This is a genomic window from Bacillus sp. 41-22 (assembly GCF_025809295.1).
In the GTDB taxonomy this organism is placed as follows: Bacteria; Bacillota; Bacilli; order Bacillales; family Bacillaceae_G; genus Bacillus_A; species Bacillus_A mycoides.
This window is the reverse complement of the sequence record NZ_CP084035.1, coordinates 1474118-1704803: the sequence shown is the minus strand read 5'-3', so window position 1 is coordinate 1704803 and position 230686 is coordinate 1474118. Positions and strand designations below refer to the sequence as shown.

Genomic DNA, 230686 nt, shown 5'->3' with positions numbered 1-230686 from the left:
CTGTGTCCATCTTTTATTATTTTTTCATCTTTTTCATCATCTAAATATTCTTTCACCTTCGCTGCGAACTCAAATCGAAAATCCACTCTTTCACGCTCCCTCTTTTTAGTCTACGCTAATAAATATATTAATATAATTTAACTATATTATAAAATAAGTTCCTATAAAAAGTAAAAAACACTTTTGTAAAACTTTTGGTATTCTCTGTACTTTTTAAATATAAATACTCTTTCAACATTCATTAGTACGTCGTTATATTCATTTAAACATATTGTTCCCATATTTTGAAACAATATTTTCCAGTATTATATATCAATAAAGTGAAACTTTAATCAATGGGGATTTTGTTCATCCCCCATTGATTATTAGCCCACACCAATCGGGCGTTTACGGGCAGCAGGGCTCCCGCCTAACTGCTTTGCTCCAATCGAATTTTGAGGGGGGAGTTTACTGCCCGCAAATAGCGGGATAAACTGCTTCTAATTCCTTTCTATCCACAGCTATCGACTCCTTATGCTATTTCAATATATTGTTCACTTTATTTCCCCTTATTCATTAAATCACAGAAGGAATGTAACTCCCCACTATCGAATTTTTACATAACAAATATTATTAGGTGGTGCTTTACTATGAAATTAGCTGTCATTGGTGGCGGTGATTTACAAGATCCAAATCACTTGCATATTAATGAACGACTTATAGAATTAACGAATAAACAATACCCAAAAGTATTATTCATTCCTACAGCTAGTCGTGATGATGAAGGATATATAAAGTTATTTTTAGAAACATTTGAAAAGCAATTACATTGTGAGGTTCAAACTTTACGCATTTCAACCGAAACACCTACTAAATATGAAATAGATGAGATGATTCATTCTGCCGATTTAATTTACCTTGGCGGTGGAAATTACGTTCACATGCTTGAACAATGGAAAGAACATAAACTAGATGAAAAGTTACTATTTGCTTTAAAACGTGGAACACTTATTGCAGGATATAGTGCCGGTGCTATGTGCTGGTTCACATCTAGCATTCGTTCAGATTATGAAGGTTCCGGTTATATAGAAAGTAGTGGCTGGGGTATTGTTAACAAAAGATTTTGCCCCCATTACAATCAATTAAATAGAATGAATGCCTTCCATACGTTTTTACAAACTCACCAAGGTAATATAGAAGGTATTGCATTAGAAGATAATTGCGCTTTATATATTACAGAAGGTTCATTTGAAATTATCGGTGAGCCAGATACAGCTTGGGAGTTTTATATGAATAATGGAGAACTCATTAGACAACATTTTGACATAACTTTAAAAAGTTATTTATAAGCATTCATAAAAAAATGTCCCTAAGTATAATGACTTAGGGACATTTTCATCTTTTAACTCACTAATCGTGTAATTCGTTTCTTCTGCCATGAAAGCTTATAATATGCATACTGTAATATTAAGCTGACGATGAATGCAGCTGGATACCCAATCCATATCCCTTCTATTCCAAGGCTCGTATGGTAAGAAAGATAATACGCCACAGGTACTTCAACAAGCCAAATTGATACAACACTGATTACAGTTGGCCATAGTACAGTACCACTTGCTCGCATTGTCGCACTAATAATTTGTGCATGACCGAAAATTAAGTAGCTCCATAATGTAATCATGATTAGACTATGAGCAATGTCAATTGTATTTTGACTTGTTAAAAATAGTGCTAAAATATCTCTTGAGAACAAGTAAATAAGAGATATTAATACACCACCAATGATATAATTCATAATAATTCCGGCCTTAACAACTTTCTGTAATCGATCAAATTGGTTCGCACCAATTGATTGCGCTGCAAAAATTGATACGGTAATGCCGAGGCTAACCGCTGGCATTTGTACATAACTTGCAACTTGGTTCACAACACCATACGCCGCTGTTGCATCTGAACCGTACCGATTTACAAATGCGATTACCGCGATCTCTGATAATGAAACTAATATCATATTAATACTCGCTGGAATACCGAGGCGTAACAATAATTTTAATAACTCCCAGTCCATACGAAGATATTTTCTTACTGTCCCGTCTAATTGTAGTGGATGATTTTTCTTCTTTAAATACACTAGCATGACAATAAACGTAATAACTGTAGATATAACTGAAGCATAGGCTGCTCCGTAAACATCTAATTTCGGAGCTCCTAACCAGCCAAAAATAAGAATTGGTAATAAAATCATATTTAGCGCTGTACTTACGATTAAAAAGTAAAATGGCGTTTTTGAATCTCCTGTACCTCTCATAAATGTTGTATATGCAAAATATAAGAATAACACTGGCATAGATATAAATAAAATTCTTGCGTAATGCACACTTATTTCAATAATATTTTCTGGCGTTCCCATAAGACGCATAATATCCATCGCAAAAATACTACCTATTATCGCCAACACGACTCCGATAATAAAAGTAAACGTAAGCGTCGTACCAACGATAGCTTTTAAGCGCTCCTCATTTTTAGCACCAAATGCCTGACCAATTAAAATTGAACTACCAGAACCAATTCCAATTACAAATGAAACGAGTAGGAAAAACAACGGGAAAAATGCCGATATAGCTGCTAGATCATTTACGCCAAGCCATCTTCCTACTACTACCATTCCAAATAACTGTCCAACTGATTGTAATACATTACTTAAAAGTAACGGCACTAAAAACATGGACATCGATTTCCATATCGGCTTATGTTCTGTTTCTGACTTCTGTGACTCTACACCTTCTTTATTGTTATCTGTAGGTGGTTTCAAATTTCATTTCTCCTTTTATTTAAAATCTGCACAGTTAAATCCGTGCTCAAATAGTTGTAATTACTCCAACCATTTCTATACTGTTTGCTCGTCAAAGTAATTGCCTCTTCCACTCACTATTTTCAAATCCATCATAGAACTTTAACATATTTTTCGTATCTGTAATCCTCTATCTCTTTGTATAGTTGTTTTTATTATGTGCATCTATTCATTTTCTTCTCTTCATTCTTATAACTTCACCCAATATTGGCTTCCATCAGCTGTTCTATCTAAAAAACCATATTCGATTAAATATCTTCTCAAAGTTACAAAATCCGGATATATATTTTCTAAAACTGTATTCACTTCTTTTTCAGTATACTTTTTATTACTATCGAATTTCTTCACTAAATGACGTAATATAATCAATTTACGCTTTTGCTTTTTCGGAAATTTAGAAAGCGGTCCATCCAAACCTTCTGTAAAATGCACTGTTAAAACTTCAGCATTTTCTTCCTCTGTAATATTGTATCTATCATCCACCATCGTAGCTGTTCTATGAATCGGTACAAATTTAGTTTGAACTTTTGATTTTTCTTCTGACAATTCCATTAACGCTAAAAATACTTTCGCTTGCTTCATTTTCTCGCGCAATGTAAATCGATGATTGCGAATCGTCGATGTGCTCCCGCCATCCATTTCTTTTACAATCTCTTTATCGTTAAGTCCCATATGGAAAAACTGAACCATTTTCTTTTGCAAATCAGTTAAGCCTGTAAACTTTTTATCAAGATTTAATAAATATTCAAACATAGATGTATGCTCATTTTGAATATGCAACTGTACAAACTTCTCTGCTTCATACAAAACTTGATTTTCTTGATAAATAACCCCTTTAATAAACGTTTCTCCACAAGCTAAACAAACATACTCCTCTGCTTCCTCGTCAAATACATACCCTTTCTTCAATTCCTCTATCGACGCATCCCAAAACTTCTCTGAAATATCACTCATACTAAACATTCCTCCAAAAGGTTTATTAAAACCATAAACAAATTACGATACCGTTTATTACCACTCCATCATCTTACCATACCAAAAGCAAACAATTCAATATTTCGTTTACCTATTTTACAAACTTTTATAAAAATATCTATTTATACGTTATAAAAAGGACTTATCCCAACAAACAGCGAATGTGTTTTTAGAAACCACTTATTATTAAGTTGTGAAATATGCTGTTCAATCTTTAAGTGCTACAAACCTAATTCAACATGGAACCGGCATTCACACATTCCAAAACTTCAGCATTCAATTTTAACTACAAAAAAGGTGTTTCCATATACGAAAACACCTTTTACCTTTTATATATTTTATAAACAACCTCTACTAAAACTTTACTTGCTTTTACAAATACATGTTTTCGATTTCCATCCTCAACGAATCTATTTGAACAACCACTAATCATCATACAACTAATCATCATACAACTAATCATCATACAACTAATTATGACTATTACTTTAATACTTTTTCTGCAAATCATTTTATACAACTCCACTTTTGAAAACTCCATTCAAATTTATCCCATCAAAAAAGTCTACACGAATAACGAAACATAAAAATATGCAATGTTGCATATTTTTATGTTTTATTACGATATTGTGATTTAATTATTTTAATGATTGGTATAACGAGGTGACTGACTTGAAATTTAAAGCGAAAAAAAATCCATTCCATATCATTTTTCTCTCATTGTTTATCGTTGTTTTCTTCATTTCTCTATTTTTTCAACATGAGAATTCTATTTTTTTCACTCTTATGATGCTGTTAAATATCGTGAATCTCTCTTCTTTCTATTTTTCTCATTACAAAATAACGGAATCTGCCCTTATTGTTAAACATGGTTTCATACTCCGTACTGAAATTCCATTTGAAGATATACGCCACATTAAATACTCTGGTAAAAAGCTTCGTTCAGAAAATTGGACAAGACAACAAATAGAAATTCATTATAATTTATTCGACTCAGTAACATCTTTCGTACCACAAGAAGAGGAGAAATTCATTTCACTCTTAAAAGAAAACTGGCCAAATGTGAAAATAATCAATAGTACCTCAAATGAATAATTTTGTTTGAGACAGTTCAATGCTATTAGGATAACTATATAAGAATTGAATATCCTCCCCAAGTAAAACCGCCGTTTACATATTTATTCTCCCCTCAGGCTAACTCCCCAATAGTTAGTCTATTTTTTATTACATAAAGATACTACGCCTTCATCACAAACAAACGATACGAACATACACTATTTCTAGAAAAACAAACTACTACACAAAATGAATGAAAGGTGCTTATTATGTATGAGTTAAGTTATGAAGGATTAACAGGTGAAATTATTACAAGATATGATTGTGAGTACGAAGAAGCTAGACAAGAATGGAATCGGGCTATTCAAAAGTTTCCTTTAGCTATCATTTATTGTTTTACGAAATGGGATGTTAGTAATGCGATTATTTGGGCGAGAAAAAATGAAATTGCTATTCGCATTCGTTCTGGTGGACACCATTACGAAGGATATTCTGTCGGAAACAATGTCCTCGTAATTGATATAAGTAAAATGAACTGTATGCAGCTTAATGAACATAAAAATACATTAGTCATTCAAGGTGGTGCTCAAAATAAACAAATCTATGACTTTATCTCTTCAAAAGGTTATCCATTTCCAGGAGGAACTTGTCCAACTGTTGGAGTAAGTGGATACACTTTAGGTGGAGGTTGGGGCTATTCTAGTAGGTATTTCGGCCTTGGTTGTGACAATTTAATAGAGTTAGAATTAATTGACTATAAAGGTAAAGTAATTACAGCTAATGAAACTTGCCATAAAGACTTATTTTGGGCTTGTCGCGGGGCAGGTGGCGGAAATTTTGGCATCGTTGTTTCGCTAACTTTTAAGCTCCCTCCAATAGTTGATAAAGTTACTTTCGTTGAACTATATTGGCCTAACGCTTCAGTAGACATCCAAAAGGAATTTCTTCACACATGGCAAAGCTGGCTAGTAAATTTAAATAGTAAGATGACAATCGGTGCGAGCATATACAACTCTGCTGTGGAAGGACTTGCAATATATGGACGAGGTTTATATTACGGTACCCCAGAAGATGCAGCGTTCATTCTACAAGATTTACTCAATATAAACGGGGTGAAGATGAATTTACAATATATCAGTTTTCTTGAAGCAATGGCCATTGTAGAATCTTCATATCCACCGTCTGAACAATTTAAATCTACAGGCCGGTTCGTTCATAAACAATATAACGAGGAAGAAATCGAAAAAATTATTAGTCTTATTGAAGATAGAGCTTCCGGTAGTATTTTTGCAGCTATAAGTCTCTACCCCCTTGGAGGAAAAATTCAAGATGTAGGTAAAGATGCGAGCGCTTTTTATTACCGCGATGCACATTATATTCTAGGAATCCAAACTATATGGGAAGATCCGATTGTTAAAAAGGATAATTCCCAATGGTTAGAAAGCCGATTTGACTATATAGAATCCATAACAGAAGGCTCATCCATCAATTTCCCATACAGCGATTTGAAAGATTATATGAACGCTTATTACGGGACACATGCGAACAAATTAAGAAAAATCAGTAAAAAATATGACCCTTTATGTGTATTTACTTTTCCGCAAGGAATTAAAAATTAATATGCGATAAAGTGAAACTTTAATCAGTGGGGTTTTGTTCATCCCCCACTGATTATTAGCCTTCACCAATCGGGCGTTTATGGGCAGCAGGGCTCCCACCTAACTTCTTTGCTTCAGCCGAATTTTGAGGTAGGAGTTTTACTGCCCGGCAAATAGCGGGATAAAAAAGCCAAGATTCTAAATTAAGAATCTTGGCCTCTTCTATTATTCTTTCGGAGCAATCATTTTTTTCGGATCTACAATCTCATCAAATTGCTCTTCTGTTAGTAGTCCAGATTGCAATGCTGCTTCTTTTAAAGTTAACCCTTCTTTATGGGCATGCTTTGCAATTTTCGCGGCATTTTCATACCCGATATGTGGGTTTAGCGCTGTTACAAGCATTAATGAACGATTTACATTTTCATTAATTACTTCTTCATCTGCTTCAATACCAACTGCACATTTATCATTAAACGAAACGGTTGCATCAGCTAATAAGTGAGCAGATTGCAGGAAGTTGTAAGCAATAACTGGTTTGAATACGTTTAGCTCAAAATTACCTTGGCTCGCAGCAAATCCGATTGTTGTGTCATTCCCCATAACTTGTGCTACAACCATTGTTAATGCTTCACTTTGCGTTGGATTTACTTTACCTGGCATAATAGAGCTTCCTGGTTCATTTGCAGGGATAATAATTTCCCCAAGACCACTTCGTGGACCACTTGCAAGCCAGCGCACATCGTTAGCTATCTTCATTAAATCAGCAGCTAATGCTTTTAATGCTCCATGTGCAAATACAACTTCATCATGGCTCGTTAACGCATGGAATTTATTTGGTGCAGAAACAAATTGTTTACCTGTAAACAGACTAATTTCTTCTGCTACCATCTCACCAAATTTAGGGTGCGCATTAATTCCAGTTCCAACCGCAGTACCACCAATTGCTAATTCTTTCATATATGTATTGCTATCTGCAATCATACGCTCTGTTTTTTCAAGCATACGGTGCCATCCGCTAATTTCTTGTCCTAACGTTAAAGGTGTTGCATCTTGTAAATGCGTACGACCGATTTTAATAATATGTTCAAATGCAGTTACTTTTTCTGCTAATGTTTCTTTTAATTTCGTAATAGCTGGCAATACATGGTTTTCTACCGCAATTACACACGCTACATGAAGTGCTGTTGGGAACGTATCATTTGAACTTTGAGACATGTTCACGTCATCATTCGGATGAATATGTACGTCAGATCCCTTTTCTTTCAAAATTTGATTACCGCGGTTTGCAATTACTTCATTTACATTCATATTCGATTGTGTACCACTACCCGTTTGCCATACGACAAGTGGAAAATGTTCATTCCATTTTTCTGCGATAACTTCATCAGCAGCTTCCACAATTGCTTGCGTCTTCTCTTCTGATAGCTTTCCTAATTTTTGATTACTAAGCGCTGCACTCTTCTTTAAAATCGCAAATGCTTTTACAATTTCAAGCGGCATATGCTCTGTTCCAATCGGAAAATTTTCCTTACTACGCTGCGTTTGTGCTGCCCATAATTTATCAGCTGGAACTTTCATTTCTCCTAATGTATCTCTTTCAATTCTGTACTCCATTTTTTCATCCCCTTGAAAATAAAATACCTACATCTTTTATTTTAACAGACTTTCTATCAAATGATAAGAATTCTCATTAATACATATAAAAAAAATTACCTTCCGCCACCGCAGAAGGTAATTTTTTTATGATGCTTGCTTTCCTTTATCCGCATCATCTACATACCAAATGAACTTGCCTGTATATCCATAAATAACTGCTAAAATGAGTGATACGAAGCTTAGCCACATAAATGGAACGTATGATAATGTTGATACACCTAAAATACCAGCCATAAAAATACCATTATCAGACCATGGAACCATACCAGAAGTCAAAGTTCCACCTACTTCTGAGTTACGTGCTAATACGCGGCGATCTATTTTTAATTTATCATAGCTATCTTCCATAATTTTTGGTGTTAAAATAAGTGATACGTACATCGCACAACCAAATATGTTAGCTAAAAATGCAACGATTAATGTAGACAATGTTACATTACCTGCAGAATTTAATTTCTTCTCAAATTTCGATACGATTACCTTTAGAACACCTAACTTTTCAAGTAATCCACCAAAACCTAATCCGAAAATAATAACAGCTACTGAACCAAGCATACCATTAATTCCACCACGGTTTAATAACTTATCGACAAACTCGACACCAGATTGAATTGAGAATCCGTTATATGCTGTTCCAATTGCCTCTCCAAAGTTCATTCCTTGGAAAAGTGTTGCCCAAATTGCACCAATTAAAGCTCCCATAGCAATTGTTGGCATAGATGGTTTCTTCATCGCCAATAGCACAATAACAATTACCGCTGGAACAAGCATCCATATTTTAATATCAAAGTGCTTTAATAAAGATTCTTTTAAAAACTCAACTCTATTTAAATCTACATTATCCCCGCCATACATCCATCCAGCAACAGTAAACATAATGCTGGTAATAATATAAGCTGGAACGTCTAATACGAGCATAGCTCGAACGTGAGCGATAACATCTACTTTCGCCATAGAAGCTGCAAGAACTGTGCTATCAGAAAGTGGTGATAATTTGTCTCCGAAATAAGCTCCTGAAAGGACTGCACCCGCAACAAGCGGAAGTGGTAATCCAAGCCCTTCACCTATCGCCATCATAGCAATACCTGCAGTTCCAACTGTTCCCCATGATGTTCCTGTCGCGATAGAAGTGATTGAACAAATAATTAAAGTTGCCAATAAGAATATGCTAGGGTGAATGAATTCTAATCCATAATAAATTAATGTAGGTACAACCCCACCAGCAATCCACGTTCCAATTAAAGCCCCAACTGCAACTAAAATAAGAATTGCTTCTAATCCATTAGAAATCCCTTTCGTAATTGCATCTTGCAATTCTTGATAACGAAATCCTAATCTTAATCCAAGCGCAATAACTAAAAACCATGAAATAAATAGCGCTAATTGAATTGGGAGATCAAAAATCGTTTGGAAGGAAAAGACGACAGCAAGAAATAGGCATAAAAGAATAATAATTTCTAGCATCGATGGTAATCTTACACTTTTCATTTTTTTCTCTCCTTACAAGTCGATAACATGATGTATGTAGTCTTACGTGTATGTAGTATACAATTAGCGAAGACAAAACAAAATTTTCATATTATTTCGATTTATTTTTTCAGTATAATATATTCACAACCCTTTCTATTGTAAAAGTAGATTGCGCTTTTCGCAATGAAAAATATAAAAAATGTTGTATTTTTATTTATTTAGATAAAAACACCTAATGAAATAAAACTTTAATCAATGAGGGTTTTATCCATCCCCACTAATTATTAACCCATAATAACCTTTTTAATATTTGCCTCAACAAAACTTTTTACTACCGCTTTCACCTCATATGTAATAATATATTTCCACATAAAAAAAGAGCACACATCATTTAATCGATGCATGCCCCTCTTTTATTTATACATATTTTGTATCTCTTCTTTATTTTTAAGTATTTCCGAAAACTTATCGCTACAACCTTTCGGAAATAAAACTCCGAGTCCATATGAATGCCCAAACTGAAAATGAGGGTATTTCACCTTGACCTCATCCCAAAACTTATACACACCGAAATCACCGTTTTTAACTTCAATATCATGAAATAATACAATACCGTTTTTAGCAACTTTAGGTAACCATGTTTTATAATCATGAGAAACAGCTTCATACGTATGATAGCCATCAATATGCAAAAGATTTATCGTTTCATCTTGAAACTCATCCAGAGCATCATCAAAAGTAGACCGAATTAAATTCCCTATATTCAGGTAGTTATCCCTCACCACTTTTTCTACTATTTGAAAAACCCCTTCTCCATATGGACCTGTATGCCCATCTCCAGCCCAAGTATCTACAGCAAAACATTTTGTGGCTAACCCACCATCTTTTACCCCCTGGCAAAAACTAAAAAAGGAAGCACCTAAATGCGTACCTAACTCAACTAAAGTTGCTGGTTCTTCAAATCTTACTAAATCATATGCGAAATCTAAATGCCCACTCCACGCAGATTGTGACCGAATAATAGGACTAAATTTTTCAAATTCAAACGATGGTTTATGAGTAACCCAGTTCATCGCGTATCTCCTTGTACACATATTTTTAACAAACCAAATTACTCTTATCTTTATTTTTTTGGCGCCGCGATTATGATTATATTTCATAAAAAGATGAAGAATTACCCATTCTTATTGGGGTAAAGCATCATATACATATGGATTTGCTGGCTTCTTAATCTTCTCTACTTTACTTATTTTCACAAGTGGAAATAGCATTCCTTAGAACCAGAAGCATTGAAAAACTTGGATGAACGATATGGAGATCAAATAACTGAACTTGTATTTATCGGCATCGATATGAATCGTTCTATTAACAGAAAAAGAAATGAAACAAGATTGAAATACATTTGTTGATCCTATTCCCGCTTTTACTTTCACTTCATAATAAAAAGGCTTCCGTAGCATGGAGCCTTTTTCACTTTGTAGTACTCTTATTTAACATATTTGCTTTAATAAGAAACACAATTGTACCTAAAACAATTAAGATAGCATATACGATACCAACTACATCATCTATTTTTTCTAAGCCAAACGGTAATAGTATAGTAGCAACTCCGACTATATAGGAAAACACACCTGAAAGCTTCGCTAATTTATTTTTATCTCCAACAAACGTTTCTTCCTGATAGCCTGCCAACAAAAACAATCTCTTTTTCACATGTATTTGATAGCCTAAAAAAATGATAAGTAATCCAACAAATAAACAAACTAAAAATCCTGCTAGCATATAACTCTCCCCTACGATATTTTACTATACACAAAAAAGATGATCGTTCTTACTAAACAATTTTATTTTTAATTAGAAATTTCAGTTTATTAATACTCCATTTCGTGATATATTGCATATTGTATCTAATATATATTTTTTTGAAAGGAGGACTATATATTTTATGGATCCAAATCGATTAAAAGGAATTATAATGGTCATAATCGGTGCTTGTTTATGGGGCTTATCCGGAACAGCTGCGCAACAACTTTTTCAATTCGAAAACGTTTCCACTGAATGGTTAGTTACAATCCGTTTGCTTATATCCGGTGCTATTTTGCTCATTATGTCATCATTCGGAGCGAACAAAAAAGAAATATTTGGAATTTGGAAACAAAAGTCTGATGCAAATAAGATAATTTTGTTCGGTCTTTTAGGCATGCTTGCTGTACAGTACACGTACTTCGCTTCTATTAAAGAAGGAAACGCTGCTGTTGCAACTTTGTTACAATATTTAGCCCCTATATTTATCACTGTATACTTACTTTTCAAATGGAGCGTTCGTCCATCAAAAATTGATTATATTTCAATTACCCTCTCATTAGTAGGGACTTTTCTCCTATTAACAAACGGTTCTGTTCATAACTTAGCTGTATCTACACCTGCTATCATTTGGGGCATTTTATCTGGACTATCTCTTGCATTTTATAGTTTGTATTCAAAAGAATTGTTAGAAAAGTGGTCTTCATCCGTTATCGTTGGATGGGGGATGATCATTGGGGGGATTGGCGTAACGATTTTACACTTTATTTCCACAAACGAATTCATTTTATTATCAACTATGAAATATGTAAAACTAAGTACCCTCCCGCTCATTACATTTGTCGTCATTTTCGGGACACTCATCGCATTTTATTTATACTTAGATAGCATAAGATACCTTACGCCTAAAGAAACAACATTATTTGGCTGTACAGAACCACTCGCAGCTATTATTTCTTCTGTGCTTATTTTGCACGTACCGTTTCAACCTTTTCAGTTATTAGGTGCTTTTTGTGTAATTGTAATGGTGCTCATATTAAGCCAAAAACCGGATAAAGGAAAACCAAAATTAAAGCTTGTTAATACGAAAAAGAAATATATCCAATGAAAGGATTGAATTCACTATGCCTGTCCCTCAAAATTATAAAAAACCAGGAAGAGTTTCAGCAAAGTCACTCGTTTTAAATCAACTGCAAGATTGGATTATAGAAGGTGTTTTACGACCTGATGAGAAAATAAATGATGGGGAATTGGCAGAAGCACTAGGAGTAAGCAGAACACCTGTTAGAGAAGCTTTACAAATTTTAGAGCTTTCTGGATTAGTTGAAATGGTACCTGGGCAAAAAACAAAAATCGCGCCTATTAAGTTAGACGACGTATCTATCATTTATGAGACGATAGCTGGTCTTCACTCAATTATAGGAAAGCAAGCACTGCAAAAAGTTACAGACGCTGATATTAAACTACTTTCCGAGATAAATGATGCTTTTCAACAATCTATACATGAAAAAGATTCAAAAAAAGCTTTAGAACTAGATATACGATTTCACAATACAATTACTTCTATTGCTAAAAACCGATATATTGAACCTTTTCTAGAAAATATGCAACTTCACATTTTACGCCTTGAATATTTATTTTTCCAAAACTTCGTGCCTGCAAGTCAATCTATTAAAGAACATCACTCTATAATTCAAGCACTACAAAAACAGGATGAAAAACGAATGGAACAAATGATGTCTCAAAACTGGCTCCGTCCAATGAAAGAAATACAAAAAATAATTTCTATGAAATAATAAAGCTGGTTACACAAAAGTGTAACCAGCTCCTTCTTTAATAATCTATATGCTATGCCTGAATATTTGCGTAATCTTCAATATGCTCGTACTCTTTTTCCAATTCCTCTAAAGACAGCTCGTATAATTGTCGGTCGCGAATCTTAAACACCCCTGCTCCAATTAACTCATCAATTAAATGTCTCTTACGATTTTCAACAGCAAAACGGAGTTGACTACTCATCTTTTAAAAAACTCCTTTCTACGATCAATGAAAATGATAATCTTTATCAATTACCACTTTTGATTATAAAAGATGATTCTTAATAAGTAAAGTAATCTTATGAAATATTTACCTTACAAAGTATTTGTGGCCACATTATATATATGTATGCCACGCGAAAAATGTTATGACATTTTTTCATACCCTTTTTCTTTCATACTTTGCAAGTTGTCTCATTATGGTTAAATTCACCTTCTATTTCAACTTGAATGGTGACATGTTCTACATGAAATTTCCCCTTTAATACATCCGTTGCTTCTTTCAATACGCTTTGCGTTTCATTACCTTCGATAATAAGATGGCAAGTTAATACTTGAAAATCTGATGTTACAGACCATATATGTAAATCATGAACTTCTTTTACAATAGTAATATTTAATAATGTATTTTTCACCTCTTCAGCATCTATGTGCTGCGGTGCACCTTCCATTAATATATGAACTGTATCACGTGTTACACGCCATCCACTTATAATGACTAAAATAGACACAAGAATACTAGCAACCGCATCTGCAGCAGTCCATCCAAAAAATTTAATAAGTAACGCAGCAATAATCGCTCCAACTGAACCTAATAAATCGCCTAGTACATGTAAGAACGCACTTCTTAAATTTAAATTACCTTTCACATCTCCGCCTCTCATTAATATCCAAGCTGATACAATATTAATAAGCAGACCAAGCACAGCAATAATGAGCATTCCATTACTAGCGATTTCAACTGGTTCCTTAAAACGACGAATTGCTTCAATAAAAATATATACTGAAATGACAATAAGAACGACACCATTACATAATGCCGCTAACATTTCGACTCGCTTATACCCATATGTTTTCGCGGCCGTTGCCGTTTTTTCCCCAAGCTTGAACGCAAGTAAACTTAAAGCTAAGGATACTGCATCACTTAACATATGCCCTGCGTCAGACAATAGTGCTAAGCTATTTGTTACAAATCCGCCAATAACTTCAGCAATCATAAAGCTTGTTGTTAATAAGAAGGCAATTAATAACGCTTTTTTATTTTTTGAATGACCGTGATCATGTGAGTGCCCCATACAAATGCTCCTTTAAGTGCAATATCTGTATGTTAGTATGAAACACATTCCCTATCTTTATCCCCCATTAACGCCCGATAGTGAATGCTACTAATCAGTAGAAGATGAACAATACCCCACTGATTAAAGTTTCACTTTATCCCGCTTCCTCTGTATACAAACTTCGCTACTTTTCAAACAAGTCCTTTTTCTCAACTAAAAACAAGACTACTTCTTTTTTATTTTCATATTGTTTACTAATGAAAGAATTTTTAAGGGGGTTACAAAATTGAAACGACTATTTCTCTGCATGGAGCGTGAACTTGTTGTAGTAAAAGAACAATATGGTAACTATGAAACCACATATCATTTACAAAATATGCAACCTACCTGTATTGTGGTTGATCCATTCCAAACAAATCGTGTTTATTGCGGCACATTTGGACGAGGTTTATGGCTAAGTGACGATGGCGGGGATTCGTGGAGACCAATTGGAGATTCATATCGTTACTTTGATTTCCCTAAAGAGGATGGTATTTTACACTCTTCTATTACTTCTATAACGATAAGCTCAAATGAACAAGTTAACGGCTACGGCGTCGTTTATGTAGGTACAGAACCTAGTGCTTTATTCCGTTCAGAAAATGGTGGTGAAACGTGGACTGAACTTAAAAATATGAAATCATTATTATCTTCTTATACGTGGGCTTTTCCGCCTAGACCTTTCACCCATCACGTTCGCTGGATTACAGTTGATCCAAACACTCCAAATACAATCCATGTTTCAATTGAAGCTGGTGCTGTTATTCAAAGTAATGATAGAGGGCATACATGGATTGATAAAAAATTCGGTGCTCCTATTGATGCTCATCAACTGCTTATGCACCCTGAAGCCCCTAATCGCCTTTATGCATCATGCGGTGACGGATTTATGGGCGGACCTGATCGCGCATACCTTGAAAGTTATAATAGCGGAAACAGCTGGATCTCATGCAGTGAAGGACTTGAACATCATTATTTATACAGTATGGCTATCGATCCGGCTGATTGCGATACAATTCTCGTTTCTGCCGCACCAAGTGCCGACCTTGCTCATCACCGTATTCCTTATGAATCTTATATTTATCGAAAAACGAAAGATATTCCGTTCGAGCAAGTGCAGCAAGGTCTACCCTCTGCAATTGGTACAGTCATTTCAATGTTTGCGACAAACCAAGCAGAACCACATACGTTTTACACTTTAAATAACAATGGTGTATTTCAATCCAATGATAGCGGTGAAACGTGGGAACAACTAAACATTCCGTGGAAAGATGAATATAAAACGCAGCATCCACATGCGTTACTCGTTACTAATTCTTAACGAAAAAGAGACTGCCTAATGTTTTTAGGCAGTCTCTCTTTTATTTCTTTAAATCAATTACAATATCATCTAGAACAATATCTTTACTCTTCGCTTCTTTTTTCGGCACTTCAATTTTCTTCTCTTTTCCATTCACATATTCCACTCCACCATAATTTTCAGGTGTATGAACTCGCAAGTGTACACGAGGTGTAACGATAAGCTTTGTTGCATTTTCGTTCAACTTTTGGAATGTAGCACTCCATCGAATATTGTAAGGATCGTTGCCACTTCCCCCATTTCCTTCACCCGAATAATCATTCCCTAAATCATCCTTAACCGTCAATTCAACATCTACACTATCCCATTCTTTCCTCGCACCCTTAGAAACTTCTTGATTGTAATAAAGAATAAATGAAACCGGCGACATTGCGACCTTTTCCATATTTGCTTTTATACCTTCTTTTTCCGAACTTCCACCAATTGTTCTCTCTTTACTATCCATTGATTTTACAGTTAATGCGAAATTCCAATTACCTTGTATTGATTTTTTCCTATCTGGCATCTCTATTCCCTCTATATTCCATCTAAAGTTTACTTTGTCCTTTTTATTAATATCATGGTGCGTCGTTGTTACCATACCTACATACTTTTTTTCAGTAACTTTAGTCATTTTCCCACTTCCTGAACTACCATGAGCGTCCATTATATCCAATCCGCCTAATATAATAGGATCATCCCCTAAGTCTTGCTCACTTTCCAGTGAATACGTTATAGATAATGTTCTGCCATCAGAAATTACATCATTAATTGTAACCTTAACCCCATTACTCTCCCTCGTCATATTCAATTCAGTCGAAAACTCTTTATAATTTTCATATAACCCTGTTCTACCATTATCTAAAAATCGGAATATGTCACCTACAATTGGCAATCCCCCTGCATATGTAGGAAACCCGATACCAAGCGTTGCAACTGATAATCCTACTAAAATAGATGCAGCAGCGACACCCTTTTTCCAACTTTTCATCTTTTTCTTCATACGTATCGATTGTTTTACATTACGTTTTACTTTTTCTTTTTCAATTTCAGAAGCCTCAATTTCCTCAAGTTCTTTTTCATCTATATCAATGTCATTTAATAGTTCATAAATGTCTTTCATATTGCACTACCTCCAAAACTAATATTCGTAGCATTTTGTTGTAGTTTCTTTTTTCCCCGGTACACACGATTATCGATCGCCGCCCTGGTTAATCCTAACTTGTCACCGATTTCCTCTGTCTTCATACCGAGAAGATATTTCATAATGAACACCTTTTGATCTAACGGTTCTAATTGATTAATAAGCTTCAATAACTCTTCCCTATCTTCCATAACGATTAATTCATCTTCTGCCGATTTTTCTGTACTAATATGAAACTCATCTGAAATAATTTCTACTGTTCTAGTCGCTTTCCGGTAATAATCAATCGCCTTAAACTTTGCAATCGCTGCAATCCATTTTTTAAAATCATTCGGCTCTCCATGAAATTTATTTGCATTATTCCAAATGGAAAGAAATATATCGTTTACACATTCCTCTATGAGTCCATCATTTTGAACCGGAAGAAGAACTTTGTGCGTTATCCCCTTTATGAGCGGTAAGTATGTATCGACAACAAATTCTAGCGCATCTTCCTTCTGCCGCTGTAATCTTTTTATAAAATTTTTCTCATTTGATTTCATGTAGCGATTCCCCTTATTTTTTTGTAAAAGCTTTTACACCCTATATAACGTTTTGGAAATTTTTTTCTCTCATCTTTTTTATTTTTTGTATGTAATGGAATACTTTTCCTTAGCCATTGTCTCATATAAATATAAGCTTGAAGAAAATTTTCTCAAGTCTGTAATTCAATTAGTGTAGTACACTATTTATGCAGACACTCTTTAACCTAGTGTACATTTCATTTAATTAATCTACTTTTATAATTTTAAATTAGGAGATGAAATTTGTATGTGTGGAATTACAGGTTGGGTAGATTGGAAGAAAGATCTTTCAAATGAACATGTTATTTTAGAAAAGATGGCGAATAGTATTCAGCATCGCGGTCCTGATGCTGAAGGATTTTGGTTTTCTCCTCGTGCGGCCTTTGCACACCGACGTTTAATTGTTATTGACCCAGAAGGTGGGACGCAGCCAAAAACATTCCGTGCCGGTGATTATACGTATGCTCTTACTTATAATGGAGAAATTTATAATTTTCGTGAGCTGAGAGAGCAGCTTCAAAAATGTGGTCATGCATTTGAAACTCATTCAGATACAGAAGTGTTACTACATGCTTATTTAGAATGGAAAGAAGACTGCGTACAACATTTAAACGGAATTTTCGCTTTCGCCTTATGGGATGATCAGAAGCAACAACTGTTTTTAGCACGTGATCATTTAGGCGTAAAGCCACTCTTTTATACAGAAAGAAATGACAGTATTATTTTCGGATCTGAAATAAAAGCGTTATTAGCTCATCCATCTGTTCCTGCTGAAATTGATGCGGATGGAATAAATGAAATATTTGGATTAGGCTTATTTCGAACTCCAGGATGTGGCGTCTTTAAACATATTCAAGAAGTTCGTGCTGGACATTCTATAACATTCACACGTGATAAAAAAGTAGTTAAGAAGTATTGGAATTTAGAAAGTAAGATCCATACAGACTCTACCCAAGACACATCTTCTCATATTTTATCTATTTTACAAGATACAGTAAAAAGACAATTAATTGCTGATGTTCCCCTCGTTTGTATGTTATCAGGCGGATTAGATTCTAGTGGTATTACTGCACTGGCAGGTAAAGAATTTAGAGAGGAACACAAAACACTTCACACATATTCAATCGACTTTTTAAATAGCGCGAAAGATTTCGAACTGACATTTGCTCGCACTGGTTTAGACGCTCCTTGGGTAAAACGTGTTTCTGAACATGTAGGGACATCGCATCATGATATTATTGTGAATGCTGAAGAATTAGCAAATCACTTATTCGTTCCCCTCCATGCAAAAGATTTACCAAGTGCTGGCGAAATGGAAACTTCACTTTATTTACTATTTTGCGAAATGAAAAAAGATGCAACCGTAGCTTTATCTGGAGAATCTGCTGATGAAGTATTCGGGGGATATCCTTGGTTTCATCAAGAAGAACTATTATATGTAGATAAGTTTCCGTGGTTAACAAACTGGAAAAACACATCTTCTCTATTATTAAGCGAAGTAACAAATCAATGTAATCCTGAGCATTATATTAATAAACGATTCCATGAGGCTGCTCTTGAAGTACCTACTCTTGAAGGCGAAAACAAAAAAGAAGCGAAACAGCGTCAAATGTTTTATTTATTTTTAACACGATTCCTTCCGTTCTTACTCGACCGTAAAGACCGTATGAGTATGGCTGTCGGATTTGAAGTTCGTGTACCGTTTTGTGATTATAGATTAGTTGAATATTTATGGAACGTTCCTTTCAATATTAAAAGTATTGATAATATCGAAAAGGGAATTTTACGTAGAGCGCTGAAACCGGCTTTACCTGATGATGTGCGAAATAGAAGAAAAAGCGCTTACCCTACTTCACAGGATCCACACTATTTACAAACAATCCGCAATTTAACGCTTGATATGTGCAGCAATAAAAATAATCCTGTTTTCTCACTCATTAACCATTCCATATTACTTGCAATTGCTGATCAAAGTAACAAAGAGATTACCAATTTTGAAGCAAGAAGTGCTATGGAGTATATGCTACAAGTAAATGAATGGTTAAAAACGTATCATATTCATATTGCTTAACAAAAAAGAGTTCAAGGACAAAAACCCTTGAACTCTCTTTCATTTATTAATTGGCACATTGTCTATTTTCAGTATCGATGGACCATCCAATAATAGTGGCACAATCTCTACCTTTCCACTGAAGTACATTTGTTAATACAGGCTCAATCTGTAAACAAGATCCGTCGTGTAATATTTCTACTAAAGATTGATCATCATCAAACTTTAGTTTATCACACTCTAAAATACCATCCGTTGCCATTACAATGTGATTCTGACCTTTTTCTAATCCCCTTACCCCTGATGTAAAACAAGGTGTATTCGCTGCAAAAACATTTTTTCTTCCTATATACTCATAGTTCTTACGCTTATTTAGCCTACCTTTTCCATTTTTCGTTTGCTCTGAATGGAATAAATACGCAAAGCAATCACCAACTGATAGCCAATATAAGAACTCGCCTTTTCGTAAACAAATTAAACATGCAAGTTCCTCATCATCTTGGTCACATTTCTCGATAAAGAGCTCATCTGTAAATAACGCTAATAAATACATATGTGTATGATGAAATGCTAAATGGATTGGGTATGAAAATAACTCTTTTAGTTTTTCTTCTCTTTCTGAAATCGCTTCTATTATATAATGTATATTTTTCGTTTTATGATGTGTATCAAAAATCATAACAAATTCAAATTCTAATTTCGGATCCCACCAAGCTAGCACTGCATCTCCTCTTTCATATGCATCACTCTCTTGATTTCCTCCATATACGCCGACTGAAAGAGGACCACATTTTTCAACATGTATTTGATCTACATACATCTTTTCATGACTAATCCATTTAAATGTATTCACAGCTATCATCCTCTCTCTTGCTAAATGTATACCTTTACACATAGATTACCTTATATTTCAATAAAAATAAACTTTTTCAACATTTTTAATGAAAATAAAAGGATTTTACTTCTTAATCAACGAATATATCTTACTATACGATATAAAAATAGGAGGATTTATCATTATGAAAGACATTAATCAACATTGGGAAAGTATTTATTATCACTTACGGTATGAATATGAAGACAACCTTTCTCACCAAGCTATTCGTATTTTACAAATCGTTTCTCGTGAGAAAGATATAACAATTGGAAAAGTTGCTACTGAGCTTAGTCTCTCTCATAACACAGCATCTGAACACGTAAAGCGCCTTATTCAAAAAGGATTTATTATAAAAGAAAGAAACAAACACGATGAAAGGGTTGTAAACCTTACTTTAACGAAAGAAGGCATTGAAGTATTAGAAAAGCATACTTTACTAGATAAAGAAAAGATAAAAATATTAGAATCACAGTTATCAAAAGAAGAACAACAATTAATTGAAAAAGCCTTTTCGTTATTAGCGAAGGAGGCAAAATATGCATTTCCTCGTTAAAGTAATCGTTTCGGCACTTATTATCGGCGTTATTACTGAAGTCGCTAAACATTATAGTACGATAGGCGGCTTTATCGCTGCCCTTCCACTCGTTAGTTTACTAAGCCTATTTTGGATTTCTTTCGAAGGTGGGAGTAAACAAGAATTAAGTCAATTCGCTTTAGGCGTATTATATGGATTTCCTGCATCCGCACTACTATTATTTATTGTTTATATCGGTTTAAAGAACTCCTTTTCACTTAGTACATCTATACTCTTCGGCATATGTGCCTGGTGTATCGTCTTTACTTGCCAAAAAGTATTTCAAGCTTAGGGGGAATTACTATTAATAGATCAATAGAGATATTTGGACAAACTGTAGAAGTATATATAAGAGGTAACAGTAAACAAACTGTAGTCATTCAAACAGGAATGACTTGCTCATTTTATGATTGGCTCCCTATTATAGAAGAGCTTTCACAACACTTTACAGTTGTTTCATACCATCGCCCAGGTTACGGAAAAAGTGAGCTAGGAAATACTCCACGTACAGCAAGGCAAGTTACAAAGGAACTACATATGTTACTAAACAAACTCCATATTCACAAGCCAATCATTCTAATCGGCCATTCCTATGGAGGGTTATGTGCACAACATTTTGCAATGTTACATGAAGATAGGCTGCAAGCACTTCTTTTAGTTGATTCTACTTCCATGAACTTACACCGATTAGATGAGCTTCATTTACCAGTTTCTGATCAAACTGATTCTGATGATATGTGGCTACAAAAATATTATACTTACTCCAACATGGATGCAGACGCACTTTATAATGAACTAAAATCTATGCTCGTCAATACAACAAAACAGCATATCAAATTTTCTACCTCTCCTTCATTATATAAAGCGACAGCTTCTGAACTGTCCGAGTGGAAAAATTGTGCTCGCTCAATAAAAAAACAACATAAAACATTAGAAATACCATTAATTGTTATCGGTAGAGATCCTCAATATTCTATTGCTCAATTAATTGAGGGCGGTATGCCAAAAGAAGAAGCTACACAACTTGAAGATATGTGGCAAGAACTTATTCGTGAACAATTAAATCTCTCAATAAACAGCCAATACATTTTGGCTGAACATGCTAGTCACGGGATAGAAAACGATCGTCCAGATACTATCATTGAAGCCATTCACTTATTGTAAATAAAAAAAGGAAGCAACTAAAGCTGCTTCCTTACTTATCTATTCATAGTCTTCTTCATCATCGACTTCTTCATAATACGAACTCCCATTGCTTACATATATAGGACCGTTCGCAACATCAATACGTAGTACCCATGCCCATGGCACAGCTAAACGTTTATGTATTGCTCTCCAAAAGTTCATTGATTTTCTTTCGTACTCCTGGAACTCCTGAAGTAACTCTTTATAGGAGGAACCGTCTAACTGAATATTTGCTTCTAATAAACGAGAATGGGCATAGTACTGTAACTCTAGTTCAGCAGCAATCTCCATTTCTTCTTCCGTTGCCATGCCTATAATTGCTCCATCTGCTGGTGCGATTTCATATACGTTGTGAACTTCAATAAGCCCTTCTTTCTCTTTCTCAAACATGTAAACAGCCTCCTTTAACCAATATTTTTTATGTTACAAAGTCATACTTCTACAATACCTTCTCCCTTTCCTCTTTTTTTGATAAACTTTTACAAATTATTTATCTGATAATCTGTAGACTGTATTCTTTCAGCAGAACTGAAACAATTATTATCAAAAGTTAATTTATACACATCTGGCATATGAAGGGTTTTCCAAAACTGAAAACCATATTTCGAATCAAAATAATTCATTAGTAATACCATAATATTCCCATGAGTACCTATTACAATATTCTTACCTTTATATTTTTTTAATATACTTTGCATGCATATTACAGCGCGTCTTTGCGCTACATCATTTGATTCTCCGCCTTCGTATGCAAAAGTCCAGTCTTCCCATACCTTCTGAATAGCATCATTAAAATCTGTTACTGGCTCTTTACTTAATAACCTTTCCCGTAAATCTTCTTCCAGTTGTATTGATAAATTATATGTATTCGCAATTCCTTGCACGGTTTGAATCGCCCTTTTATACGGGCTAGAAATAACAACATCAATGTTTTTATCCTTTAACAAACTTGTTACATTACCTGCATCAATCTCTCCTTCTTCAGATAAGGGACGTTCCCTTTCTTCCTTTGTATATGTAGAGTGAGCGTGGCGAACGAAATATACTGTAGTCATTATTCAACTTCCTTTCTTAGTTTCAATCTATATTCCATGCAGTAAATAGGAAATCCTGTATCATGAATAGAAAAGAGCGCCTTTTAAAAAGCGCTCTTTTGTTTACATAATAAAATTATTCCGTTATAACTTTCTTCTGAATTCTTCATCTGTTATAGCATCTTGAATAAAATAATCTATATTATTTCTCAGCTTTTGATATGCAACTTGATCTTCTATATCGTTAAACATAATTACAACTTCTACCTTATTCCCTTTCTTATCTGTAGTATACAAACTTTTTGTCAATACGAATGCGGTAGAACCACCTTTTTGACCAGCATATTCCAACTTACTATTTTCAACTGTTCCTTTAAAAACATTATCAATTTCATCTTGCATTGATTTTGGAAAATAATTTCTACTATTTATCTTTTCCATTAAACTCAAATAATCTTTAGCCTTTGCACTCACTAATCGATCTGACCAAATACGCTGGAATTCCATATCTATTTTTAATGGTATATCACGTTTCTTCCATTCACTTTCATCTTTCATCCATTCATGTATTTGTAACACGTGTTTATTATATTCATCATTAGACATGTTACGTATCATTTCTAACGATTGATTTTCTGGCTCATTAAGCTCTTTTTCTACATACCCTCTCATATATAGTGAAGCAGTATACGAAGAGAACTTGTCATGACTAGTAAGTTCTAACTCTTTTAAACTATCATTTACTCTTTCTATTCCAAGCTTATCTAACAAATATGTTGTATTCGCATTAGAACTATAATGAATCATCCCTTTAGCTACTTCTTCTAAAGCAATCTGTCCATTTTGCACTAACTCTCTCACTTTTGAATCTTCTAACCAGTCAGGATGCGCTCCACCATCAGTATTTTTAACATAATATTTTTCTAAATCCTGCAATGAAATTTGTTCATCTCGACTTATTTTTCCTTCTGACACTTGCTTAGCAAATTCAACTGCTATGACGATTTTTGCCGTACTCGCTAATGGCAATTTTACATTTTCATTTATAGATGTTAATACTTCCCCATTTTTTCTAATTAGTAATGAACACGTTTCATCATCTTTATGTTCTTTTATGTACTTTAATACGTAATCAGGATCTTCTTTTGACAAATAGTACTTCATAATAAAAAAGAAAGCTATAACGGCTACTATAATGACTCCTGCAACAATTCCTATAATCTTTAATATGTTCACAATATGCCCCCTCTATAAATTCCCTTCTATATAATAATTATAACGAATAAAAATACAAAATTATACAAAAAAGAGTAACTCTTCCTAAAAAAAGAAAGAGTTACTCTATTTCACATGATGTTATTTGTCCATTTAACGTAACAACTATATTTGAGTCGTCACTTTCTTTAACTCTATTTAGTCGATTTGAGTTAGGAGGACCAATTACAACTGACTCCTTAATTGGCGAAAGGTCCTTTCCTAATTTTTCTGCACTTACACCGTATGCAGCTTGAAATACTTCTGGCGGTGTTAATCTAAGTATGTCTGATCCCTCTGCTGTTTCAAACTGATCGTTATTAAAGAACAAATGTAATTGTACTTCTTCTGTTACCGCTGTAATCCAATGCCACCATCCCATTGGAATAAAGACAGTTTGCCCCGCTTTCACATGATAATTTTGCAATTGATTCGTTTCGGGATTTAAAATGGATGTAACTGCTTCTCCTGATACAACAACATCTAATTCCCACGCATTCGGATGCCAATGTGGTTCCCGCATATGCCCTTTTGTCATAAACAAATCAACAAACGCCCCTCCTATCATCGCAGGTAACTGCGTTGAGGTAACTTCATATGCAACGTTTTTCTCATCTCTTTTAAAAAAGACATTTTTTCTCGAATCAAAGAAAAGATTTGGCGTTCCTGAGCTTTTCTTTAAATTTTTATTATCTGTAACATAACCTGAATTACTCATTCAATCCCTCTTTCCCGCTCCGAACATTTCTGATTTTACACTGTATCGTATGGGGAAATTTTATAAATGTGCCTATTAACAACATAACAAAAAAACATGCCTTCATGATGAGAGCATGTTTTGTGATTTTTTTCACATTATTTAGTTAAAAAATAAACTTTTTACTTACCATGATGTAACATTAAATCACTAAGTTCTTCTTCAATGTGATTTAATTTCGCAACTCCTTCTTTCCACTTATGAATATAACGCGATACCCCGACAATAAATAAAACAATAATTGTAGAAAGAATAATACCATATACGATTGTTACAGTACTCATAGTTACACTTCCTTATAATTAGTAATGTTGTTATTAGTTATATTTTTATTATAAACCTTTTTCTTTTAAAATACTTCGATTTCAACTTTTTGTAACAAAATTGATTTTTCTAATATTTCGTTCATAAAAATGGAATATTTTTCACAAATTATACAAAACTTCACCATATGTACTATTGCCACATGAGTTATATTGTTAAATAGGATAAAGTGAAATTTTAGTCAGTACGGGGTATCTATCCCACACTGATTATTAGCCCGCACCAACCAGGATTTTACGGACCGTTACTGTGGGATAAAGGGGATGAAATACTATGACGACTTGGTTTATTGTAATGTTAGTTGTATTTGGAGCATTTAAAATTATTGTTTCTAGCCTTCCTAACTCTGCTATTGAATCCATTATTAGCAAGTACGAAACACATCCACAACTTGAAGAAGAGAATGTGACTGTTACAATCAATGGAAATAACTTAGAAGGCGAAAAGAAATCCAAAATTATTCATGATTTTAACGAAGGATTATTTTTAGATCGCTATTATGCACCACCACACAATGAAGGCACTCCTTTAATTATCAATGCAAAACGTGGCAAAAAAGATTTTACATTTTATATTTATAGTCATGAAGAGCATGTTGATGTAGTAAAACAACATAAAAAGAAGGTAGTTGCTTATAGTTTACGCTCTAAAAACCTTCAAAATAATGATATGTTCGTGTCAGCTGATTTAGCTTAATGCTCATATATTAGAAGAAGGAATCCATGGCACATAGATTCCTTCTTTCCTATTTACTGAAAAATAAGCTCTGTCTTCAAACTATCTTTCGGTAACAACCATCCTTTTTTCTCTATACTCGCCATTAATAATTCTCTTTGTTTTGTCGCGATACTTTCCTCATTTGTTTTAAACGACACTTCTATTACGAAGTCATCTTCTATCTTCCCGGTATTACTTAATGGCCAAATTTCAATATTCGTTTTTATATTTTCAAATTCACCTGTATACCGTTTCATTAATACAGGACCATAAATACGAGAATTCTTGAGCATTTCTTCTCCCCAATTCGTATACAACCATTTGTTCATTTTCCCTGGCAACTTTTCTATTAACATGTTTTGAGCAACTCGTTCGTTTGGTAAATCAAGTACTCCATATCCTTTAGCACTGTAACTTTTCTTATTTGAAATACTTAACGTTTTCTTCTCAAATCCCCAATCTATTTCCGCCTCATAATTATCAGTTTTACTATCAAATCCATCCTTTTTAGCCACTTCTAGTGCTTCTTGAATTACACCATTTTGAGTAGGATATCTTTTTTTATATGTTAGCTCAAAATCTTTACTAAATTCTTTCTTTCGAATTCTCGCAAACCAACCTTCATTACTTAAATTTTTATTTGCCGTATCTAAAAATTGCACCTGTATTCTTTCATAATTTGTACCAGCCTGAAAATATTCTAGTACCTCTTGCTTCATCTCTTTGTTATAACCTAATACTTGTTCTGGCTTTAATAATAACTTCACTTCAAAGCTAGGTTTCATTGAACTAGCAGCAAAACCTTCCTTAACGTTATAAAGGAAACAACAAAAGAAAATACTTACGAATACAAATACTTTTTTCATATACCAATCTCCTTTACATTTTATATGACTTCTACACATTCCATTGCAAGTGAATACACATTTTCATATCCTGCTGTGCTTAGCTTTTGTTGTAATCGATCCGTATCCTCTTTCAAAGCATGTACTAACACCGTATGTTCTGGTAATAGTGTATTTAACATTTCCTTAACGTCACTTATACTTTGATGAACTTTATATGGAACTCGCTTCACCCTACATTCTTTACCTACACGTTCCTTCAAAACTTTTTCTGCAAAACTTCCTTTAGCAATATGTCCAGTAAAGATAATCGAATTTCGTTCTTCATGCCGAAATTGTTCATAATACAACTGTGCTCGTTTCGTTTGCATATTCGCATCACTCATTACAACTATTCCGTAACTATTTTGCATACAAATGTCATTATCCATAACTATTATGTTTCTTTTTAAAACCTCCACAACCCGTTCAAGTTTTTCTTTATTTTTTAACCAATCTTTATATATGAACATCTCTTCAAATCCAGCCAAAATTTCTTTATCTACTATAATTGGAAGTTCTTTATATCGTTCATATAAATAAAATACTATATCTTGCGCCCTACCAAGTGAGGGCAGTGGTAGTAATACTGTTCCTTTATTTTGAGCAACTCGTTCAATTTCTGCACATAATTCGTCTACTCGTTCCTTTTGTGAAACATCATCAGTGTGATAAGCGGCATCTACAATTGCAATTTTTATATCGCTTCGCAAATTTTCAGGTAAATTAGCTCGTAGTATATTAGATTCTGCTGAATAATCACCAGAATAAAATACGTATGTATTACACATATCCACTAAAAACCAAACAGCTCCTAATACATGCCCACTATACCCCCATTGAAACCTCAACGTCGGTGTAATCTGTATCCATTCATTTGGATTACTAATCTCATCAATACATACATAATTTAAATCTTTAATATTTTGATCGTTATAAGGTAAATTCCACCCTTTTGAAAGATTGTAGTTTCCCCATTTTTCAAAATAAGCTGGAAGTTGCTCCTTCGTATAACGAGTCGTCCAAATTTTTTTCTTATATCCATACTTCGTCAATAAAGGTAAACCCATCGTATGGTCTTCATGAATATGTGATAAAAATACTGCATCCAAAAACGGAACAACTTCTCTTTCTATTTTGGGATAACTATCCTCATATGATCGATTAATACCACAATCAAATACTATTTTTGTCTCTTTATTTTTTACAAAATAGCAGGAACGACCGTATTCTCCCGCTCCTCCCCATACTTCCATCCTCATCATGCTACCCCTTTTCGTTTTTGCTCCATATGTTGCAGAAGTAATAAGCACATTGTTGTAAGCCCAACAGAAACAACAGCCATTGCCATTCCTATAGATACTTCTCCTTGTTCAAATTGAGCAAAAATAAACGTTGCTGACGTTTCTACTGATGGAGGTAGTACGAGAAGCGATGCTACTAACTCTCTTATCGAAATCGTAAATGTCATCGCCCATCCAGCAAGAATTCCTGGAATAATAAGCGGCAATATTATTTTTCTAAAAATATAAATATAATTCCCGGAAAAAATACTTCCTGCCTGTACAAGAGAATCATCAATTTGTCCGAGCGATGCTTTTACATACTGCACCGTATAAGGTAAAAAGAGAACAACATACGTTACGATAACCATGACTGGTGTATTGTAAATTGACATAGGCATATAGGGTGAATTCCAAAATAAAATAAGCCCTACAACCATCACTATTCCTGGTACCATATTCGGTAACATGCCGCACATATCAAGCCATTTTTCAGAGGACTTTTTCCCCTTTCGAATCATAAGCGCCAAAAATACGCCAATAATTACAGCAACAATCGCCGTTACGAGTGAAAAAAGAAAACTGTTCCATAAAGCTTCTAATCCCGGAGAACCAATTGTAAATAATGCTTCATAATGGCTTGTTGTAAAGTTATTAAAATGTAAGCCACCGCCTCTTAACTTCGACAAAGAAGCAATAAGTATAGAAAAGTATGGGATTCCAATTGCTACTATTAGTAAGCCCATTACATAAACCCATGCTATAACGCGCGCAAATATAGACAAAGTATACCTTTTAGATTTCACACCTTTTCCACTAACCATTGCATATGTATACTTTCGATTCAATACATTTTGCATATACCAAATGAGCATACACGCACTAAGTAATAAAGAAGATAATGCTGTGGCACTGCCAAAATCAATCGGCCAACTAGAGATAAATTTATGAATCTCAGATGTTAACACATGGAATCCTATTCTACGTCCGAATGTAGCTGGTGTTCCAAATTCAGCAATCGTCTTTACGAAAATGAGTAAAGCGCCCATTACATAACTTGATAACAATAACGGTAGTATTATTTTTCTTAAACGATAGAAAAAACTTCCACCATGAACTGCTGCAGCTTCTTCTTTACTACTCCCAATCTGAAGTAACGTGTTTTTCAACATGAAGTAAAGGAATGGGAATAAATGCAGACTCATAATTAAAACCATACCGCCTAAACTAAAAAACGATGATGAAATCGGCTTTAAAGCCGGAAAAAATTGTTCAAAATAACCGTTAGGTTGCATGAACAAAATCCAGCCCATCGATCCGATATAGGGCGGGGTCATAAATGGGATCATAAAAACAATATCTAACTTACTATACTTTCCTACATCTGTTTTGCTCATAATGAACGCCAATGGAAACGCAAATATTGTAGCTCCTATTACAACGAGTACACCTAGAAGCATCGAATTTAGAAAAATTCCAGCTAATCCACCACTCTGCATGACTTCAAAAGGCTTTAAAAAATTCCAACTGCTATTTTCATATACACTAGAAAATAAAATGAGGAAAATCGGAATGACGATTAACATCGCCACAAGTAACAACGCTACTGTCATTCCAACTTGTCTTACTGTTACGAATCGATTTACCATGTAATCACCATCTTATTGAAATACTTTCTTAAATTGTTTTGCTATTTCATCTTGTTCTTTCTCAACTGTTTTCCAATCAATATTTAATACTGGAATCTCTTCTACATTCGGTCTATTTTCAGCTTTTATATCTTTTCTACCTGGCAACAAATACGCTTTAGAAACTTGTTTTTGCACATCATCTGATAATAAATAATCAATAAACTCTTTTGCACCTTCTACATTTTTACTATCCTTCATAATGCCTGCTGCACGTGGACTAATGACTGTTCCGCTTTTTGGATATACGATATCAACCGGTTCACCCTTTGCTTTTGCACTGTACGTCATATAGTCAACACCCGCGATTACCATATCTTTCGCTCCTGTTACAACTGGGTCTAACGCTTCTTGGTTTGCCCCAGCTACTGTAACTTCATTTTTCTTAAGCTGTTCAAATAAATTCCATCCATCTTGTCCATTCTTTTTCACATATCCTGTTACAAAGTCTAAAGCTGAACCTGAAAGTGCTGGATCTGGAAGATTCACTTTCCCTTTCCATTCTCCTTTCGTTATATCGCTCCAATCTTCAGGTGCTGTCTTCACATTTTTTGTGTTATACACAATTCCTAATGCTGAAGCACTATATCCAAAATAATGTCCTTTATCATCCGACCATTCAGAACGAAGCTTATCAGCTTGTTTTGCTTCTTTATAAGCTAACGTTTGCCCATCTTTTTTTAATCCTTCCATCGCTGGTAAAGAAGCAAGTACGACAACGTCAACGACTGGATTTTTCTTTTCAGCCTCCATTCTTGCTAAAATCTTACCTGTTGTTCCTTGAAACATTTCTACTTTTATCCCTGTTTTCTTTTCAAAGTCCTTTTGAATTTTTTCTGCTAATCCTTTTGGTCCTGCACTATATACAACGATTTTCTTTTCATTAGCGTTTTTATTTTTTGCATCTACACTGCCTGTCTTTGAGCTACAACCTGTTACTACAGCAGAAAATAGTAAAGTACATACAAATAAAGACTTAAGCGAACTGAATTTCTTCATACGATTCTCCCCCTATATGATGAATACATTTTTTTGGTACATATAACGATACCGGTTTACCAACGCTTAGCTTACTATTGTGATAAGCTGTCCATACACCGAGTGTCCCCATATTTACTTTTACTTCATAACGTTCTCCTACATATGTAACGTGCTGAACTTCACCTGTATACATTTCGCACAAGTCATTTTTTGTCCAGCTCACATGCTCTGGACGAATCATTTTTTTCCCCTCTACAAGCCAATTTGCCTTACCAACAAATTTTGCAACAAATTCATGAGACGGTTTCACATAAATGTCTTCTGGTGTTCCTTTTTGTAATACTTCACCCTGCTTCATGACAATAATTTGGTCTGACATTGACATAGCTTCTGTTTGATCATGTGTTACATACAATGCCGTTAAACCAATTGAATGAACGATGTCCATAAGTTCTAATCGCATTTCTTCTCGCAAAATTGCATCGAGTGCACTTAACGGTTCATCGAACAAAATAAAATGAGGTTTCGTTACAATTGCTCTAGCAAATGCGACACGTTGCTGCTGTCCACCTGAGAGTTCATGCGGATATCTTTTCTCCATACCTTGCAAACGAACTCGCTTTATCGCATCTTCTACCTTTTCTCTTAAGTGATTCGTTTGCTTTGTAGCCCTTAAACCAAATGCAACATTTTCAAATACAGTCATATGCGGCCATAAAGCAAAATCTTGAAATACCATGCCGATATTCCGCTCATGAGGAGATGTTTTTATCTTTTTAGCAGAAGAATACATGCACTTATCTCCAAAATATATTTCACCTTTATCCGGTTCCTCAAGCCCTGCAATCATTCTAAGTAAAGTCGTTTTCCCGCATCCTGAAGGTCCTAAAAGTGTGGTGAATTCCCCTTTTTTCATTACAATCTGTAACGGCTTTAACGCCTGTGTTTTCCCAAATGCCTTTTCTAATCCATGAATTTTAATATCCATCGTTTCACCTCTCTCCCCTCATTCTTAACCTGCTTTCATTCTATCTGGAAGTTTTATACTGAATGTTAATGTACTGTAAAGATTAAATTAAAAAATCTCTAATAAACTATTTATTTCTATAGATTTTTTCTATAGTTAGAAGAAAAAGGGGCCAACTTATCATGAATCTCTTAAAATTAGAAATTGTAGTGCTTATTAAGAAATACAAAAAGCTTACTATTGTTGCAGAAAAACTTGGCGTTAAACAACCTACTATTACGTTTCACATAAAAAGCTTAGAAGAGGAACTTGGTGTGCCTTTATTTGAATTACGTTCCGGAAGGTATTTCTTAACAGAAGCTGGCGAGGCATTGCATCATTATGCTTGTAAAATAGATGCACTTATGAAAGAAGCTAGGCGGGTCACACAAGAGTTTAAAGATTTTAATAAAGGCGCTATAACAATTGGTGCTAGTTATGTACCCGCGACTTATCTTTTACCAGAAGTTGTTCACCAATTTCAATGCGAATTTCCAAATATAAAAATAACACTCATAGTAAAAACAGCTCCTGAAATTCGAACGATGCTACAAAATCATGAAATTGATCTCGGGGTAATTTCTGCGGCACCATTTGACGAACCACTTCTAAAACAAATGAATGTAATGCCTGATACACTTGTTCTTGCCTTTTCCAAAGAACATCATCTTTCTAAAAGAACAAATGTATCATTACAAGATATCGAAAAAGAACGTATATTATTGCATCGTAACCCATCTACAACGAGAGATTTACTTACACAATGGACGTTAGCACATAACATTACATTCCAATCAGAAATTGAACTAGATTCATTAGAAACGATGAAACAAATTTTAAAATATGGTAATGGGGTTGCCTTTATTTCAAAACTTGCTATTGAGCAAGAAGTACAACGAAATGAGCTATGCTATATACCGATCCCTGATTTTGAATTTCAGCGTAATATTTATACCATTCATCATGAGGACAGATGGAATTCTAAAATAATTTCTTTTTTACTACATAGTATTACTTCTTTTGCAGAAAAAAATTAAAAGGCTGTCGTTATACACGACAGCCTTTTAAACTATAACTCTATTTGTTTTTCTTATCCTCAATTTTTGCTTGTGCCTCTTCAGCCTTATCTAATGCTTCTGAAACTTTTTTCTCTTTTTCTTTTACATCATCTATACTATCAACAGCTTTAATTAATTTATCGATTCCTTCTTCATTTACCTTTTTTCGTTTCGCTACTCTTTCATTTACTTTCTCTTCCACATCTTTTGCTTTTTGAAGCATATTCTCTGTATTTGATGTCACAGCTTTTTCAAGTGCATCATCTTTTTTCTTTTGTAACACTTCATTTGCAATATCTTTCGTTTCTAAATACTTACCGTCTTTTAATGCTGTCGCACCGCGATCTAGTAACTGAGCGACTTCTTTATATGCCTTCGCTTCATTTCCTGATTTCTCTTTTTCCGCTTTTTCAAACCACATAATCGCATCACTATATTTTTCATTTTTCAATGATTGCATACCTGTTTCAATATACGTGTCATAATTACTACATCCAGTCATTACGACTAACAGAAAAAGCATTACAAAACTTAATTTTCTCATGATGTTTTCTCCTTTTCTTTGCCTGCTCACTTTACTGTAACATACATGAAAAGGAGTTTCAAAAACTAAAATACTAATATGGTCATTTTTATATTGTTAAAATTTTCTTTTAAACCGATACATCCACTTGTTTTTTCGCCATATGCTGCTTTACTCCAACTAATACAACTAACAATAATCCTCCACCTAATGTCATCATAACAATGCTAGTCGGTAACATATCTAATAATAATCCATATACAATCATTCCAAGCGGTGCGATTGCAGTAGAAATTGTTTCAAGTAGACCGAATACACGTCCTAAATAGTTTGGATCTGTCGTCTTTTGCATATGTACTTGCATCGGGATATTTACACCCATCATTGATATACCGGTTAAAATCATAAAAGTGATATAGTAAATAAAACTTGCTACTTTCGGAATGATAACTAACAACGGAAAGACTGTGCATAAACTCAAGCCCGCAAATAAAAACAGTCCAATATAAACAGAGCGAAACGGATTATTCACTTCTTTACGTACTGATAAAACAATTGCACCAATTAGCATCCCGACTGCTAACATTCCCTCTACAACACCGAGTTGCTTCGAGGATAAATGCAAATTTTTAATAATAATATATGGAAGCGAAACGAAAAGTGCACTCGCAAAAAAGTTTACCCCTACTGCAATTTTCATTAAACCATATATTTCATGCTGTCGTTTCACATATGAAAAACCTTCTTTTATACTCGTCAAGAAATGCTCTTTACTTTCGGCCAATTCTTTTTTATATAAATCAAATACGATGAATAATTGTACAATAACTGCTAAAAAGAATGTAATACTATTTAACAGGAAAAATGTTTTGATTGAAAAGAAACCAAATACAACTCCTCCAATAATCGGCGCTAAAATATTCGATAAAGATGATGCCGTCTGATTTAAAGCACTCGCTTTTTGAATACGCTCCTCATCTACTAAATTAGGAATAGACGAAGTTAATGAAACAGAATAAAAACTTGCACAAATTGATAATAATGCCGCTGATACATAAATAAACAGAAGTGATGGTCCAAATATAGTAGCAAGAATAAACATGATAAGCATTGTTAAGCTACTTAATAAATCAGTGCCAATTACAAGCCATCTTCGGTTCACACGGTCAGCTACAGCACCTGCAATTGGGCCACAGATCATTCTTGGTATTGACCCGCAAATAAGAGTAGTTGCAAACCCCATTCCTGAACCAGTTGTCTTTAATACGTATAATCCCATTGCAAACGTATAAATACCCGCCCCTAACAAGGACGTCATTTTTCCAATCATCATTAAAATAATATTTCTCGTTGCAATCTTCATTTTCCAATCATTTTGACCTATACTTACATCCCCCATTATGACACTCTCCCTTTAAAAGTTAAATTGTGTTAAACTTATTATATATAAAACTTTCCAATTTTTACAACGAAAAGTTTAATTATATTTAACTTTTTGATTATAAAGGAGCATATGATGGCTACTCTCGGCGAGAAAATTAAAACGTTACGAAAAGAAAAAAAGCTTACTCAAACTGAATTAGCAGGTTCAGAACTGACAAAAAGTATGTTAAGTCAAATTGAAAATGGAAAAGCTACACCTTCCATGAAAACATTACAATACATCGCTGAAAAACTTGGATGCGAAACGAGTTTTTTACTAGAAGAAGATGATGTAGAAATTGTAGAAATCATTCAACAAATGGAACAACTAATAAAGGCAAATAAATGTGATGAAGTATATGAGACTTTACTACCTATCGTTCAAAAAGAGCTACCTTCTACTTTAAATACCGCTCGTTTATATAAACAATTTGTAACAGCTGCGGCGATTATGAAAGATTACAACATTGAATATTACGTTGAAAAGGCTACTTCTATTTTTGAAAAATATACGTTATACCGGGACAGTACGGAAACAAAATTAAAATTATCCTTTACGATATTCACACGTAAAAAGTATGGTGAATGTTTACAACTTATAGCTAGTATTAGAAATGATTATGAGGAGAAACATTTAGAAATGGATCTCATTATACATATCGAGTTATGTTTATATGAAGCCATCATTTTACTAGCATGCGGCGATTATGAAACATGTGAAAAAACAATATTAGAGGCACTCGAGTTTTCAAAAAAGCATCAAGTATATTTTAAAACAGACGAATTTTATCGGATTTTATCTTACCAAAAAGTCATTACAGCTGATAAAGAACAATATTTATATTACATAAAAAAATCTGAGCAATTTGCCATTTTTACAGAAGATACTCTATCCATTGCGATTATTGATATTTTAAAAGCTTACTACTACAACACGATTACTAATGAATATACAATCGCATTAAAACATCTAGAACAATTTCGAGAGAAACTAAAAGATGAGCCACTTTTTCAAGACGACGGATTGTATTATCTTGAAAAAGGAAAAGCTTTATACGGATTGAAACGTTACGAGGAAGCTTTACAAGCATTGCAACGTGATATCATGCCGGATTATATGAACCATCCACTTGATCAAGCGTGGCTTACAACAGCAGGTGCATATCGTGCCCTTTGTTATGTAAAACTTAACGATAAAAAAAGGGCTCTGAAGGAAGCTACAGAAGCCGCTCAAAAGATACAATCCTACCCGGATTCCATCTTTTCTTCTTTTATTAAAGAAACATTACAAATAATACAAAAACTTTAAAAATGTCTCGAAATGGTATATTATTCCTCCTTTTTTGCAAAGATAATAATGATGGGAGGAATATAAATGAATATACAACGCGCAAAAGAGCTTTCCGAGTCATCTGAAGAAGCCAATGTCAGTTTTCAAGGCATGCCTGTTATGATTCAACACGTCGATGAAAGCAACGAAACCGCCCGCATATATGAAGTAACAAATCCAAAACGCGAATTAACGGTTCCAGTTAATAGCTTAGAGGAAATATAAAAAATGCCACTTCTTTTTTTTGAAGTGGCATTTTTCTTACTTTGTATCACTTAATTTGTATATTCCTTCTCACCCCTGTTTTTCAGCACCTGAACAAGAACAGAAGCTTCCTGCTTCTGTTCTTGTTATTACGTGCTACAATACAAACTATGAACTGAACATTCGTACCATATATGTTAAGGAGGAAAGATAATGGGAACTAATCCACAAAAAACTAGCCCTTATTACGCGGTTATATTCACTTCTAATCTATCGAATGATACAACAGACTATAGTACCGTTGCCGAAAAAATGGAGGAACTTGCGAAACAGCAACCTGGATTTTTAGGTGTCGAAAGTGCACGTGATAATTCGGGACTCGGAATTACAATTTCTTATTGGGAGTCACTTGAAGCAATTGAAAATTGGAAAAGGAACGCCTTACATAAAGAAGCGAAAAAAAGAGGCCGTGAGCAATGGTATGAAAATTTCCACCTGCGCATCTGCCTTGTTGAGAAAGAATATAAGTTTCAGAGAGGTACATTGTAACTATGAAGAAAAAACTAGCTCTCGTTGTTGTTCATGAAATATACGGTGTGAATGATCATATGCATCATGTTATAGATCACTTCACTACATCTATATTAGATGTATTCTGTCCTAACCTTCTACAATTACAAAATTCATTTCATTATAGTGATGAAGAAAAAGCATATCAATATTTTATGAATCATATTGGATTTGATTATGGGAAAGAACAAATTAATGAGGTAATTTCTACCCTTTCAAATGATTACACGCATATAGGACTTATCGGCTTTAGTGTTGGGGCTACCATCGCTTGGCTCTGTAGTAACAATCCAAAAATAGATTTTATCATTGGATGTTACGGTTCCCGTATACGTGACTATGTTCACATTAAACCTACATGTGCTACATTACTTATTTTCCCTAAACAAGAAGCTAGTTTTTCAGTATCCTCTTTAATCCAAACATTGCAGCAACAAAATAATCCTTTATTAGAAATAAATCAACTACACGGTGAACATGGATTTTTAAATCCGTACACTGAAAAATATAACGAGCACTCTACAAAGCAAGCATACAACCTAATAGATTCGTTTCTTACGCAAACAATATGATAAAGGAGTTTTATATGTCACTTACATTACTTTTACTCATATTCCTAATAATTCCCTTCATTTCAGCATTAGCTCTCATTTTTATGACGGTTAAAAAAGGAAATTTTCTAAACCGACCATACTTACAATCATTCATCGTATGTGCTCTATTTTTTACGAATTGGATATTATATTTAACAAATTTTTATTCATTACTACCTGAGAAAGTTAGTCGATTTATATTTCTACCTATTTGGTTTTTCCTTTGCGTTTTAGGATTTATCGTTTTCGCACGCGAATGGAAGAACAATCGTATTTTTTCCATATCTATCGGTTTCCTTTCTTCTATTAGTTTTCTATTTGGATTATTGTTGTTAGTTCTTTCAGGAATGTAAAAATAAAAGGAAGAAAAGCCCAACATCAACTTTTCTTCCTTCTATTTTTACCTTTAGATTTTATTGTCATAGTTTCACAAGGTGTGTAATAAATTTGAGGTGTCGCCTTATCAACAAACATCATAAACGTAATAAAGCCGATAATAAAAAAAATAAACAACGTTAACAATATTGCTCCTATCGTTAAAAGTATCATAACACCACCCCTATATATTTCATGTTATTACACCTTTCGCTATTATATGAGCTGAATCCTTTTTAGAAAAATAAACGTAACAAAATAATTACAATGACTCCTGTTAATACTGTTCCTAATAAACTACGAGTATATATCGCTACGAAAAATGTAGGAATTGCCGCAATGATATAATCCCACTGCACTGTCTCATGCATAAATAATACTTGTGCTAAAAGTGCTGCTAATATCGCAATTGGTATGTAATTTAACCATTTTAAACCCCAGTCTGGAATTTGTAGTTTACTAAATACGAGAAGAGGTAAAATACGTGGTACGAGTGTGACAGCTCCGGCTGCTAGTAAAAGGAATAATACGTCCAATCTTACTTCCATTTTTCAATCACCACCCCGATTGTCGCAGCTAAAAGTGTTGCGATAATAACTGCTATACTATCTGGCATAAATAAGTGTGAAACGTATGCGATAATAATCGCTACAATTGCAACACTTAGATGAATGGCTAGTTTCGGTTTACTACTTATTAGCTGAAGTACAAATAATCCGATAAACATCGCTGGTAACGCATAATCCATTCCGTACGTATGAGGATCTGGTATCCACTCTCCAAAAAGCCCTCCGAGAACTGTAGCTAAAATCCAATTTAAATATGCTGTTACATTAAGTCCCATCATCCATTTCTCGCCTAAATGGCCTTTTTGTGCTGCTTGTTGCACTGCAACGCCGAAAGTTTCATCTGTAATTTGCGAACCAATTATTAAATTTTTAAAAAGAGGTATCTTGGTGAAGTAAGGTGCGAGTGCAGCACTCATTAATAAGTGACGTAAATTAACAAAGAACACAGTAAAAATAATTGCCGAGGCTGGGGCACCCGCTGCATACATACCCGCTAATATAAACTGAGCAGAACCTGCGTAAATTAATGTGGACATAAAAGCAATTTCTATGATCGAGAAACCTGCTGTTTTCGCAATAACACCAGCCGCTATACCGATGCTCAAATATCCAAATACAGTTGGTAAACAATCCTTTACACCTTGCTGAAATGAATCATCGCTCTGCAGTGTCATATGTGCTTGAGCTTTATTCACCATTATCTCCCTCCATTTCTTCTATAGTACGTTTTCCTGTTACGACATGAACTAAATCTATGTTTTCACGCCATAATGTATCTAATTTATCAGCTCCAAACTCCTTCGTAATCTCTTCCACCATAATGTCGTGCCGAACATATTCTGTAGCGACGAGAACTAAAGCTGGATCATACGTTGTAACGGCCCATGAAGTGCTATCATTTGAAAAGTTAGCAATTAATACTTCTTCCCCATCACGCGCGATAACAGTTAAATGACCACCCATTCTCTTTTCAACGACGTGAGGTGTCATATAATTATGGTGAAATGTCGCTCCTATTTTTGTTTCTGGAGCACCAAATAAAATCGAAAAAATATGTACGCCTTCCGCTTCCTTTTGATGAATGAATGGCTCAATCTCGTGCACTTGATCTTCCCATACAGAAATCCATAACTCTTCTTTTGCTCTATTAATTATATTGCATATTTCTTTCAAAACACGATCATTTGAGCGAATATGCGAAATTACATCAATTTGTCGCTCTTGTTCTAAACAATTTAATTTTCGGTCTAGAAATTCAAAGGACTTTTCAAAATCTTTTCGCATTCGATCCATTAATTCCGTAGCTGGCACTGGTACATATTTCACTGGTTCAGAAGGAACGATATGCACCGCTCCTTTATCCATCAACTTGCCAAGTACTTCATAAATCATCGAACGAGGTACGCCTGTTTGTTTACTCACTTCATAACCTGTTACTGGGGAATGTTTTAATAAACCAATATACGCTTTACATTCATACTGGGAAAAACCTAACTTTTGTAACTCCTTTATTATTTCATCCATCGGTAACCCCTCTCACAATTTATATAGCTCTAATTTCAAAACTACGATTTCACTTTCCATTAGTAGTTATTGCTATACCTACTAATATAAAAAAGAAGCCTCTACAAGTCAACTGACAATTCTGAATTTTTATTCGAAATAAAAAGCCTTCTTTTGAAAGGCTTTTTGTGCATAATGAATTATTTCAACTGTAGAGCATTTGATATATTACCCTCCAAATGCTCACGTAAGGTTGAACCTGTATACTCTTCTCTAAATACACCTGCTCTCACGAATAAAGGAATGACTTCACTAAAGAATAAATCCAATGATTTTGGAGGTCCCCCTGGAATTGCAATAAATCCATCTAGTGCCCCTGCCTCAAATCTTTCCATAATTTGCTTACAAACATCTTGTGGTGTGCCTATAGCGACCCAATGAGCAGAACCAACAACTTCTGGTCGTTCTAGTATTTGCTCAACAGTTGGTTCATTTTTTATGATGAAATCCCGTAATAATTCGGCATGTGTTTTACTACGTACAGCTTGATTTCTACTTGGTAGCATATGTTCAGTAACCTTACTTTCTAACGGTATCCCTCTAACGTCTAACCCGAGAACCATTTCAAGTAAAGCGTACCTCTTCTCTTTTGTAAGATGTTGATGAGCTTGCCTGTGCATTTCTAGTGCTTCTTCATATGAATCACCAATAAAGAAATATAAACCAGGCAATACACGTATATCCTCTTGCTTTCGGCCATGCTTTTCTGCTCTTCTTCTTAAATCTTGACGAAGTTCGATTCCTGATTCTACATCTGGCATTGCGGCAAAAATCGCATCTGCAACAGAAGCCGCGAAATTCCGGCCTGACTCTGAAGCACCCGCTTGAAATAAAGGCATTTCCCCAGAAATATGTTGCGGGATATTAAGTGGACCTTTCACCTCAAAATGCTCACCACGATGCTCAATTGGCTGTACCATCTCTCTAATTACATCTGCGTTGTCTTCTTTCAAAACTTCATAAGGATGACTCCTCCAAAGTTTTCTTACTAACTCTGTACATTCTGCCGCTTTCGCGTATCGTTCCTCAGATGGTGGCATCCCTGCCTCACCAAAGTTTTCAGCACCATCAATTGATGTGACAATGTTCCATCCTACTCGGCCGTTACTAATCCAATTTAAAGATTGTAGTTGCCTCGCTAGTATATATGGTGGATAAAATGATGTTGAAGCGGTCGTAACGACTCCAATTTTTTCTGTTGCATAAGCAATAGCAGTAAACAATAATGTCGGATCTAAAATTACATTCCCCTTATTACGAGCAATTAAATCGGGATGCGCTACTAAATAGTCAGCTTTAAAAACAAAATCTAACTTAGCCTTTTCTGCCTGTAGTGCCAACTCTACTTGTTCATCTATCCCTGAGTTAAACATACTCTCTTGTTCTTTCTTTCTAGAAATCAAACATAGTCCAATGCAAAGCTGTTTTTTTGTAGACATATGTACACACCTTCCCCTTATTTTTAATTTATCTAGTTAAACAAATGATACGACCCTCACAGCTTCTATTCTTATTAAAGATAAAATGATATTGATAATCATTATCATTTTATGGTGTAACTATAATAAAAGCAACAATAAAGTGAAACTTTAATCAGAGGAGGAGCTCCCATCCTCTGATTATTAGCCTTCACCAATCGAGCTTTTGCGGGATAAAAAAAAGACCACCACTAATTGGAAGTCCTTTATCTCAATATTTCATTCGCTTCTTTTTCATAAATTTTATCAAACGAAGTCATGATGCGCTGCGATGCTTGAATCATTTTTTGATTCGTCATAAGGTCAGCCATTTCTTTCGTCATATCCACATTTGAATTTTCTAGCATATGATTACGTACTGCCCCTGTTCCATTCGGTAAATCAGCAACGTTTCCTTCTGCTAGTGTAAAACTTTTATTTTCACGTTGTACGAGGCGAGCGTTCGTTTCTACGTCTACTGTTTTCGTTTGCAGACGGGCAATATTATTTTGTGTTACTTCATCGTATAATGTACCGTCTGCTTGTACAGCTACCTTTGCTCCTTCTGGAATACGAATACGTTCATTATTCTCACCCATTACGAAAGCACCAGATGCTGTTTGTAAATAACGATCACTATTTAATGTAAAACTACCGTCTCTCGTTAAAAATGTTTCATCATTTTTAGATGTAACGAAAAATGATGATGTGCCAGCCGCACCGTCGTCTAAAAAGAAATCTGTAGCACTATTTGTAATTTGTACATTTCCTTGTACTAAGTTCACATGCGTCGCAGCTGGTACGACAGCGTAATCGACCGAGCCGATATTTGTCGTAGCTCCGTCACCGCGGCGATATGTGTCTTGTACATCAAATACTTTAGAAGTCATATTTTCTGCTTTAAATCCTGTCGTTTGGGCATTTGCAACGTTATTCGAATGAACATTAATATGCTGCATGTAATTCATCATACCCATAGAACCTATATAAAGACCGTTCATACTTGTTTGAATAAGGCAAGCGCCTTATTCTTCACCTCTTTTCTTACGATGTTTGTAACATTTGTTTTGCTAAATGTTCAGCTGTAGCGATATGTATATGTTGCTTCACGTCTTGTCCGTCTGTCATTAATACAATTGGTGCTGATGATACTGCTGGAATTTTTAACAATTCACCACTACTCGCTGTTTCATCAAATTTCGTAAATACGATTCCATCAATATGAATATCTTTAAAATTCGTAATGATTTCAATCATGTCTTTACTTTTCATGGAAGCTGATAACGTTAAACAAATATAGTCTGGCTCTACTTGTCCCATCGTCTCAATCATCTCTTCAACTGTCTCTGACGTACGATAATTTTTACCGGCTGTATCTATTAATATATAATCGACGCGCGCTTCTTCTTTAAAATAAGTAAGTGCTCTTGCCATTGCGGGTTCATCTCGCACAGCGATAACTTCTGCTCCAATTGTTTTTACGTAATCTTGCAGTTGCTGCACTGTCCCGATGCGAGAGTGATCTGTCGTAATAAAACCAACCGTTTTTTTCTTACCGTGAAACTGCCATGCCATTTTCGCAAGTGTCGTCGTTTTTCCAACGCCAGTTGGACCGATTAATGCAATTGTTTGTACCTCTTTCTCAAATACGTTTTCAGTATTAAAATGAGATCTCATATCTTCCAATATGTATCCGATGACTTCTTCTTCTGTAATCATCGTTGCATTCTCAAACTTCACTTTTAATTTTTCAGCATATGCATGAATGAAATATTGTTCCACATCGTTTTGTTCTAACATCCGAATTACTTTTTGAATAATAAATGGTACAGATTCCTGGTTTTCTTTTTTTATAACTACTTCTTCTTTCTTTACAGAAATAGCTTGTTTCACAACAGGCTGTTTTTTAGCTACTTTCGTCTCTTCTGTATGTTTCACAACGACAATACCCTTTTCAAACAGTTGTAATAGTTTCTCTTTTTTTCTTGCCCATTCTTCACTATTTCCTGTTTGCATCGCTGCGTATGACATAGAAGTCGTTACGTTTTCTAAATTGTGCAAGACAGATTGAATTCCATTCACCTTCACGATTTCTTCTGAAGGTTCACCTACAACATCCATTAATTGCTCATGAAATTGAGTTGTTCCTTCGCTATTTTCAGCCTGCTTATCTTCAGGAAAAGCGACTAACATTTCATAATTCTTTTTCCAAAAAAAAGGGATGTTTCGTTTTACACTTTCATCGACAACGTAGTAATAATCTGTACCATATTGGTCAAATAACTTTCGATACAATTCATTTTTCGAAGCTGCTTTTATTCGCATTAACGCTTCTTTTTTTTCTGTACTTTCCATTACTTCACCCCCTACTATTCAATATAAGCAATTTGATCTACAACAATTTCTGGTGCTAATTCACTAATACATAATACTTTCGCTTCTATTTGATAACGTTCAAGAAGTCTCACAATCGCAAACCTGAAATCTTTTCTGCGTGTTAATAATACTGGCTCTCTTCCCATTAAACGAGCTTGTTTGAAAACGCGCTGTACTTGCTCTACTACTCGCGTTTCTAAATCTAAATCCCAGTTTAATAAATAACCTTGGTATGAATTATTAACAACATCCGCATCTAACTCAAGCGAGTCAGCGAAGAGTGCCGCATAAATTTTTCCATCAGGATTTTTCGCACTCTCACAAATAACTTTTGAAATACATTCACGAACAAATGCCGTTACACCATCAACGTGGTTTTGATAAATTTCTTTCCCGTCAATAATACCTTCAATAATTGTTGGTAAATCACGAATTGAAATTCCTTCTTTCAGAAGTTGTTTAATAACATTTTGCACGAGTGATAAATCGATTTCTTTCTTCTTAATTTCTTCTAATAAAACGCCATTATCAGTTTCAAGCGAGTTAATCAAGTCTTTCACATGTTGACGCTGAATTAACTCATGAAGATTACGTCTAACGACAACATCTAAATGCGTAATTAATATGCTAAGCGGCTCTAACACTTGATAGCCTTTCATTTGTGCATCTTGTACCATATGCTCCAAAATCCAATATCCATCTTCACCAAAAATTGGATCTTTCGCCGGCTCTGCATCTAAATCAGCCATTACATTCGGTGTTTTCAGTGCTAATAAATAACCTGACTTTAAAACACCTTCAGCCGCCTTCGCACCTTTAATACGAATAATGTAACGTCCGCGTGGTCTAAAGCTCGTATTATCTTTAAAGTTAATTCCCGGAACGTTAATTCCAAGGTCGGTAATAATTGACTTCCTCATAAGAACAACTTTATCTCGAGCTGTTTCCCCGTTAATCTTCTGCTTTACAAGCGCCGCTAAATCTAAACCGAGCTCTACAATAATTGGATATTTATCTGTAAAGACTCCGAATGAATCTTCCACTTGCTGTAATTGCTCATCCTCGCCTTGAATCATTTCTAATTCTTTTTGAAGCTCGTCTTCTTTTTCTTTCTTTATTCGCTTTTTATTGCGAATTCCTAAGAAGATAATTGTTCCACCAACGAGAGCAAATGGTAGAAATGGTAGCGGGGTAAAAACACCCATTGCGATAAATAAACCACCGAGTGCATATACAACAACTTCATGCGCTAATAACTCTTTAAAGATTCCTTCAGTTACTGTATCTGCTGAACCGTCAAATACACGCGTTACGATAATACCTGTTGAAATCGCAAGCATTAACGAACCGATTTGGTTTACAATTCCGTCACCGACAGTTAACTGTGTATAGTGAATAGCCGCATCTGCAAAGCTCATTCCTTGCTGCATCATACCGACAATTAAACCGAAAATAATGTTTACGAATAAAATGACAATCCCGAAAATAACGTCCCCTTTAATGAACTTTCCGGCACCATCCATCGCTCCGTAAAACTCTGTTTCCATATTTAATTTTTTTCGTTTCGCCTGTGCATCTTTTTCTGTAATAAGACGCTGATTCAAGTCAGCATCGATAGACATTTGTTTCCCTGGTAAAGAATCAAGTGTAAAACGAGCTGCTACTTCAGCTGTACGAGACGCACCGTTTGCAACGATAAACTGGAATATGATTAATACTATAAAAATAACGATACCAATTAATAAGTTCCCGCCAATTACGAACTGGCCGAACTCTTCAATAACATGACCCGCATTTCCGTCTGTTAAAATCGCTCGCGTCGTCGAAACGTTAATCGATACGCGGAAAATCCCGATTAATAACAACATCGTCGGAAATGACTTTAATTCATCCCACTCGTTAATACTTGTAGCTCGCATATAAATAAGCACTGACATACTTAGTAGAAAAACGATAACGATATCAAGTATAAATGGTGGAAGTGGAATTAAGAGCGCCACAACGAATGACGCTGCTAAAAAGATAGAAAAATAGGTTCTTGCAGAATCCATCTTAAACAAAGAGATCCCCTCCAAACGCGCTATTATACTTCAAGTTCTTTCGTTTGAATTAAATAGCGCATAACTTCAATTACAGCTACATATAAATCTTCTGGAATCGTCTCATCTTCCTCGACTTGATAATATAAAGAACGAGCGAGCGGACGGTTCTCTACCATTGGTATTTCTTGTTCACGGGCAAGCGTTCGTATATATAATGCGAGCTCATCTTCCCCTTTTGCAACGACAATAGGCGCCGCATCAACTTGTTTATTGTAACGAAGCACAACTGAAATATGCGTCGGGTTGTTCACAATAAACGTTGCACCATCCATCTTCTTCGCGATTGTCCCTTGCAAGATGGCATGCATAAAGTTTTTTCGTTTCCCCTTTACTTGCGGGTCACCTTCATTATCTTTATGCTCTTGTTTCACTTCTTCTTTTTTCATCTTAATATCTTGTTCGTACTCCCATTTTTGATAAATGAAATCAATAATAGAAAGAATGATTAAAATAATTAAAATGGCTAGAAAGATAAATTTAATTTGGCTAATAATTTCAGTAAGTGACGCTGTCCAGTTAAATCCAATCATACTAACAATCTTCTCTAAATTCTTTTTAAAGAGAACGTACGAAACGTAACCGATTAATCCCATATAAAACAGTGATTTCAAAATATCTACTAAACTTTTACGACTAAACAATCTCGTAAAATAGTTTTTCGGATTAATACGTGATGCTTTCGGCTTAAGTACTTTAGAAGAAAATAAGAAACCAACTTGAATCATATAATTGAACAAATGAAAAGCATATACAAGTATTAATATAGGAGCCGATACTTTCAGAAGTAATATACCCATTAAATAAAAATACTCGGTCGAATCTGTATTTTTTCCAATTTGATCAAACAGTACCGCTACGGAATGTGCAATCTCATAGCCGAGCCAATCTCCGAAAAAGTAAACGACAACTGCTAATACAAGAATGGAAAATAAATTATTTAAATCTTTACTCCGGGCGATATTCCCTTCTTCACGCGATTTTTTACGCTTCTGCGGGGTGGCCTTTTCTGTTTTATTATCCTTTGCCATGCGCGTCCCCCTACTTCGTTAAGAAAAAGTTAAATAGTTTCGTATACTCTTCCAGTAATACGTCTGTCATATTTTTAAACACATAACCGAGCATCGGTACACTCATCGCAATAAACAAAATACCACACGTTATTTTAATTACGTACGCATTCATAAAAACGTTTAATTGCGGTGCATTTTTTGCAATTAAAATAAGGACGAAATTAATAATGAATAGACTGCCCATAAGTGGCAAAGCAATTTCAACCGCTGATGTAATTGCAAATAATAACGTTGCGAGTAGACTATCTAAAAAACTAGTCGTCAACAATTTTGAAATCGCCTCTGTATATTGAAACGACTTTAAAATCGTGGCAACGAAATAGTTAATGCCGCCCAGTGAAATAAAAATAATAAGAAAAAATATATCAAAAATTGTTGATAGTAAAGTAGACTGTGACCCTGCATTTACATCAAATAAACTCGCCTGTGATAAACCGATATCAAAGTCTAAAATATGCCCTGCCATTTTCGGAATGTTCCACAGCATCTCTACAATTTTTGAAAGGGATAACCCAATTACAATTTGCGTTCCTGCATAAGCTGCTACATCCCAAACTGTCTTTATGTGAGAGACATCCACTTGATCTGCCACTGTAATCGAAAGAGCGAGTCCAAATGTAACCTTTGCCATCGCCGGAATCGATCGCCCTGAGAAAAACGGTAGAAAATATAAAAATGAAGTAATGCGACAAAACGCAAAAAACGTCGCCGCCCATAATTCCATATTCATTTCAGTTCACCTATCTTAGTACGAACGCAATAGCGATGGGATTTTATCAAATAAATCTAAAATAAGCATCGTTAACTCTTGAAACATCCACGGACCTAAAATGATAATAACGAGCACAATACTCGCCATTTTCGGTAAAAACGTCAGCGTTTGCTCTTGAATTTGCATCATCGCCATAATAACGGCGATAATAATAACGACAATCATACTCACAACGGCAATCGGCATTAAAATCATAACCCCTTTATAAAAAAAGGTTTGGAAAATATCTATAATTGGTGACGTATTCATTTATATGACTCCTATCACATAGCATCAAACGCTTCAGGCGACCGTCTTAAACATAATATCGACGATTTTTGTATATCCACCTAAATATACGAAAACAAGTATTTTAAATGGTAAACTTAAAATCATCGGCGGTACCATCATCATCCCAAGGTACATTAAAAGTGTACTAATAATTAAATCAATAAAGACAAACGCTAAATAAATGAACATCCCTGTTAATAAACCTTTTTGAATTTGCGTTAACGTAAAGGATGGCACAAGCGTAAACAATGAAAGATCCTTTAAATCTTTCGGCAACTCTTCTCCACGCACTTTAAGCATCATTTTCAAATCATGCTTATACGTATGCTTCGACATATAATCTTTCATAATCGGAGCTGTCGTTTCCGCAGCTTGACTTACTGTTATTTTTTCTTTCGTCATCGGGTCCCACACATCACTCTTTAATTGACCAAGCACTGGCTGCATTGTAAACAGCGATAAAAATAATGCGAGTCCAACAAGCACTTGGTTCGGTGGTAAATTCATAACCCCAAGCCCTTGACGAGTAATCCCAAGAACAATCATAAAATAAGTAAAATGCGTAAATAAAAGAACGATAGAAGAAGATAATGATAGAAGGGTAACGAGCGCGAATAGTTGTACACTTGAATTACTCGTAAACTCTTTTCCATTTTCGAAATTAATAAAGCCGTTCGGGGCTGCATACGCTGGATTTACAAAAACAAATGAAAAAACAATAGAAAATACGAAAATAACGGCAAATAACGATAACTGTTTCTTTATTCTCATGATGGATCCTCTACTTTTTTCGTTTCACTCTTCACCGCGTCTTCTAGCGCTTGTTGAAACTGATTTCCTGTTCCTGTTAACTGTACAGATTGTACACCGTTATTACTTATAACAGTAAACACTTGCTTCCCGTCCACTTCAAACAAAAAGGCACTCGTTTGATGATTTAAAAATACGCCGTCTTTCACTTGAATATGGCCGTTTTCACCTTGCTTAAAAAACTGCTGTTTGCGCGTCTTTTTTGTCATATAATATGCACCATAGCCGAGCGCACCAAACAGTAAAACGACTTGAAATAAGGTCGTCATATACGACATATGACTCCTCCTCTACTCTTTATCCTGCATTTGATTTTGCGCCTTCATAAGCGCTGCATGTTTCTTATCAGCTTCAATTTCAGAAATAATAATACCAAACTTCTCGTCCATTACTATTGCCTCACCAATACCGACTTTCATATCACTTAAATATACATCTACTTTATGTCCTAAATTTTTCTCTACTTCAAGAACATCGCCAACTTTTAACTGCTTCACATCACCAAGCGTAATAGATGACTTCCCAAGCTTTACTCCAAGTTCAATCGAAATATCTGAAACGGTATCAATATGTGCCTTCCCCGCTTCATTTCGTTTCCCTGCAAATTCTTCTAATCCCATTAATGACACAGGAGATACTTCATGCTTCATATGGATCCTCCTACTCTATAAAACTTTTAAATAGGAGCGCCTTACGCGTTCCATCTTTCCCGATAAAACAATTAAATTTATGCTTTCCATCTACATAACCACGTAGTTGGTCTGAAACTTTCGTATGAAGCGGAATAATATCGCCTTCTTCAATTTGCTCAATCTCGCCCATTGTCATCTTCTGCTCACCAACCGCAACGTGAACAGGCTTGTACACTTGATTTACTTTCACTTCTACTTCAGACGTATACTTTTTACGCTTATCCGAAGAATGTTCGACAATATTTTCAGACGTTAACTTATCCATAATTTCTTCAACAGATAAGAACGGAATACCGATACGAACTGTCGTATTCCAAAACTCTGTTTTCATATTTACGTTCAATAATGAAATAATATCGCTCGCCGTCGTAATCTTCAGCGCATTCGGATCTGTCTCCGTCGTTACAAACTTCGGTTCAATCGCAACAACGCTTTCAAATGATTGCTCTAAATTTTTACAAAGAAGCAAGAATATATTATCAAGCGTTAAAAACTCAAACGCCGTTAACGGTCTGCGCATCGTAAAGTTACGCTTACTATCTCCGCCAAGCCAGCATTCATGAATATATATAACGAACGCTAAATCAATCTCAATAACAATTTCTCCAAGCTCTGGTAAACCTAGATCTATCACGCAATATAAATAATAATCTTTCGGCATTTTCTCTACATACTCACTCGTAAATGGAACTTGCTCAACCGTTGAAGGCTCTAGTTCAATTGGAATACGCATACGCGCTGACAACGTCTGCGACGTCTGCTTTCCAAACGTAGACGCAATTGCCTGCAAACTACGTAAATGCTCAACACCAAACTTCTCCGGTCTATTAAAATCATACTCTTGAAATTTATCTTGCTTCCCTGCTTCTTGTGCGAAAGCTGGCATTTCTTCGCCTTCATTTACCGCCTTCAGCAGGGCATCAATTTGCTCTTGGCTTAATTTTTCGCCACTCATGACAATCCCCTTCCCTACCTTTTCAATTCAACGATTTCAACGTACATTTTCCCATTCTTCGTCAAAATCTTTCCGGTTCCAATCTCTTCATTCTCAAGCATAAGACGCACCGTATTTTTCGTTGAATTTTCAAGACGATACAATGTACCTTTCGTAATATGAAGCAGATCTTCAATTTTCTTTTTCGTATTTCCGATTTCAAAATAAATTGTTAACGGAATATCATCTTGTAATTTCAAATCTAGCCAACTCCCATATCATGTTCACAAAAATTTCATGTTCTCTATTTATATAATGAAATTTTCTATTTCGAAACGTCGATATTTAATATTTTTTTAATATATCCTTGCGTTTCTTTAAATGGTGGTACGCCTCCATACTTTCTCACATTACCAGGGCCAGCATTATAAGAAGCAAGTGCCAATACGAGATCACCGTTATTTTTCTTTAAATAACCGCTTAACTCTTTCACACCGCCCTCAATACTTTCAGCTGGTGAAAATGGATTTTTCACACCCATCTCTTTCACATTCGCTGGCATAAGCTGCATCAGCCCCATCGCCCCTGCATGTGACACCGTTTTCGGATTAAAATTAGACTCTACTTCAATCATTTTTTGAATTAACGTTTTCGGAATTCCATATGTATTACTTACGCGATCAATAATATCCTCATACTTACCTTCATTTGAAGAACGTATTTTCTGAATATTATATTTATTCGTTAATCCCCACGTATCAGCAGCCTCATTTTTCGTTTCTGGAAAACGTCGTTCAAACTCTTTTTGTGCAACTTGTACTTCATCTACTTGCTTCGTTTCAGCTTTTTCCTCAGGCTTACTCGCTTCTTCTACTTTATTAATAGATTCTCCCGGTTTGTTAACAACCGTTTCTATTTTCGTAGATTGTACCGGCTGACTCATATCTTCTACTTTTGCCATTTGCGGAGTAACCTTCGTCTCCTTCGCAGGTTCACTCTGCAATTGATCTTGAAAACGACTACTAACGAACGCCTGCGGACTACTTAACTTTTGCTGCATTTGTCCTTTTTTATATGCAAGAACTTCTTTTACTATATTTCCAATTACCATAATATCACCTTTTCGGTAAACAAAGATAATCTAATATTAGAGTTTTTTAAAAAAGTTTGCAATAATCCTTTTAATAATATTTTAATAAAAAAATGAATATATTGTTAAACTGTTATTTTTTTATATTTATTAATTCGAATTTTTAGTTGACACCCGTTATAGCAAGGATTACAATAAATCTCGAAATCGATTTTTTCGCATATTACCGTTTTTCGATTTGCAGAAAAGTCAATATAAAAAAATGGGGGTTCTTAACATGAGAATTAATACAAACATTAATAGTTTACGTACGCAAGAATACATGCGTCAAAACCAAGCAAAAATGAGCAATTCTATGGACCGTTTGTCAAGCGGTAAACGTATCAACAACGCTTCTGACGATGCAGCAGGTCTTGCAATCGCAACTCGTATGCGTGCTCGTGAAAGCGGTCTAAACGTAGCTGCTAACAACACACAAGACGGTATGTCATTAATCCGTACAGCTGACTCAGCTTTAGGATCTGTATCTAACATCTTACTTCGTATGCGTGACCTTGCAAACCAATCTGCAAACGGCACAAATACATCTGATAACCAAGCTGCAATGCAAAAAGAATTTGCAGAACTACAAAAGCAAATTACTTACATTTCAGAGAACACACAATTCAATGATAAAAACTTATTACAGTCTGATTCATCTATTAACATTCAAACATTAGACTCTTCAGATGGTAATCAACAAATCGGTATTAACTTAAAATCAGCTTCTTTAAAATCTCTTGGAATTGACCAATTAGCGATTGGTGCTTCTGCTAACCCACTTGCAAAAGCTACTGTTGATGCAAGTGAAGCTGTTGATAAAGCTACTGCGCTAACTAAATCATTTAAAGAATCAGTTATTTCGATTGCTGACGGTGCAACTGGTCCTGATAAAGCTGCAGCTACGCTAGCAAAAGCTTATATTAACGCTGCTAATCAAGGAGATAAAGACACTGCTAAATTAGCTATTACAAACGCTGCTGATCCTAATGATAAAGCTAAAGCCGAAGAATTAGTTAACAAATTCGATGCATTACAAGCTTCAGAAAACGGTAAAAAAGCTGAACTTACTCTAGCTACAGCAGCTTCTGACCAAGATGTAAAAGCTGCTAAATTAGTTACAGATTATAAACAAGCTAAAACCAACCTAGATACACCGGCTAAAGATTACCTTGCTGCTAAAGCTGTTTATGAAGCAGATACAAGTAATGCTGTTAACAAACAAAAATTAGAAGATGCTAAAGGAGTAATGGAGAATACAGCAGGTTCTAAAGATTTAGTTTCTAAATTTGAAACTGCTAAAGCTGCTGCTACAAATGGTACTCCATTAGATGCGGTAAGCAAAATTGACGCTGCATTAAAAACAGTTGCTGACAACCGTGCAACTCTAGGTGCTACATTAAACCGTCTTGACTTTAACGTAAACAACCTTAAGAGCCAATCTTCTGCTATGGCTTCAGCTGCTTCTCAAATCGAAGACGCTGACATGGCGAAAGAAATGTCTGAAATGACTAAGTTCAAAATCTTGAACGAAGCTGGTATTAGCATGCTTTCTCAAGCAAACCAAACTCCACAAATGGTTTCTAAATTATTACAATAAACCATTTGAGTTAGTTTCATGAACAAACCTCTCTGCTTGCGGAGAGGTTTGTTTTTTCTATATAAATGAATTATTTGTAAAACCTTTCTTTTTTCAGGTGAAAGAGAGCATCCGCGGTGCGTAGAAGCGGGCAGTGCCTATTTCTATCCCCTCCCATGTTAAAATACAAACAGGAAATGAGCATAAGCCTTTTTTCTCTTCATAGCCGTTTATTAGCTCTAGAACACCGACTATATAAATCTATAAGGAATGTCTATTATGTGTATCGGCACGAATATTTTAAGTATGAATGCTAGGCAGTCGTTATATGGGATATATGTTGCGATGGAGCATTTAGTTGTACTTAATACAGTTCCACAGGCTAATAAAATTCCACAAATAGTTTCTAAGTTACTACAATCGTAAATATAACCTTTAAAACTATTGAAATAACTCCATAAAAAATAAAAAGGAGATACATATATGCTATGTATCCCACTTTTAATATCAACCTATCCGTTATAAATTAGATCCTCCGCTAATGACGCAAAAATCTCCCCAACAAGTGAATCTTCATCATATACACATGAACCGCCATTCTCTTCACGCTTCGCAAACGGGATTTGAGCGATTACTTCTGTTTGCAGTTGTTCTGCTAACATTTCGCCGCCACCTTTTCCGAAGAGGTAGTTTCTTGACCCATCTTTTTCTTCGTAATATGCCATGTTTTCAACGATACCTAAAATATCGTGTTTCGTATTTTTTGCCATCACTCCTACTCTAGATGCGACAAATGATGCTACGTTATGAGGCGTTGTAACGATAATTTCCTTCGCTTGTGGAATCATGGCAGCGACATCTATCGCAACGTCTCCTGTTCCTGGTGGTAAATCTAGAAGAAGATAGTCTAGTTTTCCCCAGTGTGTGTTCGCAAGGAAGTTTTGAATCCATTTGTTTAACATTGGTCCTCGCCACATTACTGGGTTATTCCCTTCTGTGAAGAATCCCATCGACATAATTTTAACACCGTGACTAACGACTGGAAGTGCGGTTTGATCGATCATCGTTGGCTTTTCATTCGTTTCCATCATTGCCGGGATACTGAACCCGTATATATCTGCATCTAAAATCCCAACCTTTTTACCCATACGCGCTAAAGCAGTAGCAAGGTTAATCGTCACAGTTGATTTACCAACTCCTCCTTTTCCGCTCGTTACAGTAATAAAACGTACTCCTGAATCAGGTCGAAGCATACTAGGCATTCCAGTTTCTGTTCTAGCTTCTTTCTTTAAAGACGCTGTTAATGCCGCTCGTTCTTCCGGTGTCATTGAACCAAATGTTAAAGACACTTTCGATGCACCAATATTTCGAAGAGAGTCTTCAATATCTTGTTGAATTTTCGCCTTTAGCGGACAACCTTGTATCGTTAAAACTACTTCTAGCCCAACCTCTGTACCATCTATCTTTATATTTCTGACCATATTTAATTCCACAATACTCTTGTGCAACTCCGGATCTTCTACATGGCTTAAAGCATTCATAATTTGTTCGTGAGTAATCATCATACACATTCCTTCCATTATAGTCATTTCACCTGATGGAAAAAGTCTCCGCTTTTCCCACCCGTTTTTTGCACTAAATACGTTTCTTTCATAACCATCGTTTTATCAACAGCTTTACACATATCGTAAAAAGTAAGAGCGGCGATTGATACGGCAGTTAATGCTTCCATTTCTACCCCTGTTTTACCACTGCATGTTACTGTCGCTCGTATGGTCAACTCATAGCCATCGGTTTTCTTTTCATAATGAAACGTAAAATCAGTTCCTTGGATTAATATCGGGTGACACATAGGGATTATATCCGCTGTTTTTTTAGCACCGATTATGCCAGCCACTTGTGCGACTTGAAGCGGGTCACCTTTTTTCAATCCCCCACTTTGGATTGCTTCAAATAGTTCATTTGATAAAGAAATTGTACTTTGTGCAATAGCTGTGCGTGTTGAAATATCTTTTTGAGAAATATCAACCATTTCAGCTCTTCCCTCTTCGTTCCAATGCGAAAACTCACTCATAATGATCCTCCTTAACATATGAAAAAATTAATATTCTAATAGAAAGAATTAACCTCCACTTACAGGTGGGATAAACGCGACAGTATCTCCAGCTCTTACAATATCTTCTTCCGTTACAAATTCTTCATTAATTGCTGCCATAACTTTATCTAGCGTCTGTAATTGATAGTTATCTTTCAGGCATTTTTTCAATTGATAAACATTCATCTCTCGTTTTTCTATTATTACTAATCTCTCTGAACCGACTTCTTCTCGTAAATTTGCGAACAGTAAAATTGTAATCATTCTCTCATTCTTCTTTCTTTGGTTTTCCCTCTGGATACGAAGTATTTTCGAGTTGATCTCCAATCCACTCCGTTCCATCTTCCCAAAATTCTTTTTTCCAAATTGGGACGATTCTCTTTATACGTTCAATTGCGTATTCATTCGCTTCGTACGCTACTTTACGATGTGGTGACGATACTGCAATGACAACAGCGACATCCATTATTTCTAATCGTCCTACTCGGTGTGTGATTGCTATTTTGGCATCGGGCCACTTTTTCTTAATTTCTTCTCCAATTGCAGTAAGCTTTTTTACTGCCATCGGTTTATATGCTTCATACTCAAGATGTAACGTTCGTTTTCCTTTCGTTAATTCTCTTACCGTTCCAATAAAAGTTGTAATTGCTCCTGCTTCTCGTCTTGCTACTTTATTCGTTACTTCTTCAACTACAATCCGATTATCGACAATTTCAAATAGTGCTTGTCCCATCAAAACCTCTCCCCACTTTACGGAATGTCCAAGGCCATTCACTACCTTCGTTATCTTCTAATAAAAGAATGTCTACAAACATCCCTTTCTTATATCCTCTCGTTCCGCCCTGTAGGACGATAAAAATGTTTGATTCTGCTAATGAAGAAACGGAACTAGATTTATCAAATCCTGATGGATAAGCGATTAGTTGTCCTTCGTTATACTTCAGCTTACCTCGTACAAATCTTGTAAATGGATTAGGTTTTAGAAAGTCTTCTCCGAGCATTGCTTTTTCTCGTTTTACATGTGGTTTTTCGCTAAACATATACGCACGAATGCTAGGTTTTACGAATAATTCAAAGCCTACGTAACAAGCAGATGGATTACCTGATAATCCAAATAATATTTTTCCGTTTAATTGCGCTACAGTCGTGACGCTACCCGGCCGCATGGCTACTTTATTAAAAAGAACTGATGCGCCTAATTTTTCGTATATAGCTGGCAAATAGTCATAGTCGCCTACCGAAACACCACCAGTTGTAATTAACATATCCACTTCGCTTAACGCTTTTTTCACTGCTTCGTAGCACGTATTCAAATCGTCGCTAAACTTCCCGAAGTATTTTACTCTTCCACCTGCTCTTCGAATTTGAGACGATATCATATACGTATTACTATTTCGGATTTTCCCAGGTTGTAGTTCTTCATTTACATCGAGAAGTTCACTCCCAGTCGCTAATAGTCCAATTATGGGCTTTTTCGCTACTGGCACTTCGCTATAACCGAATGTAGCAAGAAGAGCAGAAATACCTGGATTAATGTAACAACCTCTTTTTGCGAGAACGGTTCCTTTACGTGCATCTTCACCTTGAAAGGATATATTGTCCCCTTCTTTAAATGAGCGCCTCACTTCCATATAGCTTTTTCCGATATTTTCATATTGACGATGACGAGTGAGTTCTAGCATGACGACCGCGTTACATCCTTTCGGAATTTGTGCGCCTGTCATAATTCGAACTGCTTGAAACGCTTCTACTTCTTTATGGAATACAGAACCTGCTCCAATTTCACCGATGACTTCAAATACAATTGGATTCTCACGACTTGCCCGCGACGTATCTTCTGCCCTAATAGCAAATCCATCATATGGCGAGCGATCGAAGGAAGGAACATCGTGATCAGCTACTAAATCGTCTGCTAACGTCCGTCCGTATGCTAATTCCAGTGGTACTAGTTCTTTTACACCATAATTAGCAAATTCCATCACTTTACGAACAGCCTCTTCAACTGTAATTGGCACTCTTCTTTCCATCATTACCAATCCCTTTCTATTACCCTAATAACCGATAGTAAAGTTGTTTTGCTTTTTGAATTTCATTCGTTCCGTGAATAAATACACGCCCATCTTGAAAAATGACGATGCGATACTCTTCTAATTGGCAAGAGAGCAAATATGGATTCCGATCAACTTTCCCGTGGTTTTTCAATACTTTTTCTAACTCGTCAAAGTCGTAATGACTATTATGCGCCGGTCTAATTTGAACTGTATTTCTTCCGCATAACACAGCTGTCTTCGTTTGATTTTCGTATGATAAATAAGGATAAGTTCTATTTGTTCCGCACGAAGGACAGTCTTCCGTTTTGATTTTTCCTAGTTTGAGAGAATGATGTTGATTACTCCATATATCAAACATTAAAAAAGTTTTCCGAACTGCTTCATAGTCTTCTACTAAAATTTTGAATGCTTCTGCCACTTGGTACGCTGCGACGATTTGAACAGCTGGACTAATAATTCCAACTGTGTCACATGTCGCCCCTGTAACAGGAACACTTTTCAACACGCAATGTAAGCACGGTGTTTTCTTCGGAATAATTGTATAGCTCATGCCATAACTTCCGACACAAGAACCGTAAATCCAAGGGATATTGTATTTTTGTGATGTATCATTAATCACGAACCGAATATCGAAATTATCTGTTGCATCAATAATGACATCGACACCACCTAGTAAAGCTTCCATATTATCTACTCTTGCATCCATTACAAGAGCTTGAATTTGCACGTCTGAATTAATTTGTTTGAGACGATTCTGCGCTGCAATTGCTTTTGGCAATTTTTCTATCGCATCTTGTTCAGCGTAAAGTTGTTGCCGCTGTAAATTGCTCCATTCTACGTAATCGCGATCAATAATCGTTAATTTCCCGATACCTGCACGTACAAACGCCTCTGCACTTGCACTTCCTAACGCACCTGCCCCTATTATTAATACATGCTTATTTCTAATCTTCTCTTGCCCTTCTTTTCCAATAGGAGTGAACAACTGTTGTCGTGAATACCGCTCTATCATGAGGTAACCTTCCTTTCATGTAAAAATCAGCTTCATATACTGTTATTTTTTCAATACATCTTCTTCGATAGCACTTTGTTTCTGATAACAAGAAAAATAAGCGAATCCAACAAATCCCGCTCCGCCAATTACATTTCCGATAAAGACAGGCACAAAGTTTTTCGCAAGATCCATCCACGTAAGGTGACCCGCAAAAATCACGGCTGAAATGACAAACATATTTGCTACTACTTGTTGAAATCCAATTACGACAAATGCCATAATCGGAATCCAAATTCCAACAATCTTCCCAATTAAATCGTTCGTTCCGTATGCTAACCAAATCGCAAGGCAAACGAGCCAGTTACAGCCAATTGCTAAAATTAACGTTCTCCCAAAAGATTCATGTAACTTATCTTGAGCTATCGCTATCGTTTTATTTAAATACGCTCCCTCAGTTAACCCGCCAAGATGACCGAAACAATACGCTACGAAAAGTGCACCTACAAAGTTAGTTAAAGTAATCCAGGCCCAATTGTGTAACACATGTTTCAATGAAATTTTCCGTGCATAAAGTGCCATAGACATTGACATCATATTTCCCGTAATTAATTCTCCTCCTGTTAACACAACTAGCATCAGTCCGATAGGAAAAACCGCTCCTCCTATAAAATTGACTAAACTTCCCCATTGCTCCGGTACATTACCGAGAACACGAATATTAAGTAAAAATCCTATCGAAATGAATGCTCCTCCTAAAAAACCAAGGATAAGCATAGCTGATAGCGGTTGCCTTACCTTTTGAACACCGGATTCAATCACAAGCGCAGCAATTTGTTCCGGTTTATGAAATGCCATAACCAATTCCTCCATTTTTCTCATCTAAAAAAAGCAGCACCAAAAACCCTTACCATCGTAAGGATTTTTGAATGCTGCTTAATCTCTCTGCATATCTCTTACAGAAATATCAATCATCATTTTTACTATACTCATAGAAAGTGTACAAAACTTGCACATTTCCCACTATTTACGTTAACAAAGAGAATCCATATTCATAGTAGTTTCTCAGCCACCGATATGAGACATTTCAATTTTCGGCATTATTTTTTTATTCGTATCGCTTAACCGTTCATCTGAATAACGGTCTGAACGATTATTCCAAATGTCACGAATAACATTAGTAATCTCCTCATCCGTATATCCAGTACGAAGTAATTCTTTAAGATCGTTTCCTTTAGAAGCAAACAAACAAGTATACAATTTCCCTTCTGCGGAAATACGTGCTCTTGTACATGATGAACAGAACGAATCCGTTACAGATGAAATAATTCCTATTTCTTCTTCGCTACCAACATAACGATAACGTGTTGCAACTTCACCAGGATAGTTCGCCTCAATACGTTCAAGCGGCATAACTTTATGAATCATCTCTACTATTTCCTGCTTAGAAACTACTTCACCTAATTCCCAGCCGTTAAAATTTCCGACATCCATATATTCAATGAAACGAAGGATATGCTTATTCTCTTTAAAGTACTCTGCCATCTGAACGATGTCTTCTTCATTTTTCCCTTTTTGGACAACCATGTTCATTTTAATTTTCATTCCGGCTTCCGCTGCAGCCTGTATTCCCGCAAGAACCGTTTTTACTTTACTTCTATTCCCATTTAAATAAGAGAATCGTTCTTCATTTAACGAGTCTAAACTAACTGTTACACGAGATAAACCCGCCTTATATAAATCTGGAGCAAACTTTTTAAGTAATGATCCATTTGTCGTTAAACCAATATCCTCTACTCCATCAATTTCGTTTAACCGCTGTATGAGTTCAGGTAAGTCTTTTCGAAGTAAAGGCTCTCCTCCGGTAATACGTAACTTTCTTACACCTAAAGAAACGAAAATACGTGTAATCCTTTCAATTTCATCAAAAGATAAAATTTTATCATTAGACAAAAAAGAATAATCACGACCAAATATTTCTTCTGGCATACAATATCGACAGCGAAAATTACAGCGATCAGTAACAGAAATACGTAAATCCTTTAAAGGACGATCTAATTTGTCTAATGTAACAGATTTCATGATTATTGCCTCGTTTCTACTTATTTTATATTTATAATCCGCTCTGGATGCGTATATACATTTAAAGATTTATTACGAATGAAGCCTATTGTAGTAATCCCTAACTGCTCCGCTAGTTCTAATGCTAACTCAGTTGGAGCTGATTTTGACAATATTACTTCACAGCCAATTTTCGCAACTTTTAATAGAATTTCAGAAGAGATACGTCCACTAAAAACAATAATTTTATCACCAATCGAAATGTTATTTTTTAAACAATAGCCGTAAATTTTGTCTAAAGCGTTATGTCTTCCTATATCCATGCGGCTTAAAACAATTCCACTCACATTACATAAAGCTGCATTATGAACGCCGCCTGTATGTTGAAACGTAGACGCAGATTGCTGCATATCATTCATTAACCGAAAACAATCCTCGGCAGAGATCTTTACGCGAATATCATTCATTTCTTTCGCAGTCAGCGCATCGTTCGCAAAAACAAACCCTTGCCTACTCATTCCACAGCACGAAGTAATATAACGTTTGTTTTGTATGTCACGATAATAAGGATTGATTTTCGTCGTTTTTACATGTACATAGCCTTCTTTTTCTTGCATCCATATTTCATCAATATCTTCATACTTTCGGATAATGCCTTCAGAGGCTAAAAAGCCAATTACCATATCTTCAATATACTCTGGAGTACTAACCATTGTAACAAATTCCTGGCCGTTAATTTTAACCGTAACAGGAAACTCTGTTACAATGCTGTCCTCTATATGTTTAAATTCCCCTTGCTCATATTTAAAAATTTTCCGTTCCACCTGAATCGATTTCACGATGAGCATCCTTCTCTCACGTTATATTTTTATCAAAAACAAACACGGAAACTGCAATATCTTCATCTACTTTCATATCAGAAAAAAGATGAACTAACTTCGCACCAACAAGTTCTTCTAAATGTTCATGAGGATTAGCCACATACACTTCTTGAATCATTTTCGTTCGAGCCATATGAACCATTTCCGCCCCATCCGTAGTTCCCGAAATAAATTTCTCAGTAGGTGTTAAATTCCCATAAAGTGTTGCAATAGCCATGTTCTCGGTAAATACAGTATGAATTCTTTCCGGCCCTTTCCCAAACAACTCTTTTCGAAGCTTTCGGATCATATCATTAAATTCATGTACCATTTTTGACATACGCTCATTCCTCCCAGTTATTCCATACCATCTTCTCAAATATTATTCCATCACAACTATTTTAACAAAATGATCATTTCGTCTAAACTATTTAATAATGAGACGAAATGGATCATCTTGTACAATTATCTCAAGTACGCAAGCAACATATGAAATACTATTATTGTTGCTTATCTATTCTTCTTTTAACCCTTTACCCATACCTTTTAAGAAATGAAGACCAAATCCGATAGCACGGTTAATGTCTGGATCTTTCAATACTTTCATAAGATCGAATATCCCCACTTTTTTATTGCTTTCTAGATGTTCATTTCCTTCTTCTAGCCCTACTAATAAACTACCTATAAGCTTTTTCGTAAGTTCCGGATCAAGTTCTGTTAAAGCTCCTGCAGCGCCCATCATATTATTAATTAAATTTGTAACTGGTTCACGAGTGACCTGGCCTAGAACGATTTTTGCGATTGGTTCTCTCGCTTTCAGCATAGAATTTGCAGCTTCTAGCATCCCAATGTCATTCAGTTCACCTACAATATTAAACATTTGATTTAAAGCTTCTTCATTATTAGCTAGCAGTTCTTTTAAAGCTTCGAGTTTTTGTTGTTTAAGTTCTTCCTCAGTTAGCTCCTGCTTCTGGATCGCTTGAATAGGTGCTGCCATATTCTTTTCTCCCCCTTAGTTATCCGTTAAATGTACGTATCCTGGACGAGCCCACTTACGATTTACCTCAATTCCGTTTTGAGGATGACGCTTTTTATTACGTGGGTTCGTTTTTGGCATCGGATTTTCGCCATCAACTTCTAACACTTCCATACGTACTTTCGTTTGCTTATATGCCGGCGTGTTTGTACGCAAGTCAACGGCAGGACCTGTTAAGAAATTAATTGCCGATTCTTTATCAGTCGAATTCATCGGTAAATACAGTTCATTCGCTTTTACACGATCCGTTACAAGTACACGTAATTTAAGTGCTCCGAATGGAGAAACAAGGCGTACTAACGAACCAGTTTTCACTCCACGTTCCCTTGCAAGCTCTGGAGAAACTTCGACGAAAACACCTGGTACTTTCGATTGAATACCAGTTGATTTATTTGTCATGTTCCCTTCATGGAAATGTTCAAGCATACGGCCGTTATTAATGTGAAGATCGTATTCTGCTGGGAATTCAGCAGGACGTACCCAATCAGCTATCGCAAAACGAGCCTTTTTGTCCGGGAAGTTAAATCCATCTTTGAATAGAAGCGGCGTATTCGTACCATCAAAACTTCCCCAGTGGAAACTGTTCCACCCTTCAAGCACTTCATAGTTTGCGTGTGCAAATAGTGGTGATAAGCTTGCCATTTCCGCAAAGATTTCACTTGGGTGATTATAGCTCCAGTTTGCACCTAATTTATTAGCAATTGCCTGCACGATCCACCAGTCTGGTTTCGCATCTCCTAGCGTTGGAAGCACTTGATATAATCTTTGTACACGACGCTCTGTATTTGTAAAAGTACCTTCTTTTTCAAGAGATGGCGCTGCTGGTAATACTACATCAGCGTATTGAGCTGTTTTAGAAAGGAACACATCTTGAACGACAAAAAATTCAAGGCTTGATAACACTTCATGTACGTGATTTGCGTTCGAGTCTACAAGAGCCATATCTTCTCCAACAAGATACATAGCTTTCATTTTCCCTTCATCAATTGCGTGAAGCATTTCAATGTTATTAAGACCTGGTTTGTTATCAATTTTTACTCCGTAAGCTATTTCAAATTTCGCACGCTCTACATCATCAGTAACGTGCTGATATCCTGGAAGCCAGCCTGGAAGTGTTCCCATATCACAAGCACCTTGTACGTTATTATGACCTCGAAGCGGGTATGCACCAGCACCTGGACGGCGATAGTTTCCTGTTGCAAGAAGTAAGTTTGAAATCGCAGCGGAAGTATCTGAACCACCAGTATTTTGTGTTACGCCCATTCCCCAAAGAATACACGTTCCATCTGCATCACGAATCATTTCTGCCATTTTAACGAGCGTTTCTTTTGAAATGCCTGTAATCTCTTCTGCATATTCAAGCGTATATTCCGCGAGACTATCTTTGAAATCATCAAAGAAGTTTACATTCTCATCGATGAACTGCTGATCGTGCCAACCTTGATCAATCATATATTTCGTAACAGCCATTAACCATACTTGGTCTGTTCCTTGCTTTGGACTAATAAAGATATCCGAACGCTCTGCCATTTCAGTTTTACGAAGATCTGCAACAATTAGTTTTTGACCGTGAAGTTTATGCGCACGTTTCACACGAGTTGCTAATACTGGGTGACCTTCTGTTGGATTACAACCGACGATAATAACAAGACCCGATTGTGCGATATCTTTAATCGTCCCTGCATCTCCGCCCATACCAATTGTACGGAACAATCCATCTGTCGCTGGTGATTGACAATAACGTGAGCAGTTATCAATGTTATTCGTTTCGAACACTTGACGCGCTAATTTTTGAATAACATAATTATCTTCATTCGTAATTTTAGAAGAAGAAATAAAGCCGATAGAACCTTTACCGTACTCTTCTTTAATAGAGCCCAATTTATTCGCCACTACATGAAGCGCTTCTTCCCAAGTCGATTCAACGAACACTCCATTTTTACGAATTAAAGGTTTCGTAAGTCGTTTTTCAGAATTAACGAAATCCCAACCGAATTTTCCTTTTACACAAGTAGAAATTGCATTAACTGGTGCCTCAGAAGTTGGTTGCACCTTTAAAATTTTGCGCCCTTTCGTCCATACTTCAAATGAACAACCTACACCACAAAACGTACATACTGTTTTCGTCTTCTTCGTACGAGTGTCACGCATCGCAGCTTCTACTTCTGACACAGCGAAAATACCGCTATATCCAGGTTCAACCTCTTTAATAAGATCGACCATAGGTTCAAGAATATCCGGCTTCAGCCCAGTCATAAATCCAGCTTCACCGAGCATCGATTTCTCCATTAATGCATTACAAGGACAAATCGTTACACATTGACCGCAGCTTACACATGAAGAATCGTTAATATCTACTCCTTCATCCCAAATAACACGTGGGCGCTCTGCCTCCCAATCAATAGATAACGTTTCATTAACTTGTAAGTTTTGACACACCTCTACACATTGACCGCACGCGATACATTGATTCGGATCATAGCGATAAAATGGATGAGACATATCAACTTCGCTTGCATCAACTTTTGGCTCATAAGGATATTTTTGATGCTCAATTTCCATTAATTCTGCCGTATTATGCAGTTTACAATTCCCGTTATTGTTGTCACAAACCGTACAGTAAAGTAAATGATTTTCTAGTAAACGGTCCATCGCCTCATGTTGTGCTGCCTTTGCACTAGTAGAGGACAGCTCAATATTCATACCGCTCGTCACTACAGTAGAACAGGATCGCACAAGCTTTCCGTTAACTTCTACAATACAAGTATCACACGTTTGAATAGGATCCACTTCCGGCACGTAACAAATTTGTGGATGTTCAATTCCGTTCTCATTAATAATGCCCAGTATAGTTGAACCAGGCTCAGCATTATACTCTTTGCCGTTAATTGTAATATGAACCATGCTGTCGTTCATGGTTACTCCCCCTTTTTGAGAATAAAAAAAACTCCACCACGAAAATATACGCACCACATTTTTGGCACGTTATCATCATGGTGGAGTAGTTTATTAGCACATCTTGCTAAAATACCAATCCATTTATTCATAAATAAAATGATAGATTCATAACAGGTCATATCACGATTCCATCTTTAACACTGTAATTATAGCGTTAAATCGAAAAATACACAATATAATTATCATTACAAAGGACAAAGCACATAATGCTCTGACCTTTGTATTACATTTTAGGATTATTCTGAGATGACTTACTTCCCGGTGCAAACCAACCAATTAGTGCGATGGCAACTAATACTCCGTAGAAGATTAAAGTCCAAGTTGTACTGTGTGGAAAATCATGATCTAAAATACCTATATCCTCATGGGCAAGTGTAATTACAGCAAGTTTGACGCCGACCCAGGCAACAATTGCATATGCTGTTGTTTCTAGTGCTGGACGTTTCTCCAGTAATTGTACAAACCAAGTTGCCGCAAATTTAATTAAAATAAGTCCAGCTATCCCTCCAAGAAGTACAACAATGAACTGTCCTCCATCCATACCTCCGAAATCGTCAAGCGGAGAATCCGGAAGCCCCAGAGCAAGAGCAACTGCGGCTAATATTGAATCAATCGCAAAGGCAAGGTCAGCTAATGCAATCTTTCCTACTGTGAACCAGTAGCTTTTTCCTGCTGCTTCCTTTTCATCTTCCTTGTTAATATTTTGATTATTTTTTCCGAATTGCGCCTGAATGACATGCTTTAATCCTAAGTAAAGAAGATACGCTGCTCCTATCGCCTGTATTTGCCAAACATTTGCAATAAATGATATAGCAAAAAGGGCTGCGAATCGAAAAACAAAGGCCATAATAATTCCGTAATTTATAGCTCTTTTTTTCTCTTCTTCGGGTAAATGCTTGGCTATAACTGCTAGTACAAGGGCATTGTCAGCCGATAACAATCCTTCTAATCCGATTAAAATTAACAATGCCCAAGCATACTCTAGCCATATTGAATCCATCCGCTTCTCTCCTTTCTAAAACTAAAATCAGATAAGGTCTTTGCTCATTAGAATTTCCTATTAAGCCAAATTAAATGCTAAAACATTTTGACAGTTACTTTGCTGTCCTCTATTTGTTATAATTTCAACAAAAAACAAATCTAGATTGTGGTTTTCTTAGAAAAGGTGACGCGACATTGTGCTTAAAAACTTGATGAATTCATCTTCACTTACAGGTTTACTGTAGTAATAGCCCTGAATTAGATAACATGCATTACGTTGTAACACTGTTAATTGTTCCTTCGTTTCTACCCCTTCTGCGATCACTTTCATGTTTAAAGTATGCGCTAGTGAAATAATGGTATGAATAATTTCATTTCCATCAGTAGAATTTCCGATCCTATTAACAAATTCTCTTGGAATTTTCAAGGTATCAATTGGATACAAAGGGAGATATGCTAATGAAGAATACCCTGTACCAAAATCGTCAATTGATAAATGTACACCATATGATTTTAATGCTTTTAACTTCGATAAGGTTTCTTTTTCATCTACCATTGCTATTCTCTCTGTTAATTCTAAATCAATCGAACTAGCAGGTACCCCTACTTCTTCTATAGTAGATATGATTGCTTGAACAAAATCTTTCTGTTCAAACTCTATAGCAGATAAATTTATCCCCATTTTTAGATTTACATAGCCTGCAGAATGCCACTTTTTCAGTTGTCGACACGCTTCCTGTAACGTCCATTTCCCAATTGGAATAATTTGCGACGTTTCTTCCGCGATAGGTATAAATTCAAAAGGAGAAATAAGTCCCAGTTCTGGATGTTGCCAACGAATTAAAGCCTCTGCACCAATAACCATACCAGTCTTACTGTCAACTTGTGGTTGATATAATAAAAACAACTCATTATTTTCTAATGCCTTCGGTAAATCCTGTTCTAATCGTAATCGTCTTGTTATTTTTTTTGATAATGTCTCGTCATACATGCAAACAGCATTATTACCTTTTTCCTTTGCACTATACATAGCAATATCAGCATGTTGTAAAAGTGTAGTAGTATTTATTCCTCCAAACGGATACACTGCTATTCCTATACTAAGAGATAAGTAAAAGCTATGCTGATTTACTACAAATGCTTCTTCAGTTATACGAAATAGAGTTTCACACAAATCCAATAGCTGTTGCTCTGTATGGTTATGGACTATGATTGCAAACTCATCTCCCCCTATTCTCGCTAGAGGAATAGCCGGTGACAGACATGTCCTAAAACGTTTAGCAACTTCTTTTAAAACACTGTCACCAATTGAATGTCCCAGTGTATCGTTAATGGTCTTAAAACGATTTAAATCTATATACAAGAGTCCAAATTCACCCTGCGTTTTTCGTGCACGCTCAATGGATTTTTCTAATTCTTTTTGGAAGAATATTCGATTTCCAATCTCCGTCACTGTATCATGGAATGCTAGATAGTTTATCTCATCTTGTTGTTTCTTCATTTTCGTAATGTCTTTTACCATTACATAACTTCCAAAAGTTTGTCCTTCTATCATAATAGGAACAATGGTGACGTACCAAAAATGAATGTCCTTCTCATTATTATTTTTCACACGTAATTGTAACGAAGCCGAACTGCATCGTTTCCCTTCCTGTAGAGCTGCTTCCAATTCAGATCTATCTTCGTCTAAAAAAATCGAGAAGCACTCTTTACCTATTAATTCATCACTGTTTTTTCCTAATAACATACTTCCAGCCTGGTTTATATTTAACACAGTACCATTTGAATTAATCGTTAAAATAGGATCTGGATGATACTCATATAATGACTTAAATCTCTCTTGATTTTTGACCAAGTCATTGGATTTGTTTATTAAATCTTCTGTTCTTTGAGATACTTTTTGTTCTAATTGATTATTAAACACTTTTAACATTTCGGTTAAATCTCTGTTTTGCATTCGTACGATAGTATGACGAATCAGCACAAATACAAATGCAATACAATTCCCAGTAATAAGTGTAGCCGAGGCAGTTTGCTCTTTTAAAGTAAAGCCAATTAATACCGCAACTGCAAGATAAGGAAATATAACAAGAAGTTTCTTCCCAAATGTGGGATCGATAATGAAATAATTCCTTCTAGAAGATGCATTCTTTGAGATCGAAGCAGCAATAGCGATAAATAATAGGAAAACTCTATACAAACACCTTAATAATATAAGTGAACGATCTGACAAATCATCTTGTAAGTAAAAATACAAGTAGTCCGTAATAGCCAATCCAGTTAATACGAGGATAAAAATAAATAATTTACTTTTCGCATTAAAAATAGCTGGTCGAAAGATTAGACTAACTCCTAATAAAAGAAGTAATAAATCTATAATCGGAAAAATAAATGAGAGAAAAACATCTCCAATTGATAAGAATAAGATATTTGCAGAAGGTTTATTAAACAGGTACCACTCTAATGTAAAAATAGCAGTAACAACAATACATAAATCACAAATTAAATACGCTTTTTCCCACTTGTTACATTCCATAATGATTTTATAAAAGAATGCAAAGAGAAAGAAGAATAAGAAAAACAACAAAAACACATCAGAGATATTAAAATTTTGTATTGGTAATTCTACATTAAGTACTTGAAAAGCGGATATAAAATTCCCGATCAAGAAACACCCTATTGCAATAGTAATGCAAACCCAGAATACTCCTAACTTAATTTTTCCGGATAATATAGAATAAAGTAATGAGATAAATACAGTAGTTTCAACAACTAAGGATGATAGTCGGATATTAAAATCTGATACAAAATAATGATTCGGAAAAACAAATAAAAATATAAAACAAAAGCTTATATAGAATATTAGAGCTATTGTTAATAAGATAAATTGCAAATGTGAATGTTTAAGCAATATATTCACCTTCTTAAGTCTTTCATCATTTTTTTAAAATTTGTTTCTAATTATTATTCATATTATGACCATTTCAAAAGATTTCTTTCAAAATAAAGCAGCCTTACATTACACCTGCAAATATTTAACAATTCCATAACAGGAATTACAAAAAAATATGAACAGCTATGTCCTTAACACTATCAATTATTGTTATACGAACTATTTATGTAACAAGTTTATTTAATAGCTAATTAGTTCAAAGAATGTTTTCTTTGAACTAATTGTATACTGCCCATCTGAATCATATAACTTAACTATTTTTAAATTAAAATTTCACGTAAAAATAATGAATGTAGGTGTATGCCCCTATCTATTTATCTTTTTTTCTTCATAACTTCTATAGTATTCATTAAGTACGCTAACTTAAACACCGACTTATTTATAATCCTTAATAAGTCGGTGCTAGTATACACTATAAAACTAAAACACATTTCAAATAACAAAACTATACTTTAGCAATTTATAAATTTCATATTCCTAGAATTACTAAACTTTCTTTTACCTATTACAATCTATATTCAGATACATTATTTCCTTTCCATTCAATAATAATCTAAAACCCCTTCATAAATGGCTTCTGCTGCAATCTGTCTGCCGTTTGCCGTAGATAGTTTACTGTAATCGATACCATTATCTATAAAAGCCAGTTCCGTTAACACAGCTGGCATGTCGTTTTCTCTTATAACATGAAGATCTCCGTGTTTAACGCCTCTATCACGTGTTTGAAGAGCCTCTACTAAACGTGTTTGAATTTTTCCGCTAACACACGACTTTCTTCCACATGAGGATTTGTTTTTTCGGATTCAGAAGATTTATAGTAGTATGTTTCTGTCCCTTTTGCATTACCATTAAAAGCATTTGCATGAATGCTTATAAAGATATCCCCCTCATTTTGCTTAGCAAATTTAACACGTTCCTGTAAAGAGCTTTTTTGGTCATGTCCAGGTCTAGTATCAGATTCACGAGTTAGTAAAACTGTAAATGGTGTATGTTTTTCGAGCAATTGTTGTAGGCGTAAGGAAGTGTCTAATACGATTTTACTTTCAGGCAATCCTTTTGTGGACTTTCCGGGATCTGCACCACCATGTCCAGGATCAATAATGATTGTTTTACTTTCTAAAGGGTTTTTCGGACTGTATTGAAGGGTATCTGTTTTGGCAGTAAGTTGTGCGGCTTCTGCACGTGTTATGAATTTATTTGGTTGCCAACCATTATCAGTACCAACAGAAATCTTTAAATCAATTAAAATATTGGCAAATTTTTCACCCCAATGTCCTTTTAAATCATCAAATTTACTTTGCCCATTACTATTTGTTCTATCTTGTAGCTTATATGCATTTACTAACATTGTTGCCATTGCAGCACGAGTAACTTTTCCAGAAGGATTAAATATTCCGTTTCCTTCACCTTTAATTATTCCTGCTTTTTCAGCTGCGGCAATATACGGCGTTCCCCAGTGGTTTTGTGAATCTGTAAAAGATGGTTTTGCATTTAAGTCAATATGTATACCAAGGGCCTTTGTCATAATTGTTGCCGCAGAAGCCCTATCTAATGTATCACTTGAACCAAAAGTTCCATCTGGATAACCACTCAATACTTTTTTATCAACTAAATAATTAACGGATTTGTCAGCCCATTCAGGAACATCTTGGAATTTATGAGTATTTGCAAATGCACTAGATGAGTAGGATAGTAGACTTCCAGCAAGAATTCCTGTAGCGATTAATTTTTTCTTCAAAATTTAGCACCTCTAAAAAATTATTACAAGTTGGTAAATATATCATTTATAGTTAATCTTTAAATAATACGACCTAGAATAAAGAATAGATTAAATCCGCATTATCCCTATATTAAAGATATTAAATGAAAATCGAACTATTATTCCGAAAAGAATCCTGAGACATACACTTATAGATAGAAACTATTAAATATATTCACCAACATTGTGTAACCAGTATAGTTACTCATATGTACGAGTGTCAATTAAAAAAACCTTACATTTTTGTAAGATAACCATGTTAATAATGTAGTAAGTAATTATTATATAATGTGAATAATTACTCGGTATAATAAAATAGTAATCTTATATTTTAAACAAATATTAATTATCTTGGTAGGCAAATAACTTATAACAGCCACCTTTTTGGCTATGCTTTGGAATCCTACTTTACTCTTCAATTCTCCGTATTAAAAGTTTGTTGATGAAATGTAATAACAACTGTACGATTATACAACCTATTCACCTCAATTAAATCAGTTAAATATTGAGGAAGAGTCGGTTTATCTTTAAAATCATTATGTATTAAGTCCTTTCACAGTGACAATACTACAAAGTAAGACCTAGCTCCTTCCTTTTGTACAAATTTTTGATTTACTAAAATTAATTGTAACTTTTCCTCTGTCCGAAACGATTCCATACAAAACAAAAGGGAAATACATATACACTATGTATCTCCCTTTTATTTTGTACCCAATTTTTTTATTGTGTTACGGTCATAACTTGTCCACTACGGTCAACCATAATTTTCATTTTTCCGTCTTGAGCGTTATATAACCCTAGCTTATGTAGATCTTGTTTGCATTCTTTTACGAAGTAAGGCAATGTACGAATTTGATCGATATCAGAGCTCGTAATAAAATGAATTAAATGATGCGTCATCTCTTTAATATCATGAACTAGTTCTTCCTTCTCTCGTTTTAATCTTTCATTTTCAGCTCGTAATGAATGTAATTCACCTTCAAGACCACGTGCATTCTTTTCATCTTTTGAACGCTCTGCTGCCATACTGGAAAGCTTATAGATTCCCTCCATGAACTGATGCAATTCGTGTTCTTTCTTGTCACTACATTGACTAATTGTTTCAAAGTTATCCACGATGCCAGATATAACTGTTACGAGGCTTTTTTCATCATCTTCATTTCGAACGTCTTCAATTACTTCCTGCTTACTTTCTTGTTTTTTCTCAGCAATTGTCTCTTTTACAGGTGCATATTTACGTTTTCGCCCCGGCTTTTGTTTTTCAATATTTTCAAACGGGATTTCTTGTTTTTTTAATTTATAATACGTATTTTGTAATTGACTTTCCGTTTTTCGAAAAAGATTCAATTCATTTTTACTAACATATTTTGAAATATTTGCGATGTTTAAGCCATGACGTTGACAAAATTGATACACTTCATACAATAATTCTAGTTCAGACTTCAACCAAGTAATCGCTGATTTTTCATATTCTCGCATACCGCCATTTTTTTCTATATCTATTTGAAATAATACCATTCTATTATATAAATCGATTAGCTCTTCATACCCGATTTGGAATTGTTTCTCTATTTTTTTAAATTCCGCCTCTAATTTCATATCGTTCGTTTTATTATTTGACATGTTTTGTAAAAGACTTAATACATTGATTGCTGTGTGGTGATACATAATATGTGTCACTCCCCCTCATCCTTTCACAATTCTCATCTGACTCCCATGTCTTTTAAGAAAATAGAAATTTCCACATATCCATATTATAACATTTCGAAATTGTCTGTCAAATAATTAACATACAAAAAGGTATAAAAAGTATCGAAATAAAAAATGATTTTTAACAAAAATTAAAAATTAAAAAATAGCTAAGCAAAATATTATATCAGAAAAATTCTACTTAATTATATTATATGGTATTCCTAATATATTTTCACCGAAAAAGTTTGCGCCACCACGAAATCTTATAGATGAAATAATTGAACATCATGTAAAAAAACCCTCACCTTTACTATAAAGGTGAGGGTTTTACACAACGCTAACTAATTAACCGAAAGAATGACCATTATTACCACGGTGGCTACAGAAAAACAAAAATATCTCAGAAACACTCAACCTTTCTGTCTTTATACACATGGCTGGCTCCTCTCTTCCAACTAAAAGAAGCTTTATAGTACTAACTTATCAACTAGCCCGATTAACTCTTGAATATCAGGCTTACTCACTTGAGCATTCGCTCCAACTGCCTCACCTTTATGGAACAACTCATTCGTAATTAATGAAGAGAAAATAATGACTGGTAATTGATTCATTACTTCACTATCTTTAATTACTTTCGTTAAATGGTGTCCATCCATTTTCGGCATTTCAATATCTGTAATAAGCAGGTGAATATGTTCATACATTTTTTCACCTTGCTCTTTTGCTAGTTTTTCAATTTGTGCTAACGCTTCAGCACCATTACTGAAGAAGTTCATTTTCGTATATCCAGCTGATGATAATGTTTCTTCTAATATTTGGCGAAGCATCGCTGAATCTTCCGCAATATAAATCACCTTTTCAGCTCGATCTGTTTTTTGCTCTAATCCTGCAAGTGATTTATTGTCATAGCCAGTACCGCTAATTTCACATACAATTTTTTCATAATCTAATAGTAAAATGATTTTCCCATCTAGTTTTACAATTCCAGACGTCGTTTCTTCTAGTCCCATAGATAATGAAGCTGGTTCATCAATTTGTTCCCATGAAATACGTTGAATACGATGCACTTCATCAACACGGAAAATAACTTTCATTTGGTTTAATTCTGAAATGATAAATTTCGTTTGATCAAGTGGTTTTATAGATTTTAAATTAAGAGCCGTTGCTAAGTTAATAACAGGTAAAATTTCACCACGTACTTGAACAACACCTTCAACTGCATGATGAGATTCTGGCACAGTTGTAACAGGGAATGGATTAATAATTTCACGCACTTTCATTACATTAATACTAAATAAATTTTCACCAACAGTGTACGTTACGATTTCTAATTCGTTTGTTCCGCTTTCTAATAAAATACTTTGTGCTTGTGACATAAAGGTGTCGCTCCCCTTCCATTAATTCCGTATATTTAATTATTAAGCTTTATTAAAACCAAAAAGTCAACTACCTATATGAAAAATATAGATAGTTGAGTGATCCTCACCGTTTTAAAGTAGAAATACTACCGGTAAAACTTAATCTTGTATAAACGAAGCAAGTGCCTCTAGTAACACTTCTTGTGCTCCTACAATTTCTGTCGGCATTGCTTCCCATTTTTTCGAAAGTTCCGTTTCCACTCTTATTCTTAGCTCCGGATTCATTTCTTCTAGCACGTATTCTTTCGTTGCTATATCAACATCAAGTAGCGCAAGTGCATATAACTCCGGATCGTTTATTTTTTTAAATACTTGTTTCAATACCGCCGGTGCTATATGTTTTAACTTTTCAATGTGAATTTCCTTATCAGAAAATAGTAACTCATATTGAATATACGTAACATTTTCTTTAATAACTTTAAAATAGCAATTATTTTTTTTATCATTTACAAAATAACCGTTCGGATCTGCAATAATACTCTCTACTTGACGTATTAAATTAGGTAAACTACTCGCCGCCATTACAGTACGTTGCTCAATCTCACTTGGCGAAATGAATGTAACGCGATACTTATTCTGCGCCATCCTCCTCACCTCTCCTTTTATATAAACTTAGTCTAATTGTACAATATAGCACAACTATCTTAAATTAATCTAACTCTATTTCAAATCATTGCTCCTAGAATCAGAGAAATCCTCTCTCCAAAAAGTGAAGAGGCACCACCTAAACACTTGGATTACAGCCTCTCCAACTACCTTAGAACTACTCCATATCTCTACAACATGCGAGACACTCATAAGCACTGTCGCTACTACAATCCGGTGAGCCTACCAATCTCATTCATGGCTCCCATCCTCTTCAACTAACCTAGAACCACTCCATATCTCTGGTATTACAACATGCGAGACACTCCATATGCACTGACCGCTACTAAACATCGCTGGGCCCTCTCTCAAAACCTAAAAGAAAGCTTTTAAGCCCCTTTCAACAACTCAATGTTATTGAACCAAAAAGCAAGCTGTTGATCCGCAATATCCGGCAACGTAACAAAAAACTCACGACACTTCATCTCATCCTTAAACAGTTGATACTTCCAAACGCCTTCACTACCAACACTTACGAAATAAAACTCATGAATACGGCCAATGATTGCCTGTTTTTCACCAAATGAATATGGAGGCACTTGCTTAATTTCAAATTGATCCGGTAAATATACATGCTCTTCTCGTTCCATTTTTAACACTTGCTCAGCAAGTTCACGTTTCTCTTCGAAAAAAGGCAATTGTAAAATTCGCTCTTGTCTTGTCATACGAATAAAAAACCCTTTCTACTACGTTACAATTTTTTCTTTACGTTTTATTATCGAATTAAGTTTACAACTTCATTTAATACTTCATCTGAAATTTTAATTACTTTCGCATTTCCTTGGAAGCCACGTTGGTATAGCATTAAATCAACGAATTCTACAGATAAATCTACGTTTGCACCTTCTTGTGCACTACCGCGTACTTTCCCTGCACCATTTTGGCCAGATACGCCCATTGCTAAAATACCAGTTGTATTTGTCGCTGTGTAGTTACCATTACCATTTTTCATTAAGCCGCCTTCGTTCGGGAACATCGCAACAGCTAATTGACCCGCAGCTTTCATACTTCCATCAGAATATTTTACCATCACATATCCACCGTCAGCAATAAAGCAATCTTTAACAGTCGCTGCTGCTCTACCATCTACGTCTGTTACTGCTAATGTTTTCTCTGTCGGATGGTTTGTTAATTTACTAAAATCTAAATTTACTGTTCCGCCATTAAATGGAATAGACGCTCCAGGGTTTTGCTGATTTGGCTTTCCTACCGCATCGAATGTTACATCACCGCCTGCGCCTTGAACCTCTTTAAACTCTGTTTCTTTTTTCGAGTCGTTACGCATATGTACTGTATATTTATAATTATGTTCACTAGTTTGTGTAAATTCTACACGCATTGTCCATGTATTACCGGCATCATCGTATGCAGGCAATTCTTGCGTAATCTGTTTTGCATCGGCTGGAATATTCCCTCCAACGACTCCTTTTGACGTTCGAATACCACCGATTGCTGATCCCATTGGAATTTGCAACGGTCCTGGAATACCAGATAAATCAACTTCACCAGTTGCTGCATTTGCAGGATATGCAAATACATATTGCCCTTCTGTATTCGTAATATAGTAATCTGAAGATATTCCAAATGTACCTTTACGCGTAAATTCCGTGTTGCCGCCTTTTGAATCGCCAACCACGAAGAAACCATTACCTTCCATTGCTGCTTGTGTTTTACCACCAGTTAGCGTAATTGTACCATCGCTATAATCCGTAACTGTTCCGCTCATTTTCACACCGTTACCGATACTTTTCGGGTTCGTCCCTGCGTATTTATCGTCGCCTTTTGAACCAATTGAATTGTTATACAGTAAATCATCAAACATTGCTTTTTGTTTTTTATAACCAACTGTTTGTGCATTGGCAATATTATTTGAAGTTACACTTAATGCATTTTGTGTTGCATTCATCCCTGTAATACTTGTATATAACGCTTTAATCATAACGTATGTACACTCCTTATGAATTTGTAGTTTTTACTTCTTCAGTTACTTTTTGATCGTCTTTCTTTGCATCTTCTGGATTCGTTTCTCCAATCGGTTTATCAGACACCCTCTCAACAAAGCGAAGAGATACAATCTTATTATCAATAACGAGCTGTACATCATTATTTTCCGCAAGGCGAACTGTCTCTACTTGACCAGTTACTTTTTTACCGTCACCGTCGATCCCTCTTACGTATTTCCCTAAAAACTTCATTCCGCCATCAAGCGCTGTCGAATACATCGTCGTTCTTAAAGAATCAACTGCTTTTGTCATATTTTGCACTTGTTCCATAAGAGATAACTGAGCTGTCTGATTCATCATTTGATTCATATCCATCGCATTGAATGGATCTTGGTGCTGGAAACTTGATAAAAATAATTTTAGAAAATCATCTTTCCCCATTACACCAGGAGTCTTTTGCTCTCCTGCTGAAACTCCATTTGTTTGTTGAACTGGCGATTGTACACCGTTAACAGGTACATTACTTTTTTGCGCTCCTGCTTGTAACGGAATATGATTTGTACTCGTTGTATTTAATCCAACTGTTGGCACGCTTTATTCCTCCAATAATCCCGCAAATTCTTTTGATTGTTGTTTCTCATGTTTCGTATTTGCTAATTTTTGTTTTTGCCTTTGCTCTTGTTCTCGCTGTTCTTTACGTTGTTCATCTTTTTCTGAATAACTTATTTGAATATTAATTTCTTTTTCTTTTAATTTCAGCTTCAATTCGTCAAAAATTATTTCAACACGCTTTTTCGCATCGTGTTTTTCCATTTCTACATGGACTTCAATTTGATCTCCATGCTTTTTCATAAATACAGTTAATGAACCAAGTTTCTCTGGATTTAGCTGGAATAAAACACGTTCTTGTTTCACTACAAACTTTTGCAGAGCCTCTACTTGTGCTTCCATTTTCTTGCCTAAGTCAGGTAATGTAACCTTTTCAGCTCCACTATTTTGTTTTCCTATTTGATCAGTCCCCGTTGCCTTATTTAATAATTCAGCTCCGGCCGAACTTGAATCGTTTAATTGATCGACTTCTGGTAACTCTAACTTCACATCATCGCTTTCAGCTTTCTGGAGTTCTACTTCCTTAGACTCCTCTTGTTTCTTTGCGATATTACAAGTTTCTGATTCTACGACTTTTAATACTTGCAACGTCTGCTCTGGCATCGTCACCTTGTCTAGCGCCATTTGCATTGTATCTTCTAAACATATGGCATTTTTAATATTCATGTTAGAAAAAAGCTCTTGTAATTGCTGTAATTCAGCTGCGGGCAATTCGTTCAGTTTAATATTTCCGTATTCTTTATATAACGCCTGTATTTTTTGTATGTATTGATATAACAATTCTGGCTGCACACGCAATTGCTCAATTGCAACCATCTGCTCAGATACAGCTAACAATAACTGTTCTGTCTCTTTCTTTTCTTCTTTCTTTACAATCGGCTCTTCTTTCGTTACCGTTTTTTTTGCGAGAATATATTCTTTCTTCTCTTCTTCTGGTGCTTCTTCTCGTTTCGTTTTCTCCGTTTTCGGCTGTTTTTTATTTTCAATTCTCATTGTATTATCAAATGAAGAATTTTCATTTTTCGATTGTACTTCTAGCCCTTTTTCTTTTTGCGGAGGTAAACTTTGCTGCACCGGTAATACAAACTGTATCACTACATCCACCTCATCCGTTCATACACATTTTTAAATCAAGAAGCATTTTTTCTTCCAGCTTTTCTTTTACTTTCGCAAGCTTCTTACAATCTTCTTCATACATTTCATCAATGACACGTTCTTTTTCTTTTATTTGCTCTAAAAAGCTTTCATTTTTTTGAATAAAACCTTCTGTTTTTTTAATTTTCCGATTCCATTCTTCTATTCTTTCAGGTGAAAATGTATGTGATGAAAGCATACCAGCCATAATACGTTGTCCCGTTTGTACAACCTTATTGCGTGATTTCACAACATATAGATCATATTCTTTTTTTTGTTCTATTTTTCTTTTTTCAGCTGTTAGTTCGTACACTTCTTTCAAGATATGTTCTTTCTCTTGATTAATCTGCAATTTAATCGTGTCGTACTGCTGCTTATCCACCCGTTTTCATAGCCCCTTCCTATTATAACGTTACCTTTTTCTATTATATAGTTTTTTCACAAAAAAATCTGTGAAATATTAAAATCAAAAAAATAAGACCTCAAAGGGCGAGGTCCTATACAATATGGTGCATCGCTTGGACAATATCTTCAAAATGAAAACTATCCGTTCGACCTTGTTTTAAAAACGTATTTATAGCTTCTACTTTATTTTTACATTCAAAAATATAAGCATTTTCTTCATTCTCTTGAATTGTTCCTAGTTTAAAATACAATTCATTCTCTTTATAAATAGATAGAATTTTTCTCATTTCATTTGCAAGTTGCCAATGATTCGGCGATACGATTTCTTCCATAATCCTACTTACCGAATCTAATACCGAAATGGCAGGGTAATGACTAAGAGTTGCGAGCTCACGTTTTAATACAATATGTCCATCTAAAATACCACGAGCTAAATCTGGTACAGGACCATTTAAATCATCACCATCAACTAACACTGTATAAATACCTGTTATTGACCCTTTTTGCGTTTTTCCTGATCGTTCTAATAACTTTTTCATATAACTTTCCATTAACAGTGTTTTACCACCGATCGGTAATTCCTTTACCGCAATATCAACACTTCGGCGTGCATCAGCAAAACGAGTAACAGAATCCATCATAAGTAGTACGTTATTACCTTGGTCACGGAAATATTCAGCAATAGATGTTGCAAGCTTAGCCGCACGAAGTTGCATAAGGTGACTTTCATCTGACGTTGCTACAACAACGACACTTTTTTTCATACCTTCTTCGCCTAATTCTTTTCGAATAAAGTCTTTTACTTCTCGGCCACGTTCTCCTACTAAACTAATAACGTTAATATCAGCTTTTGCGTTTTTCGCAATCATTCCAAGCAAGGTAGATTTACCAACACCCGATCCTGCGAAAATACCAATCTTTTGACCAATCCCAATCGTTAACATGGAATCAATCGATTTAATTCCCGTTTCAAATACATCTGTAATTTCTTCACGCTCAAATGCATGAATCGGCGGTGCATCTAATTTTATTTTTTGTAGTGGAATGTTTTCAGTGTTCTCATTTAACACTTCACCATTCGCACTTAACACTTTCCCAAGTAAATGATTACCACGAGGTACAACAACATCTTCTTCAATTAATGTAACCGCATCTCCGTAACATACTTTTTCTGTCTGTCCAAATGGAAGTAGCATATTATTTTCTTTTTCAATCGCAATTACTTCACATAAGACACTATGTTCTCCAACGAGACAAACATCTCCAATCTTTGCTTTCGGACCTTTCGCTACAAAAAACTGCTCTTGTACACTATGAACTTTGCCAACTTTCGTATAAAACGGTGTTTCAATAAATGTATTCCATTTATTATGTTCATTCATTAGCTCGTTGTTCATACATTTTGCTCCTCAAACAACTTCTCTTCTTCCCACTTATGACGAAGCTTCGCAAATATAGGCGCAAATTTAAACTCAAAAAACTCTTTCTCTTCTTCCAGAACAAATTCGCCAAACTGTAAAGAAAAATCATACTTCCATTCTACTAATTGTAGTAGCCAATACTCTTTCGTATTTTCTTTCTCTTCTTGTATACGTTCAAATGTTTCTGGATGAACCGTTATAATTAATTTTTCAAATGAAGTAGGCAATGTTTGCACGATGCCTGTTAAAATCGGCAAAACGTCTAATAAGCGCGAATCTACCGCTTGATTCACTACTTTTTCTGCTAACTGAAAAGATTGATTCCATAATAACTCTGTCCATTCGTATGCTGTTTCTTGTTGTTCTTTTTGAAACTGTATACGCGCTGCTTCCATCTGTTCCATTTGTTCATGAATATGCATTTGAAACTGTTCTTTATCTTGCAACAACTGCTGACGCCCTCGTTCTAGCATTTGCTGCTGCTGCCTTAGCTGATTCATTTCAATATGTAATGCATCTTGCTGTGCAAGAAGTTCTGCATGATCCACTTGTATCTCTTCTTCAATGTGAACTGATACTGGTTTCGGAAATTGTAATTCATACGTTTCTTCAGAAAAAGAAACAGAATTCTTCGGAATTCTGTTTTTAAATAAGGACATCATCTTCACCTCTTTGAACGATAATTCTTCCTTCTTTTTCTAACTTTTTCACCGTACCTGTAATCGTTTGTTGTGCTTTTTCAGCATCCGTCATCTTAAGCGGTCCTAAGCCATCTAACTCTTCAAGAATCATCTCTCTACGGTTTGAAGACATACATGTAAATAGTTTCTCTTTAATTTCTTCTTTTGCAATTTTAAGTGCTTTCGCGATAACACCGTTATCTGTAATTTCCTCTAATACACGGCGAAGCGCAAGATCCTCAAGACCAAGTAAGTCTTCAAAGACAAACATATTTTCTTTAATTTTCTCAGATAACGCATAATCGACTTCATCCAGCTTTTGAAAGACTGTTTTTTCAACACCTCGTGAAACATTATTTAAAATGTTCACTATTGTTTTCAATCCATCTGTTTTATTAATAGCACTAAATGCCATATTATTTAATTTTGCTTTTAATAACTCACCAATTTGATTAATTAATTCACCATCTACTTGTTCAAGCTTTGCAATACCCATTACCGTCTCTACGCGTTTATGATCTGGTAATCTCTCAATTAATTGAGAAGCAAGTTGCGGCTTAATATAAGAAGCAATAATCGCTATCGTTTGTGGCGATTCATCATTAAGCACTGTAAGAAGTGGCTCTAAATCTGTAAGTGAATTTAAGAATTCAAATGGATTATCTTTGTTATACCAAAGGTCTTCCAATAATTTTTCCAACTCGTCTTCTGGCATATTTTTAAATATACGACGAATGTATTCTTTATCTGGAGTTACTAAATTCAACTCTTTTACATTTAGTTCGTACAAAAACTCCCCTAGTACATTTTCTAACGTTTCTGGTTTATATACACGAAACTTCGCGATTTCGCGAAGTAACACTTCTTTTTCCTCAGCCGTCATATATTCAATGACTTTTGCTGCCACCTCTTCGTTTAATGTACGAATGAGGATGGCAGCTTTCTCTTTGGAGGAGATTTCATCTAACATTGTTTTTCCTCCCTTACTGTCCGTTTAACCATTTTTTAATTACTTTTGCAGTACCTTCTACATGCTCTTTCGTAGCTTCCTGCACTTGATCATCTAATGTAGGTTCTGATGGTTCTACCGGTTCTGGCTTTGGCTTTGGCTCTGGTACTATTTTTTCTTCAGGAATTTCCAGGATACTTTCACTACTAGCAGCAATTTCTTCTTCTGCTAAGTATTCTTCATATTCCTCTTCTTCTCTCTTTTTCTTACGTCTTGCTAAGAAGAACCATACTAGGCCAATTATTGCTAGCAAGCCAGCTGTAATTCCACCGAATAACCACCAGTTCATACCACTTTTTTCTGGCTCTTTCTCTTTTTCAACTTTCGGCTGGTCGAACTGAACAGTTACAACGTTAACTTGACCGTTTGTAAAGTTTCCATTCGGATCAGCTTGAAGCCCAGCTGCTGTGCCAATCGCTTCTTTAAATGTTGTCATATCAATTTTTCGTTTTACTAACGTATCGTTATCTACCCATACAACAACATTTGTTTTTGTTAATTCCGGATGTTTCTTAATTGTTTCAACTGTTTTATCTATTTCATAGTTTTCAATTTTGTTACCATTTTTATTATCGTAGACAACTTTACCGTTTTGATTATTGTTCGTACCGTAGTTCGGCACTTCACCGTTCGCTGTAATACCCGCACCTTGCTTCGTATCTGCTCCTTCTTGCGCAGTAGAACTTTCCTCTTGCTCTTGTTTACTGCGAAGTACACCTTTATCGCCATATTTTTCTGACTGACGTGTAACTTCATCGTAGTTTACAGACACTTTCGTATTCACTTTATATTCATTTGATTTAAACATCGTCATTAACGTTGCGTCAATATCTTGCTTTAATTTACCTTCAATTTGATGCTGCATCTCTACTTCTTTTTCATAAGAAGAGGAACTGTTAGAATGCGCTTCATCTGTTCCTTTTGAGATGATACCTTTTTTACTATCAATAACACTTACTTCTTCTGCTTTCACGCCAGGAACTGCCGCACTAATCATTTGCTGTATACCAGCAACTTGATCAGCTGTTAATAATTGTCCACGCTTCACACCAACAGTTATCGCCGCTGTTCCTTTTGCTTTTTCTTCATCAAAAATTGTTTCTTTTTCAGGTAATGTAATTTGCACATTTGCCGTTTCAACTGTCGCGAAGTTTCGTACAATATCTTGCTCCAATTGCTTTTTCGTGCCGACAATCTGCTTCATTTTCTTATCTTGTTCACTTGAACCGAGTGAGCTTTCTAATAGAATTTCCTCACCGCTTTTTGAATTAAACGGCAAGCCCATTCCATTCATTTCTTTTCGAACCCATGGAGCATCGTTCTTTTGCACTCGAATCGAACCATCGGCTGCTAATTGGTAATCAACACCTAGCTTCGATAATTCTGCTGTAATCTCTTGCTTATCTGTATCATTTAAATTTTGATATACAACAACATATTTATCTGGCAAGGTGAAGTATAAAAGTGCTCCTGTTGCAATCGCTAAAAGCGCAGCACCAATCACTAACTTATGCCACGTTTTCAGCGATTGGAAAACATTTTTTATCTTTTCCATTTAAATACACCCGTCCATTTTCCTAAATTTGCATATTAATTAGTGACTTATAATTTTCAATAAGATTATCGCGTACGAGAGCAGCTGTTTTCATTTGTGATTCAGCTTTCTTCTGCTGAATTAAAACGTCATGCGTTTCTCCTACCCCTTTTGTCAGTAAATCATATACTGCTGTTTGGGCATTATTTTGCGTTTGATTCATATCTTCCAATAAATCAATAAACTTTTTGCCTTCAACTACAGATGTTTCTGAAGTTTTCTGTGTGCCAATCGGCTGAATCGCTCCAAATGGCTGTGTATTTAACATTGGTTGAATTTTCATATCTCCCCTCTTCCCCCTTATCCTCGGCCGATTTCTAAATCTTTATCGAGCATTTTTTTGTTCGCATTTAATACGCTTGTATTTGCTTCATACATTTTTTGAGCAACCATTACATTCGTCATCTCAGCTGTCACATCAATGTTCGGATAACGTACATATCCTTCTTCATTTGCATGCGGATGCGTCGGATCATACACAAGATTTTCATTTCGATCCGTTTCAATACTTTTTATTTTCACTCCGTTAGTAGGAGCTCCATCTAGCATGCTTGCAAAACTATTATTTGATTCCAACACCACACTTCGGCGGTGATACGGCTCTGCGCCCGGTGCTCCCGTCGTATTTGCATTTACGATATTGTTAGAAGTAACTTCCATCCATTTTCTCGCTGTAGTTAGCCCTGAGCCACTTGCATTAATTGCCTGAAACATCGTTGTCTCCCCTTTTACTATTAACGTCCACGTGCTGCTTGGTTAATAGCGTATTGCGTATTAATTGCATTAATTGAAACACCGTATAATTGGTTTGTTTTCATTAAATCTAGCATTTCTGTCGTTACATCAACACTGTTTCCATCTTTATTCGTTTGCATTGATTTCGTTTGAATCTTTGCGTATGTATTTTTCGTATTTGCTGTCGGTAAGTGCATTACATTCGTTTGATATAAATCTGGATTACTCTTTAAATCCGCAGCATTTTTTTTATATAATGCACTGCTCATATTCATTTGCTCAGCAAATGTTACATCTTGTGCTTTATAGCCAGGTGTATTCGCATTTGCAATATTACTAGAAACGGTATTTCGCTTCGTTACTAAATAGTTCATATAATGACTTACATCACTAACTAAATCTGGCATATTCCACACCCTTCCTTTTCCATCATGCTTGTTTAGCGCATGATCATCCACTGATGGAAGTTTCACTTTATTATTCATTTTCCTATATGTATTTATTTATTAAAATATTATCTATTTTGTACCCTTACATATTTTATTCCATTTTTCCATTGTTGTCTTTAGAAAAATACAAAAATATAAAAAAGAATATAAAAAACTGTATACGCGTAGTAATCCATGTAACATTTTGATATATAAACAATAAAAAAAGAGCCTCCATACACTTCTCTCCATAAAATAAAGACATCTTATTTTTCATTGTTTGGATTATTACCATTCTTTTTATTACAGTCATAAAGTGAAACCTCAATCAGCGGAACGCCTTATTCAAACAATGGAATGGATCCCCTTTTAAAAGGGGTATCCATTTCCATATTTCCCCATTAAAATTTACCGTAAAACGAATTCGCTTTCATTCGTCCATCATTTGTCATAATCATTTCTTCCAAAATCTTTTGCTTATCTCGAATATGCTGTGCTGCCTTAATTATTAATGGACTCACTTCCGCTGCAACATCTGCACGCGTCTCTTCATCCAATGTCATCATCCAGCGATTTAACATTGCACTCTTCTCAGCAAATTCCCCATCTGATACTTGCAATTCTCCGATTTCATTAAAACAGCCGACAAACGCTCGATAAATATCATTGTTCATTTTCAAGTGCTCCGCGGTAACCGTCTATTAAATCTTGTAACACTTTCACAATTGCATCGATGTCTTTTGCTTCACGCGTTACTTTCATCGTTTGAATTTGAATGCTAATCCAATCATATAAACCAAATAGACTATCATATAAATCTTTCGTAATCTCAGGATTTAATTGAAGCTTTAATTCTTCAAAAATACGTTCTAGCTTTTCAAGAAGCACATCTCCTTCTTGGAGTTTAAAAGTATTTAAAAGTTCTTCTAAATTACGAAACTCTACAATACATCTTTCATAAATAAAAATTGTATTTTTAATCGGATTACTCGTCATAATATCATTTTGCATATAACGTTGCCATGCTTGCATACAATCACTTCCTTAACTTTCATTAATCATCACTTTTTTGTTTTGTCATTGCTTTAATAGTTTTCAATTGGCTATCAAGCTCCGCTAGTGTACTTTCTAGTTTTTGATACTTCTTCACGATTTCATCTTGTTTTTGCAGATTTTGTGTTTCAATATCTTTAATCTTTTTATCTAAATCACTTACACGAGAATCGATGTTTTTTACTCGCTCTCCAACTACACCTTTATCACCAAATAGTTTATCAAGTGGCTCTTCCATCATCTTCCCTAAACCGTTAGAACCAAAGAAAAATTGCTTCGCTGCATCCGGCTTGTCTTTTAACGCTTTTGTTAATTGTTCATCATTAACTTCCATCGTCCCGTCTTGCTTTAATTGAATTCCAAATGAAAACAAATAATTACCGTCTTGAGAAAATGTTACGACATTATTCATCGCTTGACGTACACTTTGCATAATAGCTTGACCTTGGAAAGCTCCACCTTTTCCAGCAAAAATATCTATTGTAGAAACAGCTTTATTATAATCAGCCACCATCTTTTTAATAATATTTGATGCGTCTGTTACATTTGAATCACTTACTGTAAACTTCAGATCTATACCTTTTGCTTTTGGATCTGTTGTTGTACCTGCATCTGGTGTTCCTTCTGCTTTTGACTCCGTCACTTTTAGTAATTCAATTTTCACACCAGGAAGAGCTTCAATTGTATTGGTAGAACTTTTACCTGGGATACCGTTTATACTATATATGGCATTTTGCGCTTCATTAATTGTATTGACTGCTGTGCCATCCGCCTTAGCTAAACCAATATCTTGAAACAGTGTAGATGTGTTCTCCTTAAAATTAATTTCTCCATCTGTTCCTTCTTTTTTCGAGGACATAAAAATTTTATCTCCAAGTGTATAAGCCGATACGCCATAATCTCCATCATTAATTTTATTTATTAAATCTTTATATGTCATATCAGTTGTTACTTTTAGATCTTTACCGCCTAGTTTTAATGTTTCATCTTTAGGAAGTTTTGCATTTATATCAGTAATAGGATTAGAAGCTATTTGATGACGCTGTGCAAGCTGTGTAATCGTCATATTAAAAGTTCCTGCAATCGCGCCACCATCAGCTTTTACATTAATATAACCGTCTTGTGTTGTTGTAACTTTTTTCTCATTCCCTTTAAAAGCCGCTAAGTTTTTAAAAGTTTGTGTGAAAGAACTAAATTCTGATTTTAAACTTGTGTATAATAGTTTATCTTGTGAAAGTTGGTTCTTTTCATTAGCATATGGTGTTTTTCTCATATCTAACGCTTGCATTTCTAATTCTACAAAGTTAGAAGTATCGATCATATTATTTCCGAGGTTCCAAATCTGTTGTCTACCACCAATACCTGTTAACGTCCCTGCCATATTTCTCACTCCTTATTGTTTACATATAATCTAAAATACTCGTTTTACTCATCGTGCTAACTGCTTTAAGCGTTGCTTCATAAGTTGCATTAATATACGCTAGGTCTGAAATTGCTACCGCTAAATCAACATCTTCAATTTCTTTACGATTTTCTTGAAGCGCTAAATTTTGCTCACTTAAAATTGTTTTAAATGTCTCCATTGTATTCATTGTTGAACCAACTTCAGTTGTACGGTTAATGATGCCATCTAAGTTTTTCTTATTTTCTCCTAATAATGGTTGCAAAGCTTTTTGATCACCGTTATTCAGCGCTTCACTCATCTGTTTTAACGTTTTTATAACTGGGGATAATAATTCTTCTCCGTTACGAAATGCTTTTAATTGATAACCGTCATTTAGTTGCCAGTTCACATCATTTTTTCCACCTTGATACGTACCATCTTCTGTAAATGGAGCTTGTTCAGCACTATCCCCACCGAAAATATAACGGCCTTGCTCTTTCGTATTCGCTAAATATACAACTTGTTTTAAAATTTGATCAATCTCTGCACCGATTGCCTTCAATTCTTTTTCACTATTCGTCCCATTTAGCGCTTGTACTGTTAATTGATCCGCTCTTGTTAAAGATTTAAAAACACCTTGTAAAGTATTTTCAGTTTGTGTTAATACATTTTTCGAATCCGCTAAATCTTTTTGCATTTGTTCAATATTTGCTAACGAATGCTGAATCGCAAATGATTTACTTGCCGCAAGTGGGTCTTCGCTCATAAAAAGATTTTTCTTACCTGAAGTTACTTGATTTCGATGATATTGCTGTTGCACATTCAAATCCATCATCTGATTCTTTGCCCAGTTTGCATTTTGAAATGTAGATACTCTCATCTTTACCTTCTCCTTTATCTATATTTGAATTAGTGCGGGGAAGCAACCACAACTATATACGGCTCTCTGCTTCTACACTACGACGGATACTCTCTTTCCTCATAAAAGAGAGCTTTGTCATTTTTATTTAACACGAGGGCGATGCATTCACTAAACATGGCTTTCCTCTTAGCTAACTTACCCTTCAACCATCTCATATCTCTGGTCTCACATCGATTGGGCCACTAATAGGCACTGACCGTCTCTACCCTTCGCGGGTCCTCTCTCCAACCATAAAAGAAAGATGGGTTCGCTTTTATTACTCATTATCTAATAATCGAAAACAAACTATCAAACACTTCATTCATCGTCGTAATAGCTTTAGAGTTTGCGACAAAATATTTTTGGAAAGCCATTAAATTAACCATTTCTTCTTCCATATTTACGCCTTCAATACTCATTTTTTCTTGTTGAATACCTTCTAATAAATCTTTATGAATATTTTGATAAGCATTCACTGCACTTTTATCAGAAGCTACACCAACTATAAATTGGTCTAATGCTTGTTTATAAGAAAGACCTTCTTTATAATCTCCCTCTGTAATTCCTGCTAGTTTATTTGCTGTTTCAGCAGAGATTTTCATTTTCGAAACATCTTTTGCGAATTCAGGGTTTAACTGAATATCTTTCGCATGATCTCCAACGAAGAAATCTTTTCCCATCACTGTATTCACTTGACCTTTTACAGAACTCATTAATTCTTCAAGGTTTTTCTTATAACTAGCAATCTTCCCTTTCGTATCTATTGCTGATTGAATGGCTCCACCTGTTAAAGGAATATCCGATCCATAAATCGCAACAGACATTGGTTCTTTTTCTTTATTTAATTGAAGTGGATATGTATCTTGTCCATTTACTGTTAAAACACCATTCATTCTAACACTCGCGATATTAGGATTCATAGATTCATAAGATACTTCAATATTGGCATACTTAGACATCTCTGTAACGATGCGATCACGTTCGTCTAATAGTTGATTAGGTACTTGTGTCCCTGCTTGTCCAATTTTTTTATTCGCCTCTGCTAAACTAGCACCAAGACGATTAAATTCATTCACATGTGCTTCAATATCTTCTGTCGTCTGTGCTTCTGCTGTATCTAAGTTTTTCGCAAGACGATTTATCTGACTTGTGAACTTCCCAGTTTCAGAAACTAATGTATCGTAGTAGTTTGGTTGTTCTGGATTTTTTGCAACTTCACGAAAAGCATTGAAGAATCCATCCATTAAACTAGATAATGAATTTTTCCCTGTCGTTCCTACCATAGACTCTACTCGTGATAAAGTAGAATTCATATATGCGTAGTAAGAGAACTGTGACAACTGATCATTAAATTGCTTCGTTTTCACTTCATCTGTAATACGGTCAACTCCTAATGTTTGTACACCATAACCGATTCTCTGTTCAGGCGTATGACCGTTACTTGCTCCAACAGATCCGTAATTTACCATTTGACGAACATAACCCGGCGTATGAATGTTAGATAAGTTTTGTTTTGTCGTTTGTAATCCCATTTGGGCCGCTAGCATACCAGATAACGGCGTATTATAATCAGATAATCTCATAATGCTTCACTTCTCCTTTACAATAGTTCATTCATAAAGATTTGCGAATTATTGTTTTTCTCCAAATTGTATTCAGAAACGGAATCCACAATACTTTCTGTAGTTTTTAATAGTACGTTTAAGTAATATTGATTTTTCAAAAGAATCATTTTTACATTTTCTTCTAATTCATTTAAACTTTTTTGTAATTCTTCCATTTTTTCATTTTCTTCCTGTGAAAAATACGAAAATAGCGAACGCATACGCAGCGGTTCAACTTGTTTTTCTTTACAAAGCTGAACAACCATTTCCTCAAAAGATCGCGATAATCCTTTAACACCTTCTATGTACTGCAATTGCTCTACTTGCAACTTTTGAACTGCATTTACATTTTTATTTTTTAAATTCTCATATATTTGTTCCCCAAGCGTTTGAATATTTTCATATGCCTTTTGAATAATAACGAGCTTTTCATATAATTGTATGTACATATAGCTTCCTTTCCTTTACAAGACTAAATTTACAATCAAACCATGAATTTCTCCAATTTGATTTAACATTTCTAAATGCCCTGTTTTCGTATTAATTAAATTCATAACATCTTCTAACTCAGTTAATCCCATTTCAGCTTGTTTTACGATCGTCATTTTCTGCGAATATCCGTAACGCGGATGACGAGACATAACATCTTTATACTGCAATACGTTATCAACGTAAAAATTCAAAAATGATTTTACAGTATTTTTGTATTCCATTACATTATCGAGCGTTAACTCTAATTCGATTTTCTCTTTAATTTCTCCAATGTTATCAACAAGTGCTTCCATTTGTTCTAACAATTTATCTTTTTTCGGATCTGCATGCAAATTATCCGAAAAAGCAAGTCCTGTCCTGACATTTGCTTCTTTCGGCATTTGAGTAGCAGGCGGTATATGCGATAAAATTGGATTATGCGAGATAGAACGCAGCATATATATCACCTATTTATTTTTTTATTTCCTTCCAAACTTAATCGTAAAATCCAGTTATTTATAATTATACTCTGTACAATGATATTTTGCAGTTATTTTTTATAGAAGATATGTTACAATTTAGCATGAGGTGGCACAAATCTATGAATATTTTTCTTTGTGGTTCAAATCAATTAACAGCATTAGATCAGGAAGAAATAAAAAAATTTTTAATTGACTATGCTCACAAACATAAAATTTACATATTATGTTATAAATCTATTGAAAATGAAGTTCTTCGTTTTTTCATTGAAAATGAAAGGCTCGCTCAAAATTTATGCCTTTACACACTGCAACCGTTACATGTATTAACAGACGAATTTCAAGAAGTCGTTGATTATTTAAAAAAACACGGAGCAGAGTATATTGCTTTTGATCATCCTTCCGACTCCATTTATCGATCAGATTATATGTTTTTTGTAAAGCAAATTATCGAAGATACCGATTTAGTTCTCTGTTTTTATAACGGAGATAAACATACGTCTGTCATTCCCGTTGACGTTGCAAAAGAAGCAGGAATTGATGCTGTTATTTATGATTTACCAGGCTTACATGAAAAGCAGCTGAAAAAAAGCTTTGAACAAAAAATTCGTATGATGTAAAGGGGGAGGCACAATATCGTTATTGTGCCTATTGTAAATATGATAACTGAACAAGATTATAATCAATTTGTCGTAAGTTTTAAACAGCACTTTAATATGGATATCGCTTCCTATAAGCAAGATAGAATGCGCCGAAGAATCGACGCTTTCATTTCGAGAAAAGGTTTTGAAAATTACACAAATTTTTTAAATAATTTACGCACCGATCAAACGTTATTTTTAAGTTTTATTGACTATATTACAATTAACGTATCAGAGTTTTTCAGAAATAAAGAGCGCTGGCAAACGTTAGAGACGAAAGCTCTACCAAAGCTACTTGAACAAAATAACGGTAAATTAAAAATTTGGAGTGCTGCTTGCGCTGCCGGTGAAGAACCATATACACTTTCTTTAATATTATCGAAGCATCTAGCTCCGTTTCGTTATGACATTCAAGCAACGGATCTTGATTTTCATGTTTTAGCAACTGCAAAACGTGGTCAATATACAGAACGCTCTTTGAAAGAATTACCTAATGATTTAAAACAACGTCATTTCACAAAAGAAGATGATACATATATATTGCATCAAAATATTAAACAGCAAGTTACATTTAAACAACATGATTTATTAATGCAGACATTTGATACGAACTACGATTTAATCATTTGTCGAAATGTAATGATTTACTTTACAGAAGAAGCAAGAATAAAGCTTTATGAAAAGTTTAGTCGTTCTTTACGAAAAGGCGGCGTACTATTCGTTGGTAGCACAGAACAAATTTTAACACCCGAACGCTACAATCTTCAGCGCTTTGATACATTCTTTTACGAAAAAGTATAAAAGAAGGTCGTCATAATTAAAATGACGACCTTCTTTTATTATATAATACGAATCAATATGATACCTATAACCCACATGAAGAGAAATAGAGCCGTAACAGACCATTTATGCTCTTGAATCGTATGTTTCAACGCATGAGATAATTGCGTCATATTCATTTCTGCAAGTGCTCTCCACACGCTCACATCACGTTCTTTAGAAATACGATCCGTACCGCTAATTAAAATTGTTTCGTTAGACAATTTTGTCATGTAAGCTGTAATAACTGTTATCATTAAATTCGTATTTCCTTCTGATGTATCTTGTTCCACTCTAGAAATGAGCGCACTTACATCAAGTAACGGAATATGCACTTTTCTTCCAAACGAAAGCTGCACTTCAGCGAAATCATATGTTCCGTCTAATAACGGAACTCCCTTTATATGAGCTTGTTTAATAAGCCCCTGCAAACTTTTAACAATTTGTTCATATATTTTTTCCGATTGCTTTCCTTCCTCAGACAACATATGTAGCTTTGAAAACAACTGCAACACCGTATCCATTTCCTTAGAAAGCATATCTTTTACAATCTTTCCATCACCTAAACTCGCAAGTAGAATCCCTATTTCATTATTTTTCGAAATGATTTGGGACCGCCCGGTAAACACAAGATTACTCCGTTTTCGCTCTTTTTGAATTTCATGTTCTGAAATAGCTGCAGGCTGTTTTAATGGGTGTAGCGTCTTATTTTCAATTGTAGTACGTTTAATTTCCATCTAAGCGCCTCCACTACTATCAAATTATTAGCCCCACTCTTTGTTACTCTTTAAAACTAAAAATAGTACAAATAATCCTGACATAACAGCAAACACATTAGAAGCCTGTACTCCCTGCTCACTTTTTTCCTCTTTCTTTTCTTGTTGTTCTTCTATTTTCTCTTTCTTTTTAGAAACGACTTGATTGTCATTTCCGCTTTTTTTCTCTTTATGAACCTTCACATTATTTACTTCCTTGTTGTCTGTTAACGACTCTTTTATAACGTAGTTGATTTCCTCTTTTTCTTTCAACGGCTCTTTTATATAAGAGTTCACTTTCTCTTCTTGCTTTGGAATTTGAACAACTGGAAGTTTTTCTTCTGGAAGCGGCATCTCTATTTTCGGATCTTCCTGCTTCTCAATTTCTTTCTTATCTTCTACTTCATTTTGATTCTCTTGCTCTTCTATCTTTTCATCATCTTTCACTTTTTGTTCGATGATAGAAACGATATATTCACTCTCTGTCACAAGTTTGTTACCTGCCCCATCTGTTACTTCCACAATAAGTTGATGCGGCCCAACAGGTAAAGCTTCTGTTATTTCAAATATTTTCTGCCAATCCATGTCGCGTTTATTATAGTCTAATAAAAAAGTAATATCGTTACCGTCTTCTTTTCCTTTTAATATAACGCGCACTTCTTTAACAACCGATTCTATATCTACCGTTTGTACTCGTATATGAACGGATTCTCCCTTTTTCCGTTCAATTAAGTTCCCTTTTGCCTCATCAATACTAACTTTCTCTAACTTTGGCAATTCTTTATCTATAGTTGGTGCTTCATTGTTTATACGAATGAGCGGGACATTTAATTCGTTCTCTATTACTTCTTCCTTCTCATCTTCTTTATAGCTTTCAACGAGCCTAAGGTTCCAATCACCTTGTAAATCATATATTCCGGCCTTATAATTAGCGATCCATCGCTTCGTTTCTTCTTCATACTCAAAAGATATTATTCTCTCTTGTCTGTACTGCTCACCATTTTTTTGTAATTGTAATATGCCTTTTACACTTTGAATGTTTTTTTCATTTGATTCTACAGCAATCCGCACTTCTTCGCCAACCTTTAGCTCCTGCTTATTAACTGTAATAACCCCTCGGTCTGTTTCTATCGTTCTTTCTTCTTTTTTTTCTTTCCCTTGCTCATTTTCTACTGCTTTTTTTTCATCTTCAACCGAGGGCATTTCCACTTGTTCCGGCTGTTCCTGAACTTCTTTATTTTTTCCCTCTTGGTCATTCATTTCGCTTATATTTTGATCTTGTACACTTTTTTCTTCTGCCTGTCCTTGCGTTGGTAAAAATATACATATATGTAAAAATAGCCAACTAACTAGAAAAAACTTTACGTTTTTCATCTATTTGTTCAAACTCCTATTTTGACGCCTTATAGCGATTTCGTCACTTTTATTCCGAAAAACCCATCTACATTTACAAGTTCTCCATACGCCACTAATACATCGTTCACATAAATTTGAATCGGTTCATCAATATCTTCATCAAGTACGACCGCTTCATTTTCTTGTAGACTTAAAATATCTTGAATTGTTCTCACTGTACTTCCAAATACAAATTTAACATTCATTTCTACATTTTGTAGAATAGATGTATCCATATATACTGGCTCAACTTGCTTGACTTCTTTATATTCAATTGGCTGTACGACTGGTGCAGAAATTTCTTCCTCTTCAACAACTTCCTCAACTATTTCTTCTTGCTCTTCCACCATCGGATATAGAAGTCTTCTAACCATTTCTTTCGCTTCTGATATCGGTAGTATTTGATACATCTTTGATTGAAGGAGATCACCAATTTCAAGATTAAAAGTAATTTGAACGAGTTCGTCAACTGCCATCGACTCTCCCAAATATTCCATTTCTTCTTTTAAAGAAACAAATTTAACGTCTGGTGGTGTCATATCCATTTTTTCTTTAAACATTTCTGACATCGCTGTTGCAGCATGCCCCATCATTTGGTTCATAATTTCTTTAATGCCACTTAACTCTAATTCACTTAGTTCTTTCTCCGGATCAATTTCACCCGTTCCCATCATCATTAAATCTACCATTGTTAAAGCAACATCTTTCGTAAATACGAATACATTCTCATTTTTTAGTCCTTCAACAAAATCGACATTTAAAATAACAAACGGAACCGGTACTCCTTCATAATGACGAACATTAATCGCCTCTACATTTGGTGTACTAATAGTGACAGGCTGATTTAAAAGCGTCGATAGTACTGTTGAAGCCGAACCGATTGAAATATTCGCAATTTCACCAAGCACATCTTTCTCTTCTTGTGTTAATTGCTCTTTTTCTACATGCTCTTCTAAAATCTCAGTTTCCTGCACTTCCGCCGGCTCATCTATTTCTTCTTCCACACCACCAGATAATTGTAACAATTTATTTATCATTCGCTTCGCATGTTCAACTGAAACAACCTGTACAAGCTGAGAATTCACAAGATTATCTATTTTTAATTCAAACGATACTTTAACAACCATATTATTCCCATTAATACCAGAAATCTTCTCCATCTCTTCTGTAAGTTGCACAACTTTAATTGTTGGCGGAGACATGTCTACCTTATCTTGGAAGAATTCTGACATAGATGTTGCTGCGAATCCCATCATTTGATTCATAGCTTCTTGTACTGCACTTAGCTCTAATTCACCAAGCTCTTTTCCCTCTTCAACTTCACCTGTTCCCATCATCATTAAATCAGCAATAGATAAAGCAACATCTTGCTTTAAGACAAGAAGATTTTCCATATCTAATCCTTTTGTGAAATGGATATTTAATACAACATGTGGAATTTCAACATCACTTGTATCATATAAATCTACCAATTCTACTTGAGGAGCAGTAATACTTACTTGCCTATTTAAAATTGTTGATAATACAGTCGAAGCTGAACCAAATGATATATTAGCAATCTCACCAAGAATATCGCATTCTTGAGGCGTTAAATGTTCATATTCTTTTTCTAGCACAATTGTGCCAGTATCCCCTTTTGTGTGTTGCTCAGGCATTTTTCCTGCCTCCTCATTTTTGTTTTTCTATCAAATGATTTAAACTCTCTATTACATTCGTTATATTTTACCAAACTTATCATCCGAATTGTGAACATGTATTTATTTCCACAATATGTGTAAACGACGGTTTTCATATACTTATATTATTAGTTCTACCCAAAAAGCTCCCCAATTGTATACAAGTGGGGAGCTTCCTTCATTCCTATTATAAACCTTCTGGGTTTAAAATGAGGACCACTCGTCCATCACCGAGAATTGTCGCACCAGAGAAATAGTTAGAGCTCTCTGCAAAGAAATCACCTAATGACTTTAAGACTATTTCTCTTTGACCGATAATTGTGTTTACGATAAGTCCATAGCTACGATGTGTATTACGAACAATTAACACAGGAACCATTTGACTATCATATGATGCGAACGCCTCATCTACTGTTTTTTCACCAAATACAGTACTTAAATGTTTCACTTCAATAATTTGATTGCGATAGTTTAAAACGTCTTTCCCTTGTAACGATTGTATGTCTTCTTTCTTAATTCGAATGGCTTCAGCAATATTGCCAAGAGGCAAGGCATAACGCTTATCATTTGTTTGAACAAGCATTGATTGAATAATAGACAATGTTAAAGGAAGTTCAATTCTGAATGTACTTCCTTTTCCTTCTTCAGAATCAATAATTAAATGCCCACCTAAACTATGAATCGTATGTTTAACAACATCTAATCCAACCCCACGTCCAGAAAGGTCAGATACAACTTCCGCTGTACTAAATCCCGGTTGGAAGATAAGATCAAACACTTCACGATCCGTTAATTTATTTGCCTCTGATTCCGTTACAACACCATTTTTTATCGCTTTTTCTAATACTTTTCCTTTATGAATACCATTTCCATCATCAGTAATTTGAATTACGACATGATTTCCACTATGAAACGCCTCTAATTTAATAGTACCGGTCTCATTTTTCCCGGCATCACGTCGGTTTTCGACAGTTTCAATACCATGATCAATTGCATTACGAATTAAATGAACGAGTGGATCACCAATTTCGTCAATAACAATTTTATCAACTTCAGTATCTTCACCTTTAATTTGTAAATCGATTTTTTTACCTAAATCTTTCGCTAACATACGTACCATACGCGGAAAACGATTGAAAACCGTTTCAATCGGTACCATACGCATATTTAACAATACATTTTGGATATCTTTTGAAATATCCCCTAATCTATTTAAATGCTCGATTAACTCTTTATTTTGAATCGTTTCTGCTAATTCATCAATTCGTCCACGCTCAATTACACTTTCTTCAAACATATTCATTAATCTTTCGATTTTTTCTAACTGAACACGAATAGAACGATTCTCTACTTTAGCATTTTTCGTTTTTGTATTACTTTTAGCCGGTGTAGTACTAGCTGTTGGAGTTCGTGCCTCTAGAGATGGATCCAGCTGCGTTGCTGCAATAGATTGTACGATTCCTTCTTCAGCTATATTTCCTTGCTTCACTTCTACTTTCTCAATTTCAGAAACGTGAAGCACCACCTGTTTCAATTCTTCAACACTACGATCAGTATCCATATATACTGTAAACTCAAATCCAAAAGCATCCGCTTCGATTTCTTCAATGCTTGGAACCGTTTTTTGTATATCCCCTACATTTTGTAATGCTTCAATACACATAATGGCACGTACTGCTTTTAAAATGGCTTGTTGTTCGACGGTTATATATACTTCATGTGAAACTGTATCATCATTGTTTATACTACTTTGCTCTACTTGTTCCATAGAAACTTCTACATTCCCATTTAATAATGCTTCTAATTTATGCTTTGTAGATACAACATCAATATTACCCATTCCGCCCTGCTGCACATCTGTAACCATCTTTTCTAAATTATCAATGCACTCAAAAATAACATCAATAATATTAGCATTCACCATCATATTTCCATGACGGATTTCGTCTAAAACATTTTCCATCTTATGAGTTAAATCTGCCATTTCCGCAAATTCCATACTCGCAGACATACCTTTAAATGTATGAGCTGAGCGGAATATTTCCCCTACAACACCCATATCGGCAGGATTCTGTTCTAAATTTAGCACATTTTCATTTAGCGACTGTAAATGTTCTTCTGCTTCTTCAAAAAATATATTTAATAGATCTGTTTGCATTTTAATCCCCTACCTGTCTAACAAACATTTCATTTATGTATAACAATTTAGTGTTTTATAACGAGAAAAAAGGGGGCCACACGTCTATCCGCTATCATTGATTTGATTCTTTGTGGCACCCCTTCTATATTAGCTATTTGCTACTTTTGTTAAAGCTTCGATAACACGATCGGCTTGGAATGGCTTTACAATAAAGTCTTTTGCCCCGCCTTTAATTGCATCTAATACCATACCTTGTTGTCCCATTGCGGAACAAATAACAACCTTTGCACTCGAATCAATTTTCATAATTTCTTTTAATGCTTCAAGTCCGTCCATTTCTGGCATAGTAATATCTAGTGTTACAATATCAGGTTGAAGTTCTTTATACTTTTGAATCGCTTCTACCCCATTCTCTGCTTCACCGATAACTTCAAATTCTGAATTACTTTTTAATAAGTTTTTAATCATTGTTCGCATAAACATCGCATCGTCTACAACTAAAATTTTATGTGCCATTCTTTTTGGTTCTCTCCCTCTATGTATAAATATATCTTAATATTTTACCTTATCATTCTCACTCATTATACAAAATAAAACGAGAAAATTTAATATTTTTTTAAAAGAATTTCTGTATTTTTATTATTTTATTAATAAAATGGAAATATATTATTCTTTAATATATATTACAACGCGCCGGTTTTTCTCCCAATTTTGCGGTGAATCATTTGATGCTACTGGTTTTGTGTCCGCATATCCTACCGCTGCTAATCGTTTATCATCTACATTATACACTTCAATTAAGTGGTGAATCATATTAGCTGCTCGTGCTGAAGATAATTCCCAGTTGGAAGGAAATTTTTCATTATGAATCGGTCTACTATCTGTATGTCCTTCTACAACAATTGGGTTTGGTACCGATTGAAAGAACCCTACTAATTGACTAATTACTTCTTTTGCTTCCGGCTTAACATTCGCATCACCTGTATCGAATATTAAGTTATCTACTATAACGACGCTAACACCTGTATCTTCTCGATATACATTCACTTGACTAACACCATTATTATCTACATATGCTTTTAACTTTTTATACAATTCATCCATTCGTTTTTTTGAAACTGCTTTTTCATCATTTTTTTCATGTGAAATATCTGGTATTGTACCTTCCATTACTTTCGCATCCACTTGTTCTGCATCACTAAACTTTTCAAGCATCTTCGATAATTTTACTGTATCTTGTTTTGATGTAGCAACTAATAGTACAAAAAAAGTCAATAACAACATCGTTAAATCAGTAAAAGTCGTCATCCAACGAGGCGATCCTTTTTGCGGTCGTTTTATCATCACCATACCACTCCTTGAAATATTAGGCTGCTCGTTTTTCTTTTTTTATCTTCGTTTCATATACGTATGTATCAAGTTTTAACTTTAACTTAGAAGGAATTTGTCCTCGGTAAAGCTCTGTGATTGCTTCTATTACAAACTTCTTCTCTGTATACAAATCTTCAATGCCACGATACACTTTTTCAGATAACGGTATTGCAATCATGTTTGCAATAACAGATCCATACAATGTCGTCAACATAGCAACTGCCATTCCTGTACCAATTTGCGATGTATCTTGCAAGTTTTGAAGCATAATAATAAGACCAATTAAAGTTCCTATCATACCCCACGCTGGAGCGAAATCACCAATCTTATCTAATAATGTTGCTCCTTTTCTTAACTCATATACTTCTGTTTCAACATCTCTCATTAATACTTCTTTTAATTCTGCTTCATCATATCCACTTAACATTAAACGAATCCCCTTTTGAATAAAAGGATTGTCTACTTGCTCTCCATCAACTTCTAACGAGAGTAAACCATGTTTTTTAGACTTCTTTGAAAAATCAACGAACAAATCCGTTAACTGTTCTAGATTTTCCTCTCTTCTATGTAAAACAGTAAAAATACTTTTCGTATATTTTTTTATTTCTCCAAATCTATATGCCACAATAATTGTCGCTGTTGTTCCCCCTATAACGATCAAAATAGATGAAACATCTAAGAAATTTTTAAAAGCTTTTATTCCACCACCGCCAAGCATGATCGCTGCAATTAAAATAACGAAACCTACTACAATGCCAAAGGGGCTAGAAATATCAAACTTCCTTTTTTTCCTTTGCGGTCTAGCTAATCCTTGATTTTCGTCTCCCATATTCCTGCCCTTCCTTTTTCGTTTTCGTAAAACATTTTTTTATTTTAATAATGCGTTTTCACATATAACAATCATTATACGCGTATCATCTATTTATCGCAATATACTCATTAAATTGACACATTTCATTTCTATATTAGAATTATAGTATAGAAATATGAGGAGGATCACGATGGAACATAACATTTTACAAGTCATTGCATTAGCAGAAAAACTAAAATATGAAATGCGACATAGTTGGCTTTCTAACGGACGTCAAGAAAGTGTTGCTGAACATACGTGGCGTATGTCCCTAATGGCTATCTTAGTTGAGCCTTATTTGGATCAAAAAGTAAATATAGAAAAATTACTTAAAATGGTTATTATTCATGACCTTGTCGAAGCAGAAGCTGGTGATATTCCTGCCTTTGATACGATGAATAGCCGTGAATTACAATTACAAAAACAGAAAAATGAGCTAGAGGCCATTTTAAATATTAAACGTACACTAGAAGGTCCTCTCGGCGTGGAATTATACGATTTATGGATGGAGTTCGAAGCGAAAGAAACGTATGAAGCAAAAGTTGCTAATGCACTTGATAAACTTGAAGTAAAAATTCAGCATAACGAAGCTGATATTGATACTTGGCTACCAATTGAGCATAAAATGACTTTCCAAGTTGGTAAACATACAGATTTTGACTCTTTCTTATCTAGATTACAAAAAATCATTGAACAAGACGGAGAAAAAAAATTACTAGCTGCTGGCATTGACGTTGAAGCATGTAAACAATAACCATTTAATTATGAAATAAGACACTCAAAATGAGTGTCTTATTTCATAATTGTTGATATTGCCTGCTTATAAATAAGTTGTTGTTTTCCATCTACTAATATTAATACTGTAAATCTATCTACTCCAACTACTTCCCCTACTATTCTTACTCCGCTCTTTAAAAATATAGTAACTGCACCTTTTTCTTCTTTTATTTGTTTATACAACTCTTCTTGTAAATGTTCCAATAACTGTTCTCTCCTTTATCAGTAAATAATCCTAATATAAAAAATTAAAGATTAATCACTTACATACTTTGCCTTTTATATTCATAAACTTATTAATTAGTATATCTAAATCTCGACTAAATAACAAAACTTTATCATGATCTAATCCATGCCTAGCAACAAGTTGAATTAACTCTTTCTTTTTGTGTTCTATTTTATTGTGTAATTGTCCCATCTCCATCTCTATACTAAAACTCCCTTTTCCCATAATATTACTTGTAAAATTATAGTACATTTCCACTCATAAAAAAATAAAAAAATGGCTTTTTTTACAAATTTTATATTTATGAAAAGAAATTTTAATGTAATTGTAAGTTACATCCCCCTTTCATTCGCAATACATTCACCTAGTATACACTTCCATATTGTTTTACCATTTTAAAAAAAGCGCTATGAAACAAAGTAAATATCACATTTAAATCCGATCACAGGCTCTTGTCTAATTAGAAGTAAGACTTGCTCCTTTTCTAAATAAAAACATATCTTATAAAGTAATCCATTAGTTATATAGATTAATTTCCTAAAAAGGAGGAAAAAACATGAGCTTTGGTGGTAGTTGCGCTGGTTTCGGCGGTGGATTTGCTTTACTCATCGTGCTATTCATCCTTCTAATCATTATCGGATGTAGCTGTTGGGGTGGCGGCGGAGGGTTTTAAATATAATACGTATCCTTTTCGCTAAACTCTAAATGAATGAAATATGTTAACTAAAAACTATATGAAAACAGCTCATAATTGAGCTGTTTTTTCATACTTTCGTATGAGTTTATTCTCCTTCTATTTTGCGATTTCAATAAACAAAACATCGTTTACTATTGAATAAGAAAACGTTTTTACTAAGGAGGATTATAATGATTAAAGGTCTTTATGAAGCACATTTACCTGTCTGTAATTTAGAAATTTCGATACCTTTTTATGAATCACTAGGGCTGAAATTATATAAAAGAGACAAAGATATCGCCTTCTTTTGGATTGTAGAAAATGAAAGTTGGATTGGTCTTTGGGAAGGAAAAGAATACAAAGTCAATTATCATCCATCCTTACGACATATCGCTTTCCAAGTAAGCTTACACGATTTAGAAAACGCAATACACTGGCTCAAACAGAAAGGAATTCCAGCGCGAAAAGACTTTGGAATGGAGCCAATTGAGCCAATCGTTTTTCCAGAATTAGCACACGCCTCCGTATATTTTAACGATCCTGATGGAAATAGTTTAGAATTCATTGCACAATTACCTGTTGGACTACCTAAAGCAGAGAAAATGTATTTAAGTGAATGGAAAAAGCATGTACAAACATCGCCAATAGATAGGGATTAATTTTTATGTCAGTGCAATCAGTTTCTTATTCCACACTTCTTAGAACAAATAAAAACTTTAAAAAACTATTTTATGGTCAAACATTAAGTGTACTTGGGGATTGGTTTCATACTGTCGCTTTATTAACACTCGTCTATAGCATAACAGAATCTTCATTTATGTTAGACTCACCTTTATGAGCAAAGGGTTACCTCAACTTCTTCTGAGTCCATTCATAGGCGGAATTGTAGACCGTTTTTCAAAAAAGAAAATTATGATTTTTACCGATAGTTTACGAGGAATTATCGTCCTCACTTATTTATTAGCATTCTACAAAATTGAAATTATTTTCGTTTCTAACATATGCTTATCAGTACTCTCTTGCTTATTCGAGCCTGCTAAGCAATCAACTCTAAAAAATATCGTACATCAAAAGCATTTCGTAACCGCTAACTCTCTTTCTAGTACAATCAAAGGTTTTATGTCTATTATGGGAGCTTCTTTAGGTGGGCTCATTGCACAATCTTTAAGTATCGAGATTGCCTTTTTTATTAATAGCCTATCATACTTTATTTCAGCCTATATTATTTATAAAATAAAGATCCCTTCTCGTGACACTTTTAGCAAGAAAAAAGCGTTTTTCACTGATATAAAAGATGGTTATACATACATATTACAAAGCAAAATTATTTTAACATTAATTCTTGTCGGCATTTCATGGGGCATTATTGGAGGTGCCTATCAGTTACTTCTAACAATCTATGCCGAAAGAATCTTCCACACTAACATTGGTATTTTATATGCGGTTCAAGGGGCTGGACTTATGATTGGCAGTCTCCTCGTTAATCTTTATATGTCTAAAAATGAAGACAAAATGAAAAGAGCATTTGGTTGGGCCTATTTACTACAAGGAATTTTCTTTCTCGGATTTATTCTATCCGATCAACTTATTATCGGTATCATTACATTACTCTGTATGCGTATAGCAGGAGGTATCATCGTTCCACTTGATACGACATTACTACAAACGTATACGCAAGAAAACATGATTGGTAAAGTTTTTTCATTTCATTATTCCATCTACGGATCGCTTATTCAGTTATCTATGTTTATTACAGGATGGTTTTTAGAAATCCTTTCTCCTCAAGTGATTGGTAGCTTGTTAGCTATATGCTGTATTTTTGTTAGTTTTATATGGCTTTTCTTGTTTTATCGCGGTGAGCTTGGTGAAGAATCTATTGATAATCAATAGATTCTTCACCAAATTTTATTTGATCTCATTTATTAGCGCTGCGTAACAATACAATTATTTGAAAATGTCAACCATATTCGTTAATGGGCCCTATACGTGAATGCTATTTGAGAAGAAACTAAGTATTTATGTTAAAATAAAAGTAAGCTTGTGAAACATTGCACTTATGCTATAGGCTCAAACTAGCTAAATTCGATTTTCATGGTATTAAAATATTTATTGTATTTGATTAAATAGGAGGGCTATTTTGGAGATTACATTAAGTTTCATATGTATTATATTGGTGGCTTCTGTTTTGCAAACAAGTACAGGTTTTGGCTTTTCCATAATGGCAACACCTTTTTTACTAATGTTATTCTTACCACAAGAAGCTATACAAATTAATATTATTTTATCATTAGTTATTTCAATATCACTCATTTGGAAAATAAGAATGGACATTGACTTTATTCTACTGAAAAGGTTAACTATTGGAAGTATAGTTGGTGTACCTTTTGGTATTTTACTCTTCATTTCCATTAATATAAACGCTTTTAAATTAGCAATTAGCATCCTGCTCTTACTATTAACATTGATGCTAATATGCAACTTTAAGGTTAAATCAACACCATTTAGAGATTTTATAGTTGGTGGATTATCAGGGCTTTTAACGACCAGTATCGGTATGCCAGGACCACCCCTGTTACTTTACTTTACAGGAACTGATACGAAAAAAGAGAAGTTGAGAGCAACTACTTTAGCTTTTTATCTATTTATATATTTCATTAGTCTACTAACTCAAATACTCTTTACTGGCACAAACAAAACAATTTGGGAATCAAGTTTTTATGCTATTCCAATCGTATTTCTAGGTTTGTATATAGGTCAAATTATTTTCAAATGGCTTAATCAACGGATTTTCAAAATATTTACGTATATCCTTTTAAGTTGCACGGGGGGGTATCTTCTTATTGAAAGTTTGAACTTGTTATAGAGGGTGCTTTAGATAGTGCACAATAATAGATAGGTTCAAACGAAATTATTGTTGTATTTTTAAGTACGGTGCAGTATTTCACTCCAAAAATAAAATAACTTTATTTTCAGTTTACAAGTACTAATCCACTAGTAATTCTTTCATAAGTAGATCATTTGAAAACTACAAGATCCTTTTAATACTAATTAAACGATAAAAAGCGGCTATTATGCCGCTTTTTATTTTTATATTAAATATGGTAAAGCTAGAAGGCTACCCATTGCTATTACAAATACACTAAAGAAAATCATCCAACCTTTTTCTAAATCTGTATACTTTCCTACTTTTACTCCGCGTTTTTTTAACTCCATAATAATCATTGCAATTTCATGTGCATACGCAACACTTCCAAATTGTATATAATTGTTATTATATTTAATCTCAAAGACATTTTTCATTTTTTTATGTTGCGAAATGGATTGTATATCCTCTATTGGCATACTATGTTCATTTGTCTTTTTAAAATAGCAATCTAACCCTTTCATTATCACTCTTTTATTCGTTAAAACGATATAATAATAAAAGGTAGCTCCTGCGTATAATATATTCGGTATGACTTTACTATTTACCATACATCCTTCGTCTACTAACAGTTCCTTCTCGATTTCTTCATCAGCTTGTAATTCGTTGCGAATTGATTCTTCTAACATTTGTACAGTTAATTTTTTTAATAGTTCTCCATTTCTTACATAATACTTATCTATATTTATAGAATCATTCGCTTCTTTCTCTAAACGTGTAATTTCTTCTTCTGAATATTGGAGCTCATTTAACATCGATAATAATCTTTTATCCATATTACACACTCCCTTTCCACAGTTTTTGAAGTTTTTTCTTTCCACGAGAAATTCGATTGTATATATAGTCAGCCGTTACTTTTAATTCTTTCGCAATATCGTCAATGGAATACCCATCAATATACCTCTTTAAAAAGATATAACGATCCTTTGTATTTAAATCTTGTACGAGTTCCATAATCTCTTCTTCTTGTTCTATTTCATACCTATCATGGATACTTGTATCTATTTCTACGTCTTTATCGATTTTATTCTCTTTATATACTTTCTTTTTATATTCCAATGCCTTTAATTTAGTAATACCAATCATCCAAGATTTTAAGTTTCCCTTTTCTATATCAAATTGTTCGATATTAAACCAAATGATAGTAAATACATCATTATAACAATCATCCACATATTGTTTTTCAATAGGGGTACTTAATGATTTATGAATAATGTACAAAATTAATTTTCCATATTGATCAATTACTTCTTTCAAAGCATCTTGATCGCGTTTTTTCATAGCTATAATTAAATCCTCTTCAGAATCGAAAATCATAAACATCTTCCTTCCTCAGTTCCCCTTTAGCAGCTGCTTTTACTTACTATTGGCATTTCATTCTCATTTTCTATCACTTTTGTAAAAATTTATTAATTTTTATTTTCATTTTATATAATAACAAATAAAAACCGAAGTTGAGAAAGCGAGTCTCGCTTTCTTAGCTTCGGTTTTGCATGTGATGTTATAACTTAAGCTAACATCTCAGGTTTGCCTTTTTACTTATTTCTTATTTAATCCTTTTTCATTTAAAAACTCTTTCATATGCATTCTTTTCTCTTTGGACATAAATGAGCTCATTGATTCCGTCCATGTTACGTTTTTTTGATTTGACGATCTTTCTTTGTAATACGCACTCATCGTTTCATCATATTCGTTTAATAATTCATCATATTTCTTTTCATCGTATCCATTTTCATGAAGAATGGCCGCTACCGGTAAACGCGGCTTAACTCCATGCTCTTCATTTGGTACGCCCACTGTCATTCCGAATACCGGATATACTTTATCCGGTAAGTAAAGCAATTCACTCACTTCTTTCGGGTTATTACGAATTCCGCCAATATAACAAATGCCGTATCCTAATGATTCAGCTGCAAGTGCTAAGTTTTGTGCAAATAATGAGGCATCTACTGTTGCTACAATAAAGTCCTCTACTCCCTCATGTTTAATTTCTGTTCCATGTTTCTCACATGCAGTTTCTAGACGTTTTAAATCCGCACAGCATACAAAGAATGCTGCGCAGTCTTTCACATGACGATTCCCGGATAATTCAGCTAGTTTAACCTTTAGTTCCTGATCTGTTACATATATAAGAGAATACGCCTGTACAAAATGTGAGGAAGCTGCATGCTGCGCAGCTTGCACCATTCTTTCTACTATCTCTTTTGAAATTGGTTCTTCTTTATATTTACGAACTGAAACGTGTTGCTCCATTTTATGTATCATCTCATTCATAAAAACCACTCCTTTTTTCTCTTCATAATAAAAAATTAACATATCTTTTTCATTATTCACAACTTATAAGCAAAAAAAGAGCACTCCTTTGTGAGTTGCTCTTTTTTAAATACATATTAATATGGTAAATGAAATTATATCGACTTTACACACATAACGACAATGTTAAGCTGCTTTCAACACTTTAATACCTTTAACAATATTCCAAATGAAGTAGTAAATTCCTACAAGAATAAACACTGCATACGTTATAACCATCCCAATTCCAACGCTCTCAGACTGATTGAAACTTAAACCGTATACTCCTGATAAAGCTAACCCTCCAAATAAAATTGCATATGGGAAAACATGTGACCAAAATGCTTTTTTCGCATGATATTTCACTTCATCTTCCGCAACGAAGTAAACAATAATTGGTAGTAAAAATGGTGCAAAAAAGATACTAAAATAACATAGCGAGGATAAAATATTATTTCCTTTCATACGATTCACCTCTAAAGTTTTTTGTTACCTTCATTATGTCAGGAAACCTTTCCAGAAACTATCGCTTTACCTTTCATGAACATGACATTTTTGTAAGATTTCCCTCGAAATAAATCCCGCCTCAAATTTTGGGCGGGATTACTTTAACTATATTCGATTCATAAACCAATATTGCGTAATCGCTAAATATTCTCGTACATTCGATGGAATGATAATTGGCTTCGGTGTTTTGGCCGGAAGCCCTTCTAATTGCAAACCTTGTTTTGCAGCTATTTTTTTCGCTCTAAACATATGGAAATCGTTTGTTACGATCATACCTTTTTTCATATTGGCTGGAATTAACGGTTTTGAGAATTTAATATTTTCATCTGTGCTCGTCGACTTATCTTCCATTATAATGCGGTCTTCTGCAATATTTTGTTTCATTAATCCTTGTTTCATCGCTAATGCTTCTGTAATATCTTCACCTTTTCCTTGGCCTCCAGATACAATAGCAATTGTTTTATCATGTAATTTTAAATACTCAGCTGCTTTATCAATACGATATTGCAATGAATACGAAGGTTTTGTTCCATTTACTTTCGATCCTAGTACAATTATATAATCCGCATCATCAATTGCATTCATATGCCCATGCTTATAAATGTTATATTGTAAAAACCCCGCATATACGGCGCAAATCATTATAACAACTAAAATATACTTGATTATTTTCTTCTTTCTCATATCCATATACCCCTATTCCCTTTACTTCCTTCATCATAATATCCATTTATTCGTTTGTATACAGACAAATTCCAATTAAGCCTAATTTATCCTCCAAAAGGTAATATTTCTATTAATTTCGGGAATAGTAAGTACAACTTCGCACGAAGGAGTGTCCCTATTGCTTCTCTTTTTATGTAACGTATCATTCTTTTTCATCTTATTTTTACTATCACTTAAGCTACTTGGTAAATCTGCATTAGCACAACTAACTCCTCATGATTTTGGGGCTATTATCTTTTTATCTTATTTAGCTTTTCAAGCCATACCAGTCGCTGGTGCTTTACAAGCATTTCTCGGTATGGTCGTTATTACATGTTTGCATTTGCTTCTTACAAAATTAAGCCTACTCAACAAACTAAATCGTTTTATTCTCGGACACCCCATTATTTTAATTAAACATGGTGATATTATTTTTGAGAACTTACAAAAAAGTAGATATCCGATCCCTGAATTGCTTTCTAACCTTCGCGTCGCAGGATATCCAAGTGTTCATGAAATTGAGTATGCGATATTAGAAGCGAATGGAGCTATTAGTATTTTACCAAAAAGAGAACTTGTGCCTCTGACTCCAAAAGATTTGAATATAAATGTTAAGTATGCAGGCTTACCAATTGCTCTTATCGTTGATTCACAAATTCAATACGATAACTTAAAATTAATCCATAAAAATGAAAAGTGGTTACATGCAGAGTTAATGGAGAAAGGCGTTACAAATATTAAAAATGTGGCTTTCGCTTCTGTGCAGGAGACAGATGGATCCTTTGCAATTAGTTTAAAAGAATGAAAAAAAATCCCCTTACTTGTTCAAGGGGATTTTCTTCACTATATTGCTTTTTTCTCTCTCGCCATGTTTAACGGAACAGGATGTTTCATACGATTCATCGTAAATACGATAATTGCTGTCAATACTTCCGCTACTGGCATAACGAGCCAAATTCCGTTTATACCAAATACTTTTGGCATAATCCATAACAATGGGATAACAAATAGTAAACCTCGGCTCATTATTATAAGTACTGATTTTTTCGTTTGTCGCACTGATTGGAAATACTCTCCATACACAATGTTATAGCCTAAAAATACATATTGAATAAAGAATAAACTAATACCTGTTAACGTTAACTCCAATAGTTCTGGCGATTGAACATTAAATAAACCTATAATATATTTCCCAAAGAATAAACCGACAACAATCGCAATGCCTCCGAGTACAAGCGCAATTTTCACAGCAAACTGTAATCCTTCACGCAATCTTTCTGATAAGTTTGCACCGTAATGGAAACTAGCGATTGGTTGTAATGCTGCACCAACACCGAAGAATAATAATAATGTCATTGCATGAATACTATTCACCATCGCATAGGAAGCGACTCCTATTTCTCCTGCATATTGAACGAATGCAATGTTAAAACCGATTGTTACGATTGCAACTGTACTTTCTGCTGTAAAACTTGGGAAACCGATCACCATAATTTGTTTAACCGTATCCCATTCAAAATGGAATTTCGTCCATTTTAAAATACTACTTTTTCTAAAGAAGTGAGTTAATAATACAAGGAAACCAATTGCCGCCGAAAGAATAGTAGCTGAAGCAGCACCAGTTACACCCCATCCAAAGATGAAAATAAAAATATAGTCGAACACTATATTTAATACAGCCGTTACAACAAGACCTGCCATTGCTAAATTAGGATTTCCGTCATTTCGTATAAATGTACTTAAAATATTTTCTAAAACGTATATCATTCCAAATGTTAATAACACCTGTAAATAGTCTAATGCGTATGGTAAAATCACTTCATTCGCACCAAATAAATATGCTAAATCTTCTATTCTCCATAAGCAAATAGCCGCTAAAACGCCAACGATAACAACTGCTACTGTCATAGATTGAGTAAAGATAGACCTTGCTCTTTCCAGTTTATTTTCACCTAGTGCAATGGAATATAGCGTTGCTCCGCCCATTCCAATCCATAATGAAATAGAGAAGAAAATTGAAAATGCTGGAATAGCTACGTTTACTCCGGCTAAACCGTTCGCTCCAACTCCTCTACTAATCATGACTGCATCAATCACAATATTAACCGACATTAATACCATCCCAAGAACAGCTGGTATTAAATACGTAATAAATAAACTTTTAATTGGTTTTTCTCTTAATTTTTCTGTTGTTTCCATCATATAAATGCTCCTTTTTCAATGCTCTGTTCACAGTTTAAACCTTCAAGTTACTTGAAGGTCAATAGAGAATCGAAAAATATATAAGCCTATTTTTTAACAACAGGTATTTGAATTTCCGTTACTTGCTCCTTCGGATTTTCTGTTACGGACCAATCAATTAATGCAAGTTCCAGTGCATCTCCGCACACTTCATATCCTTCGTTATCAATGTGCTTTAATAATTCCGTATACGTTGCGTCTGTTTCTTCATATGGTCCATGGTGATAAGAACAGGCAAATATCCCTTCTTTTATTTCATCTGAAGTATGCGCTTCAAAAGGCATGTAATCCAATAAAATAAACACACTGTTATATGCTTGAAACTCATTTTGCATTAATGCTTTTTTTGAAACTGTTACACCGATATCACCTGAAAATAAACTATTATCAATTTGCTTCATATTTTTTTGCAACGAATGGATATAATATTCAAACATATCATCCGTTGTATTTGGTGCAACTGCAATTGCTGTAATTTTTCGTTTCGGTATCTTTTTATAAATAATTTGATTTGCTTCAGATTTCGTCGCTTTCTTCATTAAATGGATTTTATGTTCCATTTTTGCCAAAGCATACTCGATTTCTCTTTGTTTTTTCAGCATCATTTCTTGTTGTTTTTCAAGTAAATTCAGTGCATAAGATGGATTTCGTTCATCAATATATTTCTTTATTTCCTTTAACGGGATGTTCAATTGGCGTAAAAATTTAATCGTATCTAATAGTGAAAACTGATCAATTGTGTAATAACGATAATTGGTTTGAGGGTCAACAATTGACGGATGAAAAATCCCTTTTTCATCATAATAACGTAATGTAGATTCCGCTATATTATGCATTTTCGCCATTTCCCCAATTGTAAAACGTTGATTTAATAACATTTTTCTTTCTCCATTCATTATATGTAAACTTTATTACTTCCTATTATATATCTATATCCCTCGTTTCTAAAACGAATCCTCTCAAGAAAATCTGCTATTTTTTCATTGATTTTTAATAAATTTTATTATATATTAATTACAGGTTCAAATTACAAGTTCAAAAGAACTCGTAATCAGACCCTTTGTTTAATGGATCTTTACATATTATCATTAGGCAAATTCCGAGAAATCGTATGATAAAAATAAAAAATGATGAGGAGAGGATCAAATGGAATTCGAATTTTTCTTTCAGATTGCACTTATTTTATTAAGTACAAAGCTCGCTGGTGACCTTAGTGTTAGATTAGGTCAACCTTCTGTACTCGGTAAATTAATTGTTGGTATCGTTATCGGTCCAGCTATATTCGGATGGATTGAAAATTCAGAGCTTCTAACACAATTAAGTAATGTCGGAGTTATTCTTTTAATGTTTATGGCAGGACTTGAAACAGACTTAGAAGAATTAAACGCAAATCGTAATTCTTCTTTAGCTGTTGCACTTGGAGGTATCGTTCTTCCATTCGTAGGTGGTTACGTTGCCGGTCTTGTTGTCGGTATGGAACAAGGGAATGCTGTCTTTTTAGGATTACTTCTATGTGCAACAAGTGTTAGTATTTCCGTTCAAACACTTCGTGATTTAGGTAAAATGAAAACACGTGAAAGTACGACGATGCTTGGAGCCGCTGTATTTGATGACATTCTTGTTGTTATTTTATTAGCATTTGCAATGAGCTTCTTAGGCACAGATGACGTTAACTTAACAATGATTATCTTGAAGAAAGTAGTATTCTTTGCTTCTATCATTTTAATTGGTTGGAAAGGTGTTCCAGCAATCATGCGTTGGTTATCACCGCTTCGCGTATCTGAGTCTATCGTTAGTGCTGCGCTTATCATCTGTTTCTCATTCGCATACTTCGGCGAACTATTAGGAATTGCTGGTATTATCGGTGCTTTCGCAGCTGGTATCGCTATTTCTCAAACGAACTACAAACATGAAGTAGAAAAGAAAGTAGAACCAATTGCTTACGCTATGTTCGTTCCAGTATTCTTTGTTAGTATCGGTATGAATATTACATTTGACGGTATTGGCGATCAAATTTGGTTCATCTTAGCATTAACAGTTATCGCTGTATTCACAAAACTAATCGGTTGTGGATTCGGTGCACGAATCACTGGATTTGATGCAAAGTCTTCTGCAATTATCGGTGCTGGTATGGTTTCTCGTGGTGAAGTTGCACTTATCATCGCAGGAACAGGACTTTCTTCTGGCCTATTAGCACAAGATTACTTTACAGCTATCGTTATTGTCGTTATTTTAACTACAATGATTACACCACCAATGTTAAAATACACTTTTGGTGCAAAAGATAAAGCAATGAAAGCAAGTAAATAAGTTTCATATAATAAAAGGAGATTGCTATCTTATAAGATAGCAATCTCCTTTTTCATTTTATCTTTAAACAATTCCATTCATTTTTAACCAGTTTTCAAACATAGTTCGCGCTTCTTCATCATCGATATCATTACTAAATGAATACACCTTAATGCCATAATCATCTATATATTCACCTAGCTTCATTTCCTCCACTTTTTTGTAAAAATCATCTACCTCATAGTGTGGAATATAGGCATCCCAAATTGGTTCATTTATTCTTTTGTACGCTGTCACTTCTAAATCATATCCATCTTCATAATATCCGATGTGATAATGTTTGTTAGGATCATATTTCTCCATTAATATCCCTTCCTTTAAAAAGCTATCCTATTTCACGTAATAAACAAAAGCGAGCTGTATATTACAGCTCGCTCAATTAATTAAATACGCTCCATCGCCGTCTTCAACGTACCAACAACGAAAGCAATTTCTTCACTTGATATAACGAGCGGCGGTGCCAATGTTAAGACATTATTATATCCAGCTGTTGTCATACCGTTACGCCCAATAATGAGCCCTTTTTCTTTACAAGCATTTACAACACTTGCAATTTTGTCATTATCAATTGGTTCTTTCGTCGCTTTATCATTTACTAGTTCGATTCCAACTAATAACCCTTTCCCTCTAATATTTCCAACAAGCGGATGTGCCCCAATTTCTTCTTTTAATTGATTTAATAAAAGTGAACCCATTTGTGCAGAGCGCTCAATTAAATTTTCATTTTCCATAATCTCTAAGTTTTTAAGCGCTAATGCACAAGCCGCTGGATTTCCACCAAATGTATTAATATGGCGGAAGAATTCATATTCTCCTGTTCCTTTAAATGCCTCATAAATTTCTTTTTTTACAGCTGTTGCTGATAATGGTAAATATGCGCTCGTAATACCTTTTGCCATCGTAACGATATCAGGCTTAACGTCATAGTTCATAAACCCAAATGCTTTTCCTGTACGCCCGAAACCACAAATAACTTCATCACTTATAAGTAGTGCTCCGTGTTTTTGACATGTTTCGTGAATTGCTTTCATATAGTCTTGTGGTGGCATTAAAATACCTCCGCCTGTAATAATTGGCTCCATAATAAATGCTGCTATCGTTTCACTTAATTCCCATGTCATAACACGATCTACTTCTTTTACGCATTCTACATCATAAATATTTTGTGATTCCATTTCTGGCATGCGGTAACAATCTGGAGGCGTTACATGTAAAAAACCTGAAGCGAATGGCTCATATTGGTATCTACGCTGTGCTTGTCCAGTCGCTGCCATCGTCGCCATTGTGTTTCCGTGATAACCACGATAACGTGACATAAATTTGTAACGATGCGGTTCACCTTTTTGAGCATAATATTGTCTTGCTATTTTAAAAGCGGTTTCATTCGCTTCTGATCCACTATTAGAGAAGAAAATAACATACTCTCCACCAAGCCACTCGTTTAACTTTTCAGCGAGCTTAATTGCTGGTTCATGTGATTGTGACATCGGAAAATATGATAATGTTTGCAATTGCTTATAAGCTGCCTCTGCAAGCTCTTTTCTTCCATATCCGCTATTTACACACCAAAGACCACTCATACCATCTAAGTATCTTTTTCCTTGTATATCTTCAACCCAGCACCCTTCTGCTTTTGCCCCTACCATTGTACTACTTGGACTAAAGGGACGCATTCCGTGCCACACATATTGCTCATCTTTTGCTAATAATTCATCGGTTTGTTTTGTCTTCATCATTTCTTCCACCTTCCATAACAACTTATTTTTCACAAAGCTGCGCTGGTGCCATGATGAGTTAAATTTCTCCCTGCCTATTTTCATTCCACAAACACAAGACAAATCCTACCAAAATTAAAGTAATATTTATAAGAAAATGTCAAAAGAAAGAGGAGCTTTTCTTATATTTCGAAAAGCTCCTCTTTTTTAATGCGAAGATGCATCACTAATACCATGACCAGTATTAGATTTCACAAGAATTTCATCAAATTTCGCTGCATCTTCTTTCTTACTAGAGAAAACAGTTCCTAAATATGCTGCAAGAAACCCGAGCGGGATCGAAATAATTCCAGGTGTCGTATATGGGAATATCGCTTCTCCAACAAAAATAGCTTTTCCAGCTACTGGGTTCCAAACATTTGGACTTAACGCTACAAGAACAATCGCTGATACAAGACCAACAATCATACCAGAAATTGCTCCTGTTGTATTAAAACGCTTCCAATAGATTGTAAATAATATAACCGGTAAATTTGCACTCGCTGCAACCGCAAATGCTAGTGATACTAAAAATGCTACATTTAATGTTTGAGCAAATAAAGCAAGTATAATAGATACTATCGCTACTCCAATAGACGCATAACGAGCCATTGACACTTGCTCTTTTTCCGTTGATTTTCCTTTACGGATAATCTCATTATAAAAATCATGCGCGAATGCTGATGCTGCTGTTAACACAAGTCCTGCTACTACAGCTAAAATAGTTGCAAAAGCAATTGCTGATACGAAAGCAAATAAGAAATCTCCGCCTAATGCTTTTGCTAATAAAGGTGCTGCCATATTACCAGCAGGGTTTGCTTTAATAATCGCCTCATTTCCTACAAACGCTGCTGCTCCAAACCCTAAGAAAATTGTCATAATATAAAACGCGCCAATTAACCACGTCGCATATACAACAGATTGACGTGCAGTTTTTGCATCACGTACTGTAAAAAAGCGGACAAGAATATGTGGTAATCCCGCTGTACCAAGGACTAGTCCTAAATTTAAAGAAAGTGTATCAAGACCATCCTTATACTTTACTCCTGGATTTAAAAACGAATCTTTTAATGGAGTAGCTGTTTTCATGTGAGCGAACATTTCAGTCACACTGAAATTAAATTTGGAGAAAACGATAACAGAAATAATAAATGTCCCTGCCATAAGTAGTACAGCCTTTACAATTTGAACCCAGCTCGTAGCTGTCATTCCTCCAAAAATAACATACACAGTCATAAGTGTACCTACGATTAATACAGATGTTGTATATTCAATACCTAATAATAGTTTAATAAGTGCACCCGCACCAACTAATTGTGCAATCATATAAAAAATTGAAATCGTCATCGTATTAAGCGCTGCTATACCACGAACTTTTTTCGCATCAAAACGTGCCGCAATCATATCCGCTAACGTGTACTTCCCTAAATTTCTAAGCGGTTCTGCGACAAGATATAGAACAACTAAATAAGCAACTAAAAAGCCGATACTATAAAAGAACCCATCAAACCCAGTTAACGCTATCGCTCCGGCTATACCAAGAAATGACGCAGCAGACATGTAATCCCCAGCAATAGCCAGACCATTTTGCCAGCCAGTTAATCCCCCTCCAGCCGTATAAAATTCACTCGCATTTTTCGTTTTTTTTGATGCAAAATAGGTTATGACGAGCGTACCAAGAACAATAATTAAAAATAGTGCAAACGCAGTAGTATTCAAATTCAGCCCCTCCCTTTTTGCATATCTTGCAGAATTTTTTGCGAAATTTCATCAAAGGATTCGGCTTTCTTGCTGTAAATCATACATAATGACCATGTCATAATAAATTGCGCAAAAGCAAATACCCATGCCCATGTCACATCACCAAATGCCGGTGTATTAAGCACCTTTGAATACGATGTTAAAATAGGTAGTGCTATAAAAAAACTTAAAAAGAAAATACTCATCGGAATGATAAACTTCTTTTTCGTATTTAATAACAATTGAAACTCTTCAGACTGAACAACTTCTGTATAATTCACCTCATTTTTTAACTTACGTGCTGACGTATCATCTCGTTTCATTCTCTGGTCCCCTCTCTTAACTTAAAATACAATTCACCTTGCATACATAAATACTAAATTTTATAAATATTCAGAAACTTATTTTCATTTTAGACAATCCGTACATTCCTGCAAAGATTTTCCGATAGACATTTTTCGTCATTTTCTCCTAAATTTTCAATATACTTTTTTAACATAAAATTTGATTGATTCGATTAAACTTTTATTCCCATTAAAATAGAAGAAAGAAGTAGTGCTTATCGCACTACTTCTTTCTTTGTCTCCTTTTCTAAATTACGAGCTGTTTCACTTAATTCAACGTCTTTTCCATCTTTAAGTGTTCTAAATATAAAATCGAATACTGGATTTGAAACTCCGAACCAAAACTTTTCATTTTTATAATGGTGTAATATGTGCTGTTTTTTTAGCCATCTTCCAAACTTAGTGAAGGGACGAATCGGTTTATGTGCAATATAATGTTTCCATTCATAAACGAGGAGCATGATAATCATTCCGATTCCGAATGAAAGTGTAACAGTAACACTTTTTGTAATACCATACGTTATAAGTAAATATATAGTAAAGCTAGGTATACTAAACCATACAGGCAAAAATAAAAGTTTTAAATCATCTGGATATACGTGATGATCATAATGTAATCTTCTTAACATTTTTAATAAAAATGCGTTTTTAGGCGGCTTTAAATGGAATAAAAAACGGTGTGTCATATATTCGTTAAACGTATAAAAAACAATCCCAAACATACACGCTAACATACCAATCCATGTAAAAAATTGCATTTTTAAAATAATAATAAAAATTAATAGAACACTATACATAATAACAATATCATGTTGTAAAAAAAACTCTTTCACCACTCTCTTCATCTTACTTCCCCCTTTTCCACCAAAACAGCCGCAACATATCGTTACGACCATTTTTTTCTATTTCATTCTTATTCTATTCACTTTACAAATTTGCCTGCTGTTCTATTGTCGAGAAAAAAGTGTTCGGACCAAATATATTTTGCTTCGGAATAATGTGTTCTACTGCAAACACTGTTACTTCTCCTCTTTGTACTTCTCCAATAATGAGACCAAATACTTCATGATTTACCGCAAACGTTGGTTGTTTCGTTTGCAGTAACCTTGCTGCATTTTTAAATACCGCTTCATATAGTGGATTCCTATCAGTAATTTCTTTTCGGATTTTTGGTGCTAAAGTGATGATAATTTCTTTTCCGTCAATAGTGGTTCGATACATAAAAATCTCCCCTTCAATCTTATATGAATAACTGTAAAGCTTTGTATGCAAAATGGATAGAATATCCTACTAAAATAATACCTGCTCCGGCTGTAATATAGCCAAGTGCTTTTTTCTTTAATAAAGTTCTTCCAAAATGTACAGAAAAAGCAATATTTAAATTCCACAAAATAATACCAATAATAATACAAAGACTGTACAAAAAAGCTTCTTGTTTCGTTACCTTTGTAAGCAACGAACTAAGTGTACTTCCATATATACCAAACCAAAAAACGAGATTTAATGGATTGGATATCGCAATTAGAAATCCTGCCATAAAAGATTGTTTAAGTCCACCTATCTCTTCTTGTTTATATTCCATATTAGAGTGAGAAATTCCTTGTTTTACACTTTGAAACCCTAAATAAAACAACAAGAAAAAACCAGCGCAATACATAAAAGCTTGTACATATGTATACATAAACACAGAAGATAAACCAAAATAAATAAGCAGCATAAACAAAATATCAGCAGTCATTCCTCCGATTCCAACAATCCACGCATGCCAAAATCCACGTTCAATTCCTCGTTTTAACATTTCAATATTAATCGGACCTACAGGTGCAGCTAATGAAATACCTAATACTATTTGTTGTATAATTGCTCCAAACATCACTCTATCCTTTCTACTTCTTTTACTATTAAGTAATGATGCAAATAAAGAAAATAGACTAGCTTTCATAAAAATTATTCAATAATACAATACCCTTTTTTATCCAAAATATGCAAAAGAGCCATCCAGTTGATGGCTCTTATTTCTCTACCCTATGATGAAAAGGACATTTACCTTTAATCGGCTCAATATCATCCCCTATGAAATATTGTTTCCATTCACGATGATTAGGATCGCCGTAGTGACTAATGTTAGGGTGCTTCGGCAACTGATCCCACTTTTCAACTCGTTCACGGACCATTTGTCTTGAATACGACCCTTTAGGACGATCTCCTTCTAATCCATCGAAAATAGTTCGTGGCTGGAATCCAATAACGAGAGAATTTCCTAAATGCCTAGTCTTTCGCTGTTTATAAGCTGGCGCATTCCCAAATGCAAATATTGGTTCACCACCAAATGAAAATTCCCATAAATGATGGTCTGGATTTTTCGGGATTTGCTTTGGCCATAATTGATTATCTTGTTCATGCAAATATTGTAGTACTTTCCAAAAATAATCTCGATAATATTCGATTGATTTTTCTTCACATTCCGGTTCCACAAAAAGAAAAAATCCTCTTCTTACAATCGGCCGCTCTTTCATTAGCTCCAAAAAAGTTAACATTGTATTGGGCAAATGACTCCAATCATTATGAGAGAGAAATGAATAACGAAGTTCATTCTTCTTCAAAGCTGTTAAACCGAAATAACACGGGAAGGTTGGTTCTAACACGACACTCGAAAAATCATGAAATTCTTTTGCAACCCAATTCGGTATGTCGACTCTATTTTTCATCCCTTCATTATCTAATAAATAAGACTCATCCATTCTTTCACCTCATTATGTACAGCATTCACTTAAGAATATTACATACTCGGCTTGTCCTATACCTTTTTAAAAATTCAAGAAAAAATTAATTCAAAATACAAAATTTTTAAAACGCTTACTTGACTAAATTCTACCAATTCATGTATATTTAAATTAATCATTTAGCAGAATATTCGAGAATATAGCATTTTTTATTTTTATTATTTTTTTAATGAATTTCACTAAATGAAAAAAGGAATCGTTTTTAGGAGGAATTGTGACATGCAAGGAAAAGTAAAATGGTTTAACAATGAAAAAGGTTTTGGATTTATCGAAATGGAAGGCTCTGAAGATGTATTCGTACATTTCTCTGCTATTCAAAGCGACGGCTACAAAGCTTTAGAGGAAGGTCAAGAAGTATCTTTCGACATTACTGAAGGAAACCGTGGACCTCAAGCTGCTAACGTAGCAAAACTTTAATCCCACATATGACAGGAGGTTACCTTACTTGGTAACCTCCTTTGTTATTCCTTTGTATATTTCCGTTTTCCAGAGCAAAAACTATGTGAAATGCGCAAAATACAAAGGAGGCAATAACAATGGGGTCACATGTAAATGATTTTGAAGAAGTAAAATTCCGTGTAGAAACTGCACAAAAAATGGTAGGTTCTGCAACAATTTCAATGGATCCAGACACATTAGAGCATGCCACTACTGCAGTAGAATCGGCTCGTTCTCAGCTTGAAATCATGAAATCCGTTGCAACGGATTTAGATGAGCCATTTCTAATGAATGAAGAAAAAAAATTAAGTAAATGCGAGCATCAATTACATGAAGCGAAGCACTAAAAAACATCCAGAGAAAATTCTCTGGATGTTTTTTTATGACAATTGCTCCCCATACTTTTTCAACTTCTCTCCAACCGTACATTGCCGTATACAAAAAGAATGGGCATAGTATTTACTATGATTTTTCCGATTATGTTCCTGCAGGAAACACCCTCCGCAATACGTTTCTAATAAGTCATTTACCTCTGTAATGAGTTGCTTCTTCTTCACGTGTGCACCTCTCTATTCGGTTATTTCTTTATGACTATCAATTGTCGTCCCTTCTAATGCTTGCGCTGCTAATTGATGTGCCTCTTTATTTTGCTTTCTAGATATCGGTTCACAAATAAGCTTTAATTTCATTTGCTTCGCTTTTTGTTCAATTTGATCTAAGTAATGATTTAAATGTTCATCATAGCAAGGCCATTCACCAGCTAATTGCTGCAGTACAACTTGAGAATCTCCACGAAGTGTAACTGCTTCATATTTAATTCCTAATTCCTCGAGTGTATTCATCCCGTATAATAATGCTGCATACTCCGCTTCGTTATTATCATATATGCCTTCTATGTATGCATTGCGACGAATTCGGTAATTTGTATTTCCTTTTTTATAGTATACACATATACCAACCCCAGCTTCTTTCGTCTGTACATCATAACCACCATCAAAATAAACTTGAATTTCTTGCGGGTCTTCCTCCACTTGCTTACTCAGTTTTTTCATTTCTTTTAATGACCATTCCGCGTCCATTTCATCGAAAAATAAAAGTTCTTTCACCCTACCTGTTTTCTCAAAATCCTCCGCAAATTGAAGTACTTCTTCTATGTTCATATAATCTGTTGTTAATTCAGTTTGTAAACCACGCTTCGTTTTATACAACCAATGTATTTTATATTTCATACTAGATTCCCCTTTTATAAGACTTCTTATATTTATTTTATTATATTTTATCAAGAGTCACAGTATTATATACAATTTAATCACAGACAAAAAGAGCCATCCTAAGTAAGGACAGCTCTTTCATCTATTGCATAAATCTTTCAAATTGCACTCGCTTATTAATCCAGTACATTACAGGCATACCAATTGCCATTACAACAAATTCACCAACTGCACAAGTTAGCCATGTCAATAAAAATGGCAGATCAAACGCAAGATGAAGTTCAATTGCAATCATAAACATTGTGACTGTAAAAATAACTGTATTAAAAATCATACGAGCCCAAACACCTTTAATGAAGCGCATAGAAATAATAGTTGCAAGTAATGCAAGAATGGATTGCCCTACTCCAAATACTAAATCATAAGCGATCATAGGTGAGAAAAAGAGATTCGTTAAAAATACACCTAATACAATCCCGTAAATTGCTTTCTTATTGAATACAACGAGATGATTAAACATCTCTGAAATACGAAACTGTACACTGGTAAAGCCAAATGGCTGAATAAGCATGGAAACAGCAATATATAATGCCGCTAAAATACCATTACCGACTAATGTCCTTATATTCATGACAAAATCTCCTTAGTTTTTTTACGTGGGATGGTTTCGAACCACGTTATTCGTTTTTAAGCAACAAGATTATATTTTACTCAATAGGCACTCTTTCGTCAATAGATTCCTATCATTTACTACCTTTTTTCTTTTGGACAACGTATAATAAAACATATGAAAGATTTAGGAGGTTTCACTTCATGACAGCAACAATTCAAAATGAAAAAGTGATCGTTTCCATTTCTGACAAAGGTGCAGAATTACAAAGCGTTCGCTTAAAAGAAGATAACACTGAATACTTATGGCAAGGCGATTCTACTTATTGGGGGCGCCGCGCACCAATTTTATTCCCAATTGTCGGCCGATTAGTAGATAATACATACTACGTAGATGGTAAACCATATTCTTTAACACAACACGGCTTTGCTCGTGATCTTACATTCTCTGTAAAAGAACAAAGTGAAACGAATATTACTTATATTGTTACTAGTAATGAAGAAACATTAAAAAAATACCCATACGAATTCGAATTACTCGTTTCTTATGAGCTAGATGGACAAATCGTTCATGTAACATATGAAGTAAATAATCCTGCTTCAAAAGAGATGTTCTTCTCAATCGGAGCACATCCTGGTTTCAACTTCCCCTTATTAGAGGGCGAATCATTTACTGATTATCATTTAGCATTTAATGGTTCTGAACGCTTAGAAACAAGCGTATTAGAAGGACCTTATCTTTCAAGTAAAAAGCAATTAATCGCTGAAAATACGAATGAATTACCACTTACATACGATTTATTCAAAAATGATGCACTTATTTTTGAAAATATGAATACGGATGAAATCTCTATTCGTTCTCATAAACATAATAAATTTGTAAAAGTAGAATTTGACGGATTCCCATTTGTCGGTGTATGGACACCAGGCGAGAACGCACCTTTCTTATGTATTGAACCTTGGTACGGGATTGCTGATGAAGTAAATCCGGCAAAAGATTTCAAGGAAAAAAAAGGAATTCAATCTTTACAAACGAATGAAACATTTACATGTCGTTATAGTATTACAATCGGCTAAGTCACTCTATCCCCTACTTCAAAGAAACATATAAGTAGGGGATCATCTTATAATTTGGAGGTTTCTCATTTTGATTGAAGTATATATTGATGGTGCATCAAAAGGAAATCCTGGTCCTTCTGGTGCAGGAGTGTTTATTAAAGGGGTGCAACCAGCTGTACAGTTATCATTGCCCCTTGGGACAATGTCCAATCATGAAGCAGAATACCACGCTTTACTTGCGGCATTAAAATATTGCACGGAGCATAATTATAACATTGTCTCTTTTCGTACCGATTCGCAGCTTGTCGAGCGAGCTGTCGAAAAAGAATACGCAAAAAATAAAATATTTGCACCACTATTAGAGGAAGCACTGCAGTACATAAAAAGTTTCGATCTCTTTTTTATTAAGTGGATTCCAAGTAGTCAAAATAAAGTTGCTGATGAATTAGCTAGAAAAGCTATCTTACAAAATTAACGGGGGTATGAGTGTGAAAAAAGATTGGGTTGCTCCTCTTGCTTTATTATTTGTCTCTTTTATTTGGGGAGCTACGTTTGTTGTCGTTCAAAATGCTATGTCTTTCGTTGGTCCATTTACTTTTAATGGTATTCGCTTTTTATTCGCTGGAATTATTTTATTATTCGTTCAAATGATTTTCTCAAAAAGAGCTTCAAAACAAGATATAAAACAGAGTAGCTTCGCTGGATTAATTGTTGGATTCTTTTTATGTATTGGCTATGTATTACAAACATTCGGCTTACTTTATACAACTTCTTCAAAAGCTGGTTTCTTAACAGGGCTTAGTATCGTTATGGTACCAATTTTGTCTTTTATTTTTTTAAAACAAAAAGCTACCATTTTTATCGTAATGGGCATTGCTGTAGCAACAGCAGGTTTATACTTATTAACGGCTGGTGATTCTTTTCAATTAAACATTGGAGATATACTCGTTCTCGGTTGTGCAGTTGCTTTTGCTGCCCATATTCTTGTTAACGGTTTCTTTTCTAAGAAAATATCACCTTTATTACTAAGCACCTCTCAAGTATTAGCTGTCGGTATATTTTCTTCTATTTGCGCTTTTTTGTTTGAAGATTGGGAAAAATTATTTTCAGTTTCACTATGGACGAATCAATCCTTTTTATTCGCTCTATTTCTAACTTCCCTATTTGCGACATCCATTGCTTTTTTCATTCAAACATCGGCACAAAAACATACTTCTCCAACAAGAGTAGCAATTATTTTTGCAATGGAGCCCGTTTTTGCTGCATTAACAGGCGTTCTAGTTGCAAACGAACAACTTTCTATTTCTGCCATTATCGGTTGTTTATGTATTTTCCTAGGCATGGTTTTTGTTGAACTACCTTCTAAAACGAAAAAAGAAGCGCGGGCTGCGTGAAGTTACGCTTGTAACTTCCGCATAAAAGCCTTAGCGCTTTTTTTATCTGTAATTTCTTCTTCTTTCAAGCGTTCTAATAACGCAACAAAATAACTGCCATCAAACTGTAATTGATGTTTAATCGTCGCTTCTATTGCTACGTTCACAATCCCATCAGATGCACCAGTATATCCTTGTCCGAACATAATAAATCCTTGTGCTTCCTCTGATAATTTAAATCCTTTCGTATGTAAGAATGAAAGATAATCTTCTACTGTTTGCATGATATTCCCACCTACTCAAAAATTCTCCACTTCCTATCATACATGTTTTTATACTCTATGAGAATGAAATTTATTTGACAACTTTGTAAATCTATCGTCTACTTCTTAGAAAAAAGAGGAGTTCCTTACAATATAAAAGAATATGTAAAGTGGAATTTATTTTATATTAAAGGGGATATCGAATGAAACAAGCACTATTAATTATCGATGCTCAGCAAGAATTAATGGATGGAAATGAACAAGAAAATGAAGTTTTTCGTAAAACCGAGCTATTATCTACACTAAATACAGCCGTACAGAAAGCAATAGATTCAAATGCCCTTATTGTTTTCGTAAGAGATATCGATGTTGCTTCTGGTAGCGGAGAAGGATTTGAAGTACATAATCAAATTAAAGTACCTCAGTCTGCAATCCTTATTAATAAAGCAGCAACAAACGCATTCTATGGCACTTCTTTACTTGAACTTTTAAAAGAAGAGAAGATTAGCCATATCGTTATCGGTGGATGTAAAACAGAACATTGCATCGATACCGCCGTTAGAACAGCAACTGTACAAGGATTTGACGTTACATTAATTAAAAATGGTCATTCCACAACTGATTCTAACGTGTTATCTGCAGAGCAAATTATTGGTCATCATAATAAAACTCTACATGGACATTATAACGTTGATCATTTTTCAATGGTTAGAGATGTCGAGGAAGACCTTTTTCAACCTATTCATGATCAATATCGCGATTAATTTGGCTATAAAAAAGAATCCTTTTCACAAAAGGATTCTTTTTTATCCAAAAATTTGCGCTGCAATACTGTATAGTTCTCCATTTCTTTTCAAAAATTGATCACTATTTTTTATCATAATTGGTGGGGTATTAACCTTTTGAAAACCAGTAATCTCTAATTCTTTCATGAAACCTTTCTTTCCTTCTGGTACATCAATTCTTAATTTACCATGATGCTCTCTTGCTAAATAATGTACCATTCTCATTGCCATCGCATCATTTTTAGCAACGACCGGCCCTATTATTTTATTTTCTGGCGTTTGTATACTTAAACCGTAACCTAATACATTTTGTTGTGCATCCTTTGTAACAATACATTGTTCACTTTGAATAATTCGATACTTTAAAAACTCTTCTCTATTTGTTCCAAATGCATCTTTATCTATTTGTATTATTTCTTCTAAATCACGTTCTTCATAATTCACAATATACTCTTCATTTCCTACACAATGGTAATTCGCATTGTACGAGTTACATATGTATTTAGAAACATAACTAACAGCCCTGAATCCTAGTTTTTCATATAAAATTTTTCCCTCATCCGTGGCAATAAGCATAATGGGGGTTTGAGTTAATACGCTTTTCACACATAAATCCGTTATTATCTTTCCAATCCCTCTTCCTTTATAATCTGGATGTACAATTACCATTCCAATTGAGGCTAATGTCTCCCCGTATAGTATAATTGCTGCGCTAGCAATAAGCTCTTCTCTCTCATTTACTACACCATATACTATACCCGTATTCAAAATCATCTCAATTTCCTCTCTGTTGTAATCCCAGCCAATATGAGAAGATAATGCTACAATATCCTCTATTTTCCCTTTCCTAAGACGCTCCACCCTAATCTCCACTTCAATCATTCCCCATCTCCTTCTTTAGACGTTTGAACCATTCTGCATGAATCAACTTGTACATGTTTCCCTTTATCACTCACACACATATCCTATTTTGACCAAGACCATATTGTAAATGAGGTGACAACATGCCCATTACGAATCGATTTTCTACCACCACTAACGGCGCACTCGCTATTACAGGAAACACACTAGGTTTAAGTAAAATTAGCAATCTAAACCGTGCTGGTACAATCGGTGCAATTGGTGCATTCGTAACTACGAATACCGCTTTACAAGTACCTACTTTTCCTGCAGGTACAACGTTAAACTATACACAAAATAGTTCTACCGCTATTTTGAATATCCCTGCTGGTAGTACTATTCTTTACGCAGAACTCGTTTGGGGTGGAAACTATTTATCTCGGGATCAAAACATTACGAGTGTATTAGGAAACCCCGTTTCTTTTACAACACCTGTGTCAACATACTCAATTACCCCTTCGGCTGTTACAGCTTCAAATCAAACATTCGTTTCTGGATCTGTCACATTTGGATTTTACACACGATCAGCGGATGTAACGTCACTCGTTCAAGCTGCTGGATCTGGATCTTATACAACAGGTTCTGTTCCTGGACTTGTAGATCCTTTAGACGCTTCTAATGGAGCCATTAATTCTGCAGGATGGACGCTTATTGTCGCTTATCAAAACGGTTCCTTACCCGCAAGAAATTTAACAATTTACGTAGCTGGTAACCGCGTTTCTGTAGAAACCGGTAGTGCAGATGTATCTGTCTCAGGGTTTTTAACACCTGCCGGGGGACCTGTAAGCGGGAGATTATTTTTAAGTTCTACTGAAGGGGATGCTGATTTAACTGGGGATCAAGCTTTATTTGGACCAAATTTCAGTTCATTAAATGCATTATCTGGGCCAAATAATGCTGTTAATAATTTCTTCGGTTCTCAAATTAATAATGCTGCAGGGAACTTAGATACAACTGGTACATTTGGAACGCGAAACCAGAGTGCCTCTACAAGTACAAATATCTCCGCTGGAAGACAAGGATGGGACATTACTTCCATTGATATTTCTCCTTATTTAACAAATTCCCAAGTATCTGCCTCAATTCGTTTAACTACTAACGGGGATGCATATATGTTAAATACAGTCGGTTTACAAATCAATATAAACTCACCTAATATACAAGCAACTAAAAGCGTGAATAAAAGTGTCGCTACAATTGGAGATATTCTAACCTATACAGTTACTGTTCCTAACACCGGGCTTCTTCCTGCAAATAACGTTACTTTTACAGATGTTCTCCCTAACGGTACTTCCTTTATACCTGGAAGCGTAACGATAGATAACGTACCACAAACAAACGCAAATCCGGTCGCCGGTATATCTCTGGGGACAATTAATAATAGCTCTTCTCGTACAGTAGCTTTCCAAGCGACTGTCGTTTCTCTTCCAAGTCAAAATCCTATCTCTAACACTGCGAATATTACATTTCAATATACACCGATTGCCGGAGGAACGACTTTTAACGGTCTTGCAACAAGTAACTCTGCAGGAACACAAATTAACCTCGCAGATATTAATGGCACAAAATCAGTTAACAAACTTTTTACCGATATTGGTGAAACATTAACTTACAGTATTGCCTTAGCTAATATAGGAAATATCGCTGCAACTAATGTTATATATACAGATCCGATTCCTAGCGGGACTACTTTCATTCCAGGGAGTGTAACTGTTAACGGAGTTACTCAAGCTGGAGCAAATCCCGCTAATGGTATATCAATTGGATCTATTGCTGCAAATTCTACTACTACTATTTCCTTTCAAGTATTCGTTCCTTCTATCCCCCAAACAAATCCAATATTAAATAGTGGTACAACAACATATCAATACATTCCTGTACCAAATCAGCCGGCAGTAAGTGGAACTGATACGACAAATATTGTCTCCACTCAAGTGAATAATGCTACTGTAACAATGACGAAAGCAGTAGATAAAAACTATGCAGATATTGGCGATACACTGACTTACACTGTTGCCTTTACAGGTACAGGTAATACGAATGCGAACAATGTTATTTTTACAGATGTCATTCCTACAGGAACAACTTTTGTCCTAAACAGTTTAACAATAGATGGCTCAACACAAGTTGGCGCTAATCCCGCTAATGGTGTGAACATAGGATCCATCGCAACTGGCACAACCAAAAGTGTTTCATTTCAAGTAGTAGTTAATACAATACCCGCGTCAAATGTCGTATCTAACGGATCAAGCGCTTCTTATCAGTACACCGTTAACCCTAGCCAATCACCCATTATGAAAAACATTTCTTCTAACGTCGTTACTACTCAAATTAACAATGCGAATTTAACATTAACAAAGTCTACAAATAAACAATTTGCCACAATTGGCGAAACGATAAGTTATACAATCCTTATTACAAACAGTGGAAATACGGCCGCCAATAACGTTCAACTAACAGATCCACTTCCAAATGGAACGATATTAACATTAGGTTCTGTAACGCTCAACGGAGTTTTGCAAAATGTAGATTCTCTCGTTGCTTTACCTATCGGCACAATTCCTGGTGGAGCTACTTTCACCTTATCCTTCCAAGTAACAGTCATTAACATTACTGCACAAAACCCTATCATTAATAACGCTTTCGCCTCTTATATTTACACTGTAAATCCAAGCCTGCCACCAACTTCAAAAACTGCAAATTCTAATTCTGTTACATCAACAATTAGACTAGCAAATCTTCATGCTAATAAATCTGTAAGTCAAACGTTTGCGGAAGTTGGAGATGTATTAACTTACACCTTTGCTCTTACAAACGATGGAAATGTTACAGCGAACAATGTATTACTATCCGATTCCATTGCGAATGGCACTTCCTTTGTACCGAACAGTGTTATAGTTAACGGTGTTACTCAGCCGGGCGCAACACCGGCTAGCATCAATATTGGTAGCATCAATGCTAATACTACAATTACAGCTTCATTCCAAATATTAATAACTAGTATTCCAAATCCTAATCCTATTTTGAATAGCGCTTCCATCTCCTATAACTTTATCGTTGATCCAAACGCTTCTCCTGTAAGTACAAACACAACTACAAACACTACATTTATCCAAGTTAATGATGCAAATGTAATTTCGGCAAAATCAGTGGATCGAGAGTTCGCTACTGTTGGAGATATATTAACTTATACCGTTATTTTAACGAATGCAGGAAGCGTTTCTGCTGATAATCCTACTTTCATAGATATAAATCCAGATGGTACTACCTTTATTCCAAATACTTTTCTTATTAATGGCGTTTTGCAAAACAATGCAGATCCAAATATCGGTGTCCTGTTACCTTCTATTCCTGCTAGCGGATTAATTACCGTTTCTTATCAAGTAACTGTCACTGCTTTACCAGCCCAAAATCCAACAACTAATTCATCGAGTACACAGTATAGTTTCGTTCTAAATCCAGGTGATCCACCAATTATAGAAACATCTTTAAGTAATACTGTAAGTACACAAATTAATTTAGCAAATGTAGTTATTGTCAAAGAGGTAGATTTAACTATTGCCGATGTCGGGCAACCAATCACATATACAATTTCCTTAGCTAACCTTGGCAATACTACAGCAAACAATGTTGTTGTTACCGATATAATCCCTCCCGGCACCACTATCGTACCAAATAGTATTTTTATAGGTGGCGCTTTACAGCTAGGTGCAGACCCAAGTACCGGCCTTCAAGTCGGCTCCATTCCTGCAGGTGGTTTTACAACGATTGTTTTTCAAATAAGTGCAAATGGGCTACCTTCACCAAATCCAATTCAAAATAGCGCTTCACTTCAATATAACTTTATCGCTGATCCAAATTTACCTGTTGTTGTGAAAAACGCTACTAGTAATATAGTAACTACACAAATTAATACTGCTAATATTGTTGCTACAAAACTAACGAGTACAAATTTCGCTGATGTTGGTGATGTCATATTATATGCGACTATTTTAACAAATAACGGGAATATCCCTGCTTCTAATGTATCGTTTACAGATATCATTCCAGCGGGTACCCTGTTCATTCCTAATACTGTAACGATTAACAATGTCCCTATAGCAAATGCAAATCCTGCTAATGGTATTTTTATCGGTACGATAGGAGCGAATTCATCACGAACCGTTGCATTCCAGGTTCTTGTACCAACTATCCCTGCTGTAAATCCGATTACGAATCAATCAGGCACAACATTCCAATATACGTACGATCCATCCAAGCCAGCTGTAATGCAGATGGTGGCTTCTAACACGGTACAGACAACTATTAATAACGCCTCAATTGCCGCTACAAAATCTGCAGATAAACAGTTTGCTAACGTAAATGATATTATTACGTACACGACTACTTTAACAAATAACGGGAATACACTTGCATCAAATATAGTATTTACAGATGCCATTCCAAGTGGGACTTCATTTATTCCAAATAGTGTAACAGTAAATGGTACTACACTCCCTAATATAAATCCAGCAAATGGCGTAGCAATTGATCCAATAAACCCCAATACAAATACAACAATCTCATTTCAAGTAATAGTAAATTCCATCCCTAGTACAAATCCAATCCCGAACCAAAGTAATACAACGTACCAATATGTCGTAAATCCTAACTTACCTCCTGCATCTGCCAATGCGTTAAGTAACGTAATAACAACTCAAATTAATAACGCTACGATCGTCGCTACTAAATCAGTGAATAAACCGACAGCTGCAATTGGAGATATCGTTACCTATACGATTGCAGTTACAAACACAGGTAATATCCCTGCTAGTGCAAATGTTTTAACGGATGGGCTTGGCGCAGGAGCTTCATTTATCCAAAACTCCGTAACTATCAATAATGTTCCACAACCAGGATTAGATCCATCACTTGGTATTCACTTAGCAGATATTCCACCAGGTAATACTGTATTTATTGCTTTTCAAGCACAAATTTTAGCGATACCGCCTAGTGGCACATTAACAAATAATGCCCTTGTAAATTATGAATATACAGTGAACCCAAACCAATCACCTGCTGTTGGTAGTACAATTACAAACACAACGGTTACTCCAATTATTGATGCTACTCTATCTATAAATAAAACTGTCAATTCAACATTCGCTACTATTGGAGATACACTTACTTTCACTTCCACCATTACTAATTCCGGTAACACTACCGCAAACAATGTTATTTTTACAGATTTAATTCCAGATGGTACAACGTTTATTCCAAATAGTTTTACAGTAAATGGAACAACCATTCCTAATGCAAATCCACAAAATGGTATCAATATCGGTAACATAAATTCAAATGCATCAGTTATACTCAGCTTTCAAGTAAACATTGCAACGATTCCAAATCCTAATCCAATCCCTAATAAATCATCGGTTCAATATAGTTTTATTGTAGATATTAATGAACCACCTGTTTCACGAACAGTTAAATCCAATAAAACTTTTACACAAGTAAATACTGCTTCCGTTATCGCAACAAAAACTGCGAGTAGTGCATTTGCTGCTGTTGGAGATACAATTACGTATACAACAACCCTTACCAATAGTGGAAATACAACTGCAAATACACCTGTTTTTATAGATATATTACCACCTGAACTTTCATTCGTGCCTGATAGCGTACAAATTAATACCATCCCACAACTTGGATTTAGGCCAGATAGCGGGATTCCTTTAGACCCAATTCCAGTTGGAGGAACGACAACCATTAGTTTCCAAGCCATTGTCGGTTCAATACCAGCTTCAAACCCTACGATGAACCAATCTAGTACAACATACTCTATCATTGTTGACCCTACCGAGCCGCCTGTTACAGAAACGGCTACTAGTAATCCGGTCTTAGTTCAAATAAATGAAGCAATCATTCAAGCAACGAAAAGTGTGGATCGTATCTTTTCTGACGTAGCACCTGGAAATTCATTTTTAACGTATACTGTTTTATTAGACAATATAGGGAACACGACTGCTACTAATATCATTTTTACAGATCCGATTCCAAATAATACAGTATTTATAGAAGATAGCGTTCGAGTAGGTGGGGTTTTATTACCTGGAGTAAATCCAGCGAATGGGATACCAATTGGAGATATTATTGCAGGAGATTTTATAAACGTCACCTTCCGCGTGCAAGTAGTTAGTATTCCAAATCCAATTTTCACAATTGGGCCTGGGGGACCAAACTCACCGGTTGTAAACGGTGCTTCTATTAATTACCAATTTATGACAGGGCCTAATTTACCACTCGTTTCACGAAGTACAACATCCAATTCTGTTTCGACACAAATAAATTCCGGGGAAATTGTAGCGGTTAAATCCGCGGATAAAAATTTCGCAACGATCGGCGATACAATTTCTTATACAATTACATTAAATAACCCTGGAAATGTCACTTCACAAAATATAATTTTCACGGATATTTTGCCTGATGGAACGACATTTATTTCCGGGACTCTTACAAGCGATTCTGGTACACAGCAAATTGGAAATCCAGCTAGCGGGATACAGATTGAAAATATAAATCCAGGTGGAACGGCCATTATTACTCTCAACGTACTTGTTACAAACATTCCAAGTATAAATCCAATTTCTAATTCTAGTTCTATACAATTTCAGCATATTGTTGATCCAAGTCAACCCGCTATAACACAAACCGTTTCATCTAATACCGTTACTACGACAATAAATAGTGCAATATTAACTACAACAAAAAGTGCTGATAAATCTATAGTGTCTGTTGGAGATACGATTACGTATACCACTACTATTACAAATACAGGGAATACAGCAGCAACCAATATAACATTCACAAGCGCTATTCCAGCTAGCACTACATTCATACCAAATTCAGTTACAGTAAATGGAGTTCAGCAACCTGGTGCGCAACCAGCACTTGGAGTAAATTTACCAAATATCGCACCCGGTGAAACAGTAACCGTTACTTTCCAAGTAAATGTTATTTCTGTTCCCCCTTCAAGCTCGATTATGGGTAACGATACAATTTTATATTCTTATACTGTTGATCCAAACGGAGCTCCTGCTACTACTTCTACTTCAACGAATATTGTTACAAACCCTGTATTAGATGCTATGATTACGATAATTAAATCAGTCGATCAAACACTTGTAACGCTAGGTGATACCATTACCTATACGACAATTTTAACGAATAGTGGTAATACAAACGCAACTAATATTACTTTCACTGACCTTATACCAGATGGTACAACGTTTATTACTGATAGCGTTACAATAGATGGCATCACGCAAATTGGTCTTAATCCTAATACAGGTATAACGATTGGAGCAATCGCTCCTAACAACTCAATATCAATAGCATTTCAAGTTACCGCTACTTCTACTCCTGTTCAAAATCCTATTGCCAATTCGGCTAGTGCTTCTTACACATTTATCGCTGACCCTAATGCCCCTATTGTTTCAAGGAATGTTACTTCAAACACAGTGTTCACTACAATTAACACAGCTACCATTCTTTCATTAAAACAAGTCGATAAATCCTTTAGTCGTATTGGAGACACACTCACCTATACTGTTACTTTAACAAACAATGGAAACTCATCCGCACAAAATGTTATTTTCTCAGATACAATGCCGAGCGGAACTACATTTATTGCAAACTCATTTTCAATTAACGGGGTTTCTCAAAGTGGTGCGGACCCATCGAACGGTGTAAATATTGGGCCTATAACAGCTGGGTCTACAGTAACTGTTTCATTCCAAGTAAACGTGGCGTCATTACCAACCGAAAACCCAATTGTAAATTTCTCATCAACATCGTATCAATTAGTCTCACCGCCTGATGCAGAAACTTCAATTAGTAATCCTGTTTCAACACAAATTAGAGAAGCTATATTATCTATGACGAAAAATGAAAGTCTATCCTTTGCAGATGTCGGGCAAACTGCTTTTTACACTACTTCTATTGCCAATGTAGGCAATACGGATGCAACTAATATTGTATTCACAGATGTATTACCAAGTGGACTCACATTTGTTCCTAACACATTAACTGTCGATGGCATTTTACAACCTAATGCGGATCCAAATACAGGTGTATTACTTGCAGCACTTCCACCAAATGAAATATATAGTATCGTCTTTCAAGTTACAGTGAACAGCATTCCACCTATTAATCCAGCACCGAATACAGCATCAACGACATATGAGTTTACTGTTGATCCAGGTAATCCGCCGGTATCGAATACAGCTAGCTCCAACACTACACTTCTTCAAATAAACAACGCAAATATTATTAGCACAAAAACAGCAAATCTTACTTTTGCGGATGTTGGTAATACAATAACATTTACACTTAACCTTCCTAATACCGGGAATGTGGCTGCTACTGATGTTACCGTTATCGATATACTTGATAGCAATTTAAGTTTCGTTCCAAACAGTTTCACAGTTAATGGGCAAACCATTCCAAACGCTGATTTATCTACTGGTGTAAATATCGGTTCAATTAATGGTGGAAACACATCAATCGTCACATTCCAAGCCATCGTTTCAACCCTCCCAATCAACAATCCTATTTCTAATTCGGCTCTTACCACTTACCGTTATATTGTTGATCCAGATCAGCCGTTCATTTCAACCTCTAATCAATCTAATACAACGACAACACAAGTTAATAGCGCTATCCTTACTGCACAAAAAAATTCAAATGTGGAAACAGTAGATATTGGGCAAGATATTGTCTACTCAGTTACGATTACAAATAGCGGAAATGTTAGTGCGACGAGTGTTATTTTTACCGACCTAATTCCAGACGGAACTTCCTTTGAACCGAATAGTTTTACACTTAACGGAACTACCATCCCAAATGTAGACCTAATTACAGGCGTTCCAATTGGTGATATCGCGCCAAACCAGTCTGTCATCGTAACATTTCATATTAGTGCCGATGAAATTCCGCCTATAAATCCAATTACCAATCAAGCTAGCGTTAGCTTCCAGCATATCGTTAATCCGGCTAATCCACCTGTTTCAAAAAATATTACTTCTAATAGCGTTACAACAAAAATTGAAAGTGCAATTTTAAACACTATTAAAATAGGAGATAAAGCTTTTGCAACGATCGGTGATACGATTACGTATACAACCACTATTACGAATACAGGAAATATCTCTGCTAACAACGTTGTTTTCTCAGACCCTATACCGACATGGACACAATTTGTTGCAGGATCAGTCATTGTTGATGGCACTTCATTACCATCCGCTTCTATCATTGACGGTGTTGGCATAAATACAATAACTCCAAATCAAATCGTAACAATTATGTTCCAAGTGCAAATCGTAAGCAATCCAACAACCTTCACACCTGAACTCCAAAACTTAGGATTTGTTAACTTCCAATATAACGTAGGCAATTCATTACAAGCTCAGCCTGGCAATGTGGAGACGAACGTCTTCGTTACTTCTATTAATTCAGCAATACTTTCAGCTGTAAAAACTGCTAATACAGCCTTTGCGAATATCGGAGACACAATCACTTATACAGTTTTGATTCAAAACAGCGGCAATACAAACGCTACGAATGTAAATTTCTCAGATCTTATTCCAGCTGGAACGACCTTTGTTGAAAATAGCTTTTCTGTAAATGGAAGTATCATTCCAGGGGCAAATCCAAATAACGGAGTTAATATCGGAACCGTTAGTACGAACAGTTCCTTAACTGTTACTTTCCAAGTCATAGTCACATCTACTCCACCCTCAAACCCAATTACAAACGTTGCATCTATTCAATACGCATTCATTGTTGATCCGGCAGCTCCTCCTGTTACAGGCACGATAAATTCTAATAGCGCTTCAACACAAATTAATAACGCGACTGTTACAACTGTTTTAGAAGCAAATCGAGCAATCGTATCTATCGGAGATATAATTACGTATACAGCAACATTAACGAATACTGGAAACTTCCCTGCAAATTCTGTATTACTCATTAACGGTGTTCCTGAAGGAGCATTATTCGTTCCAAATAGTGTCACGCTTAACGGGATTTCACTTCCAGGTGCAAGTCCAACTCTCGGTATTCCAGTTGGTATTATCGCACCAGGTGATTCTGCTACTATTACGTTCCAATTTCTTGCAAGTTCTATTCCACCGCAAGGAGCGATTATAAATCAAGCAATTACAAGTTACACGTATATTGTCGATCCAAGTCAACCTCCAGTTACAGCAACATCCTCATCTAATACGGTTAATACAGCTGTCGTTGATGCATCGTTATCCGCAATTAAAAATACAGATTCTCTCGTACAAACTACTGACGGTACAATCACTTATACAGTAGTCGTTCAAAATAACGGCAATACAACTGCAAATACAGTTACTTTAACAGATTTGGTCCCAGAAGGAACTGCATTTATTCCGAATAGCGTGACCATTAATGGCGTTTCAGTTCCAGGTGCCGATCCAAACGTAGGAATACCATTAAACTCCGTTGCGCCGTCAGAAATTGTCACCGTCACATTCCAAGTTATCGTTCAATCTATTCCAAGCGTGAATCCAATTTCTAATATAGCCCGTATTGACTATACTTTTATCGCCGATCCAACCTCTCCTATCATCTCTCGAACAATTACGTCTAATCCAGCTTTCACACAAATTTCGGATGCGAATGTTCTTTCTTTAAAAGCAGTTAATGCACAACAAGCAACAACAGGTGATATTTTGACTTATACGATAACGCTAGAAAATACCGGAAATATTCCAGCTACTAATCTCATATTTTCAGATACTATTCCAGAAGGGACTACATTCGTAGAAAATAGTTTTACACTTAATGGAACAGCTATACTTGGTGCAAATCCAAATGTAGGGGTTGCTTTGCCTAACCTAGTAGCAAACGCTACTCACCTTATTTCGTTCCAAATTCTTATTAACGATTCATTCTCGCAAGAATCGATTACAAATCAATCCAATACAACATATTCAATTCAACCAGATCCAAGCCAGCCGCCTATTACTGAAACATCTACAAGTAATATCGTCATTACAAATTTCGTGCAAGCACAATTGACAATTACAAAAACGTCCAATCCAATAACTGTAGATATTGGCGGAACTATACTTTATATTTCTGAAGTGAAAAATATCGGCAATGTTGACGCGATAAATATTATTTTTACAGATTCTATTCCAGCTGGGACTACATTCGTTTCCGATAGTGTCACAATTAACGGTGTCCTGCAGCCAGGTGTAAATCCAGAAAACGGAATACCACTTGGAACAATTCCAGCAAACAGTTCCAAAACGATACTATTTCAAGTGCAAACAAACAATCCACCTACTGAAACCGAAATTGTAAATCAATCTTCTGCAAATTACCAATATGTAAGTATTCCTACAGCTCCACCGGTGAATCGCTCTGCAAATTCTAACATTGTTACAACATCACTTCAAAATGCAAATATTATTTCTGTTAAAAGCGCGGATGTAACTTTCGTATCAATTGGGCAAATTATTACCTACACAAATACACTACAAAATATAGGAACCATTCCAGCTAACAATACCGTGTTTATTGATAACATTCCAGAAGGTACTATATTCATTGAAGATAGCTTATCAATAAATAATGTGATTCAGCCTGGCGCGAATCCTGAAAACGGAGTAACTCTCAGCACGATACAACCAAATGAAACAGTCACTATTTCATTCCAAGTACAACTTACAAATATACCGTCCGGCAATACAGTCATTAATATTTCAGACACTTCGTACGAATACCAAATTGACCCTAGCTCTCCGATTATTCAGCGTAGATCGTTATCAAATGCAGTAAACACGGAAGTGCGGACGGCAAATGTTAGTGCAATTAAATCCGCCAATAGATCCATTACACGCATCGGTCAAATCATCACATATACAGTCGCCGTTACAAACGCTGGTACAGTACCTATTACAAATACTCTCCTAATTGACGCAATTGCTGCTGGCACCACATTCGTTCCAAATAGCATCCTTGTAGATGGCATACCAAGACCTAACGAAAATCCAATTACCGGTATCAATCTTGGTATTATCCTTCCAAATAATACGATTATTGTTACGTTCCAAGTAAATGTAGTCTCTATACCTTCTCAAAATAACATTAATAATATCGCCGTCATTCACTATGAGTATCAACCAGACCCAAGCTTACCACCAATTTCAGAAACGACCTCTTCCAATACTACAAATATACAATTTATTGATGCTATTCTTATCGCTACAAAATCCTCTAATAAAGTATTAGCTAACATTGATGAAACCATTGAATATACAGTATTCATTCAAAATAATGGATCGACTACAACTAACTCCATCTTTTTTACAGATACTATCGAGGATGGAACTGTATTTATTCCTGGAAGTGTAATAGTTAACAATACTATAATTCCTGCAGCAGATCCGAATATCGGCTTTTCCATTCCTAATATCGCGTCAGGTCAATCGACAACAATAACATTCCAAGTTTCCGTTACGAATTTACCTGCTGTAAATCCAACACCTAATACTGCAAACATCGTCTACGATTTTATTTTCAATCCTGACTTTGCACCAATTCAAAAATCTACTACTTCCAATACTACTTTCGTTCAAATTAATGACGCTGATATCGTTTCACTGAAAACTGTTGATTTGACTTCTGTAACGATTGGTGACATTTTAACTTATACAACAACTTTAACGAATACAGGGAATACGGATGCTACTGCGGTTGTATTTACAGACAATATTCCTGATGGAACAACCTTTATAAACGGTAGCGTTTTAGTAAATAATATTCCTCAGCTTAACGCCAATCCAAGTGCCGGTATACTTGTAGGAACGATTGCTCCTAACATTTCTATCCCAGTCACGTTTTCCGTTACTGTGTTATCTCTTCCAGCTAGCGGTCGTATTCAAAATCAATCCACTTCTCGTTATACAATTAATGGTGAAGAACAAATATCGACTAGTAATATTACCTTCACTGAAGTTATTTCTGCTAATGTAATTGCAACAAAAACAACGCCTATCCAATACGCTGACCTACAAACTATCATCCCTTACACAATTTCCATCACAAACAATGGGAATATACAAGTAGAAAACATTATCGTTACTGATATCATTCCAGCAAATACGAGCTTTATAGAGAATAGTGTTATTGTGAATGGCAACGCTCGGCCAAATGACAATCCACTTAGCGGTATACCAATTGATAACATTCCGCCTAATACGACAGCAACTATTCTATTCCAAGTCCGGGTTACTTCCATTCCGCAAACAAATCCAATCTCTAACACGAGTACAATTGAATATGAATACACGGTACCAGATAGGCCACCTATTACCGAAACTATTATTTCATCAGCTGCCGTAACAGAAATTCATCACGCGAATTTAAATAGCAATAAAACTGTTGACCTTGCATTTGCAACGGTCGGTGATACGTTAACGTATACGATTACACTAAATCAAACTGGTAATGTTTCAGCAGATGATGTAGTCATTCAAGATATTATTCCTCAAGGTACTACGTTTATAGAAAATAGTGTCATTGTAAACGGAGAAACTGTTCCGGGAGTTAATCCAGTAAGCGGCATACCAATTGGTACTATAATTGTAGGTGGAGATGCCATCGCTTCATTCCAAGTAACTGTAACTTCTATTCCAACACCAAATGAACTCAACAACAAAGCAATTACTACTTTTAACTATATAGTCAATCCAAATAACTTACCTGTTACAAATACGACTACAACAAATACTGTCACAACAACTGTCCAAAATGATAATGTCGTTGCCATAAAATCTGTTAATGCCACAAATGCATTACCTAGTCAAACTTTAACGTATACAATTACAATTACTAATAGCGGTAATGTAACGATTGAAGACCTTCTTGCCATAGACACCGTACCAGTAGATACAATTTTCATTACTGGCAGTGTTACGATTAACGGGATCAATCAGCCTAATGCGAATCCTGAAAATGGTATTCCATTAGGAAACCTTGCTCCTAATGAATCTGTTGTCATTACGTTCCAAGTAACAATATCTTCTTCGACTATTCAAACTGCTATCAATAACGACGCTTCTGTTTCCTATACTGTTACCATTGATCCGAATGAACCACCTATTACAATTACAAAGCAAACAAATACCGTTACAACAACGATCGTTGATCCAATGGTGCGCATTGAGAAAAATGCTGACAAATCTTCTGTCGTTATAGGGGATATTATTACATTCACACTAGACGTATTTAATCATTCCCCAATTCCTACAGTAAGTACTTCCGTTTTAGATATGATTCCAGCTGGTACAACATTTATAGAAAACAGTGTAACAATTAACGGTACTCCGGTTCCAAATATTCGACCAGACACTGGTATTAACATTGGTTCCTTATCGGCAGATGGAGTAGCAACTATAACATTTAAAGTTCTCGTAACTTCTATCCCTTCAAACAGTACAATTATCAATTCCGCAACAGTTACAGCTGCTTTCCAATTGACACCACAAGATCCAATTATTATTTTCATTGTCAATTCGAATATTGTTCGTATACCAGTTCAATTTATAACGGCAGCAGTGATAAAAAATGCTTCCGTCAGCTCTGCTTATTTAAACCAATATTTTGATTATACAGTGCGTATTACGAATACTTCCGAGATTTCACTTTCAAATATTTCATTACAAGACACCATTCCAGCAGGTTTACAATTTATGAACGGTACGGTCTTCATTAATGGGGAACGCTCTCCACTAGCGAATCCGAATATCGGTTTCCTAGTCGCTACTAATTTGGAACCGAACGAAACAATTATCGTGTTATTCACAGTACAAGTGATAAGTCCCCCTATTAATAATGAATTTAAAAACACGGCAAACGTTTCTTTACAACTTCAAGTCTCTCCTACCGATCCACCAATCACAGTAACCATTACAAGTAACGAAAATATCGTCACCTTCATTCCAGAAAATCCAGATGAAACACTTCCAAATTTAAATTGTTTCTTTGACGGTGAACGTTTCATACGCATTACTCCTCGAAATATACGAAATTACTTTTGGACTTGGATTTGGTGGCGTTAATCAAAAAAGAAAAAGCTTGTAGTTCGGATAATATCCAAACTACAAGCTTTTTTCATAAACAAAATTATCAATTACTAGCAGCACTATATGCTACATGTCGTTTCTCAATCCGTTCTTCAATTTCTTTCATATTCTCTTTATTAGTTAGTAGGGATTGTTTATTTTCTATTAATAATTGTTTAAAGGATTTTCTCACTTTTTTTCGCATGTTTATTTTCCTCCTTGGGGGATGGTTTATATAAAAGATAACTTGAAACTTTAATCAATGAGAGGATTTACCCTCACTAATTATTAGCCTACATCAATCGGGCTTTTACAGGGAGTTACTCTTCCATCATCACTCTCTATTCAGCTATAATACTGAGATAGAAGTCCTATCTCCCGTTAATGCGGGATAAGGATTTATCTGTGTGTCCTTATAATAATTGATTGTTGTGAATTCCATTTGAACTTCATATGAAAATTCCGTTTATTTTCTGACAACTTTGTGAACAAAAAAAAGAAAGGTTAATCAAAAATATATTTGATCAACCTTTCCATACTCTTTAAAGCATATTAATTAATATTTCAGGTCTTCCCCAATTCATTTCGTTACAAACAAAGCGTAGTTTTTCTTCGTCCATTGTGTGTAACCCTTCTTCTAATAAGCATGAAATTGGAACTTCACAATGAATTTGCGCTAATTGTAAAGAGATATTTAAATTCTCTAAATCACTTTCAATTTTTGTGCGCTGCGCTTTCGTTAATGATGCTATATTTTCTAGCACTGCCGATACTGTCCCGTATTCTTGAATCAGCTTATACGCTGTTTTTTCACCAATACCTTTTACACCCGGATAATTATCACTTGTATCTCCCATGAAAGCTTTCGCATGAACAATTTGCCAAGGTTCTACACCTTTCTCTTCCATGATTTTTTCCGGTGTGTAATACTCGTAATTTCCAATTCCTTTACGAAGAAGCATAACTGTAACATTCGTATCAACAAGTTGAAGTAAATCTGTATCACCTGTCAAAATATAAACTTCCGCTTCATTGCAATATTGTTTTGCAAGCGTACCGATACAATCATCCGCTTCATAACCTTTCATACCGATTACAGGCATAGATAATTTCGCAGTCATTTCTTGCACTAAATCAAATTGCGGAATTAATTCTTCCGGCGGTGCTGCACGATTTGCTTTATAATTCGAGAAAGATTCTGTTCTAAATGTCGTACTTCCCATATCCCAGCACGTTACAATGTGCGTTGGTTCGATTGCTTGTATTGCTGTTAATAAATGCTTCATATAACCATGAATCCCATTCGTCGGGGTACCATCTTGTCGTTTCATAAATTGTCCATATACACTTGTTGCGTAAAAAGCACGAAATAATAGTGCCATACCATCAACTAATAATACTTTTTTCATAATTCCTCTCCTACTAACAAAAAATAATAACCTCACGTTATCACGTAAGGTTATATATAGATTACCATTCTACGTTTTTGTTCAACTTTGTCTATTATACATTGTTTTTGTATATTTAGCATCATTAACACATTAAGACATTCTACCGCAGCAAGTATGAAGTATTCCTGAATACGTATTTTTACCTGTCGAAACAACTACAGCCTTTGCATTTCCGTCAACAATATACGTACCTTTGAAACATACATTTTCAAGTTCAAGTGGATTATAGTCTTTCATCCGTTTTAATGGAATAAATCGTTTACGTTCAAGATGATAGCAACTTTCAAATTTCTCAATACTAGCATTATTTCCTGTCAGCATAGATTCATTTACTAATAAATCATTTGCATAAATAATACGTACATCTGCCGGCACTGTATCGCCCTCTGAAAGAAAAATCATATCTCCAGGTACAAGCTCTTGTACTGGTAATTTCATCATTTTTAGTTCACTGTTTAGCCCTGTTACGCTACAGCCAGCTACTCTAGAAACAGTAACTGTTTCACATTGTAATTCATCACCCATATGTTGTTTTGAAAGACCTGGGATCATTCCACTTAGCTTCATCATTACTTCCGCAATACGCGCTCTTTTTGAAGTTAATTCATTTCGGCCGTATACTTGAATACGCTTTTGTGCCTCTTTCATAGATAGTCCGTCTCTTGTTGTTTTAAAATACGCAAATACAGATTTTACATCTCTTGTTGCGATTTCAATTAATAAATCTTTATTTTTTTGAAGCATTGTTTGTTCTTTCATTGCTTTTTTACTTAATTTATACGAAGTGTTACCCACACTTTTATTTACATATAACATATTATCGTCTCCTCCTTTACAACATAGGAAGAAACGCTTTGTTTCTCAATTTATCCACTTTACTGTGAAAGTGTCTAGCGCTTAAATACTCGAATAAACGCTACATTATGATAAATATAGAGGGAGGAACAAGTCGTTTCCTGCCTACATCATATATTTTTGATTTGAAGTATATGGGTAACGGAACCGAGTCAGAATTTGACATGCTCCTCACCTCCTCTTTAATTTTTTAGTTATAATCTATACTATGAAATTACTCATAGCTTGCTAACAAAAAAGACCCTTACTCATAAGAGAGCAAAGGTCATTGCATACACAAATAAGCGATTCCTAATATAATACAATTAGAAATCTATGGACCTCTCCCTCGCCGAGTTTTAGCACTGTATAGCATAGGTTCATTACCAGCTACGTTAAGAAAAACCTTAATTCGATCATTCCTGTTGACCCATTGGCGTCTCTCGACATTTTTGGGCAGTAGCATTTCTCTATACAGGAGCCTCACCTAACAGAGACTTATTATAATTACATAGAAAATGTTACTCTTATTTAAAATAGATGTCAACACTTTGTATGGAAACTTTTCCTTATTACAATAACTATCTCGAGTTTAGTACACTAATACGCATCCTGCTCAGCGTTCGGCTACATAAATTAATTGAACACATATTGCAAAAAATTAGCAAATGAAAAATAAAACCCTTACGTTAAAATGTAAGGGTTTTAATACGTTACACAACCAGCAATTACAATTCCGATGGAAAGTGATAAAAACATAAGGAAAAGACCAACTGCTTGATTATCTTCTTCAAGACTTTTATTAATATTAAAACGTGGTGTAAGCCATTCCGCTAAATAAAAGACAATAATTTGAGCTAAGATCCCAACAGCTCCCCATGAAACCATATCAAGAATTGAAATAGAATTAGCAGCCGTTGAATATAAAACGATAGCAAGACCAAGTAGTCTTCCTCCAAGTACATAGCTTACCGCTTTATTCCCTTGAGCCATTAACTTAAATTCCTTAACTTTCGTTGTCACTTCCATAAGAAAAAGACCGATACATAAAAGTACAAGTGATACTGCTAAATATAGTAAAAAATTAATCATTTATTTTCCTCCTTCTTAATACCTACCGGTAAATAATACGATTCATTTCCCGTAATTTTTTCTCCGGCACGTATACCGATGCTGCTCGCTTTTCCAGCAATTAAAAAAGCCCCAAACACGTACGACAGCTTCTCAATTCCTTTTTCAGTTTCCAAAAATACAACTGGAAGCTCTGTATATTTCTGAAATATAGGCAGTGACGATTTATACGTTTCATGTGCATTTCGAATCATAATATTTGTATCCTTATCACGAATCGTAATCGTGTCACCTTCCCTACCGAACGAAGGTTTTTGAACGAAAGGACTTTTCCCCAAAAATAAATCTGGCTCTAAATATGTAGGAAGCATATATTCTTTAATCCACTTTTGTTCCTCACTTGTGTAAAAAGCACCTTCTTCTGCTAATCCCCAAATAAGACATTGAATTGATTTCGGCTGAAGTAAAAAGGCCGACAAAGGATTTATAATAAAAAGCTTTCCTTCTTTTACAAGTTGCAAAAGTTCTACTCCCACCAAATCCCCCGTTTCGGGATCTTGATCTTCAATCAAGTCTTCAATTGGATATGTTTGGCGATACAAAACATCAATTGGTAAACCATCTCTATCTACTAAAGCATCATCTGTAATTCTAAGTTCTGTCATTGGCATCACTTTATTTTCAACATGACATAGCCCACTCAAATACATAGTCGTATTCCAATCTTCTATATGTTCAGGATGAGCTGTGAAAACAACATTTGGCTCTTCCATTCCTTTTGTAAACTCCATTACGGCTTTTGTAATACCAGAAGAAAGTAAGCGCTCTTGATTTGCATTTGGATCATCATAGTCAAGTTCTTCACAAACTTTTCCATTCATTTGAAAGCATTCCACAATAAAAGTTGGAGTATCACTATTAAACTCAAGCATTTTAATACGATTATCCTCTGTTAAAGCAAAATCAAATCGTGAAATAACAGATTCAGGATACATCCCTTTCAGTCTAATAAAAGGCAAGCTTGCAGTTGGAAAACCGAGTTCAAGAAGCTGTTCATTAGATAAATTCCGAAGAATTCTAGCAGTCTTAAAAAATATTTTTCCCATTCGTTCAGTTGCTACTTGTAATTGTTTCATTGTTTGCTCTGTTATCGGGAAAACATGAAACAAACTATACTCACATTCATATAAGTCCGACCAGAAATGAGGATAATTCGAATAAAATTCTTTTCTTTTCTTTATGTATTGCGACATATTTTAACCTCCAAATCCACCTTTTGAACCGCTTCCAATTCCACCTTTAAATTCGGCCGAAGATTGATAAGTTTTAAACTCTGATGAATTTTTGAAGGTGGATTTATTTTGATAGTATGTACCACCATAAAAGTAATGTCCACGATAACCTGAACTACTATCATCACACTGCCAAACACCAAGCTCATCATCCCAATCCCAATCAGAACAACTATTATCATTCGGTTCGGGGGGAATATCTTGCGCGCAGCCAAATAAAGTGCCCGTCATTAAAGATGTTAGGACACCACCTACTAGCCATTTCGTTTTTGTCACCTTTGCACTCCCCTTTTTAAATTATATTTCTATTATATAAGATGTCATGATAAAGTAGAAGAAAAAGGAAGAAGAGGGATAAAATGCGATTGGAATATCGGCTCAATGATGAAACAAACGGGTATCCAGCTTTATGGAACTACGCAAATATTTCTAATTCTGAAATTGTCGCGCGCATGACTTGTGAATATTTTATAAAAGATGGAAATACATATATCGTTACTGCAACTTCAGTAGATCCAGACGGGACAGCAGTGTTATATATACAAAAAGAAGTTTTTTCCAACGACCCTTCAGATCCTACATATTCGCACATAGGTTTTGAAATTAGAGAACTAAAGGAAACCTGCTCAATTATGATAGAAAGTAAAGATATTTGGAATTACGAGGATATCTTACCCTCTCTCCATTCAGATATTATATATATTCAACGGGATGGAATACATTTGGAATTCACCCTCGATTCAAGAGAAATTGATGAAGACCGCAAGTGCTATATTTATTATGGGAACTTTACAGGTAAATCTAGATAACATGAGTATATTTATTCAACAAAAAAACCTTACGTATAAAACGTAAGGTTTTTTATATAGTCCCACATATGCCGTTATCTATAGATGTCCATAAACCTGCTTTCACAGGTGGATGTTCTCACAAATGTTTGTAACTTCCTTCTTAAAAAGATGGCCTGCTATCTACATTTAAATATTGAACTTCCGCATTATACTTATTGGTTTAAGACATACACAAGCTACGTACACCGTAGGAATTTTATATACTATTAGTTGAAATAAGACCCCCGCAAGTGCCGTCTCTCGTAAATGTCCAAAAACCCGCTACTCGCAGGTGGATGCCCTCACAGTTACCGTATATCTTCCTCCACAAGGAAGGCTTGATAATGGTCACTAAATATTGAGCTTCCGTAAAACTAACATCGGTTTTAGACATAAATAAGTTACGCACACCGCAGGATGTATTATTTACTTGTCGTTATATTATCACATTGTTTCCAATGTGTAAAATATAATTTTTTTGAAGCAATCTCTTGCTTGTGACCTTATTTTAATACAAATTATTTTTGCATGCAAGTGATTAATCTTCTTCTTTTGCAATTTGATTTTCCGGATAAGAAATCCAATCACTCCAGCTACCTGTATACAATTTAACATTTTGAAAACCAGCTAATTTTAATGCAACTATGTTCGGACACGCTGTAACACCAGAACCACAATATACGATTGTTTCCTTCTCTTTATCAAGATTTTGGAAACGCCCTTGCTGTTCCTCTTCGTTTTTAAAGTGTCCCGATTCTAAAATCCCATCTTTCCAAAAATAGTTTACTGCCGTCGGAATATGCCCTGCCTTCGAATCAACGAGCTCTTCCGCACCAGCATAACGTTTTGGTTCCCTAGAATCAATTAATGTCATATTTGCACCTGCACGAATTTTCCCTCTCACATCTTCCATCGTTACAAGCATATTTTCTTGTATTTCCGGTATAAAAGGTTTTCGTGCAATAACTGGGATATTCGGCGTTGTGTGTAGTCCATTCTCTTTCCAAGCTGGAAATCCGCCATCTAATATATATACTTTCTCATGTCCTACATAGTTTAATAACCACCAGAGACGAGAAGCATTTGCACCCGCTTGACTGTCATATGCAATTACTGTCGTATGTTCACCAATACCAGCTTGTGAAAGCTTGTCTGCAAACTCCTCAATATTCGGCAATGGATGGCGACCACCATGTTCTGTTACAGGACTTGATAAATCTAAATTCAAATCAAAATATAACGCATGAAGAATATGTTCTTCCTCATACTTTTCTCTACCCCAATTAGGATTCGCTAAATCAAAACGACAATCGATTATACGGACATTCTCATCTTCTATATGCTCACGTAACCATTCGACTGTAACTATCATCTTTAACGACCTTCTTTCTCTTGCAAACGACTTACATACTCCATAACCATTTCTTCTGTAACAAATTTACGCTGCAGTGTAACACCATTTTTTGCAAGATCATTAATTTGCTTTGTTACAACATTAATGATATCAACCGAAAATTCTTTCCCCTTTGACGCAAGAGATACGGCTGCTTCAATAGCTGCTTCACGCTGCGCATCTAATTGTAAACATGCTTTTACACTTTCATTTTGTTTACGAGAATGTGCTGTAATTGCTTTATGTACTTCCATCTTCTCTTCCCCCTAAATAAGTTATACGTTCTTATTCAATTCCATTGCAAGCCGAATCATATCGCGACATACAATCCCATTTTCAATAATCTCTTCTTCATAATGCTTTGAAAAGTAATCAAAATCAATAGAAAAAATACGAAATCCACATTTTTGATATAAAGCAAGTTGTGAAACACTAGAATTGCCTGTACCAACTTCAAGTTTTGACATACCATATCCTTTAGCAGTTTCTACGGCATGACTTAATAGCTGCTTTCCAATCCCTTTTCCTTGCAAATGCTCTACAACCGCAATATTCATAATTTCCATTGTCCTTGGTCTTGTTTCCAAAAGCACATATACACCGATGATTCTTTCTTCTTGTTTAGCTATATACGTAAACCCTCTCTGTACATATGCATCAATTTGGCTTTCACTTGGATCAGCAAGAAGTAATAAAGATTTCGGTATAGCTTCTTTCGAAATACGCTCTATGACAACAGACATAAAAATTCCCCCTCCTCTATTGTTCTAAACCCCCCTTGTCTACCATAGATAATAGAAAGGAGGGATTCACCATGGACAACAATGAGAAAAAATGCAACGTCATCTCTATTGATGGAAAGAAAAAGAAGAGCGACACATATTCCTATCCAAAATTAGTAGTAGAAAACAAAACGTATGAGTTTTCTTCATTCGTCTTATGCGGTGAAACACCAGACGGCAGACGCTTAGTTCTTACCCATATGATTTCTACTGATGAGTTTGCAGGGTTTGTAAAATCTTTAGATACTGTACTACAAAAGAAAATTGAACGAATCTTTTTTTCATAACAGCTATTTAATATAAATTTCTTTTTCAATTTCTACTAACTGCTTTTGTAGCTCTTCTTTACTTTGTTCGTATAGCGATACATCAATTGTTTCAGCTAAAGCGAATAATATACTTTCATAATAATTCTCAACGTCTTGCTGCATCACTTTTTGGAATAGGTTCCATTTTGCATCCCACTCTTGCTTATAATGATGAACGAATAAATCTTCTTCATCAACTACATAGTTTGATACGAAAGGTTCTAACACTCCTTTAGCGTCTTCTTGCATAAAAGCTTTATCATTTTTTTCAAAAAAGCTTTTCTCATTTTTAAAATGTGCTAGTGCCTTTTTAAAATCTTTTATTTCTATTGAAGGAAACGGCTCTTTATGTGTAATAATTTTATATTCATAATCCACTGTTCCACCCATAGAAATCGATTCATTTTCCACTTTGCAATTCACAACAATTTCATCCTTTGCACGCTTCATCGCTTCATCTATCCATTTTTCAAGACGTAATGATGTCGCACGCATTTCTTGTAATAAATCATGTTGAATAAATGAAACTAATTCCATTACACATTGCTGCAACTGCATTTTCACATTCCCATCTGTTCGTAACGACGCCGGATTAATAAATTCAGTAAACACATCGTTATAGCGTAAAAATAGACGTTGGTGTACATAATAAAGCAATTCTTTCACTTCATTTTGCATTGCTTGCTCTTCAGCAAGTACACTATATGATGAAATAATATGAAGTAGCTGATTACGCTCTGCTTCATATTTTTTTGTTTGCTTCTCTTTCTCATCATTTCCCTGCTTTGCGCCATTTATCATATTTACAAGAAGCTGATTCGCTCCTTGCAATGCACCATATAAAGCATGCACAGATACAAGCATTAAATCCCTCATCATAAAGGACGTAAATGATTCTTCAAACTTAGTAATCCCGGAGTTTTGTAAAATACCATACTTTTCTTTATCAATACTTTTCCCTTGCTTTTCTTCAAGCGCACATAAACTTGAAATTGCAAATAAACGTGGATTTCTAATACCGTATTGCAGGAGCTGATCCGCAATATAACCTTTTACCATTTCAAGTTCTTCTTCAGATTGTGCTAAATCGGCAGCATTTATTAAGAAGAACATTTTATCAAGTGCAAATGTATCCTTTACACGACCGAGCTGAATTAAAAATTCACGATCCGCACGAGAGAAAACATGATTATAGTATGTTACGAATAAAATAGCATCTGCGTTTTTAATATACTGGAATGCAACATCCGTATGGCGCGCGTTAATAGAATCCGCCCCTGGTGTATCTACAAGAGCTACTCCTTGCCTTGTTAAAGCACAATCATAATAAAGCTCCATATACTCAACAAAGCATGATTTTTCTTCATTAGCTACATAATCAGAGAACTCCTCTAACGTAACTTGTAATTGTTCCCCTAAATGATTAGCAACTGCCTCATATCCTTTTTGTACCGCTCGCAAAAAGCTAAATGTTGTTTTTTGCTTCCCGCTTGGTGAAGGGTATTTCATAATTTGATCAATTTTCGTTAACGCTTCTTCCAATGTAGCAATTTCATAGTGAAACATTTTATAAACAGCTTTCATATCTTCTAACAGCGCTTGCTCTGACTTAAACTGGACAATTACCGTTCCATGTGGTTTATCTTCTGTAACTGGCAAAATTTGATTTATTGTTGCTGTCGTTGGGTTTGGCGATACAGGAAGTACCTTTTCACCGAGCAATGCGTTAGCAAATGATGATTTCCCAGCACTAAAAGCTCCAAATAACGCTACTGTAAATTGCTTCGTTTCTACACGCTGTCTTTTTCCAACTACTTCTTGCTGTAGATGTTTCAGTGTAGGCAATGGATCTAATATCGTTTCAGCTTTCTTCACTTTTTCTAATATACGCTGAATATTTAAAGCTTTCGTTCCTTTAATCTCTTCTTCACTAGCCGCTACGTTATCATTTACAATTTCTTGCTCTTGTAGTTTAAACTTCTCACTAACAACTTGTTTTTTACTTTGTAATATTTCGTCTATTTGCAATCCATCTGGTATAGAAACATTTTCATTCCAAACATCTCCCAAATAGCTCTCATATTCCTCATACGTCTTAATGTACTGTAATTTTGTTTCTTTTGCTGTTTGTAACATCGTGTATTTTTCAATTTCTTCTTCAATACGAGCAATCTCTATCTTCACTTTCTTCTGCAATATACCCGTACTTTTTCCAAAGATTTGCTGAGATTTCATAAAGTATCTTTTCTTTAACTCATTTGCAACGTCAGCAGTATAAAGAAGTAAGTAATCACCGGTAAATCCAGCCCCCTGTTTAATTGTTTCAGCCAACACTTCCGGTCCGAAAGCAATTTCTAACGCATATATGTCTTTCCCTATTTCCTCTGTAAATAACCCTTCTTCTTTTAAGAAGGCTACAATAAATTCTTTCACATGAAAATCAAGTTGCGTTTCAACAGTCTTTTGAAGAGCAGAATAAAAAGCATCTACACGTCTCTGTTTTTCTTGCTCCGTCTTTCCTTTCGCAAATAACAAACCAACTTTAAACTTCGTTAATTTCGTTTCTAAATATTTATTTGCCAATTCTCTCATTTCAAATGGCATTAAATACGCGTTATCTAATATGGCTTGTAAACCTTTTATAAATTCATTTCTCACATCAGATTCTTTACTAGCCACCCGATCTTTATTTTCAGTTAACTCTTCCTTTTTTTCAACTATCTCTGAAAGTGACAGTGGTGATGTTAATTCTTCTTCATATTTCATGAGATGTTTTTCATTTTCAGAAAGAATAAACGAACAATGTTCTTGCAGTAAATATTCTGTTTCTCGCTCCATTCCCTTTCTTACATACTGCTCTTTTTCTTTCATGATAGAAAAGATTAATGCTTCTAAACTTTGAATTTCATTGTATGGATGATTCATCATTCGCAATGATGTATAGAAAATACCATCTACTTCAATATCCCAGTTAGAAAAAGACTGTTTTACACTATCTCTATACTCTTCAAACGATAACTCATTTGCTTTATGTTTATCTATTTGGTTTACAACGAGATAAACCGTTTTATTACGTTGTTTCAATTCTTTAACAAACTGTAAGTTAACCTCTGATTGGACATGGTTATAATCCATCATATAGAAAATAACATCTGCTAGATGCAGTGTTGATTCCGTCGCTAATTGGTGGGCATCATCCGTAGAATCAATTCCGGGCGTATCAACTAACATAACCCCATCAGGAATTGGCGCATCATTTCGATAAATATGAACACCAATTACTTCATCACCGTCTTTACATATTTGTTTTAATTCTTCTGCTGAATATGCGCCGTCATATTCATACTGTTCTCCAGACTTAATCGTTACAACAACACGATCAGATCCTCTTTCAATTTTAACAACGTTAGCACTCGTTGGAATCGGACTTGTCGGTAATAATTGCGCTTTATATAGGTGATTCATCATTGTCGATTTCCCCGCAGAAAAATGACCACAAAAAGCTAGCATAAGCTGCTCTTGTTTATATTTTTGAATCACTTCAAACAACTTCAAACTATTCTCTACATCGCCGTTTTTTTGCCACTCTTCATAAAAACAAACAAGTTTTTTCATACCGTTTGTCTGTACTATGTTTGTCATCCCCTTGTTCCCCTTTATCCAAGATGTATATACTTTATCCCGCTATTTGTGGGCAGTAAAAACCCGTTTCGTGCGGGCTAGTAATCAGTGAGGGATAGACCTCCCCGCTGATTAAAGTTTCACTTTATTATCATACTAAATTTTCAGCATATTCACATCAAAAATAAAAAATCCCTTTCATTCTTTTTACAAATGAAAGGGATTTTATGTAATATTATTCATTTTGTTGTTCCTACTCCATTTAATACATACTTTGTAACACCAACATATATAGCAATCGTTCCTGCAACAAGTGCATACACCATATTAACACACCAACCTTTTTTTGATAATGATTATCACTTTTGAATACATTTTATCATTAAAGAGAATCATTATCAACAAATTTCTAAAAAAAGAAAGCTCCTTCGGGAAAAGGAGCTTTACTGCCTGTTTTAAAGAAGTTTAAAACTTGCTGTGCACTCTTATTATATCTCATAATACACATCTTAGCAGTTTTAAAAATTGGAAATAACCTATATACCCTCCCCTTTACATTTTGTATAATAAAGTGAAACTGTAATTAGTGGGGATATTTCCCATCTCCACTAATTATTAGTTGAACCAATCGGGCTTTTACAAGCAGCCCGACTCCCACCTAACTTCCTCGTATTCACTGAATTTTGAAGTGGGAGTCTTACTGCTTGTTAATGCGGGATAAAAGGGAATTACTTAACAAGGAGGAAAATAATGACACAAAATATTTCACAAGGCGAGAGGATACATTCCATCGATATTATTAGAGGAATAGCTGTACTAGGTATTTTTCTTGTTAACTGGCCAGTTATCGCTGGTGTTGATTCTCGAGATATTTCCGGCGTTTATGATGGATTAGACAGCTATATTCGCTTATTTTATGACATGTTTATTCAAACGAAGTTTTATACTATTTTTTCATTTTTATTCGGATTAGGTTTTTATATCTTTATGAATCGTGCTGAGGCGAAAACAGATCGTCCGAAAACTTTATTTGTTCGCCGCTTGCTTATTTTATTATTATTTGGGTTCTTGCATTACGTTCTTTTATGGGACGGAGACATCTTACATAGTTATGCCATCGCTGGATTTTTCTTATTGTTATTTTATAAGAGAGAGCCTCGTACTATTTTAATATGGGCATTAGTTTTACTAAGTATTTTTCAATTTTTCATGCTAATCGCTAGTATAGTGGTTGCCTTAGTACCAAAGGCAGAGTTAGGGTTTTCCTTACCGATCATGCCACTTGAAGACTGGGTGTCACAAATACAAAATCGTTTCCATGCATTTTATTCTGAAGGAATTGGACTAAATGTATTCATGCTCCCAGAAACAGTTGGACTATTTTTACTTGGTTTATACGCCGGCAAAAAAGATATTTTCCGCCGCACGAAAGAGTTGGATCCAAAGCTTAAAAAATGGCAAATCATTATGTTCATTTTGACATTACCAATGTGGTTCTTCATGGTCCGTTACTTCTTATCAAAACCATCTTATGAACCATTTTATATGCAGGCCTTTACAATGTTTAGTGGAAAAACATTATTCATATTCTACATTTTCACGCTCATGCGTTTATTACAAAAAGAAAGATGGCAAACATTATTACGTCCGTTCCAATATGTCGGACGAATGGCGTTAACAAATTACATCACGCATACGATTGTTACGTTACTTGTATTCGGCCTATTTTTCAAAAATTATTATCCCGCTCCATTATGGGTGGGACCACTATTTTGCATCGGCTTTTATACGTTACAAATCTTTATTAGCCACTGGTGGCTTTCACGTTACCAATATGGGCCACTTGAGTACATTTGGCGTCTTGGTACGTACGGGAAAATGATGCCACTTAAAAAGAAAAGCAAGGTCTCATAATGAGACCTTGCTTTTCTATGCTTCTCTTACTGCACTTTGCATCGGAACTGGCTCTTCTTTTACTTTACGCTGCGGCACCATATTAAATACAATATTTAAAAGTACTGCTGATGCACTTCCAAGTACAATTCCGTTATCTGTCAAAATACGAATGTTTTCCGGAAGCTGTGAAAATAACGTTGGAACAACTGTAACTCCAAGTCCGATTCCGACAGAACATGCAACAATTAATAAATTTTCTTGTTTTCCAAAATCAACACTGCTTAACATTTTAATACCATATGCCATAACCATGCCGAACATTGCTAGCATTGCACCGCCAAGTACTGATTTCGGAATAATTGTTGTAATGGCTGCGATTTTAGGAATAAACCCAAGAGCAATTAACATACCACCACAAGTATAGATAATGACGCGATTTCTTACTCCAGTTAATTGAACAAGTCCTACGTTTTGAGAATATGTTGTGTATGGAAATGCGTTAAAAATACCACCTAGAACCATTGCTAATCCTTCTGCGCGATAACCTTTTGTTAATTCTTTTTCACCGATCTTTTTATTACAAATATCAGATAATGCAAAATATACCCCTGTTGCTTCCACAATTCCTACGCAAGCAACGAGAATCATCGTAATAATTGGCGTTAATTCAAATGTCGGTGTCCCGAAGTAAAACGGCTGAATACCGTGGAACCAATCTGCCTCTCCAACCGCTTGCAAACTTACTTTCCCCATAAACGCTGCGACGATTGTACCGAACAAAAGACCAAGTAATATAGAGATTGAACGGATAAATCCATCAAAGAAACGATACATAATAATGATAAATAATAAAACACCAAATGCTAACGCTAAATTTTCTAGACTTCCGAAATCTTTACTTCCAACTCCTCCAGCCATATCATTAATAGCTGCTGGAACAAGTGTAACCCCAATAACTGTAACGACAGATCCTGTTACAACAGGAGGAAACAGTTTTACAAGCTTCCCAAATAATTTCGCGAAAATAACAACAAATAATCCCGCTGCAATAATTGCTCCATATATAGAGGACACGCCGTATTGTTTACCAATTGCAATCATCGGTCCAACCGCTGTAAATGTACAACCAAGTACAACCGGAAGCCCAATACCGAAAAAGCGATTTGATAATGCTTGTAAAATCGTTGCTACGCCGCACATTAATAAGTCAATCGATACTAAATACGTTAATTCTTGTTGATTTAAACCAAGTCCCCCGCCGACAATAAGAGGAACAATAATTGCGCCAGCGTACATGGCAAGCATGTGCTGAATACCAAGCGATGCGATTTTAAATGGGTGCTGCTTCATCGTTAGTTCACCTCCGCAGTTTCTTGCTGTACAAATGTAACTGTGCCGTTATCAAGTGATGCAATTTCTGCTAGTGATTCAACACGAACACCCTGTTCACGCAGCTTCTTTCCTCCATCTTGAAATGCTTTTTCAATAACAATGCCAATTCCCGCAATACTTGCCCCGGCTTGCTCTACTAAACTCATTAAACCTAAAGCAGCCTGACCGTTTGCTAAAAAGTCATCGATAATTAAAACGCAATCATTTTCATCGATATGATTTCGAGATAATGAAATTTCATTCGTTTCTTGTTTCGTAAATGAGTATACGTTTGCAACGTACATATTATCTTGTAACGTTAACGATTTACGTTTTCTTGCAAAGATTACTTTTACACCAAGCTCTAATGCAGCCATAACTGCTGGTGCAATGCCTGAAGATTCAATCGTCACGATTTTTGTAATGTTCTCTTCTTTAAAACGTTTAGCGAATTCTTTTCCGATCTCTTGCATAAGTACTGGGTCAATTTGATGATTTAAAAATGCATCTACCTTTAATACGTCACCAGATAAAACCTTTCCTTCGTTCAAAATCTTTTCTTGTAATACTTTCATGTTTGTTCCCCCTCTTATGCAATAAAAAACTCCAAAAGCCGCCACCACTCGTTACAAGTGAGAGACGCGCTTTTGGAGTTTCGCAAAAAAGAATGCTAAACAAGCAAATATATTCGTCCTCACTCATAGTCAAAGTATTTACGGTACTTCGGTAGAAACTTGCAGGCCATATCCCCGCGATTATATGAGTGTAGCTAACTATTTATTTTATAGAAGGATTATAACGCACTTTTTTCACTTTGAAAAGCATTTATCGAAAAAACACGTACGAATTTTATGAAAATACCATTTTCGTTCGAGTTTTTCAAACTTTCACATTTCATATTACAACGTCGTTAATATGATAGGACCATCCTTCGTAATCGCAATTGTATGCTCATACTGTGCAGATAATTTCCCATCCATCGTCCGTGCAGTCCATCCGTTTAAATCTACTTTAGAATATCGCATACCGGCATTTACAATAGGTTCAATTGTAATTACCATTCCTTCTTGTAATTCTTGTCCTTGCCTTGGCTTACCAAAATGAAAAATTGCTGGTTCCTCATGAATTTCTTTACCAATTCCGTGTCCCGTAAAGTCTCTTGCAACAGAAAACCCTTCAGAGGCTACATAACTTTCAATTGCGTATCCAATATCTCCAACATGGTTACCACTTATTGCTTGCTCAATCCCTTTATATAAAGCACTCTCTGCTACTAACAATAACCTTTTTGCTTCATCAGAAATATCTCCAACTATATACGTCCATGCAGAATCCGAAAGCGCACCATTTAAGTTTACTACCATGTCAATTGTCACAATATCGCCTTCACTTAAAGGAACATCTGTTGGAAACCCATGACACATTTCATTGTTCACAGATGCACATATTGCGTATGGATAATCGTTATACCCTTTCTGTTCGGATCTGGCACCATGCTCTTCTAAATACGCTTCAACAAACGTATCAATTTCTTGTGTCGTTATTCCTGGTTTCATCATTTTTGCAATTTCTCTATGACAAGAAGCTAGTAACTTCCCAGATTCATGCATCAAATCTATTTCATTTTTCGTTTTAATTGTAATCATACTACCTCTCCTTACTAAACTTGCTATTTGCTACTAAACTTCAATCATACACATCCTCTTCCAAAATTTCAAAACTTCTAATTACAACAAGTACAAAAAAAACATCATTTATTTCTACATCAAAATAAAAAAACAGAAGCTCTTCTCTGTTTTTTAATCGTTTTTACATATATAATTCATTTTCAAAAACTCAAAACAACTACCATTTGTTTTCTGTATAAACGTTCCAACAGCTTCGAATCCTGCTCTTTTATACACTTTAATCGCTCTTTCATTAAATGTCGCTACTGATAGTGTTATATAATTACATCCGTATTTTTCTTTACTAAAAGCTAGTCCAGCTTTTACGAACTGTAGACCAAATCCATTCCCAGTTATATCAGGTCTCATTCCAAGACCTATATCAACCGTTTGATTATTTATGTTACTAAAACTAAAGAAACCAATGAGAGTACCATTTTCCTTCACAGAAAATGTATGATTCCCTCTACTCTCATCCTCTAAAAACTCAGCTAAATCTTCTTCATCTGCCTCTATATCATAAAAGGAATACTCCCCTTCATAATGCCAGTTATATGCAATTTCTTCTGCTTCCGCTCGCGACATTACTGTAAACATATAGCCCATTTCTCTCACTCCCTCATAAAAAAAAGCTGCAATTAAGCAGCTCCTGTTTTATAACTCATAAATCTCTTTATATTTAGCTTCTAAATAATCAGCTAAGTAGTTTGCATTTAAACCTTCACCTGTCACATCTTTTAAAATTTCAAGTGGTTTTTTCGTTTTGCCATATTGGTGAATATTCTCTGTTAACCATTCACGAATTGGTGTCACGTTTCCTTCTTCTAATAATGCATCAAAGTTTGGAATATCCTTTAGCATCCTATGTTTAAATTGCGCTGCATACATATAACCAAGCGCATAAGATGGGAAGTATCCAAATGAACCACCAGCCCAGTGAACATCTTGCAATACACCTTGTGCATCGTTTTCCGGACGAATTCCTAAATATGCTTCCATCTTATCATTCCAAGCCGCTGGCAAATCCTTCACTTGTAATGTACCATCAAATAATTCTTTCTCAAGTTCATAACGAACCATGACGTGAAGCGGATATGTAAGCTCATCTGCTTCTATACGAATAAACGATGGCTTCGATTCGTTAATCGCATCATAGAACTCACCTACTGATATATCATTGAATTGACCATCGCTATACTCTTTTAATAAATCATAATTTTTCTTCCAGAATGATTTATTACGACCGATAAAGTTCTCAAAGAATAATGATTGTGACTCATGAATACCCATAGAAGTTCCACTACATAGCGGTGTACCTTCAAATTCCTCCGCAATATTTTGTTCATATACAGCATGACCACATTCATGAATCGTGCCGAAAACAGCCATACGGAAGTCTTTCTCATCGTAACGAGTCGTAATACGAACATCCCCTCTATTTAATGTAATTTCAAAAGGATGTACCGTTTCATCAAGACGACCCGCTTCAAAGTTATAGTTCAATTGTTTTAATAACTCTAAAGTAAAATTCTTTTGTTTTTCTTTTGAAAAATGTTCAGCTAAAGCATTTGTTTTTAATTCTTTTTTAGACTCAGAAATTTCTTTCACAAGCGGAACGATACGTTCACGTAGTTGACCAAATACATGATCTAACACTTCTACTGTGATTCCCGGCTCATACATGTCTAATAGCGTGTTATATTTGTACGTTTCGTAACCCCAATATGTAATAAACTTCTTTTTGAATTCAACAATTTTTTCTAAATACGGACGGAACATTTCGAAGTCAGATTTTTCGCGAGCTTCTTCCCATACACTTTCCGCTTTCGCTTCTAATTTCACATACGCTTCATATTCCGCTTGTGGAATTTTCTTATTTCTATCATATTCTTTACGACACTCTTCAACCATTTTCTTTGTCGTTTCAGAAAGTTTATTTTCAACAATTAAAGATTCTAGTTCAGTTAAATAGTTCCCCATCTCATCTGAAGTCGACATCACAAACACTTCGGATGAAAGCATTCCAATTACTTCTGAACGCTGGTCTACTCCTTGCTTTGGTGCACCTGTTCTTAAATCCCAAAACATTAAGCTTAATGCCTCTCCGTAATTCTCTATCTTCTTCACATATGTTAAAAATTGTTTTTCCACTTCATATGTAGCAACTGTCATAGTATAAAAAACCTCCTTTTTCTACCTCAAACTTATTTCGACACTGAAACATAAATTCCTTTTCTAATAGAAAAAAAGCTTGGCAAATGCCAAACTTTTCCCTACAACATTTTTTCGCTTAAAGTACTTTTCCTTCTACCGGAAGTACTTTCTTCACTGCTTCTATCACTTTTTCATCTTCATTATCTGATAAGAATAATGATATAGCACCTTTATCTTCACTTGTACGAATTAAACGTCCAATTCCTTGGCGAAGACGTAAAATCATATAAGGCACATCTACATCCCAGAATGGATCATTCACATGTTTACGCTTCGCCTCAAACACAGGATCGTTTGGAGGGAATGGTAATGACCAAATAATAACATGTGATAATGATGAACCTGGAATGTCTAAACCTTCCCATAAATGAACGGCACAAAGTACAGTCTCTTCTTCATTTTGGAAACGAGAAACGAGCTGACTAATTTCTTGATCTCCTTCATATAGGAACGGAACTGACATTTGCTCTTTACTTACATATTCTTTAAACGCTGCAAGTTCTTGCGTTGTACGGAATAATACGAGTGTACGTCCATTTGTTTTTTGTATATTTTCAAGTGTATATTGACACTTTCTTTCCCATTCATTTTCTTTCGTATAGGGAAGTAAGTTTACTGTCATTTGCTCTTCATAATCAAACGGCGAAGCAACTGAGAATGATAAGTAATCTTTTACCCCTAGACTATTTGCAGTAAATGCGAACGAATCATTGTCAGATAATGTCGCAGAAGAGAAAATATATGGAATCTTCTTCGAGAATACTTTTTCTTGTAACACTTCTTCAACTGCACGCGGCATAATAACTAACGTGAAAGCACCATCGCCTTCTTCACCCCACGTAATTACATTTTTCTCGTGCATGAAAAGACGAAGTGAATGCTCTAACACATCTAAATGCTCATCAACAATATTTAAATCGTATGTGTTTACTGTATGCATTTCACTTTCAAATACTAATGCATCACCGACTTCACCGATTTTCGCATAAAGTCTTTTCGCTTCTGCAGTTACCTTTTCTGTCACAGTAATTTCTAAACGATCAGAACCTTCAATTTCCTTTTTATTCTCTTGTAGTACCCCAAAGAATTGTTCAGTTTGCCAAATTGTTTCTTCTACTAAATGTGCGAACTCTTCACGAATATCATTTTGTAATAATCTCGTTAAAAGTTGCTCCATCATCGTTTGTTTTAAACGGTACGTTAAAGCTTTTTGAGCTGCATATTCTACAAGATGCCCTTCATCGAATACAACGCAACTACTTTCTGGTAATAACGGAATTTGTCCTTCACGTTTGCGAGCTTCGTACGTCCAAATATGATCCATATAGAAATCTTGAGAACAAATGATTAAATCTGCCGCTTTACGATAATGCTCGCGCGAAAGAGTTTGACCACAACGATGACGAGAATCACAAGTGAAGCAATCTTGGAAGTAATCCCAGTTTACCTTTGACCATTCCTCGTCATTTAACAGTGGAAATTCTTTTCGATCACCATAGTGAGTAAAGTTCTGCATCGTACCATGATCGAATACGAACTGAGGTAATTCGTAATATACATCTTCAATTACTTCTGGAGCTCGTCCACTCATAACATCTTCAAGTTTACGTAAACATAAATAATTATCCATTGACTTCGCAAGTCTAACATCAACAGATAGCCCTAATGCTTCAGATAACTTAGCAATGTCTCCTTCTTCTTTCACAAGCTGCTCAATTAACGTTTCATCTGCACAAGCGATAATAGCCGGCTTCCCTGTATAACGTGCATAACAAATTGCATATAAAAGATATACAATTGTTTTCCCTGTTCCTACACCTGCTTCTGCAAACATAACTTTCTTCTCTTGGAAAGCGCGCTCTAACTGAAACGCCATAAAAATCTGTTCATCACGCTCTTCAAAGCCTTTTTCCGGAAGAATGTCGTAAAACACATCTCCAATCCACTCATTCAACTTATCATAAAAATTATCTTGTTTTCCTACTTCAAATGGTAACCTATTCTCAGTAAACATCCTTAGCCTCCAACCAAACAGTTTTTCTATAAAAAGATATAGCAACTGCTACTCACATGTGTGCAGCCACTTTCCCCTGTTACAATACATAGAAATACACGAAAAAAAATTTTCCTTTCGAAAAAGGAAAATTTTTTTCTATATTAATGACCTTAAATAACGTTTATCAATCGCTGTTTCATGTGAAAGAGCTGACAAATATTCTTCCTGCGCTTTTTGTATTCCATCTACAATTGCACCTTGACTATCCACTTCTTTTCCGAGCTCATCATACGTACGGTGAATAGCTTTTTGAATCATCGATAATTGGAAACTATCCATATCACTTCCTCCTTTACGCATTACATAATAGCCAGTATATGCGTGCTGGAGGAGTTTTATACTATGAATTACGCGGTGGACGCTTTCCGAAGTATTGATAGTAATCTGTACGGATAAATCCGTTAAACAGTTTACGCTTTTTCGATGCATCTTTCCCATAACATTTCTCAAATGCTTCATAACTTGTTAATAAATACATTGACCACGTATCTAATGGGCGGAATACCTCTCCCATTTCTTTATATAATTTTTCAACAAGCGCTCTTTCACTTAAACGTTCTCCGTATGGAGGATTCGTTACAACATAGCCATATTCCTCTTTTGTCGTGAAATCTTTTACTTGCATTTGTTTAAATGATATAAGATCCCCTAATCCAACTTCTTCTGCGTTATCTTGGGCAACTCTTATCATACGGTGATCGATATCTGATCCAATGATTTGCAATGGTTGATTATAATTAGCTAAATCTTCAGCTTCTTGACGAGCTTCGCGCCAATTTTGTTTACCAACCCAGCCCCATTCATCCGATGCAAAGCCTCGGTTAAATCCTGGTGCGATATTTTGTCCAATTAATGCAGCTTCAATTGGAATTGTACCAGATCCACAGAAAGGATCAACGAAAGGACGATCCGCCTTCCAGTTTGTTAACTTAATTAAAGACGCAGCTAATGTTTCTTTTAAAGGCGCTTCACCTTGCTCAAGACGGTATCCACGTTTATGAAGACCTACACCACTCGCATCGATTGTTAACGTCGCAATATCCTTGAGCATTGCAATTTCAATACGGAATAACGGTCCATCTTCTTCAAACCAAGTTGTGCGTCTATACGTTGTTTTTAATTTCTCAACAACAGCCTTTTTAACGATACGTTGGCAGTCTGAAACGCTAAATAATGTTGATTTCAAAGATTTCCCAATAACAGGAAATTCTCCGTTCTCTGGAATATAATCTCCCCAGTTTAACGCTTTTGTTTTTTCAAATAACTCATCGAATGTTGTTGCTTTAAATTCGCCGACTTTAATTTTCACACGGTCTGCAGTACGTAACCATAAATTCGTACGACAAATCGCTTTTTCATCCGCTTCAAACGTTACCTTTCCGTTTTCCACTTCACATTCATAACCAAGATCGCGAACTTCTCGGGCAACTAACGCTTCAATACCCATTGCCGCTGTTGCAATTAAAGTAACTTTTCCCATTTGCATTCACCTCTTATGTATAATCAAACAATAATTAATAACATGTTGTCCTATTAATTATCACATATTACGAAGAATATTCTCACTTACCATTTTAACTCACAACTTATAACTTCATACAAATAAAAAGCCCTCCTCTAACAAAGGAGAGCTGAGTTATTTCATAGTTGGTTCATAACGTTCTGTAAGCCATGTTCTGTTCCTTTGTACTGCAAACGGCCCACGCCTCGTACTCCGGTGGTAATCATCTATCTACAGGTTACGAAAACCTGTCCTTTTCCGTCGTTCATTTCCTTGGAAAAGATTCCCCTACCATTATTTGGGTTTCTCGCTCGTGGGGTTTACCTCGTTCCACTCCTATCATTTCTTCAAGGACTTCGTCACTGTGGCACTTTAAAGGTAGTCAAACCATATCCGAAAGGACTTAGGTTTTTTCCCTGCCGTTAAACCAGCCTTGCAGCCAGAATACCCTAGCTTATGACTTGGCTAGGCACGAACACTACAGCCATCTCAGGCCGTGCGAGCATGGACTTTCCTCTACAACGTTGGCGTTGCAGCGATTACCCAAACGTTATGACAAACATTAGTATAGTGGAAACAAAAAGATTTTGCAATGTTTTTTTCTATGTAAAATGCTTTAACCTTTTTGTTACCTTAATTTATTCGTATAACTTACTTCCAAATACAGCTTTTTCTAAATTAGATAGGCGTTTTAAAATATCCGTATTCGTATTGTTATACACTGGTTGTGCAACTGGTGTTTGTACCGGTTGTTGCGGAACTTGTGTTGCCGCTACTTTTTGTTCTTCTAATTCACGTTTCAAACGAGCATTTTGTTGTTTTAATTGATCAAATTCCTTATGAAAAGCTTCATAATCTTTAATAATCATATCAAGAAACTTATCTACTTCTTCTTGTTGATAACCTCTCATACCTGTTTTAAATTCTTTTTCTAAAATATCTTTCGCTGTTAATTTAATTTTATCCGAAATCATTTTCTTCACCTCAAATTTTTGCCAAAGCTTTCATTAACTAAATTTTTTCAGAAACAACGCCTTTTGTCAATCAAATATACGAGTACTATATTACATATTACTCTGCATTATTCCACTGTTCCTCTTCCATTATATCTTGTAAATCAGAAAAAAGAATGAAATAACTGTGATAATTTTCTATTTCTCCTTTTTTCTTAGCTGCTTCTACAATATATTTAGGGCTCCCAGACTTTTCTTCATCATATACAGCTAAAAGTGCATCGCTTTTTTCAATAAAAAATTGATTCTTTAATTTAAATTGCTCTGGGCTTTCGTACTTCCGTTTCGTAATACTATCAATATGATCTGCTTGTGAAAGAATAAATTCGTAATATTCACGGTTATCTTCCTTCCAATTTTCCTCTTGTTCTAAAAAAGGAGTAAATACAGCTAATTTTAAATTTGGATATTCTACTTGAATTTCAAAAACAACTTCAGCAGCCCATAGCTCTACTCCTAACTGACCACTTATAATAACCCACTCCAAACCTTCTTCTACAAAAACAGTTAATTTACGACGCAGCGCCTTTTTTATACACTCTACTCCTGGATGATCATTTTTAAATATTCCAAGTTCAAACGGCTTATATCCTGTTACAGCAACAACCTTCATATCAACACTCCAATTACAAAAAAAGAACTAGCATTTCGCTAGTTCTAACATATCATTTACTTTTTAAACATTCCACCAACGTTTGGTCCGATATTTGGTCCAAATGGTGATACATTCGGTCCTGGTCCATATGGTGATACGTTCGGTCCTGGTCCATATGGTGATACATTCGGTCCTGGTCCATATGGTGATATTTGATGCCCATGGTGATGATGGCCATGACCACATGGTCCACATCCGCCGCCAAATCCACCAACAGATCCTGGATCACCAGGGTCTACAACGTTTACGTTCGAGTTTGTTTGTGGGAAGAAGCTTTGATTTTTAATTTGTTGATGATGAACATGCGTTGTATGAGTTGGAAAAATGTGTGGCACCACCGTTGTTGAAAAAGAATGTGTTACGCATTGTTTCGTTGGGTGAATGACAGGAGCTGTCGTACAAATAGGTCCTACAGGCTTATGCCCTCCAAAGCAAGGATGACAATGATGCATAGTTTTTCTCTCCTCTCTCATTAAAAAAATCTGACTACACTTTACAATATGAGCGAGGGGCTAAAGCCGCTTGTTATATATACCCATTTATTTCATGGAAATTTGTCTAGTATCCAATTTCATACGTAATACCTATTATAGACAACCCCCTACTATTATTTACCAAAAAAGCCCCCGACTTGCTTAACAATCCCTGTTACTTGATTCATCGCGTTCATCATTTGTCCAGCCGTGTTCATCATTTTATTTACATCGTAGTTACCATCTGATGATTTAAATTGTGAAACAAAACTAGAAAACTGACTTGGTTGCTGTTGCTGTTGCTTTTGTTTATTCATCGTTGGATATGGTTGTTTTGGTGGATAAAACATAGCTTGTTGATTTACATATTGAGCTGGCGACATGTAGTTTTGTGAATTCATATACGCTTGCTGTGGTTGATTCGTATACATTTGCTGCGGCTGATTCATATGCGGTTGTTGCGACTGATCCATGTGCGGTTGTTGCGGTTGATTCATATACGCTTGTTGCGACTGATTCATGTGCGGTTGTTGCGGTTGATTCATATGCGCTTGCTGTGGTTGATTCGTATATGCTTGTTGCGGTTGATTCATATGCGCTTGCTGCGGTTGATTCCCAAAAGACACTTCAAATGGTTGATAATAATTTTGGTTTCCATAATGAGGCTCGAAAGGATACATATTATATCGCAAATATGTATCCTCATTATATTGGTACATATTTTGCTGTGCATATGGATTTGCTTGCTGATATACATTAGGTTGTTGAAACATGCATTCTCTCCTCCTTGGCATAAGTTTCTACATATAGAATATGTACCTATAAAATAAAATGTGTGACGGAGTACCTGTCTGTTTTTGTCGGAAGTTTAAATTTTTAAAAAAATTAGAAAGTAAACCCTTCCATGCTATGATAATAAGGAAGAAGATTCTCATGGGGAGGAATCAACATGGTATTAGGGGATTTAAAACAAGCGTTTTCTCAAAAAAAGGGGTATTACACAGAAAATTCGAATGAACTGTTAGACTTTGCAAGACATTGTTATCTTGAAGGAAAAGTATGCATATCAGATTACCGAACATTAATACGAGAGTTAGAAATAAACGGTGCAACAAAACCTACAACAGTGACAGAGGCATAAAAAAACAAGAGGGTTTTCCCTCTTGTTATTTACATTGATCTACGATATTTTGCAAAGTATACGAAATAGCTTGATGAGTTTCAAAGAAACGTTTGCCTTTTCCCTTATTAACAAAACATTGTAGCACATTAGTTTGTAAATTATCATACACTTGATCAATTTGTTGTACATGTATATACTTAGGTTGTTCTTCCTTTATCCACCTATAAGCTAATTCTTTCCACATCTCTAACTCCGCATCTACAATATCAACAAATGGCTTCATATCCTTATAAAAATCATATTCAGCCATCTCTCTTTTTTTCACATTCGCTTCATCATTATACTGCATTAACTTCTCCGAAGACTGGATTAATGCTTCATGTCCCATTTTGTTCCCACCTTATTATGCACTCACTACGACGTTTTGAAATGTCTTTACCCAGCTCCCTTTTTCTTCGTGATGCACTAATTTATTTTCCATATGTTCTATATGCATTTCTGTTATTTCTATCTTATTGCATATTTTTTCACCTTTATCCTTCAATGCATGATTCATTCTAATCCCAATCTTCATTTCCAGCAAATCGAGAGAACTTAACATTTGATCCATTTTTTTCATAACATCTTCCTTCTGAACCATCGCCATATTTAAAACGCCCCCTTCTTTGCCTTTCCTTTGTCATGTAATTTCGCCGATTGATTAATTACTCCTTCTCACATGACAAAACTAGTTGATATTCGTCAAAGAAATCATTTAGTATGCCATTATTAGAAATGGTAACAATACAAAAAGGAGGTGTATTACGATGGCAAAAAATAAAAACGAAAAAAAGAAAAAGCAAAACAAACAACAAAACCAACCTGAGACTGGTAATCCAAAGCTTGATGGTCCAAATTTCCCCGCTACATAAAGTGAAACTTTAATCAGTGGGGTTTTGTTCATCCCCCACTGATTATCAACCCGCACCAATCGGGTGTTTACGGACAGCTGGGCTTCCACCTACCTTCTTTGCTCCAGCCAAATTTTGAGGTGGGAGTTTTACTGTCCGCAAATAGCGGGATAAAATGACACTTTAACCAAAGTGGCTTTTACAAACAACTATTTTCTAGTCTATCTTACCTCTTCGCTTTCGATAAATGTTGAAGTTAAAGTCGTACTGCCGACAAATAACCGATTAGAAAGTAACTTGTTGTAGAGCTTATTACTTTTAATAAAGAAGTCCCGCCTTAATTTAAGAAGGCGGGACTTCTTTATTATATCATGAACTCATCTATTCTTTTAACAAAACTACTTAATATAGAAAGAGTATGTATTTGCTCCCTCTTCTTTCTATACCATTCTGTTATATTAATTTCTCCCTTAGGTTTTTCAAGTAAAAATAATGAATCTATTTCCAACCCTTCACTAAACCAATCTTTTTCAATTAATTTTTCATGAGTGACAATAGAATACACTTCCCGAAGAGCCGGCGTACATGATTTTCTAATTCCCCTTATATTACATTCATAATCCATTCTTGACCCTGTATGCCTAGTTTGCACTGCAAATTTATAAAAAGAAGACTTATACTTTGAATGAAATAGTAACCAAGCCAATTGCTTGCCCAGTTCTATACGTTTTTGCAACGTTTCAAATTGATAAACTGAAAATCCATACATTCCCCCTTCCACCGTTGGAAAAATAACTGCACTAACATGAAATATTTCTTGAAATTTGAACAGTGCAGTATCAAATACGTGTTTTTGAAAGTATGCATTCTCAATTACTGGTTTTTGAATTTTATTTTGTTCATTAATAATAAGTGCCGTCATAAGCCTATTTATATCTTTTTCCTCCCAAAACGCGACCCATTCTTTTTCCATAAAAATTGATATGTTGAAAAATTGTAACAAATGGAAGAGCGGCGCACATCTCTTTTTACTTTCCTCATACAGTAATAGTTGAGGAAATGCATCTAAGAAAATGAGCCAATTGGCTTTCTCATACAAAAGAAATAATCGTCTCTTAACTGTTTGAGATAAAAGATTAGAATAATATTCTCCTTCTAAATCTGTCATGTTCCATCCCCCATTCCTTGAAACCATACTCGCTAAAAAAGACCATCTAATTTCTCTATTTCTCAAATAATATTCTTGGTAAGATTGTGTACGTGAAATATTATCTACGTTAGCTACATCCGTTCTCTCCTTAATAGTAAGAACTATAACTTTTTCCTCTTCTGTACAAAAAATATCATTACGGTTCTGTTTAATTTTTTCATAGTCATTCCATCGAAACATGAGTAAGTCACCATACCTTTCTTGAAAAAGGTCACATCTTTTTTCATTTTTTGATATAATCACCTTTGTAAGTAATTCTTATCAAGTTGGGAGTGGACAAAATATGACCATTCGTTACCCAAATGGAAAAAGGTACGATCAAGCTTCACAACCTCATAAAACACCAATAAAAAAACATACTTACAGTAATAGAGGTATGTCCCTTGAAGAGGAATTGAATGAAACCAATCAATATTACTTAACCCATAATATTGCATGCGTACATAAAAAACCTACACCTCTTCAAATTGTAAAAGTAGATTACCCCGCTCGAAGTGCTGCAGTGGTAAAAGAAGCGTATTTCAAACAACCTTCTACAACAGATTACAACGGTGTATACAAAGGGAAATACATCGATTTTGAAGCGAAAGAAACTAAAAATAAAACCAGTTTTCCACTTCAAAACTTCCACCTTCATCAAATTGAACATATGAAGCAAGTAGTCGCTCATAATGGAATTGCATTTGTTATTATTAAATTTACACTTTTTGATGAATTTTATTTATTAGATGCAAAACATATTATTGCATTTTGGAATCGTCAAAATACTGGTGGACGTAAATCGATTACAAAACAAGAAATAGAAGAGCATGGGTCTTTATTATCATGCGGTTATCACCCTCGAATTGATTATATCCGCGTACTAGACACGGTTTATTTTTCGTGATAGAGTCATCACTAAGGCTCTTTTTTCGACTTTTGGGGGAGAGAATGAAAGGTAGGAGAAAGTATAATGTCAGATAATTATCGTTCTCGTACAGAACGAAATCATGTAAAAAATCAAACGAAAGAAACAAATAATAAAGAAGAAAAACCAAAGAAAAAAGGTTCCTTTTTCAAGAGATTTCTTATAGGTTGTCTACTTCTTGGTATCGTCGGTCTCGTAGCTGGCGTTTCGGCCTTCTTTGTTATGGTAAAGGACGCTCCAAAACTAGACAAATCAAAGCTAGTCAATCCTTTATCAACAAAATTCCTTGATAAAAACGGGAATTTCTTCTATGAATACGGTGCTGAAAAACGAACCCATGTTACATACGATCAAATTCCAAAAGTAATTGAAAGTGCATTCCTTGCGACTGAGGATGCTCGTTTCTACGATCATAATGGAATTGATTTTAGACGTACTGGAATGGCAGTCATGGAAAATGTCACTGGTGGTTTTGGATCACAAGGTGGTAGTACGATTACACAGCAAGTAGTTAAAAACTATTTTCTAACGATGGACAAAACTGCAAAAAGAAAAGTGCAGGAATGGTACTTATCTTATAAGTTAGAGCAACAGTACTCAAAACATGAAATTTTAGAAATGTACTTAAATAAGATTAACCTCGGTAATCGCTCTTACGGTATTTCAACAGCAGCAAAAAAATATTACGGCAAAGATTTAAAAGACATACAACTACACGAAGCTGCAATGCTCGCTGGTTTACCCCAAGGTCCTAACATTTATGATCCAACAAAACCAGATAACGTTGATAGAGCAACGAAACGTCGTAATATCGTATTAACATTAATGAACCGACACGGGTATATAACGAAACAAGAAATGAATGACGCAATGCAAATCTCTGTAACACAAGGACTTCTTCCATCTTCAGAAGTGACTGAAATGAAGTATCAAGCATTTATAGATGCTGCTGTAAAGGAAGTTGAAAAAGAATACCCTGATGTAAATATCGGTTCAGATGGTTTAACGATTCATACAACACTTGATCAAGATGCTCAAGATTACGCTGAGAAAATTATGGATGGCAATCTCATTAAATATCCAAACGATCAGTTCCAAGGATCATTTGTATTTATGGATACACAGTCTGGAGAAGTTCGAGCAATTGGTGCTGGGCGTAAAGAAAGTAAGTCTACTTTCAAAGGTCATAATATGGCAGTTGATTTAAAACGCCAAGTTGGTTCAACAATGAAACCAATTTTCGACTATGGTCCAGCAATTGAGAATCTTCAATGGTCTACTTATCATCAATTAAATGACTCTGAATATACTTACTCTGATGGCACAAAGATTAAAAATGCTACAGGTAATTTTAAAGGTGACGTTTCACTTCGTGAAGCATTGAAGAAGTCATTAAACATCCCGGCTTTAAAAACAGCTCAAGCAGTCGGTATTCCTAAGGCACAAGAGTTTGCTGAAGGTTTAGGAATGACGTTTAAAGATGGGAAAGCATATGAATCTACTGCAATCGGTAGTAATGAAGGCTCTCCGTTAGATGTCGCTGGAGCTTATGCAACATTTGGAAATGACGGTGTATACAATAAACCTCATTTCGTTAAAGAAGTTATTTTCCCAGATGGAAAAAAGAAAAGCTTTAAACCGAAAGAACAGCGTGCAATGCACGACTATACAGCTTACATGGTTACTGACGTTCTTCGTGACGTAGTAAAACCTGGTTCTGGCGGTACAGGGTCAACAGCATATGTTTCTGGATTCGACGTTGCTGGTAAAACAGGAACACAAAACTTTGATAAATCTGTTATTAAAAAATACGGTATTCCAGCAGATGCCAACAGAGATAGTTGGTTCGCAGGATATACACCACAATATACAATGGCTGTATGGACTGGTTATGAAAAAGATAGCCCAGAAAATTACATTAGCGATCGTTCTACTAGAATTGCTCAGCAAATGTTCCAAGCAATGATGAGCAAATTTGCTACGGATAAATCTCGTTTCGAGCGCCCTTCTTCTGTACAAGAATTAAATGGAGAACTGTACATTAAAGGTGCGAAAAAAGATGCAGTTAAAGAAATTAAAGTAGATCCACCTAGTGGCCTTAATGTCGCTTTCGATGGCGCTAGCACAGTGACACTGAACTGGTCTGGACCATCATCAAATGTTGATGCATACGCAGCAAGCTATAAAGCTACTGACGGTTCTAGTGGTAGCTTATCAGTAAGCGGTACGACAGCTACTCTTGGTGGTATTAAACCAGGTGTTACTTACAGTTTCTCTGTAGTAGCGAAAAAGGGTACTGGAACAAGCCCTGCAGTTGGTGCATCCTTCACTGCCCCTGGCGGAACTCCAGATGCGAAAAAAGCTGACGAAGAGGCTAAGAAGAAGGCTGACGAAGAGGCCCTGAAAAAGGCCAATGAAGATAAACTAAAACAAGAAGAAGCTAAGAAAAAAGCTGATGAAGATCAGCGTAAACAGCAAGAACAACAACAACAACAACAACAACAACAACAAGAACAACAACGTAAACAACAAGAACAACAGCAGCAACAAGAACAACAACGTAAACAGCAAGAAGAAGCTCAAAAGAAAGCCGCTGACGAAGAGGCTAAGAAGAAAGCTGACGAAGAAGCTAAGAGAAAAGCCGACGAAGAAGCTAAAAGAAAAGCTGACGAAGAAGCTAGAAAAAAAGCTGAAGAGCAACAACAGCAACAAAATACCGGAGGAGATATACCTCACGCGGACGGAAATGTTGTTACAACAGAGTCTTAATAAACAAAAAAAGAAGTCGGTTTCTCTTAATGAGAAATCGACTTCTTTTTTGTTATCATTTTCTTTACATATAGCTTTTCTATTTCGATATACAACTGTACTAATTGAATATACGAATGGTAATTACTCGGTTTCTTTATAATAAATGAATATCGCTCCATAAAATTAACAGGTTGTACTTCCAATTTATTCGTATTTACTTGCATCTCATTCAAACTATGAACAGGCTGCTCATTTAACCAATATATAACCGATAGAAAGTGCGCTGCAAAAAGAATCATCGGACCCTCAGCTTCTTGTTTTTTTCTGTTCCGAAATAGTATAGCAATTTCTTCATGCTTGCTTTTCCATATATTTAACACCGCTGGAATACTTGTTTCAATTTCATTCCATGGCTCATATTTTCTTTCAATATCAAATATAAAGTAAGTATTTTGTATTATTTCTTCAAAAGATTGGTCTGTGTGATACGTAATCGAATTTGCACTCTCTTTAAAAAATGGTACGCACCGAAACTCTTTCGGTATTTCTATAACTCGCTCCATCCTTTATTTCCCCTTCATTCGTTTCTTTCCTTCGCGACATATTTCTAGTAATCGACACTCTTCACATTGTGGTCGCTGCGCCTTACAGTAATAACGTCCGAAGAAAATCATACGGTGGTGTGTAACTCCCCACTCGTCCATTGGAATCTTCTTCATCAATGTCTTTTCCACTTCTAACACAGAATCTTTCCATCTACAAATTGCTAACCGTTTACTCACTCTCTCTACATGCGTATCAACAGCAATCGCTGGAATCCCAAATGCTACCGAAACAACTACATTCGCTGTCTTTCTCCCTACTCCTGGTAATTTCGTCAGCTCATCACGGTCTTCTGGAACTTTCCCGTTATAATCATCTAGTAACATCCGGCACAATTTTTGAATATTTTTCGCCTTATTTCTAAACAATCCAATGGAACGTATATCTTGTTGTAATTCTTCTAAAGACACACTTAAATAATCTTCTGGTGTTTTATATTTTTGAAATAAGTTTTTCGTCACTTTATTCACAAGTGCATCTGTACATTGCGCAGATAATGCCACTGCGATTACAAGTTCAAATGGATTATCATGAATTAATTCACAATGCGCTTCTGGATACATATCCGCCATTGTATCTAAACAATAACGAATTTGCGTTTTGTTCAACATATCTTTCCTCCTACACTACTGCTCCAACCAATTATAAAAAGGCACTTTCCCAGTAAATTTCGTCTCTTGTTTTGTCGTTTGCTGTGTGCGTTGTTGATTCGCTCTAAATTTCTGGCCTTGATTTTGCGCTTGATCTACCGTTTTAATTCCGTTCTTTTTCCACTCAAACAAAATACGATCAATATACCGGAAATTAAGTTTACCACTCATAACAGCTTCACGAAGAGCCGCTTGAATTAAATTCGGATGGTGTTGATCTTGATCTTCCCACATCCCTAATGTTTCACATTCAAATGGCGAAAGTGGTCTTCCGAATTCTTTTTCAAATACTGTATATAAATTTACTTGAATTTGCTTTTGTTCTTTTTGCTCTTCCTCTATAGATTCATTCATTAAAAAGTGCAATATTTTTTCCCACAGTGGTTGTAAAGAATAACTTTCACACATCATCGCTTCAGATCTTCGTCCACCTTCTAGTGCTAAAAAACCTTTTTGGATTAAAGTCTGAATCACTTCCATGCATTTCATTTCTGTTATCGTCATCCGTTCTGAAATCTCTGAAGGAGTCGGGAACGAATTACCTGATTCTAAAAATGTGTGTACATGAAGTACTACCATAAATTCCGTCTCATTTAAACCTAGCTTTTTATAATGCATCATAAGCAATTTAGGAATCGCTATGCTTCCCTGTTCAAACCATTGTAACATCATTTTCTTTTTCATCACCAAACACCTCGTTCTCTAGTATAACACACCTTTAGCCATTTCTTTTTGCCACAATTCGTCAAAAAAACCTCCCTATATATAGGGAGGTTTTTTGCCATTTACTACAAGAAACAGACGATTAAGCCTGTACTTTACTTTTCATGAACGTATGAATTCGTTCTAATGCTTTCTCAACTTGCTCAAGAGATGTCGCATACGATAATCGAACGTTATTTGGTGCACCAAATCCTGTACCTGGAACAAGAGCCACCTTTTCTTCTTCTAATAATGCTTTTGCCCACTCATCAACTGTATCATACCCAGCTAACGCTACGGCTTCTTTTACATTTGGGAATAAGTAAAAAGCACCTTGTGGCTTAATGCAAGTGAAACCAGGAATTTGAATTAATTTATCATAAATAATGTTCAATCTTTCTTCAAACGCTTGACGCATTGTTTCTACAGGTTCTTGTGAGCCTGCATACGCAGCAATTGCACCGTATTGAGCAATTGAAGTAGGGTTTGACGTACTATGACTCGCTAAGTTCGTCATCGCTTTAATAAGCTGCCTATTTCCTGCTGCATATCCAATACGCCAACCTGTCATAGAATGTGATTTAGATACACCATTAATAATAAGTGTTTGTTCTTTTAATACATTAGAAAGCTGGGCAATTGAAGTATATTCCGCGTCACCATAAATTAATTTTTCATAAATCTCATCTGAAACGATTAAGATATCATGCTCTAAACATACTTCTCCAAGCTGTTGTAATTCTTCTTTGCTGTAAATCATCCCTGTTGGATTGCTCGGTGAATTAATAATAACAGCTTTCGTTTTCTCTGTAATTGCCTCACGCAGCTGCTTTGCTGTAATTTTGTACTCATTGCCTTCTAGACCTTCTACATAAACTGGCTTACCACCAGCAAGCTTTACTTGCTCAGGATAACTTACCCAATAAGGAGTTGGGATGATAACTTCATCTCCTTCATCAAGTAACACTTGGAATAATGTATATAATGCATGCTTGGCACCATTACATACAATAATTTCAGATGGATCATACGCAATTCCTTGATCACGAGTAAACTTCTTCACAATTTCTTGTTTTAACGCTTGTAATCCACCTGTTGGTGTATATTTCGTATGTCCTTCTAACATCGCTTTATGCGCAGCATCCATAATATGTTTTGGCGTATTAAAGTCAGGTTCTCCTGCTCCTAATCCAATTACATCATGACCTTCTGCTTTTAATGCTTGTGCCTTTGCTGTAATTTCTAAAGTTGCAGATGGTGTTAAAGCAGCTACTCGCTTTGCTAATTTCATTTGTAGTTCCCCCTACATCTATTTTTCAATGCTGTAGTGTCCAGCATAAACCCCATTTTGAAACTCTAAATAGTAATACGTATAACGATCTTCCTGATCAATATATGTAATTTCCCACAATGGAATATCGTTTTGAGCACCTAATTTTACTTTTATAATTTCTTTTGGTTTCGGCTTCGGCTCAGCACCTTCTCCTGTAGCTTGTTCAGCCAATTTTTGCAAAGCTTCTTTTTTAGAAATACCTTCGCTCTTTTTCTTCACAAGGACATTTCCTTTTTTATCAGGCACCCAAACGATAAGTTGTTCTCCTTTTTCATCTGTACCTTGTACGACTGTATATGAAGATTTTCCATTATAATAATCAACAGTATTTACCTTTGTAAGCTTTGCCTTTTCTTTCGCAATTTCTACAGACTTTGACTCTTTTGGAATTTTCTTTTCCATCGCTTTATTATAAACATATGCCCCATATATTCCGCTAGCAACGATAACGATAATGATTGTAAAGATCCACTTTTTCATTGTATCACTACGTTCTGTAAATCGTAAATACAGCTGTTTCTTTATCTTTTTCGTCTAATGCTAATCCGAACATGAGGTCCTGCTCTTTTAACGTACGATTCAAACCATCAACAATTTTATACAAGTCAGACGAATATTTAATACGCGTCGTTGATAGGACTTCGATTTTCTTATCCATGAAAAAACTCCTCCGTTACACAAAAATTTCTAATTATAGAAGAACGCAATGCGGTTACAATAAGAGTACATTCTTTACAACCCCTGCTTCATCACCCATCTATTATAGCAGGACATGTACAGCAAAAAAAGGTTTCAAATCGAAAAGCAATATATTTTGTATACAAGAAGTAAGAAAAATAAAATTCCTCCTACCCACATTTTTTACGCCTGAAGTTTAAATGTACTTCAGGCGTATTTTTCTTCCAATTTTATTCATTTGACGATTCTTCTAACTGTACTAACAATTCTTCTAACGGTCCTTCATAGAGCGGTACAGTTGGGATTGATTGTAAAAATCGTTTTCCATAGGAAGAACTTGTCAAACGACGATCTAATACAAATACAGTTCCCGTATCTGTATTTGTTCTAATAAGACGGCCAAACCCTTGTTTGAAACGCAAGATTGCTTGTGGGAGCGCCAACTTATCAAATACGTCTTCTCCTTGATTTTTTAACCACTCTCCTTTTGCTTCCATCATCGGCTGATGAGGAGGGGTAAAAGGCAGACGGACAATGACAAGACAACTCAGAGCATCTCCAGGTATATCTATCCCTTCCCAAAAACTACTTGTTCCTAACAAAATCGATTTGTCGAACTCCTGGAATTTTCGGATTAGACGACTTCGGCTCTTATTATTCACACTTTGCGTTAATAATAAATATCCTTCTAATGTCTCATCATTTTTCAAATTCGCATACGCTTCTTTCAACATTTCATACGAAGTGAATAAAACGAGCATTCTACCTTTTGTAGCTTTCGCTATTTTCGCAATATGTGCCGATATAGACTCAATATATTCTTCATTACTTGCTTTCTTAATAAAAGGTACATCCGTTGAAACCATTAATTTCATTTGCTCTTCAAAACGGAATGGTGATGGAACCTTTAATGTATTGGGAGCAAAATCATGTAAACCTAGCTCCTCTTTTATATAGTCGAATGAATCATTAACTGTTAACGTTGCTGATGTGAAAATAACACTCTTTTTCTGGGTTAAAAATTCATCAGCAAATCTTTCACCAATATGAACAGGCTGCGCATATAGAACTGTTGAATGAATCGTTCCCTTCGTTTCAGTCTCCATCCATGTCACGTATGAATTTTTTTCTAAAATGAGTAATTGTAAAGATTGTGCCATCTTTCTCAACAACTCAATTAAATGCATATATTCACCTGTAACGACATGCATCTCCCATTCTAATTTACTTTGCAATATTTCAGCTTGCTTCTCAAGTGTAGTCAATAACTTTCTTACATCATACACAAATCGATTTGTTAACTCGGTAATGCTATCCCATAACTTACCTTTCTCTACTTCCGTGTTATATCGATAAATGAGTGGCATATTGCTCATCCCTTGTTCCTGCTTTGTTTGTTTAAATACGAAAGTCCGTAACATTTGAAATAGTTCATCCGCATCAAATTTCAATTCCTTCAAACTATGACTCACCATACGGAAAGTCGAACGCGATGCTTGCTCTGATTTTTTCATCATTTTATATACTTTAGAAAGTACATCATCTGTTTCTAGCGTACCAAGACGAGATAAAGCTAATTGAAAATACATGCATGAGAACTGTTCACCTAATGTTCTACTCGCCGCTTCCTCGATATGATGAGCTTCATCAAAAATAATATGTTCACATGAAGCAAATAGTGGTTCTTCACTTGAAAAATCTTGAAATAATAACGCATGATTTGTAATAACGATATCTGCAAATAATGCTTTATTCTTTGCTCTTTGATAAAAACAACGACTATACCAGTTGCTTTGCATCCCGCCTGGACTATGTACATCACTACAAATACGGTTCCAAAGTAACTTGCCGCCCTCAGGAATATTTAATTCATCACGATCGCCAGTTTCCGTTTGCAATAACCACACTAAAATTTTTGCCTTTGTGAGCGCCATATCATAATTTTTCTCTTCCTCTTGCAAAGCATATTCAAATTTGTGTAGACAAAGGTAATGCTTTCTTCCTTTCAGAAGAGCTACTTCAAATGAAAATGGCATTATTTTCTTTAATAAAGGAATTTCTTTTTCTAGTATTTGTTGTTGCAATTGTACAGTTTGTGTACTTATAATGACAGGCTCTTCTTTTTTCTTTGCGAAATAAATACTTGGAAGTAAATATGCAAGCGTCTTCCCCGTACCTGTTCCTGCTTCAATCAGTGAAAACCTAGAATCTCTTAGCGCTGTATATATTTCCTTCATCATAATTTGTTGGCTTTCTCTTTTTTCAAACTTTGGCATATTCAATTCAAGTTTATCGATTGTCTTATGTAAGAAAGCATCAAATTTAGATGAGTATGTTTCACTGAGGCTTAAAGAATAATTCCGCTTTCGAAGCGCAATATTTCGATACACCTCACACTCCTCTGCCTCTTCTTTACCATGCATCATTTTCTTTAAAATATTTTCAGAAAGTACATCAGCTATATCACTTTGGAAAACATCACTTAATTCATAAAGCGATTGTAATGTGACAAGTGGTAACTTTTCAATTTCACTTAAAAATTGTAAAAACAACTCCGCTGTTGCAAGAGCATCACTATCCGCACGATGTGGTTGATCGTGCTCTAGTTCATGCTGCTTAGCTAAATCACGTAATTTATAACTATCAGCTGTTGGCAAAAGAATTTGCGCCAATTCAACTGTATCAATTTTAGGACAATGTACTTCTGTATATCCAGCCTGCCTTAATTCTTCATTTAAAAAATTCCAATCAAAGTGAACGTTATGTGCAACAAAAGCCGCACCTTGTAATAGCTCAACAATCATCGGGGCTACATCTCGAAATAACGGGGCTTGTTTTACAAGATTTTCATCAATCCCAGTTAATTCTGTAATAAATAGGGGAATCTCTCTCTTCGGATTAATAAAAGATGAAAAAATCTCTAATATCTCTCCATCTTCCACTACAACAGCTGCAATTTGGGTGATTTTATCCTTCCCATCTTTCCAGGAGTTCCCTGTCGTCTCTAAATCAACAACGACATAACGCTTACTCATATATGTAACACCTCAATTTCTTACCTATCAAACACAAAAATTATATAATGTTACTATACCACGTTTTACCTCATCTTAATGAAAAGATGCACAAAAAAGCTATCTCCTTAATTAGAGATAGCCTTCCTACTTATAATATCGTGCCAGCTTTTTCAGCACCTAACATTTCAATAATTTGATTATCATCGTCTAATACTGCAATTTTCGGCTCTTGTTTATGAATATTTTCTTCTGCCACTAAACCATAGCAAATAATAATAACTTTATCACCCGGTTGTACAAGCCTTGCAGCTGCACCATTTAAACACACAACACCGCTACCGCGCTCTCCTTTAATAACATATGTCTCTAAGCGAGCTCCATTGTTGTTATTTACAATTTGTACTTTTTCATTTTCTACAATATTTACCGCATCCATTAAATCTTCATCAATTGTAATACTACCTACATAATTTAAATTTGCTTCTGTTACAGTTGCACGATGTAACTTCGCTCTCATCATTGTGCGAAACATAGATGCTCCCCCTTATTTCCCCATTAATGTTATATTGTCAATTAATCGTACATTTTCAAACTTAACCGCAATCGCTAAAATGATTCTTCCTTCAATTTTATTTATTGCTTTTAATGAAGGATATGCATATAAATCAGCATAATCTACAGTGCCTTTCGTATACTTCTCAATATGCTCTTTCACAAGATTCATAATGATTTCCGGATTACGTTCGCCTGCCTCAATTCGTTCTTTCGCTATACATAGACTGCCGTATAAATGAGGAGCCTCTTCACGTTCTTCTAGTGATAAATACACATTACGAGAACTTTTCGCTAATCCATCTTCTTCCCTTACAATATCAACTGGTACGATCGTAACGGGAATATTAAAATCAGTTACGAATCCTTCAATTACAGCTACTTGCTGTGCATCTTTCATACCGAAATAAGCACGCGTTGGCAATGTAATATTAAATAGTTTCATTAGTACAGTCGCAACACCAGCGAAATGACCAGGTCTTTGTTTGCCACATAATACGTCGGTACGCTTCACAACTTCTACTGTTGTCGTTTGTTCTGCTGGATACATCTCTTCTACACTCGGATAAAATAAATAATCAACACCATTTTCTTTTGCTACATTTTCATCTCTATCAATATCACGTGGGTATCGATCTAAATCTTCATTTGGTCCAAATTGTAGTGGATTTACAAATACACTTAAAACTACAATTTCATTTTCTTCCCTTGCCTTACGTAGTAACGTAGCATGCCCTTCGTGTAAATACCCCATCGTTGGAACAAAACCGATACTTTTTCCACTTGTACGAAGTTCGTTTGTAATTTGCTGCATCTCTTGCACTGTAGTTATGATTTTCATTATTGTTTTCCTCCGTATAACGCTAAGCACTCTTCCTCTTTCATTGTGAATGAATGTTTTTCTTCAGGAAATTGCCCTGTCTTTACTTCAGTAACGTATTGCGAAATCCCTCGCACAATCTCCTCTTGAACAGACGTATATTGCTTCACAAATTTCGGAACACGATTTACGCCGTACGAGATAAGATCGTGGTATACAAGAACTTGCCCATCTACTTTTTGTCCTGCTCCAATTCCGATTGTAGGAATTGTTAACTGCTCTGAAATAATTTCTGCTAATTGCATTGGCACACATTCTAGCACAAGTGCTATCGCACCAGCTTCCTCACATTTCTTTGCATCTTCTATTAATTTTTTTGCACTTTCAGCATCTTTCCCTTGTACTTTATACCCACCTAGCACTCCTACAGATTGAGGAGTTAAACCTAAATGCGCCACAACGGGAATTCCCGCATTCGTTAAGTAGTGAATAGTTGATATAACTTCTCCAGCACCTTCTACCTTTAATGCATGTGCCCCGCTCTCTTGAACAATGCGACGTGCATTAATCATCGTATCTTGCGATGAGACATGATAAGACATAAATGGCATATCAGTTACAATAAACGTCTCTTTCGCTCCGCGGCGTACAGCTTTCGTATGATGAATCATATCCTCTACTGTTACTGGAACTGTTGAATCATACCCAAGTACAACCATTCCTAGAGAATCACCCACTAAAATCATATCGACTTTAGCTTCTTCTGCTAATTTAGCAGATGGATAATCATACGCCGTTAGCATTGTAATCGGCTCACCTTGCTCTTTCATTTTCAAAAAATCTGTTTTTGTTTTCAAAAACTACTCCTCCTTTATGCAGGAGAGAGGAGATGGCCGAAATCATATAAAAAACCCCTCTGGCCATAAAAGGGCAGAAGGGTTGTGTGTTAGTCGGCATTATTCATCCCTCTGTCCCAGTCCGTTATTGGATCAAGGCAGAATCCAAATTATTATTTTTTCATACTGCGTAAAATAATGGTGCAGTTCGCTTTGATACTGCCCATATTCGAAATAATTATAGCAAACTCTGAAAAGGAATTGCTACATTTTTTCGAAAAAATAATTTTTTATCCCTATTATGGTATGTGAAATTTATTAGTATCTAAATGACAAAAAGAAGCTCCAAAATAGGAACTTCTTTTACTTAATTTCTATATCAGCAGAATGAATGTGGTGCACTTGTCCTTGATGATCCTCAAGTAACAATACACCATCCTCCGTAATTCCTTTTGCTAGCCCATTAATAGTTTCCTTCATCGTTCGAGCTGTAATTTCTTTTCCGATACTTACTGCGTAACTTTCCCAAAGAATTTTAATAACAGAGAAGCCATTTTTTAAATACTCTTCATACAATTTCTCTAGTTGCAAGAAAATTTGTTGCATAAGTTCCGCACGAACAATCGGCTTACCCGATTCAATTGCTAATGAAGTTGCAATTTGCTGAATTTCCTCATCAAAATGTTCTTGTTTCTGATTTGCATTAATGCCAATTCCCATAATAACAGCATTAATTTTATCTGGATCAGCTTGCATCTCCGTTAATATACCGACAGCTTTTTTACCTTGAATTAAAATATCATTCGGCCATTTAATCCCTACGTTTACACCGGTACATTTTTCAATTGCTTGCGCTACGCTAACAGCTGCTAATAAAGTAAGCTGTGGTGCATGATGAACTGGAATCGAGGGACGCAAAATAATACTCATCCAAATTCCTGTTCCTTTTGGGGAATACCATTTTCTACTTAAACGTCCTCTACCTGCTGTTTGTTCTTCAGCAACGACAATTGTTCCCTCTTCTGCGCCTTCATAAGCAAGTCTCGCTGCAATATGCTGAGTAGACTCAACCGATTCTTCAAAATAAACCGTTCTACCGATACGCTCTGTTTGTAATCCTAATTGAATCTCATTCGCAGTTACTTTATCTGGTTTACTAGCAATTCGGTACCCTAAGCGGCGTACAGCTTCTAGTTCATACCCTTCATTACGAAGGTCCTCCATATGCTTCCATACAGCGGTTCTCGAACAACCAAGTTTGTCACTAAGTATTTGACCAGATACAAATGCACCATCTGCTTCAGAAAAAACTTGTAATAACTGCTTTCTTATAGTAGATTGCATCTTTGTAGCCACTCCCTTATATCCTCTTTCTTATTAACTAAATCTCCTTGTACGATTGCTTCTTCAATATTTTGAAGCATTTCGGCAACCCACGGACCTGGCTTTTTATCTGTCCAGCTTAATAAATCATTACCAGTCACATTCATTTCTTGACGATTTTTTATCGGCAATGCATGAAATAATGATTGTACTTGCTTAACAGACGCACTATTATAACTTTCTATTATCGCTTCATATACTCTTTCCGCCATCTCAGCGATGCGAATCCCAGTTTTATAAAGAAGGATTGTATCCCACTCCTTCTCCTTTCTAGAACGAATTGCTAATAAAACCGCTACGATATCTTTAATCTTTTTATTCGAGAACTTCCATTGACGCAAAAAGACAGATGGATGCTCTTCTCCGATACAATATAAGAAAAATGCCCACGCCTCAACGTCTGTTTCGAAAGAATCCCATTTATACTGCGTAGCTTTCAAGAGTCTTTCTTCTGACATTTGCAAATATGGCAGATGAGAAAATAGCTTAGTTTCTACTAACTCTTGAAGACCATTCACACAATATGTACCGGTCAACAATTTTTCAAATTCAACTGTAATTCTTTCAATCGCTATATGTTCGAGCAAATGCCCATACGTTTCAATTGCTTGTTTCGTCTTTATTTCCAAAGAGAAACCTAACGTACTTACGAACCGAATACCACGCATCATTCGCAGTGCATCTTCTTGAAAACGGTCTGCAGCATCTCCAACCGTTGTAATTTCCTTCAGACGAATCGCTTCTTTCCCAGCAAATAAATCAACCATTTCGCCTTCCTCTGTCATTGCAATTGCATTCATCGTGAAATCACGTCGTTTTAAATCCTCTTCTAATGAACGGACAAATTGAACACTACTAGGTCTTCGAAAATCTTCATATTCGCTTTCTGTTCGAAAAGTAGTTACCTCATACGGTTCACCATTTTCTACAACAATTACAGTTCCATGCTCAAGACCAACCGGAACATGTCTTGGGAAAATAGCCATTACTTCTTCTGGTAAAGCAGATGTTGCGATATCGATATCTCCAATCGGTCTATCGATAATAAGATCGCGTACACTTCCACCAACGAAGTAAGCCTCATGTCCGTGCTGTTTTAACATCTCAATAATTGAACTAGCTTTTTTAAATCTTTCCATTCTTGTCATCCCTTAGTATGTCATAATAAATCGCCTCATACTGTGAAACGATTTTTTCCGAACGAAACTGCTCATATACAGATTTCATCGCTCGCTCTCCCATATTACGGTGAAGTTCTTCATTTTCTAGTAGCTGAATTGCTTGCTTAGCTATTCCGTCTGTATCTCCAACTTCACATATATATCCTGTTTCACCATGTTGAATGACCTCTGGAATGCCCCCAACCCTCGTTCCGATACTAGGCACACCACACGCCATCGCTTCTAATATAACAAGACCAAAACTTTCCTTTTCTGATAAAAGTAGCATTAAATCACTCATCGCAAGAAGCTCTGCAACATTATCTTGCTTTCCTAGGAATAAGACACGTTCCTCAATATGTAAACTTTTCACCAATTGTAAAATAGTACAGAACTCTGGTCCATCACCAACAAGAAGCAATTTCGCATCTACTTCCTTTACAATTTTGGCAAATGACTGCACAACATCCTGTACACGCTTAACCTTTCGGAAATTTGAAATATGAATCAACACTTTTTCATTTTCTCGTATACCATATTCTTTTTTTAATTGAGACATATCACGTTTGAAATAAACACGTTCATCTACAAAATTGTATACCGTCTCAATTTCTTTATCTGGTTTTACAAGTTCATTTGTTTCTTCAATTAACGAATGTGACACAGCTGTAACAACATCAGATTGTTCAATACCAAAGCGAATTAAATTATTTAACGAAGGGTCGGAACCTAACACAGTAATATCCGTTCCATGTAAGGTCGTAACAATTTTAATACGCTCCCCAATCATTTGTTTTGCTAAATATGCACAAATAGCATGCGGGATTGCATAATGCACATGTAAAATATCAAGGTTTTCTCTTTGAGCAACCTCTGCCATTTTACTCGCTAATGCTAAATCGTAAGGTGGATATTGAAAAACAGAATATTGATTTACTGTTACTTCGTGAAAATAAATGTTCGGGTACACTTTATTCAACCGAAATGGTACACCCGATGTAATAAAATGAATTTCATGCCCGCGTTCCGCCAATTGCTTTCCTAACTCTGTCCCAACAACCCCAGAACCACCTACAGAAGGATAACATGTAATACCTATTTTCAATTTCATTTACATCCCCCTATTAAATCAGCATGTAATAAAACCGGTTTCTTACTCATAAATCCTTCGGCATACAGCACTCCAACTTCTTTCCCAAACATCTTCTCCCGAGCGATTACAGTTTCAACGTATCCTTCGGTTAATGGCGTCTTAACACCATCACTCCCTGTTGAAAACTGACTTTCATACGCTTCTAACGCTTCCACCTTTTTAGAAAGGTATTCACTAATATCTATACAAAAATTCGGTTTATGAAAACCATTAATCATATAATTATAAAACGACTCTACACGGTGCGGCGGAAGTTCAGGCATATATTTACGAATTCCCGCTGAAAAGATAGCTTCTTCCACAAGTTTCGCGCAATTAGCATGGTCTGGATGACGATCTTCGTAATATGGTGCGAAAATTAGTGTTGGTTTATATGTACGAATAATCTTTACAATTTCACGTATATATTCTTCTTTCATATACAAACCACGGTCTGGCATTGCTAAATTAATTCTCGTTTTTACTCCCATAATACGAGCTGCAGCCTTTGCTTCTTCTTTTCTTAGTTCTACCGTTCCATTTGAAGAAAGATCAGCTTCTGTTAAATCGCAAATGCCTACTTCATATCCTTGCTTCGTATACTTTGCAATGGTACCTGCCATGCCGATTTCAACATCATCGGCATGAGCACCAAACGCTAATATATGTAATCCACTCATAATTGTTCCCCTCATTTTCTTAACTTTCGGTAATCTAAATCTCCCCGCTCTAATGCATGCATTAGCATTTCAGCACTTGCCATATTTGTTGCTAATGGGATGGCGTATACATCACATAAACGAAGTAACGCATTAACATCTGGTTCATGCGGCTGGGCTGTTAGTGGATCCCGGAAAAAAATCACCATATCCATCTCATTTTTTGCAATCATTGCACCAATTTCTTGATCTCCACCAAGAGGACCGGATTGATATCTTGTTACAACTAAACCAGTTGCCTCCATAATACGAAGTCCTGTCGTTCCTGTTGCAAAAAGTTCATGTTTTTCAAAAATTGGTTTATATGCGTATGCGAACGAAACCATATCATCTTTCTTTTTGTCATGTGCGATTAAGGCAATTTTCATCCGTTGTCTCCCCTTTAGTCGATAATATTTTCTAAACCGTACACAAGATGATCAAGGTTCATTACTGTTTCAATTGATAGTTTTACACCTGACATAAATGATGCACGGTTGAATGAATCATGGCGAACTGTTAACATTTGTCCATCTCCGCCGAACATTACTTCTTGGTGTGCAATAAGCCCTGGTAGACGTACGCTATGAATGTGAATACCGTCTACATTTGCACCACGTGCCCCTTCTAATTGTTCCGTTTCATTAGGGTGCCCTTGCTCTTTTGGTACACGATTTTGACGGATTAATTCTACTGTTTTTACAGCTGTACCAGATGGTGCGTCTAATTTTTGATCATGGTGTAATTCAATTACTTCAACATCTTGGAAGTACTTCGCTGCCATTTGAGAGAACTTCATCATAAGTACTGCACCAATCGCAAAATTTGGAGCGATAATTGTTCCTACTTCTTTTTCTTTTGCATTTTCTGTTAATTGCTTTAGTTCTTCTTCAGTAAATCCAGTTGTACCAATAACTGATCGAAGTCCACGTTCAACTGCAAGTGTCACATGTTTCTTTCCAATTTCTGGTGTTGTTAAATCTAACAATACATCTGCTTCTACTTCATCTAAACAAGTATGTAAATCCGCGTAAATAGGTGCATCTAGCGCTGGCATTCCCGGTAAATCAGAAATTTTTTCTCCGCCATGCTTATAATCAATTGCTGCTACTAAATTGAAATGCGCTGTTCTTTCCATAAGAAGGACTGCTTCATATCCCATGCGTCCTCGTGGTCCAGCGATAATTACTTTAATTTCTTTCATGCGTCTTTCTCTCCCTCATCAATACGTGTCCAACGATCTTTATCACGTGTATTAAATTTATTCATTACAATGTTATGCGCTGTTTCTAAATCAATATTTAAACTATTTGCCATACAAATCATAACAAATAAAACATCTCCAAGCTCTTCCTCAACACTTCGTTCTTTCTCAGTCGTTTTCTTTGGTTTCTCACCATAATAATGATTAACCTCTCTTGCAAGCTCTCCCATTTCTTCAGTTAAACGAGCCATCATTGCAAGCGGACTAAAATAACCTTCTTTAAATTGACCGATATATGCATCTACTTCTTTCTGCATATCTTTCATCGTTTTTGCTTCCATACTAGTCACCTCTTATTCCTTCCTCTTTCATGTTAGCCAATTCATCGCGATTTGACAAATATTATTCCCTCATATCACTATTTACGACTCTTTTTAGGATAGACTATAATAAAGTGAAACTTCTTTTGCGTGATTTTTGCAAAAGATCAGCCTGAACCAATCGGGTCCCTGCGGCTGGTTCGACCTTTTCTTCTTCGCTTTTCCCTCTACCAGCCGTTGGGACGGGATAAAGTGAAACTTTCTTTTGCATTTTTCCCGCACAATATCAGGCTGAACTAATTAAGCTCTTATACCATTCTCTATTTTTACTATCAACTAGAAATAACTTATTATTATGTTCTATCGTTTAAGAGGAGCAATGCAATCATTACATAATTAGGGGGATTTCTAAATGACATCAAATTTGAAGATTCGAAATATCATTTTTATTTTAATCGGTTCCGCTATTTTTTCTTTCGGTATTGTGAATATCAATATTGAAAATCATCTTGCAGAGGGTGGATTTACCGGCATTACGCTATTATTATATTTTAAATTTTCACTTGATCCTTCCTATACAAACTTAATTTTAAACGTCCCTCTATTTTTCATTGGCTGGAAATTACTCGGCCGAACAACATTTTTATACACATTAATCGGTACATTTAGCGTCTCTTTATTCCTTTGGGTGTTTCAGCGCTACGAGGTTCTCAACTTACATTTAAACTTGCAAAATGATATGACACTGGCTGCTTTATTCGCTGGGGCATTTATCGGCATAGGACTTGGAATTATATTCAAATACGGCGGGACTACTGGCGGTGTTGATATTATCGCAAGGCTAGCTCACAAATATGTTGGCTGGAGTATGGGAAAAACGATGTTTATGTTTGATGCGGTCGTTATCATTATCTCTATTCTTACATATTTATCATATCGCGAGGGCATGTATACGTTAGTTGCTGTTTTTATCGGGGCTAAGGTTATTGATTTCATGCAAGAAGGTGCTTATGCAGCAAAAGGAGCAACTATTATTTCTGATAAAAACGATGAAATTGCTTCAAAAATTTTATCAGAAATGGAGCGCGGAGCAACCTTTTTAAAAGCAGTTGGATCCTATACAAAAATAGAACGTAATGTACTATATTGTGTTGTTGCTAAAAATGAAATCGTAAAATTAAAAAATATCATTATTTCAGTAGATCCACATGCCTTTGTCGCTGTAAGTGATGTACACGATGTTGTTGGTGAAGGATTTACATTAGATGAAAATAAAAAACCGTTACATAATTAAATTCAGCTAGAAAAGCTCTGTAGCTTTTCTAGTTTTTTATTATAAATCTTTTAAGTTTCTCCAAATCCTCATAAATAAGCTCCAACAAACTCCGATTATAGAAAATAGAAGCTGGATGAAAGGTCGGAAAAATATGATATTCTTTTTCTGACCAAATAAATTCTGTACTGCTGCTATCTTTCAATCGCTGCACAGGTTGCTTTAACAATTCTCCATGAACATCCGTAATTTTATTATTTTTACCAACTAAACGCTGTAATGCAATATTACCAAGTGTGACAATAACCGGCTGCTGTATAAATTCCAGTTCATAATCTAGCAAAGGTGCATGGGCAAGTATCTCACCTTGATTCGGTGTTCTATTGTACTTCTTCTGTATTATTTCGCCATTTCGTTCCCTTTTCTCTCTCCATTTATAAGGTCTACTCCGGACCGCACTCGTAATATATACTTCTTCCCTTGTAACGTGAATACGTTCTAAAAATTCCATTAAATGTTTTCCCGCTCTCCCACTAAATGGAATCCCATTATGAATTTCTGTTTCACCAGGTGCTTCTCCAACAAGCATTAATTTCGGGTTTTTAGGGCCCTGTCCACTTAAAAAACCTTCTAATTGGTATGTAGCACTACGCTCCTTCACTTGTTTAACTAAATAATATGGATATTCTATGTCCGTCACCTTCTTTCATCATTCCATACTTATCTTTATTTTAACTAGTTCTATACCCCATATTCTCTCTATTATTTCCATTTGTAACATATTATAAGATTCAATCCACAAAACAAAAAAAGACTATCAAAATTGATAGTCTTTAATCGTCGCTACGCTGCATACCAGTATAAATTAATACGAGACGTAATAATTCAAATACTGCTACAGCAGCTGCTGCTACATATGTTAATGCTGCCGCATTTAATACTTTACGAGCTTGACCGTACTCATCTGTTGATACGATACCAAGTGCTTCAATTTGTTGCATTGCGCGTTTTGATGCATCAAACTCAACTGGTAATGTAACAAGTTGGAAAATAACACCTGCTGCCATTAAAATAATTCCTAGTAACAACAAACCAGACATTTGTGCAAATACACCAATTAGGACAAAAATCCATGACATGTTTGAACCAAAATTAGCAACTGGCACTAACGAATGGCGTACACGCATAAAGTTATAATCTTTCGCATCTTGAATTGCGTGTCCTACTTCATGTGCTGCTACAGCTGTACCAGCAACTGAATGACCATAATAGTTATCTGTCGATAATCTAACCGTCTTTACACGCGGGTCATAATGATCTGACAAATGACCTGGCGTTTCTTCTACGGCTACATTGTACAATCCATTTTCATCTAAAATTTTTCGAGCCACTTCCGCTCCTGTCATACCTGATGTTGAATAAACTTGTGAATACTTGCTATAGGCACTACGTACTTTTGACTGTGCATACAACGGTATGATCAAAATGATCGCGAAGTAAATTAAATAAAACATCATAAACCTCCATTGAAGTTTTAATTATAGTACTTCTCATTCTATTTTTTTCTTCCACCGTTGTCAATAAATAAACCTTACAATCCGTATCTTTATTTATGCGTATTATCTATCTTTAGAATGCAAGTTGCTTCTCCGCTTCTCTCTCTCCCCTTTATACTTTCTCCATCCAACATACGTTAAAGTGAACAAAATAAGTCCTCCAGTAATTGTCATAAACCAAATGAGAGAGGGAGCAATCTCATCTTTTTTTACTGTATGAAATATTTTTTGCAAATCACCTTTAATAATCCCTAGTTGCATTTGTCCACCTTTCGTTTTTAACATAACGTTACGAAATTCATCCAAATAAGATAAATGTGCATTTACACGCTGCGCTTCGTTTTCTGGCAGAGCAATCATTAAACTAGGATAAATAATATTAAATTCATTTAAAAATGTATTTAGCGTCTGTTGGAACTGTCCATCATCGTCTTTTTCCATCGCCTTTTCTACTTGAGAAAAAGCATTCATTATCTTTCTTTCTCTTTCCATCCAAAGTGGCTGATATTTAGATACTTGTGCATCAACAGCAAGTTGTAACGCTAACATATTATCCACTTTAACTTGCCTATCTGAATCTTCCGCGAGAGATTGTTTCGCCTTATCGTATGCTAAAGAAACGACTCTAATTTGTCCCGGAGTTACTTTTGAATTATTTTCATTCTCCTTTGATAGAAATTGCTCTGAGAAATGGTACAGTACTTGTATTGCCTTTTCATCTTCTTTTTTCTTCACTAACTGCAAAGAGTCATCTAGCAATCCAGTTAGTTCACTCCACTCTTCAGCATATATACGTACTGGAAACATTATAATTAGAAATGCTATCAGTCCAATTAATGTTCTCTTCATCCCGGTCCCCCCTATAACTACTAGTACAAAATATGTGGAATTGGACAAGAATAGAACAGAACAAAACCAAAAAATATATTATCTCTATGAAAACAAAAAAATTCTCTTTAAACAGAGAATTTTTTCTTTGAAACCCTTTTCTTTTTCACTAAATATTTATACACACCGTAACAAAGCATACTACCACCTAAAATCAATAATAAAATAATACATGCAGCATGCATAAAGAATTCTTCCGGTAACATTAAAATAACCGGATCTGTTTCAATATCAAACATCCAATAATCATTGCTAAATAAAAGCTTATGAAATAATACGAAACTCTTTTCAAAATTAATAGCAATTGGTAACGTAAGAGCTATTGGAAAAATAATTGTAAGAATCGCTCCGTGAAGTAAAAACTTTTCTTTTTTCTTTTTTAATAAATACGCTCCTCCTAATACAGCAATTACAATCGTTCCATACATTATATATTGAATCTTTACTAAAATATTTTTAACATCTACAAAATGAATGCGTCCATTTGTGGACATATCTAATGTCGGCAATTGTAATGCACCTTCATAAAACGGCGATAAATATGTAATAAGCACATCATAGTTTCTCTTAATTTCATCTTTCGTCATATCCGCTAAATCTGGAATATTTAAAAAATCAATTTCAAAATAATACAACCATTTTCCATATACAACTACCGTTGTCGCGAGAGCGAAAACAGAAAATGCTATGCTATAGGAAACTACTAAAGTGATCAATCGATCCAATATGTTTATACCGCTCTTATTTTTCTTCATTTTCTCCCCCTAAATGTCCTCACCATCATAAAGAAAACTGTTTTCGGTTCTCACGTAAGCAATAATAATATGTAATACACAGTACAGCAATACTTAACCAAAACGTAAAATAACCAATTTTCTCTACAAATAAATGCATAATCCCATATCTCGGCATTTGCCAAAATAAATAATCAATTGCATCATTATGTAATGTCCATATGCCAACTACAGTGAAGTGCCATTTTTTTATCCGATAAAACGGAGCATATAACATTCCCTGCACTGCCATCGCAAAATGAGATAACATTAACATATATCCCATAAGGCCAATAGGGCCTTTTACATAAATCATAATTGCATTTACAACAACAGCCCAAACACCATATTTTATTAAAGTAACTATCGCTAGAGCTTCTATTAACCCCCAGTTCTTCTTCATCAAAAAAGCAATTAAAACAAAGACAAAAAAGAGAGTCGCCATAGGGCTATCTGGTACAAACGGCCAAAATATAGGTGAGGTTTCTTTTAATTGATTTCCATACCATATGAATCCGTAAATTGTACCTAATATGTTAACAACCAATAAAAATAATAGTACCGAACGTTGCCTTAACATTGCATACAAGTAAGCCAATCTGTATGTCCAACACCTTTCAAACAAAGTAATTCTTTCATCGAACTCTACTCTATTATATAGCAAACTTTCCGTCATCGTAGAGTAGAAAACTGAAACAGATTAAATTTTCTTTAGAGATGGCTTTGCTATCCCTTTTCTGTTTCAGCTTCCCCTCATCAAACCGTACGTGAGGTTTTCCCTCATACGGCTTTCCGATGCTCTTCCTTCTTTAGCTTTCAGTTTGTTCTAGCTTCCTACTTTCACGAGTGTGTATGTTATTTTCTTCATCAAGTCCTTGATACGACCATGTTTCTTTCGAACATTTCTTTTCTTATTCCAGAAAAGGTTAAGCCGTTCTAAGACGTACCAATCTATTTTACCGAGCCACTTCTGTCCAATTGAAGATAGGCTATAATAATTTTTGAATCCTTGTAGAATTCTATTTAAACCTTTCACCATCAAACAGTGCCCAGCTTAGCTGGGTACGCAAAATAAAAAGCTGACCACAGATTTTGTAGTCAGCTTTTCTATTATTTTTTATTATACTTTGCAACGAATTCCGAAAGCTTTTTCAGTTCCTCATCTGTACCTTTAAATACACCTTTAGGCATTGAACCTTTTCCATCTTTCGCAATTTTAGCGATTTCTTCTGGTTTTAAAGTTAAGTTTTGCAAAGCCGGTGCTGCCGCTCCGCCCTGTAAATTGTCACCATGACATGTTAAACAAGTATTTTTTTGCATCAACTTGTAGCCGTCATCATTTTTATCAACTGGTGCTGTTTTTACAATTGCTCCTTGTTTTTTTGCAGCTTCCCAATCGTGGTGTGCTACAGATTCCCAAGTTAAAAAAATAATCGATGCAATTGCTAAAAGCATAAACCCCGTTGCTACAGGACGCTTCAATGGTGCTCTTTCTGGGCCTCGATCTAGAAACGGAGCTAATAGTAACGCTCCAAACGCAATCCCCGGCATAATAAACGCACCAATTACAGTAAATGAGCCTGAAGCATACGAATACTTTAATAACTGATACAAGAATAAGAAATACCAATCTGGAAGTGGTATATAGCCTGCATCTGTAGGATCCGCCATTCTCTCAAGCGGTGACGGATGCGCCACTGTTAAACATAAATAACCGACTAAAAAAACTGCACCAACCATCCATTCTTTTAACAAGAAATTCGGCCAAAACGCTTCTGTTTTCCCTGGATATTCAGAATAATCTTTTGGAATATTTGGTTTCCGGGCTACTGGTACCCGAGAATCTCCTACAAACTTCATCCCTTTGCCGCGATGCATAATCTCCCTCCTTTTGTTCTTTCCCCTTTAATTTAGCAATCTCTTATAGCGGACCGGAAATACCTTGTTTGCGAATCATGATGAAGTGGAAGGCCATTAAACCTAGAAGTGCTGCTGGTAAGAAGAAGACGTGAATAGCAAAGAAGCGAGTTAATGTTTGAGCGCCAACGATTTCGGAATGACCAGCGAGTAATGTTTTAATATAAGGACCAATGAGCGGCGTTTGCTCTGCAATTTGAATCCCTACTTTCGTAGCAAATAACGCTTTCATATCCCACGGTAATAAATATCCGGTAAAACCAAGACCTAACATAACAAAGAAAATAAGAACACCAACAATCCAGTTTAACTCACGAGGCTTTTTATACGCACCTTGGAAGAAAACTCTGAGTGTATGTAAAAACATCATTACAATTACGAGACTAGCACCCCAGTGATGCATACCACGAACAATTTGCCCGTAAGCTACTTCATTTTGTAAATAATAAACCGACTCCCAAGCATTTTTAATATCCGGCACATAATACATCGTCAAAAACATTCCGGACAAGATTTGAATTACTGTAACGAAAAAGGTAAGTCCTCCAAAGCAATAGACGAATGCAGAAAAGTGATGTGCCGGGTTAACATGCTCAGGTACTTCATGATCAGCGATATCACGCCATATCGGTGTAATATCTAAACGTTCGTCCACCCAATCATAAATTTTATTTAGCATCTACTTTGCACCCCCTCTTGGCTTCGCTTTTCCTAAATACAGCGTTCCATCTTTCACTTTAGACTCGTACACATCAAGCGGAGCAAGAGGCGGTGTGCCTTTAATGTTCATCCCATCTTTTGTGTAACGTCCCCCGTGACACGGGCAAAAGAATTGATTAGGATGTGCTTTGTCCGAATTCCAGTTCACTGTGCAACCTAAATGTTTACATACTGGCGAAAACGCAACAATTTCTCCACTTTCATCTTTATGCACCCAAGCAGATTTTGGCTCTTCAGACTTGTACCATCCGTCAACCTGCTTCACCTTAAAATCGAAGCGCTTCGGCTCTGTTGTAATATCCTTTACTTGTCCAACAGCAACCATATCTGTTCCCGCTTCTTTTCTTAACACCGGATCAAGCGCAAACCTCGTCATCGGCATTAAAATACCCGCCGCCATAAAGCCTCCTACCCCTGTAAGTGTGTAATTTAAAAACTGTCTTCTTGACACACGATGTTCTTTCTCGCTCACGAAAATTTCCCCCCTCTATCAGAAATTGTCCCCTCGTGAAAAAATTATATAAAAAATAAAAACTAGGACACTATCATGATATAATACCCTCTTGTATAGGTCAATATCATACTACTCATAATAATAAGAACTTTCTGTTTATTATTATTTTATCCATCTTTCTTCCAACATTTCCATAATATTTTTTATGTGTGCACGAATAACTTCCCTTTTCGCTTGGTCACTAAATTGGTCTAATGATAACGATGGAAACCAAAATAAATCACCCTGCACATCTCTCATATCTTCTTTCCATGAAAAGTCACTTGTCACATAGGCAATATGCTTAAAACCTTGCCTTTGCAAATGATCTGTCCATTCTTGCAAACGGTCTTTTTCATTCTTTTGGCTCTCTACCAAATACGTAAATGCGGGCAGTAAAAGCACTCTTCCTTTATACTCCCTTTCCAACTCCATACTCAAAGCCTCAATAAATTCACCTTGCTCTACAACCATTTTCATCCCTTTTGCTGCCGAAATAGACAAAAGGGGTATAATCCCTGTATCTACATACTCCCTCGCTTGCTCAAACTGTTCTACATCTTTTACAATCCATTTCACCTTTTCTCCCCTCCTCCATTTGAAATAACAGAACTTTCACTTTATATATATTAAACCATACTAAAAGAGGTAAAAAAAGAAAAACTACCTATTATTAAGTAGTTTTTCTTAAAAAGTCTGAATTTCGTAAAGATTACATAATCAAAATGAATTCTATAAAATCTTCAACTCTGCTGTTAACCTATGAAATGCTTCCTTATCTTGCTTATCCAAAGCTTCATCAATTTGTTTCAAAAGACGTTCTCTTCTAAATGAGAATACACTTTCTTCTAAAAATCGTTCTGCAAGCAATCGATCTTTTTCATTCACTTCAATATGCTTTGGCAAATATGGGTTTTCTTCTAATACAGCTACATAGTTTGCATTTTGGAACGATGATTTAAAATTAAGCTGAATATAAATATCCTCATCTCGATTCAAACGAATATCATGAAACGATTTTTCTGCATCTGTTGTCATTACATTTTGTTTGAAAAAGTGAAACGGTGTGTCTTTCACACAATTTGCTGACATTACTAAGCCACGCGGACAATATTTTGCATGTTCTACGAAGTGGACTTTATGCATTAATTGATCGTGACTCATTAAATAATTCAAAATCCATACACATTCACGCTGTTTCAGTTGGTAATTATTCAAAAACCATTTTACAAAATCCTTCTTCTCGTTTACAGAAACAGGGGTATTCATAGCGATTAAGTCCCTCCTCTGTCTTTCTCTTTTCTTTTTAGATTCAAGAAGCGGCATTCAGTTTCCTTCCAACTTATGAAAAATCCTCTAAATTATATAACAATTCTTCAATATGAATTTGTGTCGGGTCTAGTTGTATTAACTGCGTAAATACTTCTTTCGCCTCTTTTCGCATTCCTTCTTCTAATAAGAAATAACCGTACTCTTCCAAGAAATCTGGATGATTCTTAAAAGAAGTATATGCACTTTCATAGTGTTTTAATGCATCCGAATACATTTCTAATTGTTTTTTTGCAAATGCAAGATCCCAAAGTAGTTGTGTATCTGGTTCTCCACTGTCAATTGCACGCTCTACAACTGCAATTAGCTCTTCGTATTTCTCTTGTTCTTTTAAAATATACGCATATTTTAATATCGCACCTAAATGTCCCGGATCTAGCTCCAGCGCTTTTTGAAGCACTTCTTCTGCCTCCGCTATTTTACCTAATTTCGCCGCAATATTCGCTAATTCTACATAGAAAGGAACAGACAGCTCATCTACTTTAATTCCTTCTTGAAGTGTTTCATAGCTTTCTTGAAGCATGCCTTCTTTTTCATAGCTTTTCGCTAAATACATGTATAACGATGCGTATTCAGGATCTAATTCTTTTAATTCTTGCCAAGCACCAATTGCTCTTTGATATTCTTCTCCTTGGTATAATGTGAAGGCATATCCAAATAATGAGTGAATATCTTTTTGCTCTTCTAACCCCGCTTCATAGTAAGAGATTGCCTCTTCCCAGTTTCCAATAGCACTTAAAGTTTCTGCTAGACGAAGCGCAATGACAACACCACCCATAACTTTATGTTCTGCTAGTAACGATTCATAATAAGTGATCGCCTTTTGCTCTTCACCTTTACTACTATATAATTCTGCTAACCCAAACGTAATAACAGGTTCGTCTGGCATCATTTCTTTCGCCTTTAATAGTTTTTGTTCTGCTACATCATCAAAACCTTGCATTTGGAATAAATCCGCTACAAGTAATAACGATTGAACATATAAATCATCGTTTTCTGGAATATCATGAAGCACTTCAATCGCTTCATCTTCTTTATCTAAATCAATATATAATTCTGCTAAAAATACCGTAAATTCACTTTCTTCCGGATATAGCAAGCGTAAGTCTTCAGTAATTGCTAACGCCTCATCCATAAACCCAAGTGTATGATAGTAACGAGCGATATCATACTTCTCTTCATCATTAGCAACTCGTAGTTGTTCTTTTAATAATTGTAATCCTTTTTCTGCTTCACCGTTTTCAATATAAGAAACAGCCTGTTCAAACTTTTGCATAAACGTCTCCTTTAATTCAAAAAATATTCTCTTCTGTTCATTTATCATAAGCAACTAGGTGTAAGAACGCAACCTTTTGAGTGAACTACCTCTTCCTATACTTTCTCTCATAGCGCAGCTAATTGTTCGAAAAATTCCGGATACGATACAGCGACCGCATCACTATTCTCTATTTTCACTTCTCCATCTATAATACACGATGCGATTGCAAGCATCATCCCAATACGATGATCGCCGTGACTATTAACAGTATTTCCTTTTAAACTTTGTTTACCATATATAATCATACCATCTGGTGTAGCTTCAATCTTCGCACCTAATTTGCCTAATTCATCTACAACCGTATCGATACGATTTGTTTCTTTTACTTTTAACTCCTCAGCGTTTTTAATAACAGTAATTCCTTCTGCCTGCGTTGCTAATAAAGCAATTACAGGAATTTCATCAATTAATCTTGGAATAAGAGTTCCGCCAATTTCTATTCCTTTTAGTTTAGATGTTTCAATCGTAATATCCCCGCACGGTTCAAACTCTTCATTTCTAATATGATCGATAGAAATAAGTGCACCCATCTTTGTTAATACATCTAAAACCCCTGTTCTCGTCGGATTTAAACCAACATTTTCCAATACAAGCTTACTATTTTGGACAATTGCACCAGCTACTAAGAAAAATGCCGCCGAAGAAATATCCCCTGGAACTTCTATGTCTGCACCTTTAAGTTGTTGTCCACCTTTTAATGAAACAGTCCGTCCATTAACATCTACGGTACAACCGAATGCACGCAACATTCTTTCCGTATGATCACGAGATTGCATAGGCTCTGTTACCGTAGTAATCCCTTCCCCTTGCAAACCCGCAAGTAAAACTGCTGACTTCACTTGTGCGCTTGCTACTGGTGAATGGTAATGCATACCTTTTACCTTACCACCGCGAATAGATAAAGGTGTATATTGTCCGTTTTCTCTACCATCAATTTGAGCATTCATCTGACTAAGCGGGTCTGTAACACGTTTCATAGGACGTTTTCCAATTGATGCATCACCAATTATCGTACTATGGAACGGCGTATTTGCTAAAATCCCAAGCATAAGACGAATAGTCGTCCCTGAATTCCCCACATCTAATACTTCTTTCGGTTCTTGTAAATTATGTAATCCTTTACCGTAAATCGTGACATCGTTACCAAACTGTTCAATCTGGACACCTAGTTTTTGAAAACATGCAATTGTACTTAAACAATCTTCTCCTAATAAAAAATTTGATACTTTCGTCGTCCCTTCCGCTATCGCTCCAAACATAACAGAGCGATGCGAAATAGATTTATCTCCTGGAACAACAATTTTCCCATTCAAACTATTTTTTCGTCCTACTAGTTTCAAACTGTATCCTCCTCACATTTTAAATAAGTTATATGTACAATAGTTCTTCTTATACGTCTACTTCTATTGTAACGTTTTCTTTCTTGAACGTGCAAACAACTCCCCTTATTGCAGTTCAAATGAAAAAGGCTCCTGTAACAGGAGCCTCCACCATTTCTTAAGAATATGTTTCTTCTTTCTTCACTTGTTCTTTTACAAGTTCCGTAAGTAATTCAATAATCTCATCATTTTCTTCTTTTAATCCAACAGTAATACGAATACCATCATGCATACCAAATGCTGCACCAGAACGAACGATATATCCTTTTTTCATTAATCGTTCGAAAGCTTCATTACCAGGTATACCAAGTTTCAAGAAAATGAAATTCGTTTGAGATGGATAGTAGAATACGTTATATTCCTTACAAAATGCATAATATTGATTTAATCCTCCGGCATTTTTCTTCACACACTCTTGTAAAAACTGTTGATCCTCTATTGCCGCTAATGCTACCGCTTGGGCGATAGTTGATGTGTTAAATGGTAGTCTTGCTACCTCTAGCTGCCCAATAAGCTTTGCATCACCAATCGCATATCCAATACGAAAAGCAGCTAATCCATATGCTTTTGAGAATGTGCGTAGCACCATAAGATTTTCGTACTTTTCAAGAAGAGGTAATGTTTGCGGATAATCTTCTGCCCCAGCATATTCATAATATGCTTCGTCCATAATAACGAGCGCTGACTTTGGAACTGATTCTAAAAATGAAAGTAATTTTTGTTTTTCTACATATGTACCTGTCGGATTATTCGGATTACAAACCCATACAATCTTCGTTTTCTCATCTACTTGTTGTAACATTGCATCTAAATCGTGAATGCCATCTTTAAGTGGTACTTCACGAACTTCTGCTCCTTCAATAACAGCATGGTGATGGTATTGCGAGAACGTAGGGTTCGCCATTACAATATTTGTTCCATTATGTAGCAAAGCACGACTAATCATTTGAATGACTTCATCTAGCCCACTACCAAATAAAAGTTGTTCCGCTTTTACACCTAAATGCTCTGCTACTTTCTCACGAAGCTCAAATGCCGCCCCGTCCGGATAGAGTGCATATTGATTAACTAACGAAGTTAATGCTTCTGTCACACGCGCAGAGCAGCCAAACGGATTTTCATTCGATGCTAGTTTCACAATTTTTGACAATCCGTATTCTCTTTTTACTTCCTCAATATTTTTCCCAGGTACATATGCTCTCAAAGTTAACAATTGCTCTTTTACTCTCACTTTTCTTCCCCCAGTCATTGATATGATTTATAATGTCTTACTGTCATCTTTAATCATAACCGTCACCATTACGAGAATACCTTTAAATATGCATTTCATACCTGTTCTATGACTTTTTACACCATATCCTTTTGAAATGCTTCTAACGCAATATGAACAGTCTCATCTGAAATAGATACGACATTCACTCCCCCATATTCCTGCATAAGCACCATATGAATTGTTCCAGCATTTGCTTTTTTATCTTGTTTCATCAACTGAACGAGACGTTCTACATTCAAGTCACTTGGCATTTTTGGATAACCGTATTTCAAGAACCACTGCTTCATTTCTTCATAAGAAAGATCAACTTTGTACACTTGCTCACTTAAAAACATAGCAAATAGCATGCCAACCGCTACTCCATCACCGTGAGTAATATTCCCATATCCTAACTCTTTTTCAAGAGCATGTCCTAACGTATGCCCAAAATTCAAATGGGCACGTACACCTTTTTCTGTTTCATCTTGCGACACAATATTCGCTTTCACAGGAATCGCCTTCGTTAATATATGAATTAACTTTTCATCACGAAGATCCGTTAACGTTTGCACTTCTTCTTTTAACCAATGATATAGCTCTACATCACCAATAAGAGCATGCTTTATCACTTCTGCATAACCTGATCGCCACTCTTTTTCAGGAAGTGAATGTAAAAATGGCGTATGATATACAACAGCTTCTGGCTGATGAAACGCTCCAATCATATTTTTCCCTAGTGGATGGTTAATTGCTACTTTCCCGCCTACTGCGCTATCGTGAGCTAATAAAGTCGTTGGAACTTGGACAAAGCGAATACCACGCATAAACGACGCGGCAACAAATCCAGCCAAATCTCCAATCATTCCGCCTCCAAGTGCGATGATTAAAGAATTTCTATCTAATTTATTTTCAAGAGCCGAAGTGTGAGCCTCATAGAAATTTTCAAAAGACTTCTCTTTTTCGCCACTCGGTACAACAAACGAAAATACTTTTTGCTCTACTTGCAATGCATCAACAACTGTCTGTAAAATGCAGTGATGCAACAGCTTCATCAGAAATGATCATTATGTTAGATACTGCAGGATTCATTTTTTGAATAAGCGTTGTTAAGTGTGACAACGCCTCCCTTCCAACATGTACATCATATTCTTTTGATTTCGTTTGAATATGTATGTTCTCCATTAAAATCCCCTCGCATATTCATTATGTTTCTCAATATTTTCACGTATAAGATCGATACGATCTAATCCAAATTGTTCAATTAAAGCTGTTGCGAGCTCCCAAGCCACAACAGCTTCAGCCACAACGCTAGCTGCTGGCACTGCACAACTATCTGAACGTTCAATACTCGCTGTAAAAGGTTCTTTCGTATCAATATCAACACTTTGAAGCGGTTTATATAATGTCGGTATCGGTTTCATAACACCGCGCACAACAACCGGCATACCAGTTGTCATGCCACCTTCTAATCCACCTGCATTGTTCGTTTGTCTTCTGTACCCTTGCACTTCATCCCAAAGGATTTCATCATGCACTTCACTTCCAGGTCTATGTGCTGCTTCAAAACCAATTCCAATTTCAACACCTTTAAAAGCGTTAATACTCATAATTGCCGCTGCTAATTTTGCATCTAATTTTCTATCATAATGTACATAGCTACCTACTCCAATTGGCATTCCTTCTACAACTACTTCAACAATACCACCGATAGAATCACCATTTGCCTTCGCATCATCAATTGCTTGCATCATCTTTTTACCGGCCTCTTCATCTAAACAACGTACAGGAGATGCTTCTGTAGTACTTTGTAATTCCACAATAGAGTTATATGTAATATTTGCTGCCTGTACACCACCAATCTCGATAACATGTCCCGCTACTTGTATACCTAATTCCGCTAATATTTTTTTTGCAACTGCACCAGCTGCAACACGAACTGTCGTTTCACGTGCTGAAGAACGCTCTAATACATTCCTCATATCTCTATGACCATATTTAATCGCACCATTTAAATCTGCGTGTCCAGGTCTAGGTTTCGTAACTTGCCTTTTCATTTCTTTCTCTTCCTGCTCAGTTAACGGCTCTGCACCCATAACCTTTGTCCAATGTGTAAAATCACGATTTTCAACAACAAGTGCAATCGGTGACCCCATCGTCTTCCCATGCCTAACACCACTTACAATTTGCACTTGGTCTTTCTCAATTTGCATGCGTCTACCGCGTCCATATCCTTTTTGTCTTCTAGCTAATTCTTCATTTATATCATTCGCTACTAAAGATACCCCTGCCGGAACACCTTCTAAAATTGTCGTAAGTTGCGGACCGTGGGATTCACCAGCTGTAATATATCGCATACGTTATTCCTCTTTTCGCATATGTATTTATCCCGCTACATAAAGCAGCTATATTATCTTCCATCACTCTTTAAAATACAAAGAAATTATATAGTAAATCGAATGTTTGCTTTCCCTACTTGTAATTGTTCGATTATTTTCATAATAGTAGACCTTTTACTTTACATACCAATATATCATAACAGCCCTAACTTCGTAACTGATCGAAATAAAAAAAGTGCAAGAAGAATACCCCTATTCTTCTCACACTTTTTACTATTATCACAGTTATTAAAGCGTTTACAAATTATTTCAAAATAATTAGTAAATCCATTGATTCATTAATTTTGAGTAGTCTACTAATTCTTCTTCCTTAAAGAAAATAGCAATCTCGCGTTCTGCACTTTCTAAAGAATCCGAACCGTGGATAATGTTTTTCGCAACAGTTACACCGAAATCTCCACGAATTGTTCCAGGAGCAGCTTCATGTGGTCGTGTTTTACCCATCATATTGCGTGCTGTATCTACTACACCTTCACCTTGCCATACCATTGCGAATACAGGACCAGATGTAATAAAGTCTACTAATTCACCAAAGAAAGGTCTTTCTTTATGCTCACCGTAGTGTTGTTCAGCAATTTCCGGAGTAACTTGCATTAATTTTGCACCAACTAATTGAAAGCCCTTTTTCTCAAAACGAGCTACAATTTCCCCAATGAAGGCACGTTGTACACCGTCTGGTTTTACCATTAGAAATGTTTTTTCCATAAAAAATCTCTCCACTTCTGAATTATGTATGTAATTGTATATCCCCACACACATATTAACACCCTTATCACAATTGCGCAATAGTTTTGAAATAGAGAGATTATTTTATTTTTTAGACAAAACACTAAAATTTTCGTTTTCCAATATACTTTGCGACATTTTGCAACGCATACTTCGCCTGTCCACGAGGGAGTGGTTTTATTATTTCTAATGCTTTATGTAAATAACGTTCACTAAACGAAAATGCTTTATCAATAGCTTCGCTCGCTTTAATATCATCAATAATTTCTTTCATTTCACTTGCTGTTGTATTTTCATGCACAGATGTAATTTTTTGACGAAGAACTGGATCTTCCATGGCATACAAAACAGGTAATGTAATGTTACCTTGTAATAAATCACCACCAGCAGGCTTTCCAAGCTTCTCTTCTGTCGATACGAAATCTAAAATATCATCAATAATTTGATAAGACATACCAACAAAATATCCGTACCAAAATAGACGATTTACAGTATCACGATTAGCACCAGCAGCAATCGCTCCCAACTGACAACTTGCGGCGATTAACAATGCTGTTTTTCGTTTTATCCTTCTTAAATACGTTCTTAAATTTTGATCATAGTTATACTTATCTTTAATTTGTTCGATTTCACCTTTACAAACTTCTAAAATTGTATGAGACAACGCTTGATGTGCATCTGGAATTTCTATATTTGTTATACATTCAAGAGACTTCGCAAACAAGTAGTCTCCTGTATACATTGCAATACGATCTCCCCATTTCGCATTCACTGTTGCGCTACCGCGTCGTAAAAACGCAGCATCAATGACATCATCGTGAACAAGCGAAGCCATATGAATTAGTTCTAATGCAACCGCAACATGCTTAATTGCATCTAACTTATAATCCCCAAATTTCCCTGCAAGCAAAACAAAAACAGGGCGAATCCGCTTCCCACCTGCTTCAATAAGCTGTAATGCCGCTTCTTCTACTAACGGCTGCTCAGAAGCAACTGTCTTCTTCAATTCTTTTTCTATAACATTAATATCCGATCGTAAAAAAGAGTACATAAGTTGTAACTTCATATTGTTCACCTTAACCTAAAACGTCTTTTTTCTATTTTCTATTTTGATTCTGGTTTAATACCTAAATGCATAGCTGCTACACCAAAAGTAAATGGTTTCACTTGCACATTCTTAAGCCCAGCTTCTTCAAACATACGTGCTAACTCTTTCATCCCTGGGAATGTACTAGCAGATTCCTGAAGCCATGAATATTCTTTATAACTTTTCGCAAACATCTTTCCAAATAACGGCATGATATATTTAAAGTATAAGACATATCCTTGACGAAAACCTATCATCGTTGGTTGAGATGTTTCCAGGCAAATTACTTTTCCACCAGGCTTTACTACACGCGTCATTTCTTTTAATACTTGCATGTAATCCGGAACGTTACGTAACCCAAAACCAATCGTTACATAATCAAACGTATTATCTTCATAAGGAAGTTCCATTGCATTTCCATGCATAAGTTCTACTTGCTTTAATTCTAAAGCTTCTACCTTTTGTTTACCGACAGCTAGCATATTTTCGCTAAAGTCTAAACCGTAAACCTTCCCATCTTCACCTACAGCTCCCGCTAGTGCAATTGTCCAATCTGCCGTCCCGCAGCATACGTCAAGTGCCTTACTCCCGGGTTTCACATCCATAATTCGCATCGTTTCTTTGCGCCATGCCTTATGCCTTTGAAAACTAATTACAGAATTCATCACATCGTATTTATCAGAAATTTTCTCAAATACGTCATGTACTCTTTCTTCTTTTGATTGTTGCATGCTCGTACCTTCTTCCAATGTAAAGTTGCTTATGTCCTTGATTTATCTCTTAACATAGAAATTATCTCATTAACTTCTGTATGATTCTCTAAAAAATTTTCTTCTTGCTTTCTCATTTCCATAAGCCATTCATTAATAACTGTTTCCAAATTTTTATCATCATCCAATGAGATTTTTTGGACTGCTTGAAAAACAGGTGAATTTTGTTTATCAGCATACAATTGACACTCTTTTTGAAGACGATTTTTTCCTAACACATAAGTTATATATGGTTTCCAATTAGATAACTGAAAATGATCACATGTTTTTTGCAAAAGCGCAGATTCAATTATTACTACACTTTCCATTATGTCTTGAATCGTCACATGTGCTTTTTGATACAGCATAATTTTATGTTCATTAATCTCCTTAATTCCTTCAGCAAGTGCACGAATTAAGATAATATCACAATTCATTGACAATAAGTAATAGTATAGACCACTATAATAATCCCCTGCAAGAACTGTCAATTGACGACGCTTATGGAATCCACTCGTCTCTTCGTTTGCTTTATTTGATACTTTTTCATGTGTATCAAGAGCAATTTGTACAAGCATAATCGTTACGACATAATGATCAATTTGTTCTTTATGTATATTTGCACTTTTTAATGCACCGTATAACAGCGCTATTTTTTCTTCATCAATAAATGGTTCTTCAATATAGTTTATAAAATAAGGATGGCGTAATTTCTCCATCAATTTCTCTTTAATACCCGCATACCCTCCGTAGATGTCACACACAAAAAATCACCCTTGTTTTCTAATTCATAAAATTTATTATAACACATACATTCTATTTTCTATAATCAAAACTTGGCTACTTCTGCCAAACTGCCACCGAATAAAGCCTCAACTTTTATTCATACAAGTTATCTTCGTCTCTAACAACTACAAACATTCATTTACACAAAAGGCAGAAGTAATTTTCAACCTTTATATTCTTGCTCTTTAACATTAAAACTATATCATTTTTTTGTATATAAAAAAAAGAAAAGCAGTTTCCCGCTCTTCTTTAATTCGTCTTAATAAACGATAAAATTTCACTACGTGCTGCTGCATCATTTTCTAACACGCCGCGCACTGCAGTCGTTACTGTTTTCGCACCAGGCTTTTTCACACCACGCATCGTCATACACATATGCTCTGCTTCTACTACTACCATTACACCATGCGGCTCTAGTACTTCCATAATAGAGTTAGCTACTGTTGATGTAATACGTTCTTGTAGTTGCGGACGACGCGCAATTGTGTCTACAGTACGAGCTAATTTACTTAGTCCCGTTACTTTTCCACCTTGCGGAATATATATGCAACGTGAGCAACTCCATAAAACGGAACAAGATGATGCTCACACATCGAATAGAATGGTATATCTTTTACTAGCACAAGCTCTTCGTGGTCTTCTCCGAATACTTTGTGTAAATGCTCTTTCGGATCCTCATGCATTCCTGAGAATACTTCTGCGTACATTTTCGCAACACGTTTCGGTGTATCAAGTACTCCCTCGCGATTTGGGTCATCTCCGATTGCCTCTAAAATAAGACGTACTGCATGTTCAATTTGTTCTAAATTAACTTTTGCCATCCGCTAGCCCTCCCGAAAAACCTAAAAGTGATACGAACACATTCTAGCATATTTATGTTTTTAAAAGCAAAAAGAAGAGTTTCCAAAAAGGAAACTCTTCTTCCCTGTTAATATGTAAGGATTATTTAACCGCATCTTTTAACGCTTTACCAGGTTTGAATGCAGGTACTTTACTTGCAGCGATTTCAATCTCCTCACCTGTTTGTGGGTACGACCTTTACGAGCCGCACGCTCACGAACTTCGAAGTTACCGAATCCGATTAGTTGTACTTTATCACCTTGTTTTAAAGCTTCTAAGATAGAATCAAAAACAGCGTCCACTGCTTTTGTTGCGTCCTTTTTAGAAAGGGAACTTGCTTCTGCAACAGCATTGATTAAATCTGTCTTGTTCATGCCATTCACCTCCTCCCAAAGATAAGACTGTATAATGATCATAAAATGAGTCTTACTTTCATTTGTAGGCAATTTTTACAAATTCTATACTACAAAGATGTAGATAAATCATTATCAACGCCTATATTATACGATTCTCCTTTATAATTCAATATTTTTAAGGAAATTGTTACTCTAAAAATGTGAAATTCTGATGAAACTTGACAATTTACAACAAAATATTAGATAATGACTGTTTATTTTTCTATTACGTACTCAAAAAGAAAAAAATCCCTCTGCAATTAGAGGGATTTTTTTCTTATAATATAATCGCAATTAATCCGCCAGATCCTTCATTAATAATTCTTTCTAGCGTTTCTTTTAATTTATAACGAGCGTTTTCTGGCATTAGAGATAACTTCGCTTGAATTCCTTCTCTAACAATAGAGCTAAGAGAGCGCCCAAATATATCAGAATTCCAAATTGATAGCGGGTCATCTTCAAAATCTTGCATCAAGTAACGAACTAGTTCTTCACTTTGTTTTTCAGTACCGATAATTGGTTCAAATGTTGATTCTACATCCACTTTAATCATATGAATAGACGGCGCAACCGCTTTTAATTTAACACCGAACCTTGAGCCGTGACGAATAATTTCCGGTTCATCTAAGCTCATATCAGCTAATGCAGGCGCTGCTACTCCATATCCGGTTTGTTTTACCATCCGCAAGGCATCCGCCACTTGGTCATATTCTGTTTTCGCATGAGATAAATCGAGCATAAGCTTTAATAAATGATCTTTCCCTCGAATCTCTACTCCTACTACTTCTTTTAAAATTTGATCATACAATTCATCTGGCGCATATAAATCAATCTCTGCCACACCTTGCCCCATATCGATGCCAGCTAGACTCGCTCGATCAATAAATTCATATTGACTAAACTGCCAAACGACACGGTCCACATCACGAAGACGTTTTATATCCTTTACAGTCTCTTGAACCGCTTCCTGATAACTTTGGCGTAACCAATGCCCTTCATTTAGTACCATTACCCAGCTCGGAAGGTTTACATTCACTTCTAAAACCGGGAACTCGAATAATGCTTCTCGCAGTACGTTATACACATCTGTTTCTCTTAAACTCTCTACACTCATCGCAATTACTGGGATATCATATTCTTCTGATAAACTTTGACGTAACTGCTCCGTATCTGGATGGTATGGCTGTACAGTATTGATAATCATAATGAAAGGCTTTCCTACTTCTTTTAACTCATTTACAACGCGTTCTTCTGCCTCTATATAATCTCTTCTTGGAATTTCACCAATTGTTCCATCTGTTGTAATAACGACACCAATTGTTGAATGCTCTTGAATTACTTTACGTGTTCCTATTTCTGCAGCTTCATGGAATGGAATAGGCTCTTCATACCAAGGAGTATTAATCATGCGCGGACCATTCTCATCTTCATAGCCTTTTGCTCCTGGAACCGTATATCCAACACAATCTACTAATCGAATATTCACTTCAAGACCTTCATCTACTTCGATAGAAACCGCTTGGTTTGGAACAAACTTCGGTTCCGTCGTCATTATTGTACGACCAGCAGCACTTTGAGGCAGTTCATCCTGCGCTCTTTGACGGTCTGACTCATTTTCAATATTGGGAATAACAACAAGTTCCATAAACTTTTTAATAAATGTTGATTTCCCTGTTCGAACAGCTCCTACAACTCCAAAATAAATATCACCGCCTGTGCGTTCCGCAATATCTTTAAAAATATCTACCTTTTCCAAGTGATTCCCTCCCTCAATATTTTTGGGAATAATTCCACGTTTATAGTCAACTAATACCTTCTCTAATGTTGCCTATAATATCTGATATAATATAATGGTATTCTAGAAGTTCGGACAATATATCATATAATTTTGTCCAATTTCATATGACTATTTAAAAATACCTTTTGTTTGCATCGCAAGTTGTATAACATAAAAAACCTTTCTTCTAGAACTTATTCACTAAAAGAAAGGTTCATGACTTATGATTTTAAAAAAATTGGTTCTCCATTTTTTACTGTGTACGGCAAAGAATATGCAGGAACAAACGGGGAATCCTTCGATAGTATACTCCGGATATCTTCACCTTCTTTAAATTGTCCTTCATTTTTTTTCAACGCTTCATATAAGTCGATTCTATAATCAACAAACAATTCTCCTTTTTCATTAATTACAAGAGGGAGACCTTTTCCAGAGTACGGACTTGTCACTTGTGGTACATCTTTATATCCTAGTTTTTTGAAGTCTAATTCATAAACACCATCTGTAATCACTTTTTTAAAAGGTGGATATTGATGTTCATCACGATACATCCTTAGCTTCAATGCCACTTCTTGAATTTGTTCCGCCATTCTCACATCAATTAACTTTACTGTCGGATTTTTTTCAACATCTATTAATACATATTGATATACCCCACCACTTTCATACGCATTCCCTGGCGCCTCTTGTATGTACCTTGGAGCAATTTTTTGAAAATCAATTGGATACTTCTGATAAATCGGCGTACTCATATCACGCGTCTTAATTGGTAATAAACCATCCGTTTGCTCCTTATATGTATTAATGGCTTTTTGTACAACTTGCAACTGGTCTTCATAAGGAATAGCACTTTGTTTCATATTTTCTCTTGGATACATACACCCTGTTAAAATGCTCATGCAACAAAATATTAAAATAATATGGATTTTTTTCACTGACAATCACCTTTTCATGCTAGTATGGACTGTTGCTTTTGTAACATTTACCGACTACACATCCTTTATTGCTCAATAGGGCCACTAAATACAACAAGGAAAATAACAATTCCCGATACAATCATGAGGGTGTACGCCACTAAAGCTGTAATCCCTTTCAAAAATTTATTCTTCATTTTATGCCTACTCAATAAAATAAAACTTACTGCAAGAAACATAAATCCAATTGCCCCTAAAGCAAACCACATTTTCATAAGTCCTTCCGACATATATACACCCCTTTACTTTCAATCTATTTTTATACTATTTTAACAAATTAAAATATTTAAACAAATAAAAATCATCATTTTTCCGTGAATTGATGATTTTTATTTAAAATAATAAAACCGAAGCACGAAATGATGCGCTTCGGTTGACCAAATATGCCCTTAACAGCTCTATTCCCATTCTTTCATAAATATCATATGCATTCTCTAAACTCTTTGTTTCTCATAATTTATTTTTTAAACATTTTACTTAACGAACCAAAATCCGCCGGCATATTATTGTTAATAATCGCTTTTACAATTTGATCCTCTTGCTCTTTTGGCACTTCGCGTCCTGCCATTAGAGCAACTTGATGAATCAATTGGCGAAGCACTGTCTCATCACGTAAGTTCGCATTTTGAACAGACGACGCTAATTTAAAAATATCTTCTTTGTTCACTTTCGCTTCTTTTTCAATGTTATTAAAAATGTTGTTATCCATTCTTTTCACCCTCTCCTCAAGTTACTCTTCATCCTATGCAGAGATGAAAAATTGGTGAAAAGACCCATAAAAAATAAAAAACGGTAGAAGTACGAAATGTACTTCTACCGCTTTCTTTATAACAAATCAGGTATCGCTTCAACTTCATGTTTTCGAACACGTCCCATCAATGAGCCTACTGCATCTTTCACATTATTCCCATTGAACAGCACGTCATATAAAGCAGCTGTAATCGGCATTTCAACTTCCATTTTCTCTGCCAATTCATGAGCAGCTTTCGTTGTTCTTACACCTTCTACAACCATACCCATACTTTCTAGCACTTCTTCTAAAGAGTGCCCTTTTCCAAGCATATTTCCAGCGCGCCAATTTCGGCTATGCACACTTGTACAAGTTACAATTAAGTCTCCCATACCAGTTAGACCAGCAAACGTTAACGGATTTCCGCCCATTTTTCTTCCTAAACGAGCAATCTCTGTTAAACCACGTGTCATTAATGCCGCTTTCGCATTATCACCTAATCCAAGCCCGTCAGATATCCCCGCAGCTAGTGCAATAATATTTTTTAAAGCACCACCAAGTTCAACTCCAACGATATCTGGGTTTGTATATACACGGAAATAGCTATTCATAAACAAATCTTGTACTCCCTCAGCCGCTTCCATACGCTTTGCTGCAGACGTAACAGTTGTCGCTTGACGCAATCCAACTTCTTCAGCGTGACTCGGCCCAGATAGTACAACAACATCCTTAATCAAGCTCTCTGGAATTTCTTCCTCAATCACTTCCGAAATACGTTTTGACGTACCTGGTTCGATTCCTTTACTTGCATGAATCCAAGTAATTGGCTCTGTAACAATTTCTTTCATCTCTTGCAATACGTCTCGGTACGCTTTCGTCGGTACTACTAGCAGTACTGTATTTACATCTACTAATGCTTCTTCTAAAGAAGAGTAGGCTACGATTGTGCTTGGCAATGTAATCCCTGGAAGATATCTACTGTTCTCACGCTTCGTATTAATTTCATTCATGAGTTCAGGACGGTTTCCCCAAATACGTACATCATGCCCATTGTCAGCTAATACCATCGCTAACGCTGTTCCCCAGCTACCTGCTCCTATTACTGTGATTTTTGTCATAAAATCACATCCTCTCCATTAGTCTCTTGCTCTAGCGATAATGTGAATCGGCGTTCCTACAAAACCGAACGCTTCACGTAAACGGTTCTTTAAGAAGCGCTCATATGAAAAGTGCATTAATTCTGTATCGTTTACAAATATAACAAATGTTGGTGGTTTTACCGCAACTTGTGTCGCATAGAAGATTTTCAGACGGCTACCATTATGTGTCGGCGTTGGATTCATCGCTACCGCATCCATAATTACATCATTTAATACATTCGTTTGTACACGGATGCTATGGCTTTCATTTACCTCATTGATAACCGGTAATAACGTTTGTGTACGCTTTTTCGTTTTCGCAGATAAGAATACAATCGGTGCATACTCTAAAAATTGGAAATGAGCACGGATGTTTTCTTCAAATGCTTTCATTGTTTTTTCATCTTTTTTCACTGCATCCCATTTGTTTACAACGATAATAACAGCTCGTCCTGAATCATGAGCATATCCAGCGATTTTTTTATCTTGCTCAATAATTCCTTCTTCTCCGTCTAAAACGACTAAAACAACGTCAGAACGTTCAATCGCTCTAAGTGCACGAAGTACACTATACTTTTCTGTACTTTCGTATACTTTCCCTTTTTTACGCATACCAGCTGTATCGATGATTACATAATCTTGATCATCTTTACTATATGGTGTATCAACAGCATCACGTGTCGTTCCCGCTATATTACTTACAATTACACGTTCTTGACCAAGAAGTGCATTTACAAGTGATGATTTCCCTACGTTTGGACGTCCAATTAAAGAGAAACGGATTGTTTCATCGTCATACGCTTCTTCTTCAATCTTTGGAAAATGATTTGCAGCTTCATCTAACAAATCACCAAGTCCTAAACCGTGTGTACCTGAAATCGGGAATGGCTCGCCAAATCCTAATGCATAAAAATCATAAATATCACTACGCATGTCTGGATTATCAACCTTATTTACCGCAAGTACAATTGGTTTTTTAGAACGGTATAAAATTTTAGCAACTTCTTCATCTGCTGCAGTTACACCATCGCGACCATTCGTCATAAAAATGATAACATCCGCTTCATCAATCGCTACTTCCGCCTGTTGACGAATTTGTGTCAAGAACGGCTCATCTCCAATATCAATTCCACCTGTATCAATAATGTTAAACTCATGATTTAACCATTCTCCCGCACTATAAATACGGTCTCGCGTTATACCTGGTATATCTTCTACGATTGAAACTCTTTCTCCAACAATTCTATTGAAAATAGTAGATTTCCCCACGTTCGGGCGGCCTACTATCGCTATTACTGGTTTCGGCATATACTTTCATCCTTTCAACTTGCTTCTGTTTATTATGTAAAAAACCCTTCTTTGTGCAAGAAGGGATTTGCATTCCAGAATATTTCTCAACGTATCAAAACACCTCACATTATACCACACGTTACTAATGTTTCACAATAATATATACATTATCTTGTAAGCGATGTGCAATACCATCTAAAATAGCCTCTAAATTATTTGCAACAAATTCCAGTTCCTCTGTCGACTCGCAAATAAATAAAGGGGCACCACCTGCAAATTTCTCTGGCGTTGTTGTAATGACTGCGAGAATAACACTTTCTAACATCATCTCTTATCTCCCCTTCCTTTCGGAGCTTCTGATGACATATGAACAGCACTCTCTAATGTTGGTACATTTCCGATTACCCCTATCGCTTTTTCTGCATCTTGATCTTGCGGCAGAACAAAAATCCCAACTCTCCCATCCTCTAAATCACGCTTCGCTAACGGTACAAGTGCCGGCGTTCCAGAATCTCTATATATTCCTAAAGCAACCGAAACATCATGTAAAATAGCTTGCCGTTGTCCTAAGTTTGAGATTGTAACCATCGCATCTATCGATTTCGGTTTTAAAATAAATCCCATTCCATATTTCATAATTTCTTCTTGCCTTGCTGGCAATCCAATATTCATAATGTAAATATTATCAATATAAAGTCCCGCTCCTTCAAAACGAAGTGGAACGTGCTCTATTTCTACAAGGTCATGAAGTCTTTTACCTGACATTAATTTTTTCGCAATGAAAAAACTTACTATACCAGTAATTACCCCGGCAATCCATGAATCGAATCCTATATACGCAAACGTTGTTACAAACGACGTTAACATCGCCAAGTAGTTACGACTTTCAAATACTAATGCAATTCCTTCAATGTATGTATTACCACGTGGTACGAGCTCATATCCATCTAATTGTTGAAGCGTATTTCTTTCCATATTGCGCACATCACGAAATTGCGTCGCTGCTAACGTAAGAAATGTAATTGCAGAGAAATCTTTTTTCAAAACAGACGGAATCGCAATTGCTCCTAAGGCAGCCGCAATTAATCCCATCGCGATATGAATAATTTTCCCGTGAAGCCTCGTCGGATATTGCCTCGTATCGGTACGAAGCATTAACAACCTAGTTATTGTACCTGCAATTACGCCACATAAAATAGCTGGTGTATATTCAGTCATGTATTACCCTCGCCTTTCTTTTACGTGTTTTCCTCTTAAATTGTTCCATATATACCGATGCCTTTGTAATCCAAAGTAAAATCGCCATAAATAAAGTGGAAACAGCAGCAACATCTAAAAAAGCTAAACTGCCGTATTCATAAGGAAAATGTAATTTACGAAAAATCAGCGTCACCAATAATTCTCCTTGTAACATCCCTATATATAAGGAGCATAATCGTAATATGCGATCCCCGTGCAATAAAACCGATGCATACACAAGTGCACCGCTTAACAGCAACAACCTATCAACCACAATCCAAATTGGATCATATACTTCTAACAAATGAAAGCTTGTATATAACATTGCAATAATAAGTGCCGAAAGTAAGGTATATAATTTTTTCCAAATAGAATATAACGCGATACCTACAAAAGAAATAATACAAAGCAAAAGGGCATTTACCGATATTGTGAAAGAAGCAATCGTCACATTTAACGGAGAACAAATAATAAAAATTAATATACAAGCACTTATCTTCCAACGAATAGATTCCTTTTTCATAAAAAAGGTCACGACAATCCACCCTATCCAAGCAACAAAATAAAAAGTACTCCCATCCATCATTTCACCTCCTATGATTTCCATTATGGGAACTTTTTATGAAAGTTAATCCTCCTTTTCTTTGTGCATAGTTTTTCTCATAACAGCAAAACTTTTAATAAGGAGGTGTAACTCACAATGGGTAAAGATCGCCAAGAACGAAAGCTAAGAGAATCACGCCGCGTTGAATCTGATCGCGACCAATCACTTCAATATCCCGGTGCAACAAGTCTTGATACACCGGAGCAAGCTCGAAAGCAGAATCAGCATTAAATAAAGTGAAACTTCAGTGGGGGATTATTAGCCCACACCAATCAAGCTGCCCTCAAATAGGCAATACAAAAAGACGGTTTCGATATTGTACGAAACCGTCTTTTTACACAATTATTTTATTTATTTCTACTCGTAATATAATTCTTTTGTTTTCGCATTATAAACCCTATCACTCAACGAGGCATTAATCGTAACTACACCTGTTGGTTTTTAGAATATGTAATAACATAATACGTATGTAGAGAAGGATCTTTACTCTTTACCTCTACACGTACATAATCCGTCTCTCTTATCTCATTTAACTTTCGCTCAACCTCTTTTTTCGCACCTACAATATCTTCTTTTTCTCCTTTAATTTCCCTACTCACAATGGTATTTCCTTGATCAGAAAGTAATACTACTTCAGCATTACTTAAACTCACTTCATTTGGTATATTAAAATAATAAATTGTATACGAATCTTCCGATGGATTTTTGTCTTCTCCTAATTCCCTTGGCAAAATTAGTGCTTCTATTCCACTTCCTGCATTCACCGTTGGATTCCTATACAATTTATTCCCGACTGCAATTGCAATATTCGTCGTTTTAATTGCTGATTGTGCTGTTGTTGAACTAGAATCTCCTTCTCTTACATTTGAAGTTAATGAAATTTCAACCTTTTTCTTATATCCAGAAACTGCTGTATCTTCTCTTATATTTCGTGCATGGATGTTAAAATCTTCACTATTATATGTAATGCGTCCTATTGTATTTTTACTATTTGAAGATACATTATCTCCTTTTTTATTAACATCCTCATCCCCAAAATTATAGTAAATTTTTCCTTGTTTCTTTTGACTCTTAAATAGCAATCTCTTATCTTGTTTTATCGCTAACCAGCTATATAGAGAGGAATACTTTCTTACTTTTGCCATGTTTCTCTCCACAAACATGGCAAAAGTAAGAATACTCCAATAATTCAGCGGCATATTTTCTACATTTCTTCATTTTTATAACCCCTTTTTTTCAATTTTAGCTTTTCTGTATGATATTTATTTATACTTTTATCATAATATAAACTCTCTTTTTTTCCATTTATAGAATTATATAGAATGATAACTTCTCGCCTTCCCTCTTCATTTTACGAAAATAAAACGCAAAAAAATCAACCGGATGGTTGATTTTTTATCGCCTACTATAATGTGCAGTGTCAATCCCTCGCTGCGCTAACCAATGGTACGTTTCACCTTTTACAACAAGAGGTACAGATTGTAACTCTTCTATCGTCTTCACGCCAAGAGCTGTCATAATAAATTTAAAATCTGTATGTAAAAGATCAATTTCATCCACTAAATTCTCAACACCATCTTGCATTAAAATACGTAAAAAGTATCCAGCAAACGCAGTTGTATTCGCCCCTAATGCGATTGCCTTCGCCACGTCAAGTGCTGTTTGTATACCCCCAGATGCAATAAAAGAGAGGTTATTATTTGTAGAGGTTGCTTCAATAATCGAGGTAGCTGTTTGTATGCCCCAGTTATTAAAATAAGAAAGCATTCGCTGTCTTCTTTCATTTTCAACAGCAGCAAAATTCGTACCACCTTGTCCGCCAATATCAATTGCTGTTATACCTATATTCGCTAACTGTTGTACTGTTTCCTTACTCATTCCAAAACCGACTTCTTTTACGATGACAGGTACTTTACTTTTTAAAACTATTTTCTCAATCCGCTGAAGTACACCAGTAAAATCACGGTCTCCTTCTGGCATCGTTAACTCCTGTATGACATTTAAATGAATTTGCAGTGCATTCGCCTCAATCATATCAACGGCACGCTCTGCCTGTTCGACAGTTGCCTCACTTCCTAAGTTTGCGAAAAAAATCCCATTCGGATTTACTTTCCTAACAACTTTATACGAAGCCGCTTCACTTTCATCTTTTAAAGCTGCCATTTGCGAACCTACAGCCATAGCAAGGTTATGATGTTTCGCTACATATGCTAATTGCTCATTAATATGTAATGTTTGCTCTCCTCCACCACCAGTCATCGCATTGATAAAAATCGGCGAACTTAGTGAAAGTTCGCCGATTTTTGTTTCACATGTTATAGTGTCATAACTTGAATTTGGCAAGCTTTGATGCACAAAATCAATATCATGAAAGCCATGCGTACGAGACTGACCAGTAGAAAGAGCATATTCAATATGATCTAATTTACGTTTTGCCCTTACCACTTGTACCCCTCTTTATTTCTTTAATTTTTTCAGTTGTTCACCAATAATATCACTTAACTGGAAAGTAGCCGAATCAGCATTTGGCTCATATTGGCTATAATCTTCTGTTACATTATTTTCTTCAAGCGTTTCTTTTATGCTTAAAGAAATACGTTTTTCTGCTACATGGACTTCAAGTACTTTCACTTTTACTTCTTGTCCCATTTCCAATACTTCATTTGGATTTTTCACGTGACGATTTGCAATTTGAGATACATGTACAAGCCCTTCAACACCAGGTAAAATTTCAACAAACGCACCGAATGTAACAAGGCGTTTTACTACTCCCTCACGAATATCTCCAGCTTTTATTTCGCCAGCAACATTTTCCCAAGGTCCTGGCTGAGCTGCTTTAATTGATAAAGAAATACGTTGCGTATCAGCATCAACAGATAACACTTTTACCTTTACCTTTTGACCTTGCTCTAATACCTCAGAAGGTTGCTCTACACGTTCGTGTGAAATTTGTGAAATGTGAACTAAACCGTCCACACCACCAACGTTAACGAAAGCACCAAAATCCGTTAATCGTTGTACTGTTCCTTCAACAATGTCCCCTTCTTTTAACGAAGAGATTGCTTCTTTTTTCTTAGAATCTAGTTCTAGTTCTACTACCGCTTTATGTGAAAGAATAACACGATTTTTTTCACGGTCTAATTCAACAATTTTCACCGCTAATGTTTTTCCTTTATAGTCAGCAAAGTCTTCTACATAATGTACTTCTACAAGTGAAGCTGGGATAAAACCACGAACACCAAGGTCCACAACTAACCCACCATTCACGATATCTTTTACAATAACATCAAATACATGACCAGAATTAAATTTTTCTTGTAATTCTACCCACGCTTTTTCTGCGTCAACAGCTCTCTTAGATAAAACAAGATCATCATCTTCTAATTTAATAATTTTCAATTCAAGTGTTTGATCTAATTCTACAACATCGCTTGCTTTTTCAATATGAACGTTAGCTAATTCACTAATCGGAATTACGCCATCTGTTTTGTATCCAACATTTACAAGAACTTGTTTCTCTTCAACTTTCGTTACAGAACCTGTAACAACGTCACCAACTTGTAATTCTTTTGAATTCATAACTTCTTCATTCATTTTCTCTACCATGGAAATACCTCCCTACAGAATTGACAAAGCATTTTTATGTATATACGAAATGAAAACAAATGTTTTCATTTGCATGTTTAAGAATTTATCATCACATATTCTGTTTCAATACAGTTCACAAGAAACTATATTAAATCTATATAAATAGTATACAGCAAAATCATCTTGAAGAAAGTATGATTTGAAATATAATAGCGAATATATTCTGACATTTTTTCCCCTCTGTAACTAACTTCTTACAAATTAGCCCATTTGTCAAGAAAAGAGACTTATAATTCACTTATCCTTTACATTTCAAAAAAAAAAAAAAAAAAAGAGGATAGTCCTCTTTCTTTATTTCGCAAATACTCCTGAAACAATACCCATAATTTTTTGGACAACTTCTTCAATTGATAAAGAAGTTGTATCTAATTCCAATGCATCATCAGCTTTTTTCAAAGGAGAAACTTCGCGTTCTGAATCTAATTTATCACGCCTAGCAATTTCTTCTCTTAACTGCTCTAAATTAGAATCGAAACCTTTATTCATATTTTCTAAATGTCTTCTTTCCGCTCTTTCTTCTACAGAAGCAAGCATAAAGATTTTCACTTCAGCATCCGGTAGTACATGTGTACCAATATCACGGCCATCCATTACTACGCCGCCTTTTTTAGCTAATCCTTGTTGACGACGTACCATTTCTTCACGAACAAGACGATGCTTTGCTACAATAGATACACGATTCGTCACATCTGGCGTACGAATCACTTCAGAAACATCTTGTCCATTTAAAAATACAAGTTGTGTATTTTCCCCTTGCTGAAATTCAATATTTACATTTTTTACAACTTCCATTAACTTTTCTTCATTTTCAATATCCACTTTTTGTTCAAGGGCTGCATATGTAATAGTACGGTACATTGCGCCTGTATCAATGTAAACATATGAAAGTTTTTTTGCAACAACTTTTGCCACTGTACTTTTCCCAGCAGCCGCTGGACCATCTATAGCAATCGAAATTCGTTTATCCATTGTAACACCTCATTTTTCACTTATAAAACAAAACGAAAAGCAGGTATTTTCCCCCTGCTTCTTCTCATTTGCCTCACGTCATTAAATCCTCAATAATTGTAGCATAATCCATCATAGAAGAAAATGAAAACTACTTATTCACCTGTAAGATTTCCGCCTTATTTTTCGTGACGACACCTTCGTAATAAACAATTTTCGATAAATATTTCACTGAAGATTTATGTATAAAAAGCAGTTGGACGACAGCAAGAAAAATAAATTGAATCAGTAATATACGAATTATAATTTTCTCCACTTTTTTCAAAAAAACTCACTCCTTCCCTCTCTACACTTACACATCCACTCTCATAAATTTCCATAAACAAAACCTAACCTAATAACCACTTACCGGAGCACACTTAAGGTAATTTATTTTATTGTCATTTTCTAAGCATACTTTTATACATTTTCATTGTCGAATTTACTCAAAACATGTTATGTTCTAAATGTATTTTTCAACTTGAAAGGGGTATAAGCATTGAAAAGAATCCTAGTTTTACACACAGGTGGAACAATTGCAATGGAGGAAGATAAAGAAACTGGGGTCGTACAACCAGGTAAAAAGAATCCTCTTTTAAAATTCATTCCTGATTTAGAAGGCGATGTTGATTTAATTGTCGAAGATGTGTTCCATCTTCCATCTCCTCACATGACTCCTAGCGAAATGCTACAATTGCAAGTCATCATTGACGAAAGAGTAAAACAAGACGATATTCACGGCGTAGTCATCACGCATGGTACCGATACATTAGAAGAGACAGCTTATTTTCTTGATTTAACAGTTCAAGCAACTATCCCAATCGTTGTGACAGGGGCAATGCGTTCTAGTAATGAATTAGGTGCCGATGGTCTATATAATTTCTTATCAGCTGTAAAAGTTGCTAGTAGTAATGAAGCTGCTGAAAAAGGCGTTCTAGTCGTATTAAATGACGAAATACATTGTGCTACAAATGTAACAAAAACGCACACAAGTAATGTCGCGACATTCCAAAGTCCACAGTACGGACCAATTGGCATGGTAACAAAACGTGGTGTTGTTTTCCATCATGCTTTAGTGCATCACGAAACATGCACAGTACGACAGATTTCTAAAAACGTTGTCGTTCTAAAAGCATACGCAGGTATGGATGATACATTATTATCAGCAATCGAAACACTACCAGTAGACGGAATTGTTATTGAAGCACTTGGACAAGGTAATTTACCTCCAAGAACACTTCCTAGTCTAGGGCGATTAATAGAAAAAGGCATTCCAATTGTATTAGTTTCACGCTGCTTTAACGGTATCGTTCAAGACGTATACTCTTATGAAGGTGGCGGAAAACAATTAAAAGATATGGGCATTGTTTTCACCTACGGTTTAAACGCTCAAAAGGCGCGAATTAAATTACTAGTCGCACTAGAAAACACAAACTCTCACGAAACAATCCAACATATGTTTATGCACGATTAAAAAGAAGCTGTCGAAGATTTCGACAGCTTCTTTTTATTCTTCTCTTGATGCAATGGTTTGCGCAATCGCATCTCCATGGAATCTACCGTTCTCGATAAATATTTCATTTGCGTTATTCCCCGCAGCAATTACACCTGCAATAAAAATATTTTCAGCGTTTGTTTCCATACTACCCTCTATATAAATCGGGCGCCCTGTTTCTTCATCAATCCGAACTCCCATTTTTGTTAAGAAGCTGTGGTCTGGATGGTAACCCGTCATAGCAAATACAAAATCGTTTTGAATTGTATTTGCCTCACCATCTACTGTATACGTCAACGTATGCTCAGTAATTTCTTTTACATGCGCATGGAAATGCATTTGAATTATCCCATTTCGTACTAACGCCTCAAATTCCGGCAAAATCCACGGCTTAATACTTGGCGAGTATTCCCCACCACGGTATAGAACTGTTACACGTGCACCCGATTTAACAAGCTCTAACGCTGCATCTATACTTGAATTTTTACCACCTATGACAACGACATCTCGATCAAAATAAGGGTGTCCTTCTTTGAAATAATGAGCTACTTTCTCAAGTTTCTCACCAGGTACATTCATATAATTCGGATTATCATAATATCCAGTTGCGACAACAATATATTTCGCAACATATATTTCTTTGTTTCCGTCACGCTTCGTCGTTTCAACTTTAAAAACATCACCATCTTTTTGAACTTGTTCCACTCGTTCAAATGCATTTACACGTATAGATTTACGCTTTACTACTTCACGATAATACGCAAGCGCCTGATTACGAAATGGCTTACGATTTTCTGTAATAAAAGCAACTTCACCAATTTCTAATTTTTCACTAGAGGAGAAAAATGTTTGATGAGTTGGATAATTATAAATTGCATTTACAATGTTTCCTTTTTCGATTACTAACGGATTTAACCCCACTTTTTGCAACGAAATCGCCGCTGCTAATCCGCATGGACCGCCTCCGATAATAATAACTGTTTCTTTTTGCATACTTAGTTCACTCCTAGTCTTCTACCTCTGCTCTATTTATATAAACAAGAAAAAACCTACTTACAGCAGTAGGCATCTATCTTTATTGTATTCATTTTTCATATATTTGTCATCTAAACGAAACATACATCCGATAGACATCTGCTAAAAACTGCTGAAATTTAATTCCTTGTTGCCCTAATACATTCTCAGGATCGATTTTCCGAGTAGGATCCAACGTTTTGTGTGACACAATAGCCTTTTTAGGATTTAAACCGAAATTTTGACATAAATAAGCGTGATACCACGTAAAACGAGTATACGCCTCCCAAAAGTTTACGTCGCCACCATAGCAAAGTTCAACCCCAATTGCAGCCTTATTCGCATCATAACCGAATAACTCATTATCCGTTGGCACATTGTATCGAACATGGTACGCAACTTCATTTATAGGGACAATTTCTAATATTGTTTTATCATCAATAAATGTATGCGCTGAAGCTTTCGGTTGTATTTCATTAAAGTAATCCCGATTTCCTATCGCATTGCTACCAGGGTTCCCCGTGTCATGACTTACAATAAATCTTACTTTTGAAAGAGGAATTCCTGGTCGTGAATTTCCATACCCAATATAGTTACGCTCTATAGGGAACATCGCCATTACTACCAACTCCCGCTCTAAAAAATTACCTTACTTCCTTATATATGTATTCGGTGGCAATGTCCTTATGGCATATTTCTTATGCGAAGAGAACATCGAAAATATTTGATGTGAATACCATAAATAATACAATACTTACAGCCACTCCGTAAAAACCGTAAAACCAAATACAATCTTCTTTCGTATCTAAACCGAAAAATTTATTTACCGATTGTAATAATGTGCCACGCTTGCTTTGTTTGTTTCGTAATACTTCCACTCGTTCTACAACATCTGCTGGCATCATAAATCTTTGGTCTACTGTCATTTTCATCATTTATCTCTCCTTAAAATCATTTCCGTTTTGCTTATCTAAGGAAAGTATAGCACGTTTGTTCGTATAGAACAAGCGTTCTTTTTTATTTTTTATTCTATTTTTCACCAAACCAAGTAATAATTGTGAATATAAACGCGATAATTGGTCCAACTACAACTGCACCAAATATTAAAAATAATAATCCTTCGCCGAACACCCGAACGACACTTGTTTTTCGGGCTCTCTTAGCTCTTGCAAGTTCACCCTCTAACACCTTAACCTTTTCTTCTAATTGGTCTACTCGTTCCATTATTTCATTCCCCATATACAACACCTCATTTAATACTTCAACAAAAAAACGCGATTCCCTCGAAAGGAAATCACGTTTTCTCAAAACATTATATATTATACCCAACCTCTGAAGCGACTAGCCTCAGCCATTTTACGAACACCAATCATGTATGCAGCTAAGCGCATGTTCACTTTACGAACTTGTGATGTTTCATAAATTGAATCGAATGATTTTACCATTACTTTTTCTAAACGTTGTTCTACTTCTTCTTCAGTCCAGTAGTAACCTTGGTTATTTTGTACCCACTCAAAGTAAGATACCGTAACGCCACCAGCACTTGCTAATACGTCTGGAACAAGTAAGATACCACGATCTGTTAAGATTTTTGTTGCTTCTAATGTAGTTGGACCATTTGCAGCTTCAACCACAATTTTCGCTTTAATCTTATCAGCATTTTCTTCTGTAATTTGGTTCTCAATTGCAGCAGGAACTAAAATGTCGCAATCAAGTTCTAACAGTTCTGTATTTGAAATTGTATTATTAAATAGTTTTGTTACAGTACCAAAGCTATCGCGACGATCTAGTAAGTAGTCAATATCTAATCCATTCGGATCATGTAATGCACCGTAAGCATCTGAAATTGCAATTACTTTCGCGCCTGCATCATGCATAAATTTAGCTAAGAAGCTACCCGCATTACCAAATCCTTGAACAACAACGCGTGCACCTTTAATATCAATGTCACGTTTTTTCGCAGCTTCACGAATACAAATTGTTACACCTTTTGCAGTCGCTGTTTCACGTCCGTGTGATCCACCTAATACAAGTGGTTTACCTGTAATAAATCCTGGTGAATTAAATTCATCGATACGGCTATACTCATCCATCATCCATGCCATAATTTGTGAGTTTGTAAATACATCTGGAGCCGGAATATCTTTTGTCGGACCAACAATTTGGCTAATTGCTCGTACATAACCGCGGCTTAATCTTTCTAATTCACGGAAAGACATCTCACGTGGGTCACAAATGATTCCACCTTTACCTCCACCATATGGTAAATCAACAATACCACATTTTAAACTCATCCAAATAGAAAGTGCTTTCACTTCATTTTCTGTTACGTTTGGATGGAAGCGAATTCCACCTTTCGTTGGACCAACAGCATCATTATGTTGTGCACGATATCCTGTAAATATTTTAACAGTCCCGTCATCCATACGAACTGGAATTTTCACTGTCATCATACGAATTGGTTCTTTCAATAATTCATATACTTCGTTTGGATAACCCAATTTTTCTAATGCTTCATTAATTACAATTTGTGTTGAATTTAACAATTCAAAATGCTGTTCCCCTTGTTGTTGTGTTTTCGTTTGAGTTCCCTTTTCGGCTACCATAGTAAGTAAACCCCCTGTAATTTCACTTGTTTAGTAAACCTTCATTGCCTAGTATACACCGTTAAATTTGGAATGCAATAGAAAACGCTAACAAATATATACAAACTATTTTGTATTGCAAGCGTTTTCACTATTATTATAGTCCTTTTATTGCTTTTAGAAAAGTAAAATACTTAAATATTTAAATATTTTTTATTTTCATCAAAATACATTCGATAAAACCATTATTTCATCAAGAAATACTGATTACATTTTAACATACAGATCGGCTAGTCTTGTTACCTACACTTCGTTTTATAGATTTTAGATTTTCAGCTGAATAAAAATAAAACCTCAAGCTACGTTACATTAGCTGAGGTTTTGTTTTTTCACAAAGTAATTGTATATTTGTTCAATCGCTTGAGAATCCATTAATTCTTTACCATATTCCATTACGCGGTAAATTGTTGCTGTTGACGGATTACCGTACTCCGCTAAAATAGCTATAAAATCCGCCTTCAATAATTGAAATTGCTCTTCTTCTTCTATCCAAAGATAAAAACGATCATCCCACGTATACAACTTCCCATCAGTTACACCAAGGTTATATAAGCGATTTGACAAATTGATTACATCATCTAATGTAGCAAACTCGTAAAGTATATGTTCACTTTCATCAAGAGTCACTTGCATTTCAATAAACTCGTCACGGAACTCATCTTCTGTGTCCACTTCGTAATTTTCTTTTGTTACAATTACAACCATACCTTGAGCTTGTAGAGAAAATACTTCAACAGCAATCGGTCCATCCGCTTCAAACCCTAATTCTGTATTTGCTTCTTGCATCATATCACGGAATAGTTGCTGTACTTTCGGTGCATTTCTCCACAAATCTTCTTTCGTTAATCCTCGTTCAGATAAATCATCAAATGTTAGGAAAATTTTAATCTTATTATAATTTAAACGTTCCAGTCTCATCTCATACCCTCCCTACGTAACCATTGCATCTAATTTTTATTATATGAAATAGAAAATAGATGGTTCTTTTCGAACGACTATTCCGGCATCTTTAACCATCCATCCCATTCTTCTTTCGTGTTACCAATTAGGATATTTTGAAGATTTAATTGATCTCCAATGCCTTTTCTTCCTATAAAACCACCAGAGATGTTTTCATTTTTTTCTTGCAACAAGTCAATAAATTCTACTGCCTCTTCAAGTTCTCGTTCATCATCAAAAGATATAAACAAATATTTAGGTTGTAATTGTTCAATAGCTAGTAAAATACCTTCTTCATCTAAACCTGTCCCCATATACATTGTTTGATATCCTTTTAGTCGTAAATACGTCGCGAAAATAAATCCTTTTAATATATTATTTTCTAAAACGAAAACTTTGTTAACGGAAGAATACACCGACGCATTATGATAGATCATTCCTAAACGTGTTTGTAAGAATGATACAACATATTTGAATTGCGACATTGTAATCTCATTATTACTTTTTAAAGTTAACAACTTGTTTGCCACTTGAAGAATGATGCTTGCAACAACCTTTTCCGTTGAATATATACTAAAAACCTCGTTTAATAATGCAGAAATTGTAATTTCATCAAATTCTAACAAAGCTTGTAGTATATCGTCCACTAAAACAACTTCTGTATCAGTAATTCTTTCTTTTTGAACGTTGTTCTGCAACCGATTCCCTTCTAATAACTGAACTGCTTGTCCAATCATCATCCCCTCAGAAACTTTGTTCATTAACCATTTCAAAATATGAATATGCTCTTCTGTATATAAACGATGCCCCGCACGATTTCTCTTTGGGGCAATAATATGATAGCGTCTTTCCCATGCGCGAAGTGTACTCGGTTGAATTCCGAGTATATTTGAGACAGCTTTTATATTATATTTTCCATTTGAATTCGGCATTATTTCCCTCCGCATAACGTAATGATATGTGTTTGGGAAGGTGCCCGAAAACGAAGAGGGAACAATGTTGTTCCATACCCATTACTAACAAAGAGAGTCGTATTAGAATGCTTATATACGCCACCCTTTAAATACTTTTCAGATGGAAACAACCGAATCTGGCCTCCATGTGTATGTCCACTTAATACGAGCGAAATTTGTTCATTACCAGACATTTTCTTTATTATATCTGGGTTGTGACTAATTAAAATGCGAAAACCTTCTTCTTTACAATCAGACAACGCTAAATCTAAACGATCTCGTTCTAATCCAACATCATCGATACCGAGTAAGCAAATTTTCTCTCCTAATTCAGATTCAAATACAACTCTTGTATTATCTAATACCTTCACATTATTTTCTATTAATAAAGCATCTAATTCGTGATATTCAATTTCATAGTCATTATTTCCCCATACAAAATATACAGGGGCTATTTCTCTTAACTTTTGAATATTTAAAGAGATTTGCGATAAAGGTACTCCTTTTTCAGCTAAATCACCGCCAATAATTACGATATCTGCTTTTCCTTTCACTCGTTCAATTAGCGAGCTAGAAATGATCCTTCTATGAATATCCGAAATAAAAAAAACTTTAACTTTTTGAAAACTTTCCGGAAATTCTTCGAATACTAAAGTATGTTCCAACACTGTATTACGCATCGCTTCTTTATACATTCCAAGAAGACATACAAAACCAATGCATATGAGAGTACATAATAATATAATCCATGACATATATTTTTTACTCTCCCTCCTCGTAAAGTATAGTCCTTAATTTTATGTGGAGCTATATATCACTCATTTAGCTAGCTCTCATACTTCGTGGACTTATCTTTTATAGGAATTTTCAATTCTTGTCCTACCTTCACTTCGTCTTCTTGTAAATCATTATACTTTTTTATTATTTCTATCCCATCTTCATCTGAGAAATATTGCTTCGCTATACTTTCTAAAGTTTCTCCATCTTTCACAACATGAGTTGCTACTTTCTCAGGCTGCTTCTTTGATTCAGTCTTAGCGGAATCAAAGAAAATTACTTCAAACGCACTTTTCTCAGCATTATTACTATCACTTTTTACCTGTATATACTTATCCGTATACCATAGGATACTAATAGGTAACAATATGAACAAAAATGTTAACACTCGGACGAAAATGTGATTCATTTTAAACTTTGGTTTGTTCTCTTTATTTCTATGAATTTCACTACGCGGCGGTAAACTTTCATCTTCTTCCACTTGCTCAACTTCTAACTCCTCTTCAAAATCAGGAATTCGTTTTCTCATGTTGTTCACCACCACCTTCCATTTATTTTCTTAATTGGAGCCCCATTATAAAATCAACAAGAAAGTGTGCAAAGATTGTTATAAACAAATTTCCTGTCCACTCGAATACATAACCAAAAACAAAACTAATAAAGCAGACGAAACAAAACAAAAAAGGCTTCGTTATATACCGAATATGTAACACAGCAAAAATTAAACTCGCTATTACAATTCCGAAATGAGTCTGCACTACACCTCTAAATAAAAACTCTTCCGCAAAGCCAATAATAAACGTGATAACGAGTAAATGCATGACAGAAATCCCTTGAAACATTCTATCGTTAATGCCACCATCATCAAACCAAGATTCTGGAAACACTCGCATTGCAACATAATCTAATAACACAATACAAATCGCTAACAAGCTACCTATTAAAAGTATAGAAACCGGTTCCCATTTCCATAAACTATAAACTTCTCTTTTATCTTGAAATAATATATATGCTAGTAAACAACCGATACCAATAATGATTAGTTGTGTTATGTAGAGATTCAGTCTTATTTCTCTCGGACTCATATCTTCAACATTATGCCTTTGAATGTTCATCATTCCTCCATCTTTCCTAGGCCGAAAAGCTTTTGTAACTCTGTTTCCCAATTATAGTCGAAAACTAACTGTTGCGCTCGTCTTTTTTTATAATCCGTTTTTGTAATACCACAGTAATCACAACAGTTTTCTATCTCTTTTTCTTTTCTATAACCGAATTGTTGTAATAAATATTCACGTCTACATCCTTGAACTTGTATCCATGACTTCATATTTTCTAACTCACTATATTTATTACGCATTCTCACTTCCACTTCCGCTATTAATCTGTGCATTATTTCATCTGACAAGCTCTCTAGCATGAGATTTCGCTGTTGTATGATTCCAAGATGTTCGAGATGATAACGTGTAAAGCGCCAATACTGTTCATTAAATCTTGCTGCATTATAACAAATTTCTTCTACATCTTCTAATGGTAATACTTTCGTTTGAAACATTCTTTCTTGTAGTAACGAAAATAAAAATTGTATTTGCGATTTACTTGGTAATTCATCTTCAATGATTGAAATTGGCAAATCGTGATCCAATGGACTACATAATAAAATGGCTATACTCAATTCTCCATCTCTTCCGGCTCTTCCAATTTCTTGTAAATAGGAAGCTACATTTGTCGGATATTGAAAATGAATAATATATCTTGTATTCGCCTTATTTACCCCCATCCCAAAAGCACTTGTACATATTACAATTTGCAACTGGTCATTCATAAACTGTTGTTGAATTAACATACGCTCTTCATGTTCCATACCACCATGATAAAAAGCTACACCTGTAATTCCTTTTCCTCTTAAATACTCGGTTAAACGCTCTGTCCAGGCCCTACTTGAACAATAAACAATACCAGGGCCTTGCAAATACATTACATGCTCAAAAAGCGCCTCTTTTTTTTCTTCTATTGTTTCCACAAATTGCACTTCCATCGCAATATTTGGACGATCAATTGAGTACACATGCTCAGCAATATTTTTTAGATTTAAACTTTCCGCTATATCTCGCAGTACATCCTTTGTCGCAGTTGCTGTTAATGCTAGTACTGTCGGAGATCCGATACTCTCAATTACTTTATCTAATTTTTTATAATCTGGCCGAAAATCATAGCCCCATTGTGAAATACAATGCGCTTCATCTACGACAAATAATGAAATATGAATTTTTTTCAATTCTCTTATTAGAAGTTCCGACTGCAACATCTCTGGTGATACGAAAACAAATTTATAAAAAGATAGCTTTTTCATTGCTTCTCTTTTTTCAATTAACGTCCGAAAACTATTCAATGCAATAACTCGATTTTTCACGACATACTTTAATTGCGTAACTTGGTCTTCCATTAAAGATAATAATGGTGATACAACAAGCACCGTACCCTCTTGCAGAAGCCCCGGAAGTTGATAACACATTGACTTTCCCCTTCCAGT

At 35.4% G+C, this 230686-nt stretch carries 237 protein-coding genes, 3 other RNA genes, 9 pseudogenes and 3 riboswitches (2 of these 252 cut by a window edge); of the genes and pseudogenes, 46 read left to right on the top strand and 203 right to left on the bottom strand.

The window, feature by feature from the left end; genetic code table 11:
* Positions 1-86 carry the beginning of a DUF3942 family protein gene (locus LCF45_RS08785; protein ID WP_002031084.1) on the bottom strand. Its footprint begins 313 nt before the window's first position, so only the first 86 of its 399 coding nucleotides appear in the window; it begins with the start codon at positions 84-86; the stop codon falls past the left edge of the window.
* A 543-nt stretch (positions 87-629) separates the two neighbouring features.
* Here LCF45_RS08785 and LCF45_RS08780 point away from each other — a divergent pair.
* A complete protein-coding gene (locus LCF45_RS08780) occupies positions 630-1328 on the top strand; it encodes a peptidase E (RefSeq protein WP_078203055.1) in 699 nt (232 codons plus the stop codon).
* 53 nt (positions 1329-1381) lie between these two features.
* Here the strand turns inward: LCF45_RS08780 and LCF45_RS08775 are convergent, their stop codons facing one another.
* The 3 genes from LCF45_RS08775 to LCF45_RS08765 all read right to left on the bottom strand — a co-directional run bounded on the left by LCF45_RS08775 (position 1382) and on the right by LCF45_RS08765 (position 4316).
* Positions 1382-2791 (bottom strand): MATE family efflux transporter, encoded by a 1410-nt coding sequence (locus LCF45_RS08775; protein ID WP_002086395.1) that lies wholly within the window; start codon positions 2789-2791, stop codon positions 1382-1384.
* A gap of 228 nt (positions 2792-3019) precedes the next feature.
* A complete protein-coding gene (locus tag LCF45_RS08770) occupies positions 3020-3784 on the bottom strand; it encodes a DUF2087 domain-containing protein (RefSeq protein ID WP_002126691.1) in 765 nt (254 codons plus the stop codon).
* Between the two features lie 343 nt (positions 3785-4127).
* Complete coding sequence (locus tag LCF45_RS08765; protein ID WP_263894742.1) at positions 4128-4316, bottom strand: hypothetical protein; 189 nt, start codon at positions 4314-4316, stop codon at positions 4128-4130.
* Between the two features lie 161 nt (positions 4317-4477).
* Between LCF45_RS08765 and LCF45_RS08760 the strand changes: the two genes are divergently transcribed.
* Positions 4478-4900, top strand: coding sequence for a PH domain-containing protein (locus LCF45_RS08760; RefSeq protein WP_002168693.1), 423 nt, complete (start codon positions 4478-4480; stop codon positions 4898-4900).
* 230 nt (positions 4901-5130) lie between these two features.
* The gene (locus LCF45_RS08755) at positions 5131-6480 is read left to right on the top strand and encodes an FAD-binding oxidoreductase (protein ID WP_078203054.1); all 1350 of its coding nucleotides are present in this window, start codon (positions 5131-5133) and stop codon (positions 6478-6480) included.
* Between the two features lie 204 nt (positions 6481-6684).
* On the opposite strand, the gene fumC is transcribed toward LCF45_RS08755, so the two are convergent.
* The 4 genes and pseudogenes from fumC to LCF45_RS27035 all read right to left on the bottom strand — a co-directional run.
* Positions 6685-8073, bottom strand: a complete 1389-nt coding sequence (fumC, locus tag LCF45_RS08750; protein ID WP_002035171.1) for a class II fumarate hydratase — start codon at positions 8071-8073, stop codon at positions 6685-6687.
* Positions 8074-8199: 126 nt separating this feature from the next.
* Positions 8200-9603 (bottom strand): Na+/H+ antiporter NhaC, encoded by a 1404-nt coding sequence (gene nhaC, locus LCF45_RS08745; protein ID WP_002126686.1) that lies wholly within the window; start codon positions 9601-9603, stop codon positions 8200-8202.
* A gap of 395 nt (positions 9604-9998) precedes the next feature.
* On the bottom strand, positions 9999-10658 hold the full coding sequence (locus LCF45_RS08740) for a class I SAM-dependent methyltransferase (RefSeq protein WP_002168696.1): 660 nt from the start codon (positions 10656-10658) through the stop codon (positions 9999-10001).
* Between the two features lie 111 nt (positions 10659-10769).
* A pseudogene (locus LCF45_RS27035) lies at positions 10770-10859 on the bottom strand (TIGR03943 family protein); the annotation flags it as partial.
* 3 nt (positions 10860-10862) lie between these two features.
* Here LCF45_RS27035 and LCF45_RS08735 point away from each other — a divergent pair.
* Positions 10863-10980, top strand: a pseudogene (locus LCF45_RS08735) (GTP-binding protein); the annotation flags it as partial.
* Between the two features lie 75 nt (positions 10981-11055).
* On the opposite strand, the gene LCF45_RS08730 reads toward LCF45_RS08735, so the two are convergent.
* Positions 11056-11367, bottom strand: coding sequence for a DUF3784 domain-containing protein (locus LCF45_RS08730; protein ID WP_078203053.1), 312 nt, complete (start codon positions 11365-11367; stop codon positions 11056-11058).
* Between the two features lie 163 nt (positions 11368-11530).
* Between LCF45_RS08730 and LCF45_RS08725 the strand changes: the two genes are divergently transcribed.
* Together LCF45_RS08725 and LCF45_RS08720 are read left to right on the top strand one after the other, a co-directional pair.
* Positions 11531-12496, top strand: coding sequence for a DMT family transporter (locus tag LCF45_RS08725; protein WP_078203052.1), 966 nt, complete (start codon positions 11531-11533; stop codon positions 12494-12496).
* Between the two features lie 16 nt (positions 12497-12512).
* Positions 12513-13184: a GntR family transcriptional regulator gene (locus tag LCF45_RS08720; RefSeq protein WP_002030983.1), complete on the top strand. Its 672-nt coding sequence runs from the start codon at positions 12513-12515 to the stop codon at positions 13182-13184.
* Positions 13185-13236: 52 nt separating this feature from the next.
* On the opposite strand, the gene fbpA is transcribed toward LCF45_RS08720, so the two are convergent.
* Both fbpA and LCF45_RS08710 read right to left on the bottom strand, forming a co-directional pair.
* On the bottom strand, positions 13237-13407 hold the full coding sequence (fbpA, locus tag LCF45_RS08715) for a Fur-regulated basic protein FbpA (RefSeq protein WP_002012091.1): 171 nt from the start codon (positions 13405-13407) through the stop codon (positions 13237-13239).
* A 193-nt stretch (positions 13408-13600) separates the two neighbouring features.
* Positions 13601-14500 carry a cation diffusion facilitator family transporter gene (locus LCF45_RS08710; RefSeq protein ID WP_002012090.1) on the bottom strand — a complete coding sequence of 300 codons (900 nt, stop codon included), beginning with the start codon at positions 14498-14500 and terminating at the stop codon, positions 13601-13603.
* Between the two features lie 268 nt (positions 14501-14768).
* Between LCF45_RS08710 and LCF45_RS08705 the strand changes: the two genes are divergently transcribed.
* Positions 14769-15842: a WD40/YVTN/BNR-like repeat-containing protein gene (locus LCF45_RS08705; RefSeq protein WP_078203051.1), complete on the top strand. Its 1074-nt coding sequence runs from the start codon at positions 14769-14771 to the stop codon at positions 15840-15842.
* 40 nt (positions 15843-15882) lie between these two features.
* On the opposite strand, the gene LCF45_RS08700 is transcribed toward LCF45_RS08705, so the two are convergent.
* Positions 15883-16983 carry a DUF4179 domain-containing protein gene (locus LCF45_RS08700; protein WP_002186196.1) on the bottom strand — a complete coding sequence of 367 codons (1101 nt, stop codon included), beginning with the start codon at positions 16981-16983 and terminating at the stop codon, positions 15883-15885.
* Entirely contained in the window at positions 16980-17546 is a 567-nt protein-coding gene (locus LCF45_RS08695; RefSeq protein WP_002012086.1) for a sigma-70 family RNA polymerase sigma factor, read from the bottom strand. Before LCF45_RS08695 ends, LCF45_RS08700 begins: the two co-directional genes overlap by 4 nt.
* Positions 17547-17814: 268 nt before the next feature.
* Here LCF45_RS08695 and asnB point away from each other — a divergent pair, with 268 nt between their 5' ends.
* Complete coding sequence (gene asnB / locus LCF45_RS08690; RefSeq protein WP_263894741.1) at positions 17815-19638, top strand: asparagine synthase (glutamine-hydrolyzing); 1824 nt, start codon at positions 17815-17817, stop codon at positions 19636-19638.
* A gap of 46 nt (positions 19639-19684) precedes the next feature.
* Here asnB and LCF45_RS08685 read toward each other — a convergent pair whose 3' ends face one another.
* Positions 19685-20512, bottom strand: coding sequence for a PP2C family serine/threonine-protein phosphatase (locus LCF45_RS08685; protein ID WP_002012083.1), 828 nt, complete (start codon positions 20510-20512; stop codon positions 19685-19687).
* A gap of 124 nt (positions 20513-20636) precedes the next feature.
* Between LCF45_RS08685 and LCF45_RS08680 the strand changes: the two genes are divergently transcribed.
* From LCF45_RS08680 to LCF45_RS08670, 3 genes are read left to right on the top strand one after another with little or no spacing between them, the layout of a single operon-like run.
* A complete protein-coding gene (locus LCF45_RS08680) occupies positions 20637-21047 on the top strand; it encodes a MarR family winged helix-turn-helix transcriptional regulator (RefSeq protein WP_002030991.1) in 411 nt (136 codons plus the stop codon).
* Positions 21031-21360 (top strand): DUF3147 family protein, encoded by a 330-nt coding sequence (locus tag LCF45_RS08675; protein ID WP_002086410.1) that lies wholly within the window; start codon positions 21031-21033, stop codon positions 21358-21360. Before LCF45_RS08680 ends, LCF45_RS08675 begins: the two co-directional genes overlap by 17 nt.
* Positions 21312-22232, top strand: coding sequence for an alpha/beta fold hydrolase (locus LCF45_RS08670; protein WP_078203049.1), 921 nt, complete (start codon positions 21312-21314; stop codon positions 22230-22232). The genes LCF45_RS08675 and LCF45_RS08670 overlap by 49 nt, the downstream gene beginning before the upstream one ends.
* A gap of 39 nt (positions 22233-22271) precedes the next feature.
* Here the strand turns inward: LCF45_RS08670 and LCF45_RS08665 are convergent, their stop codons facing one another.
* The 6 genes from LCF45_RS08665 to LCF45_RS08640 form a co-directional block, all read right to left on the bottom strand.
* Positions 22272-22643: a hypothetical protein gene (locus LCF45_RS08665; RefSeq protein ID WP_000461762.1), complete on the bottom strand. Its 372-nt coding sequence runs from the start codon at positions 22641-22643 to the stop codon at positions 22272-22274.
* A gap of 89 nt (positions 22644-22732) precedes the next feature.
* Positions 22733-23308, bottom strand: a complete 576-nt coding sequence (locus tag LCF45_RS08660) for a histidine phosphatase family protein (protein ID WP_002030998.1) — start codon at positions 23306-23308, stop codon at positions 22733-22735.
* 123 nt (positions 23309-23431) lie between these two features.
* The gene (locus LCF45_RS08655) at positions 23432-24523 is read right to left on the bottom strand and encodes a serine hydrolase (RefSeq protein ID WP_078203047.1); all 1092 of its coding nucleotides are present in this window, start codon (positions 24521-24523) and stop codon (positions 23432-23434) included.
* A 100-nt stretch (positions 24524-24623) separates the two neighbouring features.
* Positions 24624-25259 carry a cupin domain-containing protein gene (locus LCF45_RS08650; protein ID WP_002086416.1) on the bottom strand — a complete coding sequence of 212 codons (636 nt, stop codon included), beginning with the start codon at positions 25257-25259 and terminating at the stop codon, positions 24624-24626.
* 161 nt (positions 25260-25420) lie between these two features.
* Complete coding sequence (locus LCF45_RS08645) at positions 25421-25582, bottom strand: hypothetical protein (RefSeq protein WP_000109008.1); 162 nt, start codon at positions 25580-25582, stop codon at positions 25421-25423.
* A gap of 65 nt (positions 25583-25647) precedes the next feature.
* Positions 25648-25764: a hypothetical protein gene (locus tag LCF45_RS08640; RefSeq protein WP_002031004.1), complete on the bottom strand. Its 117-nt coding sequence runs from the start codon at positions 25762-25764 to the stop codon at positions 25648-25650.
* A 131-nt stretch (positions 25765-25895) separates the two neighbouring features.
* Here LCF45_RS08640 and LCF45_RS08635 point away from each other — a divergent pair, with 131 nt between their 5' ends.
* A complete protein-coding gene (locus tag LCF45_RS08635; RefSeq protein WP_002011948.1) occupies positions 25896-26318 on the top strand; it encodes a YfmQ family protein in 423 nt (140 codons plus the stop codon).
* Between the two features lie 53 nt (positions 26319-26371).
* Here LCF45_RS08635 and LCF45_RS08630 read toward each other — a convergent pair whose 3' ends face one another.
* From LCF45_RS08630 to LCF45_RS08610, 5 genes are read right to left on the bottom strand one after another with little or no spacing between them, the layout of a single operon-like run.
* The gene (locus LCF45_RS08630; protein WP_002126669.1) at positions 26372-27205 is read right to left on the bottom strand and encodes a hypothetical protein; all 834 of its coding nucleotides are present in this window, start codon (positions 27203-27205) and stop codon (positions 26372-26374) included.
* A 20-nt stretch (positions 27206-27225) separates the two neighbouring features.
* Positions 27226-28488, bottom strand: a complete 1263-nt coding sequence (locus LCF45_RS08625; RefSeq protein WP_078206717.1) for an MBL fold metallo-hydrolase — start codon at positions 28486-28488, stop codon at positions 27226-27228.
* Positions 28485-30155, bottom strand: a complete 1671-nt coding sequence (locus tag LCF45_RS08620) for an ABC transporter permease (RefSeq protein ID WP_078203045.1) — start codon at positions 30153-30155, stop codon at positions 28485-28487. Before LCF45_RS08620 ends, LCF45_RS08625 begins: the two co-directional genes overlap by 4 nt.
* 12 nt (positions 30156-30167) lie before the next feature.
* Positions 30168-31193, bottom strand: coding sequence for an ABC transporter substrate-binding protein (locus tag LCF45_RS08615; RefSeq protein ID WP_002086426.1), 1026 nt, complete (start codon positions 31191-31193; stop codon positions 30168-30170).
* Positions 31171-32163, bottom strand: coding sequence for an ABC transporter ATP-binding protein (locus tag LCF45_RS08610; protein WP_002141170.1), 993 nt, complete (start codon positions 32161-32163; stop codon positions 31171-31173). The genes LCF45_RS08615 and LCF45_RS08610 overlap by 23 nt, the downstream gene beginning before the upstream one ends.
* A gap of 161 nt (positions 32164-32324) precedes the next feature.
* Between LCF45_RS08610 and LCF45_RS08605 the strand changes: the two genes are divergently transcribed.
* A complete protein-coding gene (locus LCF45_RS08605) occupies positions 32325-33218 on the top strand; it encodes a LysR family transcriptional regulator (RefSeq protein WP_002126660.1) in 894 nt (297 codons plus the stop codon).
* Between the two features lie 40 nt (positions 33219-33258).
* Here the strand turns inward: LCF45_RS08605 and LCF45_RS08600 are convergent, their stop codons facing one another.
* Together LCF45_RS08600 and LCF45_RS08595 are read right to left on the bottom strand one after the other, a co-directional pair.
* Positions 33259-33783: an outer membrane protein assembly factor BamD gene (locus LCF45_RS08600; RefSeq protein WP_002126658.1), complete on the bottom strand. Its 525-nt coding sequence runs from the start codon at positions 33781-33783 to the stop codon at positions 33259-33261.
* A 109-nt stretch (positions 33784-33892) separates the two neighbouring features.
* Positions 33893-35161, bottom strand: a complete 1269-nt coding sequence (locus LCF45_RS08595) for an MFS transporter (RefSeq protein WP_263894740.1) — start codon at positions 35159-35161, stop codon at positions 33893-33895.
* Positions 35162-35278: 117 nt separating this feature from the next.
* Between LCF45_RS08595 and LCF45_RS08590 the strand changes: the two genes are divergently transcribed.
* From LCF45_RS08590 to LCF45_RS08570, 5 genes are all read left to right on the top strand, one after another.
* Positions 35279-36493, top strand: a complete 1215-nt coding sequence (locus LCF45_RS08590) for a helix-turn-helix domain-containing protein (RefSeq protein WP_002126655.1) — start codon at positions 35279-35281, stop codon at positions 36491-36493.
* A gap of 66 nt (positions 36494-36559) precedes the next feature.
* Complete coding sequence (locus tag LCF45_RS08585; protein WP_001025736.1) at positions 36560-36739, top strand: H-type small acid-soluble spore protein; 180 nt, start codon at positions 36560-36562, stop codon at positions 36737-36739.
* 192 nt (positions 36740-36931) lie between these two features.
* A complete protein-coding gene (locus tag LCF45_RS08580; protein WP_002126653.1) occupies positions 36932-37267 on the top strand; it encodes an antibiotic biosynthesis monooxygenase family protein in 336 nt (111 codons plus the stop codon).
* Between the two features lie 2 nt (positions 37268-37269).
* The gene (locus LCF45_RS08575) at positions 37270-37860 is read left to right on the top strand and encodes a dienelactone hydrolase family protein (RefSeq protein ID WP_002168711.1); all 591 of its coding nucleotides are present in this window, start codon (positions 37270-37272) and stop codon (positions 37858-37860) included.
* A gap of 14 nt (positions 37861-37874) precedes the next feature.
* A complete protein-coding gene (locus LCF45_RS08570) occupies positions 37875-38234 on the top strand; it encodes a hypothetical protein (RefSeq protein WP_002126648.1) in 360 nt (119 codons plus the stop codon).
* A 25-nt stretch (positions 38235-38259) separates the two neighbouring features.
* Here the strand turns inward: LCF45_RS08570 and LCF45_RS08565 are convergent, their stop codons facing one another.
* The 17 genes from LCF45_RS08565 to LCF45_RS08485 all read right to left on the bottom strand — a co-directional run bounded on the left by LCF45_RS08565 (position 38260) and on the right by LCF45_RS08485 (position 51982).
* A complete protein-coding gene (locus LCF45_RS08565) occupies positions 38260-38430 on the bottom strand; it encodes a DUF3951 domain-containing protein (protein WP_002011981.1) in 171 nt (56 codons plus the stop codon).
* Between the two features lie 62 nt (positions 38431-38492).
* On the bottom strand, positions 38493-38804 hold the full coding sequence (locus LCF45_RS08560; protein ID WP_002086437.1) for an AzlD domain-containing protein: 312 nt from the start codon (positions 38802-38804) through the stop codon (positions 38493-38495).
* The gene (locus tag LCF45_RS08555) at positions 38795-39523 is read right to left on the bottom strand and encodes an AzlC family ABC transporter permease (RefSeq protein WP_002126646.1); all 729 of its coding nucleotides are present in this window, start codon (positions 39521-39523) and stop codon (positions 38795-38797) included. Before LCF45_RS08555 ends, LCF45_RS08560 begins: the two co-directional genes overlap by 10 nt.
* The gene (locus tag LCF45_RS08550; RefSeq protein ID WP_078203044.1) at positions 39513-40349 is read right to left on the bottom strand and encodes a TrmB family transcriptional regulator; all 837 of its coding nucleotides are present in this window, start codon (positions 40347-40349) and stop codon (positions 39513-39515) included. The genes LCF45_RS08555 and LCF45_RS08550 overlap by 11 nt, the downstream gene beginning before the upstream one ends.
* Before the next feature lie 179 nt (positions 40350-40528).
* The gene (locus LCF45_RS08545) at positions 40529-41827 is read right to left on the bottom strand and encodes an NtaA/DmoA family FMN-dependent monooxygenase (protein WP_263894739.1); all 1299 of its coding nucleotides are present in this window, start codon (positions 41825-41827) and stop codon (positions 40529-40531) included.
* A 245-nt stretch (positions 41828-42072) separates the two neighbouring features.
* Positions 42073-42846 carry a flagellar basal-body rod protein FlgG gene (locus tag LCF45_RS08540; protein ID WP_078203043.1) on the bottom strand — a complete coding sequence of 258 codons (774 nt, stop codon included), beginning with the start codon at positions 42844-42846 and terminating at the stop codon, positions 42073-42075.
* 43 nt (positions 42847-42889) lie between these two features.
* The gene (flhF, locus tag LCF45_RS08535) at positions 42890-44200 is read right to left on the bottom strand and encodes a flagellar biosynthesis GTPase FlhF (protein ID WP_078203042.1); all 1311 of its coding nucleotides are present in this window, start codon (positions 44198-44200) and stop codon (positions 42890-42892) included.
* A gap of 14 nt (positions 44201-44214) precedes the next feature.
* On the bottom strand, positions 44215-46281 hold the full coding sequence (gene flhA / locus LCF45_RS08530) for a flagellar biosynthesis protein FlhA (protein ID WP_078203041.1): 2067 nt from the start codon (positions 46279-46281) through the stop codon (positions 44215-44217).
* Positions 46282-46304: 23 nt separating this feature from the next.
* On the bottom strand, positions 46305-47351 hold the full coding sequence (gene flhB, locus LCF45_RS08525) for a flagellar type III secretion system protein FlhB (protein ID WP_002011992.1): 1047 nt from the start codon (positions 47349-47351) through the stop codon (positions 46305-46307).
* Positions 47352-47361: 10 nt separating this feature from the next.
* Positions 47362-48123 carry a flagellar biosynthetic protein FliR gene (locus tag LCF45_RS08520; protein ID WP_001055697.1) on the bottom strand — a complete coding sequence of 254 codons (762 nt, stop codon included), beginning with the start codon at positions 48121-48123 and terminating at the stop codon, positions 47362-47364.
* Positions 48124-48138: 15 nt separating this feature from the next.
* Positions 48139-48414 carry a flagellar biosynthetic protein FliQ gene (locus tag LCF45_RS08515; RefSeq protein ID WP_002011993.1) on the bottom strand — a complete coding sequence of 92 codons (276 nt, stop codon included), beginning with the start codon at positions 48412-48414 and terminating at the stop codon, positions 48139-48141.
* Positions 48415-48447: 33 nt separating this feature from the next.
* Complete coding sequence (locus LCF45_RS08510; protein ID WP_002168718.1) at positions 48448-49206, bottom strand: flagellar type III secretion system pore protein FliP; 759 nt, start codon at positions 49204-49206, stop codon at positions 48448-48450.
* A complete protein-coding gene (locus LCF45_RS08505; RefSeq protein WP_000121171.1) occupies positions 49203-49523 on the bottom strand; it encodes a hypothetical protein in 321 nt (106 codons plus the stop codon). The genes LCF45_RS08510 and LCF45_RS08505 overlap by 4 nt, the downstream gene beginning before the upstream one ends.
* A 12-nt stretch (positions 49524-49535) precedes the next feature.
* Positions 49536-49895: a flagellar motor switch protein FliN gene (gene fliN, locus LCF45_RS08500; protein WP_002011996.1), complete on the bottom strand. Its 360-nt coding sequence runs from the start codon at positions 49893-49895 to the stop codon at positions 49536-49538.
* Between the two features lie 10 nt (positions 49896-49905).
* Complete coding sequence (gene fliM / locus LCF45_RS08495; protein WP_002011997.1) at positions 49906-50892, bottom strand: flagellar motor switch protein FliM; 987 nt, start codon at positions 50890-50892, stop codon at positions 49906-49908.
* Between the two features lie 14 nt (positions 50893-50906).
* Positions 50907-51131, bottom strand: coding sequence for a flagellar motor switch protein FliN (locus tag LCF45_RS08490; RefSeq protein ID WP_000775712.1), 225 nt, complete (start codon positions 51129-51131; stop codon positions 50907-50909).
* 65 nt (positions 51132-51196) lie between these two features.
* Positions 51197-51982 (bottom strand): lytic transglycosylase domain-containing protein, encoded by a 786-nt coding sequence (locus LCF45_RS08485; RefSeq protein ID WP_078203040.1) that lies wholly within the window; start codon positions 51980-51982, stop codon positions 51197-51199.
* A gap of 256 nt (positions 51983-52238) precedes the next feature.
* Here LCF45_RS08485 and LCF45_RS08480 point away from each other — a divergent pair, with 256 nt between their 5' ends.
* Both LCF45_RS08480 and LCF45_RS08475 read left to right on the top strand, forming a co-directional pair.
* Positions 52239-53600: a flagellin N-terminal helical domain-containing protein gene (locus tag LCF45_RS08480; RefSeq protein WP_078203039.1), complete on the top strand. Its 1362-nt coding sequence runs from the start codon at positions 52239-52241 to the stop codon at positions 53598-53600.
* Between the two features lie 258 nt (positions 53601-53858).
* A complete protein-coding gene (locus tag LCF45_RS08475; RefSeq protein WP_233149517.1) occupies positions 53859-54005 on the top strand; it encodes a hypothetical protein in 147 nt (48 codons plus the stop codon).
* A gap of 86 nt (positions 54006-54091) precedes the next feature.
* On the opposite strand, the gene LCF45_RS08470 is transcribed toward LCF45_RS08475, so the two are convergent.
* The 39 genes and pseudogenes from LCF45_RS08470 to LCF45_RS08285 all read right to left on the bottom strand — a co-directional run bounded on the left by LCF45_RS08470 (position 54092) and on the right by LCF45_RS08285 (position 90908).
* Positions 54092-55144 carry a P-loop NTPase gene (locus LCF45_RS08470; protein ID WP_078203086.1) on the bottom strand — a complete coding sequence of 351 codons (1053 nt, stop codon included), beginning with the start codon at positions 55142-55144 and terminating at the stop codon, positions 54092-54094.
* Between the two features lie 20 nt (positions 55145-55164).
* Positions 55165-55653 carry a cyclic pyranopterin monophosphate synthase MoaC gene (moaC, locus tag LCF45_RS08465; RefSeq protein WP_002168722.1) on the bottom strand — a complete coding sequence of 163 codons (489 nt, stop codon included), beginning with the start codon at positions 55651-55653 and terminating at the stop codon, positions 55165-55167.
* Positions 55654-55701: 48 nt separating this feature from the next.
* A complete protein-coding gene (gene moaD, locus LCF45_RS08460; protein WP_078203038.1) occupies positions 55702-55938 on the bottom strand; it encodes a molybdopterin converting factor subunit 1 in 237 nt (78 codons plus the stop codon).
* A 4-nt stretch (positions 55939-55942) separates the two neighbouring features.
* Positions 55943-56407, bottom strand: coding sequence for a molybdenum cofactor biosynthesis protein MoaE (locus tag LCF45_RS08455; protein ID WP_078203037.1), 465 nt, complete (start codon positions 56405-56407; stop codon positions 55943-55945).
* Positions 56388-57701 carry a molybdopterin molybdotransferase MoeA gene (gene glp, locus LCF45_RS08450; RefSeq protein WP_139358494.1) on the bottom strand — a complete coding sequence of 438 codons (1314 nt, stop codon included), beginning with the start codon at positions 57699-57701 and terminating at the stop codon, positions 56388-56390. Before glp ends, LCF45_RS08455 begins: the two co-directional genes overlap by 20 nt.
* Positions 57702-57720: 19 nt before the next feature.
* Positions 57721-58737: a molybdopterin-synthase adenylyltransferase MoeB gene (locus tag LCF45_RS08445; RefSeq protein WP_078206715.1), complete on the bottom strand. Its 1017-nt coding sequence runs from the start codon at positions 58735-58737 to the stop codon at positions 57721-57723.
* 42 nt (positions 58738-58779) lie between these two features.
* Complete coding sequence (locus LCF45_RS08440; protein ID WP_002126614.1) at positions 58780-59574, bottom strand: formate channel; 795 nt, start codon at positions 59572-59574, stop codon at positions 58780-58782.
* Between the two features lie 207 nt (positions 59575-59781).
* Positions 59782-60798, bottom strand: coding sequence for a GTP 3',8-cyclase MoaA (gene moaA, locus LCF45_RS08435; protein WP_078203035.1), 1017 nt, complete (start codon positions 60796-60798; stop codon positions 59782-59784).
* A 20-nt stretch (positions 60799-60818) separates the two neighbouring features.
* Positions 60819-61616, bottom strand: a complete 798-nt coding sequence (fdhD, locus tag LCF45_RS08430; protein ID WP_002086466.1) for a formate dehydrogenase accessory sulfurtransferase FdhD — start codon at positions 61614-61616, stop codon at positions 60819-60821.
* A 16-nt stretch (positions 61617-61632) separates the two neighbouring features.
* Entirely contained in the window at positions 61633-61977 is a 345-nt protein-coding gene (locus LCF45_RS08425; protein ID WP_002012015.1) for a Na-translocating system protein MpsC family protein, read from the bottom strand.
* 174 nt (positions 61978-62151) lie between these two features.
* Positions 62152-62634 (bottom strand): helical membrane plugin domain-containing protein, encoded by a 483-nt coding sequence (locus tag LCF45_RS08420; protein WP_263894738.1) that lies wholly within the window; start codon positions 62632-62634, stop codon positions 62152-62154.
* 15 nt (positions 62635-62649) lie between these two features.
* A complete protein-coding gene (gene fdhF, locus LCF45_RS08415; protein ID WP_263894737.1) occupies positions 62650-65589 on the bottom strand; it encodes a formate dehydrogenase subunit alpha in 2940 nt (979 codons plus the stop codon).
* A pseudogene (locus LCF45_RS08410) lies at positions 65558-65750 on the bottom strand (hypothetical protein). The gene fdhF and the pseudogene LCF45_RS08410 overlap by 32 nt, the downstream one beginning before the upstream one ends.
* Positions 65751-65854: 104 nt before the next feature.
* Complete coding sequence (locus tag LCF45_RS08405; RefSeq protein ID WP_002168733.1) at positions 65855-66631, bottom strand: TerC family protein; 777 nt, start codon at positions 66629-66631, stop codon at positions 65855-65857.
* A 156-nt stretch (positions 66632-66787) separates the two neighbouring features.
* Positions 66788-69523, bottom strand: a complete 2736-nt coding sequence (locus tag LCF45_RS08400; RefSeq protein WP_088291318.1) for a sensor domain-containing protein — start codon at positions 69521-69523, stop codon at positions 66788-66790.
* Between the two features lie 547 nt (positions 69524-70070).
* Positions 70071-71303, bottom strand: a pseudogene (locus tag LCF45_RS08395) (N-acetylmuramoyl-L-alanine amidase).
* 448 nt (positions 71304-71751) lie between these two features.
* Positions 71752-71868 (bottom strand): annotated as a pseudogene (locus LCF45_RS27125) (Ger(x)C family spore germination protein); the annotation flags it as partial.
* A gap of 176 nt (positions 71869-72044) precedes the next feature.
* Positions 72045-72992, bottom strand: coding sequence for a DNA-binding domain-containing protein (locus tag LCF45_RS08390; RefSeq protein WP_050000162.1), 948 nt, complete (start codon positions 72990-72992; stop codon positions 72045-72047).
* A gap of 491 nt (positions 72993-73483) precedes the next feature.
* Entirely contained in the window at positions 73484-74392 is a 909-nt protein-coding gene (locus tag LCF45_RS08385) for a chemotaxis protein (protein WP_002030950.1), read from the bottom strand.
* A 141-nt stretch (positions 74393-74533) separates the two neighbouring features.
* Positions 74534-75019 (bottom strand): hypothetical protein, encoded by a 486-nt coding sequence (locus LCF45_RS08380; RefSeq protein ID WP_002012030.1) that lies wholly within the window; start codon positions 75017-75019, stop codon positions 74534-74536.
* 389 nt (positions 75020-75408) lie between these two features.
* Positions 75409-75744, bottom strand: a complete 336-nt coding sequence (locus LCF45_RS08375) for a DUF3964 family protein (protein ID WP_078203031.1) — start codon at positions 75742-75744, stop codon at positions 75409-75411.
* Between the two features lie 50 nt (positions 75745-75794).
* The gene (locus LCF45_RS08370; protein ID WP_002126594.1) at positions 75795-77018 is read right to left on the bottom strand and encodes a flagellar hook protein FlgE; all 1224 of its coding nucleotides are present in this window, start codon (positions 77016-77018) and stop codon (positions 75795-75797) included.
* A 16-nt stretch (positions 77019-77034) separates the two neighbouring features.
* Positions 77035-77613 carry a flagellar hook assembly protein FlgD gene (locus tag LCF45_RS08365; RefSeq protein WP_002012033.1) on the bottom strand — a complete coding sequence of 193 codons (579 nt, stop codon included), beginning with the start codon at positions 77611-77613 and terminating at the stop codon, positions 77035-77037.
* A gap of 3 nt (positions 77614-77616) precedes the next feature.
* Positions 77617-78726 (bottom strand): flagellar hook-length control protein FliK, encoded by a 1110-nt coding sequence (locus LCF45_RS08360; protein WP_078203030.1) that lies wholly within the window; start codon positions 78724-78726, stop codon positions 77617-77619.
* Positions 78727-78736: 10 nt separating this feature from the next.
* A complete protein-coding gene (locus tag LCF45_RS08355) occupies positions 78737-79147 on the bottom strand; it encodes a hypothetical protein (protein ID WP_002012036.1) in 411 nt (136 codons plus the stop codon).
* A 115-nt stretch (positions 79148-79262) separates the two neighbouring features.
* Positions 79263-80567, bottom strand: a complete 1305-nt coding sequence (fliI, locus tag LCF45_RS08350) for a flagellar protein export ATPase FliI (protein ID WP_078203029.1) — start codon at positions 80565-80567, stop codon at positions 79263-79265.
* Complete coding sequence (locus tag LCF45_RS08345) at positions 80564-81250, bottom strand: FliH/SctL family protein (protein ID WP_078203028.1); 687 nt, start codon at positions 81248-81250, stop codon at positions 80564-80566. The genes fliI and LCF45_RS08345 overlap by 4 nt, the downstream gene beginning before the upstream one ends.
* On the bottom strand, positions 81237-82241 hold the full coding sequence (gene fliG, locus LCF45_RS08340) for a flagellar motor switch protein FliG (protein ID WP_002030936.1): 1005 nt from the start codon (positions 82239-82241) through the stop codon (positions 81237-81239). Before fliG ends, LCF45_RS08345 begins: the two co-directional genes overlap by 14 nt.
* A gap of 13 nt (positions 82242-82254) precedes the next feature.
* Positions 82255-83835 (bottom strand): flagellar M-ring protein FliF C-terminal domain-containing protein, encoded by a 1581-nt coding sequence (locus LCF45_RS08335; protein WP_078178259.1) that lies wholly within the window; start codon positions 83833-83835, stop codon positions 82255-82257.
* Between the two features lie 22 nt (positions 83836-83857).
* On the bottom strand, positions 83858-84157 hold the full coding sequence (fliE, locus tag LCF45_RS08330) for a flagellar hook-basal body complex protein FliE (protein ID WP_002064631.1): 300 nt from the start codon (positions 84155-84157) through the stop codon (positions 83858-83860).
* A gap of 17 nt (positions 84158-84174) precedes the next feature.
* Positions 84175-84588 (bottom strand): flagellar basal body rod protein FlgC, encoded by a 414-nt coding sequence (flgC, locus tag LCF45_RS08325; RefSeq protein WP_002030933.1) that lies wholly within the window; start codon positions 84586-84588, stop codon positions 84175-84177.
* A 20-nt stretch (positions 84589-84608) separates the two neighbouring features.
* Positions 84609-85094, bottom strand: a complete 486-nt coding sequence (gene flgB / locus LCF45_RS08320; protein ID WP_050551290.1) for a flagellar basal body rod protein FlgB — start codon at positions 85092-85094, stop codon at positions 84609-84611.
* A 344-nt stretch (positions 85095-85438) separates the two neighbouring features.
* On the bottom strand, positions 85439-85711 hold the full coding sequence (locus LCF45_RS08315) for a hypothetical protein (protein ID WP_002086494.1): 273 nt from the start codon (positions 85709-85711) through the stop codon (positions 85439-85441).
* A complete protein-coding gene (gene fliS / locus LCF45_RS08310; protein WP_002168741.1) occupies positions 85701-86069 on the bottom strand; it encodes a flagellar export chaperone FliS in 369 nt (122 codons plus the stop codon). Before fliS ends, LCF45_RS08315 begins: the two co-directional genes overlap by 11 nt.
* A gap of 22 nt (positions 86070-86091) precedes the next feature.
* Positions 86092-87471, bottom strand: a complete 1380-nt coding sequence (locus tag LCF45_RS08305; RefSeq protein WP_263894736.1) for a flagellar hook-associated protein 2 — start codon at positions 87469-87471, stop codon at positions 86092-86094.
* 19 nt (positions 87472-87490) lie between these two features.
* A complete protein-coding gene (locus tag LCF45_RS08300; protein ID WP_078203027.1) occupies positions 87491-88354 on the bottom strand; it encodes a flagellar hook-associated protein 3 in 864 nt (287 codons plus the stop codon).
* Positions 88355-88659: 305 nt separating this feature from the next.
* Positions 88660-89958 carry a flagellar hook-associated protein FlgK gene (flgK, locus tag LCF45_RS08295; RefSeq protein WP_002126575.1) on the bottom strand — a complete coding sequence of 433 codons (1299 nt, stop codon included), beginning with the start codon at positions 89956-89958 and terminating at the stop codon, positions 88660-88662.
* A gap of 17 nt (positions 89959-89975) precedes the next feature.
* Positions 89976-90428, bottom strand: a complete 453-nt coding sequence (locus LCF45_RS08290) for a flagellar export chaperone FlgN (RefSeq protein ID WP_002064619.1) — start codon at positions 90426-90428, stop codon at positions 89976-89978.
* 15 nt (positions 90429-90443) lie between these two features.
* The gene (locus LCF45_RS08285; protein WP_002086502.1) at positions 90444-90908 is read right to left on the bottom strand and encodes a YaaR family protein; all 465 of its coding nucleotides are present in this window, start codon (positions 90906-90908) and stop codon (positions 90444-90446) included.
* Positions 90909-91051: 143 nt separating this feature from the next.
* Between LCF45_RS08285 and LCF45_RS08280 the strand changes: the two genes are divergently transcribed.
* Both LCF45_RS08280 and LCF45_RS08275 read left to right on the top strand, forming a co-directional pair.
* Complete coding sequence (locus LCF45_RS08280; protein ID WP_002086503.1) at positions 91052-91549, top strand: flagellar motor switch protein FliG; 498 nt, start codon at positions 91052-91054, stop codon at positions 91547-91549.
* A gap of 39 nt (positions 91550-91588) precedes the next feature.
* Complete coding sequence (locus LCF45_RS08275; protein WP_002086504.1) at positions 91589-92371, top strand: CheR family methyltransferase; 783 nt, start codon at positions 91589-91591, stop codon at positions 92369-92371.
* 38 nt (positions 92372-92409) lie between these two features.
* Here LCF45_RS08275 and LCF45_RS08270 read toward each other — a convergent pair whose 3' ends face one another.
* From LCF45_RS08270 to LCF45_RS08240, 7 genes are all read right to left on the bottom strand, one after another.
* Complete coding sequence (locus tag LCF45_RS08270; RefSeq protein ID WP_002086506.1) at positions 92410-93126, bottom strand: hypothetical protein; 717 nt, start codon at positions 93124-93126, stop codon at positions 92410-92412.
* Positions 93127-93153: 27 nt separating this feature from the next.
* Complete coding sequence (locus tag LCF45_RS08265) at positions 93154-94518, bottom strand: transglycosylase (RefSeq protein WP_078203025.1); 1365 nt, start codon at positions 94516-94518, stop codon at positions 93154-93156.
* A 29-nt stretch (positions 94519-94547) separates the two neighbouring features.
* On the bottom strand, positions 94548-96194 hold the full coding sequence (locus tag LCF45_RS08260; protein WP_078203024.1) for a flagellar motor switch protein: 1647 nt from the start codon (positions 96192-96194) through the stop codon (positions 94548-94550).
* Between the two features lie 208 nt (positions 96195-96402).
* On the bottom strand, positions 96403-98373 hold the full coding sequence (locus LCF45_RS08255) for a chemotaxis protein CheA (RefSeq protein WP_002126563.1): 1971 nt from the start codon (positions 98371-98373) through the stop codon (positions 96403-96405).
* A 129-nt stretch (positions 98374-98502) separates the two neighbouring features.
* A complete protein-coding gene (locus LCF45_RS08250; RefSeq protein WP_000940577.1) occupies positions 98503-98871 on the bottom strand; it encodes a response regulator in 369 nt (122 codons plus the stop codon).
* Between the two features lie 150 nt (positions 98872-99021).
* On the bottom strand, positions 99022-99699 hold the full coding sequence (locus LCF45_RS08245) for an OmpA family protein (protein WP_002126559.1): 678 nt from the start codon (positions 99697-99699) through the stop codon (positions 99022-99024).
* Between the two features lie 22 nt (positions 99700-99721).
* Positions 99722-100555, bottom strand: a complete 834-nt coding sequence (locus LCF45_RS08240) for a flagellar motor protein MotP (protein WP_002012069.1) — start codon at positions 100553-100555, stop codon at positions 99722-99724.
* A gap of 172 nt (positions 100556-100727) precedes the next feature.
* On the opposite strand from LCF45_RS08240, the gene LCF45_RS08235 reads away from it, so the two are divergent.
* Positions 100728-101330 carry an HD domain-containing protein gene (locus tag LCF45_RS08235; RefSeq protein WP_002030912.1) on the top strand — a complete coding sequence of 201 codons (603 nt, stop codon included), beginning with the start codon at positions 100728-100730 and terminating at the stop codon, positions 101328-101330.
* 38 nt (positions 101331-101368) lie between these two features.
* Here LCF45_RS08235 and hfq read toward each other — a convergent pair whose 3' ends face one another.
* Both hfq and LCF45_RS08225 read right to left on the bottom strand, forming a co-directional pair.
* Positions 101369-101557: an RNA chaperone Hfq gene (gene hfq, locus LCF45_RS08230; protein WP_002012071.1), complete on the bottom strand. Its 189-nt coding sequence runs from the start codon at positions 101555-101557 to the stop codon at positions 101369-101371.
* Between the two features lie 55 nt (positions 101558-101612).
* Entirely contained in the window at positions 101613-101831 is a 219-nt protein-coding gene (locus LCF45_RS08225) for an aspartyl-phosphate phosphatase Spo0E family protein (protein ID WP_002141097.1), read from the bottom strand.
* A gap of 304 nt (positions 101832-102135) precedes the next feature.
* Between LCF45_RS08225 and LCF45_RS08220 the strand changes: the two genes are divergently transcribed.
* The 4 genes and pseudogenes from LCF45_RS08220 (at position 102136) to LCF45_RS08205 (ending at position 105118) form a co-directional block, all read left to right on the top strand.
* On the top strand, positions 102136-102252 hold the full coding sequence (locus LCF45_RS08220; protein ID WP_000007805.1) for a YjcZ family sporulation protein: 117 nt from the start codon (positions 102136-102138) through the stop codon (positions 102250-102252).
* Between the two features lie 194 nt (positions 102253-102446).
* Entirely contained in the window at positions 102447-102914 is a 468-nt protein-coding gene (locus LCF45_RS08215; protein WP_002135366.1) for a VOC family protein, read from the top strand.
* Between the two features lie 5 nt (positions 102915-102919).
* Positions 102920-104145: pseudogene (locus LCF45_RS08210) on the top strand (MFS transporter).
* A gap of 247 nt (positions 104146-104392) precedes the next feature.
* Positions 104393-105118, top strand: a complete 726-nt coding sequence (locus LCF45_RS08205; protein WP_002126547.1) for a sulfite exporter TauE/SafE family protein — start codon at positions 104393-104395, stop codon at positions 105116-105118.
* A gap of 224 nt (positions 105119-105342) precedes the next feature.
* On the opposite strand, the gene LCF45_RS08200 is transcribed toward LCF45_RS08205, so the two are convergent.
* The 5 genes from LCF45_RS08200 to LCF45_RS08180 all read right to left on the bottom strand — a co-directional run bounded on the left by LCF45_RS08200 (position 105343) and on the right by LCF45_RS08180 (position 108619).
* Positions 105343-105954, bottom strand: a complete 612-nt coding sequence (locus tag LCF45_RS08200; protein ID WP_063226111.1) for a PH domain-containing protein — start codon at positions 105952-105954, stop codon at positions 105343-105345.
* Position 105955: 1 nt separating this feature from the next.
* Entirely contained in the window at positions 105956-106501 is a 546-nt protein-coding gene (locus LCF45_RS08195) for a sigma-70 family RNA polymerase sigma factor (RefSeq protein ID WP_063226112.1), read from the bottom strand.
* A gap of 216 nt (positions 106502-106717) precedes the next feature.
* On the bottom strand, positions 106718-107452 hold the full coding sequence (gene nfsA, locus LCF45_RS08190; RefSeq protein WP_002126543.1) for an oxygen-insensitive NADPH nitroreductase: 735 nt from the start codon (positions 107450-107452) through the stop codon (positions 106718-106720).
* Positions 107453-107617: 165 nt separating this feature from the next.
* Positions 107618-107935 carry a magnetosome magnetite crystal formation protein family gene (locus LCF45_RS08185; protein WP_002011879.1) on the bottom strand — a complete coding sequence of 106 codons (318 nt, stop codon included), beginning with the start codon at positions 107933-107935 and terminating at the stop codon, positions 107618-107620.
* Positions 107936-108082: 147 nt separating this feature from the next.
* Positions 108083-108619, bottom strand: a complete 537-nt coding sequence (locus LCF45_RS08180; protein ID WP_306475273.1) for a YdcF family protein — start codon at positions 108617-108619, stop codon at positions 108083-108085.
* 202 nt (positions 108620-108821) lie between these two features.
* On the opposite strand from LCF45_RS08180, the gene LCF45_RS08175 reads away from it, so the two are divergent.
* Complete coding sequence (locus LCF45_RS08175) at positions 108822-109487, top strand: DUF421 domain-containing protein (protein ID WP_002126540.1); 666 nt, start codon at positions 108822-108824, stop codon at positions 109485-109487.
* Between the two features lie 38 nt (positions 109488-109525).
* On the opposite strand, the gene LCF45_RS08170 is transcribed toward LCF45_RS08175, so the two are convergent.
* Both LCF45_RS08170 and LCF45_RS08165 read right to left on the bottom strand, forming a co-directional pair.
* Entirely contained in the window at positions 109526-110881 is a 1356-nt protein-coding gene (locus LCF45_RS08170) for an MATE family efflux transporter (RefSeq protein ID WP_003188403.1), read from the bottom strand.
* An 89-nt stretch (positions 110882-110970) separates the two neighbouring features.
* Positions 110971-111801 (bottom strand): MerR family transcriptional regulator, encoded by an 831-nt coding sequence (locus LCF45_RS08165; protein ID WP_002086530.1) that lies wholly within the window; start codon positions 111799-111801, stop codon positions 110971-110973.
* Positions 111802-112069: 268 nt separating this feature from the next.
* On the opposite strand from LCF45_RS08165, the gene LCF45_RS08160 reads away from it, so the two are divergent.
* Positions 112070-113233: a cation:proton antiporter gene (locus LCF45_RS08160; protein ID WP_002011888.1), complete on the top strand. Its 1164-nt coding sequence runs from the start codon at positions 112070-112072 to the stop codon at positions 113231-113233.
* A 63-nt stretch (positions 113234-113296) separates the two neighbouring features.
* On the opposite strand, the gene LCF45_RS08155 is transcribed toward LCF45_RS08160, so the two are convergent.
* The 8 genes from LCF45_RS08155 to LCF45_RS08120 form a co-directional block, all read right to left on the bottom strand.
* On the bottom strand, positions 113297-113575 hold the full coding sequence (locus LCF45_RS08155) for a DUF3986 family protein (protein ID WP_002186254.1): 279 nt from the start codon (positions 113573-113575) through the stop codon (positions 113297-113299).
* 80 nt (positions 113576-113655) lie between these two features.
* Complete coding sequence (locus tag LCF45_RS08150; RefSeq protein WP_002126530.1) at positions 113656-115005, bottom strand: aspartate aminotransferase family protein; 1350 nt, start codon at positions 115003-115005, stop codon at positions 113656-113658.
* 189 nt (positions 115006-115194) lie between these two features.
* Positions 115195-116745, bottom strand: a complete 1551-nt coding sequence (locus LCF45_RS08145) for a solute symporter family protein (protein WP_002011892.1) — start codon at positions 116743-116745, stop codon at positions 115195-115197.
* Positions 116746-116747: 2 nt separating this feature from the next.
* On the bottom strand, positions 116748-117089 hold the full coding sequence (locus tag LCF45_RS08140) for a DUF485 domain-containing protein (RefSeq protein ID WP_002011894.1): 342 nt from the start codon (positions 117087-117089) through the stop codon (positions 116748-116750).
* A gap of 236 nt (positions 117090-117325) precedes the next feature.
* Complete coding sequence (locus LCF45_RS08135; RefSeq protein WP_002126527.1) at positions 117326-117955, bottom strand: sterol desaturase family protein; 630 nt, start codon at positions 117953-117955, stop codon at positions 117326-117328.
* Between the two features lie 82 nt (positions 117956-118037).
* On the bottom strand, positions 118038-118331 hold the full coding sequence (locus LCF45_RS08130; protein ID WP_002011898.1) for a hypothetical protein: 294 nt from the start codon (positions 118329-118331) through the stop codon (positions 118038-118040).
* 19 nt (positions 118332-118350) lie between these two features.
* Positions 118351-118983, bottom strand: a complete 633-nt coding sequence (locus LCF45_RS08125; RefSeq protein WP_078203023.1) for a LysE family transporter — start codon at positions 118981-118983, stop codon at positions 118351-118353.
* 139 nt (positions 118984-119122) lie between these two features.
* Complete coding sequence (locus LCF45_RS08120) at positions 119123-119851, bottom strand: YqcI/YcgG family protein (RefSeq protein ID WP_002030884.1); 729 nt, start codon at positions 119849-119851, stop codon at positions 119123-119125.
* A 261-nt stretch (positions 119852-120112) separates the two neighbouring features.
* On the opposite strand from LCF45_RS08120, the gene cspB reads away from it, so the two are divergent.
* Together cspB and LCF45_RS08110 are read left to right on the top strand one after the other, a co-directional pair.
* Positions 120113-120310 carry a cold shock-like protein CspB gene (cspB, locus tag LCF45_RS08115; protein WP_002011904.1) on the top strand — a complete coding sequence of 66 codons (198 nt, stop codon included), beginning with the start codon at positions 120113-120115 and terminating at the stop codon, positions 120308-120310.
* Between the two features lie 119 nt (positions 120311-120429).
* Complete coding sequence (locus LCF45_RS08110; protein WP_002011905.1) at positions 120430-120678, top strand: DUF2564 family protein; 249 nt, start codon at positions 120430-120432, stop codon at positions 120676-120678.
* Between the two features lie 33 nt (positions 120679-120711).
* Here LCF45_RS08110 and LCF45_RS08105 read toward each other — a convergent pair whose 3' ends face one another.
* From LCF45_RS08105 to LCF45_RS08095, 3 genes are all read right to left on the bottom strand, one after another.
* Positions 120712-120888, bottom strand: coding sequence for a zinc-finger domain-containing protein (locus LCF45_RS08105; protein WP_002011906.1), 177 nt, complete (start codon positions 120886-120888; stop codon positions 120712-120714).
* 12 nt (positions 120889-120900) lie between these two features.
* Positions 120901-121560: a ribonuclease H family protein gene (locus tag LCF45_RS08100; protein ID WP_002126525.1), complete on the bottom strand. Its 660-nt coding sequence runs from the start codon at positions 121558-121560 to the stop codon at positions 120901-120903.
* A 124-nt stretch (positions 121561-121684) separates the two neighbouring features.
* On the bottom strand, positions 121685-122173 hold the full coding sequence (locus tag LCF45_RS08095; protein WP_002011909.1) for a QueT transporter family protein: 489 nt from the start codon (positions 122171-122173) through the stop codon (positions 121685-121687).
* A gap of 6 nt (positions 122174-122179) precedes the next feature.
* A riboswitch (PreQ1 riboswitch) is annotated at positions 122180-122224 on the bottom strand.
* Positions 122225-122355: 131 nt separating this feature from the next.
* Between LCF45_RS08095 and LCF45_RS08090 the strand changes: the two genes are divergently transcribed.
* From LCF45_RS08090 to LCF45_RS08080, 3 genes are all read left to right on the top strand, one after another.
* The gene (locus tag LCF45_RS08090) at positions 122356-123228 is read left to right on the top strand and encodes an aldose 1-epimerase family protein (RefSeq protein WP_002126520.1); all 873 of its coding nucleotides are present in this window, start codon (positions 122356-122358) and stop codon (positions 123226-123228) included.
* Between the two features lie 70 nt (positions 123229-123298).
* Entirely contained in the window at positions 123299-123685 is a 387-nt protein-coding gene (locus LCF45_RS08085; protein WP_002011911.1) for a reverse transcriptase-like protein, read from the top strand.
* Positions 123686-123698: 13 nt separating this feature from the next.
* Positions 123699-124604, top strand: coding sequence for a DMT family transporter (locus tag LCF45_RS08080; RefSeq protein ID WP_002126516.1), 906 nt, complete (start codon positions 123699-123701; stop codon positions 124602-124604).
* Positions 124605-124606: 2 nt separating this feature from the next.
* Here the strand turns inward: LCF45_RS08080 and LCF45_RS08075 are convergent, their stop codons facing one another.
* Positions 124607-124867 (bottom strand): DUF6123 family protein, encoded by a 261-nt coding sequence (locus LCF45_RS08075; RefSeq protein ID WP_001195213.1) that lies wholly within the window; start codon positions 124865-124867, stop codon positions 124607-124609.
* Positions 124868-125049: 182 nt separating this feature from the next.
* Between LCF45_RS08075 and LCF45_RS08070 the strand changes: the two genes are divergently transcribed.
* Positions 125050-125610, top strand: a complete 561-nt coding sequence (locus tag LCF45_RS08070; RefSeq protein ID WP_002186259.1) for a cysteine hydrolase family protein — start codon at positions 125050-125052, stop codon at positions 125608-125610.
* Positions 125611-125652: 42 nt separating this feature from the next.
* Here LCF45_RS08070 and LCF45_RS08065 read toward each other — a convergent pair whose 3' ends face one another.
* On the bottom strand, positions 125653-126513 hold the full coding sequence (locus tag LCF45_RS08065) for a GNAT family N-acetyltransferase (protein ID WP_002126512.1): 861 nt from the start codon (positions 126511-126513) through the stop codon (positions 125653-125655).
* Positions 126514-126635: 122 nt separating this feature from the next.
* On the opposite strand from LCF45_RS08065, the gene LCF45_RS08060 reads away from it, so the two are divergent.
* Complete coding sequence (locus tag LCF45_RS08060) at positions 126636-141668, top strand: DUF11 domain-containing protein (protein WP_263894735.1); 15033 nt, start codon at positions 126636-126638, stop codon at positions 141666-141668.
* Positions 141669-141735: 67 nt separating this feature from the next.
* On the opposite strand, the gene LCF45_RS08055 is transcribed toward LCF45_RS08060, so the two are convergent.
* The 6 genes from LCF45_RS08055 to LCF45_RS08030 all read right to left on the bottom strand — a co-directional run bounded on the left by LCF45_RS08055 (position 141736) and on the right by LCF45_RS08030 (position 146595).
* On the bottom strand, positions 141736-141876 hold the full coding sequence (locus tag LCF45_RS08055; RefSeq protein WP_001228051.1) for an FbpB family small basic protein: 141 nt from the start codon (positions 141874-141876) through the stop codon (positions 141736-141738).
* A gap of 337 nt (positions 141877-142213) precedes the next feature.
* Positions 142214-143080, bottom strand: coding sequence for a 5'-3' exonuclease (locus LCF45_RS08050; RefSeq protein ID WP_002126510.1), 867 nt, complete (start codon positions 143078-143080; stop codon positions 142214-142216).
* Between the two features lie 132 nt (positions 143081-143212).
* Entirely contained in the window at positions 143213-143938 is a 726-nt protein-coding gene (locus tag LCF45_RS08045) for a P-type ATPase actuator domain-containing protein (protein ID WP_002126507.1), read from the bottom strand.
* 354 nt (positions 143939-144292) lie between these two features.
* Positions 144293-144458: riboswitch (M-box (ykoK) riboswitch) on the bottom strand.
* A gap of 203 nt (positions 144459-144661) precedes the next feature.
* Entirely contained in the window at positions 144662-145048 is a 387-nt protein-coding gene (locus LCF45_RS08040) for a DUF350 domain-containing protein (RefSeq protein WP_002086561.1), read from the bottom strand.
* Positions 145045-146280, bottom strand: coding sequence for a glutathionylspermidine synthase family protein (locus tag LCF45_RS08035; RefSeq protein WP_002168767.1), 1236 nt, complete (start codon positions 146278-146280; stop codon positions 145045-145047). Before LCF45_RS08035 ends, LCF45_RS08040 begins: the two co-directional genes overlap by 4 nt.
* 3 nt (positions 146281-146283) lie before the next feature.
* A complete protein-coding gene (locus LCF45_RS08030) occupies positions 146284-146595 on the bottom strand; it encodes a hypothetical protein (RefSeq protein ID WP_002126505.1) in 312 nt (103 codons plus the stop codon).
* An 83-nt stretch (positions 146596-146678) separates the two neighbouring features.
* Between LCF45_RS08030 and LCF45_RS08025 the strand changes: the two genes are divergently transcribed.
* Entirely contained in the window at positions 146679-147128 is a 450-nt protein-coding gene (locus LCF45_RS08025; RefSeq protein ID WP_002030848.1) for a hypothetical protein, read from the top strand.
* Between the two features lie 55 nt (positions 147129-147183).
* On the opposite strand, the gene ssrS (LCF45_RS08020) is transcribed toward LCF45_RS08025, so the two are convergent.
* The 5 genes from ssrS (LCF45_RS08020) to LCF45_RS08000 form a co-directional block, all read right to left on the bottom strand.
* Positions 147184-147367, bottom strand: a non-coding RNA gene (gene ssrS, locus LCF45_RS08020) — 6S RNA.
* 21 nt (positions 147368-147388) lie between these two features.
* Positions 147389-147571: non-coding RNA, 6S RNA (ssrS, locus tag LCF45_RS08015), on the bottom strand.
* 116 nt (positions 147572-147687) lie between these two features.
* Entirely contained in the window at positions 147688-148521 is an 834-nt protein-coding gene (locus LCF45_RS08010; RefSeq protein WP_002168769.1) for a sulfurtransferase, read from the bottom strand.
* 2 nt (positions 148522-148523) lie between these two features.
* Positions 148524-148796: a YpbS family protein gene (locus LCF45_RS08005; protein WP_000451806.1), complete on the bottom strand. Its 273-nt coding sequence runs from the start codon at positions 148794-148796 to the stop codon at positions 148524-148526.
* Positions 148797-148817: 21 nt separating this feature from the next.
* Complete coding sequence (locus LCF45_RS08000) at positions 148818-149285, bottom strand: GNAT family N-acetyltransferase (protein ID WP_002086567.1); 468 nt, start codon at positions 149283-149285, stop codon at positions 148818-148820.
* Between the two features lie 71 nt (positions 149286-149356).
* Here LCF45_RS08000 and LCF45_RS07995 point away from each other — a divergent pair, with 71 nt between their 5' ends.
* Positions 149357-149611 carry a DUF3931 domain-containing protein gene (locus tag LCF45_RS07995; RefSeq protein WP_000369740.1) on the top strand — a complete coding sequence of 85 codons (255 nt, stop codon included), beginning with the start codon at positions 149357-149359 and terminating at the stop codon, positions 149609-149611.
* A 3-nt stretch (positions 149612-149614) separates the two neighbouring features.
* Here the strand turns inward: LCF45_RS07995 and LCF45_RS07990 are convergent, their stop codons facing one another.
* Positions 149615-153274 carry a dynamin family protein gene (locus LCF45_RS07990; RefSeq protein WP_078203021.1) on the bottom strand — a complete coding sequence of 1220 codons (3660 nt, stop codon included), beginning with the start codon at positions 153272-153274 and terminating at the stop codon, positions 149615-149617.
* Positions 153275-154003: 729 nt separating this feature from the next.
* On the opposite strand from LCF45_RS07990, the gene LCF45_RS07985 reads away from it, so the two are divergent.
* Entirely contained in the window at positions 154004-155167 is a 1164-nt protein-coding gene (locus LCF45_RS07985) for a DUF418 domain-containing protein (protein WP_002186276.1), read from the top strand.
* A 15-nt stretch (positions 155168-155182) separates the two neighbouring features.
* On the opposite strand, the gene pbuX is transcribed toward LCF45_RS07985, so the two are convergent.
* The 13 genes from pbuX to LCF45_RS07920 form a co-directional block, all read right to left on the bottom strand.
* The gene (gene pbuX / locus LCF45_RS07980; RefSeq protein WP_002126498.1) at positions 155183-156499 is read right to left on the bottom strand and encodes a xanthine permease PbuX; all 1317 of its coding nucleotides are present in this window, start codon (positions 156497-156499) and stop codon (positions 155183-155185) included.
* Positions 156500-156501: 2 nt separating this feature from the next.
* Entirely contained in the window at positions 156502-157095 is a 594-nt protein-coding gene (locus LCF45_RS07975; protein WP_263894734.1) for a xanthine phosphoribosyltransferase, read from the bottom strand.
* 106 nt (positions 157096-157201) lie between these two features.
* Positions 157202-157303: riboswitch (purine riboswitch) on the bottom strand.
* Positions 157304-157419: 116 nt separating this feature from the next.
* Complete coding sequence (locus LCF45_RS07970; protein WP_002168775.1) at positions 157420-158166, bottom strand: type I methionyl aminopeptidase; 747 nt, start codon at positions 158164-158166, stop codon at positions 157420-157422.
* 153 nt (positions 158167-158319) lie between these two features.
* Positions 158320-158793 carry a GNAT family N-acetyltransferase gene (locus tag LCF45_RS07965; RefSeq protein ID WP_002189017.1) on the bottom strand — a complete coding sequence of 158 codons (474 nt, stop codon included), beginning with the start codon at positions 158791-158793 and terminating at the stop codon, positions 158320-158322.
* A 48-nt stretch (positions 158794-158841) separates the two neighbouring features.
* The gene (gene ypwA / locus LCF45_RS07960) at positions 158842-160359 is read right to left on the bottom strand and encodes a carboxypeptidase (RefSeq protein ID WP_263894733.1); all 1518 of its coding nucleotides are present in this window, start codon (positions 160357-160359) and stop codon (positions 158842-158844) included.
* 118 nt (positions 160360-160477) lie between these two features.
* Positions 160478-162415, bottom strand: coding sequence for an ATP-dependent DNA helicase (locus LCF45_RS07955; RefSeq protein WP_002011942.1), 1938 nt, complete (start codon positions 162413-162415; stop codon positions 160478-160480).
* 138 nt (positions 162416-162553) lie between these two features.
* On the bottom strand, positions 162554-162736 hold the full coding sequence (locus LCF45_RS07950; protein ID WP_002126488.1) for a DUF3921 domain-containing protein: 183 nt from the start codon (positions 162734-162736) through the stop codon (positions 162554-162556).
* Between the two features lie 61 nt (positions 162737-162797).
* Positions 162798-163937, bottom strand: coding sequence for a THUMP domain-containing class I SAM-dependent RNA methyltransferase (locus tag LCF45_RS07945; protein ID WP_002011868.1), 1140 nt, complete (start codon positions 163935-163937; stop codon positions 162798-162800).
* Positions 163938-164117: 180 nt separating this feature from the next.
* Positions 164118-164509, bottom strand: an RNA gene (gene rnpB / locus LCF45_RS07940) — RNase P RNA component class B.
* An 87-nt stretch (positions 164510-164596) separates the two neighbouring features.
* A complete protein-coding gene (gene gpsB / locus LCF45_RS07935) occupies positions 164597-164932 on the bottom strand; it encodes a cell division regulator GpsB (protein WP_000622426.1) in 336 nt (111 codons plus the stop codon).
* 97 nt (positions 164933-165029) lie between these two features.
* Positions 165030-165584: an SLOG family protein gene (locus tag LCF45_RS07930; protein ID WP_002030808.1), complete on the bottom strand. Its 555-nt coding sequence runs from the start codon at positions 165582-165584 to the stop codon at positions 165030-165032.
* Between the two features lie 56 nt (positions 165585-165640).
* Complete coding sequence (locus tag LCF45_RS07925; RefSeq protein WP_078206304.1) at positions 165641-166078, bottom strand: CotD family spore coat protein; 438 nt, start codon at positions 166076-166078, stop codon at positions 165641-165643.
* 155 nt (positions 166079-166233) lie between these two features.
* Positions 166234-166872, bottom strand: a complete 639-nt coding sequence (locus LCF45_RS07920) for a YppG family protein (RefSeq protein ID WP_002086577.1) — start codon at positions 166870-166872, stop codon at positions 166234-166236.
* A gap of 176 nt (positions 166873-167048) precedes the next feature.
* Between LCF45_RS07920 and LCF45_RS07915 the strand changes: the two genes are divergently transcribed.
* Complete coding sequence (locus LCF45_RS07915) at positions 167049-167240, top strand: YppF family protein (RefSeq protein WP_002030817.1); 192 nt, start codon at positions 167049-167051, stop codon at positions 167238-167240.
* A 25-nt stretch (positions 167241-167265) separates the two neighbouring features.
* Here the strand turns inward: LCF45_RS07915 and LCF45_RS07910 are convergent, their stop codons facing one another.
* Positions 167266-167610, bottom strand: coding sequence for a YppE family protein (locus tag LCF45_RS07910; RefSeq protein ID WP_002126482.1), 345 nt, complete (start codon positions 167608-167610; stop codon positions 167266-167268).
* A gap of 15 nt (positions 167611-167625) precedes the next feature.
* Positions 167626-167868, bottom strand: a complete 243-nt coding sequence (locus tag LCF45_RS07905; RefSeq protein ID WP_002011865.1) for a hypothetical protein — start codon at positions 167866-167868, stop codon at positions 167626-167628.
* A gap of 118 nt (positions 167869-167986) precedes the next feature.
* Between LCF45_RS07905 and LCF45_RS27030 the strand changes: the two genes are divergently transcribed.
* Complete coding sequence (locus LCF45_RS27030; protein ID WP_307838604.1) at positions 167987-168133, top strand: phage portal protein; 147 nt, start codon at positions 167987-167989, stop codon at positions 168131-168133.
* Between the two features lie 343 nt (positions 168134-168476).
* On the opposite strand, the gene LCF45_RS07900 is transcribed toward LCF45_RS27030, so the two are convergent.
* The gene (locus LCF45_RS07900; protein ID WP_078203020.1) at positions 168477-169502 is read right to left on the bottom strand and encodes a DUF2515 domain-containing protein; all 1026 of its coding nucleotides are present in this window, start codon (positions 169500-169502) and stop codon (positions 168477-168479) included.
* Between the two features lie 103 nt (positions 169503-169605).
* Between LCF45_RS07900 and recU the strand changes: the two genes are divergently transcribed.
* Together recU and LCF45_RS07890 are read left to right on the top strand one after the other, a co-directional pair.
* On the top strand, positions 169606-170208 hold the full coding sequence (recU, locus tag LCF45_RS07895; RefSeq protein ID WP_000155584.1) for a Holliday junction resolvase RecU: 603 nt from the start codon (positions 169606-169608) through the stop codon (positions 170206-170208).
* 66 nt (positions 170209-170274) lie between these two features.
* Positions 170275-172998: a PBP1A family penicillin-binding protein gene (locus LCF45_RS07890; protein ID WP_254841765.1), complete on the top strand. Its 2724-nt coding sequence runs from the start codon at positions 170275-170277 to the stop codon at positions 172996-172998.
* Between the two features lie 26 nt (positions 172999-173024).
* Here LCF45_RS07890 and LCF45_RS07885 read toward each other — a convergent pair whose 3' ends face one another.
* The 17 genes from LCF45_RS07885 to LCF45_RS07805 all read right to left on the bottom strand — a co-directional run bounded on the left by LCF45_RS07885 (position 173025) and on the right by LCF45_RS07805 (position 188089).
* Entirely contained in the window at positions 173025-173543 is a 519-nt protein-coding gene (locus tag LCF45_RS07885) for a YpoC family protein (protein WP_002086586.1), read from the bottom strand.
* Between the two features lie 3 nt (positions 173544-173546).
* Positions 173547-174194, bottom strand: coding sequence for an endonuclease III (gene nth / locus LCF45_RS07880; RefSeq protein WP_000933020.1), 648 nt, complete (start codon positions 174192-174194; stop codon positions 173547-173549).
* Positions 174195-174209: 15 nt separating this feature from the next.
* A complete protein-coding gene (gene dnaD, locus LCF45_RS07875) occupies positions 174210-174917 on the bottom strand; it encodes a DNA replication protein DnaD (RefSeq protein ID WP_000728546.1) in 708 nt (235 codons plus the stop codon).
* 121 nt (positions 174918-175038) lie between these two features.
* Positions 175039-176226, bottom strand: a complete 1188-nt coding sequence (gene aspB / locus LCF45_RS07870) for an aspartate transaminase AspB (protein ID WP_263894732.1) — start codon at positions 176224-176226, stop codon at positions 175039-175041.
* An 18-nt stretch (positions 176227-176244) separates the two neighbouring features.
* The gene (locus LCF45_RS07865) at positions 176245-176748 is read right to left on the bottom strand and encodes a cell wall elongation regulator TseB-like domain-containing protein (RefSeq protein ID WP_002086588.1); all 504 of its coding nucleotides are present in this window, start codon (positions 176746-176748) and stop codon (positions 176245-176247) included.
* 7 nt (positions 176749-176755) lie between these two features.
* The gene (locus LCF45_RS07860) at positions 176756-176926 is read right to left on the bottom strand and encodes a YpmA family protein (RefSeq protein WP_002086589.1); all 171 of its coding nucleotides are present in this window, start codon (positions 176924-176926) and stop codon (positions 176756-176758) included.
* 250 nt (positions 176927-177176) lie between these two features.
* Positions 177177-179981 (bottom strand): ATP-dependent DNA helicase DinG, encoded by a 2805-nt coding sequence (dinG, locus tag LCF45_RS07855; RefSeq protein WP_263894731.1) that lies wholly within the window; start codon positions 179979-179981, stop codon positions 177177-177179.
* Positions 179982-180111: 130 nt separating this feature from the next.
* A complete protein-coding gene (gene panD, locus LCF45_RS07850; RefSeq protein WP_000490176.1) occupies positions 180112-180495 on the bottom strand; it encodes an aspartate 1-decarboxylase in 384 nt (127 codons plus the stop codon).
* A 12-nt stretch (positions 180496-180507) separates the two neighbouring features.
* Entirely contained in the window at positions 180508-181356 is an 849-nt protein-coding gene (panC, locus tag LCF45_RS07845) for a pantoate--beta-alanine ligase (protein ID WP_002126472.1), read from the bottom strand.
* Positions 181356-182192 (bottom strand): 3-methyl-2-oxobutanoate hydroxymethyltransferase, encoded by an 837-nt coding sequence (gene panB / locus LCF45_RS07840; protein ID WP_002126469.1) that lies wholly within the window; start codon positions 182190-182192, stop codon positions 181356-181358. Before panB ends, panC begins: the two co-directional genes overlap by 1 nt.
* 342 nt (positions 182193-182534) lie before the next feature.
* Positions 182535-183515, bottom strand: coding sequence for a biotin--[acetyl-CoA-carboxylase] ligase (locus tag LCF45_RS07835; RefSeq protein ID WP_002086594.1), 981 nt, complete (start codon positions 183513-183515; stop codon positions 182535-182537).
* Entirely contained in the window at positions 183500-184693 is a 1194-nt protein-coding gene (locus LCF45_RS07830) for a CCA tRNA nucleotidyltransferase (protein ID WP_002086595.1), read from the bottom strand. Before LCF45_RS07830 ends, LCF45_RS07835 begins: the two co-directional genes overlap by 16 nt.
* Positions 184680-185825, bottom strand: coding sequence for an N-acetyl-alpha-D-glucosaminyl L-malate synthase BshA (bshA, locus tag LCF45_RS07825; protein WP_002086596.1), 1146 nt, complete (start codon positions 185823-185825; stop codon positions 184680-184682). Before bshA ends, LCF45_RS07830 begins: the two co-directional genes overlap by 14 nt.
* Positions 185822-186526, bottom strand: coding sequence for a bacillithiol biosynthesis deacetylase BshB1 (bshB1, locus tag LCF45_RS07820; protein WP_002011848.1), 705 nt, complete (start codon positions 186524-186526; stop codon positions 185822-185824). The genes bshA and bshB1 overlap by 4 nt, the downstream gene beginning before the upstream one ends.
* 11 nt (positions 186527-186537) lie before the next feature.
* Positions 186538-186933, bottom strand: coding sequence for a methylglyoxal synthase (gene mgsA / locus LCF45_RS07815; RefSeq protein ID WP_000684753.1), 396 nt, complete (start codon positions 186931-186933; stop codon positions 186538-186540).
* A gap of 14 nt (positions 186934-186947) precedes the next feature.
* Positions 186948-187748, bottom strand: a complete 801-nt coding sequence (gene dapB, locus LCF45_RS07810) for a dihydrodipicolinate reductase (protein WP_002126457.1) — start codon at positions 187746-187748, stop codon at positions 186948-186950.
* Complete coding sequence (locus tag LCF45_RS07805; RefSeq protein ID WP_002011846.1) at positions 187745-188089, bottom strand: nucleotide pyrophosphohydrolase; 345 nt, start codon at positions 188087-188089, stop codon at positions 187745-187747. The genes dapB and LCF45_RS07805 overlap by 4 nt, the downstream gene beginning before the upstream one ends.
* A 391-nt stretch (positions 188090-188480) precedes the next feature.
* Between LCF45_RS07805 and LCF45_RS07800 the strand changes: the two genes are divergently transcribed.
* On the top strand, positions 188481-189362 hold the full coding sequence (locus tag LCF45_RS07800; RefSeq protein ID WP_002011845.1) for a YitT family protein: 882 nt from the start codon (positions 188481-188483) through the stop codon (positions 189360-189362).
* A 28-nt stretch (positions 189363-189390) separates the two neighbouring features.
* Here LCF45_RS07800 and LCF45_RS07795 read toward each other — a convergent pair whose 3' ends face one another.
* From LCF45_RS07795 to LCF45_RS07645, 30 genes and pseudogenes are all read right to left on the bottom strand, one after another.
* On the bottom strand, positions 189391-190041 hold the full coding sequence (locus tag LCF45_RS07795; RefSeq protein ID WP_002011844.1) for a uracil-DNA glycosylase: 651 nt from the start codon (positions 190039-190041) through the stop codon (positions 189391-189393).
* Positions 190042-190174: 133 nt separating this feature from the next.
* The gene (locus LCF45_RS07790; protein WP_263894730.1) at positions 190175-190855 is read right to left on the bottom strand and encodes a zinc metallopeptidase; all 681 of its coding nucleotides are present in this window, start codon (positions 190853-190855) and stop codon (positions 190175-190177) included.
* A gap of 105 nt (positions 190856-190960) precedes the next feature.
* On the bottom strand, positions 190961-191746 hold the full coding sequence (gene ypjB / locus LCF45_RS07785; RefSeq protein ID WP_002168786.1) for a sporulation protein YpjB: 786 nt from the start codon (positions 191744-191746) through the stop codon (positions 190961-190963).
* 107 nt (positions 191747-191853) lie between these two features.
* Complete coding sequence (locus LCF45_RS07780) at positions 191854-192540, bottom strand: lipoprotein intramolecular transacylase Lit (protein WP_002064533.1); 687 nt, start codon at positions 192538-192540, stop codon at positions 191854-191856.
* A gap of 25 nt (positions 192541-192565) precedes the next feature.
* The gene (locus LCF45_RS07775; protein WP_002126441.1) at positions 192566-193156 is read right to left on the bottom strand and encodes a lipoprotein heptaprenylglyceryl N-acetyltransferase LhaT; all 591 of its coding nucleotides are present in this window, start codon (positions 193154-193156) and stop codon (positions 192566-192568) included.
* Positions 193157-193668: 512 nt separating this feature from the next.
* Positions 193669-194436 (bottom strand): menaquinol-cytochrome c reductase cytochrome b/c subunit, encoded by a 768-nt coding sequence (gene qcrC / locus LCF45_RS07765; protein ID WP_002011836.1) that lies wholly within the window; start codon positions 194434-194436, stop codon positions 193669-193671.
* A gap of 43 nt (positions 194437-194479) precedes the next feature.
* Positions 194480-195154: a menaquinol-cytochrome c reductase cytochrome b subunit gene (gene qcrB / locus LCF45_RS07760; protein ID WP_000932700.1), complete on the bottom strand. Its 675-nt coding sequence runs from the start codon at positions 195152-195154 to the stop codon at positions 194480-194482.
* Positions 195155-195667 carry a menaquinol-cytochrome c reductase iron-sulfur subunit gene (qcrA, locus tag LCF45_RS07755; RefSeq protein ID WP_002011835.1) on the bottom strand — a complete coding sequence of 171 codons (513 nt, stop codon included), beginning with the start codon at positions 195665-195667 and terminating at the stop codon, positions 195155-195157. It abuts the gene before it with no gap.
* A 144-nt stretch (positions 195668-195811) separates the two neighbouring features.
* Positions 195812-196267 (bottom strand): YpiF family protein, encoded by a 456-nt coding sequence (locus LCF45_RS07750; protein ID WP_002126440.1) that lies wholly within the window; start codon positions 196265-196267, stop codon positions 195812-195814.
* Positions 196268-196420: 153 nt separating this feature from the next.
* Positions 196421-196957 carry a ReoY family proteolytic degradation factor gene (locus LCF45_RS07745; protein WP_002086615.1) on the bottom strand — a complete coding sequence of 179 codons (537 nt, stop codon included), beginning with the start codon at positions 196955-196957 and terminating at the stop codon, positions 196421-196423.
* Positions 196958-197030: 73 nt separating this feature from the next.
* The gene (locus LCF45_RS07740) at positions 197031-198293 is read right to left on the bottom strand and encodes a tetratricopeptide repeat protein (protein ID WP_002086616.1); all 1263 of its coding nucleotides are present in this window, start codon (positions 198291-198293) and stop codon (positions 197031-197033) included.
* A gap of 107 nt (positions 198294-198400) precedes the next feature.
* Positions 198401-199675, bottom strand: a complete 1275-nt coding sequence (gene aroA, locus LCF45_RS07735; RefSeq protein WP_088291307.1) for a 3-phosphoshikimate 1-carboxyvinyltransferase — start codon at positions 199673-199675, stop codon at positions 198401-198403.
* A 157-nt stretch (positions 199676-199832) separates the two neighbouring features.
* Positions 199833-200945, bottom strand: coding sequence for a histidinol-phosphate transaminase (hisC, locus tag LCF45_RS07730; protein WP_263894729.1), 1113 nt, complete (start codon positions 200943-200945; stop codon positions 199833-199835).
* A 116-nt stretch (positions 200946-201061) separates the two neighbouring features.
* A pseudogene (aroB, locus tag LCF45_RS07725) lies at positions 201062-202148 on the bottom strand (3-dehydroquinate synthase).
* Positions 202148-203320, bottom strand: a complete 1173-nt coding sequence (aroC, locus tag LCF45_RS07720; protein ID WP_078203018.1) for a chorismate synthase — start codon at positions 203318-203320, stop codon at positions 202148-202150. The pseudogene aroB and the gene aroC overlap by 1 nt, the downstream one beginning before the upstream one ends.
* 300 nt (positions 203321-203620) lie before the next feature.
* On the bottom strand, positions 203621-204067 hold the full coding sequence (ndk, locus tag LCF45_RS07715) for a nucleoside-diphosphate kinase (RefSeq protein ID WP_000415879.1): 447 nt from the start codon (positions 204065-204067) through the stop codon (positions 203621-203623).
* Between the two features lie 124 nt (positions 204068-204191).
* Positions 204192-205154 (bottom strand): heptaprenyl diphosphate synthase component II, encoded by a 963-nt coding sequence (hepT, locus tag LCF45_RS07710; protein ID WP_002011823.1) that lies wholly within the window; start codon positions 205152-205154, stop codon positions 204192-204194.
* A gap of 38 nt (positions 205155-205192) precedes the next feature.
* Entirely contained in the window at positions 205193-205906 is a 714-nt protein-coding gene (menG, locus tag LCF45_RS07705; RefSeq protein WP_002086620.1) for a 2-heptaprenyl-1,4-naphthoquinone methyltransferase, read from the bottom strand.
* Positions 205907-205935: 29 nt separating this feature from the next.
* A complete protein-coding gene (locus tag LCF45_RS07700; protein WP_002030763.1) occupies positions 205936-206688 on the bottom strand; it encodes a heptaprenyl diphosphate synthase component 1 in 753 nt (250 codons plus the stop codon).
* Between the two features lie 271 nt (positions 206689-206959).
* Positions 206960-207531 (bottom strand): annotated as a pseudogene (gene folE / locus LCF45_RS07695) (GTP cyclohydrolase I FolE).
* 121 nt (positions 207532-207652) lie between these two features.
* Positions 207653-207924: pseudogene (locus LCF45_RS07690) on the bottom strand (HU family DNA-binding protein).
* Between the two features lie 298 nt (positions 207925-208222).
* On the bottom strand, positions 208223-209701 hold the full coding sequence (gene spoIVA, locus LCF45_RS07685; RefSeq protein WP_000416521.1) for a stage IV sporulation protein A: 1479 nt from the start codon (positions 209699-209701) through the stop codon (positions 208223-208225).
* Between the two features lie 242 nt (positions 209702-209943).
* A complete protein-coding gene (locus LCF45_RS07680; protein ID WP_002126422.1) occupies positions 209944-210657 on the bottom strand; it encodes a hypothetical protein in 714 nt (237 codons plus the stop codon).
* 65 nt (positions 210658-210722) lie between these two features.
* Entirely contained in the window at positions 210723-210926 is a 204-nt protein-coding gene (locus LCF45_RS07675; RefSeq protein ID WP_002011815.1) for a DUF2768 domain-containing protein, read from the bottom strand.
* A gap of 227 nt (positions 210927-211153) precedes the next feature.
* Entirely contained in the window at positions 211154-211405 is a 252-nt protein-coding gene (locus LCF45_RS07670; RefSeq protein ID WP_000369753.1) for a stage VI sporulation protein F, read from the bottom strand.
* Between the two features lie 116 nt (positions 211406-211521).
* Positions 211522-212544, bottom strand: a complete 1023-nt coding sequence (locus LCF45_RS07665; RefSeq protein WP_002011813.1) for an NAD(P)H-dependent glycerol-3-phosphate dehydrogenase — start codon at positions 212542-212544, stop codon at positions 211522-211524.
* A gap of 18 nt (positions 212545-212562) precedes the next feature.
* A complete protein-coding gene (der, locus tag LCF45_RS07660) occupies positions 212563-213873 on the bottom strand; it encodes a ribosome biogenesis GTPase Der (protein ID WP_002011811.1) in 1311 nt (436 codons plus the stop codon).
* Between the two features lie 124 nt (positions 213874-213997).
* Positions 213998-214183, bottom strand: coding sequence for a capping complex subunit for YIEGIA (locus tag LCF45_RS07655; protein WP_002086624.1), 186 nt, complete (start codon positions 214181-214183; stop codon positions 213998-214000).
* Complete coding sequence (locus tag LCF45_RS07650; protein ID WP_002086625.1) at positions 214180-215073, bottom strand: YIEGIA family protein; 894 nt, start codon at positions 215071-215073, stop codon at positions 214180-214182. Before LCF45_RS07650 ends, LCF45_RS07655 begins: the two co-directional genes overlap by 4 nt.
* Positions 215066-215677, bottom strand: coding sequence for a YphA family membrane protein (locus tag LCF45_RS07645; RefSeq protein WP_002086626.1), 612 nt, complete (start codon positions 215675-215677; stop codon positions 215066-215068). Before LCF45_RS07645 ends, LCF45_RS07650 begins: the two co-directional genes overlap by 8 nt.
* A 117-nt stretch (positions 215678-215794) precedes the next feature.
* Here LCF45_RS07645 and LCF45_RS07640 point away from each other — a divergent pair, with 117 nt between their 5' ends.
* Positions 215795-215929: a YpzI family protein gene (locus tag LCF45_RS07640; RefSeq protein ID WP_000513901.1), complete on the top strand. Its 135-nt coding sequence runs from the start codon at positions 215795-215797 to the stop codon at positions 215927-215929.
* Between the two features lie 194 nt (positions 215930-216123).
* Here the strand turns inward: LCF45_RS07640 and LCF45_RS07635 are convergent, their stop codons facing one another.
* The 5 genes from LCF45_RS07635 to LCF45_RS07615 form a co-directional block, all read right to left on the bottom strand.
* Positions 216124-216843: a hypothetical protein gene (locus LCF45_RS07635; protein WP_063226115.1), complete on the bottom strand. Its 720-nt coding sequence runs from the start codon at positions 216841-216843 to the stop codon at positions 216124-216126.
* A gap of 250 nt (positions 216844-217093) precedes the next feature.
* Positions 217094-218143 carry a type 2 isopentenyl-diphosphate Delta-isomerase gene (gene fni, locus LCF45_RS07630; protein WP_002126413.1) on the bottom strand — a complete coding sequence of 350 codons (1050 nt, stop codon included), beginning with the start codon at positions 218141-218143 and terminating at the stop codon, positions 217094-217096.
* A 12-nt stretch (positions 218144-218155) separates the two neighbouring features.
* On the bottom strand, positions 218156-219304 hold the full coding sequence (gene rpsA, locus LCF45_RS07625; RefSeq protein WP_002126412.1) for a 30S ribosomal protein S1: 1149 nt from the start codon (positions 219302-219304) through the stop codon (positions 218156-218158).
* A 333-nt stretch (positions 219305-219637) separates the two neighbouring features.
* The gene (gene cmk, locus LCF45_RS07620; RefSeq protein ID WP_002011798.1) at positions 219638-220315 is read right to left on the bottom strand and encodes a (d)CMP kinase; all 678 of its coding nucleotides are present in this window, start codon (positions 220313-220315) and stop codon (positions 219638-219640) included.
* A 130-nt stretch (positions 220316-220445) separates the two neighbouring features.
* Positions 220446-220619 carry a YpfB family protein gene (locus LCF45_RS07615; protein WP_263894728.1) on the bottom strand — a complete coding sequence of 58 codons (174 nt, stop codon included), beginning with the start codon at positions 220617-220619 and terminating at the stop codon, positions 220446-220448.
* A gap of 213 nt (positions 220620-220832) precedes the next feature.
* Between LCF45_RS07615 and ansA the strand changes: the two genes are divergently transcribed.
* Complete coding sequence (ansA, locus tag LCF45_RS07610; RefSeq protein ID WP_002030754.1) at positions 220833-221807, top strand: asparaginase; 975 nt, start codon at positions 220833-220835, stop codon at positions 221805-221807.
* Between the two features lie 33 nt (positions 221808-221840).
* Here ansA and LCF45_RS07605 read toward each other — a convergent pair whose 3' ends face one another.
* From LCF45_RS07605 to LCF45_RS07555, 11 genes are all read right to left on the bottom strand, one after another.
* Positions 221841-222821 carry a YpdA family putative bacillithiol disulfide reductase gene (locus LCF45_RS07605; protein ID WP_002126406.1) on the bottom strand — a complete coding sequence of 327 codons (981 nt, stop codon included), beginning with the start codon at positions 222819-222821 and terminating at the stop codon, positions 221841-221843.
* Positions 222822-222930: 109 nt separating this feature from the next.
* Positions 222931-223461: a peptidoglycan recognition protein family protein gene (locus tag LCF45_RS07600; RefSeq protein ID WP_002011791.1), complete on the bottom strand. Its 531-nt coding sequence runs from the start codon at positions 223459-223461 to the stop codon at positions 222931-222933.
* Positions 223462-223540: 79 nt separating this feature from the next.
* Positions 223541-223777: a DUF3961 domain-containing protein gene (locus tag LCF45_RS07595; protein ID WP_002011789.1), complete on the bottom strand. Its 237-nt coding sequence runs from the start codon at positions 223775-223777 to the stop codon at positions 223541-223543.
* A 94-nt stretch (positions 223778-223871) separates the two neighbouring features.
* Positions 223872-224081 (bottom strand): hypothetical protein, encoded by a 210-nt coding sequence (locus tag LCF45_RS07590; RefSeq protein ID WP_002126403.1) that lies wholly within the window; start codon positions 224079-224081, stop codon positions 223872-223874.
* Between the two features lie 80 nt (positions 224082-224161).
* Positions 224162-225448, bottom strand: a complete 1287-nt coding sequence (gene gudB / locus LCF45_RS07585; RefSeq protein WP_000225168.1) for an NAD-specific glutamate dehydrogenase — start codon at positions 225446-225448, stop codon at positions 224162-224164.
* A 348-nt stretch (positions 225449-225796) separates the two neighbouring features.
* A complete protein-coding gene (locus LCF45_RS07580) occupies positions 225797-226405 on the bottom strand; it encodes a genetic competence negative regulator (RefSeq protein WP_002126401.1) in 609 nt (202 codons plus the stop codon).
* A 77-nt stretch (positions 226406-226482) separates the two neighbouring features.
* Entirely contained in the window at positions 226483-227358 is an 876-nt protein-coding gene (locus LCF45_RS07575; protein ID WP_078206316.1) for a MerR family transcriptional regulator, read from the bottom strand.
* Positions 227358-228134 carry a metallophosphoesterase gene (locus tag LCF45_RS07570; RefSeq protein WP_002126398.1) on the bottom strand — a complete coding sequence of 259 codons (777 nt, stop codon included), beginning with the start codon at positions 228132-228134 and terminating at the stop codon, positions 227358-227360. Before LCF45_RS07570 ends, LCF45_RS07575 begins: the two co-directional genes overlap by 1 nt.
* A gap of 71 nt (positions 228135-228205) precedes the next feature.
* On the bottom strand, positions 228206-228685 hold the full coding sequence (locus LCF45_RS07565; RefSeq protein ID WP_002126396.1) for a LysM peptidoglycan-binding domain-containing protein: 480 nt from the start codon (positions 228683-228685) through the stop codon (positions 228206-228208).
* A gap of 22 nt (positions 228686-228707) precedes the next feature.
* Entirely contained in the window at positions 228708-229271 is a 564-nt protein-coding gene (locus tag LCF45_RS07560; RefSeq protein WP_002064506.1) for a CPBP family intramembrane glutamic endopeptidase, read from the bottom strand.
* Positions 229271-230686, bottom strand: the 3' portion of a protein-coding gene (locus tag LCF45_RS07555) for a RecQ family ATP-dependent DNA helicase (RefSeq protein WP_002086642.1). The gene runs 114 nt beyond the window's last position; 1416 of the gene's 1530 nt are visible here — the last part of the coding sequence; the start codon falls outside the window, past its right edge; the stop codon is at positions 229271-229273. Before LCF45_RS07555 ends, LCF45_RS07560 begins: the two co-directional genes overlap by 1 nt.

What these genes read in the sequence shown, in the direction of transcription:
- LCF45_RS08780 (WP_078203055.1), top strand. Translation starts at nt 630, where the DNA reads ATGAAATTAGCTGTCATTGGTGGCGGTGATTTACAAGATCCAAATCAC.
- LCF45_RS08770 (WP_002126691.1), bottom strand. Translation starts at nt 3,784, where the DNA reads ATGAGTGATATTTCAGAGAAGTTTTGGGATGCGTCGATAGAGGAATTG.
- LCF45_RS08765 (WP_263894742.1), bottom strand. Translation starts at nt 4,316, where the DNA reads ATGATTTGCAGAAAAAGTATTAAAGTAATAGTCATAATTAGTTGTATG.
- LCF45_RS08755 (WP_078203054.1), top strand. Translation starts at nt 5,131, where the DNA reads ATGTATGAGTTAAGTTATGAAGGATTAACAGGTGAAATTATTACAAGA.
- fumC (WP_002035171.1), bottom strand. Translation starts at nt 8,073, where the DNA reads ATGGAGTACAGAATTGAAAGAGATACATTAGGAGAAATGAAAGTTCCA.
- nhaC (WP_002126686.1), bottom strand. Translation starts at nt 9,603, where the DNA reads ATGAAAAGTGTAAGATTACCATCGATGCTAGAAATTATTATTCTTTTA.
- LCF45_RS08740 (WP_002168696.1), bottom strand. Translation starts at nt 10,658, where the DNA reads ATGAACTGGGTTACTCATAAACCATCGTTTGAATTTGAAAAATTTAGT.
- LCF45_RS08730 (WP_078203053.1), bottom strand. Translation starts at nt 11,367, where the DNA reads ATGCTAGCAGGATTTTTAGTTTGTTTATTTGTTGGATTACTTATCATT.
- LCF45_RS08725 (WP_078203052.1), top strand. Translation starts at nt 11,531, where the DNA reads ATGGATCCAAATCGATTAAAAGGAATTATAATGGTCATAATCGGTGCT.
- LCF45_RS08720 (WP_002030983.1), top strand. Translation starts at nt 12,513, where the DNA reads ATGCCTGTCCCTCAAAATTATAAAAAACCAGGAAGAGTTTCAGCAAAG.
- fbpA (WP_002012091.1), bottom strand. Translation starts at nt 13,407, where the DNA reads ATGAGTAGTCAACTCCGTTTTGCTGTTGAAAATCGTAAGAGACATTTA.
- LCF45_RS08710 (WP_002012090.1), bottom strand. Translation starts at nt 14,500, where the DNA reads ATGGGGCACTCACATGATCACGGTCATTCAAAAAATAAAAAAGCGTTA.
- LCF45_RS08700 (WP_002186196.1), bottom strand. Translation starts at nt 16,983, where the DNA reads ATGAAAGACATTTATGAACTATTAAATGACATTGATATAGATGAAAAA.
- LCF45_RS08695 (WP_002012086.1), bottom strand. Translation starts at nt 17,546, where the DNA reads ATGAAATCAAATGAGAAAAATTTTATAAAAAGATTACAGCGGCAGAAG.
- asnB (WP_263894741.1), top strand. Translation starts at nt 17,815, where the DNA reads ATGTGTGGAATTACAGGTTGGGTAGATTGGAAGAAAGATCTTTCAAAT.
- LCF45_RS08685 (WP_002012083.1), bottom strand. Translation starts at nt 20,512, where the DNA reads ATGTGTAAAGGTATACATTTAGCAAGAGAGAGGATGATAGCTGTGAAT.
- LCF45_RS08680 (WP_002030991.1), top strand. Translation starts at nt 20,637, where the DNA reads ATGAAAGACATTAATCAACATTGGGAAAGTATTTATTATCACTTACGG.
- LCF45_RS08675 (WP_002086410.1), top strand. Translation starts at nt 21,031, where the DNA reads ATGCATTTCCTCGTTAAAGTAATCGTTTCGGCACTTATTATCGGCGTT.
- LCF45_RS08670 (WP_078203049.1), top strand. Translation starts at nt 21,312, where the DNA reads ATGTGCCTGGTGTATCGTCTTTACTTGCCAAAAAGTATTTCAAGCTTA.
- LCF45_RS08665 (WP_000461762.1), bottom strand. Translation starts at nt 22,643, where the DNA reads ATGTTTGAGAAAGAGAAAGAAGGGCTTATTGAAGTTCACAACGTATAT.
- LCF45_RS08660 (WP_002030998.1), bottom strand. Translation starts at nt 23,308, where the DNA reads ATGACTACAGTATATTTCGTTCGCCACGCTCACTCTACATATACAAAG.
- LCF45_RS08650 (WP_002086416.1), bottom strand. Translation starts at nt 25,259, where the DNA reads ATGAGTAATTCAGGTTATGTTACAGATAATAAAAATTTAAAGAAAAGC.
- LCF45_RS08645 (WP_000109008.1), bottom strand. Translation starts at nt 25,582, where the DNA reads ATGAGTACTGTAACAATCGTATATGGTATTATTCTTTCTACAATTATT.
- LCF45_RS08635 (WP_002011948.1), top strand. Translation starts at nt 25,896, where the DNA reads ATGACGACTTGGTTTATTGTAATGTTAGTTGTATTTGGAGCATTTAAA.
- LCF45_RS08630 (WP_002126669.1), bottom strand. Translation starts at nt 27,205, where the DNA reads ATGAAAAAAGTATTTGTATTCGTAAGTATTTTCTTTTGTTGTTTCCTT.
- LCF45_RS08625 (WP_078206717.1), bottom strand. Translation starts at nt 28,488, where the DNA reads ATGATGAGGATGGAAGTATGGGGAGGAGCGGGAGAATACGGTCGTTCC.
- LCF45_RS08620 (WP_078203045.1), bottom strand. Translation starts at nt 30,155, where the DNA reads ATGGTAAATCGATTCGTAACAGTAAGACAAGTTGGAATGACAGTAGCG.
- LCF45_RS08615 (WP_002086426.1), bottom strand. Translation starts at nt 31,193, where the DNA reads ATGAAGAAATTCAGTTCGCTTAAGTCTTTATTTGTATGTACTTTACTA.
- LCF45_RS08610 (WP_002141170.1), bottom strand. Translation starts at nt 32,163, where the DNA reads ATGGATATTAAAATTCATGGATTAGAAAAGGCATTTGGGAAAACACAG.
- LCF45_RS08605 (WP_002126660.1), top strand. Translation starts at nt 32,325, where the DNA reads ATGAATCTCTTAAAATTAGAAATTGTAGTGCTTATTAAGAAATACAAA.
- LCF45_RS08600 (WP_002126658.1), bottom strand. Translation starts at nt 33,783, where the DNA reads ATGAGAAAATTAAGTTTTGTAATGCTTTTTCTGTTAGTCGTAATGACT.
- LCF45_RS08595 (WP_263894740.1), bottom strand. Translation starts at nt 35,161, where the DNA reads ATGGGGGATGTAAGTATAGGTCAAAATGATTGGAAAATGAAGATTGCA.
- LCF45_RS08590 (WP_002126655.1), top strand. Translation starts at nt 35,279, where the DNA reads ATGGCTACTCTCGGCGAGAAAATTAAAACGTTACGAAAAGAAAAAAAG.
- LCF45_RS08585 (WP_001025736.1), top strand. Translation starts at nt 36,560, where the DNA reads ATGAATATACAACGCGCAAAAGAGCTTTCCGAGTCATCTGAAGAAGCC.
- LCF45_RS08580 (WP_002126653.1), top strand. Translation starts at nt 36,932, where the DNA reads ATGGGAACTAATCCACAAAAAACTAGCCCTTATTACGCGGTTATATTC.
- LCF45_RS08575 (WP_002168711.1), top strand. Translation starts at nt 37,270, where the DNA reads ATGAAGAAAAAACTAGCTCTCGTTGTTGTTCATGAAATATACGGTGTG.
- LCF45_RS08570 (WP_002126648.1), top strand. Translation starts at nt 37,875, where the DNA reads ATGTCACTTACATTACTTTTACTCATATTCCTAATAATTCCCTTCATT.
- LCF45_RS08565 (WP_002011981.1), bottom strand. Translation starts at nt 38,430, where the DNA reads ATGATACTTTTAACGATAGGAGCAATATTGTTAACGTTGTTTATTTTT.
- LCF45_RS08560 (WP_002086437.1), bottom strand. Translation starts at nt 38,804, where the DNA reads ATGGAAGTAAGATTGGACGTATTATTCCTTTTACTAGCAGCCGGAGCT.
- LCF45_RS08555 (WP_002126646.1), bottom strand. Translation starts at nt 39,523, where the DNA reads ATGGTGAATAAAGCTCAAGCACATATGACACTGCAGAGCGATGATTCA.
- LCF45_RS08550 (WP_078203044.1), bottom strand. Translation starts at nt 40,349, where the DNA reads ATGGATGAAATAATAAAGGAGTTACAAAAGTTAGGTTTTTCCCAGTAT.
- LCF45_RS08545 (WP_263894739.1), bottom strand. Translation starts at nt 41,827, where the DNA reads ATGTCTACAAAAAAACAGCTTTGCATTGGACTATGTTTGATTTCTAGA.
- LCF45_RS08540 (WP_078203043.1), bottom strand. Translation starts at nt 42,846, where the DNA reads ATGAACGGTCTTTATATAGGTTCTATGGGTATGATGAATTACATGCAG.
- flhF (WP_078203042.1), bottom strand. Translation starts at nt 44,200, where the DNA reads ATGGAAAGTACAGAAAAAAAAGAAGCGTTAATGCGAATAAAAGCAGCT.
- flhB (WP_002011992.1), bottom strand. Translation starts at nt 47,351, where the DNA reads ATGGCAAAGGATAATAAAACAGAAAAGGCCACCCCGCAGAAGCGTAAA.
- LCF45_RS08520 (WP_001055697.1), bottom strand. Translation starts at nt 48,123, where the DNA reads ATGAATATGGAATTATGGGCGGCGACGTTTTTTGCGTTTTGTCGCATT.
- LCF45_RS08515 (WP_002011993.1), bottom strand. Translation starts at nt 48,414, where the DNA reads ATGAATACGTCACCAATTATAGATATTTTCCAAACCTTTTTTTATAAA.
- LCF45_RS08510 (WP_002168718.1), bottom strand. Translation starts at nt 49,206, where the DNA reads ATGAGAATAAAGAAACAGTTATCGTTATTTGCCGTTATTTTCGTATTT.
- LCF45_RS08505 (WP_000121171.1), bottom strand. Translation starts at nt 49,523, where the DNA reads ATGTCGTATATGACGACCTTATTTCAAGTCGTTTTACTGTTTGGTGCG.
- fliN (WP_002011996.1), bottom strand. Translation starts at nt 49,895, where the DNA reads ATGAAGCATGAAGTATCTCCTGTGTCATTAATGGGATTAGAAGAATTT.
- fliM (WP_002011997.1), bottom strand. Translation starts at nt 50,892, where the DNA reads ATGAGTGGCGAAAAATTAAGCCAAGAGCAAATTGATGCCCTGCTGAAG.
- LCF45_RS08485 (WP_078203040.1), bottom strand. Translation starts at nt 51,982, where the DNA reads ATGGTAATTGGAAATATAGTAAAAGAAGTTCTTGCATATAAAAAAGGA.
- LCF45_RS08480 (WP_078203039.1), top strand. Translation starts at nt 52,239, where the DNA reads ATGAGAATTAATACAAACATTAATAGTTTACGTACGCAAGAATACATG.
- LCF45_RS08475 (WP_233149517.1), top strand. Translation starts at nt 53,859, where the DNA reads ATGTGTATCGGCACGAATATTTTAAGTATGAATGCTAGGCAGTCGTTA.
- LCF45_RS08470 (WP_078203086.1), bottom strand. Translation starts at nt 55,144, where the DNA reads ATGATGATTACTCACGAACAAATTATGAATGCTTTAAGCCATGTAGAA.
- moaC (WP_002168722.1), bottom strand. Translation starts at nt 55,653, where the DNA reads ATGAGTGAGTTTTCGCATTGGAACGAAGAGGGAAGAGCTGAAATGGTT.
- moaD (WP_078203038.1), bottom strand. Translation starts at nt 55,938, where the DNA reads ATGATTACAATTTTACTGTTCGCAAATTTACGAGAAGAAGTCGGTTCA.
- LCF45_RS08455 (WP_078203037.1), bottom strand. Translation starts at nt 56,407, where the DNA reads ATGGGACAAGCACTATTTGAAATTGTCGATAATCGGATTGTAGTTGAA.
- glp (WP_139358494.1), bottom strand. Translation starts at nt 57,701, where the DNA reads ATGGAAAGAAGAGTGCCAATTACAGTTGAAGAGGCTGTTCGTAAAGTG.
- LCF45_RS08445 (WP_078206715.1), bottom strand. Translation starts at nt 58,737, where the DNA reads ATGATAGAGCGGTATTCACGACAACAGTTGTTCACTCCTATTGGAAAA.
- LCF45_RS08440 (WP_002126614.1), bottom strand. Translation starts at nt 59,574, where the DNA reads ATGGCATTTCATAAACCGGAACAAATTGCTGCGCTTGTGATTGAATCC.
- moaA (WP_078203035.1), bottom strand. Translation starts at nt 60,798, where the DNA reads ATGAAATCTGTTACATTAGACAAATTAGATCGTCCTTTAAAGGATTTA.
- LCF45_RS08425 (WP_002012015.1), bottom strand. Translation starts at nt 61,977, where the DNA reads ATGTCAAAAATGGTACATGAATTTAATGATATGATCCGAAAGCTTCGA.
- LCF45_RS08420 (WP_263894738.1), bottom strand. Translation starts at nt 62,634, where the DNA reads ATGGCAGCACCTATTCAAGCGATCCAGAAGCAGGAGCTAACTGAGGAA.
- fdhF (WP_263894737.1), bottom strand. Translation starts at nt 65,589, where the DNA reads ATGAACGACAGCATGGTTCATATTACAATTAACGGCAAAGAGTATAAT.
- LCF45_RS08405 (WP_002168733.1), bottom strand. Translation starts at nt 66,631, where the DNA reads ATGGATTCAATATGGCTAGAGTATGCTTGGGCATTGTTAATTTTAATC.
- LCF45_RS08390 (WP_050000162.1), bottom strand. Translation starts at nt 72,992, where the DNA reads ATGTATCACCACACAGCAATCAATGTATTAAGTCTTTTACAAAACATG.
- LCF45_RS08385 (WP_002030950.1), bottom strand. Translation starts at nt 74,392, where the DNA reads ATGTCACAAGCACAAAGTATTTTATTAGAAAGCGGAACAAACGAATTA.
- LCF45_RS08380 (WP_002012030.1), bottom strand. Translation starts at nt 75,019, where the DNA reads ATGGCGCAGAATAAGTATCGCGTTACATTCATTTCGCCAAGTGAGATT.
- LCF45_RS08375 (WP_078203031.1), bottom strand. Translation starts at nt 75,744, where the DNA reads ATGACAAGACAAGAGCGAATTTTACAATTGCCTTTTTTCGAAGAGAAA.
- LCF45_RS08370 (WP_002126594.1), bottom strand. Translation starts at nt 77,018, where the DNA reads ATGATTAAAGCGTTATATACAAGTATTACAGGGATGAATGCAACACAA.
- fliI (WP_078203029.1), bottom strand. Translation starts at nt 80,567, where the DNA reads ATGAACAACGAGCTAATGAATGAACATAATAAATGGAATACATTTATT.
- LCF45_RS08345 (WP_078203028.1), bottom strand. Translation starts at nt 81,250, where the DNA reads ATGTCCTTATTTAAAAACAGAATTCCGAAGAATTCTGTTTCTTTTTCT.
- fliG (WP_002030936.1), bottom strand. Translation starts at nt 82,241, where the DNA reads ATGTTAGATGAAATCTCCTCCAAAGAGAAAGCTGCCATCCTCATTCGT.
- LCF45_RS08335 (WP_078178259.1), bottom strand. Translation starts at nt 83,835, where the DNA reads ATGGAAAAGATAAAAAATGTTTTCCAATCGCTGAAAACGTGGCATAAG.
- fliE (WP_002064631.1), bottom strand. Translation starts at nt 84,157, where the DNA reads ATGAAAATTCAACCAATGTTAAATACACAGCCATTTGGAGCGATTCAG.
- flgC (WP_002030933.1), bottom strand. Translation starts at nt 84,588, where the DNA reads ATGTTTCAGGCAATTAATGCAAGTGGCTCAGGGCTAACTACAGCGAGA.
- flgB (WP_050551290.1), bottom strand. Translation starts at nt 85,094, where the DNA reads ATGAATAATAAAGTGAAACTTCCATCAGTGGATGATCATGCGCTAAAC.
- LCF45_RS08315 (WP_002086494.1), bottom strand. Translation starts at nt 85,711, where the DNA reads ATGAACAATGATATTTATCGAGCGTTTGTCGGCTGTTTTAATGAAATC.
- fliS (WP_002168741.1), bottom strand. Translation starts at nt 86,069, where the DNA reads ATGCAAGCATGGCAACGTTATATGCAAAATGATATTATGACGAGTAAT.
- LCF45_RS08305 (WP_263894736.1), bottom strand. Translation starts at nt 87,471, where the DNA reads ATGGCAGGGACGTTAACAGGTATTGGTGGTAGACAACAGATTTGGAAC.
- LCF45_RS08300 (WP_078203027.1), bottom strand. Translation starts at nt 88,354, where the DNA reads ATGAGAGTATCTACATTTCAAAATGCAAACTGGGCAAAGAATCAGATG.
- flgK (WP_002126575.1), bottom strand. Translation starts at nt 89,958, where the DNA reads ATGAGATTATCTGATTATAATACGCCGTTATCTGGTATGCTAGCGGCC.
- LCF45_RS08290 (WP_002064619.1), bottom strand. Translation starts at nt 90,428, where the DNA reads ATGTACATACAATTATATGAAAAGCTCGTTATTATTCAAAAGGCATAT.
- LCF45_RS08285 (WP_002086502.1), bottom strand. Translation starts at nt 90,908, where the DNA reads ATGCTGCGTTCTATCTCGCATAATCCAATTTTATCGCATATACCGCCT.
- LCF45_RS08280 (WP_002086503.1), top strand. Translation starts at nt 91,052, where the DNA reads ATGAATATTTTTCTTTGTGGTTCAAATCAATTAACAGCATTAGATCAG.
- LCF45_RS08275 (WP_002086504.1), top strand. Translation starts at nt 91,589, where the DNA reads ATGATAACTGAACAAGATTATAATCAATTTGTCGTAAGTTTTAAACAG.
- LCF45_RS08270 (WP_002086506.1), bottom strand. Translation starts at nt 93,126, where the DNA reads ATGGAAATTAAACGTACTACAATTGAAAATAAGACGCTACACCCATTA.
- LCF45_RS08265 (WP_078203025.1), bottom strand. Translation starts at nt 94,518, where the DNA reads ATGAAAAACGTAAAGTTTTTTCTAGTTAGTTGGCTATTTTTACATATA.
- LCF45_RS08260 (WP_078203024.1), bottom strand. Translation starts at nt 96,194, where the DNA reads ATGCCTGAGCAACACACAAAAGGGGATACTGGCACAATTGTGCTAGAA.
- LCF45_RS08255 (WP_002126563.1), bottom strand. Translation starts at nt 98,373, where the DNA reads ATGCAAACAGATCTATTAAATATATTTTTTGAAGAAGCAGAAGAACAT.
- LCF45_RS08250 (WP_000940577.1), bottom strand. Translation starts at nt 98,871, where the DNA reads ATGGCACATAAAATTTTAGTTGTAGACGATGCGATGTTTATGCGAACA.
- LCF45_RS08245 (WP_002126559.1), bottom strand. Translation starts at nt 99,699, where the DNA reads ATGATAAAACGACCGCAAAAAGGATCGCCTCGTTGGATGACGACTTTT.
- LCF45_RS08240 (WP_002012069.1), bottom strand. Translation starts at nt 100,555, where the DNA reads ATGGGAGACGAAAATCAAGGATTAGCTAGACCGCAAAGGAAAAAAAGG.
- LCF45_RS08235 (WP_002030912.1), top strand. Translation starts at nt 100,728, where the DNA reads ATGGAACATAACATTTTACAAGTCATTGCATTAGCAGAAAAACTAAAA.
- LCF45_RS08225 (WP_002141097.1), bottom strand. Translation starts at nt 101,831, where the DNA reads ATGTACTATAATTTTACAAGTAATATTATGGGAAAAGGGAGTTTTAGT.
- LCF45_RS08220 (WP_000007805.1), top strand. Translation starts at nt 102,136, where the DNA reads ATGAGCTTTGGTGGTAGTTGCGCTGGTTTCGGCGGTGGATTTGCTTTA.
- LCF45_RS08215 (WP_002135366.1), top strand. Translation starts at nt 102,447, where the DNA reads ATGATTAAAGGTCTTTATGAAGCACATTTACCTGTCTGTAATTTAGAA.
- LCF45_RS08200 (WP_063226111.1), bottom strand. Translation starts at nt 105,954, where the DNA reads ATGGATAAAAGATTATTATCGATGTTAAATGAGCTCCAATATTCAGAA.
- LCF45_RS08195 (WP_063226112.1), bottom strand. Translation starts at nt 106,501, where the DNA reads ATGTTTATGATTTTCGATTCTGAAGAGGATTTAATTATAGCTATGAAA.
- nfsA (WP_002126543.1), bottom strand. Translation starts at nt 107,452, where the DNA reads ATGAATGAGATGATACATAAAATGGAGCAACACGTTTCAGTTCGTAAA.
- LCF45_RS08185 (WP_002011879.1), bottom strand. Translation starts at nt 107,935, where the DNA reads ATGAAAGGAAATAATATTTTATCCTCGCTATGTTATTTTAGTATCTTT.
- LCF45_RS08180 (WP_306475273.1), bottom strand. Translation starts at nt 108,619, where the DNA reads ATGATTTGCGCCGTATATGCGGGGTTTTTACAATATAACATTTATAAG.
- LCF45_RS08170 (WP_003188403.1), bottom strand. Translation starts at nt 110,881, where the DNA reads ATGGAAACAACAGAAAAATTAAGAGAAAAACCAATTAAAAGTTTATTT.
- LCF45_RS08165 (WP_002086530.1), bottom strand. Translation starts at nt 111,801, where the DNA reads ATGTTATTAAATCAACGTTTTACAATTGGGGAAATGGCGAAAATGCAT.
- LCF45_RS08160 (WP_002011888.1), top strand. Translation starts at nt 112,070, where the DNA reads ATGGAATTCGAATTTTTCTTTCAGATTGCACTTATTTTATTAAGTACA.
- LCF45_RS08155 (WP_002186254.1), bottom strand. Translation starts at nt 113,575, where the DNA reads ATGGAGAAATATGATCCTAACAAACATTATCACATCGGATATTATGAA.
- LCF45_RS08150 (WP_002126530.1), bottom strand. Translation starts at nt 115,005, where the DNA reads ATGAAGACAAAACAAACCGATGAATTATTAGCAAAAGATGAGCAATAT.
- LCF45_RS08140 (WP_002011894.1), bottom strand. Translation starts at nt 117,089, where the DNA reads ATGAAACGAGATGATACGTCAGCACGTAAGTTAAAAAATGAGGTGAAT.
- LCF45_RS08135 (WP_002126527.1), bottom strand. Translation starts at nt 117,955, where the DNA reads ATGAAGAGAGTGGTGAAAGAGTTTTTTTTACAACATGATATTGTTATT.
- LCF45_RS08130 (WP_002011898.1), bottom strand. Translation starts at nt 118,331, where the DNA reads ATGTATCGAACCACTATTGACGGAAAAGAAATTATCATCACTTTAGCA.
- LCF45_RS08125 (WP_078203023.1), bottom strand. Translation starts at nt 118,983, where the DNA reads ATGTTTGGAGCAATTATACAACAAATAGTATTAGGTATTTCATTAGCT.
- LCF45_RS08120 (WP_002030884.1), bottom strand. Translation starts at nt 119,851, where the DNA reads ATGGATGAGTCTTATTTATTAGATAATGAAGGGATGAAAAATAGAGTC.
- cspB (WP_002011904.1), top strand. Translation starts at nt 120,113, where the DNA reads ATGCAAGGAAAAGTAAAATGGTTTAACAATGAAAAAGGTTTTGGATTT.
- LCF45_RS08110 (WP_002011905.1), top strand. Translation starts at nt 120,430, where the DNA reads ATGGGGTCACATGTAAATGATTTTGAAGAAGTAAAATTCCGTGTAGAA.
- LCF45_RS08100 (WP_002126525.1), bottom strand. Translation starts at nt 121,560, where the DNA reads ATGAAATATAAAATACATTGGTTGTATAAAACGAAGCGTGGTTTACAA.
- LCF45_RS08095 (WP_002011909.1), bottom strand. Translation starts at nt 122,173, where the DNA reads ATGAATATAAGGACATTAGTCGGTAATGGTATTTTAGCGGCATTATAT.
- LCF45_RS08090 (WP_002126520.1), top strand. Translation starts at nt 122,356, where the DNA reads ATGACAGCAACAATTCAAAATGAAAAAGTGATCGTTTCCATTTCTGAC.
- LCF45_RS08075 (WP_001195213.1), bottom strand. Translation starts at nt 124,867, where the DNA reads ATGCAAACAGTAGAAGATTATCTTTCATTCTTACATACGAAAGGATTT.
- LCF45_RS08070 (WP_002186259.1), top strand. Translation starts at nt 125,050, where the DNA reads ATGAAACAAGCACTATTAATTATCGATGCTCAGCAAGAATTAATGGAT.
- LCF45_RS08065 (WP_002126512.1), bottom strand. Translation starts at nt 126,513, where the DNA reads ATGATTGAAGTGGAGATTAGGGTGGAGCGTCTTAGGAAAGGGAAAATA.
- LCF45_RS08060 (WP_263894735.1), top strand. Translation starts at nt 126,636, where the DNA reads ATGCCCATTACGAATCGATTTTCTACCACCACTAACGGCGCACTCGCT.
- LCF45_RS08055 (WP_001228051.1), bottom strand. Translation starts at nt 141,876, where the DNA reads ATGCGAAAAAAAGTGAGAAAATCCTTTAAACAATTATTAATAGAAAAT.
- LCF45_RS08050 (WP_002126510.1), bottom strand. Translation starts at nt 143,080, where the DNA reads ATGAAAAAAGTATTATTAGTTGATGGTATGGCACTATTATTTCGTGCT.
- LCF45_RS08045 (WP_002126507.1), bottom strand. Translation starts at nt 143,938, where the DNA reads ATGTTATATGTAAATAAAAGTGTGGGTAACACTTCGTATAAATTAAGT.
- LCF45_RS08040 (WP_002086561.1), bottom strand. Translation starts at nt 145,048, where the DNA reads ATGATTAATTTTTTACTATATTTAGCAGTATCACTTGTACTTTTATGT.
- LCF45_RS08035 (WP_002168767.1), bottom strand. Translation starts at nt 146,280, where the DNA reads ATGTCGCAATACATAAAGAAAAGAAAAGAATTTTATTCGAATTATCCT.
- LCF45_RS08025 (WP_002030848.1), top strand. Translation starts at nt 146,679, where the DNA reads ATGCGATTGGAATATCGGCTCAATGATGAAACAAACGGGTATCCAGCT.
- LCF45_RS08010 (WP_002168769.1), bottom strand. Translation starts at nt 148,521, where the DNA reads ATGATAGTTACAGTCGAATGGTTACGTGAGCATATAGAAGATGAGAAT.
- LCF45_RS08005 (WP_000451806.1), bottom strand. Translation starts at nt 148,796, where the DNA reads ATGGAAGTACATAAAGCAATTACAGCACATTCTCGTAAACAAAATGAA.
- LCF45_RS08000 (WP_002086567.1), bottom strand. Translation starts at nt 149,285, where the DNA reads ATGTCTGTTGTCATAGAGCGTATTTCGAAAGAAGCTATACCGAAATCT.
- LCF45_RS07995 (WP_000369740.1), top strand. Translation starts at nt 149,357, where the DNA reads ATGGACAACAATGAGAAAAAATGCAACGTCATCTCTATTGATGGAAAG.
- LCF45_RS07990 (WP_078203021.1), bottom strand. Translation starts at nt 153,274, where the DNA reads ATGACAAACATAGTACAGACAAACGGTATGAAAAAACTTGTTTGTTTT.
- LCF45_RS07985 (WP_002186276.1), top strand. Translation starts at nt 154,004, where the DNA reads ATGACACAAAATATTTCACAAGGCGAGAGGATACATTCCATCGATATT.
- pbuX (WP_002126498.1), bottom strand. Translation starts at nt 156,499, where the DNA reads ATGAAGCAGCACCCATTTAAAATCGCATCGCTTGGTATTCAGCACATG.
- LCF45_RS07975 (WP_263894734.1), bottom strand. Translation starts at nt 157,095, where the DNA reads ATGAAAGTATTACAAGAAAAGATTTTGAACGAAGGAAAGGTTTTATCT.
- LCF45_RS07970 (WP_002168775.1), bottom strand. Translation starts at nt 158,166, where the DNA reads ATGATTACAATTAAAACGAAAAATGAAATAGATTTGATGCATGAATCT.
- LCF45_RS07965 (WP_002189017.1), bottom strand. Translation starts at nt 158,793, where the DNA reads ATGGGCTATATGTTTACAGTAATGTCGCGAGCGGAAGCAGAAGAAATT.
- ypwA (WP_263894733.1), bottom strand. Translation starts at nt 160,359, where the DNA reads ATGACAGTTGCTACATATGAAGTGGAAAAACAATTTTTAACATATGTG.
- LCF45_RS07955 (WP_002011942.1), bottom strand. Translation starts at nt 162,415, where the DNA reads ATGTTTACTGAGAATAGGTTACCATTTGAAGTAGGAAAACAAGATAAT.
- LCF45_RS07950 (WP_002126488.1), bottom strand. Translation starts at nt 162,736, where the DNA reads ATGGATAGTTTCCAATTATCGATGATTCAAAAAGCTATTCACCGTACG.
- LCF45_RS07945 (WP_002011868.1), bottom strand. Translation starts at nt 163,937, where the DNA reads ATGGGAAAAGTTACTTTAATTGCAACAGCGGCAATGGGTATTGAAGCG.
- gpsB (WP_000622426.1), bottom strand. Translation starts at nt 164,932, where the DNA reads ATGATTTCGGATAAAATTAAATTAACAGCGAAAGATATTTTAGAAAAA.
- LCF45_RS07930 (WP_002030808.1), bottom strand. Translation starts at nt 165,584, where the DNA reads ATGAAGGTTGTTGCTGTAACAGGATATAAGCCGTTTGAACTTGGAATA.
- LCF45_RS07925 (WP_078206304.1), bottom strand. Translation starts at nt 166,078, where the DNA reads ATGCATCATTGTCATCCTTGCTTTGGAGGGCATAAGCCTGTAGGACCT.
- LCF45_RS07920 (WP_002086577.1), bottom strand. Translation starts at nt 166,872, where the DNA reads ATGTTTCAACAACCTAATGTATATCAGCAAGCAAATCCATATGCACAG.
- LCF45_RS07915 (WP_002030817.1), top strand. Translation starts at nt 167,049, where the DNA reads ATGGTATTAGGGGATTTAAAACAAGCGTTTTCTCAAAAAAAGGGGTAT.
- LCF45_RS07910 (WP_002126482.1), bottom strand. Translation starts at nt 167,610, where the DNA reads ATGGGACATGAAGCATTAATCCAGTCTTCGGAGAAGTTAATGCAGTAT.
- LCF45_RS07905 (WP_002011865.1), bottom strand. Translation starts at nt 167,868, where the DNA reads ATGGCGATGGTTCAGAAGGAAGATGTTATGAAAAAAATGGATCAAATG.
- LCF45_RS07900 (WP_078203020.1), bottom strand. Translation starts at nt 169,502, where the DNA reads ATGTTTCGATGGAATGACTATGAAAAAATTAAACAGAACCGTAATGAT.
- recU (WP_000155584.1), top strand. Translation starts at nt 169,606, where the DNA reads ATGACCATTCGTTACCCAAATGGAAAAAGGTACGATCAAGCTTCACAA.
- LCF45_RS07890 (WP_254841765.1), top strand. Translation starts at nt 170,275, where the DNA reads ATGTCAGATAATTATCGTTCTCGTACAGAACGAAATCATGTAAAAAAT.
- LCF45_RS07885 (WP_002086586.1), bottom strand. Translation starts at nt 173,543, where the DNA reads ATGGAGCGAGTTATAGAAATACCGAAAGAGTTTCGGTGCGTACCATTT.
- nth (WP_000933020.1), bottom strand. Translation starts at nt 174,194, where the DNA reads ATGTTGAACAAAACGCAAATTCGTTATTGTTTAGATACAATGGCGGAT.
- dnaD (WP_000728546.1), bottom strand. Translation starts at nt 174,917, where the DNA reads ATGAAAAAGAAAATGATGTTACAATGGTTTGAACAGGGAAGCATAGCG.
- aspB (WP_263894732.1), bottom strand. Translation starts at nt 176,226, where the DNA reads ATGAAATTAGCAAAGCGAGTAGCTGCTTTAACACCATCTGCAACTTTA.
- LCF45_RS07865 (WP_002086588.1), bottom strand. Translation starts at nt 176,748, where the DNA reads ATGAAAAAGTGGATCTTTACAATCATTATCGTTATCGTTGCTAGCGGA.
- LCF45_RS07860 (WP_002086589.1), bottom strand. Translation starts at nt 176,926, where the DNA reads ATGGATAAGAAAATCGAAGTCCTATCAACGACGCGTATTAAATATTCG.
- dinG (WP_263894731.1), bottom strand. Translation starts at nt 179,981, where the DNA reads ATGAGTAAGCGTTATGTCGTTGTTGATTTAGAGACGACAGGGAACTCC.
- panD (WP_000490176.1), bottom strand. Translation starts at nt 180,495, where the DNA reads ATGTTTCGCACAATGATGAGAGCGAAGTTACATCGTGCAACTGTAACA.
- panC (WP_002126472.1), bottom strand. Translation starts at nt 181,356, where the DNA reads ATGAAAATCATAACTACAGTGCAAGAGATGCAGCAAATTACAAACGAA.
- LCF45_RS07835 (WP_002086594.1), bottom strand. Translation starts at nt 183,515, where the DNA reads ATGCAATCTACTATAAGAAAGCAGTTATTACAAGTTTTTTCTGAAGCA.
- LCF45_RS07830 (WP_002086595.1), bottom strand. Translation starts at nt 184,693, where the DNA reads ATGGAAAGATTTAAAAAAGCTAGTTCAATTATTGAGATGTTAAAACAG.
- bshA (WP_002086596.1), bottom strand. Translation starts at nt 185,825, where the DNA reads ATGAAATTGAAAATAGGTATTACATGTTATCCTTCTGTAGGTGGTTCT.
- bshB1 (WP_002011848.1), bottom strand. Translation starts at nt 186,526, where the DNA reads ATGAGTGGATTACATATATTAGCGTTTGGTGCTCATGCCGATGATGTT.
- mgsA (WP_000684753.1), bottom strand. Translation starts at nt 186,933, where the DNA reads ATGAAAATTGCCTTAATCGCACATGACAAAAAGAAAGATGATATGGTT.
- dapB (WP_002126457.1), bottom strand. Translation starts at nt 187,748, where the DNA reads ATGAAAGAAATTAAAGTAATTATCGCTGGACCACGAGGACGCATGGGA.
- LCF45_RS07805 (WP_002011846.1), bottom strand. Translation starts at nt 188,089, where the DNA reads ATGGAAGCAAAAACGATGAAAGATATGCAGAAAGAAGTAGATGCATAT.
- LCF45_RS07800 (WP_002011845.1), top strand. Translation starts at nt 188,481, where the DNA reads ATGACATCAAATTTGAAGATTCGAAATATCATTTTTATTTTAATCGGT.
- LCF45_RS07790 (WP_263894730.1), bottom strand. Translation starts at nt 190,855, where the DNA reads ATGTTTTATTTAATTTACTTCGCGATCATTTTGATCATACCGTTGTAT.
- ypjB (WP_002168786.1), bottom strand. Translation starts at nt 191,746, where the DNA reads ATGAAGAGAACATTAATTGGACTGATAGCATTTCTAATTATAATGTTT.
- LCF45_RS07780 (WP_002064533.1), bottom strand. Translation starts at nt 192,540, where the DNA reads ATGAAGAAAAATAAGAGCGGTATAAACATATTGGATCGATTGATCACT.
- qcrC (WP_002011836.1), bottom strand. Translation starts at nt 194,436, where the DNA reads ATGCATCGCGGCAAAGGGATGAAGTTTGTAGGAGATTCTCGGGTACCA.
- qcrB (WP_000932700.1), bottom strand. Translation starts at nt 195,154, where the DNA reads ATGCTAAATAAAATTTATGATTGGGTGGACGAACGTTTAGATATTACA.
- LCF45_RS07745 (WP_002086615.1), bottom strand. Translation starts at nt 196,957, where the DNA reads ATGAATACCCCTGTTTCTGTAAACGAGAAGAAGGATTTTGTAAAATGG.
- LCF45_RS07740 (WP_002086616.1), bottom strand. Translation starts at nt 198,293, where the DNA reads ATGCAAAAGTTTGAACAGGCTGTTTCTTATATTGAAAACGGTGAAGCA.
- aroC (WP_078203018.1), bottom strand. Translation starts at nt 203,320, where the DNA reads ATGCGATATATTACAGCTGGTGAATCCCACGGTCCGCAACTTACGACA.
- ndk (WP_000415879.1), bottom strand. Translation starts at nt 204,067, where the DNA reads ATGGAAAAAACATTTCTAATGGTAAAACCAGACGGTGTACAACGTGCC.
- hepT (WP_002011823.1), bottom strand. Translation starts at nt 205,154, where the DNA reads ATGAAGTTACAACTTATGTACTCTTTTTTACGATCGGATATTAATGTT.
- menG (WP_002086620.1), bottom strand. Translation starts at nt 205,906, where the DNA reads ATGCAACAATCAAAAGAAGAAAGAGTACATGACGTATTTGAGAAAATT.
- LCF45_RS07675 (WP_002011815.1), bottom strand. Translation starts at nt 210,926, where the DNA reads ATGTCGGAAGGACTTATGAAAATGTGGTTTGCTTTAGGGGCAATTGGA.
- LCF45_RS07670 (WP_000369753.1), bottom strand. Translation starts at nt 211,405, where the DNA reads ATGGATAACAACATTTTTAATAACATTGAAAAAGAAGCGAAAGTGAAC.
- LCF45_RS07665 (WP_002011813.1), bottom strand. Translation starts at nt 212,544, where the DNA reads ATGACAAAAATCACAGTAATAGGAGCAGGTAGCTGGGGAACAGCGTTA.
- der (WP_002011811.1), bottom strand. Translation starts at nt 213,873, where the DNA reads ATGCCGAAACCAGTAATAGCGATAGTAGGCCGCCCGAACGTGGGGAAA.
- LCF45_RS07655 (WP_002086624.1), bottom strand. Translation starts at nt 214,183, where the DNA reads ATGATGTTAGAAAGTGTTATTCTCGCAGTCATTACAACAACGCCAGAG.
- LCF45_RS07650 (WP_002086625.1), bottom strand. Translation starts at nt 215,073, where the DNA reads ATGACTGAATATACACCAGCTATTTTATGTGGCGTAATTGCAGGTACA.
- LCF45_RS07645 (WP_002086626.1), bottom strand. Translation starts at nt 215,677, where the DNA reads ATGGATGGGAGTACTTTTTATTTTGTTGCTTGGATAGGGTGGATTGTC.
- LCF45_RS07640 (WP_000513901.1), top strand. Translation starts at nt 215,795, where the DNA reads ATGGGTAAAGATCGCCAAGAACGAAAGCTAAGAGAATCACGCCGCGTT.
- LCF45_RS07635 (WP_063226115.1), bottom strand. Translation starts at nt 216,843, where the DNA reads ATGGCAAAAGTAAGAAAGTATTCCTCTCTATATAGCTGGTTAGCGATA.
- rpsA (WP_002126412.1), bottom strand. Translation starts at nt 219,304, where the DNA reads ATGGTAGAGAAAATGAATGAAGAAGTTATGAATTCAAAAGAATTACAA.
- cmk (WP_002011798.1), bottom strand. Translation starts at nt 220,315, where the DNA reads ATGGATAAACGAATTTCGATTGCTATAGATGGTCCAGCGGCTGCTGGG.
- LCF45_RS07605 (WP_002126406.1), bottom strand. Translation starts at nt 222,821, where the DNA reads ATGCAAAAAGAAACAGTTATTATTATCGGAGGCGGTCCATGCGGATTA.
- LCF45_RS07600 (WP_002011791.1), bottom strand. Translation starts at nt 223,461, where the DNA reads ATGGCGATGTTCCCTATAGAGCGTAACTATATTGGGTATGGAAATTCA.
- LCF45_RS07595 (WP_002011789.1), bottom strand. Translation starts at nt 223,777, where the DNA reads ATGATGAAAATGACAGTAGACCAAAGATTTATGATGCCAGCAGATGTT.
- LCF45_RS07590 (WP_002126403.1), bottom strand. Translation starts at nt 224,081, where the DNA reads ATGGGGAATGAAATAATGGAACGAGTAGACCAATTAGAAGAAAAGGTT.
- gudB (WP_000225168.1), bottom strand. Translation starts at nt 225,448, where the DNA reads ATGGTAGCCGAAAAGGGAACTCAAACGAAAACACAACAACAAGGGGAA.
- LCF45_RS07580 (WP_002126401.1), bottom strand. Translation starts at nt 226,405, where the DNA reads ATGAGACTGGAACGTTTAAATTATAATAAGATTAAAATTTTCCTAACA.
- LCF45_RS07575 (WP_078206316.1), bottom strand. Translation starts at nt 227,358, where the DNA reads ATGCCGAATTCAAATGGAAAATATAATATAAAAGCTGTCTCAAATATA.
- LCF45_RS07570 (WP_002126398.1), bottom strand. Translation starts at nt 228,134, where the DNA reads ATGTCATGGATTATATTATTATGTACTCTCATATGCATTGGTTTTGTA.
- LCF45_RS07565 (WP_002126396.1), bottom strand. Translation starts at nt 228,685, where the DNA reads ATGAGAAAACGAATTCCTGATTTTGAAGAGGAGTTAGAAGTTGAGCAA.
- LCF45_RS07560 (WP_002064506.1), bottom strand. Translation starts at nt 229,271, where the DNA reads ATGAACATTCAAAGGCATAATGTTGAAGATATGAGTCCGAGAGAAATA.